Consider the following 226,673-nt stretch of genomic DNA (forward strand, 5'->3'; position numbering starts at 1 on the left):
AGCTCGTTTTCCTTTGGCGATAGTTTAATAGGCTCTTCTTCTTTGTATTTTAAGAAACGAAGTTTAGAATTTAAATGGAAATTACCTATTTCAAATTCAAACTGTTTGCTATCTGCAACTGAATTAGAAGCTTTACGTTGTAGAATAGCTTTTAATTTCATCAATAACACTTCAGAATCAAACGGTTTGTTCAGGTAATCATCCGCACCTGCTTTATATCCCTTTAAAACATCTTCTTTCATGGTCTTGGCAGTTAAGAAAACAATAGGAACATTCTCATTCTTTTCCCTAATTTCTTTGGCCAAGGTAAAACCGTCTTTGTACGGCATCATTACGTCCAAAATACAAATGTCAAAGTTGTCTTTTTTGAACTTTTCAAAACCTTCCATACCGTTTTTAGCAAGAACAACATCAAAATCGTTCATTTGCAAGTAATCTTTTAGAACAATCCCAAAATTTGGGTCGTCCTCTACTAAAAGTATTTTCTTATTTTCTGTTTCCATAACTTTTAAATTAAAGGTAACTTAATGTAGAAAGTACTTCCTTTACCTTTTTCACTTTCAACATAAACTTCACCTTGGTGATCATCTATTATATTTTTTACATAGGCCAAACCTAAACCATGACCTTTTACATTATGTATGTTACCGGTATGTTCCCGGTAGAATTTTTCAAAAATTTTCTTCTGAACGGTTTTGCTCATCCCCGCTCCTTGATCCTTGACCTTAATAACAATATGATTTTTGACCGTTTCTGTATATACGTCTATTTTGGGTGTTTCCGGAGAATACTTTACCGCATTGTCCAACATATTAACAATTACGTTTGTAAAGTGCATATCATTGGCCAACACCTCTGTGCGTTTGGCATCTAAATGTGTATTTACATAACCGCCTCTATCTTCTACGATTAATTCTATGTGCGTAATGGCATCTTCTATAATATCGTGCACATCTACCCTATCCTTACTAATATCTAATTGGTTCTTTTCTAGTTTGGATATTCTTAGAACATTCTCTACCTGTGCATGCATACGTTTGTTCTCATCGCGTATCATTCCTAAGTAACGTAAAACCTTTTCTTGGTCTGTAATAGATTTTGGGTTTCTAATAGCCTCTACCGCTAGATTTATAGTAGCAATTGGTGTTTTAAACTCATGCGTCATATTATTTATGAAATCTGACTTTATTTCTGAGATTTGCTTTTGCTGTATTAGCTGATAAATGGCACTACTATAGGCAACAACAATGATTAAGGTAAACAATAGTGAAAGTATGGCCATACTCATGATACTGTTTATCAAAAATTGTTTTTTCTCTGGAAAGGTTACCAATAATGAAAAGTTGGTTTGCCCTTCACTATCTCTGAATATAGGCGTCTCATAAATGGTTCCACGATCAAACTTGAACTTTTTGGAACGTACTTTTGTTGGAAAACCTTTACTATAAATTCCATATTCAAAATCGATATCTACACCCCTATTTTCCAATTCTCGCTCAAGGGACAGCTCTAATTCTTGATTAGAAACCCTTTCATGAATTGGCACAGAGCTAGCCATTTCTCTAAAAACATCTTCAAAAACCGCTTTGTCTACAGAAGATAAACCACCTAATTTTTCTACCTTTTGTAAAGGTGTTAAGGCATAACGTTTACCATCCAAACCAAATTCTTCTTTTACGATTGTGGTTGTACGCTTGCTAGTAAAATTTTTCACCGTAGTAGAATCGGTCAAATTATTGTCAAAGAACATTGATGAGATATCATAGCCTTCTTCTAAGATACCGTGGGAATAGAATTTCATTTCGTCTGAATTGATATCCCTGTCCACAAAAAAGATGCTTCTGTAGTGAGAGGTCTGTGGTTTTCCTACACTATCTACCAACTGTGCCAAACGGTCATTGTAATCTCTACGTTCTCTAGATTCTACCCGTTCTGCTACCTTATCCAAAACATCCTCCACAGTATTTGAAAACTGCTCTTGCTTATCAGAAACCGATTTCTTAATCCAAAAAACCTGAACTGAAATAATTCCTATCAGCGAGAGACTCATCAAAATGACCAGTAGAATAAACCTTCTCTTGTTCATTTGGTCAAAATTAGAAATTTAACATTTCGGGACTTATGCGTTTAACCTAACCTTAACAAAAATGTTAAAGTACTATTGCTTTACACTCTTGTTTAACAGAATTTCATGGATTTTGGCAACGGTTTCGGCAGTTTTTCCCAAATTCGTATTTATTATTGTAAAATTCGCTTTTTTTTCCTTTTCGGTATCTGGTAGTTGGTTATTGATACGGGCCTCTACCTTTCCCCTATCTACCTTATCCCTTTTCATAACCCTTTTTATCCTTTCTTCCAAAGGCGCGGTTACCAGAATTATTTGGTCATACTTTTCCTCACTTTGGTTTTCAAAAATCAACGCACTTTCTTGAATTATATATGCAGTACTTTGCTTTTGTACCCATTTGCTAAAATGCTTTGCTACAGCTGGATGCACAATTTGATTCAATTTTTGAAGTAATTTTTTGTCCTTAAAAACCAAATTGGAAATATAGGCTCTGTTTAACCCACTGGCCGTATAGGCTGCTTCTCCAAAATTAAGCATTATTGCCTGCCTGATCTCTGGTGCTGCATTCATTAATAATTTTGCTTCTCTATCTGAATCATAAACAGGGATACCCAAATCCCTAAACATTTGTGCAACGGTACTTTTACCACTACCAATACCACCTGTTAAACCAACAATCATTGCTTTTCCAATATAAACTCTACCTTATTATCTAAAAGCCTTACAGAATAAACACCCTCTGGGTCTTTACCCATTTCTACATATAGGGTTTGTCCTTCGGTATCTTCTTTAGTAGCATAATCTACAAACACATCAAAGTCATTGGCATCCAATTCCTTTAGTTGTTTTACATTGGCCTTACAAACCAATTTAACACGGTTAGGGAACATTTTTAATTCATAACCTTCAGGTACGTGAAGCGGTTTTATGTTTACCATAAATTCTTTCTCAGAAAACTTCTCTACCAAACCACTTACAGTAATTACTTGTTTGGTAATTTCTACATTATTAAACGATTCGTCAAAAGGTAAAATAGCAACCTCACGCTTAAAATTCTGATTTACACTTTGCAATCTCAAAGGCTCCGTCTTGGCCTTATCTATTTTTATAAGTTGCTGTTTTGGGCCCTTAATTACTAAACTATCAGGCGTAATTTTTAGACCATCTTGAATAAAATAATTTGGTGCTAAGTTTAAATCCAAATCCAATTCTACCGGAATTTTTTTAGAATCTACTTGATAAGCTGCTACTAAATGTTCATTTTCCAAGACGTCTATCAAGGTTATACCTCCAGATAATGCGTTGTTCAATTGCCTTCTCACCTCGGTATCATTTAAATAATAATCGCCTTGATTTACTTTCAAAGATTGCAAATTCAACGCAATTGGTTTTGCACTAATGGCATACCCCAAATATGTAAAACCGCTAGCCTTTACCTTTGCCGGTAATTGCGGACTCACCTCCGGATCAAGAAGTAAAGAATCTGGTAAATTGGTATAAACAACCTTAAACTTAACATTAGACTCATAGCTATCTGATAATTTGCTAATGGTCCATGAAAGAAAAGAACACAGAAGGAAAAAAAGAAACATCTTTAATTTTCTTTTATTAATTCCGGTAAGTGCGTCTTTATTTAATTTCACGTTTGCTAAAAAATAGTTTTGGAAATAGTATTTCTGGTTCCTTTTTGCTAAAGTTAATTAAGAATGTAGACTTTAAAAAACCCCAACCATACCCAAAAAATTGAATCAATACGGCGTATACAGATAATCCGGCAATTTCAAAATTTTTATTGCTTATTAAAGATGCAATAAAAAGAATCCATAAATACATAAACACGAGATAAATACCTATAAACTGACCAAACAACGCCATTATAAGTGACAATACTATGAACCCCACGAACAAGGTAGGAAACCAATAGGTTAATTTAGCGGTTCCCGGATGCCAACTGTTTAAAATTGGTCTTACCATGCCAAATTTATTTACCTGGGTTTTAAATTTACCCCAATCAATTCTACGTTTATGGTAAACAAATGCTTTAGGGAATAAACGGGTTTTAAAACCAGCTTTCCATATTCTAAAGGTTAAATCTGGATCTTCTCCCGGATGTATGTTTCCAAAACCTTGTGTAGCTTTAAAGGCTTCTCTAGAAATACCCATATTAAAACTTCTTGGCTGAAATTTGCCAACAGACTTTTTGTTACCTCTAATACCGCCAGTGGTTAAAAAAGAGGTCATAGCAAAATTAATGGCCTTTTGTACTTTAGAAAAAGATTCGTGGGCAGCATCCGGACCACCAAAACAGTGTACAAAATCCGCATTTAGTTCTTTCTCTACTTCTTCTAAGTAGTTTTTTGGCATTATGCAGTCCGAGTCCAATACAATAAAATAATCTGCCTTTGCCCTTCGCATTCCAAAATTACGAGAATCTCCAGGTCCAGAATTGTCTTTTTTATAGTAACTAATAAATAGTTTGTCTTTAAAATTGGCAACTACATGTTCTGAATCTAGTGTTGAACCATCTTCTATCAAAACAACCTCAAAAGGCTTATTGTAGGTTTGCCTAGCTAAACTAGCCAGTAACTCTTGTACCTCTTCTGGTCTATTAAAAACAGGTATTATAAAAGAATATTTAGGGTGTGCCATAGCCTATAAAAATAAAGCCATCCAAAATAGGATGGCTTTAACTATTGGAATACAAATTTTATTTGCTGAATTCTTCTATTACTTCTTGACTTACACCCGTGTTAGAAAATCCACCATCATGGAATAAATTCTGCATGGTTACTTTCTTGGTCAAATCTGAAAATAAACTAACCGTATAGTCCGCGCAATCATCTGCCGTTGCATTACCTAAGGGCGACATTTTCTCTGCATAGCTAATAAAACCATCAAAGCCTTTAACCCCTTGGCCAGCCGTAGTTGGTGTTGGTGATTGGGAAATAGTATTTACCCTTACCTTTTTTTCTTTACCAAAGAAATACCCAAAACTTCTAGCTACAGATTCCAAATAAGCCTTGTTATCTGCCATATCATTATAATCTGGAAAAGTCCTTTGGGCGGCCATATATGTTAAGGCTACAATACTACCCCACTCATTCATGGCATCACTCTTGTATAAAGATTGTAATACTTTATGAAAAGAAAGTGCAGAAACATCCCATCCTTTAGCAGTCCAATCATATTTCTCATCTGTATAATGCCTTCCTTTTCTAACATTTACAGACATTCCTATGGAATGTAAAACGAAATCTAATTTTCCTCCTAAAATAGCTACAGACTGTTCTACTAAATTCTTTAAGTCCTCCTCACTAGTAGCATCTGCTGGTATAATCTCTGAACCTGTTTTTTCTGCCAAGCTCTTAATTTGCCCCATTCTCATTGCTATTGGGGCATTGGTCAAAACAAAGGAACCACCTTCCTCATGAACTCTTTCTGCTGTTTTCCACGCAATAGAATTTTCATCTAACGCACCAAAAATAATTCCTCTTTTGCCTTTTAATAAATTATGACCCATGTTGTTTTTGTTGGTTTAAAGTGTAAATATAGTAATTTGGTATTGCTTTCTTTTGCTATTTGTAGCCTAAGAATTAACCAATAATTCTTTTGCATGTTCTAGCGCGGAAGCCGTAAAATTTTTACCTCCTAACATTTCTGCAAGCTCATGTAAACGCTCTTCATTTTCTAAGCGTTTCATTTGAGTTACCGTAGTCTGGCCTTCCTCTTGCTTAAAAACTTTGTATTGCTGTTTTCCTTTAGCCGCCACTTGCGGCAAATGCGTAATAGAAAAAACCTGCATATGTGCGCCCATTTCTTCCATAATTTCTCCCATCCGATTGGAAATTTCACCAGAGACCCCAGTGTCAATTTCATCAAACATTAAGGTTGGTAGCTTCTCATAACTAGCCAAAATAGATTTTATGGCCAACATTATTCTAGACAATTCTCCTCCAGAAGCTACTTTTTTCAACTCGCCATAATTAGACCCTTTATTGGCACTAAATTGAAACACCAAAGCATCTTTACCGTTAGATTTAAATTCTTCTATAGGATTAACCTCAATTTTAAAAGTAGCAGAAGGCATACCCAAAGAAGCCACCTGCTGGGTTAACACCTTAGCTAATTTTGGAATACTTTTTACGCGTTTATCATGAATATTCTTAGCCAGGTTGTTCAATTGACTTTCAACTTGGTTAACTTCTTTTTGTTTTTGGGCAATAGTGCCATCCATATCTAGAGAAATGGCCACTTTTTCTGATAGTTCCTCTCTAATGGCAATTAGCTCCAGAACAGATTGTACTTGATGTTTTTTATATAAGTCTTGTAATAATTGAAGTTGACCGTTAACCACCTCTAATTGTTCTGGGTCTGCATCTACGCTATCTGATAGTTTTTCTATTTCTGAAGCAATATCTTCCAATTCTATGGAAATGGATTGAACCCTATTGTTTAATTCTGAATAACTTTTTCCGTAACCCGCTAACTTTTGGAGCGCATTTTGTAAACTTGAAGATGCTGTAAGCAATCCTACCTGCTCTTCGTTCAACAATTGATGCGATTGGGACAAAAGCTCCCTTACAGTCTCAACATTATTCAACTGTTCAAAAGTTTCCTCTAATTCTTCCTGCAGCCCTTCTTTAAGATTGGCGGTTTCTAATTCTTCTAACAGAAAAGTATTGTAATCTAGTTCTTTTGTGGCGGCGGCACGGTTTGCCAAAAGCGTTTTTAGTTCAGATTCTAGCTTTTTAAATTGTTTTAGTTCCTTTCTATATTCTACCAATAGAACAGATGTATCTGCAAGTGCATCTATTACCTTAAATTGAAAGGCATTTTCTGTTAATTGCATGGTCTGATGCTGAGAATGTATATCTACCAAACGCTCCCCTAAACCAGCCAAAACACCAAGTGTTACCGGTGTATCGTTAATAAACGCCCTAGATTTACCACTAGGCAATATTTCTCTCCTTAAGATACTTTCTACCTCATAATCTAAGTCATTATCAACAAAAAAACTTGTTAAGTTATAATTCTCGATGGCAAATGTAGCCTCTATGGTACATTTGCTATCACTATTTTTTAAAGCCGATAAATCTGCCCTTTTACCCAATACCAAGGAAAGTGCCCCAAGTAAGATAGACTTACCGGCACCTGTTTCTCCGGTTATGGTTGTGAAGCCATTATGAAATTGCACATTTAGATCATCTATTAGTGCATAATTTTTTACAGATAGGTTTACTAACAATTCTAAACGGATTTTAGAATCGCAAAGATAAAAATCAATCCGTTACGGATTTAATAATTAATATCGTTCCAAGTACTGGAGTAAAACGGAGCTACTTTATTAAGATTTTCTTTTAGCTTGACAATGTCCACCTTTGGACCATCAGAAAAAATATTCTTTATTTCCTCTGATTTTGCATCAAAAAATGTTTGTATAAGAAAGGCATTAGGCCTACGCTTAATCAAAGTTTCAAACAAGCGTAAACTACCGGCAACTATTTGTTTGCCCGTACTATTGTTGTCCGCTAATATATCCATGCCTTTTCTATGGTAGTTGTACATGGCAATTCTATACTCCCTAAAAGCATTGGACAGTAAGTTATCTACTAGCTCAAAGCGGGTTCTTTGCCCACTATCTTGGGCCCATCCGGCGTAATTAGTGCCTTGTGCTTGGGTTACAATGTTTTGGGCACGCCTATAAAAGTCATCTCCTCCTTGTAAAGAATAGGTATCTGCGTCCAAACCTAAAATAATATAAACGTAATAAGAAATTACACCCACGAGATTAGAATCAAAATTATTAGGATTAAAAGCTAAAGGTTCAAATTCTTGGTATTGAAAATTGAACGCATTGTCTTTGTAATTAAATACGGGAGTTTCGTAACTAGTATTAAAAACCGGCCTGGAAGATTGTAGCTGTATATTGGCTTCAAAACGATCAGATTCATAACTGGTTACTGTTATAAACATCCTTGCATTTACCCTTTCATTCTCGCCGTACACTCTATTGGTCCACTTATTTTTATTGACAAAATCGTTAAGTGAACGCTCTAAGGTCTTAAATATTTGTTGATTGGTTTGGCCAACCTGATCAGAGTTAATGGTAATTTCACAATTTAGCTCTTGTGCCTTGGTAATGGTAAGGCAAAAAAACAACACAACTAATAAACCTAAGATTTTACGCATTTATTCTTTCTAGAATTTCTTTCCAAATATCCCTAGCAACTTCTGCTTTGGTTTTAATAGCAAACGTTTTTTGGTTCAAATTCTTGTCTAAAAAAGTAATTTTATTTGTACCCGTACCAAAGCCGGCACCGGTATCGTTCAAAGAATTGAGTACTATGGCGTCTAAATTTTTTCTTTTCAATTTAGATTTGGCATTGTCCAATTCGTTTTGGGTCTCTAGGGCAAAACCTACCAAAAATTGATTCTGCTTTTTATCTCCCATAGATTTTAGTATATCTTGGGTGCGCTCCAACTCTAATATCATTGGTTGCCCTTCTTTCTTTTTAATTTTTTGGTCGGCAACTTGCTTTGGCCTATAATCTGCCACCGCTGCCGCACTTATTACAATTGCAGCTTGCTTAAAATTCTGGTGTACTGCCTGGTACATTTCTTCTGCAGTAGAGACTCGTATTATGTTAATGTTAGATTGGTTTACTGTAAGTGTTGTGGGACCAGAAACCAAGGTTACCGTTGCACCCAAATTTGCAGCATGCCTTGCCAACTCAAAACCCATTGTGCCTGTAGAACGATTGCCTAAAAAACGTACTGGATCCAGCGGCTCATGTGTAGGGCCAGCTGTAATTAAAACTTGTTTTTGATACAGCGGCAAACAGCTTGCCAAGTGATTGTTTAAGAAATTGATGATATTCTCGGGTTCCGCCATTCTTCCCTCTCCACTAAGTCCACTGGCAAGCTCTCCAGATTCTGCCGGTATCATAACATTACCAAAAGTGGCCAACTTTTTAAACGCAGCTTTGGCCGTAGGGTGTTTGTACATGTCCAAATCCATGGCTGGTGCAAAATAAACAGGACACTTGGCAGAAAGATAAGTGGCCATAAGCAAATTATCACAGGTACCTTGGGCCATTTTTGCCAAGGTATTGGCCGTAGCAGGTGCTACCAACATAAAATCTGCCCAAAGCGCTAACGCTACATGGTTGTTCCAAGAAAGCGATCCATCTTCCTCATTTATAAAATCCGTCATAACCGGATTTTTTGATAAAGTAGATAAGGTTAAAGGGGTAACAAAAGAGCTGGCGCTGTGGGTCATAATAATTTTAACCTCAGCGCCAGCTTTTATTAATAAACGCGTTAAAAATGTTGTCTTGTAGGCAGCTATCCCTCCGGTAATGCCCAAAAGGATTTTCTTACCAGCTAACATCTAGGCGTCTTTCTCTGTGTTTCTATGGTAGATTTTGTCTTCTAACCACTCTTGAATAGCCAAGGCATGTGGTTTAGGAAGCTTTTCGTAAAACTTAGAAACTTCTATTTGTTCCTTGTTTTCAAATACTTCCTCCAAACTATCACTGTAAGTAGCAAACTCTTCTAACTTTTCTAATAATTCTTTTTTAATTTCAGAATTAATTTGAATGGCTCTTTTAGAAGCTATGGAAATTGCCTCATAGATGTTGTCCGTACTGGCGTCTACCTCGTTACGATTGTGTGTTATCGTAGAAACTGGAGCATTTGTGTTTTTTAAATCCTTCATGTTACAAAACTAAATATTATTTGGAAACTTCCTCTTCTTCAAGATTAAGTCCGTCTTTTATATATTGGTATAATTTTTCTGCTTCTTTCTTAAATTCCGTCTCTGGATACGCCTTCATCAAAGCATTGTAATACTCTAAAGCTTCGGTATAACGCTCTTCCAATTTATTTACCGTACTATTTCTTGCTAGGGTAACAGCAGATTTTAATCTATAAAAATAAGCCTCCTCCCTGTAAATAGAACCTGGATTCTCAGAGATGAAGTTATTAAATGCGGTTATAGAAGAAATGAGTATCGGGTAGTTGAACTCCCCTAATTTATCAAACTGTTTTGCAATCTCTAACTGCTTCTTTTGTTTTTTGGTAGTTAGTTCTTGAGCCATATCATTGGCCTCTTCAAAATATTCTGATTCTGGAAAGGTATTTATAAAATTCTGCAGTTTTGCAAGTGCTTTATCCGTATCGGTTTGGTCCAATGAATATTTAGGCGACATCATATAATAACTCTTACCCTCTAAAAAGGTAGCTTGTTGTATCTTATCGCTGTTGGGATAAGACTTTACAAAACGCTCAAATTGATAACCCGCTAAATAATATTGCTTGGTCTGGAAGTATGAATCGGCAAAAAAGAACATAACCCTTTCGCCTTGTGGCTTGCCTACATATTTTGGAGCAATCTGCTCTAACAAACGGTTGGCTCTTTTAAAGTCCCCTTCATTATAATAACGCTCTGCCAAATCATACTTGGCTTTTACATCTGTGTTCTTAAGTACCTTTTGGTATTCATTACAAGACGAAAGCAATAGAAAAGCGCCAAAAAGCGCTATAAAAAAAGTAGACCTCTTATTTAAAAACATTTTGCAAAATTAGTGATATTCAACGAATATTTAAAACACAAATTGAACTTAAAAAAAAGAGGTTACCTAGAAGAAAATCTATTTTTAGTCAAATTTTAACGAATTAAGCAGAAACCTTTTCTAAAGCTTCTAAAAAGTTAACCAGTTTTTTTTGTAGCTGAACCGTAGCTGCAACTAAGGGGAGTCTAACATTAGGGCTTCCTATTCCTTGTTCTGAACAAATAACCTTTATGCCTGCAGGGTTACCCTCTTCAAATATAAGTTGCATTCCAGGTAGCAACTTGTCTTGTAATTGCATGCCAGCTTCCTTTTCCCCTTCTAATCCAAGCTTAATTAACATAGAAAATTGGGCCGGTAAGCCTTGTCCAAGAACTGAAATTACACCTGCACCACCATCTAAAGTAGTTCTTAAGGCCGTAAAATCATCACCAGATATAATTAAAAAGCCTTCTGGTTTGTTCTGCAGTAAAGCATTTACCTGCTCTAAAGAATCATTTGCCTCCTTAATACCAATTATATTCTTAAAATCTGAAGCTAAGCGCAAAGTAGTTGCCGGTAGCATATTACTCCCGGTTCTAGATGGCACGTTATATAAAATTATGGGTAGTGGGGCCGCTTGGGCCAAAGCCTTAAAATGCTGATATATCCCCTCTTGAGTTGGCTTGTTATAAGCTGGTGAAACAGAAAGAATAGCACTGTAATCCATGATGTCTAATTCTTGTAGCTCTTGAACAAGAGCCATAGTATTGTTGCCTCCTACACCAACAACCAAGGGTAACCTACCTGCATTTACCCTAGAAACCGTTTGCATAACTAACTTTTTCTCTTCTTTTGTAAGCGTAGCAGATTCTGCAGTTGTACCCAGAACTACCAAATAATTTATACCATTGGTAATGTTAAATTCAACTAACTGCTCTAGAGCACTTACATCTACGGTCAAATCTTCATTAAAAGGTGTAATTAATGCAACCCCCGTTCCTACAAATTGCTTCATGGCTTTAATTCTTCTAAAATTTTCAAATACTTTTTCAATTCTTTTTTAAAGGTTTCAAAGTCGTTCAAATTGGTTTCAATCGTTAAATCGCTGAGGTTCTTGTTTCCGTCTTTAACACCTATACGTATTCTAGCATCTACTTGAACGGACATTAACTTTAACAGCAATCTATCATCTGTAAAATAGTTAATCAAAACGTCATAAGGCCTACCTATAAACTCAGAAAAATCCCCATTTTCAATAGACCCGTTCCACCCTAAATTTTTATCGGTACAATAAGGAATACCAAACATCCCGTTCTGATCTTTTCCTCTCTTATAACCAATAATCTGTACCGCATTTGGTCTTAAACCTAAATTATCTTTTAAAGACTTAAATGTTTCCGCTTGGCCGTAATTGTCCATATCTACAATACAAGCAACAGTTGCCACTCCCTTTTTATCGTGTGCAGACTTCTGCTTTAAAAGTGCGTCTTCTAAAAACTTTTTGGCTGATTTAACCTTGAACTTATCTTGAATCGCTTTAAACACCATTCTTATGCCATTTCTGCAAATGTAAATATTCTGCCCATAGCACTTAGCGAAGTTAAACGGTTCTTGCGATTAAATAATAACACAATTTGTTATATTTACAACAAACAATATGCGAGAAATACACAATACATTGTAAGCCACACAACTAAACCCTTTTAAAAGTTTATATTTAGTAGCTTATCTCAAAAATTTTTCATGTCTACCTTAAAATTTGCCCTTTGGAACGCCGAATGGATGAACGAGTTATTTGCCAATAACCCCATACGTTACCACGATTCTGACAAAAAAGGTTATATGACCAAACAAAATATAGCAGACCGAATACATGATATAGCTGGCGTTGTTAATGAAGTAAGTGCAGATATATGGGTATTTGTAGAAGGACCCAACCAAACTGAAGAACTTCAATATTTTTTTGATACCAGTGTTAACGGTGCTTGGTACTGTGCAGTACAGTCTTCTGGCGCACAATCTATAGGAATAGCCGTACGTGCAGACTCCAATTTATTGGCAGAAAATCCATTAACATGGCACAATTTAAAGACAGCGGAATATGCATCAAAATTAGATATTGCAACCAACGAATTTAGAATGGACACCGACAATGATGCTGTAATGGAAGTGCACAAATTTGAAAGAAAACCACTTTACGCATCTGTAAAAACGAAAAATGACAAAACGCTCAATATCATTGGCGTTCATTTAAAGAGCAAAGGCATTTTTAATGCTATGGAATGGTCTAAATGGTGGTCCAAAGCAGATGGTAATCGAAAAAAAATAGTTGCTCAATGTCATCAATTACGTATTGCTTTCTTAGATGATTACCTAACCAATGACGAAACCAAAAACATACCTTTAATTGTATGTGGCGATATTAATGATGGTCCAGGTTTTGATACCAGCGAAATGAAAATTAGCGCTAGCGGCGTAGAACGGTTAATGGGATCAATTTGGAAACCAAACTTGACTTTGGGCAATGTTATGTATGATGTCTTAAACGAGAAAAAAAAGGCGAAATTAGATTTTGAAGAACTTTACACCGCAAGTTTTGCAGATCCAATTTTTAACAACAAATACCAAAAAGCGTGGATAGATCATATTCTTTATAGTAGAGCCAAAGACGGGTGGATTGGTCAGGGTGAAATAATTGAAACAATGGCCAACGGTGAAAAAATCTACAAAAAATATCCAAAATCTTCTGATCACTTTCCTGTAACCTGCTTAATTGATATTGATAAATTATAATACCTTTAAAACACACCTGGCCAAATAACCCTAAAACGAATATAAAAAATGGATATATTTGAAAAACAAACGTTAAACAGCCAAAATACATACGCTCCCCCAATTTGTATTTAAGCATAATTGACTAGCATGCTTAATAAAGACTCCTTTCACTTGACCAGAACAGCAAACGCGCAACACACCCTGTTGTGGGAGACCTACACCAACCCAGATCATATTAAACATTGGAATTACCCAAGTTATGATTGGAAATGTATAGACATAGAAGTAAATTTAAAAGAAGGTGGTTTTTTCAAATGCAAGTTACAGAGTGTAAAAGATGATTTTCTTCTTGAATTTAACGCTGTTTTTAATAAGGTTATAACTAACCGTCTTTTAGACTTTACTGAATCTTATGGTAGAAATTTTATTATGGAGTTTACACCCAATGAAAACGGCTGTATTATAATGCATAAAGCGGATTATGAATCTCAAAATTCTGTCAAAGTTCAACAAGAATACATTTCCCTTATTATTGACAACTATATAACTTACTCTGAAAAACTACAACAAAGTTTGCTCTAGAACTATATTAATCAGTTGATTGCGCTCTTCTTGTAAACTAATTTTAGGAACCGGCCTTTGTGCCAACCTATACCAATAAGCCGCATTCCATTCGTCCCCTTCTTCTCTGTGTAGATGTGCATGAATCCAACTACTCATTTCCTCTTTTGCACCGTCTATTAAATCATGTGCACTTTGCCAATCTCCTTTAGCTGCAAACCATAACCCTTTTAAAGCTACCGGCCAACTTTCATCGGGCTCTTCCCTAATTAAAGTGCTATTAAATTCTTGGAGGTTTTTGGGTATAGCCATTTGCATTACTTTTTATAGGTTACTCACTGGACTTTAATTCTAGTATATCTTCTTCTTCAAAAATATATTGCGGCCATACGCGGTGACCAAGATAAGCCCCACAAATCATAATTAAAACCTGATGCCAAGCTTCCACCTTAAACCCATCTATTTGACCAATTGCAAAAAGTAGGATAATAATAGCCAAAAATCCGAAAAAACCAGAAATCTCTTTCTTTTTGGTTGTTACTTTCCTATTAAAGAAAATTTTTGCAATTAGACCTGAGAGTAGAAAATTTAGCCAAATAAGTTCACTGCGGTTGTGTTCTACCACCTCACTAAAGGTGGGGTATTCGTCTCCTAAAATTACCAATATAATATCTATTATAACCATGGTGCCAAGTAAAATAGCTAGTACCAAACGTATAGTATTTACTGTTTTTAAATGTTTTAAAAAGTAACTTCTTAATCCCATCAATCAAAATTTAAAGACCAAAGAAAATGACCATAAAACACTCCTAAAACCAAGAGCAGACTCATAAACCACAATGGCTTCTTAAAAGGCACTTTATAACCTATAAGCACAGAAACTGCAGCCATGCCAAATAATAGATATACGGGCCACCCGTCTCCTATATAAAATCTTTTATCCGTGGTTCCTATGAACAAATGTCCCAATATGGCGCCCAAAACAAAAGGAATAAAAAAGAACTGATTCTTGGAAGCCTCAAAGAGAAGGATGTTTGATGTATCATCTTCCAATTCATTAAGGTTTAAGGCAATTTCAAAAACCAAATAGAAAATGGCAAAACCAATCATAATATTTCTTACCCACCTGTAGGCTTCTGGGTCAAAAAGCTGTTCCATAAGCTAGAGCATACTTAAAAAATCTTGTTCCGTAATTATAGGTATTCCCAAACCTTCTGCCTTGGTTCGTTTGCTTGGGCCCATTTTATCGCCAGCAACCAGATAACTAGTTTTAGAGGAAATAGAAGAAGAGACTTTACCTCCGTTATCTTCTATCATCTTTTTTAAATCGTTTCTCCCAATAGATTCAAAAACCCCAGACACAACAAAAGTTTTTCCTTTTAAAGCATCGGACTGGTTTTCTAATTGTTCTTGTGAAAGACTAAATTGCAAACCATATTCTTTTAACCTATTTACCAATTCCCTATTTTCCTCATCTGAAAAGAAACCAATAACACTTTCCGCAATGCGTTCTCCTATTTCATCTATAGCAATAAGATTTTCAAAAGAAGCTTGCATTAAAGCATCTATATTTTTGTAAGCTTTTGCTAATTTTTTAGCTACCGTTTCACCAACATATCTAATACCCAAAGCAAACAATACACGTTCAAACGGTATTTCTTTTGAAGCCGCGACCCCTTGAACCAAATTTTCTGCAGATTTTTGCGCCATTCTTTCCAATGGCAACAATTGGACTGTAGTTAAGGTGTACAAATCCGCATAGTTTTGTATTAAACCTTCCTTAAAAAGTAATTCCACAGTTTCGCCACCCAAGCCCTCTATATCCATGGCCTTTCTAGAAATAAAATGTTGTATTCTACCGGTAATTTGGGGTGGACAACCCATGTAATTAGGACAGAAATGCTGTGCTTCTCCTTCTTTTCTAACTAATTCCGTTCCGCATTCAGGGCATTGTTGAAGGTATTTGGTTGGTTCTGAGTCTAAATTTCTTTTGGTAAAATCTACTGCGGTAATTTTAGGAATAATTTCCCCTCCCTTTTCTACAAAAACCGTGTCTCCTTCCCTAATATCTAACTTGGCAATTTGATCCGCATTATGCAATGAGGCACGCCTTACCGTTGTACCCGCCAAAAGCACAGGCTCTAGATTGGCCACAGGGGTTATAGCTCCCGTGCGCCCAACTTGATAGCTTATTTTTTTGAGAATGGTAGAAGCCTGCTCTGCTTTAAACTTATAAGCCATAGCCCATCTGGGAGCCTTAGCCGTATACCCCAACTCTTCTTGTTGTCTAAGGCTATTTATTTTTACCACCACCCCATCAGTCTCATAAGGTAAATCATGACGATGTACATCCCAGTAATTTACAAAAGACATAACTTCTTCTGTGCTCATACACAACTGCGCCACTGTAGGAACTTTAAAACCCCATTCCCTTGCTTTCTCCAACATTTCAAATTGAGAATCAATGTTTAAATCTGGCCCAACAATACTATACAACAAACACTCTAAAGGTCTTTTGGCAACTAGGCTACTATCTTGGAGTTTTAAACTACCAGAGGCGGTATTTCTAGGGTTCATATATGGTTCTTCCCCATTTTCCAATCGCTCTTGATTCATTTTTGCAAAACCGTCTAACGGTAATACAATTTCGCCTCGTATATCAAATTTAGACGGGTAATCGCCCTTTAATTGTAACGGTACCGATTTAATGGTTTTTATATTAGTGGTAACATCATCTCCTTGTACACCATCGCCACGGGTAACCGCCCTTATTAACTTACCCTCCTCGTAGGTTAGACTTATACTTGCTCCATCATATTTAAGTTCACAGGTAAATGCTACCTTTTCATCGCCCAGAATACGTAAAACTCTTTTTTCCCAATCTTCTAAATCTTCTTTGGAATATGAATTATCTAAAGAATACATGCGATATTGGTGTACCACCGTGTTAAAATTCTTTGTTATACCACCTCCAACACGCAAGGTAGGCGATGTAGCATCATAAAACTCTGGGTGTTTGTTTTCTAGGTCTTGAAGCGCTTTTAACTTCATATCAAAATCATAGTCAGATATGGTAGGGTTATCCAATACATAATAGTTGTAGTTATGTAACCTTAATTCTTCCCGTAGTGCTTCAATCTCTTGCTGTATACTCATATGGGCAACAAAATATGTTTATGCTTTTATACCTTTTAATATTCGGAAATTACCGAAAATATCTTGTTTTAATTCTACCTGTTCAAAAGAGTTTGCTATCAACAACGCCTTGGTTTCTTCTGGCAGGTATTGGTTAATCTCAAAATAGAGCTTTCCCTTAGGTTTTAAATAGGTTTTTGCCTTGAGAGCGATTTCCCTATAAAATATAAGTGGGTCGTTATCTGAAACAAAAAGTGCCGTAGCCGGCTCATAATCCTTTACATTTTTTCTTATTTCTTCCTTCTCCAATTCGCGCACGTAAGGCGGGTTAGACACTATTACATCCCACGGACCTTGCAGTTCTCTTGTAAAGTTGCCAGATAAAACATCAAACTCCTTAAAGGTAACCTCTACGTTATTATTAACGGCATTTTCCATGGCAACCCTTAAGGCTTTTTTACTAATATCAACCGCGGTTACCTTTGCCCTAGGCAACTCTTGCGCCAATGACAAAGCAATACATCCACTACCTGTACCAATATCCAATATGCGTTGTGGTTCTGCAATATTGGAATCTGCTATAATCCAAGACACCAATTCTTCCGTTTCTGGTCTTGGGATAAGTGTTTCTTTGGTAATCTTTAACTCTAAATTCCTAAAATAAGCCTTACCGGTTATATGTTGCAACGGCTCTTCTTGCTTTAAGCGTTCTAAAGCTGTAAATAATGGTAATTCTTCTGCTTTACCTACCACATAATTTGGTTGTAAAACCAAGATAAATTTTTGTAGGTTTAAGTAATGGTCTATTAGTTCATAAAAAAAACTATCAATTTCTTCTTTAGGATAAAGTTCACCTAATTCTTTATGATATATAGTTTTAATTTCTGACAGTTGCATGCTATAATTTTCTCAACATATATACCGGACATGCGGAATGCCCCGTGCACCCCATAGGGGCATCTATATAATCAAAACCGTTTTTCTTGTATAATTTTTGAGCAGCTTTCATGTAAGGCATAGTTTCTAGATACATAGCCTCAAAACCATATGCCTTCGCTTGTGCTATACATGCTGCAATCATTTTTGCGCCCAAACCCAAACCCCTTGCTTCTTCTAAAAAATACATTTTCTGTAGTTCGCAGACATTGCCCTTATAATTGTCTAAAGGAGCAACACCCGCGCAACCAATAACGCTTCCATTGGCGTCTACAACAAAATAGTCGCTACGTTCTTTTGCGTATGCACCATACATGTCTTTTAAAGCTTCATCTTCATAAGCCGTACCTACCTTTGGCACGCCAAGTTCTACTAAAACCTTTCTTATAATGGCCTCAACCTGCTCGTTATCTTTAGCTTGTATTTTACGAATAATTGGCGAATTCATTTCTATGAAATTAAATACTACTTTTAAGCCATGAATATAGACGAAAAATACTTGTTTCGCTGTATAGAACTAGGTAAAATTGGATTGGGAACTACCGCACCCAACCCTATGGTAGGGTCTGTAATAGTTTATAACGATAAAATAATTGGCGAAGGTTATACTAGCCCATTTGGAGGCCCCCACGCCGAAGTTAACGCTATCAATAGTGTTAAACATAAAGAGCTTTTGGCCAAAGCTACGCTATATGTTACCTTAGAACCCTGTTCGCACTACGGAAAAACACCACCATGTGCGGATTTAATTATTAAAAGCGGTATACCCAGTGTAGTCATAGGTATTTTAGACCCCCACGAAAAGGTTGCTGGCAAAGGCATACAAAAACTAAAAGATGCCGGGATTAACGTAATTAGCAATGTTTTGGCAGAAGAGTGTGCCGCACACCACAAACGCTTTTTAACTTTTATTGAAAAAAAACGTCCGTATGTAATTTTAAAATGGGCAGAAACGATAGATGGGTTTATAGCTCCTTCTGACCGTATACGAAGCACGAAACCTGAACCATATTGGATTACCAATACCTACTCTAGACAATTAGTACATAAATGGCGTAGTGAAGAACAAGCCATTCTAGTTGGTGCCAACACCGTGCTGGCAGACAATCCCTCTTTAACAGTTAGAGATTGGGAAGGCCAAAATCCAATTAGAGTAGTCTTAGATAAAGATTTAAGTTTGCCTAAAACAAGTGCCGTTTTTAACACGGATGCCAAGGTTATAGTTTTAACAAGCAAAACAGAGGCTAGCACTTTGGAGCACTTGGTCTATGAAAAGATAGATTTTAATAAAGACCTAACAGAAAACATTCTGAGCGTTTTGTACAAAAACAATATCAATAGTGTAATTGTAGAAGGTGGTTCCAAAACAATTAATGCATTTATCTTGAATGGTCTATGGGATGAAGCTAGAATTTTTACCGGAGAAACCACTTTTAAAACGGGCGTACCTGCCCCTAAAATTACTGGTAGACTAGCTTTCTCACAAAAAATAGGATCCGACACGCTAAATATGCTAACAAATGATTAAAAATATCATCTTTGATTTTGGAGATATATTCATCAACTTAGATAAAATGGCCACACCAAAAGCAATGGCTCAATTTGGTTTTAAGCAAATTACCCCTGCTTTAGACAAGATTTTTAAAAACTATGAAAAAGGCACTATTAGCACCCAAGATTTTTTAAAACAAATCAATACTATTTTTCCTAAGGCAACAGCCAAAAATCTTATAGAGGCATGGAACGCTATACTTAAAGATTTTCCCGAATACCGTTTACATTTCCTCAAAGAATTAAAAGAACAAGGCCGGTATAGGTTATTTCTTTTGAGCAATACTAATGATTTGCATATAGAACAGGTAAAAAAGCAAATGGGTAGTACTTATAAAGACTTTAAAGCATGCTTTGAAGTCTTTTACCTTTCTTATGAAATGGGTAAGCGTAAACCAGATGCTCCTATTTTTGAACAGGTTTTGGAAGAAAACAATCTAAAGGCAGAAGAAACCTTTTTTATAGACGATACAAAGGAAAATACAGACGCGGCCAACCAGTTAGGGATTAAAACGTGGAATTTACAAGTTGGCCAACAAGACATTATTGACCTTAATAACTATTTATAATGCTAAATCTTGCCTTAAGCGTATTATGCTCTAGTCTTATTTTTGTAATATTTAAATTGTTTGGCACCTACAAAATACAATCGCTTTATGCTATTGTGGTAAATTACTTTGTTGCTTGTATCTGTGGTATTCTCTTCTACGAGGGTAAAATAAATGTAAGTGAGCTTGTAGGGTCAGGATGGTTCTATGGTACCTTTGCCCTAGGCATACTCTTCATAACAATATTTAATATTATGGCTAAATCATCTCAATTAAATGGGGTGGCCGTAACTTCCGTAGCCACCAAAATGTCTTTGGCCATACCTGTATTATTTGCGTTATTGGTTTATAAAGAATCGCTCTCTATTTGGCAAGGCTTGGGTATTTTATTGGCCTTAGCAGCGGTTTACTTTGCATCTATCAAAAAGAAAGGTCTTGTTATAGCTCCAAAAACGCTCTTACTTCCATTTTTAGTCTTTATAGGTTCCGGAGTAATAGATACTACCATAAAATACATTCAGGATGAGTTCCTAGACGAGAGCATGTATCCTATTTTTTCTGCAACGGTATTTGGTGCCGCAGGTACAACAGGGGTTTTGTTTTTATTGTTCAACAGCAAAAAAACACCCATAAAACGAAACCTAAAAAACGTATTAGGGGGTATTTGTTTGGGCATACCTAACTATTTCTCTATCTATTTTCTATTACAAGCGTTAAACAACCCAAAATTCAACAGTGCTTCTATATTTACCATAAATAATGTAGCAATAGTAATGTTTACCACTTTTATCGGTATTTTATTATTCAAAGAAAAGCTACAACCAAAAAATTGGTTAGGCATAGGGTTGGCAGTTATTAGTATTCTTTTGGTAGCTTTGTTTTAATGATAGATGACAAGGATTCCTACAAAACCATTTTAGCCCCTGTAGAAGCTATTTTACTAAAGGAGAAAAAAAGTAAATTTATAGGATATGCCTATCCAATATCAAAAGAAGAAGAAGTAAAACCCATAATTGAACTTCTACGAAAAGAATACCCGACCGCCAACCACGTTTGCTACGCTTGGCAACTAGGTGTGGAACGCATTAGTTACCGTGCCAATGATGATGGTGAACCAAATAATTCTGCCGGCATGCCCATTTACGGCCAAATACAAGCATTTGACATTACCAATGTTCTAGTTGCTGTAGTTCGTATTTTTGGTGGTACCAAATTGGGTGTTGGTGGCTTAATATCTACCTATAAAGAAAGTGCCAAATTAACTTTGGAAGAAGCTAAAGTTACCTCCAAAATACTCACCACCCCATTAATTTTAAATTTTGATTATGATAAAATGAATGTGGTGATGCGTTTGATCAAAAAACATCAATTAGATATAGTTGAACAGAAAATGGAAATTAATTGCACCATAAAGTTAGCGGTTAAAAAAAGTGATTTAGAACAGGTCTCAAAAAAATTTACTCCCCTAAAAGGAATTGAAGTACTAACCCCTGAAATCTAACTTTTCCAAAATATAATCCGGACATTTAACGGGTCTCATTTTTTTCTTATCCATAAAAACCAAGGTAGTAGAAGCTTCGACTAAAAGTTCATTTTTCTCGTTATAAATTTCATAGTCAAATTCTATTCTTACACCGGGCTTTTTTTTCAAAATTGTTTTAATTGTAATAAGGTCATCATACTTGGCAGATTTTTTATATTTAAGTTGTAAGTCAATTACCGGTAACATTACACCATTTTCTTCCATTTGCTTGTAAGAAACCCCTAAACCCCTTAGCCACTCTACTCTACCCACTTCTAGGTAGGTAGCATAATTACCATGATAAACTACGCCCATTTGATCGGTTTCCCCATATCTAACTCTAAAAGAAAATGTGTTAAAATTCATTTCACTATCTATTTTTTGGTATATTTAAAGGCTATGCTGATTTGATGAAAACATGCGAAAAAAAAATCATAATTTCAATAAGAGATAGGTTTTTTTTTTAGCTTTTTTGTTCACATATTTGCCCCTGTTCAAATTAACAGGGACACGCCCCCGATTTCAGTTTTAGTTTATAAAACATTACACTAACCAAAATACAAAGGACACACTTAGAATGAGTAATACTGCATCTTCCATTTGGAACAATTGTTTGGCATTTATCGAGGATAATATCCAACCGCAGGCATTCAAAACGTGGTTCCTTCCCATTAAACCGGTAAGACTTGCAGACAATGCTTTGAGCATACAAGTACCGAGTAAATTTTTCTACGAGTGGCTAGAAGAACACTATGTAAAGTTGTTAAAAGTTGCTTTAAGAAAAGAGTTGGGTGCTAACGCCAAATTGGTCTACATTATCAAGATGGAGAACAAATATGGCAATAACGAATCTTTTACAGAAAAGATTCCTAGCTCTAACCGCTCTGCAATGGCTCCACAAGAATTAGATGTACCAATTACATCTAAAAATCCGGAGCTAAAAAATCCGTTTGTTATCCCGGGTATCAGGAACATTAAAATTGAATCGCAACTTAACCCAAATTACAATTTTGACAACTTCTTAGAAGGAGACTCCAACAGATTGGCAAGATCTGCCGGTATGGCGGTTGCCAATAAACCAGGAGGTACATCTTTTAATCCACTAATGATTTTTGGTGGTGTTGGTTTGGGTAAGACCCATTTGGCACATGCCATTGGGGTAGAAATAAAAGACAAATATCCTGAAAAAACAGTTCTATATATTTCTGCTGAAAAATTTACCCAGCAATATATAGAATCAGTCAAAAAGAATACAAGAAATGATTTTATACATTTTTATCAATTAATAGATGTATTAATCATAGATGATGTTCAATTCCTTAGCGGAAAATCTGGAACACAAGATGTATTCTTTCACATATTCAACCATTTACATCAAAATGGCAAGCAGGTAATCTTAACTTCAGATAAGGCTCCTGTAGATATGCAAGACATAGAGCAACGTTTACTTTCTAGATTTAAATGGGGACTTTCCGCAGAATTGCAAAGTCCAGATTATGAAACACGTGTCTCTATCTTAAAAAACAAATTATATAGGGATGGTGTAGAAATGCCAGATGAAATTATAGATCATGTGGCCAAAAACATCAAGACCAATATACGTGAGCTAGAAGGTGCCATTATTTCTTTGATTGCCCAATCATCTTTCAACAAAAGAGAAGTAACCTTAGATTTGGCACAACAGGTTGTAGAAAAGTTTGTAAAGAACACTAAAAGAGAAGTTTCTATAGACTACATTCAAAAAGTAGTTTCAGACTATTTTGAAATGGATGTGGCCACCCTACAATCCAAAACAAGGAAAAGACACATTGTACAGGCTAGACAATTGGCTATGTTTTTTGCAAAGAAATTTACCAAAGCTTCTTTGGCGAGTATAGGTTCCCAAATTGGTAAAAGAGACCATGCAACGGTATTACACGCGTGCAAAACGGTAGATAATCTAGCAGAAACTGATAAGCAGTTTAAAAAATACATAGACGACCTTACTAAAAAATTTACTTAAAACTATTTAGACAATGACCAAAATATTAATGGTATGTCTAGGTAACATTTGTAGATCGCCCTTAGCAGAGGGGATTATGCAAAGTAAAGTGAATTCGGAAAATGTATTCGTGGACTCCGCAGGTACTGCTGGGTATCATATTGGTAATGCTCCAGACCCTCGTTCCATTGCGGTAGCAAAAGCTCATGGCTTGGATATTTCAAAACAACGATGTCGTAAATTCCAAACGGAAGATTTTACACGTTTTGATCGTATCTATGTTATGGACAAAAGCAATTATACAAATGTACTTGCTAAGGCAACATCCGTGGAAGATAAACAAAAAGTAAGATTACTGCTTAGTGAGATTGATGGTAAAACCAACGAAGTTCCAGACCCGTATTATGGTGGAGACGATGGCTTTGAAAAAGTCTATCAACTAATTAATAAGGCTTGTGATACTATTGCCCAACAACTGAGCTAATCAAGATTAAAATGGAAACAACCCAATCCCCCAAGGGCCAATTATTCTTAATTCCTACTATGTTGGGAGATACCGCCCCACTGGAAGTTTTACCTATTTCTATAAAACAGACTATTGAAAACATAGACTTCTACATTGCCGAAAACGAAAAAACAGCAAGACGTTTTATTAAACGGATTAGTCCAGGAAAATCACAGCCAAGTCTACATTTCAATATTTTAAATAAATACACGGACCCGTCTGAACTACCCACCTTTTTAGACCCTTGTTTGGATGGTATTTCTGTTGGTTTATTATCAGAAGCTGGGTGCCCTGGAATTGCAGACCCCGGAGCAGATGTGGTTAAATTGGCACACCAAAAAGAAATTAGCGTTGTACCCTTGGTTGGACCCTCTTCCATAGTATTGGCAATGATGGCTAGCGGTATGAACGGCCAAAGTTTTGCTTTCAATGGGTACCTGCCTATAGATAGTACGGAGCGAAGCAAGGCAATTAAAAAGTTTGAGCGCCTCTCAAGAGAGTCACAACAATCCCAGGCTTTTATAGAAACACCATACAGAAACGAAAAGTTATTTGAAGAATTCCTAAAACGCTTGCATCCCAGCACAGAAATATGTGTTGCCGTAGATATAACTCTGGAAACCCAGGTTATTAAGACAAAAACGGTAACAGAATGGAAAAAGACCACATTGGACCTTCAAAAAAGGCCCGCGGTCTTTATAATACATGCACGCTAAGTAAAAGCGTCTAAATTCTAGGTTTTTGTTTTGCTTTGATAACAGAAACATCAAAACCCGCAAATTTTTTCATGTAATAGGCTACAGTACTACCGTATGCATCTGAAAAATCTGCCTGTCCGTAAGACCGTAAATATTTTTTTACGTTACCAGCACCTGCTAAATGGGCTGCCGCAACTATTCCAGATTCCGTAATAGTTATCCCATTAATACGTTTGCCAACAAATCTTTTAATATCCCTACGCAGTATCCATTTATTTCTTGCCACGTTTAGATTAAACACCTTTTCTTGCAAGGCAGGATCATTTAAAAATGCATCACCATCTTTAACGCCCATTAAACGTAATGTTGATCTACCAAATTGGTATTTTCCCAAATAACCTAACGTATTAACACTAGAATAATCTCCTTGGGATTCTTTAAAGGCTAGAGCATCCTTAAATCCTTGATAGCTCTTACCCAAAAAGACATTTAAAAATTCGTCTTTTTCTAATTCGATACGAGTTTGTTCTTCTGGAAAATCAAAAAACAAACCCTGGTTATGCACTTTTAATAAATCTGGCACATCAACCTTTGTGTTCTTTACCCTGTAGGTAGCAAAACTTGTCAAAATTGTAATTATGGCAAGATGACCTAAAAAACCGATCCATCTTTTCATAAGCGTTCTTTTTTAAGGATTGTATAAAATCCTAATTGGCCGGCAAATATACGGGGGATCTTGCGTTAAATGTTAAAAAATATCCTAACTTTTTGATAAATAGGTATTAAAAAGCGTTAAACGGATTTCAATTAGGGGAGATTATCTGCTAATCCGTTGTTGGTTCAACCATTGTACGTACTGCACTTTGTTTTGGTTATGCTGCGCCAATGTCTTTGCAAATTTGTGATACCCAAAGTTAGTAACATCTGCCACAAAATACAAATATTGATGCTTTTCTGGATTTAAAACGGCTTCTATGGAAGATATATCTGGCATAGTTATAGGTCCAGGAGGTAAACCAGCATATTTGTAAGTATTATAGGGCGAATCCATTTCTAAATCTCGATACAAAACACGTTTTATAATGGTATCGTAATTTCCTGTTTCTCTTTTTATGGCATAAATTACGGTTGGGTCTGCCTGTAACAGCATTCCCTTTTTTAATCGGTTTAAATACACCCCAGCCACCCTTGGTCTTTCATCTACCTTCACAGTCTCTTTTTGTACAATTGCTGCCAAAGCAATTGCCTGGTTAGGAGTTAAACCTTGTTGTTTTGCTTTTGCCTTTCTTTCATTAGTCCAAAAAGCCTTATATTCTTTTAGCATCCGCTCCCTAACGCCTTCTGCGGTTGTGTTCCAAAAAAACTCATAGGTGTTTGGCAGGTATAAAGAAAGCTCATTATACGAATCAAAGCCATGCTCTTTAAGAAAAGCTGAGTCTCCCAAGGCAGTTGCCAACGCTAAACTATCTGGCTCTACTTGTGCTGCAATTCTACCAGCCAATGTTCCTATGCTTTCCTGGTTGTTAAAGGTTACTTTTACAGGTAGGTTTTGACTTCTAAGGGTATTCACAATTTCATTATTATTCATACCCTTGGTAATTCTATACCTTCCTCCTTTAATATTGGCCAAATAACCTTTTCTATTTGCAACGGATAAAAATGCATCCAAATCTTTTAATAAAGGGGACAACCTTTCGGTTACATCTTGGGTAGTTGCATTACTGGGCATATAAACAAATGCCTCTTTGTTTTCAAAGGCTGTATTAGGGGTAAATATTGCCGTATAAATAGAATAAGCAAAAACAGCAACGATCACCAATCCTAAAAGGGCAGCGGCCAAAACAACTTTCTTTAGATTTTTCAAGCTCTTATTTTTTGATATAATATTTCGTTCTTAAATTCCTTATTGAAGTATATCCAATCTTTTTTAATTCCTACTTTTTGATAGCCTAATTTTGTAAATACATAATTGCTCTTTTGATTTTCTTCCAAAACATTGGCATATATCTGGTGTAAATCTAAAATTTGAAAGCAATAATCCTCAACCAACCTTAAAGCTTCACTACCAATTCCTTTATTTTGAAAATCCACACGATAAATTATGATTCCAACACCTACCCTTTTATGGCAAGGCTCAAAATCAAACAAGTCTACAAAACCTAGTGCAGTACCTGTACCATTTTCACAGATACACAACCTTAATTGTTTGGCCTCATAAATATCCATATGGGCGCTATCAATATATTGCCGCAACAATTCTTTGGAATAAGGAGCTAGCGTTCCGCTTAACTCCCATATAGCCATATCGTTTTCTACTTGATATAAAAAATCAATATCCGAAGACTCTAAAGCCCTTAAAAACACCTGGTCTCCCGCTAGTTTTAGCATGCAATTTCCCCTTTAAATACTTTTTGTGCAGGGCCTTTTAAAAATACCTTCTTGTAACCGCTTCCATTTTGCTCAAAAGAAATAGTTAGATCCCCTCCTCTAGCTTTAACTTTTACCGTATTTGAAATAGCCTTCTTTTGTTTATGCATTGCTAAGGCTACTGCGGTTACCCCTGTACCACAAGATAACGTTTCGTCTTCTACCCCACGTTCGTAGGTTCTAACTTCAAAAGTATCGTCTGCTAAAGGTGTTACAAAATTAATATTGCTTCCAGATTCCCCATATAGACCATATCTTAGTTTAGCTCCTTCTTTTTTAACGTCCAAACTGGCAACATTGGCAACTATTTGAACATGGTGTGGTGAACCTGTATCTAAAAAGCTGTATTTATCTTTCTGTTGAATCACAGCAACATCAATCATTTGCAAAGCAACAACATCTTTATTGATAGATGCATGGTGCAAACCATCAATTGCATTAAACGTAGTTTTGTCTTTAATTATATCTAAATCTCTAGCAAAAGCCACCAAACATCGGCCACCATTGCCACACATTGTGCTCGTATTACCATCAGAATTGTAGTATACCATTTTAAAATCTGACAAGTTGTCATTTTCCAAAAGAATCAATCCGTCTGCTCCAATACCAAATCGTCTATCACATAAAAATTTTACCAAATCTGTATTTTCTTTTGGAAAAGTATCTTTGCGATTATCTACCATTACAAAGTCGTTCCCGGTACCTTGATACTTGTAAAATTCTAATGTGAGTCCTGTCTTCATGCCGCAAATATACTACAATCTTTAAGGAATGTTTAGCAGTTAAAAAGCCGTTAATTTGTTAAAATTGGCACGATTTATGGCTACTTTTAAAATGCTTAATGTTTTAAAAAGAGTTATATAGATATGAGAAGAACAGCACAATTATTTTTTGTGGCCTTATTGGCCGGTGGTGTCACACTCGGCGCCTATAAATTGTTTTTTGAGAAAGAACAATTTACATTTGTTGCTCAAAATGAGACCACACCATTTTTAACTACCAGCATGCCTACTTCCCCTAAAGGTGCCGGTATTAATGAGGTTGACTTTACCGTTGCGGCAGAGAAAACCATTAACGCGGTGGTACACGTTAAAAACATGACGGTGAGCCCCGCCAATCCGCTTGCGGAATTCTTCTATGGTTTCAAAGGCGGCCAGACTCCACAAATTGGTACGGGATCTGGAGTAATTATTTCACCAGATGGTTACATTGTAACAAATAACCATGTTATAGATAAGGCAAATTCTTTAGAAATAACCTTGAACAACAACAAAAGTTACGAAGCAGAAATAGTGGGTACGGACCCAAGTTCTGATATTGCACTTTTAAAAATTGAAGTAGAGAATCCCCTACCTTACCTAGCGTTTGGAGACTCTGATAATGCTAAAATTGGAGAATGGGTTTTAGCGGTAGGTAATCCTTTTAACCTTACCTCTACAGTAACCGCAGGTATTGTAAGTGCAAAAGCTAGATCAATAAGTACAAATAGAGACCAATCTTTTATACAGACCGATGCAGCCGTTAATCCCGGTAATTCTGGTGGCGCATTGGTAAACACAAATGGCGATTTAATTGGTATTAATACTGCTATTACATCGCAAACCGGGTCCTACGTAGGGTACTCTTTTGCGGTACCTAGTAATATTGCCAAAAAAGTGGTAGATGATTTACTAGAGTTTGGTAAAGTGCAAAAAGGTATTTTGGGTATATCTGCTTTAAGTTTAGATAGCCCGCAAGCTAAAGAAATGAATATTGACCAAGTAAATGGTGTTTACGTTGCCGGTGTAGAAGACGAATCTGGAGCTGAAGAGGCAGGCCTTAAAGAGGGCGATATTATTAAACAGGTTGGGAATATTAAGGTGAGTAAATTCTCAGAATTAACTGGTTATTTATCTTCTAAAAGACCGGGTGATGTGGTTGAGGTGTTAGTAGACCGTGGCGGCGAGACCAAGACTTTTGAAGTTGAACTCAAGAAAAGGCAAACCGAAATACTACCGGTTATGGGGCTGCAGGTAAAAAATCTTTCAAAAGAAGACCAGAAAAAATATAAGACCAAGAAGGGTGTTAAGATTACCAATGTACCAGAACGTTATAGAGGTTATGAATTAGAAGATAAGGTTATGATCCTTATTGATGATAACGAGATACGCGATGTGGAAGACGCAAAAGAGCTATTCCAAAAAATAACCCGATACGGAAGGACTAGTATTACACTGTTGGGAGAAAATGGCGAAAGGGAACGATTAATTTTTCAATAAACCCTGAAAAAATTGCATGATGAAAGCACCTCTATGAGGTGCTTTTTTTATTGTCGATATATTTTTACGAAAACGTTTGAAATGCTACTTTTGCCGAAAATTAAACTGACAATCTAAGCTGTTATGAGCAACATTAAATCCTACGAAAAGGAACTTGCTTTTCAGGCCGACAGAAGAAAGGCCACAACGGAATTTATTAAACTGATAAGTGATCTATGGTACGATAAATCTATTGAAATTGTACTATTCAAAAATCAAGTAATAGACCGCAACGTAAGTGATATTATCAACCTACATGAATATGCTGGGGAATTTGTTCAAAAACCCATTTCTATTTTTGATTCCGTAGAATTACTTAGGGCAATTAATGACATACCCTTGCCACCTGCCAAAATAGATATTGGCAAACTAACTTATGAATACCACTCGCAAATAAGCGAGCATTTAAATGTAAAAGCATTTGTTCTAGATAAACTAAATGATGCCCACGAAACCAAAACCATTAAACCAAAAGATGTTGTGCTTTATGGTTTTGGTAGAATAGGAAGATTGTTAGCCAGGGAATTAATGGCTAAAACCGGTAAAGGCAATCAACTTAGGCTTAGGGCAATAGTAACGCGTGGTACAATTACACAAGAAGTTTTAGAAAAAAGAGCGGCCCTGCTACGAACAGATTCTGTTCACGGTGAGTTTAGTGGAACGGTCTCTGTAGATATGGAGCAGAAAGCACTAGTGGTTAATGGCACCACTATTTTCTTTATAACTGCCAACAAACCAGAAGATATCAACTACACGGAATATGGTATTAAAGATGCCTTGGTAATAGACAATACGGGAGCATTTAGAGACCGCAAAGAATTAAGTAGACATTTAAAATCTAAAGGGTGCGCCAAAGTTTTGCTTACGGCTCCCGGTAAAGAAATACCTAATATTGTTCATGGGGTAAATCATCTAGATCATAATCCAGATAAGGAAACAATATTTTCTGCCGCCTCATGTACCACCAATGCCATAAGTCCTATTTTAAAGGTAATAGATGATTCTTTAGAGATAGAAAAGGGTCATTTAGAAACTATTCATGCCTATACAAACGACCAGAATTTGGTAGATAACATGCATAGTAAATATAGGAGAGGTAGGGCTGCCGCTCTTAATATGGTCATAACGGAAACGGGAGCAGGTAAAGCGGTCTCAAAAGCATTGCCCAATCTTGAAGGCAAATTAACTTCAAATGCTATAAGGGTACCAGTTCCTAATGGCTCTTTGGCCATTTTAAATCTTGAGGTGAAAAACCAGACCACTAAAGAAGCCGTGAATACCATATTAAAAAAATACGCGCTAGAGGGCGATTTAGTTGAGCAAATTAAGTATTCTTTAAGTAATGAGTTGGTGTCTTCTGATATTGTGGGCACCTCTGCCCCATCTATCTATGATAGTAAAGCTACCATTGTAGATGACAGTGGAAAGAACATCATTTTATACATCTGGTATGATAATGAATACGGGTATAGCCATCAGGTAATCCGTTTGGCCAAATATGTAGCCAAGGTGAGACGATATACCTATTATTAAAAGTTTTTTTGGGGATTGGTATTATTGGCTTAATTTCGCCAGTCCCCATTAAAATCTATTAGAACACTAAAGCGAAACACTATGAAAAACCTCTCTATTGTCCTATTTACATTGGTATTATCCTTAACTTTTGGGTATGCACAGGAAAACACTGAGGAGAATGTGGTAGAAGACAATTCCATTAAAGGCCAATTTGAAACACTAATTAGAAAATCTGGAAATTATAGGGCTCAAGGTAAGCGGTATGAAGTTGTTAGGGTATTAGAATTGGAAGCCCTTCAAAATAACGTATTGGATTCAATAAAAAACGCCAATAGTACAATTTCCAGTTTAAGAGCTACCATAGAAAAAAATGAGACTGAAATAACCAGTTTAAATGCTAGACTTGGCGAAACTAGTAGCAATCTGGAAAATATAACGGAAGAAAAAGACAGCATTCAATTTTTGGGTGCTTTAATGCCTAAGGGTACCTATAAGCTAATTGTTTGGTCTATTATTTTCGCCTTAATCATTTTCCTTGCTTTTTTCATCTATAAATTTAAAAATAGTAATGCTTTAACCATACAAGCAAAAGATGCTTTGGCAGAACTAGAAACAGAATACGAGCAGCACAGGAGAAGAGCTTTGGAAAGAGAGCAAAAAATAAGCAGAAAATTACAAGACGAGATCAATAAGAATCGTAAGTAATATTTAAGCGAATCTAAATATATGTTAAGGTGCGTATAGATATCATAACGGTTTTACCAGAGTTATTGAAAAGTCCTTTTGAGGCCTCAATTCTAAAGCGCGCCATAGATAAAGGTCTAGTAGAAGTGCATCTGCATCAACTTAGAGACTACACCTCCAATAAATACAAGCAAGTAGATGATTACCAATTTGGTGGTGGTGCGGGTATGGTTCTTATGATAGAACCTATAGAGAAATGTATTAACGGTTTAAAAGCAGAACGCCAATATGACGAGGTAATTTATATGACTCCTGATGGTGAAACGTTTAACCAACGTATTGCCAATGAATTATCATTAAAAGGTAATATAATTATCCTATGTGGGCACTACAAAGGTGTAGACCAAAGAGTAAGAGACCTATTTATCACAAAAGAAATATCCATAGGAGATTACGTGTTGTCTGGTGGTGAATTGGCCGCGGCAGTAGTTTCCGATGCAATAATTAGATTGCTTCCTGGTGTACTTAATGACGAGACCTCAGCGTTAACAGATACGTTCCAAGATAATTTATTGGCACCACCTGTATATACAAGACCAGCAGACTACAACGGATATAAGGTTCCTGAAATTTTGACCACCGGTAACTTTCCAAAAATTGAAAAATGGCGGGAAGAACAAGCTTTAAAAAGAACAAAAGAGCGTAGACCAGATTTATTAGACCAATAAGCACGGATGGAACACTTTAATATTTACTCGATTCTCACCGGTATTTTAGGTCTAATGGTAGTCATGCTATTCGTAATTTTTGGCATTATATTGGTTTACAAAAGAAAAGGAGTACCTAGCTACCTAATACTAATTGGCGCCCTTTTAGAATTATTTGTATTTGCAGGCCGTTTTTTTGTGCCTCTTATTTATGCTAGAAAATCTGTAGAATCTCTTGTTTCCGCACAAATGATTTTTAATTTATTGGCGGTATTTCCAAGCCTCTTGTTGGCAATAGGTCTTATATTATTTGTTGTGAGACTTCCTAAAGCTAAAAACCAATAAAAAATCAAGAGAAACGCTTGTCCAATAAAAAATTAAAACTAATTTTGCACTCGCATATTTACAACCTCTGACGATAACCGTGTAAGTTGTTCTTATTAAACCAATTAAAAAGATTAAAATGGAATCTTTAATTAAGTTTGTAGAAGACGAATTCGTAGCAAAAAAAGAATTTCCTAAATTTTCTGCAGGAGACACCATCACTGTTTACTATGAAATTAAGGAAGGTGAAAAAACAAGAACCCAGTTCTTTAGAGGTGTAGTTATCCAAAGAAGAGGTAGTGGTGCAACCGAAACTTTTACAATTCGTAAAATGAGTGGTACTGTAGGTGTTGAGCGTATTTTTCCTATTAACATGCCTGCTTTACAAAAAATTGAAGTTAACAAAAGAGGTAAAGTACGTAGAGCAAGAATCTTCTACTTTAGACAACTTAGAGGTAAAAAAGCAAGACTTAAAGAAATTCGTTCTTAAGTTAGGTTTTAACCATATACAAAAAGCACCCACTAAGGGTGCTTTTTTTATGAACAAATGTGAACAACCTTAGTTCATAAACTGTTCATTTTTAATATGTTAAAAAATTAGGTGGTTTTAGTTTTTTGATTAAATTAGTAGTGTTGAAAGGATATAACCTTACAATTTAGAAAGTAGACGTTCTTTATTAAATTGATGTGTTTCCTATATGGATGCCTGGCTTTTGGCCACCTTCCAAAAAAGTATGTATCACAACATTTACTTTGTGTGCGAACAGTTGGGTAAAACTTGTTTTGACAAAGTTGGAAAACGCTACAACCAAAAATTATTAAAAGTAATTTTTAATAATGTAAACGTCAACTTGCCTATGCTCTTATGCTAAGGCAAATTTTAGAATTCTAGAAGAGATTACTAGAATTACTAAGAAAGCCATGTTAGTACAGCTGTATTAACATGGCTTTTAACATTAAATGCCCTTTTTGTATTCCAAATTAGTAATCTAGCACAATTTAGACACCGTTAAAATTGTATATTTGCCACGCTTAAAAACAAAACTTTTTAAATGGCAAAAATACTCTACACTAAAACAGACGAAGCCCCAGCGCTTGCTACGCAATCTTTTCTTCCAATAGTACAAGCCTTTACCAAAACCGCTGCTATAGATATCGAAACCAAAGACATTTCTTTAGCTGGTAGAATTATAGCCACATTTCCAGAATACCTAAAGGAAGACCAACAAATTTCTGATGATCTTGCCAGTCTAGGTGCAATTGCTAAAACCCCTGAGGCCAACATAATAAAATTGCCAAACATCAGTGCTTCTATACCACAGCTTACAGAAGCCATAGAAGAATTACAAGGAAAGGGATATAATCTTCCCAATTATCCTTCTGAGCCTAAAAATCAAGAAGAAAAAGAGATTAAGGCCAAGTATGACAAAATTAAAGGTAGTGCGGTAAACCCGGTATTGCGTGAAGGTAACTCTGATCGTAGAGCTCCAAAAGCCGTTAAAAATTACGCCAAGAATAATCCACATAAAATGGGCGCATGGAATAAAGACTCCCAAACCCATGTGGCTACCATGACCTCTGGTGATTTTAGATCTAATGAAAAATCATTGACGCTTGACCAAGCCACGGCAGTTAAAATTGTTTTAGAAAACAACAATGGCACTACCATCTTAAAAGAAGGTTTGTCCCTATTAGATAAGGAAATTGTTGATGCAACCGTGATGAGCAAAGCGGCACTAACCGCATTTTTACAAAAAGAGGTGGCAGAAGCAAAGGAAAAAGGTCTATTACTTTCCTTACACTTAAAGGCAACAATGATGAAAGTGAGTGACCCTATTATTTTTGGTCATGCGGTAAAAGCTTATTTTGGAGACGTTTTTAATACGTATGAGACCGAATTAAAAGAAGCTGGTGTTTCTCCAAATGATGGTTTAGAAAGTCTTTTTGATAAACTGGAAAATGTATCGGAAAGCAAAAGAAAAGAAATTGAGGAAGCTATTGCCAACACCATAGCAAACGGGCCAGATTTGGCAATGGTAAACTCAGATAAAGGTATTACCAATTTACATGTTCCAAGTGATATTATTATAGATGCATCTATGCCCGCTATGATACGTAACTCTGGAAAAATGTGGGACAAAAATGGAAATTTACAAGATACCAAAGCCATAATTCCAGATAGTAGTTACGCTGCCATTTACCAAGCAACAATAGATTTCTGTAAAGAAAATGGTGCTTTTGACCCAACTACTATGGGTACCGTGCCCAATGTAGGTCTTATGGCCCAAAAAGCAGAAGAATATGGTTCTCATGACAAAACCTTTGAGTTAGACCAAGCTGGTACGGTAAAAGTTATAGACGAAGCTACCGGTGCCGTTCTAATGCAACATGAAGTTGAAGCGGGAGACATCTGGAGAATGTGTCAAGTAAAAGATGAACCTATAAAAGACTGGGTAAAGTTGGCTATCTCAAGGGCCAAAGCAACAGGGTGGCCTGCTGTTTTCTGGCTAGATGAAGATAGAGCACATGACGCGGAATTAATAAAAAAGGTAAACGAATATCTTAAAGCGCACGATACGGAAGGCTTAGAGATACATATACTTTCTCCGCTAAAAGCAACGGAATTCACCTTAAAAAGAATGAAAGATGGTAAAGATACCATCTCTGTATCCGGTAATGTTTTAAGAGATTACCTAACAGATTTATTTCCAATTTTAGAGGTAGGTACCAGTGCTAAAATGCTTTCCATTGTACCGTTAATGAATGGTGGTGGCTTATTTGAAACAGGTGCTGGTGGTTCCGCCCCAAAGCACGTAGAACAATTTGTAGAAGAAGGGCATTTACGTTGGGATTCACTTGGAGAGTTCCTAGCCCTAGGTGTTTCTCTAGAGCATTATGGCGAAAAGAACAATAATTCAACCGCATTGGTTTTAGCAGAAACTTTGGACAAGGCTACAGAACGTTTCTTGTTAAACGATAAGTCTCCTTCTAGAAAAGTAAACGAAAGAGATACTAGAGGCAGTCATTTCTATTTGGCACTGTACTGGGCACAAGAATTGGCAGCGCAAGACAAAGACAATGCGTTAAAAAACACCTTTGGACCAATAGCCCAGGAAATGACAGAAAAAGAAACGGTTATTGCACAAGAATTAATAGACGCACAAGGGCAAGCGGTAGAAATTGGCGGGTATTATCTTCCAGATTCCGAATTGGCCTCTAAAGCAATGAGACCTTCTGCAACCTTTAATGCCATTTTAGCTAAAATAGCATAAGGATTAAACCTTTAAAAAAAAGTTAAGCATGGGTAACTATGGCTTCCATTACCTACTTTTGGAATCTATTAGTTACCCATGTTAGTTAAAAAAATTGCTAGAATTTTAATCCTGGGGGTTCTTTTTATTGCCTGTGAAGATCCCATAGATGTAGATTTAGAAACATCAGAACCTAGATTGGTAGTAGATGCAATAATTGGTTATAATTTTAATGATGGTGAACCTGTCACTGCAGGAGAGGTTAAACTTACTTTAACCGCTCCTTTTTTTGACCAAGAAGTGCCTGCAGCAGAAAATGCCACCGTTCTATTACGGGACGAAACCACAGAAGAAACCTATCCTCTACAAGAAAACGAACCCGGAATATTCCGTGAAGGAATCCCTGATTTGGAGTTCAACAGAGCTTATTCCCTAATTATTACCTATAACAACGAAACGTACACGGCCACAACCCAGCTTATGCGTAGCGGCACCATTGAAAGTGTTACCCAAGGCGATGGTTTTCTAATAGACGAAGAAGAAGAAACGGAGGTTATTATTTCATTCAAGGATGTGGTTGGTGAACGCAACTACTACCTTTTTGCTTTTGGGTTTAATAATTTTTTGGTTTCGGATGATGAATATTATATGGATAATGGACTAACCTTTTCGTATTACTATGAAGAGGTAGAACCCGGTGATTTATTAACCATTACCCTATTGGGGATTGATAAAGATTTTGCTGCTTACACTGAGCAAATATTAACCCAATCTGGTGAAAATGGTGGTGGTGGCGGTTTTGGCGTTGCACCTGCAAATGTTAGAGGTAACCTTTACAACACCACCAACCCAGAGAACTACGCCCTTGGTTATTTTGCCCTAAGCGAAACAGATATCGCCCTAATCCGTATAGAATAATGCAAAGAAATTACAGCTCCAATCCCCTAAAATACGCGCAAATACTGTTGCTATTCGTATTTAGCTACTATTCAATTACTGGTTATGCACAAGAAAAATATACCCTGAGCGGGGTAGTTAAAGAAGCGAGCAGTAACGAAACCTTAATTGGTGTTACCGTTGCCGTGGCCAACCTTAGCACTGGTACCGTAACCAATGAATATGGGTTTTACTCCTTAACACTACCACAAGGCAGTTACCAAATAGTTGTTTCCTATATGGGTTTTAAAGAGGAATACGTAACCGTAAATTTGGAACAAAACACCAAAATGGATTTTGCCCTAACGGAAGAGGCAGAACAATTGGCAGAAGTAGTGGTTTCTGAAGACGTAGAACGGCTAGATGTGCGCAAACCTCAAATGAGCGTAAACACCCTCTCTGCGGCTACCATTAAAAAAGTTCCAGTTGTTTTAGGAGAGGCAGATGTTATTAAATCTTTAGTTCTTTTACCTGGGGTTACCAATGCCGGCGAGGGTTCTTCTGGGTTCAACGTAAGAGGTGGAGCCGTAGATCAAAATCTTATATTGTTAGACGAAGCTACTGTTTTTAACTCTTCGCATCTGTTCGGCTTTTTCTCTGTTTTTAATCCAGATGCCATAAAGGATTTAAAATTGTATAAGGGAGGTATCCCGGCTAGGTACGGTGGTCGTGTTTCCTCTGTTTTGGATATTTACCAGAAAGAAGGCAATAGTAAAGAATTTAAAGTAAATGGTGGTGTAGGTGCCGTGGCCAGCCGTTTGTTAATAGAAGGGCCTATTCAAAAAGATCGTACCGCATTTTTAATTGGAGGAAGGTCTTCTTACGCCCATTTATTTTTACCGCTATTTGATATTGATAGCAAAGCCTATTTCTATGATGTAAATACCAAAATTAACCACAGAATAAACGAGAACAACAGTCTGTATTTATCCGGTTATTTTGGTCGTGATTTATTTAGTCTAAACGAGAGTTTTGTAAATGTATATGGTAACGCCGTTGGTAATCTACGCTGGAACCATTTGTTCAATGATAGGCTATTTTCCAATCTTTCGCTCATCTATTCGGATTATTACTACGGTTTGGAACTCGATTTTGTAGGATTTGAGTGGGATTCTGGCATTCAGAATTTTAATGTGAAGTATGATTTAAAACATTACCTGAACAACAAACTTCAAATTAATTATGGCCTAAATAACATTTATTATGTGTTTAATCCCGGAGAAATTACACCAAACCGGTCTAACTCGGGCATAATTGAAGACCAGCTTACCAAAAAGTATGCAAATGAGGCAGCTGCTTATATAGATGTAGAACATGAAATATCCAATAAACTATCCGTTAATTACGGGCTGCGGGTCAGTCATTTCAATCGGTTGGGACAAGATGAATTTTTTGCCTACCAAAACAACCAAGCCGTAGTTTTTGACGAACGCCAACAAGTGTATAAAGAAGCAACCCCCATAGATACACTTACACCGGGCAGAGGTGGCAGTTTGGCAAAGTTCACCAATTTAGAACCAAGGCTTGCAATTGCCTATTCCCTAAACGATAATTCAAGTATAAAAACAAGTTATACCAGACTAGCCCAGTACCTACATTTATTATCCAATACCAGTTCCCCTACTCCTTTGGATGTTTGGACGCCCAGCGGACCTTTTGTACAACCACAGCTGCTAGACCAATATGCCCTAGGCTATTTTAAAACGATAAATGGAGGCGATTACACGCTAGAAGTAGAAGGCTTTTATAAAGACATCCAAAACCGTATAGATTATATAGATGGGGCAGATTTAATAGCCAACAATGCTATAGAACAAGTAATTTTGAATGGGCAGGCAAGGGCATACGGGCTAGAATTCCTATTCAGGAAAAATGAAGGTGACCTAACCGGTTGGTTGTCCTATACCCTATCGCGTTCAGAACAACGCACCCCTGGTAGAACGGCAGTAGAAACCGGAATTAATAATGGTAATTGGTATGCCAGTGCGTATGATAAAACGCATGACCTATCTATAAACGCCAACTACGAACTCAACGATAAATGGTCTTTTGGTTCCAATTTTATCTTCCAAACGGGGCAACCTACCAACTATCCCGTGGGGCAGTTTCAACAACAGGGCTTGGTAGTGCCCATTTATGGCGAAAGAAACAAAACCCGTTTACCGGCTTACCACCGCTTAGACCTATCGGCCACTTTAACGCCTAGAAAAAATAAAAACAGAAAATTACAAGGCGAATGGGTGTTTAGTATCTATAATGTTTACAATAGACGTAATGCGGCCTCTATCAACTTTAGTAGAAATGAAGACAATGGTAGAAACGAAGCCACCCGAACCGCCATATTTGGTTTAATCCCATCCGTGACCTATAATTTTAAATTCTAACAGGGGCTTAACTATCTTTACATTATGAGAAGAACGGATAAAGACGTACTGGTAAAAGGCATTAAATCTTTTTTAAAAACGGTTTTTTTAATGTTTTTAGCTCCTTTTGTCCTTTATCAGGCTTTTAAAAACACCGAAAACGTATTGTATTACCCTGTACTTATAATTGGTATTGTTTTGGCAATAGCCGCCATTTATATGGGTTTTAGGTCTGTGCAACTGGTTATGGACGCAGTATTTGGTAAAAAGACCAAAACCTAATTGCTGCCAGATTCCGTTTTGGTGGTTTTCCATTTATTGCTCAACTCCGCATAATCATAATCTAAAACCGATTTTTGCCGTTTTAATTGATTGGCGGCAAAAGCACGCTGTAAGATGTCTTCTATTAAATAATCTTCGTGCACACTTTGGGGTTTAAACTCTTCTTTAAGACTTATTTTAAAGGCGCTTGCCGTAGTATTGTACCAAAAGGCGCGCCAACCGTTACGCAGCTCTTTTACCAAATCAAAAGCGGTTGTTCCCGTTTGTCTATGAATTAGCTTTATTAAAATCTGACCTTCTGTACGGGTAAGCTTTTTAAGTTCATCAGAAAATTCGCCCTCAATATATTTTTGAACCTTGCGGGTATACTTTTTCTGGTGGCGTTTTTTGTCAATTTTTGTTAAACTATCGTTCAGCTCTACTAAGCGTTCTGCGGCCATTTTTGCATACGGGTATACTTTCAACGTTTTTCTTCTAAGTATATAGTAACGCAACCGTTCCTTTTTATCTTTAAAAGAAAGTTTTCCAAAAATATATACATCGTCCAAAGCAATTGTTTGGGTCCAAGTAGTATCCCCTTCCATACGCACCAAATAGGCAGTAGAATCCATTTCTTTCTGTTGCCCAATTACTACAACCGCATAAAACAGTGCCAAAAGTGTAACTATTTTTTTCATGCCATCTTTTAGAACAAAAACCTTACCAAAGGTAACGATTAGAAACAGCTCATATTATTAAATCCTCTTTAAATTGCTAAGTTTGTATTGAAATATAAAACTATGGCAGAGAAAAGCATACTTACCGAAAAGTCGTTAGCATTTTTTGAGAAATATCTAAATAATGCTTCCCCTACCGGTTACGAATGGGAAGGGCAAAAAATATGGATGGATTACCTAAAGCCGTACGTAGATGAGTTTATCACAGATACCTACGGTACTGCTGTTGCGGTTATAAATCCAGACGCAAAATACAAAGTGGTAATTGAAGGCCATTCTGATGAAATATCTTGGTATGTTAATTACATTACCGATAATGGTCTTATTTATGTGATTAGAAATGGCGGTAGTGACCACCAAATTGCACCGTCTAAATGGGTAAACATACATACCAAGAACGGTATTGTAAAAGGCGTTTTTGGTTGGCCGGCCATCCACACTCGTAAAAACGAAAAAGAAGAAGCACCAAAAGTTGATAATATATTTATAGATATAGGTGCAAAAGACAAAGAAGAGGTAGAAAAAATGGGCGTACACGTGGGTTGTGTAATTACCTACCCAGACGAATTTCAAGTACTGAACAACGATAAATTTGTGTGCCGGGCCATTGATAACCGTGCGGGCGGATTTATGATTGCAGAGGTGGCTCGTTTGTTACATGAAAATGGAAAAAAACTACCTTTTGGATTGTACATAACCAATTCGGTTCAAGAAGAGATTGGTTTGCGTGGTGCAGAAATGATTACCCAACGCATTAAACCTAATGTGGCCATTGTTACAGACGTAACGCACGATACCACTACCCCAATGATTGACAAGAAAACCCAAGGCGAAACCCATATTGGCAAAGGCCCTGTAGTTTCCTATGCGCCTGCGGTACAACAGAAGTTGCGCGACTTAATTTTAGCCACTGCGGAAGAAAAGAACATCCCGTTCCAAAGACAGGCTTCTTCCAGATATACCGGCACGGATACCGATGCTTTTGCCTATAGCAATGGTGGTGTAGCTTCTGCATTAATCTCTCTACCTTTACGCTATATGCATACCACGGTAGAAATGGTACATAGAGATGATGTAGAAAACGTGATAAAACTGATTTACGAAACCCTATTGAACATTAAAGACGGGGAAACCTTTAGTTATTTTGAGTAGTCTTTTATGGACGAATTAATAGATATATTGCATGAAGACGGTTCCCCAACGGGAACCGTTTTGCTTAAGTCCGAAGCACACCAACGTGGACTTTTCCACCCTACGGTACATGTTTGGTTTTATACCAACCGAGGTGAAGTTTTGCTACAACAACGTGGAAAAAACAAGGCCACCCATCCCCTACTTTGGGATGTTTCCGTTGCGGGGCATATTGCCGCAGGCGAAGCGTATGAGATTGCCGCTGTGCGGGAAGTTTTAGAGGAGATTGGATTAACGATTAAACCTGAACAGTTAGAGAAAATTGCCGTTATAAAAGCGATGCATACCCATCCTAATGGCATACAGGATAACGAATTTCACCAGGTGTATTTATGTGCGCTTACCGTACCCCTATCCCAATTAACCAAACAAGAATCTGAGGTTAAAGCGTTACAATTAAAACCGCTCTTGAGGTTCGCAGAAGAAATATGGGGTCTTGCACAGACGAATGCCTACGTGCCGCATGGCTCCGATTATTATAAGCTGATTTGTAAAGAAATACAGGCTCGACTTAAACGATAGTTGTTCGTTGTTCGTTTTTCGTTTTTCGTTTTTCGTTGATAGTTAAGTGAATGAATTTACTTAGACATTAGAGGAAATACGGTCCTCCGTATTTTTTACTTTGCACTTCTTAACAGATTTCTCAGTCAAAGCTTCGCTTTTCTTATCGAAATGACACCGTGAATTCTTTAGAAATAAGATGCTGAATCAAGTTCAGCATGACGAATACAAAAGAGACTTACTCCTTAATACTTCGTTCTTGTTACTTCCAAGTCAAAGCTTCGCTTTTCTTATCAAAATGACGCCGTAAATTTCCCTAAAACGAGATGCTGAAACAAGTTCAGCATGCCGAATACAGACGACACTTAATACTTTGTACTTCGTTCTTATTACTTCCAAAAAGATTTCTCGGTCAAAGCTTGGCCTTTCTTATCGAAATGACACCATAAATTCTTTAGAAACGAGATGCGGAATCAAGTTCAACATGACGCATACAGATGATACTAAATACTTTGTACTTCGTTCTTGATACTTCCAAAAAGATTTCTCAGTCAAAGCTTCGCTTTTCTTATCGAAATGACACCATAAATTTCCCTAAAACGAGATGCTGAAACAAGTTCAGCATGACGAAAACAGACAATACTTTATAATCTTCAATTTCTACTCAGTAATTTACCCTTCTTACTAAGTACAGCAATAGTTGAAAACTAGCGCTAGTTGGGAGTATTGTCTTAGACCAAATTGATTAATTCTTCCAATTGATGGGTTGTAACTAGGTATTGTTTTTGAGAATTTTTTTCATCTCAAATAATTTGCTACCTCCGTTATTTAATAAATTTAGGAATATCCTTTCTACCATGTAATACTCTTGCAATCAAAATATGATTTTCATGTATTTCATAAAATACAATATGCTCATTTTCAATAATGCTATAAATACCTTTTTTTATTTCATTTCGCTCTCTTCCGAGATTGGGATTTTTAACCAGTTGTTCAAATAAATTTTCAAAATCAGATAAATATTTAACTGCTTTATTAAATCCGAATTCAGCTTCTGAATAATCAAAAATTTCATCTAAATCTGAATCTGCATCTTTGGTTAACAAGAATAATTTAAGTTTGTGGGAGGTCATCAAGCCGTTTTCTTGGATTTGCGTTTTGCATCGATAATATCTTTTACCGATCTTTTGCTAATGCCACTGCTTAAACCCTTTTCAATTTCAGCCCTTAAATCTGCAATAACCTTTTCACGATAAATCTCGTGCAACCGTAGCGCATCCCTGATTACTTCGCTATTGTTCTGGTACTCACCTGAAGCTACTTGTTTGGCAATGTACTCTTCCTGTTTTTTAGTGAAACTTATGTTCATTTTTTAAGGCTTTGATAGCTTAAAGATATTTATATTAATGATATTTAGCAAATATGGATATAAAAACATTATTTTAAGCTAACCCTGCTAGCGCTAGTTTGTAACTAATACCCACAAGGGTAAGCTAAATATTCTGACTTACTAAAAATAAATCAGTTTATACGGTCCACAAGCAATTTTAAACTTTTACAGCCTGAAGTCACAGGGTATTGCTTACTAGGTAGCGTAACCGTTACAGGTGGGTACTGCAATTACTCGAACGCTAGCAGGTGGGTGGGATGCTGAAACAAGTTCAGCATGACGAATACAGACGGCACTTAATACTTTGTACTTCGTACTTTTTACTTCCAAAAAAGATTTCTCAGTCAAAGCTTCGCTTTTCTTATCAAAATGACGCCGTAAATTTCCCTAAAACGAGATGCTGAAACAAGTTCAGCATGACGAATACAGACGACACTTAATACTTTGTACTTCGTTCTTGTTACTTCCAAAAAGATTTCTCGGTCAAAGCTTCGCTTTTCTTATCAAAATGACACCGTAAATTCTTTAGAAACAAGATGCTGAAACAAGTTCAGCATGACGAATACAGACGACACTTAATACTTTGTACTTCGTTCTTGTTACTTCCAAAAAGATTCCTCGGTCAAAGCTTCGCTTTTCTTATCGAAATGACACCATAAATTCTTTAGAAACAAGATGCTGAAACAAGTTCAGCATGACGAAAGTATTTAGCACTTTGTACTTTATACTTCGCACTTAGTACTTTCTAATTCAATTAAGGCTTCAATTACGCCCGACTTGATAACAAATTACTGCTGCTTCACCTTAGTAACAAAAGCTTCCAAATCGGTAAGGTTATAATTGGTTTGCTCGCCTTTGGCCATGTCTTTTACGGTAAATTCGCCTTGGGCAATTTCACTTTCACCTAAAAGAATAACATACGGTACATTGCGCTTATCCGCATATTTAAATTGTTTTTGCATTTTGGTTGAAGACGGATACAAATCTGCACGCAAACCATGACCACGTAATGCGGTAACCAAACGCAATGCGGCACGACCTTCTTTTTGTCCAAAATTTAGGCATAACACATCTAAAGACTGCTCCATAGCTTTTGGAAACAAATCCAGCTCTTCTAACACCAAATAAATACGGTCTAGACCAAAAGAAATACCAACGCCACTCACATCTTTAAGTCCAAAAATACCGGTAAGGTCGTCATAGCGGCCACCGCCACCAATAGACCCCATTTTTACGCCTTCTGGTGCAGCTACTTCAAAAATAGCACCCGTATAATAATTTAATCCACGGGCCAAAGTAACATCTAGTTCTAGCTTGGCAGACTTAAGCCCTAACTCGGTTACGGTTTCTAGAATCTCATCTAGCTCTGCCACACCTTTCATCCCCACTTCAGAAGTTACCAACAAATCTTTTAGTTGGTCTAATTGCTCCGCTACGGAACCTTGCATATTAAAAAGTGGTTGTGCTTTTGCAATTGCAGTTGCGGAAATGCCTTTGGCCAACATTTCTTCTTTTACTTTTTCTTCTCCAATCTTATCTAACTTATCCAAAGCCACGGTAAAATCTACCAGTAGGTGTTGTGCGCCAATTACCTCCGCTATACCAGACAACACTTTTCTGTTGTTTAGTTTAATGGTAGTACCGCTAAGTCCTAAATCTGTAAAAACAGCATCGTACAACTGTACAAACTCCACCTCTTGTAGCAGGCTGTTGGCACCCACCACATCGGCATCGCACTGGTAAAACTCCCTAAACCTACCTTTTTGCGGTCTATCTGCCCGCCAAACTGGCTGTACTTGGTAGCGTTTAAACGGAAAATCTATCTCGTTCTGGTGCATTACCACATACCGCGCAAACGGTACCGTAAGGTCATACCGCAGGGCTTTCTCCGTAATTTTAGGTGCTATGGTACTGCTATTTTTAGAACTGTACGTTACATCATCAACTTTAGAAATAAAGTCGCCCGAATTTAAAATCTTAAAGATTAGACGGTCGCCCTCTTCTCCGTACTTGCCCAAAAGAGTATCCGAATTCTCAAAACTTGGCGTTTCTATGGGCATAAACCCAAAGGTTTCAAAATGCTTTTTTATGGTTTTGATAATGTGGTTACGCTTAGCGACCTCTACTGGAGAAAAATCGCGAGTTCCTTTAGGTATACTTGGTTTTTGGGCCATAAGTTGTATTTAAAATGCAAATATAAGTTGCCATGGCTGCCCTGCCAAAGCTGGGCTAAGCCGACCGTTTATTTCAATATTTAGTTTTCTATAATAGCATCGAACCATTGGTACAATTCCCCTTTGGTTATGACAGCCCCTTGTTTAATAAGCTCAAACTTATCTACATTTTTATCGTGGCTGTATGCTTTGGATGCGGTGAGGTATTCTACAAAGTCTGATTGCCAGTTCTTTTTAAACCAACCAAAACCTTCTTTGGTGCGCAGGTCTATTTCTGGATTCATCACTTTTACGGAAATCAGTTTCATCTCTTTCTCTTCTAAATGAAACAGATGCATGTGGCGTTCCGAGATATTTTCTAAATAGTTTACCTTATTTAAAACCCCTTCCCAGATTAAATCGCTAAACACATCTAGCTCTTCTTCTGCTACTGAAGGCTTATCTTTTTTTAATTGCTCCCATTCCGTTGCGGTGATGCTCTGGGTTGCTAAAAAGTTGATAAACTCTTGGTGTAGCTCTTCTAACTGCTCTTTAGTGAGTCTTCTGTATTTCATGGTTGTATTGCTGCTATACTAAATTGGCTGCAAAAATACGGAAAGTTGTGTTTTGTTTGGGTGTTGGGTTGATGGTCAATCGTTGTTCGTTGTTCGTTTTTCGTTTTTCGTTTTTCGTTTTTCGTTTTTCGTTTTTCGTGGATAGAAGTAAAGTGCTAAAATGAATTTACCAAGGAATTGAATAACATATGGCAATTTTTACTTGCTAAGAGGTCTCGACTGCGCTCGATCTGACAGCAATAGCAATTTATGAAATAGAAATTCTCATTACTACAACACTAAGATGCTGAAACAAGTTCAGCATGACGAATACAGACAGTACTTCTACTTTGTACTTCGTACTTTTTACTTCTTAACAGATTTCTCAGTCATAGCTACACTATTCCTATCGAAATGACACCATATATTTGTTTAAAACAAGATGCTGAAACTTGTTCAGCATGATGAAAACAGACAATACTTTGTACTTTCTACTTAATACTTCACACTTCTTACTCGGTACTGCACTTGTTACAAACTAGCGCTAGCGGGGGGAAAGGATTTTTCACTTTATAGACCTCATTATTAGAGACCATAAAGCTGGACAGGCATACGCTAATAAGTAAAAAGCCCCACCAAAGTGAGGCTCTCAATATCTATTTATTCTTTAACTCGCCAAAAGTCTTCTTTGAGAAGTTTGTAAATTCGAGAGGAATTAATTCCCCAGTCTTCAATATCATCTTCTAACAAAACCTCTTTCGCTCGCATAAAAAAGTCAAAAATATTGTCTTCCAATTTTGAATGAACTTGGTTTAACAAACCTTGTCCGTACCTCCAAATTTCATCTTTATTTTCGTCTTCCACGCCTAACAGAAGTACATCTCCATGAAGCATTAACCCTATTTGGATAAATCCTTTCGTGTTCCAATTTTCTTCTTTGCTTTGATATTTCTTAACTTCTTCCAGAATTTTTTGATGTGGAAAGATATGGTCGATTGTGCTAAAATATTCCTCTCCATTCATTTCTACACCATCATACATACTGATTGATGTTAATGGATATAAGTCCATCCCTTGATCATCAAGAACAATCTTTTCTAACTTAAATGATTGATAACCTATCTTATATAAAGAGATAAAATTCAAAAACACTGAAGGTAGAATTGGGTTAGATACCAAATCCGAAAAACCCTCTACATTCTTATCGACTTGTTTTAATAATTCTAGTCCTATTCTATTCATAAAATTAAGGCTCGTTAAAAAGCCCTTTAATTCAGGATACTTTGTTACAATCTCTCTTCCTCCTGTATGCTTTCCAATTATAGCGTCATGAATTTCCTTTCTAACAGGATACATACTTGTTCCATCTTGATGATGATGCCAAGTATATGGTTCACCCCCCCGCTAGCGCTAGTTTGTAACTAGTGCCCATAAGAGTGAGTAAAGTACAATAATTCAAGAAAACAATCTTATCAATTTAAATATGATACCTATTTTGCGCTAAATAGTGAACAACAAAACAAAACCGCTGCTATTCCTTTCGAAATGACAGCATACATTTCTTTAAAACGAGATGCTCAAATAATTTCAGCATGACAAATACAAACGGTAATTTTTACTTTTTACTTTTCACTTAATACTTTACTGGTACGGCACTAGTTACAAACTAGCGCTAGTAGGGGAGGATTGACTTTTAAAATACTCTTCAATTTTCCTCACATCATTAAGGACATAGTCATTTCCTTCAAAAAGCAGCTTTATTCTTTTTAATAGCAAATTGGTATCTCCTCTTTTTAAAAGGTATGATACCACAACACCGCTCAAAACTTCCCTTTTGCCATAGCCTTTTTTAAGCTCTTTCTGCTTTTCATCTATCTTTAATAATGCATCGTCTACTTTTAACACCCTTTCATTGATGTACTCATGTATTCCTTCCAAAGAACTTAGTTTTTCAATAAAAGGTAAACCGATTGATTCCATAAATCTAATATGATCAGATACGATAGGTTCAACATTTGTATCAATTGCTACACGGTAGTAATAGGATTTCCCGTCTAATCCATGATTATCAACAAAAGGAGATTCAAAATCACCAACTCCAAACTCTTCAGCAAAGTCCAAATCTAGCACCCTAACTATAGTATTATTTTTTAAGGACTCTGGAAAAATAACAGACTGAATATTTGATATCTCTTTGTTTTCCAATGTAATACTTGGTCTAAAAACTACAGAGTCGACCCCTTTACTTGACTCTCCCCAAAAAACGGAAAAATCACCTTTTAAAAATTCCTTTGTTGATTTTTTGAGTTTAAATCCTTGATTTATATAGTAATCTGATAAAGCATCAGTTACCTTACTTTTTATCTCTTGATTTAGCTTTTTATTCAAATCTTTAGTTTTTTATTGCAATAACTGATTTAACGGTAGTCTGTCCAGCATCACTACCAAATATTCTTAAACTAGTGTTTGCAAAATCTATTGTACTATTATTTGCAAGACCTAAACGCTGCAATAACAATGTTGCCTTTTCTGAGTCACTGACTTTAACAACTATGCTATTTACACTTCCAGATTCAAACAAAGGATAAACTGTACTTTGATTGGGGGTAGCAGCATCTAACCAACTCGATGACCAACTCTTATCTTTCGTAGAAAATTTCGCATCACCTAAATGGAATTTGCCAGCATCATCGACTCCTAAATAATCAATTCTAATTTTTGTGCCGTTAACCTCTAAAGTGACCTGTTCTACTATCTTATCAGCATCCAAACCTAAGTCTGTTTGAAATCTTGAACGAGCTGCCCCAGTTTCAAAATTATTTGCAAAGTCTCTCAAATTCTTCCACCATTTCCCTTGACCCCATTTTGCCAACGGAGACCCAGAAACCAAATTACCTTCTGCTAAAATATCCCAGTATCTACCTGGCTCCTGCAATACATCGTCAAAAGTTTCAAACCAACTAGGGTTATCAATCAGGTCTTGTTTAATACCATATTGAGCATTTCCAAGTCTAGAAGTAATAGCGTCAAGATGCGACCCTGTCACATGATCAGCATCCAATCTATTCAATATTTTGGTTAGGTCATCGCCTGTCGCACTTCCTAAAACATCACCTAAATCACCTTTCAGAGCAGTTTCTAATTTTGGTAAATCTATCCCTCTTCCTCTGCTAGCAATGTCATTCAATTTCGAAAGAACACTGGGTTCGAGCTTAATAGCATCGGGTAAATGATTGACAGCCCCCCACCAGTCTACCAACTCCGGTTTCCCCGCTATGGTGGTCAGTTTATCGACATCTTCAGCAAAATCGTCAATGAACTTATGGGCGTCTCCGTTTAACGCCTTTACTTTTTCTAAAAGAGCTAAACGGGCGCCATCTGATAAAGCTTCTGCATTATTTAGTCCTGCTACAAATTGATTTAAAGTAGAATTTGCAACACCTTCTAAATTTCTAATATCTGCAAGAATATTATCAATTTGACCTACAAGAGTATTACCATAGACCAGATTTTCAAGGGCTTCTAGCCTCTTTAAACCACTGTCCTTTTCTAAAACGGATTTAAGCTGACTATTATCAAAGACTCCTTGGTCTAATTTAATTCTAAAATCGTTTAAAACATTTGTTGGTACGCTTTCGTCCAACAAATCAAAAAACGTAAGGATTTTACCATTCTTATAAGACAGTGTGCCTAATGACCTTACTGTTAACTCACCACTTTTAACAGCGTATTTTAAGCCTCTATAATAAAGTATACCATTTTTAGCAGCTGCTCTTAATAATTTAACTTCTCCACTGGATAGTATTGGTACTGCAAGTGCAAATGCGTAAACAGATGCATTAGCATAATCTCCTCTTACTGTAAAATATACAAAGCCAATACCTTCTGCAATGGCATCTGCACCAATAAATGAAAGACCAACAGATGCTACATCCAAACCCCCAGCTACTATAGGATCTATTACACTCCAACTATCTTTATTGTAGGTGTTGCTAAATTGATAATTATCATTAAATACATTATCTACATCTTCGAACCATTGATAAAAACTACTAGAAAAGGCATATTGCTCTCTGTAATAGTCAAATTCCTCACTTTCTACTATATACTTTTCTTTAAATAATATAGAATTTGGTACATACGTCCAATTATCATTTTGTGCAGCAGCATCTAAAAGCTCTGCTACTTTTAGGTCATAATCGAGTTTTTCTAGTTCGTAATTCGGGTTGGGAACGCTTCCCGGTGAACCTTGATTGATAAATTTAGTAGGAACAGGTATATTGTTGATAATATCAAATTCTGGCTCTTTTAAGAGAATAACTTCATTAATAAAATTATTCCCCGCGACATTATCTTTTATATCATCTTCAGATTTTTGCTCTCCTGTTGCAAAAAGCAACCTATAATATTTTCTTTGCGGTTTATAGGTTTGAGTATAGACACCATTTAAAAATTCATCTATATCCCCTTTACCTTTAACTAAACTCGAGATTTCACTATTTAAACCAGAAGGAATATCTGCCCATTCTACATTAGCTTTACCATAAACCCCTGGCCAAAAGAATACAGATTTTCCAGGCGTATCCACTACATAGGGCATGGTAATTACAACAGCATTTTTTGAGCTTAACTCACTTGCCTCATATACTTCTTTTGCATAGGCATTCCAATCCCCATTATTAGGTATTACATCAACTTTTTGAAAAACAACAAATATTTCTGTTTCCCTATTTGTAGTTTCTGATAAATATTGTAAACGATGTTCCAACCTATTGAACAACGCTTTCTCTAGAAAAATATAACCGTTGGTCAAGCTAAGAAAATCATTCTCAACTGTTACGTCTATATCTCCTAAAAGGAAATAATTATCACCATCATTATATGTGTATTGTACTTGATTATAACCTTCAGCTATAATGTCAACCGCTTGTTGCTTTGCTGCGGTAATTCTATCAGCTATCACATCGTCGGTACCTAAAGCATGTATGAATGTGGCTTTATTAGGCCTGTTTTGACTAAAATATGGACTATTGCCTTCAATATTTATACCGCAGTTTGTAAGTAATACTCTTTCTATACTACCGTTAGAATCAATATAAGGTATATTGCTATTGGTCTCTTTTGCGTATTTAAAAGTTGTCTTATAGGTAGCTGCACATTCATTGGGTCTGTGTTGATATAAATATACTTTTTGAGAATCAGATAAATTTTCTTTTAAATATGGGTTTAATTTAAACTTGTTATCTTCTATTGTTTCAGTACTATCCTTGTAATAGCCAATAAATATTCCATTATCATCAAATCTAGCTTCATAAGGGATTGTTTCAAATCTAAACCCTGCTATAGTTCCAGTTGGAGCATTGTTACCAACTTTATATCTAATACTATTTGCGAACTCACTTTTAATGGAAAAGGCTTTCCAGTCTGGTGTAAACCAAATCTTTCCTGCTATTTCCCCATCCTCCTCATCTTGGAAGGTGTAAAACCTAAGGTCCGGGTTGTGTATTTGTGCCCAATCCATGTGGGGCAAGCCGGTGCCTCCGTTATAATCCATTAACCAATCGGTAGCGTTTTCCATATCGCTGCCGTATACTACAAATGGGTGTTGTAAGGCAAAAATGCCGTGGCCCATTTCATGCGCCAATACTTTGCCTTTATCGCCACCTTTACCTTCTTCTTCTCCTGAACCAGAGAACACAAACCCAAATTGGCGTTGTAATGGCATAAAGCCGGCAATACCCGTAGCGGCAGGTATATCATTAAACACCAAAATATAATAGGTATCCCTACTGTATTCCGGAAGATTTTTAACCTTATTTGTTAGCATTTTTTGCTCCGCGTTATATGCCGCTGCAAATGGGCTGTCCCCTACATCTAAACTACCGCCCAATTCTTCAGCGGTTATGCTTATTTGTAAAGGCTCTGCAAAATTTACTTGGGCTACACCTTGATTAAATATCTGGTCTATAGTATCTTGGTAATTATCTAATGGGGCATTATTTACCGCTACTAGTGCTACGTCTACACTGCGCTCCGTTAAATGCCAAAGGGTAAAAGCCCCTGCGGTAAGCTGTTTGGTAGAATCTTGCTTGGAGGTAACTACGGCATAAATGGTCTCGCTCTCTAAGGTGTAATGTCCGTTTAATTTTAAATACGTTTCTCCATTTACAACGTCTTTGGTTACCGTTTCACCTTGTTTGGTCTTAAAAATTAGGTCTTCTGCGGTGTAGTCATTACCCGTTACCGCTATGCTTGCTAAAATTTGAGTGTCCGTACCTTTTTTTACCGCATGGTGGGTTAGTACATAGTCTTGGCCCTCATAATCTTCTATTATGGTATACTCTTCTTTTAAGGCAGCATTGGCACCACTCGGCATACGATCCATACCAAAAGTACCTTTGGTGTTAAAAGTTACTTTTATGCCAGGTGCTGTAAGGCGCTCTATTTCGCCTCTGTTATTAACCCCAACAACATTATCCGCATTTACTATACCACCTGGGTCTTTGGTACCGCCCTTGGTAACCTTACCTGCTGCATCTACGTGGTATACGTTGCCTTCAGAATCGGTAATTACCATATCGTCTCCAAGGGGTTCGGTAACAGTGGCGCCATTGGCGGGGTTGGTTATTACCACGTTACCATCTTTAACGGTAATTGCGGTACTATCCGGAATGGGAAAGTTCACCGTTATTTCGTCTAAATCGTTATCTCCTTCAAAAAACTCACCCACTTGCTCCGCTATAGTGTCTATGGTGTCTATAGCATCATCAATATCTAAAATGCTGCTATTTTCATAATCATACACCGTACGTACACTACCCTCTGCTAACTGGCTGTCTGTATTTACCAACACATTGGTAAACTCTACGGCTACTTTTAAGTTTCGCAAATAGGGAATCCGTACAAAGCCCGTACCGGTAAAACGGCCATTGCTACCACTTGCGGTTTCTACGGTAACTGGGAAATCCCCAGCTACAAAGCTATCTCCAGGACTTAAACTTGCCAGCGGATTGGTGTTTTCTACAGAAAAATTAGGGTCTATACCACACTCGTATAAACTATCTTCTTCATTTTCTAGTGCGGTGGTAAATTCATCTACAGGGGTAAAATCACTCACCACAATACCACAACTTTTGGCAATCTGGTACTCATAGGTGGTGCCCGCTGTTAGATCCCATAGGGTTGTTGTATTGCTCGTAGTTTTACTATAAAACCACTCGTTGTTCTCCCCTTCTTTTTTACGGTAACGTATGGTATATTCTGGTACATCGGTAGAAAGATCTGTCCAGTACAGGTTAACATTAGACTTACCTTTAACTTCATGGGTTACGCCTTCTGGTAAACCACACTCCCCTGCGTAGCTAAAACTATAGATTTCTGAGTGTCCTTGGTTCTTAAATAACCCTATTTCTTCCGTACCCTGCAAGGCTTTTGCCGTTACCCGCCAAGCATAACGCTTACCAGATAATAAGAGTGGGGCTGCGGGGCCATAAACGTAATTGGTACTATTGGTTGTAATACTAAAAACAGGTGGCGATGACAAAAATGCTTGCTGTGGGTCTACTTGGTTGTCCCACACTTCTACAATATCTAACTGGTATTCCACATTGGTCACGTTTAGGTGCCTTGGTGTCCATTGGAATACTATATTTTGTGGATTTTTTTCTTCTACATGAGCACGGTTGTAGGGCATTACCAACAAAGGAGGTTCATTCTGAAAAACGATAGCTGCGGCACAGGTAAGCGCAGAGAGGGTATTGCCACTAAGTACATCTATTACCTCATAACATACACTATAAGAACCTTCTGCCAAGACTTTGCCATAGGCATTGCCAGAAATACCACTAATATTTTCGAACTGAAAATAGGGAGCCAAGTCTGTTTGGGTCAAAACTAGAGGAACCCCACCTTCTAAAAATAAAGGTGCTGCGCCATTTACTATGGGGTTGCTTTGAAAAGAAAGTCCGTTCCCTTCAAAATACATACGTAGCCGTACTTCCCTATTGGCTATAGAAAAATCGTTTAATAACAATTGTACCCGTAACGGCCCGTTTGCTACCGTTGCATCTGCATATTCTGATAGGTAAATGGGTGGTGGAGGTGTTACCTGCGGTATCACTTGTACAGGAAAGCCCTGTGCTTTTGCCACCCAACCACTTAACAATAGCATGCCTAGCAACACCATTGTAGTTAAGTTAGTATTGCCCAAGAAGCTACCAATAGGTTTTAGCTTTCTACGGAGATAGTTATAGTACTGTGCCATAAGGTTAGTTCTTATAGGTATATTTTAGTATAAAAGCCTCTGGGTCTACCAGTTGTAACGACTTTTTATAATAGTAAATGTTCATTTCTCTTTCTATCCAAGCTGTTAGTATACTTTCATCCCCAGACTGTTCTAAGGTCTCCTTGGCTTTGATAAAAAACTTGTCTTTAAAACCCTTTAAATGCCCTTCCATACCTTTTACGGCATAGACGTTGGTATATTTTTCTAAATCTTGCTGCATCCAACGGTAACCAACCAACTTTTCTAAGCGGTCTTTATGGTGTAATTTAAGCTTACGGTATGCTGGCAATAACTTTAATTCTTCTATCTGCAGGCCAACACTATCCTTGCCATGCAATGGATGGCTAACCAAGTCAGATTTGGCCAATACCATGTCTTCTTCCAAGTTTAAATCGCGTTGGTTAAACTCAGCCTTGGTTTTACGAATTGCATTGAATAAACTGCGGTTAAACAATTCTTCAAAATCCTTAAAATCATATAGTTTAGCCAAAAAATCGAGTGCTTTTTCTTTGTACTTACCACTTTTGGTTTCTTTTTTAACAATGGTCAAATCTAAAATCAAAGCCTCTTTTTCTTTTTCGGGGATAAAACGAAACTGTTCACTTTTGAATACGTCTGATAATTGCGTATTTACTTCTGCTATACTGCCACTATACGTTACATTTCGATACCTAAAACTAACATAGTTCCGTTCTTCTTTATTCCGCTCGTTTTTATTCCACTTAAGGTCTAACCTAAAATTATCAAAGGTATAGGTATAGCCTAAAGAAAGGGTAACATCGTTCCCAGTGCTTGTGCTGCTATTTCTAGTGAGGTATAAGGCCGAAAAATTAAAATTGTGTTTTTTTAACCACGTATAACCACTGTTAAAGCGAATATTAAAAACGGCGTTATCTTGATTGCCGCTGGTAAAAGAGGTGTTGTAACTAGAAGATAAATTGGTTCTTAACCGTTTATCAAAAAACTGTTTGCCAATAGATATTGTTGGGCCCAGAATCATATTATCGTCTATGCCGCCTGTGGTATTGTAAGACACATTACCAGCTAACGCTATTTTAAGTTGATGGGGCATAAAACCCCAGGTATGGGCTATTGCTGCATTGTAAAATGATGATTTACCGCCTTCTATGGTCTCTCCCTCTTGTTGATTGTCAGATGTTTGGTAGACCAAATTAATGCTTGCATTGTGTTGTTTGGTTTCAGATTTTTTTGTGGTAACGTTTAAGCCAAAATTGGCGTTTTGCGAAATTTGACGGTAATTTAAAGTGTCTACATTATCTAATTGCCCTACCTGGTTAATGTAATCAAACTGGTCCCTTATGTTGGTATAAGACTGAAAATTACTGTAAGAAGCATTCATACTCACCTTTTCCGAAGCATTTAATCCAACGTTAAATGCACTTACAATACGTTGCAATTGGGTATTCTTGCTTTTGTCCAAATTATCTTGTTGCAAACCCACATTCGCGGCTACGTTTAATTTGCCATTGAACAAGGTTTGCGTAGCATTTATGGTGATGTTTTCCAAATCATTATTAAAGAAATAGGCTCCCAAGGTTTTGTACTCGGGGTCTATGCGCTCATAACCCAATCCAAGCGTACCTTTTCCTGCCGGATACGTTAGATTGGCATTTAATGCATTGTAATAATTTGTGGTGATGTTTTCATCTAACAGAAAGGATAACATGCCTGCCGTTGGTCTAGCCGTAGTTTGTCTGGTATCTTCTGTTATACCAGAGATAGCATATTCTATATGCAACCTAGCTTTGTCAAATAATTTAAAGTTAGACTCCAAGGATACTACCGTATTCTCTTTGGGTTGTACACCTGCTTCTATTGGAATAGGGTTATTTAAAGAATTCATATCATCTTTGGCCCTAAAGAGGATAGCTCCAAATTGGGCAAAATCAAATTCGTAGGCAGTTTTAACGCCATATCCTATTCGCTGATATGCTGTCTGCGCTTGCGGTTCTTCCGGATTATATTCTGTAGGCCTTAATAAACGGCCATACATGGCACTGATCTTAAATTTCCCTTCTGGATTTAGCTCTAATCCTGCTCCTGTAAATTGATGCCCTGCCAAGGTATACGGTGAAAACGTCATGGCTACGTCTCCAAAATGACCCGTAACCCATTTGTAAGAGGGATGAAAACTAAATCTGTTAAACTTAAATGGGTTGGGAAAATCAAATTCTTGATTAGAATAACTAAAAGATAAAGGAATATTGTATACCCCTCCTACATTAAAGTTTAGGTTTCCATTTAAATAATAGGTAAATGGTTGCCTATTGGCCGTACCATCATAATAAATACCATTTGCAGATATACCACCATTGTAACGCAGCCATTTTTCTTTACCTAGCTGGTCAAAATTGATGCTTTGCGCTAAAACAAATGATGAGCACATCATAAAAATTAGTACTAGTGTTTTACTCAAGTTGGTTGGTTTAATTGCTTTATGCTTCCGCTTTGTTACGGATAAATGGTTCTATTTTATGTCAATTAGTTTTTAATCACTTTTCTAAGGTATTTTCCATAGGGGGTCTCTATGAGTACGGCGTATATCCCTGCCGGCTCCTGGCTTATATCCATGGCCATCCGGTAATGGTCCTCGCCACCTTCCTTTTGTGCCGCTATGATACGGTTATTGGAAAGGTTGAATACCTTAACCGATACGTTGGCCACTTCCGTTAGCCCTACTTCTACCGTAAAATTACCGCTGGTAGGGTTGGGATAGGCCAAGAACTCGTCTACCCGCTTTTGGTACCCGTCCGTGCCCGCGCCACTAACCGTCTGGTCCTTTTCCAATACCAATATGGTCTTGTATTGGGATGCCGTACACGGTCCGCGGTAGGTAACCAGACCTATCTCGTACTCTCCTGGCTCTTGGAACAAAAAGGCTACCTGGTCCTGGTCTTGCTCCAATAACTCCGCTCCTTCCGGTAATATCCATTCCACACGGTCCGGGAGTGGGTAACTGATGTCTACCGCCATGATGCTCTCATCGGTAAAGGCTTGGGTAGATAGCGCCAGTTCCGCGCTTATGTCTTGCGCCACCGTGGTTATGGTAACCGTGCCGCTGGCCGTACAACCTAGTGGGGTGCTCACCGTGGCGGTATAGGTACCGGCCCGGTCCAAATCTACTATGGGCGAGCTACTGCTGAATCCCGTGTCGGACGTCCACTGGTAGGTGGCGCCTTCTGCTTCCGTGCCAATATCGTAACGCACGCCTTGGTCCCTGCACAGGACCACGTCTTGCCCCAAATCTACCGTGAGTAATGGGGGATTCACCAACTCATACGTGCGGGTTTCCGTTCCGCTGGCAAATCCACTTATCGTTACCGTGTAAAAACCTGCGGACAATCCTGTTAGTTCGGCCGTGGTGGCTCCCGTGTTCCATTGATAGGTAAAACTGCCGTTGCCCTTGTTCACTTCTAAGCCTATACTACCATCCGCATTACCAAAACAACGGGGGTGGTCAATGGTTGCTTCTATAATATCGGGCTGGGTCACTTCGTAAACTTCCGTTGCCTCACAGCCATTGCTATCGGTAATGGTTACCCTATAGTTCCCGGCCATTACATTGGCTATGCTGGCACTACTGCCCACTATGGCTCCCGTTTGGTCTTCCCAGCTAATGGTGTAGTCCGGTCTACCCCCCACTACCGTGATGCCAATGCTTCCATCCGCGCCTTGGTATGCACTGACATTGGTTACCGTGGACTCGCTAATTGCTAGCGGAGCAAATAGGTCTACCAAAGTAATATCCGTTAAGGTGGTAAAACAAGAATTGCCATCCACTACCTCCAAGCTATACGTTCCAGAGGGCGCATTGGCTAGGTTGGGCGTGGTGGCCACCACATTAAAACCTGCATCGTACCAAGCATATTCATAGTCGCCCGTGCCTCCGCTTACGGTTACCGTGGCCCCGCCGCTAGCGGCTCCGTTACACTCTATATCCGTGATGCCTTCCAAGGTGATAGTGAGCGCTTCTGGTTGGGTTATGGTCAACTCTGCTGTTGCACCCACTCCTGCACCGTCCCTGTCCGTTACCTCTAAACGGTAGTTCCCTGCACCAACATCAAAAAGGTCGGCTTCCGTAGCATCTGCTATAGCCCTGTAACTACCGCCCTCTTCTTGATACCATTGGTAAGCGTACCCGGGGGTACCGCCAACAATAGTACTGATCAGGGTGACCGTTCGTTCGCCATAACAGGATACTTCCCCGTCCGCCGTAAGGGTTACCGCAAGCTCTCCCGGTTCGGTGACCACATAGTCAAAGGTCGCAAAACAACCATTGCCGTCCGTGATGCGTACACTATAGTTGCCTTGTGCCAAATCTACTGCCGTCCACCCATTGTCCGTGGTGGTTACCGCTCCTATCCCTGACCAAGCCAATTGATAGGTGTCCGCACCGTTCAAGGTGCCTCCGGTGATTTCCGTGATACGGATAGTACCATCGTCTGCCCCAAAGGACGATAGCCCTACTACGGAAGCGGTAGCCATTATCGGTTCTGGTTCGTCCACTTCAAAGTCTATCGCATAACTACATCCGTTACTTGCCCTATCGGTAACAAATAAACTGTGTGTCCCTACCGTTAGGTTGGTAAAGGTCAAGGTGCCACCCGCACTGCTGGCATTGGCCGCGCCATCCAAACTATACCGGTAGTCTCCCCAACCTCCCGTAAGGGTTAGGGTAAGTACGCCATCCGATGCGCCAATACAGCTAACGGGACTGACCGTATGGTTCCCTGCCAATTCAAACAACGAAGGGGACCCCCCCACTGTTACCGTTGCGGTTTGGTCCGCCTCCCCACGGTCGTTGCCCAAGGTCAAGGTATATTCACCAGGGGCTAGATCTTGTAATACCAAGCTGTTTTGTCCCGTGCCGTCCAAACTACCCGACTCAGGACCCGTATAATCCAATGTTACCGTTCCCAGACCCGTATAATTTACTTGGATGCTACCGTCCCCTGCTCCAAAACAACGCTCGTCCAGAACTGCCGTGCCTACGATCCGTAAAATTGGGTCTCGTACCTCTATGTCCATGGCCATCTCGCATCCATTGGCATCCGTTACCCCTACCGTGTATAGCCCTGAGGAAAGCCCCGCGATCACAGGACTGTTACCAGCTATTACAGGATCAAAACCTGCAGGACCGGATACCCATGTTATGGTATAGGGTGCCGTGCCACCCGTTATTGGGCCTAGGTCTATCTGCCCCGCCGTACCACCTTCTTCCGTATTGTCTATCACCGTTGGCGTATAGGCCAGTGCCGTTGGCGATACGATTTGGATAACACCCCCATCATAGCGTTCTATACAGCTCGTATCCGTAGTGCTACGCACCCATAGGTAATACGTGCCTGCCGTTAATCCGGGTTGGCCTGCTACATCATAGCCCGTCCAGGTAACCGTTGTTAAATCGGGGTTCGCTTGGGTATCTAGGTAGTATTCCGCGGCGGTACCTAGGTTGGTATCAAAGGTCAGGGTACTGGTTCCTCCAAAACAGTTTATCACCGTGGTGGCTACGTTGCTTATTTCTATATTGGCTCCGGAGTCTATGGTAAATTCCGCTGAGGAGATTAGGTTGGGATTACCAAAATCATTGCCTTGGTTTACCGCTTGTATGGTGTAGGTGTCAAAAACCAAATCGTTTACCGTGATCACATTGGCGTCCGTAGCGGTACCATTGGCGATTACCGTTGTACCGTCACTGGCCAAAACACGGTAGGGACGGTCGCCTACACCACCACTTATATTGAAATCTACGCTACCCGCTCCCGCAGGGTCGCAATCATCTGCCGTAGTGCTGTTGACCGTAATCACGGGTAGGGTAACCACCGTGACCTCGATACTCTCCGTATATGTACAAGTACCTGCACTTAGGGTGACCGCATAGGTACCGGATGGCAAGTCTCTAAATAAAGGAGTACTATTAATAGGATTATCCACATCTATTTCTACTACTGGATTAGTATTGATGGACAAGGTCATCCCTGTACGAACCGTGATGTTGCTCACACTTACGGTTCCGTCATTGGCTCCTGGATAGGACTCCGGGCTGGAGCTCAAATCAAAGCCTAGGGGAACGGGGGCCGCAATGGTGAGGTCCGAAAGGGTCACATGACAACCATCCGTATTGGCCAAACTACTGTTCCCAGCAACTACTTTTATATTATAAGTGCCCGCATTTAGATTGGGGATGCTTATAGCTCCCGTGGTACTTTCGGTCCAATCCACAAAACCACCGCCACTAGCTACGCTGTAATAATATCGTGCAGCATCAGTATTAGCATAACCACCTCCTGAAACGTTAAAACCAATGGTGCCCGTGTCCCCGGCACATTCCGGTTGCGTAATAACGGGCGTGCTCACTGACAATGCCGATGGAGCCCTTATGTAAAACGTCTCCGTGATATTACCGCTCTTGACGTCTAAATAATCTTGACCGTTCACCTGCCTTACCTCTTGGTAAACGATGTAATAAGGCTGGCCGGCAATAGGGCTTCCCTCATTTGAACCCTCTAAAAGAGAATATTCGCCCTCGTATTCACCAGTGTCTGGGTTTAATTGTAGCGGACCCAGGTTATTGCCAGATCCTGCTGAGGTCCGAAAATTTACATCCTCATAAACGTCCATTGGACTAGCCGGTATAGAATCGGTTACATTGCCTACAAAATCATCCGCATTGCCCTGATAGATATAATAGCGCATAAAATAACCCTCTTCAACGTCATCTTCAAAACCCAATCGTATTTTACCATCTCCTGAACCAGCGCAGGTCTCATCTTCGGTAGTTAAACTACTGTGTTCGATGGAGCAGTCTATAATTGAAATATCATAACGTTCACTCTCAAATTGTCTTTGAAATACTGTGTACTTTAAAAATAAAACTGAATCCCCTATCGTATCTGTATAATTTGAACCAAATATATCTACGATACTCCTAGTCAACGGAAATTCATATGCATAATTGGGTAAAACCTGCCATTGACCAGACAAATCGCGATACTCCCATTGTATACCTAAAGCTTGTAAATTTTGTGTTGGTGTGTTTATTTCTTCAAATAAGGGACCACAAGTATTTACATCGCTAACAACTTCCATATCGGGCATGAAAATGGCATTATAATCTAAAGGAAACGTATCATCCACCGGACAAGTAACCGGGTTAGGCCCATTATAGTTTATAGAAATATTTTGCAAATAGTAAAGCCAAGTAGATCTATTAAGCGTAGGTCTCCAACCAAATTGACCACAGGGTCCGTTACAACCATACCCTGGGTCATCATTATACCCTTCTTGAAATGTAAGTTCAACAAACACACCACTATTTGGAATATTATGCACACCTACATCGTATCCTATATTATATCTCTCCATGTAATTATCAACTCTACATTGATTTCCTGGAACATCAAATTCTGGTTGTCGATTTTGGCCCACATATAATTTACCCTGACCGAAAGCTAAATTGCAAAAAAGAAAAAAGAACAGTATGGACTTTAAATAATTCATCCTAATATTTTACTTGAATTTTTTTAATGGGTGTAATTACTCCTGTTCTTGTAACACCTTGTATGCCATAACCATACTCCGTATTAACAGAAATATCTACATCGTTTATTCCTTTACTTTCTTTATCTAGCGTTCGGTACAACCGCAAAGGTCCACTGTTAACACTTTTGTACAAGCGGTACTCGCTTATGTCTTCATTTTTTATACGCCATTGGATGGCTATAAACCTGAGCTCTCTATTAGGCACTGCCGTTAAATTCATCGCTTTTTCTGTATTTGTTTGTCCCTTACGCTTTACAATTATTGGCTTGGCAGGGGTACTTTCTAATCCGGTGCTGTCTTTTGCAATAACCGTATAAGCAAACGTACCAGCTACCGTATTCTCATCCATAAAAGTGGTATCGCTTTCCAATACTTTGAGCTGTAACCATTCTTTGCTTTGGGTCTCCTTTTTAAATAGAATATGCGCTTTTACATCTTTACTACTACTTGGTACCCAAGTAATTGCTACACCTTCCGCATTATTTGCAAACGATTTTATTACAGGAGGAGAAGGAGGTAAAACATCGGGAATATTTAAAGCGAATACCTTAGAAAATTCTGAAGTATTATACCTTTGGTCTTCCGCCGTTACCTTATAATACATCTTGGTATTCAAGGTTTTGATGGTAATCGTATCAGTAAAACGATTATCTTTTATCAACGCTGGACTTACCATAGAAAATTCTGCCGTTTTGGAGGTATTTCTATAAACCCGATAACCAGCCAAATCTACTTCTGTATTTCTATTCCATTCTAAAGTTACTACGCCAGTAGTATCTATTTTGGCCGTTATGTTTACTGGTGGCGCTGGTGGTGTACTATCTATTGGTTGCACCATGGAAGAATAGGATTCACTCTCTATTCCATTTTTACCAACAGCCGTGATCCTAAAGTAATTTATCGCCTTTAGCCCTTTATAGGTGATTTTTCTTTGATTAACAGGGATGTTTTCTACTACTTTTGTATAAACGCCATTGTCTTTATTACTTCTACTTAAATAAAAACTTTTAATGGCTTCGTTCCCTTTCTCATCAAACTCCCATAACAATTCTACTGTATTGGGGTCAATCATTTTTTTTCTAGAAATTCTAGGGGTAAATGCTAATCTTTCTTTAGGCATACCCCCTACTTCTTCTGAATATGGCCCTACTTCACCAAAAGCCGTAAAACCTTTTACTCTATACTTATACGCTTTACCATTAGTTATAGTGTCTTGATAGAACAAAGCTGCACTTTGACCATCTGCCCCTTGCTGGGCATTAAATATGGGCGATGTATTAACTTTCTCAAAAGGATTACCGTTAACAGAGCGCTCCAAATTGTAGCTAGAATAAATATGCTTTAGCAAATTAAAGTCCCATGTTACGTTAGCCACACCATCTCCAAAAACGGCAGATAGTTCTATAGGTTTGGGTAAAGCCTCATAAAAAGGTGTACCAGCTACTACGGCAGATTTATCAATTTTTATTGCTTCTTCATCGGTGGGAGCCACCTTAACGCTGTAGATGTATTTTTCACCTTTTATTATAGAGGTGTCTTCAAATGCCCAACCTGCTAACTTAGCGGCATCCCAGCTTTGTTCTGCTGCTAATAGAGCAAACGTATGTCTTTGCTCCAACTCTTCATTAATGGTATAAACCATGGTCATGGTACTATTGCCCGGAGGTGTAGCATTAAAACTTTGACCGTATAATGCTTGGGCTAAAATAGCGGCATTCTGATTTTGCGTGGCCAAATTTTCCCAGGCTTCTAAGGGAGCAGGTTTTAATGGCTGGGTAGTTAATACTATCCTAGGACCGTTATCTAAAGCAAGTCCATTACTTTCTATTGTAATGCGTTCTATTAAGAAACCAGATTCATTAGCTTTCTTCCACGCATAAGGTTGATCTACGGCCCAACGCAAAAGCACTCTGTCTTCTAAAGACCGTGCAATAACTTTTACCGCAGGATTGGCGGTAACAATAAGTTCTTGACTAATGGTTAACTGGGAAAACCCAAGAATTATAGGTAAAATTAAATATGTAAGTAATTTACTGTACATAGCTTTTAATCGTTTTTATATCTGATGGTATATCCCTTTTGATAGCGATTGCCTGGAGTTCTATAGATTAATTCTGCTTTATATGTACCAAATGGCATAGCTGGAAAAACTTGCATTAAATAACTGTATTGATTATACCCAGCTGAACCTGGTTCATATCTATTTGCTATGGTATTTCTAAAATGTGCAAAATCTATTTTGTATTGCATTGGTAAATTATACACAAACGGTATTCTATTTTTTACCCAAGAAGAATTAGGGTTCTCCTCTAGATTAGCAATGTAATTAGTACTAATGTAAAATGACCTTACGGGAGGGACACCTAATACTTCTTCTGATTGTTCGCCTCTATCTACATAAATGTTGCCGTTTAGAGGATATTCATTGTATACTAAAGGTTCGATTACATTGTTAAAATAATTATCTGTTAGTTTTGCTTGCGCATAAACTAGAGGTTGCGAATTGGTATACCTACCCCCAAAAATCTCTAACGCATCTAAATATTCATAATTGGCAACCTTAATACTTAAACTGTGCACATCTGCTACGATGTAATTAGTGATGTTATTTGTTATTTCTAAGTCACTTATTTTATCACCAAAACTAGGATGTTGACTTGTTTGAAAATTATACGTTAGTATTGGTTTTGGAGCACCGTTAGATATGGTAACATTAGCAGCCTTTTTATTACTTACCACAACACTACTGCCCACATTTTTACTCTCTTGGGTATCTGAATCTGGATTGTACCACGCTGTATCTCCTGCATCCTCTTCTGAGTATACTTCAGTTTCTTCAACTACAATTTCTGTTTCTATATTGGCTCCTGGAGGAAAAGCGATGATACTTATTTCATAGTCACTTTCTAAATCCATATCAGGAATATCAAAGAACACCAATTTGTTGGCTCTATCATAAGATAAATCTGTTCTTATACCTTGCCCGTTGGCAATAAATTCTGCTCTCATCTCATATTCTCCTTGAAACAAATAATCTTGTGTGGTTATCATCTTTAGATAACCTGTTTTATATTCTTCTGGATAAAATTGCCCTTGGTCTACAACAGGATAGATGTATTCTATATTTTCTAATGGAATATGGTCCGGAGCTTCATCTGTTTGAAACGTGATTTCTTTACTTTCCTTAACGGGACTTCCATTTTCTAACAAAGGTCTAAATGCACCATTAACACGTTCTTCGAACGATACCTCTACCAAAACCTTGATATCATCTTGAGAGGGCAACGTTTCTTCTGGTTTAAACGTTATTGCATCTTTAGCATCGTTCCATTCTGTTGTGCCATCAATTTCTTGACCTTGATGCATTACTTTAAAAGTATCTAAATGAATACGAAAGGTTTTTTGTCCTTCTTCTAAATCCACGGTTACTTCTTCATTAATAGCATAATTAAAAACCGCTTGCGGAGCAGCAAAGACCGAAACATCATCTGCGCCGTTATTAGGTTGAACATCTGATATTATTGGGACGCCTACACCTTCGGCAACATTAGATAGTTGGCATTCCTCACCCATTTCTACTTTTAAACGCATTCTACCTTTAACCAGCCCTCCAAGAATATTGTAATACATTCCTACATACCCTTGAATATATACTGGATTTGGAAATTGTCCTCTTAACATGGCGGCAATACCTGCTTCACCAATTTTAAATTTTCCCTTTACAAATAATAGGTTTACATCAATACCAAATTCGCCATAGATGTATGCATACACCTGACCCATAGAATACCAGCCATTACTGCCAACTGGTCCTGGACGTCCTAAACATTGTGCATCTGGATAAAAGGCATGCATTACATCAAATCCTGCGCCAGCCTCTATTGATGCGTAAAATAGTCCGCCAGTAAATGATTTTCGATAAGCAAAATTCAAACCAAAAGCAAAACCTCTACCCGCTTGTAGTTGGTTTTCTTGTCTATTATTGTTTAACATATCTCTACCAAGAATTTGAACAACTCTAGGATGTGGATCTAATTGACTTGGCAACTGAGTTCCGGTCATAAAATAACCACCAACCTCTATCTCCGTCATTTTTACATCAAAAATTAAAGAAATACGTTTTTGCGGTGTCCCTATATAAACATACCAGTCTGTTGGGCTGGTATGTATTTTTGCATAACCGGCTAAATTATCCTCACCACCACCTCTTAATCCTGGTAAGTCTATATACAACTCAAATTCACCATCAAAGGTATCATTGACAAAATCTTTTTCTATCCCAACATATACACCAACTTTACCTGAGCCGGCCACAGAACTTAATGGTATGGTTTCTTTAGAAGCTTCCATGTAATTACCATCATCTTTTAGCTGATTTACATGAACAAGATTACTTTCAAATTTTTCATTTACAACTTTAAAAGTTTCGGCTAATGCAGCTGGGTCCGCAGTTTCCTGTACATAATTACTATCACCCATGAAAGCGCCCTCTCCAATGAATCCAATTCGGTTTAAGCCTCCGTGTACATTAAACTCCATATCTAAATATGCTTTCCCAGAAAAAGTGCCCGAGTTTTGAGAATTGATTTGAACACCTGCTCTTATACCAAGACCTGTATTTATATCTGGCTCGTAAACTGAATCTTCTGGATTAAAGCCGTTGTTTTGGGAAACCTTTCTCATTCTATTGGAAATTCCACCTACAAAAGAGTCTATCAATAATTTGTTGTTGGATTGAGTCTTTTCGTTAGATGTTGTCCAAATATCTACGCTCCAATACCGAAATTCATTACTACCAAAAATTGCTTTTCCATTTGCAGAAAAATCTAATTTATCAATATTGGCCATCAATAATCCTTTAAAACCGTTACCATATAAAGGATGATCTTTCATTATTTCTAATCCACCGACTAAAGAGATGCCACTTTTTTCATAATTTATTTCTATCGCCGATAGCTTAACCTCATTAAACTTCCAAGATTTACCATTTTCTTCGGTATTTCCAAGAATAGCTAGCTTAGTTGTTGCCCCAGTACCAGATCCATCTAAGTTTATAGTAAGGTCAAACTCTAGTCCGACTTGATTTGCAGGGGTTATCAAGTTAAGATTGCTTATTGAAGCTGGAAAATTCATAAGGTTGAGATTACCTTCAAAACCAAACTTCTTAGCCTGAATTTTTTTTGTGCCTGGTTGTGTTTGCAACTCCAATTCCTCAAAGACTATACCTCTGAAATTAATAGCTCCACTTTCATCTTCTTTTTTTGTCTCACTACTTGTTGTTTCGGATTTATTTTCTTCTGTACGTTGCTCAACTGTTTCTGGAGTATCATCAAGGTTACCCGTTATACCCATAGTACCTGTAAGATTAGCATAAGGATACACCTTACCGTCTATTACGTCTATAGCTACGCTACTGTTAGGAGCTAAATTTAACTCTCCCATAAATACGGGAGCACTGTAAGCCTCGGTTAAACTAACTTGTAATCCATAACCATTTTGATGAATGTAGCCATCGTAATCCATAGGCTGTTTTAAAATGGGTACAGAAATATTACCCCCCATTGATCCACCTTGAACATTATTTGCCAATAGGGTAAGGGAAACATCTTCGATAGTAAAAGCCCATTCTCCGGCAGCTCCATTACCCTCTGTTAAAACATTTTCACCGAAAAATGTACCCGAAATACCTTGACTGTCCAGAATTAAATTGGTAGCTCCAAAACGAACCCTACCATTAGATTCATTTTTATCTTCTATTCCTTGAGGTAGCATTACACTTATTTCCTCTGCATAAAAACCTCTCCATAGCTTCAAATCGGCTCCGCCATAGATGGCATTATATTCATTGGGTAAGCGCATTTGAGTAGAACCCCGCATATCACTTAAATCTAGCACAACATTCTGCGTATAAAAACCCCATCCATCTAATCCCACCACTTCAAAGGGGTCTAGGTCTACCTCTAAAAAAATATCGTTCCATCCTGAGGTTTGGATATTGAAAGTTGTACCTACATAACAGTCCATTTGAGACGAACTAGGTTCTGGTAACCCAACCTCGCCCATATTGGAACATTTTTGCGTACCATCTTGATTCAATGGTTTCAATAACTCCCTTGATACTCTTACTTCTCCTTTTAAGCCTATTTGTTTTAACCCATCGCAATTGAACTCTATGTAACTATCTTCTGAAAAGGCACCGTCTTTTTTAAGATCAATACTACCTTTTAAAGTTATTAACCATTGATCGCCATTTATAGGTATACCAACGTCTCCCAACAAAACCAGACGCATGTCACCTGCCAACCCACCATCGTGTGTTAAAATGATATTTTCCGCGCCAAATATCAACTCCTTTTTTTGATTATTGCTTCCTTTTTCAGGAATTTCCAACTTAGCAAATGCTTTTATAATAGCGTGTTGGGGTGTAAACTCAACTTCTGAAATTGCCAATGTTACAGTATTTCCAGTTGAGTCTCTTTTACGCATACCGATTGGTAATTTTAGAAGTTCTTTACCCGTTATTTTATCTACAAAACTACCCAGACCCTCAACTGTTTGAAATAAACGATATGCTTTTGCTATTAGCGTATCGGTTTTTGGATTTCTATTAAAATGCTCTTCTAGATATTCCTCATTAAATTCAGGTTCTTTAGTGGAATAGTCTAGGGAAAATTTGGTTAACTGGTCTTTTAAATGTTCATCTAATTCTGGAAAATTTCTAGTAACATTTTCTTCTAACAATTGGAGCGATTCACTCTTTTTATTCAATACTTTAATTGAGTCTTTTCCTGGGTCTACCGGATATACTCCTGCATTTGCATGGATGTAGAAAATAAATGCAAAGACGAACAATAATACTTGGCGTAGTTGGTTGGTCATATATAAAATTGTTTAGCCTAAAACAGAATATAAATACCGAAAAATTTGAAAAAATTCGGGAGCTTTTATAGTTAATGCTATAAATATAAACGTTTCTTTAACATTTATAGAAAGTTTTCGATGAATTGATATGGGCAATAACCTTTTTGTATAAGTATTAAAGATATAGTATACAGAAAGCCACTTAATTTCTGACTTATATTTTAATCACTTTTCTAAGGTATTTTCCATAGGGGGTCTCTATTAGTACGGCGTATATCCCTGCCGGCTCCTGGCGTATATCCATGGCCATCCGGTAATGGTCCTCGCCACCTTCCTTTTGTGCCGCTATGATACGGTTATTGGAAAGGTTGAATACCTTAACCGATACGTTGGCCACTTCCGTTAGCCCTACTTCTACCGTAAAATTACCGCTGGTAGGGTTGGGATAGGCCAAGAACTCGTCTACCCGCTTTTGGTACCCGTCCGTGCCCGCGCCACTAACCGTCTGGTCCTTTTCCAATACCAATATGGTCTTGTATTGGGATGCCGTACACGGTCCGCGGTAGGTAACCAGACCTATCTCGTACTCTCCTGGCTCTTGGAACAAAAAGGCTACCTGGTCCTGGTCTTGCTCCAATAACTCCGCTCCTTCCGGTAATATCCATTCCACACGGTCCGGGAGTGGGTAACTGATGTCTACCGCCATGATGCTCTCATCGGTAAAGGCTTGGGTAGATAGCGCCAGTTCCGCGCTTATGTCTTGCGCCACCGTGGTTATGGTAACCGTGCCGCTGGCCGTACAACCTAGTGGGGTGCTCACCGTGGCGGTATAGGTACCGGCCCGGTCCAAATCTACTATGGGCGAGCTACTGCTGAATCCCGTGTCGGACGTCCACTGGTAGGTGGCGCCTTCTGCTTCCGTGCCAATATCGTAACGCACGCCTTGGTCCCTGCACAGGACCACGTCTTGCCCCAAATCTACCGTGAGTAATGGGGGATTCACCAACTCATACGTGCGGGTTTCCGTTCCGCTGGCAAATCCACTTATCGTTACCGTGTAAAAACCTGCGGACAATCCTGTTAGTTCGGCCGTGGTGGCTCCCGTGTTCCATTGATAGGTAAAACTGCCGTTGCCCTTGTTCACTTCTAAGCCTATACTACCATCCGCATTACCAAAACAACGGGGGTGGTCAATGGTTGCTTCTATAATATCGGGCTGGGTCACTTCGTAAACTTCCGTTGCCTCACAGCCATTGCTATCGGTAATGGTTACCCTATAGTTCCCGGCCATTACATTGGCTATGCTGGCACTACTGCCCACTATGGCTCCCGTTTGGTCTTCCCAGCTAATGGTGTAGTCCGGTCTACCCCCCACTACCGTGATGCCAATGCTTCCATCCGCGCCTTGGTATGCACTGACATTGGTTACCGTGGACTCGCTAATTGCTAGCGGAGCAAATAGGTCTACCAAAGTAATATCCGTTAAGGTGGTAAAACAAGAATTGCCATCCACTACCTCCAAGCTATACGTTCCAGAGGGCGCATTGGCTAGGTTGGGCGTGGTGGCCACCACATTAAAACCTGCATCGTACCAAGCATATTCATAGTCGCCCGTGCCTCCGCTTACGGTTACCGTGGCCCCGCCGCTAGCGGCTCCGTTACACTCTATATCCGTGATGCCTTCCAAGGTGATAGTGAGCGCTTCTGGTTGGGTTATGGTCAACTCTGCTGTTGCACCCACTCCTGCACCGTCCCTGTCCGTTACCTCTAAACGGTAGTTCCCTGCACCAACATCAAAAAGGTCGGCTTCCGTAGCATCTGCTATAGCCCTGTAACTACCGCCCTCTTCTTGATACCATTGGTAAGCGTACCCGGGGGTACCGCCAACAATAGTACTGATCAGGGTGACCGTTCGTTCGCCATAACAGGATACTTCCCCGTCCGCCGTAAGGGTTACCGCAAGCTCTCCCGGTTCGGTGACCACATAGTCAAAGGTCGCAAAACAACCATTGCCGTCCGTGATGCGTACACTATAGTTGCCTTGTGCCAAATCTACTGCCGTCCACCCATTGTCCGTGGTGGTTACCGCTCCTATCCCTGACCAAGCCAATTGATAGGTGTCCGCACCGTTCAAGGTGCCTCCGGTGATTTCCGTGATACGGATAGTACCATCGTCTGCCCCAAAGGACGATAGCCCTACTACGGAAGCGGTAGCCATTATCGGTTCTGGTTCGTCCACTTCAAAGTCTATCGCATAACTACATCCGTTACTTGCCCTATCGGTAACAAATAAACTGTGTGTCCCTACCGTTAGGTTGGTAAAGGTCAAGGTGCCACCCGCACTGCTGGCATTGGCCGCGCCATCCAAACTATACCGGTAGTCTCCCCAACCTCCCGTAAGGGTTAGGGTAAGTACGCCATCCGATGCGCCAATACAGCTAACGGGACTGACCGTATGGTTCCCTGCCAATTCAAACAACGAAGGGGACCCCCCCACTGTTACCGTTGCGGTTTGGTCCGCCTCCCCACGGTCGTTGCCCAAGGTCAAGGTATATTCACCAGGGGCTAGATCTTGTAATACCAAGCTGTTTTGTCCCGTGCCGTCCAAACTACCCGACTCAGGACCCGTATAATCCAATGTTACCGTTCCCAGACCCGTATAATTTACTTGGATGCTACCGTCCCCTGCTCCAAAACAACGCTCGTCCAGAACTGCCGTGCCTACGATCCGTAAAATTGGGTCTCGTACCTCTATGTCCATGGCCATCTCGCATCCATTGGCATCCGTTACCCCTACCGTGTATAGCCCTGAGGAAAGCCCCGCGATCACAGGACTGTTACCAGCTATTACAGGATCAAAACCTGCAGGACCGGATACCCATGTTATGGTATAGGGTGCCGTGCCACCCGTTATTGGGCCTAGGTCTATCTGCCCCGCCGTACCACCTTCTTCCGTATTGTCTATCACCGTTGGCGTATAGGCCAGTGCCGTTGGCGATACGATTTGGATAACACCCCCATCATAGCGTTCTATACAGCTCGTATCCGTAGTGCTACGCACCCATAGGTAATACGTGCCTGCCGTTAATCCGGGTTGGCCTGCTACATCATAGCCCGTCCAGGTAACCGTTGTTAAATCGGGGTTCGCTTGGGTATCTAGGTAGTATTCCGCGGCGGTACCTAGGTTGGTATCAAAGGTCAGGGTACTGGTTCCTCCAAAACAGTTTATCACCGTGGTGGCTACGTTGCTTATTTCTATATTGGCTCCGGAGTCTATGGTAAATTCCGCTGAGGAGATTAGGTTGGGATTACCAAAATCATTGCCTTGGTTTACCGCTTGTATGGTGTAGGTGTCAAAAACCAAATCGTTTACCGTGATCACATTGGCGTCCGTAGCGGTACCATTGGCGATTACCGTTGTACCGTCACTGGCCAAAACACGGTAGGGACGGTCGCCTACACCACCACTTATATTGAAATCTACGCTACCCGCTCCCGCAGGGTCGCAATCATCTGCCGTAGTGCTGTTGACCGTAATCACGGGTAGGGTAACCACCGTGACCTCGATACTCTCCGTATATGTACAAGTACCTGCACTTAGGGTGACCGCATAGGTACCGGATGGCAAGTCTCTAAATAAAGGAGTACTATTAATAGGATTATCCACATCTATTTCTACTACTGGATTAGTATTGATGGACAAGGTCATCCCTGTACGAACCGTGATGTTGCTCACACTTACGGTTCCGTCATTGGCTCCTGGATAGGACTCCGGGCTGGAGCTCAAATCAAAGCCTAGGGGAACGGGGGCCGCAATGGTGAGGTCCGAAAGGGTCACATGACAACCATCCGTATTGGCCAAACTACTGTTCCCAGCAACTACTTTTATATTATAAGTGCCCGCATTTAGATTGGGGATGCTTATAGCTCCCGTGGTACTTTCGGTCCAATCCACAAAACCACCGCCACTAGCTACGCTGTAATAATATCGTGCAGCATCAGTATTAGCATAACCACCTCCTGAAACGTTAAAACCAATGGTGCCCGTGTCCCCGGCACATTCCGGTTGCGTAATAACGGGCGTGCTCACTGACAATGCCGATGGAGCCCTTATGTAAAACGTCTCCGTGATATTACCGCTCTTGACGTCTAAATAATCTTGACCGTTCACCTGCCTTACCTCTTGGTAAACGATGTAATAAGGCTGGCCGGCAATAGGGCTTCCCTCATTTGAACCCTCTAAAAGAGAATATTCGCCCTCGTATTCACCAGTGTCTGGGTTTAATTGTAGCGGACCCAGGTTATTGCCAAATCCTGCTGAGGTCCGAAAATTTACATCCTCATAAACGTCCATTGGACTAGCCGGTATAGAATCGGTTACATTGCCTACAAAATCATCCGCATTGCCCTGATAGATATAATAGCGCATAAAATAACCCTCTTCAACGTCATCTTCAAAACCCAATCGTATTTTACCATCTCCTGAACCAGCACAGGTCTCATCTTCGGTAGTTAAACTACTGTGTTCGATGCTTTCGTCTCTTACACCGATAACTATATGATTTGTAAAAACATCCAGATTTCCACAGGCGACTCCTCTAATCCATATTAAACCATTATTAATGTCATTAATAGTTAAACCTAATTCTGATAAGCTTGTTTCTCTATTATTAAATGGCTCCCAGTTACCTCCTTCATCTAAAGAATATTCCCATCCTGAAGCGTTATTTCCACTTACAAATTCCAACAAAAACATATCATCCATGGCTAAAGTACTACCCGAAATAGTATTGTTGATTTCTTCATTAAGAGGAATAAAAGTATAATTAATAGAGGTCATTGAAGACGCTGTAAATCCATTAGATGTATTAGTATCCCAAGATGTATACGAATTACATGGTCTAAACCCAGAAGGAGGAGCTGATAAGTTATGAGTAACGGAAAAATCATTGTAATTGTTTCCATCAATAGTAATGCTTGTATTTCCTTCAAACCAAGTATTTATAAAACTTGGTATATCACCTAACCAATCAAAATAACAGGTTTTACTCAATTCTTTGTCTCCAACAATTACATAAGAACTGGTTTGTAACGGATTTGTACATTCTCCATATCTAATTAGGTTTCCAGGAGCAAGACTTAATCCTCGAATTCCAATATAATAATTCCCGCTTGTATCTATTGTAAATCTACTGCTATTAGTTGGATTGAATCTTATCGTGGTTTTAACCCTATAATCTTGACTCCAGATATTAACCGAGTATAATATAAATAATAAAACTTTAAAAGTCTTTTTCATATTAAGTTATCAAACCTCCTTCAAACATAACACCATACCGTAAGAATAGCAATTATTTTCGTTCTACTACGTAATAACCTGAAGTTCTTGACTTTACTACAAACAAAAACCCCTAACCTTTCGGTTAGGGGTTCTTTTATAATTTAAAGCTAGTTGGTTTAGTTAAATATATATCTAACTCCAAACTGTGCTTGCCATCTAGAAATTAAGCTACTATCAAAATTAAACGTTTCCGTAAGGTTTTGATCAAAAGTATAGGTTGGGTTGTTGTTCTCGTCTACAGACACACCTAATACTTGTTGGTTATTTGGTATCTGAACTACACCCCAATCTGAACTAATTAAGTTTCCTATGTTCAATACATCTAAACTCAATTGAATGGTATTTTTTTCCGCTATTTTAATGTCCTGTAGAATTTTTAAGTCCCACTTTCCCCTCCATGGAGCCAATGCCCCGTAACGCTCTGCGTATGTGCCACGGTTGTCGCTCAAATAGTCATCTTGTTGAATAAATGCCTCAAAAGCTTCTGCTTGCCCCGGACCACTAAAATTCATCTGGCTTACTTCTGAAGCTGTTGGTATATACAATAAGTCGTTTATTCCAGATCCATCTCCATTAATGTCGCCACCGTAGATGTAATTATATCTACCACCTTTAGCATATTCAAAGAAGGTTGAGATAGTTGTTCCTGTCTTAAATGCTTTAGAGATAACACCAATAAATCTGTGGGTATCCCCATACCTAGAGTAAGACAATACATCATCATTAACATTACCAGAAATTGCATTGGCAACAAAAGCATCGCTGGTGATTTCTGCTTCAATAGAATTTACATCTTTACTATTTAAATAACTATAAGAAACCATAGTATATAAACCGTTGGTAAAGTTTTTCTGGGCTTTTAGAGAAGCATTCCAAATACGACCTTTATCAGAATTAGAGAACACAAACGGGCCTGCACCCAAACCTTGATTATTAAGTTGGTTTTCTGAGGTATAAATAGGTCTATTATCTACCCCATTTAAAGTGGCAGTAGGGTTAGTTAGGCCCCAGTGCTGTACATGCGGACCATTAATATCTTTAGTATAAGATACGTCTGCAGTTAAGGTTAAACCGTTATCCAACGCTTTATCTATACCAATATTTGTTCTCCAAACTTGTGGAAATTGGTAATCTGGGTCTACCGCTTGCAAGAAGAACAAATCTGGGTTGGCGATTTGGTTACCTAACCATACAAAAGGAAAACGACCTGTAAAAATACCAGAACCTCCTCTTAATTGTAAAGACTGATCACCCTTAACATCATAATTAAATCCTAATCTAGGAGAAAGCAACCATTTATTGGTTGGCATTAAGGTATTGTCTATTGTTACCGTTTCTTGGGTATTTGGATTAAACCATGGATAATCTGGTACTACAAAACCTCTGTCTATAACATCTTGCGCTTTTTCTGCAGAATCAAAGAACAATGGCTTATCAAAACGGATACCATATGTTAACTTAAAGTTTTCTGTAGCATTCCATTCATCTTGCAAATAAAATGCCATTTGGCCTACGTTGGTCTCCGCCAATCCCCAACCCCCTGGCACGCCTTCTCCCAGGGCATTGCTAGAGTTGTTTCTTGCAATTGCAGCGTCAAAAGCTTCTTGGAAAAACGAAACCAGACTAGCTTCATTGGCAGGGTCTCTAAAATCTGCGATAGATCCTGTTGGAAAAAAGGTACCTTGAGCTCCATAAGCACCAAGATTAAAAGAGTTATCAAACTGAAATTTCTCAAAAGAAAAACCAACGGTAAAAGTATGGTCACCTTTAAAAAAGTTTAGATTGTTAGTTAGTTGAAATACCTTTTGATCTAACCTATTGTTTATAGAAAAAGGCTCATGACCAGCAATTATATAATTAGAACTACCACTTTCGTCTAACAAGGTTATAGCTGGTGCAGGAGTAGAAAGTGGATTTCTATAATCGTCAAAATGTGTATAACCTACCTGTAGCTTGTTAATAGCCTCATTAGATAAGGTAGAGTTTAATTCTACTTGTACAGAACGAATTTCATTGTTTATTTCATAACCAGCATTTTCAAACTGAAGGGTAGCTAAACTTGGACCTCTAAAGCCTAATGCCGTTGGATGTGCTGGTTTTTCTTTAGATGCATTTAAAAAGTTGTAGATTACCGCTAAACGGTTATTCTCATTTATATTCCAATCTAACTTAAATATACCTTTGGTAGACTCTTGGCCGTAATTAAACCCTTGGTACCTACCTGGATTGTAAAACTGCCCGTCTCCAATAGCAACTTGGCGCAAAATGTTATCTACCAAAGCAAAATCAGAAGCTAACACCCGTGATTCATTTATGGCTCCCGTGCCGGTGTTAGGTACAAATCCTGAGCCTAAATCCGTTCTATCGTCTTTCTCAATATTTACAAAGAAGAACAACTTATTCTTTACTATAGGCCCTCCAATACTTACACCATATTGGGTTTGGCTCAAATCTGCCTTAAATACATCGTCTCCTTTTATCTTACCACCAGTCATATCTTCATTCCTGTAGAATCCATAAACTGAGGCATATAATTCATTGGTACCACTTTTGGTTACTGCGTTTACAGAAGCACCTGTAAAACCAGATTGGGTAACATCGTATGGAGCAGTAGTAACCTGTATTTGATCTATAGCATCTATAGAAATAGGGTTTGACCCTGTTTGGCCGCCTGGCTGGGCTGCATCTAAACCAAAAGGATTATTAAAAATTGCACCATCCAAAGAAAAGTTATTGAACTGATCGTTACGGCCACCAAATGAACCATTGCTGGCTGTTGGCTCTAATCTGGTAAAATCGTTAGTTGACCTAGAAATAGTTGGTAAACGCTGTAATTCTCTTCTACCAACATTGGTTTCTGAACCAGTACGGTCACTACCAAATGTACCAGATTGATCGGACACTACGACCACCTCTTCTAATTGTTGGCTATCTTCTGCCAGTTGTACGTCTAGATTAAACGTTTTACCTAAAGAAAGGAATACATCGTTTCTAGATTGAGATTTAAAACCAATGTAAGAAATTGTTACTTCGTAAGGCCCTCCTACACGTAAATTCAATAAATTGAATCTACCCTCCTCATTGGTAATGGCACCATAAGTGGTACCTGTTGGCGTATGTACTGCAATTACATTGGCACCCAATAATGGTGCGTCTAAATCATCAGTAACAGTACCCCTGATGTTAGATGTGGTTACTTGGGCAAATGCAGACACTATGGTAAGCATACAAACTAGGCCCGCTAGTAAAACTTTTTTCATCTTGTTTTTGTTAAATAAAGTTTAATTTTTTGCGAATATAGTGCAAAAAAAAAGAGCTATGCACGCATAGCTCTTCTAACTTATTAACTTTAAGATGTTGATTTATTTTGCTTCTGCAACTACCTCAAAAGGAAAATCAACCACCACTTCTCTGTGTAATCTTATTACCGCGTTATAAGGACCGGTTCTTTTAACAGCACCACCTTGGATATTGATGAATTTTTTATCAATACTATGTCCTTGTTTAGACAACGCTTCTGCTAAGTCTATATTAGTAACAGATCCAAACAATTTGTCTCCTGCACCAACTTTAGCAGCTATCTTCACTTCTAGCTCTTTAAGGCTATCTGCTACTTTTTGTGCTTCGTCTATAACCTTTTTCTCTTTATGCGCTCTTTGTCTTAGATTTTCTTCTAAAACTTTGATAGCAGAAGGGGTAGCTAGAGTTGCCATTCCCTGTGGGATCAAAAAGTTTCTACCGTAACCTGGCTTAACAGTTACCACATCATCCTTGAAGCCTAAATCTTGTACGTCTTGTTTTAATATCAATTCCATGCTTCAAATTTTTATTTTAACATATCGCCTACATATGGCATCAATGCCAAATGACGTGCTCTCTTTACTGCCTGAGCCACTTTTCTTTGGTATTTTAAAGAAGTACCGGTAAGTCTTCTAGGTAATAATTTACCTTGTTCGTTTACCAACTTCATTAAAAAATCAGCATCTTTATAATCTATATACTTGATACCTGATTTTTTGAAACGACAGTATTTTTTTTGCTTACTGGTCTCAATATTCAACGGAGTCAAATACCTGATTTCTCCGTCTTTCTTTGATTTTGCTTGTTGTTCTATTGATGACATGATCTTAAGCGCTTGTTTTTAGTTTTGTTCTTCTTTTCTCTGCCCAAGCAATTGCATGCTTGTCTAACCTTACGGTTAAGAAACGCATAACGCGCTCGTCTCTTCTAAACTCCAACTCAAAAGGCTCAATAGCTTCTCCTGGTGCAGTAAACTCGAACAAATGGTAAAAACCACTTTTCTTGTGTTGAATTGGGTAAGCCAATTTCTTAAGGCCCCAATTTTCTTTAGCGACCATTTTGGCCCCATTTTTGATTAAGAAATCTTCAAATTTCTTAACTGTTTCCTCTATCTGTGTTTCAGACAGAACGGGATTCAAAATGAAAACAGTTTCGTAATGATTCATAAATATATTTTTAAGGAGCGCAAAAGTAATCATTCTTAATCCTTTACACAAGAAAAAAAGAAAAACATCGTTTTACCATTAAATAAGTTATCAACAATAAAAAACCAATATTAAACCTACATCGTGCTTAATACGAATTACACAACAGAATATGCCATGTTTACATCTTTTGTTGCACTTTATCGAGTGGATATTGTAATTTGCCGATGATTTAAACCCCACAAATCACTCCATTTATGAAACTTAGATGTATAATCGTAGATGACTCCTCCATGCAGCGGATGGCCGTAGCCAAGTTGGTCAACAACCATCCCCACCTAGCATTGGTAGCAGAGTACAGCAACGCAATCGAAGCCAAGAACGGCTTAAAAAATCATGAGGTAGACCTTATTTTCCTTGATGTAGAAATGCCTATTATCAGCGGATTTGACCTATTAGAAGCTTTGGAAAACCCACCTCAGGTAATTTTAATAACCGGCAAGCCAGATTATGCGCTTAAAGCGTTTGATTATGATGTTACCGATTATTTGCACAAACCTATTACACTTGCACGTTTTGAAGCTTCTGTTAAAAGAGCTGTTACCAAATACGAGCAACTAAACCGTACGGAAGAAGATGAAGAGCACATCTTTGTGAAAAGTAATCTTAAAAAACGTAAGGTTATTTTAAATGACATAAAATGGATTGAAGCATTGGGCGACTATATTAAATTGGTTACCGATGAAGCCAATATTGTAATTTTATCTACGATGAAATCTTTTGAAAAGCAATTACCGGCTGATAAATTCTTAAGAATTCATAAATCCTACATCGTGAATTTGGAGAAGATTGAAAAGTTCAACAGTAAAAATGTTGAAGTGGGGGGAAGACAAATTCCATTAAGTAGAAACAAAAAAACTGAACTAGCGGAAGCATTAGCTAACGTGTAAGCCTTAAATGTGGTCTACATTGTAAACCACTTTAACGCTTCTATACCTACTAATAGCATCAAAAGATTGTTGTATTCTTTTGATGCTTTTTTTTGTGGCATGCACAGAACCTTTCTTCGGGAATTTTACAATAATATTTTTTAAATATTCATTACGTATCCTGGCTACCGCAGGATACTCTGGCCCCAAAACCTGACCTCTAATACTATTTCTTAAAGAAGCGGCAAACCATTCTGCCGCTTCGTTTAATTTATTATAATCCCTATCTTTTAAAGTAATCTTTACTATGCGTATTGCTGGCGGGTAATTAAACTGTTCTCTTTCATACACCTGTTCCGCAAACATTTTTTCGTAATCATATGTAGATACTTGCTGCAATATTTGATGGTACGGATTATAGGTCTGTATAAGCACGTTACCTCTTTTATGTGTACGCCCTGCCCTACCGGCAACTTGTACCATTAATTGAAAACTTTTTTCATGAGCCCTATAATCAGGAAAATTTAAAAGGGTATCTGCATTCATAATACCTACCAAACCAACATTCCTAAAATCCAAACCTTTGGTTATCATTTGCGTACCCACCAGAATATCAATTTCCTTATTCTCAAAAGCAGCAATTAATTTAGCATATCCGTGCTTACCCCTAGTGGTATCCAAATCCATCCGGGCGGTATTATGGCTTGGAAAAATAGCTTTTAATTCTTGTTCTATTTGTTCGGTTCCAAAACCCTTGGTATCTAATGTTGTATTTCCGCATGCCTCACATGTTTTGGGTTGCAACACATGGTAACCACAATAATGACAACGCATTTGCCCCCTGCGTTGATGATAGGTAAGGCTTACATCGCAATTTGGGCATTGCATAGCATGCCCACAGGTAGTACATTCTACAATTGGAGCAAACCCCCTCCTGTTTTGAAAAAGAATAATTTGTTCTTTTTCTTCCAATGCCTCCGTCATTGCCTTAATTAAGCGCTCAGAAAAATGACCATTCATCCTTTTTTTACGGGTAGCCTCTTTTATATCTACCAATTCTATAGTTGGCATAAAAACATTGCCAAACCTACGCTCTATTTTTGCTAGACCGTACTTACCTTTAATTGCATTGAAATAACTTTCTAAGCTAGGTGTTGCGCTACCCAATAAGCAATCTGCTTTATGCAATTGGGCCAAAACAATACCCGCATCTCTTGCGTGGTAACGTGGTGCGGGATCAAATTGCTTAAAAGAAGTTTCGTGTTCCTCATCTATAACTAATAGACCAAGATTAGAAAAAGGCAAGTATAATGCGGAACGTGCTCCTATAACTACTTGGGCTGAATCTTTTTGGTTAAGTACGTTATTCCAAACCTCTACCCTTTCATTACTATTGTATTTTGAATGGTAAACTGCAACTTTATTACCAAAGTATTTTTTTAACCGATTTATTAATTGTGTAGTAAGTGCTATTTCTGGCAATAGATACAATACTTGTTGCCCTTTTGCTATAGCAGTTGCTATTAGTTTTAAGTAAACCTCTGTTTTTCCCGAAGCGGTAACCCCGTACAGCAAACTAATCTTATGCTCATTAAAAGTATCGATTATGGTATTGAGGGCATTTTGCTGTAAATCGTTTAAGGTAACCGCGGCTATATCTTTCTCCTTATCACCAAAAGACACACGGTCTTCTTCTACATGATAAAAATCGAAAATACCTTTATCTACAAGCGCACGTATAACCGCCTTGGAAACATTACCCTCTTTTTCTAGTTGACTTTCTTTTATAGGTTTCTTTGTTTCACTAAATAGCTGAAAATAACTAAGAATTGCTTTACTCTGCTTTGGCGCACGGGATAATTGAGTTAATACGGCTTCTAATTTCTCTTCTGCCTCGTAAGCCGCATTGAGTTTTACATATTTACTGGTTTTGGGTGAGTATTTTTCTCTGATTTCTTCCTTTAAGGAAACTATATCTTTGGCAACCAACCGTTGTATTACCGGTAAAACGGTCTTCTTGCCCAAAATAGCTATCAAATCCTTGATCTGTAAAGAAGATTGATTGGATAATGCCTCTACCACCAAAAACTCATCATCATCTAATAGGGTATCTTCCAAGTTTTCTATTTGTTTAGGAAGAATAAGGGTTTCACTTTCTAACAATAGCCCACTTGGCAAACCACTGCGTACCACCTCACCTAATGTACACATGTAATAAGACGAAATCCACTGCCAATGTTCAAGTTGTTGTTGGGTTACAACAGGAGCTTCATCTAGAATAGCTTCAATCTCTTTTGCCTCATAAGCGGTTGGTTTGTTATTGTGTACTGAATAAGCCAACGCAGTATAGATTTTAGCTTTACCAAAGGGTACGGCAACGCGCATTCCTTTTTTCAGAAATTTAGCTTCTTCTTCCGTAATACTATAGGTAAACAAGCGCTCTACCGGTATTGGCAGAATCACATCCAAGAAAAATTGCATCGTACTTTTTTAATCTTCTACACGCTCCCAGGTCTGTGTTCTATGCAAAAACGCTAGATAACCCCTAACTTTTAACTTAGACTCATCGTCTGGGTCTAACCAAATCTTACCTCTAAAAGTCATACCCTGTTCTGGGTCAAACAATCGCTTACCCTTATAAACCCCATCGTCATCTGCCTCAAAATGGGTTATAATTTCCATTCCCAAGATAGGTTTGTCCTTTAAATCGCCATCACATTTTTCGCACAGCGCACCTTGCTTATCTTTCTGCAACACTTTTACAATCTTGCCGTATAGGGCATCACCCTTTTTATATAATTGTATAATAGCTTTAGAATCACCATTGCGGTCATCTATTGTTTTCCATTTACCAACAATCTGCCCCTGTGTTAAAAACGGCAATACAATTAAAATGATTATTAGTCCTATATTTTTAAACATTTTCTTTGGCTCTATTAACATTTTTTCTAAGTGAGTTAAGTGTTGCATTTAGCTCAAACCCCAACAATAATATATTGGCATTTAGCCATATAAAAACCATGAGGATTAATAAGCCTCCTAAAGCACCATACAACTCATTATAGCGTGCAAACTTTTCTACATAAAACCCAAATAGGTAGGAGGTTAAGATAAACAAAATAGTAGTGACCAAGGCCCCAACAGAAAAAAAACGGGCATGTCTGCCTTCTACCGTTCCAAAATAGTACAATATAGCTGTAAACAAATACGTAAGAATCAAGAAGAAAAATATCTTACCAATTTGTACACCCAACGCGTCACCAGCTTCTACATTGTACCCAAATCTTCTGCCAAAATATTCCGTAGTATATTCTATGATGTAAAATTCAAAATAGACAAAAGCTACAGCCCCTATAATCAATAATATGGACAAAATTATGCCAACCATTAGGGCATATGCATATTGCCTAAAAAAGTTTCGGGTTAATTCTACATGATACGAATTTTCAAATCCACTGAAAATACTGTTAACGCCGTTAGCCACCAAGAAAATACTTAATAGAAAGGCAGAAGAAAGTAATCCGCCTCTTTTTTGGTCTTTTATCTGTTGGTATATCTCACTAAAATAATCGCCCGTAGCGGTTGGCAAAAAAGATTCTAGAAACAATAAAAATTGCGTATCAAAATTCTCATTTCCTACACTTACGTAAGGTATTAAGAATGGCACCAGGGTAACCAAAAAAATAAGTAGCGGAAATAGCGCCATAAACAAACTAAAGGCAATGGAACCCGCCCTGCTACTTAATGCACCTTTTACTACCCCTACAATGTAAATTTCTGCTAAGTCATAGATAGAAAGTCCTTCAAAACCAGGCAACCTAATTTGCTTTAAGGCTTTAACACCCCAATTTACTATGGGGATTTTTTCTAACTGTTCTTCTATTTCTTTAGACATTTAAACAGCCTTTAAGCTCAAATCCATATTGTAAACAGAATGGGTTAGTGCGCCAGAAGAAATGTAATTAACACCACATTCTGCATAATTTCTTATAGTGTCCTCATTAATACCTCCAGAAGATTCCGTTAGACATGTATCTCCAATTAGCGCAACCGCTTTTCTGGTATCTGCATAATTAAAATTATCCAAGAGAATTCTATAAACACCAGGTGTTTTTAAAATAGTTTGCACTTCTTCTAAATCCCTAGCTTCTACTATAATTTTAAGGTTTCTATTTGTTTGCTCCAAGTAAGCCTTGGTTTTTTCAATGGCTTGGGTAATGCCACCGGCAAAATCTATATGATTGTCTTTTAGCATAACCATGTCATATAAAGCAAATCTATGATTTTCGCCTCCACCAATTTTAACCGCCCATTTCTCTAATGCCCTTATACCTGGAGTAGTTTTTCTGGTATCTAATATTTTTGTCTTGGTACCTTTTAAAAGATCTACAAAAAAGGCTGTTTTTGTAGCAATGGCACTCATACGCTGCATGGCATTTAAAACCAAGCGCTCTGCTTTTAAAATATTTTGCGAACTACCGCTTACGTAAAAAGCAATATCGCCATACTTTACCTGCGCACCATCTTCTAATAAGGTTTCAACTTCTAAGTTTGGGTCTACATAATTAAACACCATCTTTGCAAATGCCACACCGGCCAAGACACCTTTGTCTTTTACCAATAACTTGGCTTTTCCGGTTGCCGTATCTGGTATACAGGCCAACGAGCTGTGGTCTCCATCTCCTACATCCTCTCTAATAGCATTACTTATTATATAATCTAACTCTTTTTTAAATTGTTCTTCAGAAATCATGCAAAGGCTTTTGGCTAATTTAATAAAAATGGCAACCAAAAAAAGCGCTCAACTACAAATGGTACTTTTGTAATTAATTATCTTGTGAAGATGAAAATACAAGTAGTTGCCATAGGTAAAACAGATAAGAAAGAATTAAACACCCTTATTGAACACTACACCAATAGGTTAACACATTATGTTCCTTTTGATTTAATCATTATTCCCGACATTAAAAATGTTAAGAACCTTTCTGAAATGGAACAAAAAAAGAAAGAGGGCGAATTAATCTTGGCCAAACTACAACCTGCGGACCATCTTTGTCTTTTAGATGAAAATGGTAAACAATTTTCTTCGGTAGGTTTTTCAGAAATACTTCAAAAACGAATGAATAGCGGTATTAAAAATCTAATTTTTGTTATTGGAGGACCCTACGGCTTTAGTGATGCACTCTATGCACGTGCCAATAGTAAGATTAGTTTATCCAAAATGACCTTCTCTCACCAAATGGTGCGCCTTTTTACTATTGAACAAATTTATCGAGCATTTACGATTCTACGGAACGAGCCTTATCACCATCGCTAATTTTGTTAGCACTTTTTAATAAGGTCTTTATTTTAGAGGCAATAGAAGTGTCTGTATTTTTTGGTTTTTCCGTGGCAAAAGCTGCGGTCATATTCTCAGAAACCTTATTTAATTCTTCTAGCTCCTCACCAATAAAATGCATGATTTCTTGGCGACGTTCTACGTTCTTTTCTACTTTTAACACAAACTTTAAATCGTTGATATTGCGCATATGCGAACTAAAAGCATGGGTATGATGCCAGGCTAGTTTGGTTAGTTTCTGTTTGTGGTCCGCAAGCTTTGAAATAATTGGATTTACCACAAAAAATATTTCAAAAAGCAAGATTAAAATAGAAAAGATAGCCAATTCTAACTCCAATATTTTTAAGGATTGAAATTCCTGTTCTGACTGAATTTGAAATTGCATGGTAATTTCGTCCATGATTTGAACAAAACGATTAACCCGAAACGTAACGTCTGCTTCTGTTAATCTTGAAATACCTTCCCTATTAAAAAATTTAGATTTTAGCCATATAAAGTTTGGATGCAACCGCTCAAAGTTCGCCTCTATTTCTGAATTATCAAGTTGAGAAATATTCAAATTAGGACTTCCATCTTGCAGTAACTTAATGGAAGATTCTATCTTATTGAGCAAATACGTAATTTCACCATAATTGCACTTATTTAAACGACAAGTATAGTATTCTGCCAATAATTTTTGCCCTAACATTCTTTGTTTACCAGAAAGGTTTACCACCTTGGCTCTACCTTGTTCTTTTTTAAAAGCGTACTGCGTTATGGATTGATTTACCACGGTAATCACTAGTATTGTTATTACTAATAGATAGTACGCTCTAAAACTTTGGTTCCAAGGTTTTTTCATAAAAAAAAGCTTAATCATAAGATATTTCTTACAAATTAAGCTTTGAAAATTAGTTGTAAAGAATATTTGTTGCGAACCGTTAAAAAGTAGCCACCAATATTAAATTACTAGTGGTGGAACAATTTTTAATACAACACCCTAAATTTTAGGGTATGGTTAATTGCCTTAAGTTCTTGGATTACTTCCTTGTTATAGTCTTTATCTAAATCCGTAATAACATAACCAACATCTGGATCAGTTGATAAGTATTGCCCAGAAATATTCATTTCATATTTGGCCAAAATTTCATTGATTTTTGCCATTACACCAGGAACATTTTTATGGGTATGTAAAAAACGATGTGAATTTTGCTGTTTTGGCAATCTTATGTTTGGAAAATTAACCGCATCTACAGTAGTACCAGAATTAATATACTCCATTATTTTATTGGGTACAAACTCTGCGATGTCTTTTTGGGCCTCTTCTGTACTTCCACCAATATGTGGGGTTAAAATCACATTTTCTAAACCGGCCAATTCTGTAAAGAACTCACCATTACTTCTTGGCTCCTCTGGATAAACATCTACTGCCGCACCACCTATTTTACCACTTTTTAGTGCCGCCGCCAAAGCAGAAATATCTACTACAAATCCCCTAGAAAGGTTAATAAGCATGGCACCATCCCTCATTTGGCTAATTTCTTTTTCGCCAATAAAGTTTTCGTTGTCCTTATTGTCATCTATATGCAAAGTAACCACATCTGATAGTCCCAAAAGTTCTTCAAGTGAGTTGCATTTTACCGCATTACCCAAAGCCAATTGGTCAGAAACATCATAGTAATACACATGCATTCCTATTGCCTCTGCAAGTACGGAGAGTTGCTTACCAATATTACCATAACCAACAATACCTAAGTTTTTACCCCTAACCTCTTGAGAGTTCAAGGCTGTTTTAAACCATTTACCTTGGTGTATTTCTGTACTTCTAGCAAAAATACTTCGTTTAAGCATTATTATTTGCCCTATAGCCAATTCTACCACAGAACGTGTGTTGCTATACGGTGCATTAAATACTACAACACCTTTCTTCTTAGCCGCATCCAAGTCTATTTGCGTGGTACCAATACAAAAAGCGCCCACTACCATTAAACGATCTGCTGCATCCAACACTTTCTGGGTAACCTGGGTTTTAGAACGTATACCCAAAACATGCACGCCCTTAATGCGCTCTATCAACTCTTCTTCTGGTAAAGCGTTTTTGATTAACTCTACAGAGAATCCTTCTTCTGATAAACGTTCTAACGCATCTGAATGTACGTTCTCTAATAATAATATTTTAATCCTGTTCTTTGGGTAAGAAACTTTTCTTGGTAAATCGTTCACAAATAAAAATTCGTTTAGGTTAGGTGTTACGTAATCGGCATTACTCGCCGCTTTTTCTCTATGTACATTTTCCGTATAGGCGAAAAATTTATCCGCTATGCCAGCTTCTCGCATTACATAGTCACTATATCCATCTCCTATTACCTGTACTTCGCCCTCTAAATTTAAATCTTTAAGGCATTGTATTTTTCCATTGTGGGAAGACAAAACATTGTCTTCATCAAAGCCAATAATATTACCATCCGCATCAAACTTAAAGGTATTTGCATACACACGTTCAGATGGAATATTTAGATCAGCCACTATAGGGTCTATAAATTCTTTAAATCCACAAGAAATAACATAAATATCCTCTGAATGATCATGAAAAAATGAGATGTTCTCCTCAATAGATTTAGACAACTTTTTTCTTAGCGCTGCAATTAAAGGTGCTAAATCTGCCTTATTGGCCTTTAACAATTTTATACGGCGCTCTAACGACTCTGTAAACGAAATATCACCATCTATTCCTAAATTGGTAATATTTTGAATTTCTTCCAAAACCGCTTCCTTATCAGAACGGTCTTTAAGGGTCATTTCTGCCAAGACATCCAATGCCTCTACCCTAGTTAGGGTGCTATCAAAATCAAATACGTATTTTCTTCCTGTTGCTATCATGATAGGTTGTCAAAATAGAACTGTAAAATTATAGATTTTAAATGGCCAACCTACCTAAAAACGGATAAATCGAAGATTCTTATCTACTTATTAACAATTTGATTGTAAAATGTGCTTTGCATTACGTATAAATTAGCACGAAAGCGTTTTCTCTCAATTAAATCTGTAATTAAAACCACCTTCTTACCGCTTTTAGGTACAACTTGTATTCTTGTCCAAATTTTTCTCCTAAAACGGCTTCTTCTGGAACTATTTGTGTTTTGTTCATTACCATTACAAAAGCTGCCGCCAACAAAGTATTAAAAGCATTACCTAAAAATAGACCTAGTGCCAACAACAAAAGTAACATGGCTAAATACATAGGATTTCTAGAAAAACCATAAATACCATTGGTAACTAAATGTGTAGTTTTATTTGGATTTAAGGGGTCTACAGTGGTATTGTTTATCTTGAATAAGATTAAGGACCAAAATGTTATTACAACGGCCAACCCAGATAGAAAATACATGAGGATTGTCCTACCAGTAAATTCAAACTGGCCAAAAGGCAAATACCTTGCCAACATGTACATGGCCAAAGCAAAAAAACTGAATACTAAAATAGGTACAACTTTGAACTTCATTAGGTGGTATTGGTTATTTTTATGCTCCTAAATTACAACTATGCAATTGGTTTTTGCCACACACAATAAAAATAAATTTAAGGAAGTAGCGGCCCTAATGCCCAATTCTATTGATTTGTTGTCTTTAGATATGATAGGGTGTTTTGAGGATATAAAAGAAACCGGGACCACACTTGAAGAAAACGCCAAGCTAAAATCAGATTATATTTTTAGAAAGTATAAATTTCCTTGTTTTGCAGATGACACCGGACTTTTGGTACCCGCATTAGATAGTGAGCCCGGTGTGTTTTCTGCCCGCTATGCCGGCCCACAAAAAAATGCAGAAGACAATATGGCCAAATTGCTAAAAAATCTTGATGGCGTGGAAAATCGTTCTGCATATTTTAAAACCATAATTTCCTTACAATTACCCATTAAGCATCATTTTTTTGAAGGGAGAGTAAACGGTGTTATCAACAAGGAAAAAAGTGGAAATCAAGGTTTTGGTTATGACCCAATTTTTAGGCCAGATGGCCATTCCAAAACTTTTGCAGAGTTGCCCCTTAGCGTAAAAAATGAAATAGGACACCGAGGCAAAGCCATACAACAACTTATATCTTTTTTGCAACAATTATAGCTTTTTGCATTAAATGCTTGCATGTTAAAATTTAAGCGTACCTTTGCCGCTTAATTTACGCCGATGGCCCTTAAAAATATAGGGCAAGGGTGTTGCAAAGGGCTTATTTGGTTATAGGTAAAACGCTCAAGCAACACACGTATTTGCGATTACTTATAACATATTTATGTCTAAATTTGAAAATTTAGGACTTAATGAGTCCTTATTGTCTGCTATTACAGACATGGGTTTTGAAACCCCTTCTGAAGTACAAGAAAAAGCCATCCCAATTTTATTGGAAGACGAGACCGACTTGGTTGCCCTTGCGCAAACAGGAACTGGTAAGACTGCTGCATTTGGCTTTCCGCTTATTCAAAAAATTGATGTTGCCAGCAGAACCACACAGGCACTTATCCTATCACCAACAAGGGAACTTTGTTTACAAATAGCAAAAGAAATGGAAGCCTATTCCAAATATGAAAAAGGGCTAAACATAGTTGCTATTTATGGTGGTGCAAGCATTACCGATCAAGCAAGACAAATAAAGAGAGGTGCACAGATTGTTGTGGCTACCCCTGGAAGAATGAAAGATATGATCGGCCGTGGTATGGTAGACATTACCAAAATAGATTATTGTGTTTTGGATGAAGCCGATGAGATGTTGAACATGGGCTTCTATGAAGATATCAAAGACATCCTATCTAACACACCTAAAGAGAAATCTACTTGGTTGTTTTCTGCAACCATGCCAAAAGAAGTAGCCACCATTGCCAAAAAATTTATGCACCAACCCAAAGAAATTACGGTTGGTTCTAAAAACAGTGGGGCAAATACCGTACAGCACGAGTATTATGTGGTTGGCGGTAGAGACCGTTATGCCGCATTAAAACGATTGGCAGATGCTAATCCAGGAATCTTTTCTGTAATCTTTTGTAGAACCAAAAGAGATACGCAGAAAATTGCTGAAAAACTTATTGAAGATGGTTATAATGCCGGTGCGCTTCATGGCGATTTAAGTCAGAACCAACGAGATTTGGCCATGAACGCGTTTCGTAAGAAACAAATTCAAATGTTGGTTGCAACAGATGTTGCTGCTCGTGGTATAGACGTAGATGATGTAACCCACGTAATTAACTACCAATTACCAGACGAAATTGAAACCTACACACATAGAAGTGGACGTACAGGTAGAGCTGGTAAAAGTGGTATTTCAATGGTTATAATAACACGTAGTGAGATTAGAAAAATACGTGCCATTGAAAAGAAAATCCAAACAAAATTCTTGGAAAAGAATATCCCTTCCGGAATGGAAATTTGCGAAATTCAATTATACCACTTGGCAAACAGTATTAAAGAAACTAAAATCAATTCTGAAATAGAATCTTATTTACCAGCTATTAATGATGTTTTAGAAGGCATAGACCGTGAGGAGCTTATTAAAAAGATTGTTTCTGTAGAATTTACACGTTTCTTCAACTATTACAATAAAACCAAAGACATTAATGCTGGTGGTGGATCAGAAAGATCGTCAAACACAGAGCAAGGAGAAATCCCAAGTGATGGGTCTGTACGTTTCTTCATCAATATAGGAGAGCGTGATGGTTACGATTGGATGTCCTTAAAAGATTTCTTAAGAGATAACCTAAGTTTAGATAGGGAAGATTTATTTAAGGTAGACACCAAAGACACCTTCTCTTTCTTTAATACAGATGCAAAAGTTGCACCTTTAGTATTAGAAACGTTTAAAGACTTTAAACTAGAAGGCAGGTTCGTTAATGTAGAAATCTCTAAAAATCCTGGCCGTGGCGGTGGTGGTAAAAGAAAAAGAGACCGTAACCGCGGCGGTGGTGGCGGTGGTGGCCGTCGCAAGGGTGGAAATTCCAAAGATGGTTTTAGAGGCTCTAGAGGCGGCTCTAAAAACAAAAAAGGCAAAAAAAACAAAGGCTTCTTTTAGTTAAGTACTTCCTAAAGTTAGGAATTACCTCATTTATTTTTGTTGTTTTGTACTTTTAGTATAGAATTTATTATTGATGAAAAATTTTCTTTGGGTTACGCTTTTCTTATTAGGTGGTAGTATTTTGGCACAAGATGCAGAAGAGAATTTACCCGTAGAGAACCTAAAGGCAAATGTGGTAAATGCGCAATCAGACATGCCACTAGAAAGCGTACACGTCATCAATCTAAATAAAGTTATTGGTACCATTACGGATGCAGAAGGTGAATTTAACATCAATGCATCCGTTAATGATACGTTATACTTTACCTTTCTTGGTTTTAAACCCCAAAAAATTAGGGTCACCAATGACATGTTCAAATTTGGAGGCACCAAAATTGCACTTACAGAATTGGCCTATGCATTAGAAGAAGTTGTGGTTAGGCCTTATGAACTGACTGGCTATCTAGAAATTGACGTTAAGAACCTACCTGTAAATTCTGCCTACCAATATAGTATCTCTGGTTTAAACAAAAGCTATGAAGCTGGTAATAAGAACCCCGGTGCCGTTACCAAGGTGTTAGGCGCTATAATGAACCCAGCAGACTTACTCCGTAATTTGTTTGGCAAAAAACCACAACAGATGCGCAAATTGCGTCAAATGAAAGAAGATGATAATATCCGCGATTTATTGGCTTCTAAATTTGATCGCGAAACCCTTACACAATTATTGCAATTGACTAAAATGGATATTGAAGACATCCTTAGTAACTGTAACTACTCTACTTCTTTTATTCAAACCGCGAACGATTTGCAAATACTTGACGCAATTAGTGGTTGCTATGAAGAATACAAAGTTTTAAATAGGCGTTAGGTTTTCAACTTATAACTTGACACCCCTAGTCCATTAATTTTTTTTTTAATCTGAAAGGCATTTTATAGCTTAGCCAAAATCCTCAACTATGAGAAAACTGCTTTTGGCTATTACAACTGGGGCACTTTGCTTTGTCAACTGTAAAAAAGTCGATTCTAAACTAGCTAACCAACCCCAAACCGATACTATTGTGGAAGAAGAGATAAAACATCCGCCATTTGCTTGGGAAGGGGCCAATATCTATTTTTTGCTTACCGATCGTTTTAAAAACGGTAACCCAGAAAACGACATTACATTTAATCGTAAAGATAGCACCGCTGTTTTAAGAGGGTTTAAGGGAGGTGATCTTAATGGAATTGTGCAGAAAATTGAGGAGGGTTATTTTAATGATTTGGGAGTTAACGCCATATGGTTTACCCCAATTGTAGAACAAATTCACGGCAGTACGGATGAAGGTACGGGGCCAACATATGCTTTTCACGGGTATTGGACCAAGGATTGGACTGCTATTGACCCAAACTTTGGCACCAAACAAGACTTACATAGGCTGGTAAAAAGTGCTCATAAAAAGGGAATCCGTGTTATTCTAGATGTAGTAATGAACCATACGGGCCCGGTGACGGAATTGGACCCAGTTTGGCCAGAAGAATGGGTTAGAACAAGTCCTAAATGTGATTTTAGTACCTATGAAGGCACAACTGCCTGCACCTTAGTGGCTAATTTACCAGACATTTTAACTGAATCTGATGAAGCGGTAGAACTACCGGATGCCCTTTTATCTAAATGGAAGCAAGAAGGTAGGTTAAGCCAAGAATTAGATGAATTGAATCGTTTTTTTGAACGCACTGGTTACCCAAGGGCGCCACGATTTTATATTATAAAATGGTTAACGGATTATATACACGAATTTGGGGTAGATGGCTTTAGGGTAGATACGGTAAAACATGTAAACGAAAATGCCTGGGCAGAATTAGAAAAAGAAGCACAACACGCCTTTGAGCTATGGAAAAAGAAACACCCAGAAGAAGTAATGGACCAACTGCCCTTTTATATGGTTGGAGAAGTGTACAACTATGGCATATCTGCTGGTAGAAAATATGATTTTGGCGATAAACAAGTAGATTATTTTAATCACGGTTTTAAAGCATTGATAAACTTTGAATTAAAGTATGATGCCGAAAGAGACTATGAATCGGTTTTTAGAAAATATAGCTACTTGTTAAACACCAAATTTGCCGGTAAGAGCATCTTAAATTATTTAAGTAGCCATGATGATGGGCAACCATTTGATCCTGACCGAAAAAAACCTTACAAAACGGCAAACATGCTATTGCTAACGCCCGGTGCATCTCAAATTTATTATGGAGATGAAACCATGAGACCGCTAAAAGTAGAAGGAGCTATTGGTGATGCCAATCTACGTTCCACCATGAATTGGTCAGATTTAGATAGTGTAGATACCATAAAGAAGATACACCAACATTGGCAAAAATTGGGGCAATTTAGGAGAAACCATATGGCGGTAGGTGCTGGTAAACACAGTAGGTTATCCAAATACCCATATGTATTCTCTAGAAGTTATGTTCAAGATGATATACGGGACAAGGTGGTCATTGGATTGGATTTACCAGAAGGCAAGAAAGATTTAAATGTAAAAGGCTTCTTTGGTGATGGTACAACCCTTTGGGATGCCTATTCTGAAACTGAAGTTTTAGTGAAGAAAGGCAAAGTAACTTTAGACAACCCTTATTCAACTGCCTTGTTAGAAGTAAAAGAATAAAACATTATGAAAACAAAATTTATCTATTTTGCAATAATTACTTTGTTGGTATTAAGTTGCAAACAAAAACAAGCAGAAAATACTACGGAAGCTTTACAGGAGACCGTAGAAAAAAATATTTCTATTGTAAAAGATTCTGTAGAAAATAAAAGCACGGCATATGCCTGCCCCATGGATTGTGAGGAAGGTAAAAACTATACAGATAAAGGTAAATGCCCAGTTTGTAAGATGGATTTAGTAGTACAAGCCAATCACCACCAAGACAAAGACCATAAACTATGCCAGTGCAAAGAAGGAGAATGTACCTGTAAAAAAGGAGAATGCAAATGCGGAACGCCCGGGTATGACAACTTCGGCAATAAAATTTAGTTCTTTTAATTTATAGAACGCAAGCCAATTCTATTCCCTTCCGAGTCTAGAAATAATCCCATAAAACCAAGTTCCTCGTTAATTTGGGCTTTTGGTCTCAATATGGTACCTCCGCTCTTCTCAATTAAATTCATTTCTTTTTGCAAGTTAGAGGATTGGAAAAAAATTAGAATTCCTTCAGAACTATTAGGAAAGTAATGTTCTTTGTTTAAAACTAAAGCCCCTATATCTTTTAGTTTTTCATCTTTTTTTGAAATCAGTGCCATTTCTGTAGTTCCAAAATTGTGGTGTTTTATGTGAAATGCAAAGACCGATTCATAAAAAGCAATAGCCCTTTTCATATCAATTACTGGAATTTCAAACCAACATATCATAATTTATTAAGATTTGTTTTCAAGATTTGCTTTTAATGTGCTCAAACCTTCTTCAAAATCCTTACCCACCATTTTGTCCATACTCATAAACAACATCATAATATTCATCGGAAATTTATTTTCACCTGTAAAACCCCATACAACTTTGGTTTTCCCTGCTTCCTCTGTAATTAAAAAATAGCAATTAGAAGTTGATTTAAATGGTTTTAAAAAGCGTAGTTCGCCCTCAATTCTTTCCATTGGTACTATTTTGGTAATTTCCTGTTCCCCCTCTCCTACGTCTTTATTGCCCAACCAATAACTAACCGAACCTACTTCACCATCTACACCACGAAATTCTTTCTTCATATTTGGGTCTTTTTTGGCCCATGGAGACCATGTATCTTGGTATTTTAAAGATTTTAAGACCTCAAAAACCTCGCTTTTAGGCCTATTTATTAAAACAGACCTAGATACATCATAGTTCTTTGGAGCAATCAAAGAAAGTAACAATAGCATACCTATTAACGCCAGAAAAATGTATAGAATTATAATCATGATTTAATTATTGGTTGTAATTAAAGTTAAGCTTTTTATTTATCCTTTAAGTACCTATCTATTATTAAATCAACACTTTTGATAGACTTCTTAGACCAATCCAAACGTTTATCCAATAATTCTTGTGCACTTAATTGCCATGGCATATCGCTTCTGCGCAATTTATCTGCTAAAACCTGAACTAGTATTGCCGCACATACAGAAACATTTAAACTCTCTGAAAAGCCAACCATAGGTACTTTAAGAAAACCATCTGCTTGATCTAGAACCTCTTGGCTTAGTCCTGTTCTTTCCGTACCAAAAAAAAGTGCTGTTTTCTGAGTAAAATTAAAATCTGGTAAATCCACACAGTTACCATGGGGCGTAGTAGCCCAGATTTGATAGCCTTTTTGCTTTAATTGTGTAATACAATCTTTTGTATTGGCATAACGCTCTACATCTACCCATTGCTGCGCCCCCATTGCTATGTTTTTATCCAATCTTTTACCAAAACGGTCTTCTACCACATGTACCGTTTGCACACCAAATGCATCGCAACTTCTTATAACGGCACTGGTGTTGTGTAACTGGTAAACATCTTCAATAGCAACGGTTAAATAATTGGTTCGATTACTCAATATCTCAAGAAAACGAACCTTTCTTTCCTCCGTTAAGTAACTCTCTAGATAAGCTAATAAATCAAAATTGAACATACTGGGAAAGATAAGGAAAATGCTATTTTTATGCTATGAAAAAGGAGAAAGTAGTAGTGCTTACCGGAGCAGGCATGAGCGCTGAAAGTGGGCTAAAAACGTTTAGGGATGCCAATGGCCTCTGGGAAGGTCATGATGTAATGCAAGTAGCTTCACCGGAAGGGTTTGCCAGAAACCCCGAACTAGTATTGGAATTTTACAACCAACGTAGAAGGCAGTTAAAAGAGGTAAGTCCAAACGCAGGCCATTTAGCCTTAGTTAAATTGGAGCAGCAATACGAGGTGGAAATAATAACACAAAACGTAGATAACTTGCACGAGGCTGCTGGTAGTAGTAGCGTTCTACACTTACATGGTGAACTGTTTAAAGTAAGAAGCACGGTAAACGAGGACTATATTTTAGACTGGACCGATGATTTGCTATTGGGAAACCTTGACCAAGAAGGCAATCAATTAAGGCCTCATATAGTATGGTTTGGAGAGATGGTACCATTAATGGATAGAGCCGTTAACGTAATAAGAAAAGCCAACAAGGTAATTATTGTAGGCACTTCTATGCAAGTATACCCCGCGGCCGGTTTGCTAAACTATGCGCCAGCTGGAATTCCAAAATATTTTATTGACCCTAAACCGAGTATTACTAGTAATGATTACAGTAATCTAAAAATTTTAAACGGCACAGCAGCCAGAGGATTACCGGTATTAGTTAACCAGCTTTTGAGCCAAACAAATGAACGCTAAAGAACTTAAAACCGAATTAAACGATAAAAGAATTCGTAAACCAGAGATAGAGCGGTTGGTAACAGAAATAACCTCTAAACCTGATTTAGTGAATACTTTATTGGAAGAAATGTTCTTAGCAGATGCCAAAGGAAACAATTTTAATGCCAGTTGGGTTTTAGATCATGTACTTAGAAAAGAGCTAGCATTAATTTACCCTTACCTTCATTTATTTTGTAAAAGCATATCAAGCTTAAAAAACGAATCTAACTTAAGACCTGTTGCACACATCATAGAAATGTTGGTGCTCCAATACTATGTTAAAAGAGACAAAAAACTTATTACCATCCTAAAAAAAATACAGCTAGAACAATTGACCACAACTTCTTTTGATTGGTTAATTGGGGACCATAAAATTGCCACCCAGGTTTTTTGTACAACAGCATTATACCATTTAGGTACTACGTTTAATTGGGTACACCCAGAATTAATTGGAATTCTAGAAAATAAAATGGATAAAGGTTCTACTGGTTTTAAAAATAGGGCAGAAAAAACATTGAATCTACTATACAAATAAAGACTTTAGGCCATTAAGTTTGGCTATATTTGGCTTTTTAAAATCAAATTACAATGTCTTTGAGTCCGTTAAATGCCATTTCTCCTATAGATGGTAGATATAGAAGTAAAACTGAAAGTTTAGGTAACTACTTTTCTGAAGAAGCATTAATTAAATATCGTGTTCAAGTAGAAATTGAATACTTTATAGCGTTGTGTGAAGTGCCTTTACCACAACTTGCCGATTTTGACACAACAAAATTTGAGGCTTTACGAGCTATTTATACCAACTTTACTACTGAGGATGCCCTGGCCATTAAGGAAATTGAAAAGACCACCAACCACGATGTAAAAGCCGTAGAATATTTTATTAAATCTAAATTCGATGCTTTAGGGTTAGAAAAAGCAAAAGAATTTATTCATTTTGGATTAACCTCCCAAGATATTAACAATACGGCCGTTCCGCTTTCTATTAAAGAAGCCATGAACGATGTTTACGTGCCGCAATATTTTGAAGTATTTAAAAAACTGAACTTGCTGGCAGAAGAATGGGAAAACGTTCCTATGTTGGCAAGAACACATGGGCAACCGGCTTCACCAACAAGATTGGGCAAAGAAATAGCTGTTTTTACCGAGCGTTTAAAACAACAATTCGATTTACTCAACGATATTCCTTCTGCGGCAAAATTTGGTGGCGCAACTGGTAATTATAATGCACATAAAGTAGCTTACCCCACTATTGATTGGAAAGCGTTTGGACAAAAGTTTGTTCAGGAAAAATTAGGTCTACACCACTCTTTTCCTACTACGCAAATAGAACATTATGATCATATGGCTGCTTTGTTTGATGGTTTAAAGCGTATAAATACCATATTAATAGATTTGGACCGCGACATCTGGACCTATATTTCCATGGATTACTTTAAACAGAAAATTAAAGCGGGCGAAGTTGGCTCTTCTGCCATGCCACATAAAGTAAACCCAATAGATTTTGAGAATTCTGAAGGTAATTTAGGCATTGCTAACGCACTTTTTGAACACCTATCCGGTAAATTACCAGTGTCTAGATTGCAACGAGACCTTACGGACAGTACTGTTCTGCGCAACGTAGGTGTTCCGTTTGGACATACTATAATCGCATTCAAAGCCACCTTAAAAGGGTTAAACAAATTGGTTTTGAACCAAGCAAAATTCGATGCTGATTTAGAAGCTAACTGGGCTGTTGTTGCAGAAGCTATACAAACTATCTTACGTAGAGAAAGCTACCCAAATCCTTATGAGGCTTTAAAGGCATTGACAAGAACAAACGAAAAAATAACCCAACAATCTATTGCAAATTTTATAGATACCCTTGATGTGTCTGAAACAATAAAAACAGAATTAAAACAAGTTACCCCGGCCAATTACACCGGTATCTAATTCAAAAAATAAAATTCGTAAAAAAAGCCGCTCTATATGAAGCGGCTTTTTTAGTACAACTGAGGATCGTGTTAATTATCCTTCTTTATGAATTTCCACACTATGTGGGTAAGGAATTTCAATACCAGCTTTATCAAGGGCTATTTTACAATTTTCATATGTAGCAAAATACACATCCCAATAATCTTCTGGTTTACAAAACGGTCTAACAGCAAAATTTACAGAGCTATCTGCCAATTCCATAACATTTACAGAAGGTGCTGGATCTTGTAATACTTTTGGGTTAGACGTAAGCACCTCTAACAACACTTCTTTGGTCTTTTTAATATCCTCATCATAACCAACACCAATAACCGTATCTACACGTATTTTACCCTCTGCGGTATAATTAACAATATTGCCATTAGCCATGGCTCCGTTGGGTACAATAATGAGTTTGTTTTCTGGAGATACCATTTTAGTAGTAAAAATTTCAATCTCTTTTACAACGCCTAAAACACCCTGCGCTTCTATTAAATCGCCAATTTTATACGGTTTAAAAATCATGATTAAAACACCTCCAGCAAAATTACTTAAAGACCCCTGCAATGCTAAACCAACCGCTAAACCAGCTGCAGCAATTACCGCTGCTAAACTTGTAGTTTCTACCCCTAAGGTGGAAATAACGGTAATAATCAAGAATATTTTAAGTCCCCATGTAACCAGGTTTAATAAAAACTTTTGAAGCGATATATCATAGCTACCTTTTGCCATGACTTTTTTAATCATTCCAGTTAATTTTTTAATTACCCAAGAACCGATGATGTAAATTAAAATAGCCTTAAGTACCGGAACACCATAGGTTTCTACATAACCTATTAATGTTTCCATTGAAAGATTTTCCATAATGTTAGGTTTTTAAGTGTTTAGAAAATTAGAAACCAAAACAGTAAGAAAGTCACATGGAACTTTATTTTTTTATGATTTTTGTGCAAAAAAAATCTCGAAGTGTTGATACTTCGAGATTTATTCTTGAAAAGGTATTGGATTTATCCTTTTAGAAATTTGCCAATTTCCCCTAGCTCGTTTCCTTTGTAATCCGATTTTTGAATGGCTTGTATTAGTTGTATCAAATGCGCAGGATTCATATTATTGCCCAGTACACGTACCAAAGCAAATCCTTTATCCTTGCTATGGCCAAAGACGATAACCTCATCAATGGCATTTTCATCACCTAGATATTTTACCACGCCTTTACCGTATTGCGTATTTATTTTCATTAATTCGGTAAAATCATCATTATCCAGAATCCGTGAAACTTGAGCCTGTTCTTGACTAAATTCTTCTATATTATCCTCATTCACTTTAAATGCCAGTAAATTAAATTTCCGTAAAGAAGAAACTGCTTCCTTTTGTGTAGGCGTTAAATCTACCTGATCCATTTTTAGAATACTAGCAGGAATATCTACCACTATAAAATTGGGGTCCTCTTGATTTGTCACAAAGTACTCTTGTAAACTCGGCTCGCTAGAACATGCCGTTAAGAGCAAAACTATGAGTAGTAGCAAGCTAAAATTATTTTTCATATTTTTTTTCATGATTAGTGATTCTTTGAGTCTAAAATTTATCTCCTACCCTTTTGGGCATGCTTAACCTCTTCTGGTAAGTTAAACTTATTTACCAGTGCTCCTACCTTACTTAATTCTATTTTACCGGTGATACTAACTACTACGGTTTCCCTTTTAACATCCTTACTGTCTACCAATAAAAATAACTCTTTAACCACCTCGTCATTATTAGTACTCTTAACGTAAATATTAACGGTAGCATCTTTATCTTTTACCTTCATTAATTCTTGTAAACGTCGCTTTTTTAAATGTACCTCAGCGGTTCTTTTTAAATCGGTGGCTGCGTCAGGCTTGTGGGTCATATACACCTCAATACCTTCAATATTCTTTGCTATATCTAAAAAATCGTTCAAATCTTCATCGTCTGTTTCTATATCTATATGGGCCGCAAGGTTTAGTAAGCCTTTGCTAACCGTTACGGAACCTACGTCTTTAGAGTTTTCAAATTTGTTAAATACAGATTGTGCGTTAGTAAGAATTGGCAAAGCCATTAAACTAAGTAATAAAACTAATTTTTTCATGATTGCTTTTGATTTTTGATTGATTTTAGATTGATGAAAGTACCGGGCCAGTTGGCCCGGGTTTTTTAATTATTTGTTTCCTGCCTTATTCAATTCTTCTGGCAAGTTCATTTTCTTGGTTAAAGAACTAATCTTGTTTAGGTCTATGTCTCCTGTCAAGGAAAGCAAAACAGTTTCGAACTTTCGGCCATTGGCCTCTACGTCTTTTATACCTGTAATAAACATAAGCAACTCGCTAACATGATCACTATCCTTACCCTCTTTAATATAAAATTTTACGTTTGCGTCTTTATCCTTTATACGCATCAATTCTGTTAAAGAAGCCGTTTTAAGGTATTTATCTACATTGTTTTTCATATCGGCTCCTATGGCCTTATCTTCAGTGGTAAATACTTTTAAACTTTTAAGACTGGTAGCAATATCTACAAAGTCTTTGGCTTCTGGGTCATTAACTTCAACATCCAGTTTTGCCAATAGGTTAAACATGCTTTGGTTTACCACTACAGAAGTAACCGCATCTTCTTCTTCGTATTTATCAAATAAAGATTGTGAAATACCAAATAAGGGTAACAATGCTATTAAAGCAATTACAATATTCTTTCTCATTTTAAATTAAATTTAATTTTCGTTATAAATTTTGTCTTTTGAAACTTCAAAGGTCTTTAGATAAGCCATCTTCTGGGTACCCTTACCAAAATTCTCTGCCAACAGATTTAATGCTTTTTTGGTTTGTTGGTAGGCATACCTAGCCTGTTCTTGTTCTAATTGTTTCTGTTCTTGGTAATTACGATAACCAAGTTGACCAAAATATAGGCCTATGACTACTATTACCGATGCTGCAACGGATAACCATCTAAAGTTTACGTTTCTTCTAGGTTTTAATGGTACCTGCTTGGTATACACATCTACTTTAGCCTTATTAAAATACCCGAACATGCTTCTATAGGCTTCTAAATGTTCGGCTATCGTATCTTGTGCAAAATAGTCTCGTAATAGTTTTTCTTCTGCCAATGTAGTATTGGCTTCAAAATATTTTTCTAGTAATACTTCTATTTTCTTATCCAATTCCATAGCTATGTTTTTGTATTAATTTTTCACGTACCGCCTTTCTTGCCCTAGAGAGGGTTACACGTACGGCGGTAGCCTTCATTCCTAACATTTCTTCTATTTCCTCAAAGTCATAGTCTTCTACATCTCTTAATTGTAATACCATTTTTTGTTGCTCGGGCAATTCTTCCATAATTTTCTCTACCCAACTTACGCTATCGGCTTGCTCTACACTACGTTGCAAATTATGTTGGCCATCTTCATAATTGCTATGTACCAATTTTAAATTGCCTGCCTGCTTAGATTTTAAACGGTCTAGGCAAAAGTTTTTTGTCATGGTCATAGCAAAAGCTTCAACACTTTTATAACTTCCCATCTTGTCACTTTTGTTCCATAATTTCAAAAGTACTTCTTGGGTGGCGTCTTCGGCTTCTTCTTTAGATACCAACAACCTTTTAGCCATTCTGTAAAGCTTATCCTTAAAAGGCATTACGGTTGCTAAAAATTCGTTTTGTTTCATTTGGTTGTCTAGTTGGTGTACCCCACATTAAAGTGCGTTACAAAAGGGAGACGAGTTAAAATAATATTTGTTACAAAAGATTTAAAATTTATTAAAAATCCTTGGCACGCTTTTAGCTACTTTCTCTATAATAGTGATGCTTTTTTTAAGATTTATCATTAATTTTCATTTTTAAAATTAAACTATGAAAGAGATTAAAATGTTCCCCATTTTCCTATTGGGACTGCTATTTATTGGCTGTAATAACAATGACGATGGACCCACGCTTACAGAAGAACCCCAGACAGAAGAACCGGTAGCTGAAGAATCAGTACAATTGAATAGTGAGGTTAACGACTTTATTTGGAAAGGGCTCAACTACTGGTATTTTTGGCAAAACGACGTAACGGATCTAGCCGATTCCAAGGACGATGATACAAATGCATATCATACGTATTTAAATAATTACAACTCTTCTAAAGATTTATTTGACGACTTAATTTATACCCAAGCAGATGATTTTTCTTGGTATATAGAAGATGTAGATGAACAGTTAAATAGTTTTAGGGGCATTACCAAATCATACGGCTTAAACTTAGGTTATTTGTTACGGGTATCTGACACTTCTGACGACGTTATTATCTACGTTACCTATGTTACACCAGATTCTCCTGCGGACCAAGCTGGTATAAAAAGAGGCGATTTTATATATAAAGTAGATGGTGTAGCTATGACTATTAACAACTATGATGTGGTAAACAATATTTTTAGAAACGAAAATGTTTCTATTGGTTTAGCAACTGTAGAAAATGGTTCTGTGGTACCACAAGGAAATGACATTGCCCTTTCTGCGGTAGAATTGACTACCAACCCTATTCATCATGCCGAAGTTTTAGAAGTTAGTGGCACAAAAATTGGCTACTTAATGTATACTGGATTTAAAGCCACCTTCCATAGCGAATTAAATGCTGTTTTTGGAGATTTTAAAAGCCAAGGAATAACAGAATTAGTTTTGGATTTACGTTACAATGGCGGTGGTTCAATTTTAAGCTCGGCATTACTTGCAAGCATGATTTATGGTGAAGCTGGTGCCGAACAAGACATATTTGCTACCCTACGGTATAACAATAAAAGAAACGCGGAAAATGGGGTTAGCTACCCTTTCTTTGAAGACGTATTTTTATATGACAAAACCTCTAGTGCCTATCTAGGTTCAGAACCAATGAATAGATTAAACGGTATAACTACCTTATATGTTTTGGCCAGTGAAAGAACGGCTTCGGCAAGTGAAATGATTATTAATGGTTTGCTACCTTATATTAACGTTGTGATTATTGGTGAAAAAACGGTTGGTAAAAACGAAGGGTCAATTACCGTTGTAGATTCACCGGGTACTGGTGATTCTCCGTATTCTGATTTGGACAATAGAAATCCTAATCATACCATAGGTATGCAACCTATTGTACTGCAAGTGTACAATAGTAATAACTCAAGTGATTATGCTGATGGCTTTGAACCAGATGTCACGGTAGTTGAGAGTCAATTTGCTTCAAATTTACTACCTTTTGGAGACCCTAATGAGGTTATGTTAAGTGCCGCATTAGATTTAATCGTTGGTTCTTCTGCAAAAGGTGAGGTTTTTGAAAAATTACCAGAAAACTTTAAATTGAAAGCTGAGTTGCAAAGACCAAAATTCGCTAATGAAATGTATATAGGTCCAAATGAAGAAATTCACTTACAATAACAAGATGCATAAAAGAAAATATAAAACAAGCTACAGCATTATTGGTGTAGCTTTTCTTTTTTTATACGGTTGCAACAATGATGATGATTTTACCGTAAAAGAAGATATAGTTGTTCAAAACTTTATGTGGCGTGCCATGAACCTATGGTATTTTTGGCAACAAGATGTAGAAGATTTAGCAGACAATCGCTTTAATAGTGAGAAAGAATACCAAGACTATCTAGCAGAAACAAGCGACCCTGACTTGTTTTATAAAAGCTTGCAAGTAGAAGAAGACCGTTTTAGCTTTTCTAATGAAGATTATACCACTTTGGTTAACAATTTAAGCGGTGTTTCTAAAAGCAATGGCTTAGAATTTGGTTTGGTACGTTACCCATCGGGCCAAAATATTTTTGGCTATGTACGCTACATAATCCCTAATTCTGATGCTGCTGGCAAAGACATAGAAAGGGGCGATGTTTTTAACCGTGTAAATGGTGTACAACTTACTTTAGATAATTATGTGTCTTTGCTTTTTGGTGACAATGATACCTATACCTTGGGTCTAGGTACTTTTTCTAATGGTAGCGTAATGGATACCAATGAAGAAGTAACCCTTACCAAATTTGAAGGATTGGCAGAAAACCCCATATTTATTGCAAAAACACTTGATGTACAAGGAACCAAAGTAGCCTACTTAATGTACAATGGCTTTACTAATGAATATGACGAACAATTGAATAATGCTTTCGGCGAATTTAAAGCAAACGGTGCCACGGAATTGGTTTTAGATTTTAGATATAACCCGGGTGGCAGCGTAAATTCTTCCAGACTTTTAGCAAGCATGGTATACGGCACTAATACAAATGACCTTTATATAAAGCAACGCTGGAATAATAAAATACAAGAACAATTTGATCCGTCTGATTTAGAAGATTATTTTGCCAACACAGTAGACGATAAACCCTTGAACACCTTAAACCTTTCAAAAGCATACGTAATAACTTCTGCCAGAACTGCTTCTGCAAGCGAACTATTAATAAATGGGCTAGACCCTTATGTTAATATGATAAAGGTTGGTGATACTACCACCGGCAAAAACGAATTTTCTATTACTATGGTAGATGATCCGGATAATAGCTATGTGTATAGGTCTTCAAGAGAAGAAAACATTAATCCGGATAATAGTTGGGCCATACAACCCCTAGTTGGCCGTAATGAAAACTCTGTAGGTTTTTCGGACTATACCGATGGTATAGCACCAAATATTTACCAGAGAGAAGATTATGGTAACCTCGGTGTATTGGGCGAAGAAACAGAGCCTCTGTTGGCACGCTGTTTAGAAGAAATTACGGGCGCTACGGCTAAAGGTTTTACTCCGGTGATTTACAACAAAAAAGAACTTACAGGCTCAGAAATGTTTACGGCAGTCAAAAACAATATGTGGTTAGACAATCCTCCTAGATTAAAATAAAAAAAGCAGCCATTAGGCTGCTTTTTACTTTAAGCACTTCTTTATTTAGTTAGAAGAGACATTCTCATAAACGGCAGCTGGAATAACGCCAACATCTAGGGTTGAAATCAAGGAAATATCTATTAAATCATAAACTTCCACTGCTCCATTACTTACATAATCTTTAGCATCAGAACCGTAAAGGGTTGTACCAATTATATCTATACCATACCAGAACTTGCCGGTAAGAATGGGATTTGTTGGCAAATCGGTAGCGTCTACATTCAAGGTAAACAAATTACCAGCTACCATATAATATAACTCACCGTCTGCATCAACTTCTAGACTACCTGGATGCTCCGTTTCTGCAAATTCTAGTGTCCTAGCAACTGTATTATCCGCTGTTTCAATAACAATTAAAGACCCGCCAGATTCAGTACCTGCCCAAGATGGTACACCTCCGCACAACACAAATAATTCTCCCTCTGCTGTAAGCTGCATGGAATTTGGAGAATCGTCTACAGTTATTTCAACAACAGCACTATTTGTAGTATTGATTGCGGAAACAATATTATTTTGTCCAAAACCACCTTTATGCGCAACATATACCGTTTCTCCATTGGCTAAAATAGCTTCTGGACCTTCAGCAACAGCAATATTACTTTCTATACTATTGGTGGTTAAATTTACAACAGCAACATAATCATCGTCAGGATTGGTACCGTCTCCCCAATTAGTAACATATCCTTTTTCCCCTACAATTGCCATGAATCTAGGGTTTAGCAATCCACTATCAATAGTAGTAATTGACTCAAATGTAAAACGATTTACTACTTCTATTTTCTGTGAATTATTTAAAACGATATAAGCCACATCTCCACTAAATGCAATGCTTTGTCCCGTATCCCCTAATGGTCTCCCATTTACCTCAGAAAAAATTGAAGTTTGATTTGTTTGTAAATCATTAGATAAGAAATCTATTCTGGCGTTTCCTTGGCCAAAATTACCTTCATGCAACAACAATAATCCATTTTCGTAAGGATAACTATCATTATCAACTAGGGTTATGGTCAATTCTTCATCAACAAATTCCGCCATGTCATCACCAGTAATACCGGTAATTGCTATGGTGATTGTTTCCTCTAATTCTACCGTTTCATCATCAATTATTGATAGGGTAATATTAACGGTAGTTGCATCTGCTGTTAAGGTTACGGGGCTAGTAGCAATAGTGTAATCCTCATTAATGGTAGCGGTACCCGATAATTCGTATGCAATTTCTACATCAGTCAAAAATGGATTATTAGTATTTAATGTAATTTCCACATCTCCGTCTTCTTCATTAACGGTAGTAGTAGTAGATAAAGAAATACTTACAGTACCTTCTGGTAAGGTTACATCGTCATCATCAGAACAAGAGACCAATAGTACACCTGCTGTGATAATACTTAAAAAGATTTTTTTCATATTCATATTTAAAAGTTAAGTGTTAGTAAAAAATTATAGTTTCTATTTGGCATCGGCCTAAAAGCAACATTTTCGTAATAGGTGTTATACAAATTTTGCACTCTTATTCCCAGCGTAGTTTGGAGCGCCTTTTTATTGACTAACGGGATTGAAAGACTTGCATTGGCTACAGTATAATCTTCTAACTCATTCCCAATTACCCTAACAGCTCCGTTATACAATTGCTGGTAAGAAAAACGAACGCCTCCATAGTAAAAATCAATATTTACATTACCTCTATGTTTGGGCACGTAAAATAATTGCAAGTCTGTTGTATCATCTATAGAACGTGTAAAACTATAATTAAGGCTAGAAGAGAATTGTAGTTTTTGAAAAAACGCTGCAGCATAATTAAGTTTATATTCTAAGCCATAAATGGTAACACTATCTTCATTAACAGGGGACCAAATGCCATTAGAGTTTGGCAACCACCGTATCATATCTTTTGTTTTTATCAAAAAACCATGCAAAGCTGTTTCGAGATTATTAAAATCCAAAGCATTACCAATATCTATTTGATACGAATTTTCTGGAATCAACTCTAAATTACCACCGGGCTGCCAATACAAATCATTAAACGTAGGCAGATTATAATTACGAGATGCATTCCACCTTAGTGCATAGTTGTTAGATATTTGCCATTCTCCGTTTGTTCCAAAAATTAAAGGAGAACTAAATTCTGAATTGAAATCTTTTCTTGCTTGTAAAGTAACATTTAGGCGGTCTAAATTTTTATATTTTACTAAAAATGTACCTCCACCATTACTCCTGTTTGGTTTTTCTATGGAAGAACCTTCACCTACCAAATGAGTTGCTTCTAAAAATGAATTTAACGTCCATTTCTGGCTTATATTTTTTTCCCATTCATATCTTGCTAGCAACGTATTCACTTGTCCAAAAGAAAAAAAATCGCTTTGCTTGTTTTCAAAATACTTGTACTTTTCAAACAAGTGGACCAAACGTATTTGAGAAGTCGCTTTCTGATGCTTCCAATGCAAGTGCAGCTGAGTTTTTAAGTTTAAATCTTTATACTTACTTCTGGATGGTGCTGTAAGCGTGCCGCTAAATTCACGTTCTCCTAGTTGCGTTTGATGGTATATTTTTAAAATTTGATTCTCACGCAAACGGTGAGCTGCATTCATATTTATTCCCGTACGGGAGAACGCTCCATTTTCATTTATTTGATTTGTATTTAAATATTTATAGTCATTGTCTGACTGTAATTGATTAACCGCTAAGGAAAAAGCCCATTTATCTGAACTAAGATGGTGTTTAGCACTGGTATTAAGGGTGTTAAAACTACCGTAACCAGCAAACAATTTAGTATGTGTTTTTGCATTAAATCTGAGTTCATTACCTAAATGTACACTGCCTCCAATAGCACCTGTTCCATATTGAGCGCTAGCACCACCGCTTTTAACAGTAATAGCATCGTAGTTTATTGCATTAATGGTATTAAAATCTATTTGTCCATTTAAAGGGCTGTTCACGTTTATACCATTCCATACAACTGCAGTATGAGATGCATTGGTCCCCCTAAATGAAGGTGACGCCACCATACCATAACCATTTTGTTTAAAGTAAATTGGAGTATTGAAACCCAAAACATTGGCCAACAATGGGTCATTTTTCTTTAAAATAGAATCTTTAAGTTCCGTTTTTTGATGTCCATCACTAAATTTTTGCAAGCGACTATCTGCAACTACAACTTCCTTCAATTGGGTTATAGGCACATCCTGTGCTTGAAGGCAACTAGTACCTAATAAAAAAAGAATGAAAGAGTAAATAGTTTTCATAACTCTAAAACCTTTATCCCGAAGGCTTTTCTAGTTTAATTAATGAATTTTGGCAGGTCTCCTGACTTGTTTTATGCTATTTTACCTTCCCATCCTAAAAACCGGACAGTGGTTTTGTAGAAAACAGCATCCCTTTTTGGGAACCAAACTCTAGTTTGGTATAAACTTACAGTTGCGGGAACAGTTCTGGAGTTGCACCAGATTCCCTTTTAATCAATTGCACTAGACAACTGAACCAAAAAATCCGGGCAAAACTACATATTTTGTTTAAGGTTATTTCATAAAAATTAAATTCATTTACTTTTGATGCATGAAACAGACCTTTACCATACCACTTTTTGCGCTTGCAATTGTGTTATTTTTTAATGCTTGTAAGAGCGATGTAAAAAAAGAGCAACTACCCACCAACTCAAAATCACAACAATCATTTTTAAAAGTTGCGTATGCTGATGGATTTTCTATAGATATAAATGGCAATTATCCTATCATAAAAGTTAACAAACCTTGGCCGGGTGCCGAACAAGCATTTACCTATGCGGTAATTCCAGATTCTATTTTACCAACTATTACATACCCTGCAGACGCATATGATGCGGTAATTACCACACCTATTAAAAAACTAGTTGTAACCTCTACCACCCATATTCCTGCTTTAGAAAGTTTGGGCGAATTGGACAAGTTGGTTGGTTTTCCAGATACGAAATACATTTCTTCTATGCCGGCTAGAGAGCGAATTAAAAAAGGGCTAATAAAAGAACTTGGGCAGAATGAAAAGTTAAACACAGAAATGACCATTGCCTTACAGCCCGATGTTATCATAGGTTTCAGTATAGATAACCAAAATAGTACCTACTCCACTTTAGAACAAGCCAATATTCCAGTTGTATACAATGGTGATTGGGCGGAAACACATCCGTTAGGAAAAGCGGAATGGATAAAATTCTTTGGTGTACTATTAGGGAAAGAAAAACAAGCAGACAGTATCTTTACCCACATCGCCAAAGACTATAACGCTACTAAAAAACTAGCGCAGAATAAAACCAATAATCCTACGGTAATATCTGGTGCATTGTACAAAGACGTTTGGTATATGCCTACCGGAGAAAGTTGGGCCGCCAAGTTTATAGCGGACGCTGGCGGTAATTATTTATATAAAGATACTAAAGGCAATGGTAGCTTGGCCTTAAGTATAGAAGCCGTTTTACAAAAAGGAACCCAAGCAGATTATTGGATTGGACCTGCGCAATTTACCGCTTACCAAGAAATGAATGCTGCTAACCCACATTACCAACAATTTAAAGCATTTACAGATAAAAAAGTATATACCTTTTCTAACACCAAAGGGCTTACCGGCGGTTTGTTATATTACGAATTAGCCCCACAGAGACCAGATTTGGTCTTAAAAGATTTGGTACATTGGCTTCATCCAGACCTTTTACCTAATTATAGCCCGTATTTTTTTACACCTTTGCGGTAATGACAAAACCATCGTCTTACAAATTAGGCTTTATTGGGCTAACCCTACTTTTACTGTTGTGTATGCTTATTAGCATAAGCTTAGGTTCTGTTTCCATTCCATTAGGCGATACCTTTAGTATTTTATTGGGGCAACCAAGAACCGAAATGGGCTGGGAGTATATTATCTGGAATTATCGCTTACCCAAAACTATTGCAGCAGTTCTAATAGGTGGTGGGCTAGCAGTGAGCGGACTCTTGATGCAAACCTTATTCAGAAATCCTTTAGCAGGTCCTTTTGTATTGGGTATTAGCTCTGGAGCAAGTTTAGGGGCAGCCTTACTACTACTGGGTGGTACTAGTTTGGGCCTAACCCAATTATTTTGGTTAAATGATGTAGCTATTGCCATCGCTGCAAGTTTAGGTAGTTTTTTGATACTTTTAATTGTTATAGTGGTTGCCAATAGCGTAAAAGATACTATGGCCTTACTTATTATCGGTTTAATGTTCGGTAGTATAACTTCTGCTGTAGTTAGTATTCTGTCCTACTTTTCCAAAGCTGAACAATTACAACGGTTTATTTTTTGGTCTTATGGTTCTGTGGGCAATCTATCTTGGCAAAAAGTAGGTGTTTTGGCACTGCTATTACTCGTAGGGCTTACCATTTGCCTATTTTGTATAAAATCGTTAAACGCCTTTCTTTTAGGCGAACAATACGCGCAAAGCATGGGTATTCCAGTAAAAAAGACAAAATTCTTTATAATTATTGCCACAGGAATAGTTGCTGGTGCCATTACAGCTTTTGCCGGACCAATTGCTTTTATAGGGCTAGCCGTTCCACACTTAACCAGGCAATGGTTCAAAACTATGGACCACAAAATATTATTGCCTGCGGTATTTTTATACGGTGCCTTGTTGTTACTTATTTGCGATACTATTGCACAATTGCCTACTGCTGCCACTGTATTACCTATTAATGCAATTACTTCTATTGTTGGTGCGCCTGTTGTAATTTGGCTATTGGTAAGAAAACGAAAAATGCTGTTTTAATGGAAAAATACATCCAAGTAGAGGATTTAAATATAGGCTACGGTAAAACCAGCATTGCCAACAAAATAAACTTTAGTATACCAAAGGGATCCTTAACCGCAATTGTTGGCATTAATGGAATAGGAAAATCTACACTTTTACGTACGCTGTCTGGTATGCAACCTCCATTGTCCGGCACTATAAACTTAGACGGTAAACAGATAGCAGACTATACATCTTCAAGCTTGGCACAAAAACAGGCAATGGTTTTAACTACCCCCATAGCAACCAAAAATTTAAAAGTTGCAGAGCTAATAGCAATGGGTCGGCATCCGTATACCAACTGGCTAGGCACATTGGGTAGCTATGATAAAGAAATTATCAAACAACAGCTACATATCTTTTCTTTAGAAGACCTGAAAGACAAATATTGTTTTGAGTTGAGTGATGGGCAAATGCAACGCGTACTCATTGCACGTGCTATGGCGCAAGAAACCCCTTTGGTATATTTAGATGAACCTACTACGCATCTAGACTTATCGCACAAAGTGCATATTTTAAAACTCTTACATCGTTTTGCAACAAAACACCAACGCACCATTGTTTTTACAACCCATGAGGTAGAGCTAGCCATTCAATTATGCGATTATATGTTGCTTTTAGATGGGAAAGAAAATGCCTTTGCAGCTCCATGCGAACTTATAGAAAAAGGAAGTTTTGAAACGCTGTTCCCAAAAGATTTAATACAATTTGATGCCCGGACGGGTAGCTTTAAAATCACAAAATAGATAACCTTGTTGCCCCCTACTTGGCGCAGATTATTTTATCTTTATCCGAAGTTTTTTATTTCCATGGACACTACTATTATTTACATTATCCTGGCTTTGGTTTGCTTGGGATTAGGCATTTTTTTAGGGCTTTATATTCAAAAGCTAAAAACAAAGTCGAGCACCGATGTATGGCAGGAGCGAGAAAATCAATTGAACGCCACATTAACTAGTTTAAATCAAAAACTGGTAGCCTCAGATGACGAAAAGCGTCAAATTCTGCAAGAAAAAGAACTTTTAGGTAATAAAATTGTTCGGTACCAAGCAGATTTAGAACACTTGCAACAGGTAAATCAAGAACAAAAAGATGAAGTAGAAAAGCTTCAAGAAAAATTCACCAAGGATTTTGAAAATTTGGCCAATAAGATTTTAGACGAAAAGAGTTCGAAATTCACAGAACAAAATCAGAAGAACATTAAATTAATCTTGAGTCCGTTACAAGAAAAAATTCAGCTGTTTGAGCGTAAGGTAGAACAAACACAAAAAGAGAACATCAGCATACATTCAGCTTTAAAAGAGCAACTGATTCATTTACAAAGCCAAAACTTAAAAATTACGCAAGAAGCAGAAAACTTGACCAAAGCATTAAAAGGCGATAGTAAAATGCAAGGTAATTGGGGGGAACTTGTGCTAGAGCGCGTGTTGGAGAAATCTGGATTGGAAAAAGACCGTGAATATAGCGTACAACAAAGTTTTAAAAGGGAAGATGGTAGTAGGGTAATGCCAGATGTAATCATCCATTTACCAGATGGCAAAAAAATGGTAGTAGATTCTAAGGTCTCTTTAACAGATTACGAACGTTTTACCAATGCGGAAGAAATAGACAAACCCAGGTTTTTAAAAGACCACATAAATTCTTTAAGACGCCATGTAGAACAACTTTCTGCTAAAAAATATGAAGATTTATATGAAATGGAGAGTCCGGATTTTGTACTTATGTTCGTACCTATAGAGCCTGCATTCGCCATTGCTATTAACGAGGATAGTACGCTGTATAATAAAGCTTTTGAGCAAAATATTGTCATAGTTACCCCTTCTACCCTTTTGGCCACCTTACGTACCATAGACACCATGTGGAACAATGAAAAGCAACAAAAAAATGCTATTGAAATTGCAAGACAAGCGGGTGCTTTATATGATAAGTTTGAAGGTTTTATGAATGATTTGACCAAGGTGGGCAAAAAAATGGACGAGGCTAAAAGCGAATATAAAGGTGCCATGAACAAGCTGTTTGAAGGTCGAGGCAACATCATTACCAGCATAGAGAAACTTAAAAAAATGGGGGCTAAAGCGAAAAAATCGTTACCAGAACCTATTTTAAAACGCGCTAAGGAAGATTTAGAAGACGAAACCCCTGAACAATTAGAAGAACAATCTAAATTAAAGTTATAATGAGAAAAGTTTTATTCATAGTCATTGCCGCTATTGTAGTAGGATTGGCCAGTTATTTTGCATTCATCTATTATGTTCCGTTTAGCGAGGGGTACCGCTCTGGAGAGTTGATCAAATTTAGTAGAAAAGGCGTAATGGTAAAAACTTGGGAAGGCGAAATAAGTCAGGGTATCTCTGGTGCGCAAATCTTTTCGTTTTCCGTGCAAGATTCTGAAAAAGAGGTAATTCAAAAATTAAAAGATTACCAAGGAGAATACGTGAAAGTTTCCTACATAGAGCGTTATTCAACATTCTTTTGGTTGGGAGATACCAAATACTTTATAACCGACGTAAAACAGGAAAAATCACCTCATTTTAATAATTAGGATGAAAAAGTATAAATCGGCCAAAGAATCTCAAGTTTCCATAACGGAACTAATGTTGCCTTCTCATTCTAACTTTGGAGGTAAGGTACATGGTGGTCACATTCTTAACTTAATGGACCAAATAGCCTTTGCGTGTGCCAGTAAACACTCTCAAGCCTATTGTGTAACCGCAAGTGTTAACAGAGTAGATTTTTTACAACCCGTAGAAGTAGGTGAATTACTTACCCTAAAAGCCTCTATTAACTATACAGGAAATACCAGTATGGTGGTTGGGGTACGTGTAGAAGCAGAAAATGTAACTACGGGAGTAGTAAAACATTGTAACTCGTCCTATTTTACCATGGTTGCAAAGGGTGATAATGGAAAAAATTTAAAAGTTCCGGGACTCATAATCAAAGATAAACAAGCATTACGCCGTTTTGCACGTAGTATTGAACGTAAAATGGCCATGTTTCAACGCGATACAAAATTTGATGATAAAAACTTTAAGGTAGAAGACTACTTGGGTCAACTTAAAAAAGAGAATATAAAGCTAGCGCTGGACTAAAGTCCAGCTGCTGCTTCTTTATCTAAAAACCAAAGTAAATTACCCGATTTGGGTTTTACCAACGCAGCAGGATACTGTTTAAAGCCCTCCTTTTCTTGATGTATAATGGCTACTTTTTCTTCTTTAGCTGCTCCCGTAACCAAAAAGGCAACTTCTTTAGCAGTATTTATTACAGCCCCGTTTAAGGATACTCTTTTTTGACCAGAATCTGGATGTGTAGCTACCACGCAATGGTCCTCTGCATCCCAAAGTTCTATCTCGTGCGGAAATATAGACGCAGTGTGGCCATCGTCTCCCATACCTAAGATAATTAAATCGAATTGCGGTACGCCTTCTACTCTATCTAGATTTATCTCTAACAAGTTGGCGTAGCGCATGGCTTCACCTTTAGGGTCATTTTCGCCCAAAATGCGATGTATATTTTCTTCAGGAACATCAATTCTATCGAATAAATGTTCCTTTGTCATCTTATAATTGCTTTGTTCATCTGTTGGCGGCACACAACGTTCATCTCCCCAATAAAAGTGAACATTTTTCCAATTTATATTGTCGCCATAAGCATCTGCAAGCGTGTCAAAAACAATTCTAGGCGTACTACCACCAGATAATGCTACATTAAAAGGTTTATCTTGCCTTGTTTGTTCTGCAAAATAGGCCGAAAATTCGGTCGCTACCGTTTGTTTATCCTCGTATACTTTAACTTCCATTTTCTTTTAATCCTTAACAAATTACACAATAACCGGGATCGTCCGTTAAATGCGGACCGGGATTACGCCATTCTCCAATACCATCTATTAAGTCATGAGAATTCTCTGGGCCCCAAACACCAGCAGCATAACCATACATGCGTACATCCTTACCTTTTTCCCAATAGTCCAAAATTGGATCTACAAACTCCCAGGCCGCTTCTACTTCATCGGCGCGGGCATATAAAGTAGCATCGCCTTGCATCGCGTCTAAAATTAAACGTTCGTACGCTTCCATAACGTAGGTCTCTGCCAAACTGGAATAGTAAAAATCAAGATTGGCACGTTCTACTTTAAAACCTTGCCCTGGAACTTTAACCCCAAATTTTATTAATATCCCTTCGTCTGGCTGTATACGAATAATCAGCTTATTATCCCTATTTTCCATTCCAGAATCCTTGAAGATTTGATGGTGCGGCGTTTTAAAATGAATTACCACTTCCGTTACCTTGGTAGGCATACGCTTAGCCGTACGCACATAAAATGGTACATCTTTCCAGCGCCAGTTATCTACAAAAAACTTAACTGCGGCAAAGGTTTCAGTAGTAGAATTTGCATCTACACCCTCCTCTTCTCGGTAGCCTTTTACTTTATCTCCGTCTATAGTAGACGCTACATATTGTGCTCTTATGGTGTTTTCATATAATTCTTCCTCGGATTTCATTACCCGAATAGATTTTATAGCTTTCACCTTTTCATTTCTAATATCTTCTGGGGCGTCGCTAATTGGCGGTTCCATAACCACTAAGGATACAATTTGTAACAAATGGTTTTGAAACATATCACGTAACGCACCAGATTTATCATAATATCCACCTCGTTTTTCTACCCCAACACTTTCGGCATTAGTTATTTCTACATGGTGAATATAATTTCGGTTCCAAAGTGGTTCAAAAATACTATTGGCAAAACGCGTTACCAATAAATTTTGTACCGTTTCTTTACCCAAATAATGATCTATACGGTAAATTTGATGCTCTTTAAAAAATTGCTGTAATCCCTTATTTAATTGCTTGGCGGTTTCTAAGCTGTAGCCAAATGGTTTTTCTACTATTAAGCGTTTCCAACCGTTATTTTGAGTGTTCATACCCGCATCCGCTAAGCGTTGGGCTATGGTTTCGTATAAAGTTGGGGGCGTGGACAAATAATAGATAATATTGCCAGAGGTATTGTATTTGTTCTTTAAGTCTTCTACTCTTTTACGTAATCGTGTATAGTCCGTGTCATAAGAACCTCCCAAATCCTCATAAAAAAACTTATTGGAAAAAGCCTCAATTTTTTCCTTATCTAATTTTTCCAATTTCTTTTCTAGATAAGTGCTTTCGGTCACCACTTTTTTCCTAAAAGCAGTGTCTGTCATATCACTTCTACTGGCACCTAAAACCACAAAGTTTTCTGGTAAATGCCCGGATATAAATAAATTAAAAAGGGAAGGGACTAATTTTCTGGCCGTTAGGTCGCCAGACGCCCCAAATATTACAAGAATTTGATTTTCTGTTTTTTTCGCCATTACATTTACCCTTTATTTGAGGGAGACGAATATAACGTTTATTTTAGGTAAAGATTTATAGAATTCACTTACTTAGCAATGTCTTAACAGACACAATAAGATATGTAATATGACAAACAAGTATGATTTTGGGCTGGTGGGCTTAGGTGTAATGGGACGAAATTTTATCCTTAATGTTGCCGATAATGGTTTTACCGCTTACGGAAACGATTTGGATAAAGAAAAAGTAGAAGCGTTAAAGCAAGAAGGTGGAGATACGGCAAAAGTTGATGCCAGTACTGACGCCAAAACTTTTGTTGCCGCTTTAAAGACTCCTAGAAAAATAATGCTGTTGGTGCCTGCAGGTAAAATTGTGGACAATGTAATTGAAAGCCTTTTACCTTTATTGGACAAGGGAGATATTATAATTGATGGTGGAAATTCTTTTTTCACGGATACGGACCGTAGGGAGGCCTATTTAAAAGAAAAAGGCATTAACTTTTTTGGTGCTGGGGTTTCTGGTGGTGCCAAAGGAGCACGTAAAGGACCAAGCATTATGCCAGGTGGTAGCCAAGATGCCTACCAGCATGTAAAACCTATTTTTGAAGCCGTATCTGCCAAATACAATAACGAACCATGTGTTGCCTATTTAGGACCTAAATCTGCAGGGAACTACGTAAAAATGGTTCATAATGGTATTGAATATGGCCTAATGCAACTGACTTCTGAGATTTATGACCTACTAAAAAAAGCAGGTAATCTAACCAATGAAGAGTTGCACCATACTTATGCCAAATGGAATAGCGGTAGACTACAATCTTTCTTGGTAGAAATTACCTCAGAAATATTTGCAAAAAAAGACACCGAGACCGATGGGGATTTGGTAGACAAGATTTTAGATAAAGCAAAGCAAAAAGGAACTGGCAAATGGACCTCTCAAAATGCAATGGATTTGGGTATTCCCGTACCTACGATTGATATTGCCGTGAGTATGAGGGAGATTTCCGCATTAAAGGCAGAACGTACCAAAGCAGACGAACTTTACGATAGACCAAACCCTGAGGAGGTTATGAAAAAAGCTTTGATCGAGAAGGCAGAAAACGCATTATATTTTGCCTTTATCATGGCTTATGCCCAAGGCATGCACCAATTAGCAGATGCTAGTAAAGAATATGGTTATAACCTTAACCTTGGCGAAATTGCTAAAATTTGGAGAGCAGGGTGTATTATACGCGCTGGTTTATTAGCAGATATTACGGAGGCGTTCCAAGCCAATCCAGAACTACAAAACCTATTGTTGGCACCAAGTTTTGTAGAGAAAGTAAAAGGATCCGTGAAAGCTACAAGAGAATTGGTAGCCTATGGTGCAACTAATGGTATTCCTTTACCTGGTTTATCCAATTCACTTACCTATTTTGATGCCTACACCTCTGAACGTTTGCCATTGAATTTAATACAAGCCCAGCGCGATTTTTTTGGTTCTCATACGTATGAAAGAGTAGATAAAGATGGTATTTTTCACACTGAGTGGGAAGCATAAGCCCTCTATCATAAAACTAAAAATGCCCCGTAAATCTACGGGGCATTTTTTTTATATCAACATTGTTCTTGTTACTTGCTCAAGTACATTTTTCTTCTAGAATATAAGTTGTAGAATTCATCATCCTTTAAACTATCTATAAACAAGATGCTTTCTCCCGTACTTTTCATTTCTGGGCCAAGGTTCTTGTTTACATTAGGGAATTTATTAAAAGAGAATACCGGTTGCTTAATGGCATACCCTTCTAGCTTTGGATTAAAGTTAAAGTCTTTCACTTTTTTATCGCCAAGCATCACTTTAGTAGCATAATTTACATAAGGTTCTCCGTAGGCTTTTGCAATAAACGGTACCGTTCTAGAGGCTCTAGGATTTGCTTCGATAATGTATACCGTATCGTCTTTAATTGCAAATTGAATATTGATTAAACCAACCGTATTCAAAGCCAAGGCTATTTTCTTGGTATGATCTTTAATTTGTTGAATTACAAACTCACCCAAATTAAAAGGTGGTAAGGTGGCATTAGAATCCCCAGAGTGGATACCACAAGGTTCTATGTGCTCCATTATACCAATAATGTATACGTCTTCACCATCACAAATGGCATCTGCTTCTGCTTCAATGGCCCCGTCTAAATAATGGTCTAACAATAACTTATTATTTGGAATTTTACGAAGTAAGTCTACCACGTGTTGCTCCAAATCTTCCTTGTTAATTACAATCTTCATGCCCTGGCCACCCAACACATAAGAAGGCCTTACCAATAATGGAAAGCCTAATTCATCTGCCAAGTCCAAAGCTTCATCTGCTGTTTCTGCCGTACCAAATCTTGGGTAAGGAATATCATTGTCTTTTAGTAGGGTAGAAAAGCTACCTCTATCTTCTGCCAAATCTAAAGACTGGTAACTTGTACCAATGATATTAACACCGTACCGGTCTAATTTTTCTGCCAATTTTAATGCGGTTTGTCCGCCTAATTGTACAATTACACCTTCTGGTTTTTCGTGTAAGATAATATCGTAGATATGCTCCCAAAAAACAGGTTCAAAATACAGCTTGTCCGCAGTATCAAAATCTGTAGAAACCGTCTCTGGATTACAGTTGATCATTATAGTCTCATAATCACACTCTGCCGCGGCAAGTACCCCGTGTACACAACAATAATCAAACTCTATACCCTGCCCAATACGGTTTGGTCCAGAACCAAGAACCACAATTTTTTTACGGTTGGTAACCTCACTATCATTGGCTACATAACGCAGCCCATCTTTAGATTGGATTTCTTCTTCAAAAGTAGAGTAATAATAAGGTGTCATAGCCGTAAATTCTGCTGCACAGGTATCTACCAACTTATAAACCCTATTAATATTTAGTTCCATTCGCTTTTTATGCACTTCACTTTCGTAACAATCTAGCATGTGGGCTATTTGCCTATCTGCAAAACCTTTTTGCTTTGCCTCTAATAAAAGTGATTTTGGTAAACTTGCAATAGTATACTGAGCTATTTCTTGCTCTAATTGATGTAGCTCTTCATATTGCTTTAAGAACCACATGTCTATTTTGGTAATTTCATGTATGCGCTTAAGTGGAATGCCCAACTGTATGGCATCATAAATAACAAACACACGGTCCCAACTAGGAACCGTAAGTTTTTGGATTATAGTTTCATAATCTTTGTAACCTTTACCATCTGCTCCAAGACCATTTCTCTTGATTTCTAATGATTGTGTGGCCTTATGCAATGCCTCTTGGAAAGAACGACCAATGCCCATTACCTCTCCCACAGATTTCATCTGTAGCCCCAATGTTCTATCAGAACCTTCGAATTTATCAAAATTCCATCTAGGTATTTTTACGATTACATAATCTAAAGTTGGCTCAAACAAGGCAGAAGTAGACTTTGTAATTTGGTTGTCCAACTCGTCTAAAGTATAACCAATTGCCAATTTAGCGGCTATTTTAGCAATAGGATAACCGGTTGCCTTAGAAGCCAATGCTGAAGATCGGGAAACCCTTGGATTGATCTCAATAGCAATAATCTCTTCTTCTTCATCCGGGCTTACGGCAAACTGAACATTACAACCACCTGCAAAATCGCCAATGCTTCGCATCATTTTAATGGCCATATCTCGCATTTTCTGGAACGTACGGTCAGATAACGTCATGGCAGGCGCAACAGTTATGGAATCTCCTGTATGGATACCCATTGGGTCCATATTTTCTATGGTACAGATAATAACAACATTATCGTTTTTATCCCTTAAAAGCTCTAGTTCGTATTCTTTCCACCCCATCATGGCCTTATCTATCATAACCTCATGAATTGGAGATACTTCTAGACCATGACTTAAAAGACCATCAAATTTTTCTGGTTCGTACACAATGGACGCACCTGCACCACCAAGGGTAAAAGAAGCCCTAATCACCAAAGGAAAACCAAATTCTTGGGCAATTTCTTTACCTTTTAAAAAGGAGGTTGCCGTTGCCTGTGGAGCCATGCCTACGCCTATTTTAAGCATTAACTCACGGAATTTTTCACGGTCTTCCGTAATGTTTATCGCATCAATATCTACACCTATGATTTCTACATTAAAATCCTCCCAAATGCCTTTTTCATCTGCCTCAATACAAAGGTTAAGCGCGGTTTGGCCTCCCATTGTTGGCAAAACAGCATCAATATTTGGGTGTTTTTTTAATATTTCAACTATTGATTTGGTATTCAACGGTTTTAAATAGACATGATCTGCCATTGAGGGATCTGTCATAATAGTAGCAGGATTACTATTGATCAAAATCGTTTCTATACCATCCTCTCTTAAAGAACGTAAAGCTTGCGAACCAGAATAATCGAACTCACATGCTTGTCCAATAATGATGGGACCTGAACCAATAATTAAAATGGATTTTAAATCTTTTCTTTTAGGCATTCTTCTAAGGGTATTTTTTAATCGTTAAATATAGGTCAAAAAAAAGGTGCTAAACTGAAACAGTAGCACCTAATAATTTATAAGTTATCGACAAACATATTATTTCTTGTGTCGAGGTTCTGAAGAAACAGTTAATTTTTTTCTTCCTTTGGCTCTTCTTCTAGCAAGTACTTTCCTACCGTTAGCTGTAGCCATACGCTCTCTAAAACCGTGTTTATTTCTTCTTTTTCGCTTTGAAGGCTGAAATGTTCTTTTCATTTTATCTTTATTTTAAACCAAAGGCGTCTTAAAAATTCTGGGCGCAAATATACAAAGACTTTTTGCTCTTGCAAACCCTTTCTAAAAAATGTTTGTATTAGTTTTGCCGTACTAACCGCATAACCAAATACGATGCTAAAACGCCAATTATTCTTTTGCTTATTAGGAGTACTAACTTGTATAACAGCAACTTACAGTCAAACACTTTTAGAATACTCGTTAAAACCAGGCCAAATTTATAAAATCAAACAAGTGGCCAAACAGCAAATGGAGCAAAAAATTGAAGGTACAACACATGAAATTTCGAATGAGTTGGGCGGTATTTTCCAATTTAAAATTGAAGAAAAACTAGCGTCTTCCTATAAAATTGAAATGCAATTTTTAGAATTTAAGATGAAGTCTACCTCTAACCTACAAGGGGTTTTGATGGAAGTTGATACTAAAAACCCTTCTGTAAGTGATGAAATGACGACCAAAATTTTTGGCGCCCTTATTGGCACACCATTACAAATGGAGATGACAACAGCCGGAAAAATTACAAGTGTAACCGGAGGTGATGCCCTAATAGATAAAATGGCCGCGGCTACTGGCTTGGACGAAGCTACACAAGAAATCATGAAAGGTTCTTTAAGAAAAGAATTTAGTTCTGAGGGCTTAGCACAAAGCTTTGAACAAATGACCTTTATATATCCTGGACAGAAAAAAGCACAGGGAGAACAATGGAACACCCAGTTTAACGGTAAAATTAATGCAGATAATTTATGGACCTTGGAGAAGGTATCCGGTAAAATAGCATCCATAACAGGAACGGCAGAAATTACCATGCAAAACCAAGATGCCAATTTAATTTTAGAATTAACAGGTAACCAAGAAATTGCCTTAGAATCCGATTTAAATAGTGGATTTTTAACCAAGATGATGGTACAGGGTACTGGTGAAGGTAAATCAATTATGGCCAGTATGGGTATGGAAATACCCACTACATTAACGCAAACAATTACTTACGAATTAATTACAGATTAAATCTATGTTCAACAAAAACATCAAACTTGTTTTAGCCGCATTGGTTATTGCCTATGCAGTGTATCAATTTATAGAAGGAAATATTGGAAACGGAATTGCTTTGCTACTCCTTTCTTCCATGTTTATATTCCTATATTTTAGAAATGAAATTATATTGATGTCTTTTCTAAAGATGCGAAAGCAAGACTTGGAAGGAACAGAAAAATGGTTGTCTAAAATAAAAAATCCAGAAGCTGCCTTGGTTACCAAGCAACAAGGTTATTATAATTATTTACATGGAATAATCTATTCCCAGAGAAATCTTACCCAAGCAGAAAAATATTTTAAAAAGGCCCTTAAGCTTGGTTTAAACATGGATTATGATGTTGCCATGGCCAAATTAAGCCTTGCCGGTATTGCTATGCAAAAAAGAAGAAAAAGAGAGGCTACTACCTTACTACAGGAGGCAAAGCGATTGGATAAAAACAATATGCTTACAGAACAGATAAAAATGATGCAACAACAAATGAAGAAGATTTAATCTTCTTCATTTGTGATAGCCATCTAATCTTAGTTTAGTTCTCGATAATACCCTTTATTGGGAATTTCTATAATATATTTCTTTCTAGAAGAATTGTTTAAATGCGATTCTCTTAACCATGGATTATGGCGCTTTAAAATCTTATAATTTATTTCATAAAGACCTGCAAAATCTGCCCAATTGGTTACCGCCGTATCCACCTCTACTTTAAAAGTAGGAACTTGCGTGTAATAATCCTCCTTTTCTAATTGAAAACCGTATTTTTCTGGACTAGACAAGATTTCTTTGATAGCCATAATTCTAAACACATACCTACCGGTTTCTTGTCCTAACAACAAATCATAATAATTATCTACTTGTTGCATTTTCAAATATTTTTGAATTGCCCCTGGCCCCGCGTTGTAGGCAGCAGCCGTTAAGGTCCAAGACCCAAAACGATCTTTCCACTTTTTAAGGTAATCACAAGCAACCTGAGTACTCTTCTCTACGTGATAACGCTCATCTACATTATCATTAACTTCAAGACCGTACTCCCTACCCGTTGCTCTCATAATTTGCCAAAAACCAGTTGCACCAGCTGGGCTTACCACATTTTGCAGGCCGCTTTCTGCAACCGCTAAGTATTTAAAATCATCCGGAACACCGTTTTTAGCCAATATAGGTTCTATTATAGGAAAATACTTTTTGGCTCTTTTCATTAACAACACGGCATTGCTCTGCCAATAGGTATTTACCAAGAATTCCCTATCCACACGTTCCATAACTTCTGGATCCAAAAGGGGAGCGGCTTCACCCGCAAAGTTTAAATCATCTGGAATATCAATGGCCGTAATTTGATAGGTTTCCGCGACATTTTTGTCATTCTCTTTTACAACAGATTTTTCTGGTGACAATGGATCCTCTTGCTGTTGTTGTACCGCATAGACCAAGGTACCCAAAACGAATACAAAACCAATAATCGCCAATACATTTTTCAAATACTTCATAAGCTGTTTTAAATTTTGAGGAAAGATACTATGAAATCAATTATTTATTCCAAAATTAACTTAGGCAAATGCTCGTTAAACCATTTAGCCCTATAGATAATCATGGTGTGTTTACCTTTATTAACTGTAATACAACCTTTTATATTGTTTATTGGAAATACATTATCTAATTCACCATGAATATGTATTACGTTCTTGGGTGGCTGGGTCTGCTTCCAATTAACAATTTGATGTATGGCCCAATCAATATAAACCTTATCCCTAACATCTAGGTAAATTTCATACAAGGCCAAACGTTTATTTACCTTTTCACCAAAAGCATATTTTGCCAATAATTCTACATTATTTACCAAGCCGGTTGGCAAAAGTTTATGTATTCTAGTGTATCTGGCAAAATGCATTCTTTTAGGCATTTCAAATTTACTTTTGATACTAGATATTATAATAACTTTTTTAAACCGCCTGTGCCTAGCCATTTCTTGCACCAACATACCACCAAAAGAAACACCAATTAAAACAGGATTATCATGAATTATTGATTCATTTACCATTTTGGCATAGTCTGCTAGCGTATCATTAGGTCTTGGTACGTGCCATTTTAAGTAATGAAGAATAAATACTGTTGGGTCTAGTTTTAAATTTTCGAAAATTGCAGGGCTTGCAGCCATGCCAGGCATCAAATAAACGTGAATTTTAGTAGGGCTCAAATGGTCTAAGTACTGTATTTACTAGGAATTTAATGATAATTTAACTAACTTTACACTTTGTTCCTTAAGACTTTAAATAACTATTAAAGTAGGAATTTTATAAACATAAGACAATTCTTACGATGTTTTTTTTCGATTAATTGTCTTTAACAAACGTAAACCAATAACTACATGATGGAAATGGAGATTAATGACAACAGTTTCTTACGTCAGTTTGAAACTACGGTTGATGGACACCTTGCCAAAATTGAGTATTCTTCTCAAGAAAGAAAAGTTTTCTTGACAAAATTAGTGATACCAGAAGGGGTAACTCAAGAAGGCTTTAAGGAAAACTTCATCAAAGCCGTTTTGCACCATTTACAAGAACAAAATCTCCGTGTGGTGCCAACTAGCCCACATATTGCCGGGTTTCTAAGAAAAAATAGGCAATACAAAGAAATGCTTCCAGTAGGCATTAGAATATAAAAAGATTTAACCCGGCTCTTCTGCCGGGTTTTTTATGCTGTTTCTTTTTGCTCTACAAATTCAAATCGCACCAAACCATCATCGTCTATATTTTCTAAAACCACTTGATGTAACTGATTTACCAAGGCTGGGTTCCATGGCGCCTTTACCTTTATATAGTTCTCTGTAAAGCCATGTATATAACCCGCTTTATTTTCACTTTCGAACAAAACGGTTCTTTCTGTTCCTAACTGACTTTCATAAAAAGCCCTGCGTTTTTTAGCGGATAAACCCCTGAGCATCTTACTACGCTTACTTCTTACTTTTTTGGGCACAACACCGGTCATTTCCGCAGCCACCGTATTATCCCTTTCAGAATAGGTAAATACGTGTAGATAAGAGATATCCAAATCATTTAAAAAATGATAGGTTTCTAAAAAGTCTTCATCCGTTTCCCCAGGAAAACCAACGATAACATCTACACCAATACAAGCATGTGGCATAACCGATTTAATCTTATGAATCCGTTCTTGATATAAATTGGTTAAATATCGCCTACGCATCAATTTTAAAACCTTATCGCTCCCACTCTGCAGCGGTATGTGAAAGTGAGGTACAAATGCATCGCTTTCCGCAACAAAATCAATTGTTTCGTTTTTTAATAAATTGGGTTCTATAGAAGATATACGCAGCCTATGTATACCATCTACTTGATCCAAGGCTTGTACCAATTCAAAAAAAGTATGCTCGTGTTTTTTATTACCAAACTCGCCCTTACCGTAATCGCCAATATTTACACCTGTTAATACGATTTCTTTAATGTCTTTTGAAGCTATTTCTGCAGCGTTGTTCAATACGTTCTCCAGCCTATCGCTTCTAGAGATACCTCTTGCCAGTGGTATGGTACAATACGTGCATTTATAATCACAACCGTCTTGTACTTTTAAAAATGCACGGGTTCTATCGCCAATAGCATAACTACCCACATAAAAGTCGGCCTCATTAATTTCACATGAATGCACCTCACCTTTATCATTCTTGGACAAGTCATTTAGGTAGTCCGTAATCTTGAATTTCTCCGTAGCACCAAGTACCAAATCAACCCCGTCTACTGCAGCCAATTCCTCTGGTTTTAACTGTGCATAACAACCAACAGCAACCACAAAAGCTTCTTGGTTAACTTTCTGCGCTTGTTTTACAATTGTCTTGAATCGTTTATCGGCATTTTCGGTAACAGAACAGGTATTTACCACATAGATATCTGCCTTTTCCGTAAAATCTACCCTGTCAAAACCTTCTTCCTGAAAATTTCTAGCAATTGTAGAAGTTTCTGAAAAATTCAATTTGCATCCAAGTGTATAAAAAGCTACTTTCTTCTTCATTAACGGTCTAAAAATTGGGCTGCAAAGTTACAATTTTAGCTTTAAAACGTAGTGTAGAATAAAATAGCCCGGTGATTATTCCTTTCTCCATTTTTTTGTCTGTTCAAAAATGTACTCATACATATCTTGCTCAACCTTATCAAAAGGAATATTTCTTCTCCCCATCATAGCCTTGGCCGTTTCAAAAGCCTTGTTGGTTCTATAGGTAGTAAAACCAGCCGCACCGCCCCAACTATAACTGGGTACAAAATTTCTTGGAAAACCCGTGCCAAATATATTGGCATGCACACCTACTACTGTTCCTGTATTAAACATGGTGTTTATACCAGACTTACTATGGTCTCCCATCATTAAACCACAAAATTGGAGCCCTGTATGTGCAAAGCCTTCAGTTTTGTAATCCCATAATCTTACAGGAGCATAGTTATTTTTTAAGTTACTGGTATTGGTATCTGCACCCAAATTGCACCATTCCCCCAAGACAGAATTTCCTAGATAACCCTCGTGCCCTTTATTAGAATAAGCAAAAAGCACCGCATTGTTTACCTCTCCTCCTACTTTGCAGTAAGGCCCAAATGTGCTGGGGCCATAAATTTTAGCTCCCATCTTAAGAACGGCACCTTCTCCTAGGGCTAAACCTCCACGTATGAGACAACCTTCTAATATAGTTGCATTTTTTCCGATATAAATGGGCCCTGTAGAAGCATTTAACACACTACATTCTACCGAAGCACCATCTTCTAAAAATATCTGCTCCGGATTAATTACCGTATTTGTACTTGAAATAGGCTGGCTAACCCTGTTTTTGGTAAGCAAATCAAAATCTTGTTGTATAGCTTCTGCGTTCTTGGAGAAAATATCCCAAGTATTTTTTACGGTTATCGCTACTCCTTTAGCGGCAATAGAAGTATAATTGGATAAACTAAACGGTTGCTCCAAACTTTTAGTAGCATAAGCTACAACTGCACCTTCTAAAAATAATGCCTGCCCTATCTCCAGATTTTTAACCGCATTTACCAACGCTGGTGTTGGTAAGTAGCTTGCTGTAATTACTACGTTATAATCTGTTTTGGTTAAGGGAAATTTTTCTGAAAGGTAATTATCTGTTAGATAACTTACCTCCTGCCCCAAGTGTTTCTCCCATTTTTCTGCTATGGTAAGAATACCTATGCGTATACCAGCAACTGGGCGTGTATAGGTAAATGGCAACAAGGCATCCTTGTATTCGCCATCGGTTAAAATAAAGTTCATGTTATGTTAGTAGTTTAATTCTGCGTAAAAATAAAAAACGCTTCCGTTAAGTTAACGAAAGCGTCTTTACTATATTTTCAACAAAATTGGTTTACTTCTTGAACTTCTTGTATTTGTTCTTGAACTTATCAATTCTACCAGCAGTATCCAATAACTTGGTTTTACCAGTGTAGAAAGGATGAGAAGTTCTTGAGATTTCCAACTTGATCAAAGGATATTCAACACCATCAACTGTAATGGTTTCCTTTGCCTGTGCGGTTGATTTTGTGATAAAAACATCCTCGTTAGACATGTCTTTAAAAGCAACCAATCTATAGTCTTCTGGGTGTATTCCTGTTTTCATTGCTATCTACTTTTACAATCTCAATTTTTCAGGCTGCAAATTTAGATAAATTTTACAGACTTACAATGGTTAATCATTTTTTTTCAAAAATATATTTTTTTCTTGTAACAATAATGTCAAGACAGCTACCTATATTGCCGTAATCAACTAAATCAATTTAAAATGGAAGAAAACAAACCGAAAACCGGTAGTTTCGCTTTAAAATTTGGCGGAATTTTAGGCCTAGTGGGCATTGTATTTGCTGTAATGCTATATCTAGCCGGCATGCAATACGAACAAGGTTGGCAAATATCTGTAATTAACGTAATTATAACGATAGGCGTTATTACCTGGGGGATGTTCGAGTTTAGAAAAGCCAATAATGGCTACTTAAAATTAGGCGAAGCAATGAAAATTGGTATTGGTATCGCTTTAATTGGATTTATTATCTCTATGGCTTATCAAATGATTTTCATCTATGTGATTGAGCCAGATTTTATGACGAACGTTCTTGAAGTGAGAAAAAATGAAATGATCGCAAAAAATCCGAACATGACACAGGAGCAGGTAGACCAATCTGTTGAGATGATGAAAAAATTCTCTGGCCCAGGAATGATGCTTGCATTTGGTGCAATTGGTAGCATTTTTATAAGCGCCATTATTTCTTTAATTACGGGCTTAATCTTAAAAAAAGATGAGCCTGCTTATTAAAAGCAAAAACACTACTTTTGGGGAATTACAGTAAAAATCAATGCAATTATCTATTGTAATCCCACTTCTTAATGAAGAAGAATCCATAAAAGAATTATACGATTGGATTGCATCCGTTATGCAATCCAATCGTTTTTTGTATGAAATCATTTTTGTAGATGATGGTAGTACAGATCAATCTTGGAATATTATTGAAAATCTTTCTAAACGCAACCCCAATGTAAAAGGGATACGGTTTTTTAAAAATTATGGTAAATCGCAAGCGTTACATGCCGGATTTAAAATGGCACAGGGTGATGTGGTGATTACCATGGATGCCGATTTACAAGACAATCCAGAAGAAATACCAGAATTATACGGTTTAATAAAGAATGATGGCTACGATTTAATCAGCGGTTGGAAAAAGAAACGTTATGACTCGGTACTTGCCAAAAACCTTCCCTCTAAATTATTTAATTGGGCAGCAAGAAAAACTTCTAAAGTAAAGTTGCACGATTTTAATTGCGGACTTAAAGCTTACAACCATAACGTTATCAAAGCTATTGAAGTTTCTGGAGAGATGCACCGTTACATTCCCGTACTGGCAAAAAATGCAGGATTTGACAAGATTGGTGAAAAAGTTGTGCAACATCAAGCAAGAAAATATGGTACTACTAAATTTGGTATGGAACGCTTTGTAAATGGTTTTTTGGATTTACTTACCATATGGTTTGTATCCAAATTTGGCAAACAACCCATGCATCTCTTTGGTGCCCTAGGAGCACTGGTGTTTTTAATTGGGTTTAGTTTTTCTATTTATTTGGGCATAGATAAGCTTTTTCTTAACCCTACTGGCAGATTAATTACTAGCAGACCTCAATTTTACATTGCTCTAAGCTGTATGGTAATTGGTACCCAATTGTTTCTTGCAGGTTTTTTAGGCGAATTGTTTATACGAACTAAAAAAACGAGCGAAAATTATAAAATAGCCGAAATTCTAGCACAAAAGAATACAGAAGTAAGTGATTAACCTAAACTTTAAGTCAACTACTGATAGCTACACTAAATAATTTAATACTTTAGTCATTACATCTAATAATAAGAAAATTCTTAACAAAATATACGTATCAATATGGATTCTATCCTTGAAACCGCCAAATCTTGGTTAACCGATTTTTTTGACCCTGAAATAAAAACAGAAATTCAACGCCTTATAGACAAGGATCAAGACGAACTTCAAGATTCATTTTATAGAAATCTTGAATTTGGAACGGGTGGTATGCGCGGTATTATGGGGGTTGGCACCAATAGAATCAACAAATATACATTGGGTAAGAATACCCAAGGCCTAAGCAACTACCTTAAACAGGTTTACGGTGATACAGAAATTAAAGTAGTAATAGCTTATGACTGTAGACATAACAGTGATACACTTTCCCAAACCGTAGCAGAAGTACTATCTGCCAATGGTATAAAAGTATACCGCTTTTCTGAATTACGTACTACTCCTGAGTTATCTTTTGCCGTAAAACATCTAAACTGTCACGCAGGTATTGTGTTAACAGCGTCTCATAATCCGCCAGAATATAATGGTTACAAAGTTTATTGGACAGACGGTGGCCAAATAGTACCACCACAGGATAAAGAGATTATAGCAGAAATTAATAAGTTAAGTTTTGAAGATATCAATTTCAGTGCAAATCCGGATTTAATTGAAGCTATAGATACTGAGGTAGACCAAGCGTTTTTTAAGGCCTCTGTGGAAAATGGAAACTTTAATGCCCAAGGCAAAGACGATTTTAAAATTGTTTTTACCTCTATACATGGCACATCTATAACAGCAATTCCAGACGTTTTAAAGATGGCCGGCTATAACAATGTAACCGTCATAGAAGAACAAGCAAAGCCAGACGGTAATTTCCCCACCGTAAAATCACCCAATCCTGAAGAGCCAGAAGCTTTGGCTATGGCTATTGCAAAAGCAGAAGAGATTGGAGCAGACATGGTTGTTGGTACAGACCCAGACAGTGACCGCCTAGGCATTGCCGTACGCAATCTAGAAGGAAAATTGGAGCTACTCAATGGAAACCAAACTATGGTTTTGATGACTAAATTCTTACTAGACCAATACAAAGCCAAAGGTTTTAAAGGGAACGAATTTGTAGCCACTACAATTGTTTCTACTCCAATGATGGAAAGAATGGCCAAGGAATATGGTGTAGAATGCAAAATTTCATTGACAGGCTTTAAATGGATAGGCAAAATGATAAAAGACTTTCCAGAACAACACTTTATAGGTGGAGGTGAAGAAAGTTTTGGCTACATGGTGGGTGAATTTGTGCGCGATAAAGATGCCGTAACCTCTACCCTATTAGCCTGCGAAATTGCCGCGCAAGCAAAAGCAAATGGCAGCTCTTTTTATCAAGATTTAATTGATGCCTACGTGCAATTTGGTTTCTATAAGGAAAAGTTAATTTCCATAACTAAAAAAGGAATGAGCGGTGCTGAGGAAATTAAGCAAATGCTTAAAGACTTTAAAGACAACCCAGTAGAAACAGTACAAGGTTCTAAATTGCTTTGGATAGAAGATTACAACACTTCTATTGCCAAGAACGTTCAAACTGGTGAAGAAAAAGCCATAGACATTCCAAAGTCCAACGTTTTGATTTACGAAACGGAAGATGGTACACGTATAGCAGCGAGACCTAGTGGTACTGAGCCAAAGGTTAAATTTTACATTAGCACAAACGCAACTTTAGCAAGCGCTTCGGAATTTAAATCCGTAAATTCGCAGTTAGATTCTAAAATTGATGGAATCCTAGCTGAATTGAATTTATAGTGAATGAGCGTACTTGGTAAGATTTTAAGGTTTGCCAAACCTTATAAAACATATGGAGTATTGAATGTTATTTGCAACATTCTTTACTCCATTTTCAATGTATTATCTATCATCATCTTTATTCCTACCTTAGGAATTTTGTTTGATAAACAAGAGGAAGTATTTGAAAAGCCAGTTTATACTGGATTTAGTGATTTAAAATCCTACGGAGAAGATTCCTTAAACTACTTTTTAACCCAAAAAGTTGCTGATGATGGCCCCATGGCCGCACTAGCCTTTATCTGTATTGCAAGTATTCTCATCTTTTTTCTTAAAAACTTTTTTAGATACGCAGCCATGTATTTCTTGGCATTTCTACGAACCGGAATGGTAAAAGACATACAAGATTTACTCTACAAAAAAACGGTAAGTCTACCCATATCCTTCTTTAGTGAAAAACGCAAAGGTGACCTCTTGGCCCGCATGACTACAGACGTAAAAGAAGTGGAATCATCTGTTATTAATTCTCTAGAAGGCCTGGTAAGAGAACCCATTACCATTGTCATAGTTTTAATTTCTATGTTAATGTTAAGTGCAAAATTGACTTTATTCGTGTTTTTATTTTTACCTGTTGCTGGATTTTTGATTTCTGCCGTTGGTAAAAAATTAAAAGCAAAATCACAGGCTGCACAAAAGGAAAATGGCATTTTCCTTTCGTTTTTAGAAGAAACCCTTTCTGGATTAAAAGTGATAAAAGGTTTTAATGCGGAAAAAATATTAGGCGATAAATTTACGGCCTCTACCGCCAGATATAAAGAAATTATGAAATCTGTACTGCATAGACAGGGAATGGCGTCGCCATTTAGCGAATTTTTAGGCGTAGCGGTGGTAATTACCGTTTTGTGGTACGGTGGTAGTTTGGTGTTTGCAGCGAATAGCAACCTTAAACCACAAGACTTTATGGGGTATATTGGACTGTTCTATACTATAATTAACCCTGTTAAAGCAATAACCACTATTAATTACAACATTAAAAAAGGGAATGCGGCAACCGAACGTATTTACGAAATATTGGATTTAGAAAATCCAATAGCAGATGCTCCAAACGCCTTGCCTATTACCGATTTAAAACAACAAATTCAGTTTAAGAACATAGGTTTTAAATACCAGGAAGATTACGTTTTACAAGACTTTAATTTAACTGTAAAAAAAGGACAAACCGTGGCATTGGTTGGCCAATCTGGTAGTGGTAAAAGTACCGTGGCCAACCTAATTACTCGTTTTTATGATGTTAATGACGGAGAAATTTTAATAGACGGCACCAACATTAAAGCATTTACCAAAAAATCTGTTCGTGGGCTTATGGGCTTAGTAACACAAGATTCTATTTTATTTAATGATAGTGTAAAGAATAACATTGCCCTAGGTAAAGAAAATGCTACCGAAGAAGAAATTGTCGCTGCCGCAAAAATTGCCAATGCACATGATTTTATAATGGATTTACCAAACGGGTACAACACCAATATTGGAGATAGTGGCAACAAACTAAGTGGCGGTCAAAAACAACGTTTATCCATTGCTCGTGCCGTACTTAAAAATCCACCCATCATGGTGTTAGATGAGGCTACCTCTGCCCTAGATACCGAAAGTGAACGTTTGGTACAAGATGCCCTAGAGAAAATGATGCAAAATAGAACTTCCTTGGTTATTGCACATAGGCTTTCTACCATCCAAAATGCAGACCTCATCGTGGTTATGCAGAAAGGTAAAATTTTGGAACAAGGCACACATGAAGAACTTCTAAATTCCAATAAAGGCTATAAAAGGTTGGTAGAAATGCAAAATCTGGCCTAGTACAAACGTTCAACAAGAAATTTTAGACTTCGTTTTAAACCTTTTCCTAAATTTAAGGTCAAAGGGTAAAACATCATTTTTTTGGTTGTAGAAGAAACATTAGTTGCAGAGCTAAAAAACAAAGAAACCCAAGGTAAAGCCTTTGAGGTGTTGGTAGACCAATACAAAGAACGATTGTATTGGCACATTCGTAGAATTGTGTTAAATCATGATGATGCAGATGATGTGCTACAGAATACATTTATCAAAGTATACCGTAACATTGAGGGTTTTAAAGCCAACAGCAAATTGTATTCTTGGATGTATCGCATAGCAACAAATGAATCGCTTACTTTTCTAGATAAAAAATCTAAAAAACTAGGAAAAAGCACAACAGAAATGCAAGAGTATTTGGTTGAGAATCTAGAGGCAGATGTCTATTTTGAGGGCGATGCTATTCAGCTTAAATTACAGGAAGCCTTGGCTACCCTGCCCGATAAGCAAAAGTTGGTTTTTAATATGAAGTATTTTCAAGAAATGAAATACGAAGAAATCTCGGAAATTTTAGAAACATCGGTAGGTGCCTTAAAAACATCGTACCATTTGGCATCCAAAAAGATTGAAGCGTACCTTAAAGCGGATTAAACCAAAAGAATGGATAAGCGTCTATAAAGTATAATGAAAAAAGATAGTAATAAATCGCATAAATTACCAAAGGGCTACTTTGAAAACTTTAACCAGCGGTTAATGGATAGAATAGCAGCAGAAGATGCTACTACGGCTAGCACTCTAATTCCAAAAACTGATGGTTTTACCGTTCCAGAAGGATATTTTGAAGCTGTACAACCAAAGGTTTCCAAGGCTGTTGCCACAAACAAAAAAACAAAGGTAATTCCGCTTTTAGGTTTAAAAAACTGGATGGCCATTGCCGCTTCTATTGCTATTGCCATAGTAACGTACTTGGGTATAAATAGAACTAATACCAATAGTATAGCGTTAGATAGCTTAAGTAATGCAGAAATTTTAGCTTATTTAAACAACCAAACAGATGTTACTACTTATGATTTGGCAGAGTTGGTAAATCCAGATAATATAAACACCAATTTATTCTCAGAAACCCAATTGGAAGAAGAACTGATATTAGACTATTTTGATGAAAATTTAGACGACCTAGATACTATAGATTTTGAATATGAAGACTATGAATAAGATATTATTGTTGATAACCGTGGTGCTTTTCTCTTTAACCTATACCAAAGCACAAGGACCAGGTAGAGAAAAGATTAAGGCGCTCAAGGTGGCCATGATTACAGAAAAATTGAACCTTACACCGGATGAAGCAGAAAAATTTTGGCCGGTTTACAACAAGCATGACGAAGCCATGGATGATTTAAGGCACAAGGAACGAAAATACTTTGGCAAACGAAGCGAAGACGTTACCAATATTTCCGAGGCAGATGCTACCAAACTCTTGGCAGAGTTTGATATGGTAAACGAACAGCGTTATAAATTAGGTTCTAATTTTGTTAAAGAACTAAAGAAAATATTACCTAATAAAAAGATAGTGCTTCTATTTAAAGCTGAGGAAGAATTTAAGCGTAAGTTATTACAACGCATGCGTCAGCGCTAATTGCTATTTACTTGATATTATAGAAAAGGGGCCAAAAGCCCCTTTTTTTGATTAAACCTTTTTACAGACTAGCGGTCTTACTAATACAAATCTTTAAAAAAACCGTTATGAAACATTTTAAGAGTTTAATTTTTGTAGTCGTTTTTAGTCTTGGTCTAGCTGTAACACAGGCTCAAACCACGGTAGTCAAAAAAACCTACCCTAGAAAAGGTACCGTAGTAACCACAATACATAGACCTAATGTAGTGGTACATAAAAAAACCAATTATTACTTTTCTGATGGGGTTTGGTATACCGCCAGAGGTAAACAATACGTAGTAGCCAATGCACCAATTGGGGTTAGGGTTAGAAGACTACCCAGAACTAGGACCATTGTTAAAAGAAACGGAGTTAAGTATTATAAATATAGAGGTGTTTGGTATACCAAAACCGGAAGATATTACACCGTGGTTAACGTGTAAGATTATATATTTTTTGTTTGATTGATGATGAAAAAAGAGCCAACAAATTGGCTCTTTTTTATTTAATCTTATGAAATTTTGGCCATTGATTGTATCCCAATTCTGGATTATTGGATTGATATTTCAAAATAAATTCAACTTCTTTTTTATTTACTTCGGTATTATCTGCATCATTTGAATACCATAAAATTTCTTTTTTAATGACAAATTCAAGCTGTTCTTTAAAAGAAAAATCAAGTGCAATCAAATCGCTATTTGCGCTACCAAAATAATTTATGCTTCCGGTTAAATCCTTTCCTATATAAATTTTACCATTTGGATAGGTTATTTTATAAATCACCTTCATCTTAAAACTTATTCTTTGAACACAAGCTTGGCTATTCGGTTTTTACCGGCCGCAAAGGCAATAGAATCATTTAAAAATCGAATCGTATAAAAACCCTCTTCTGATAATTTTTTCCAACTCTGCCCCTGATCAGCACTGTAATGTATACCCATAAAACCAACACTCACCAACTTATCCCCTTTTCCGTTGGGTAAAAATTGTACACAGCTCTGGTAGCCTGGTATTTCACCATCCGCTACCAAATTCCAAGTTTTTCCCCCGTCTTTTGTTAAAGCCTTATTTGCATAATTTTCATTGGGTTCAGAAAAATCCCCACCTATGGCAAAACCTACATTTTCATCGTAAAAATCCATACTATACATACCATGATAGGGTGTACTGCCACTTATGGGCGTTTCTTGCGCAACCCAAGTCTTACCCTTATCCATAGATTTTAAAAATCGTTTTGTTGTTGCTATCCATGTAGTGTCCCCTATTATTTTAATATTGCTATTGCTAGCTGCGTAGGCCCCTTCACCTTCAATAAAGGGTGGTAAGGCTTCACAAGGCAAACGTTTCCAACTATTTCCCGCGTCTCTAGTTATCAAAATAGAAAAACAACCTTGGTTACTATCGCCAATGGCCAAACCTTCATTGGTATTCCAAAAAGCCATAGCATCATAAAAAACGGCCTCACCCTGTTCGGTATAGACCAACTCCATTTTACCAACATCTCCTGTTTTGTATAATAGAGCGGGATTAGCAACAGAAATCATAAAAAAATCCTGGTTGTTATGAGCAATAGCCCTAAACTCAGGATTAATACTATCGTTTGTAAGTATATTGGTCCTTATTTTATCCTGGGGAATAGTGTAGGTTCCGTAAACACCATTACTGCCTGCAAATGCAAGGGTTTGTTGGTCCAAAAAATCTATTGCCCTTATACTAACGGAATCTTCATAGATAGTAGACACAGCAACGCGCTGGGGGTCAAATACAGTTTTCTCCTTTTGTTTACAAGCCCCTAGTACCAGTACCAACATAAAAATTAAATAAGGGTATCTCATTAGAATGGTTTTGTTCAAAAGTAAAGGGAAAGAATGAATTAGCTACGGTTGTTATAACAAAAGAAACTTTAATGATACCTTTGCACTCTTATAACTTAGTATGCGTTTACACAGAAATTTGGTTTTTGCGGTTATAGATGCCTTAAACATGATTTTTAATGATGGGGAATATGCCGATAAGGTTATTGAAAAAGTTCTAAAATTCGATAAAAGATGGGGCGCAAGAGACCGTGGATTTATTGCGGAAACCACTTACGAAATTGTACGTTATAAAAGATTGTACACCCAAATTGCCGAAGTTCATGAGCCATACGCAAGAGAGGATTTATTTCGTGTATTCGCGGTTTGGGCCGTTCTTAGGGGAATAACCCTACCAGACTGGAAACAGATACAAAACACACCGGAAAGACGTATTAAAGGTAAATTTGATGAGCTTTCTAAAATTAGAAAAATAAGGGAATCCTATCCAGATTGGATAGATAGTTTAGGAGAATCCGCATTGGGAAAAGAACTTTGGGACAAAGAATCCAAAGCTCTAAATGAGCAGGCCAATGTTATCTTAAGAACCAATACCCTAAAAATTTCAAGAGCCAATTTACAAAAACAACTAGCAGAAGAAGGCATTGCTACAAAAGCCCTTAAAGAATATCCTTTTGCCTTAGAACTACCCGAGCGTAAAAATGTATTTACAACGGTTGCTTTTAAAGAAGGGCTGTTTGAAGTGCAAGATGCAAGCTCCCAACTGGTGGCGCCTTTCCTTGAAGTTTCACCTGGCCAAAAAGTAGTAGATGCTTGTGCAGGGGCTGGTGGTAAAACGTTGCATTTAGCTACCCTAATGGAAAATAAAGGGCAACTTATTGCCATGGATATTTATGAAAGTAAATTAAAAAAACTTAAGGTGCGCACTAGAAGAAACGGCGTACATAACGTAGATACAAGGGTAATAGAAAATTCTAAAGCAATTAAAAAACTACATGGCAAGGCAGACCGGTTGCTCTTAGATGCCCCATGTTCTGGACTAGGGGTTATAAAACGTAACCCAGACAGCAAGTGGAAATTAGAGCCAGAGTTTTTAGAGCGTATAAAAGGTGTGCAACAAGATGTATTGCAACGTTATTCTAAAATGGTAAAACCTGGTGGTAAAATGGTATATGCCACTTGCTCTATATTACCAGAAGAAAATTATGACCAGGTAGCGGAATTTCTCGCGTCTGAAGCTGGGCAAGAATTTGAATTGGAGAAACAAAAAAATGTCTACGCATCGGCATCTGGTTACGATGGTTTTTATATGGCCTTAATGCACAAAAAAGGATAATTTGCATTTATAACACAAAAAACTAAAATCTTAACAAAACCTCAAATTACTGGGATTGACCATATTGTTTGTTACCTTTGTACTCTATGGAGCCAAAATTACACGAACAACGTAATTCCAGAATATTAAGTTTCGGGTACACCGTATTCCGAAATCAATCCGAAAAGTTTATTCCACCAACTTTTTAGTACGTCCCTACTAATTTAAGCGGACAAAACCCTAGCGTCCTTTTTCAATCTTGATTTAGGACCACACCCTATTGTACCTCATTTTAGGGTTCAAATGTATCTCTATTAATCCTTATTTCTTGTGAATGAGAATAAACACCTTTGATGCCTACTCAAGGCTCTCACCTTTACAAATAAACAGATTAGTAAATTTTCTGTTCAGCAACCAAGATTGTAACAAGCTATCTAAGAATAGTTTGCGCAAAGCCATACTATATGCGGCTAAGGAAAGACCTGGTTTTGGGGGATATATTTTTTGTTTGGAAGAGAAAGATACAACGATAGGCGCTTTGGTGATAAATAGAACTGGGATGGAAGACTACATTCCTGAAAACATGCTGGTTACTATGGTGGTTGCCAAAGATTTTAAAAATCAAGGTTGGGAAGACAAGCTATTGGACTATGCCATTAGTTACTGTAAGGGAGATATAGGGGTGTACATAAAAGAGCCAAAGACCACGCAAACATTTAGGGAGCATGGCTTTGAACACAATAATTTAGAAATGCGATTAAAACAATAAAAAATGCTAAAAGTAGAAGTAAAAGACGGAGAAAAGATAGAACGCGCATTAAAGCGTTACAAAAGAAAAGTTAGAAATGTAAAATTACATGACCAACTTAGAAACAACAGATACTTTACAAAACCATCTGTAGAAAGAAGAAAACAGTTAGAAAAAGCTGCCTATAAGGAGCAGTATTTAAACGAATTAGAGAACGATTAATTCTATATAATTTTTAAAAACACGGGTGCAAAAGGCATTCACAAAAACATGAGAGTATTACTTATTGGTGCAGGAAACATGGGACTCACCTATGCAGAAGGAATGGTAAAATCCAAGCTGCTAAAAAAGAAAAACATAATGGTTTTGGACAAGTCTAAAGAGGCTTTGAACCGCGTAGACAAAATGCCAAATTTTGATACGTTTGACCGTTTGGAAGATTGTGTTCCCATTGCAGAAATCATCATGGTGGCCGTAAAGCCATACCATGCTGAAGAACTGTTCCAACGTATAAAACCTTTATTGAATAACGAGCAAATGGTAATTTCCATCATGGCTGGTGTTACCATAGACTACATGAAAGAAGCATTGGGCATACAGAAAATTGTACGTGCCATGCCCAATTTACCTGCCAAGGTAGGTAAAGGACTTACCAGTTACGTGTCTTCTAAACAAGTTTCTAGGTTAGAACTTTTTATGGTAGAAGATTTGCTAAACACAACTGGTAAATCCATAAGGGTAGAAAACGAGAAATACATAGATGCTTCTACCGGAATTTCGGGTAGTGGGCCAGCCTACGTGTTCTATTTTATGCAAAGTATGATGGATGCCGCCCTACAGATGGGCTTTTCAGAAAACGTATCCAAAGTATTGGTAAGCCAAACATTTACTGGTGCGGTAGAGTTGTTTAATCAATCTAACCTTACACCAGATACATGGATGCAGCGTGTAGCATCTAAAGGGGGTACAACCCAAGCTGCCTTAGACTCCATGCAAGATAATAATGTAAACGAATTAATAAAAGACGCCGCTTTTGCCGCTTTTAACAGAGCTGTAGAATTGGGCGAAGAATACTAAATCATGTATAAAAAATTAGTGGTCATCAAAGTTGGTACAAACGTAATGACCAATAAAGACAACAGAATAGTAAGACCTGTTTTAAACAATTTAGTTAGGCAAATTGCTGAATTGTATGAGCGAGATATCATGACCATTTTGGTTTCCTCAGGTTCCGTTATTGCAGGTAAAGAAGTTTTAGGAAAGGCAAAAATTGAAGATACTACCCAGCGCAGGCAGGTATATTCTGCTATTGGCCAACCTAGAATGATGCGCCTATACTATAACATTTTTAGGGATTATGGTATGAAATGTGCGCAGGTTTTACCAACAAAGCGAGATTTTAATCCTGGCATTCATAGGGACAATATGATTAATTGTATAGAGGGTTTATTGTCTGAAGGCGTAATACCAATTGCCAATGAAGATGATGCGGTATCCGTTACCATGAGCATGTTTTCAGACAATGACGAATTAGCCACCCTAATTGCTGAGCTTATGAACGCAGACCGGTTAATCTTATTAACAGATATAGATGGCCTGTATGATGGACATCCTGAAAATGAAGGCTCCAAGGTTATTAGCAATGTAGAACCAGAGGAAGATTTGGATAAATACATAGAAAATCCAGATAAACAAGAAGGTGAAGGCCGTGGTGGTATGGGCTCAAAATTAGGTTATGCGCAATTAGCAGCAAGCAAAGACATTCCTTGCTATATTGTAAACGGAAAAAAAGAGAACATAATAATTGATATTGTAAACGGCAAGACCGTGGGAACCAAGGTTTCACAATAAAAACAGAAGAATGAAATTATTAAAAACAGCAGTAAAAAATGCTGTATTAGAAAGTATGGAGCGTATACTCCATGAACATAAAGACGAATTATTATTGGCCAATCAAAAAGATTTGGCCGCCTTTAACAAAGATGATCAGGCCCTTTATGACCGTTTGGTAGTGGATGATAAAAAAGTAGGGCAAATGATACAAGCCGTTAAGGAGGTGCGTTTACAAGAAGATCCCGTAAACAAAGAAATTTCTAAGAAACATTTAGAAAATGGTTTGGAAATCACTAACAAAACAGCTCCTTTTGGTACCATTATGATTATCTATGAATCTAGACCAGATGTTACCGTAGAGGCCGCTGTTTTGGCCTTTAAAGCCAATAACAAAATTCTTTTAAAGGGTGGTAAGGAGGCTTATTACAGTAATAAGGCCTTAGTAAAATTTTGGCATATGGCCTTGGATGAACATAATCTTGGAAAGGATTATATTCAATTTTTAGAAATGGATAGAACCCAGACTCAAGCGTTTTTAAAAAATCCAGATCAGCCTTTAGATTTAATTGTACCAAGAGGTGGGGAGCGCTTAATTGCTTTTGTAAAGGAACATGCCAAATGTGCAGTTTTGGTAAGTGGTAGGGGTAACAATTTTTTATATGTACATCCCGAAGCAGATTGGCAAATGACCAAAAAAGTGATCATAAATGCCAAAACACATAAAATATCTGCTTGTAATGCCTTGGACAAGATACTTCTAGATATTAACCTTCCAGATTATGAAGGTAAGATTCAGGAGTTGGCAAGATTACTAAAAGAACATCAGGTAAGTTTGGTAGTAGATGAAAAAGTTTCCAAATCACTTCCTAATGAGGAAAGAATAAAGGAAAATAGCATATGGCAAGAAGAATTCCTTTCCATGAAATGTGTAATTGGTTCAGTTGCAAATCTAGAAGAGGCCGTGGTTCTAATAAATGAGAATAGTGGTGGACATTCTGCTGCAATTATGACCAGTAATAATCAAGTTGCCCAAGAATTTATGGATGCTGTAGATTGTGCTGCCGTTTATCAGAATGCATCTACTAGATTTACAGATGGTGGCCAAATGGGAGTTGGTGCAGAGCTTGCAATTAGTACGGACAAACTACACCATAGAGGGCCACTGGGCTTAAAACAGTTGGTTACCAACAAATATTATATTTTAGGTAACGGACAAATTAGAAATTAATCTACATCGTAATATTTAAATTTAGAAACCTGGTTTATCCAGGTTTTTTTATGCCTACACACTAAAATGTAGGATTTTTCGTATTTATATATAAATTTTTTCTTTAACAAACATTTTTATATGTATCTTTGGATATCCCAGTATAGACTTCTCTTAAACCATAGAAAAAATTCCATTGGTGCCATATGTTATTTAATTGGCATTTAGGCCAACAACCAAAAAGAATGAAATATGGATTTTAATCAGCTTGGCATTTTTTTTCTACAAACTACCCTAGTTTCTGGATTAATACTTACGCTATTTAGGGTTAGAAAAACCATGGGTTTGGGTATGGTTTACATTTGTCTAGGCCTCTTTCAATTTATTCAAGTATTTCTGCCTACAAACTTCTATATGAAAATTACTGGGGTATTGGCGGTATCTTTTGCTTCTGTAGTATTCACTACCGTATTATTTACCATGCTATTGGTCTACATTAAAGAAGATGCCAATGAGACCAAAAAGGTTATCTATGCCTTGCTATTATCTAATTTGGTAATTGCCCTTACCCTTTTAATATTAAATTTCAATTTGGGCTCTCAAAACTACACCAACCCTTATGGCATTAGTATGATTGAGTCTCCCTTGAAGTTTAAAATTCTGCTGTTGGGCACCTTGGTATTACTGGCAGATATGATATTTGCCATTTTTTTATATGAGTTTATTTCTAAATATATCAACAAGCTTTTCTTTAGAATATTCTTGACCATGGTCCTTGTGCTAGCCTTTGATTCTTTTGTATTCAACTTAATAACGTTTTGGGATCGAGATAACTTATCAGAATTAATTTCGTCATCCATAATCGCAAAAGTATTTACGGCCACATTTCTGTCATTTTTGTATACCATATATCTTGCATATTTTGAAAAAGATAACAAGGCTGAAGAATTGTTAAAGATTCAAGACATTTTTCAAAAATTGTCTTACAAGCAAAAATTTGAACTTGCCTCTAAGGATATAATTAAAACTTCCACGGAATTACAGATAAAAGAAGACCGTTACAAAACACTAACAGATACGGCTCCTGTAGGTGTTTTTCATACAACACCAACTGGTGAAACCACTTATGTAAACCCAAAGTGGTGTGAAATAACCGGTATTTCTGCCGAAGATGCCATTAAGGACGGTTGGAAAAATTATATTCATCCAGATGATGTGGATAGAATTTCCCATTGTTGGAACGAAGCTGTAAATAAAAAGATGAGTTCTTCCGCAGCCTATAGATTTATTCGTAAAGATGGTACCCTACGTTGGGTTTTAGGCAACGCTGTGCCAGAATTAAATAAGAAGAATGAAATTATAGGTTTTATTGGTACAACTACAGACATTACCGAAATTAAAAAATACCAAGAGCAATTAATACAATTAAAGAACAAGGCCGAAGAGGCCAACAGATTAAAATCGGCTTTTTTGGCTAATGTTAGTCATGAAATACGTACGCCAATGAACGGTATATTGGGTTTTACCAATCTATTAAAAAACCAACAATTAACTAGTGACGATAGATTGGAGTATTTAGATATAATAGAAGATAGCGGTAGAAGGATGTTGCATATTATGAACGATATTATCAACATTTCTAGAATAGAGGCAGGTAGTGTAGAATTGCACAAAGAAACATTTGACCTTTTAAACCTACTCACCTATAAATTAGATTTTTTCACCCCAATAGCGCAAAAGAAAAATCTCGAATTGATTTACGAGAAAAATGAACCGGACCATCCTATCATAATGCATACGGACAAAGATAAAGTATGTTCTATTGTAAGTAATTTTATTACAAACGCTATTAAGTATACAGATAAAGGTTCGGTTACATTTGGATATCAACTGCAAAAAGATAACGTACAGTTATACGTAAAAGATACCGGTATTGGTATAGTCCCAGAAAAACATCAGGTGATATTTGAACGCTTTATACAAGCAGATATAGAAGATAGAATGGCACGAGAAGGTGCTGGCCTAGGATTGGCTATTTCTAAGTCCTATGCCGAATTAGTAAATGGTAAGATATCCATGGAAAGTAAACCAGGTGTTGGATCCATTTTTTACCTTACTTTACCATATGACCCAAAACTAACATTACATAACCAGATTGTAAACAATGAGTCAAAACCTTGAAAATAAAAAAGAGTTAACCGTGCTTATTGCAGAAGACGATAAGATTTCTAGCTACTTAATAGAGAAGATTTTGAAGCCTTATGGTTGCAAAATTCTGCATGCCAAAGATGGTGAAGAGGTAATAAATTTATGCAAAGAAAATAATACTATAGACCTCATTTTCATGGATGTTAAAATGCCCGTTTTTGATGGTTTTGAAGCTACTAGACAAATAAGAGCCTTTAATACAGAAGTTGTAATCATTGCACAAACCGCATTTACCCTATTAGGTGATAAAGAAAAAGCGGCGGCAGTAGGTTGTAATGAGCATATTTCCAAACCTATTGAACAAGAAAAGGTTACACGTATACTGGAGAAATACTTTCCTTAGAAACCGTTTTGCTCTTACCGCCCTTAAATGAATTAGGTTTCTTACCTATTGGATTAATTTCTATCTAGTTAAGGATTTATTTTTGCCCTAAAAAATAATGTTCAAGAAAGGTGGTTTGGAAGTAGTGGTGTTTCGTGATTTAGAAAGAAAAATTTCTTCTAAAGCATCTACGACCTTAAAAAAAACACTAGAAAATTACGGTAATAACATCTCATTGAAGTATAAATATGTTATTCATGATTTTTCTTCCCATAACCAAGTTCTAGCAGTAAAAGCCATCCATGCTGCCAGAAATCAGAATAAAGAAGAAGATTATTATAGACTTGTTGTAGAGAGCAATGGTTACACCAAAGAGCAGCTCTTGGTTTTTGCCCAAAGCCTAAGACTGAACATGTCCAAGTTTAAGGAAGACTTGGAATCCAAAGAACTAATCAACAAAATAAAGGCGGATAAAAAAGACGCGGAATCTTCTGGACTATCTTTTTACCCTGGTATTACCATTAACGGCATACCGTATAAAGGCGCTTGGGATAAAGAATCAATTATAGCAGCTTTAAAAAAAAATGGTGCTACCCAAATTAGGGTGGCCATGCAAGGGTTGTTCCAATGGGGAGCATCTGCTGCAATTGCCTTGATTTTGGCCACTATTGCTGCCCTACTTTTGGTAAATTTTGGAAATCTCGAAGTATACGAGCATTTGAAAAAATTTCCATTAGGTTTTACATACGGAAATATAAATTTTTCCCTTCCTGTAGAAGTTTGGATAAACGATTTTTTAATGGCAATTTTCTTTCTTCTTATCGGTTTAGAGATAAAAGAAGAAATATTAGAAGGAGAATTATCCAACAGAAAAAAAGCAGCAATGCCAGTAATTGCAGCTATTGGCGGTATGTTGGTTCCTGCTTTGCTTTATATCATCTTTAATTTTGAAACGGACACCGCTCATGGTTGGGGCGTTCCCATGGCAACAGATATTGCATTTACCTTAGGATTAATGGCAATTTTGGATTCTAGGGTACCTGTTGCGCTCAAGGTATTTATTTCTGCCCTTGCTATTGCAGATGATTTAGGAGCTATTTTAATTATTGCCTTATTTTATGGTCATGGTTTCCATTTGAACTTTTTTCTCCTTGCAATGGCAACCCTGCTAATCATGTACTTTTTTAACCGTAAAAAAGTCTTCAATGTAAATGTATACCTATTTTTAGGTCTTTTATTATGGTTTTTCATCTATAAAAGTGGCTTACATGCAACACTTGCCGGGGTACTAACCGCGTTTTTAATACCCGTTCAAGGTAAAGCCAACTTATCTTTAATCGCCAAACAAATAGCCGTAATCTTTCAAAAAGAAATTGGAGAAATTAAAAATCCAGAAACAGATAAAAGCAAGATTAGTCCAAATTCACTTTTAACCTTAAAACGTGCTATTGAGCGCTTACGAGAACCCAGTGAATACCTTATGCACAATCTAGAAAGATTTGTAAATTTTATTGTTCTACCCCTATTTGCTTTTTTCAATACAGGAATTCTTTTGACCGGGTCTAATTATAATTTTAACCAACCTTTGAGCTTAGGTGTAATTGCCGGACTTTTAATTGGTAAACCCTTGGGAATTTTAGGTTTTACTTGGCTAGCTTCTAAATTAAAGATTGCCAAATTAAGCAATGATATCCGATTTAGAGAATTATTTGGGGGCGCTTGTTTGGCAGGTATTGGTTTTACCATGTCTATTGTTGTTGGGTCTAGCGCATTTACAGAACCAGCTCTAACCACGGCCAAAATAAGTATATTGTTGGCCTCTACCCTATCTGCAGTTTTAGGATTGGTAATTTTATACCTGACTACAAAAACTAAAGACTCCGTTTAAAACTATTAACACCAATGGTTAAAAAGTAGAAAACGAAGTATGGGTATAGAACCGCCAAAGTTGTAAATTTGCATTTTCCTATTCCTAATTACTCTGGTTAAATACTTAAGTTTTTGGGTAACGGAAGCCAAAAACCGTAGGCATTATTATTTTGAAAAAGCAAGATATGATTCATTTCTTTGGCAAGGTAGACCAAAAGGTCTTTGCTGTACAGACCAATCAAGAAATTACAGAAGAAAATCAACAAAAATTGGAGTGGTTATTTGGTAACCAACCTAAGATAAACGCGGCGTCTTTAGACGCCTTTTTTGTTGGCCCTAGGGCAGCTATGATTACCCCTTGGAGTACTAATGCAACCGAAATTACCGTAAATATGGGTATTGAGGGGGTATTAAGAATAGAAGAATTTTTACCTATAGAAGAATCCAATACGGATTATGATCCCATGCTTTTTCAAAAATATCAAAGTTTAAATCAAGATATTTTTAAGATTGATGTTACTCCTGAACCCATTCTTGAAATTGAGGATATCAAATCGTACAACGAAAAAGAAGGATTGGCATTGAGCACCGAAGAGGTTGCCTATTTAGAAGAACTTAGTACTAAATTGGGTAGAAAGCTAACAGATTCTGAGGTATTTGGTTTTAGCCAAGTAAACTCAGAACACTGTAGACACAAAATATTTAACGGTACATTTGTTATAGATGGTAAAGAGATGCCCTCCTCTCTTTTTAAGCTAATCAAAAAAACATCAGAGACCCATCCAAACGATATTGTATCGGCATATAAAGACAACGTTGCCTTTATAAAAGGCCCTAAAGCGGTTCAATTTGCACCTAAAACTGCCGATAAGCCGGATTTTTATCAAGAAAAAACATTTGATTCCGTACTTTCTTTAAAAGCGGAAACACACAATTTTCCAACAACCGTAGAACCTTTTAACGGGGCGGCTACTGGTTCAGGTGGAGAGATTAGAGACCGTTTAGCCGGTGGTAAAGGCTCTTTGCCCCTAGCAGGAACAGCGGTTTATATGACCTCTTATTCCCGTTTAGAAGAAAATAGACCTTGGGAAAAAGGCTTTCCTGAACGCAAATGGCTATACCAAACACCAATGGATATCCTAATAAAGGCATCTAATGGAGCATCTGATTTTGGCAATAAATTTGGACAGCCTTTAATAGCAGGTTCGGTGCTAACTTTTGAGCATCAAGAAGAGGCCAAAAACCTTGGTTTTGACAAGGTTATTATGTTAGCTGGAGGTATTGGCTATGGTAAGGTAGAACAAGCCTTAAAAGACACGCCCAATAAAGGAGACAAAGTGGTTATTCTTGGTGGTGATAACTACAGAATTGGTATGGGTGGGGCTGCCGTATCCAGTGCTGATACCGGTGCGTTTGAGTCCGCAATTGAACTGAATGCCGTTCAACGTTCCAATCCAGAAATGCAAAAACGAGCTGCAAATGCTATTCGTGGCATGGTAGAAAGTGATGAAAACCCTATTGTTTCCATTCATGACCATGGTGCAGGTGGGCATTTAAATTGCTTGTCAGAGTTGGTAGAAGAAACCGGCGGACATATAGATACGGATAAGCTTCCCGTTGGGGACCCAACTTTATCTGCCAAAGAATTAATTGGTAACGAAAGTCAAGAACGAATGGGCTTGGTTATTGGTGAAAAAGATATAGACCACCTAAAACGTATTGCGGACCGTGAACGTTCTCCAATGTACGAGGTAGGTTCCGTTACAGGAGAACACCAATTTACTTTTGCCTCTGGTACTACCGGAGAAAAACCTATGGATTTGGCGTTGTCCGACATGTTTGGTAGTTCGCCCAAAACCATAATGGAAGATAAAACCGTTAACTTCAATTATGCGGACAAACCCTATAGTTTAGAGCATTTTCATGACTATTTGGAAAATGTTTTGCAATTAGAAGCCGTTGCCTGTAAAGATTGGTTAACAAATAAAGTAGACCGCTGTGTAGGTGGTAGGGTGGCCAAGCAACAATGTGCCGGCCCTTTGCAATTGCCTTTGAACAATTGTGGGGTTATGGCCCTTGATTTTAAAAGTAAGGAAGGTATTGCCACCAGTGTGGGCCACTCTCCTATTTCTGGTTTAATAGATCCTGTAGCTGGTAGTAGAAACAGTATTGCAGAGGCTTTGACCAATATAATTTGGGCACCTTTAAAAGATAATCTTACCTCTGTTTCCTTATCCGCCAACTGGATGTGGCCTTGTAGAAATGAGGGGGAAGATGCCAGATTGTATGAGGCGGTACAAGCTGTAAGCGATTTTGCAATAGCGCTCGGTATCAACATTCCAACCGGAAAAGATAGCCTTTCTATGAAACAGAAATATTCCGATATGGAGGTTATATCTCCAGGTACCGTAATTATTTCTGCGGCAGGTAATTGTTCAGACATCAATAAGGTTGTAGAACCTGTACTACAACGTAACGGAGGAAACATTTACTACGTAAACCTATCTAAAGACAACTTTAAATTAGGTGGTAGTTCTTTTAACCAAACGTTAAACGCAGTTGGTAACCAAGCTCCTAGTGTTATAGATGCGGCATATTTTAAAAATGCCTTTAACACAATTCAAGAACTTATTAAAGATGGCAAAATTAATGCTGGGCACGATGTAGGTTCAGGAGGACTAATAACCACATTGTTAGAACTTTGCTTCGCAGATAACAATTTGGGGGCCAATTTAGACTTAAATGGTTTGGGTGAGGCAGATACTATTAAGTTACTGTTTGCAGAGAATATTGCAATCGTTATTCAGGCACATGAAGAAATTGAAGCGGAACTAAGCCAAGCTAACTTGGTGTTTCACAAACTAGGTAATGTAATAGAAGAAGATGTTTTAAAATTGAAAAACAACGGAGTTGAAATTGGATTACCAATTGGTTCGTTAAGAGATACTTGGTTTAAAACATCCTATCTTTTAGATAATAAACAAACGGCAAACAATCTGGCCAAAGCTCGTTTTGAAAATTACAAGCAACAACCATTGCTTTACAGGTTTACGGATCAGGCAGAAAAAGCCACAAAAGCAATAGACCAAGAGTTGATTTTTAAAATGGCACAAAATACGGAAGGAAGACCTAAAGCTGCTATTTTGAGGGAAAAAGGCAGTAATTCTGAACGTGAAATGGCCAATGCTATGTATTTAGCTGGTTTTGATGTTAAGGATGTTCATATGACCGATTTAATTAGCGGTAGAGAAACCTTAGAAGACATTAAATTTTTAGGTGCCGTTGGTGGTTTCTCTAATTCTGATGTACTAGGAAGCGCTAAAGGTTGGGCAGGAGCAATTAAGTACAATGAAAAAGCCAATAAGGCCGTAAAAAACTTCTTTAGTAGACCAGACACCCTATCGGTTGGTATTTGTAATGGATGCCAATTATTTATGGAGTTAGATTTGATAAATCCCGACCATGCCGAAAGACATGGAAAAATGGTTTACAATGAGAGTCATAAACACGAAAGTAATTTTACATCCGTTCAAATCCAGAAGAACAATTCGGTTATGCTTTCTAATTTGGAAGGCGCAACGCTAGGTGTTTGGATATCTCATGGCGAAGGTAAATTTAACTTGCCGTTATCTGAGGACGAATATCAAATTGTTGCAAAATATGGTTATGCGGAATATCCTGCCAATCCAAATGGCAGTGATTACAACACCGCTATGTTATGTGATCCTTCTGGTAGGCATTTGGTAACGATGCCGCACATAGAACGAAGTATATTTCCTTGGAACTGGGCATACTACCCTGCAGAGCGTAAAGATTTGGTTTCTCCATGGATACAAGCTTTTATAAATGCAAAAAATTGGATTGAAGAATACAATTCTTAAGCTAATTAACCCACAGCATTAAAAAAGCCGCTCAATATTTGAGCGGCTTTTTTTTCCTTCAACATTAATCTACTTCACTAATATTCTTCCACTCCAGATTCGTTTACTACTACTTTCCAATCTATAGAAATACAATCCAGAATCCAATCCTTTTCTACTTATCTTAATCGTATTCTGTCCCTGTTTTACAACACCATGGTTGGTATGGGAACCAATTACCCTACCACTTATATCAAACAATTCCAAAGTATACTCACCCGCTACTTCGTCATAAAAATATAATGTTGTCTCCGTAGTAACTGGATTTGGACTTACTATAGAACGGGTTAAATCTTCGTCTATAAAAGCAGCTGGTTTATCTTCATTGGTAAATTCTACAGCACTTAATTGTAGCTGTTTTTCTTCCATATCACCACTGGTAGACTTCATATTAAACTGAATTACTTTTAAGTTAGCAAAGTCTGTGCTATTACCACTGATATTTGTAAACAAACTACTTTCTAAATAAAAGGCCTCTTTTGTGGCAGACAAGGCCACTTCGTGCGAATAGGTTTCGCCATTACCTTTAATCAATTGAATTTCTAAAGTTCCAGTACCTGCAGCGCTAAAAACCAAGTTGTCATAAGTAGATAGATCCACGGGAGCAAACCTTGGACTTAATGCCCTGTAAACCCCAACATAAGTGTCTGTTGTTGCAACTAGGTTTACATTACGTTCAACAGGATATCCCTGACCAAAATAAGCCTCTTCGCTTGCAATTATTTCATAACCGTTAACCTGTGTTCCAGCTTGGCTGTCATCTAGACCCCATGGCGCATCGGCTACGAATAAATCATCTGGGGTATCGCCATTATCATTGGAAATCCTAAAACCAAAATCGAAAATATTTCCAGTTTCCACAGCAACGGTATCAATATACCCATCTAACGGGGACTGCAAACCAACCATTTCTGCTTGGCTTGTTTCACTTCTTTTAATGCCACCCTCTAAGCGGATATATTCTGTACGATTGTTATTGACTACGTTCATATGAACGGCACCACGCTCATATCTAGCAGACTTAACAAATACTGGTGGAGGTGCAGATGTTGTATAGTCTACAATTGGTGCATTACTTTCTAGTAAATTCAATATTTCATCTGCCAATTTTAATAGATCATCTACAGAATTAGACCAAATCTGAAAGTTGTAGAAGGCCGTATTTGGCGCATAAGCATCTATATTCCAGTGAGATTCTACAACAAACTGGTTTTGTTCGTTTAAACGTGCAGAAAAACTCAGTGCAAACTCCGTAGCGCCATCTGCTTGTTTAATAATGGATTTTATAAAATTATGCTCTCTTAACTGTAGGGTAGAAACAGAAAGTAATTGTGCCCCCAAGAAACGATCACATATAAATTTACTATGCTCATAAACCTGCTCTTCTGTTTTAATTACCATTAAAGCACTCATAGTTTCGGAACCATTTAGGTAATCTACCGCATAAATATCACTGGCATTGGTTAAATCCAATAAATCTTCCGGGGCAGATTCTATCGTACTACTCTCCCCTATTATTCCTAATGGAACTAGGGCATTAAGTTCTATGGCATTAGGTGCAAACATACCTTTACGTAGATAGTTTTTGTTCTTTTTTACCTTTTTTGCAGCTAATGCATCAAACCTGTAATTGGTTTTGGCCCTCTGATAATTTCGCTTGCTAATAAGGTTAGCTAATCGATCATTACTCTCCAGACCTCCATCGTTTCCACTAGAAGCCAACTGAATTACAGGACAAGCCGCCACACCAGAACAAGATGGGTCGTCACAGTCTGTTAATCCATCACCATCATCATCTAATCCATTTAAGCAATCTTCTTGGGGTACCGGAGCAGACGGGCATCTTGCACCATCATTACTAGCAGATGCAGGACCAAATGCAAACACATTGGAATCCATTATTCCACTAACAATATTTTGCACTTGTCGTATAATATAGACCGTACCTGTTTGGTTGGCAGATACATAAAAATTACCGTCTACATCAAAATAAACAGCTCCATAAGTATAGTTATTACCAGCCAAGATGGGAACTACCCCTAGATTTTCTACGTTACCGGTCTCTACATCTATACGATATAAATTATTGGTTTTCTTTTCTACGGAATACAACATATTATCGGCAGCATTAAATGCCCAGTCATGTATATTTATACTTTGGCTTAAAGAAGAGCTGCCCACATATTGCAGGTAATTTGGAGAGTCTGGATTTAAATCTACATGATGATAGGTAGACCCGCCTGCCCTAAAATAATACTGACCAAACAAATCAATATCACCTACATAATTATTATTGGTAACCGGTATTTCAGGAATTGTATACAAATCGGTCTCAAAGTTCTCACCTATTCTTACAATTGTTTTTGGGTTTCCAGAAACATAGCCCCAAATAAAACCATCGGCAGAATTATATGCGGCCCCATTAATAGAATTTTCAATAATGTTTTCTTTGACCAAGTAGCTACTTCCAGAAGCTAAATCTATTGCATAGATATCGTTATACTGAAATAAATAGGCATTGTAGGAACAGTTAAATGGTTCTGATTGCGCATATAATTTTACCAATCCAATTTGTAGAAAGGTTAGAAAAAATAGGCTTAAAAAAGTAGTTAATGTGTAAAAGTGTTTCATAATCATCTTTTTGGGACGGTACGAATTTACTTTTATTTTGAAAGTATTTTCTTACTTTGTTGTAAAACGAAAGATTTTGTAGGTGAAAATAAACTATCTATAGTTAAATGGTTTGCATCAACTAATTCGTTTTATTTTAAGATTTTAATATGATATTTTCATTTTAATTGCATCTTTGTTGCGGATGCCATTTTAAAATACCATCCGCTTTCCCTATTTTGCAATCCTGATTTAGAAACTGAATATGCAGAACGTAACTAGACTATTTGATTTCCCCTATCACCAATTGGAAAAATACCCTTTAGACAAGGCGTTGGTGACCAAATATGATGGTAAGTGGGTAGCCACTTCTACTCAAGAATATATAGACAAGGCCAATGCCATAAGCAGGGGGCTTTTAAGAATGGGAGTAAAACCCAATGACAAAATTGCTGTTATCTCTATGACCAATAGGTCAGAATGGAGCATTTTAGATGTAGGTATACTTCAAATTGGCGCCCAGAATGTGCCTATTTATCCTACTATTTCAGAAGAAGATTATGAATATGTTTTAAATCATTCTGAAGCTAAATTCTGCTTTGTTTCCTGTGATGAAGTTTTACAAAAGGTTCTAGCCATTAGCGGAAACGTTAAAAACCTAGAAGATGTCTTTTCTTTTGACCAATTAAAAAATTGCAACAATTGGGAACAAGTATTGGAAAAAGGAAAAGACACCGGTAACCAAGAAGAAGTAGAAAAACTTAAGAATGCGGTTAAACCAGAAGATTTAGCTACGCTAATCTATACCTCTGGCACCACTGGTAGGCCAAAAGGTGTTATGCTTACCCATAACAACATTGTCTCCAATGTTGTTAAAAGTGAGGAACGTGTACCCTTTGTTGCCGGCGCAACGGCCCTAAGTTTTCTACCCGTATGCCACATATTTGAACGTATGCTTCTTTATTTATACCAATACTGTAGCATTGAAATCTATTTTGCAGAAGGGCTAGATAAAATAAGTGACAATGTAAAAGAGGTTAAACCAGATGTAATGACGGTTGTTCCAAGGTTACTAGAAAAAGTGTACGATGCCATCATTGCCAAAGGTGCCTTATTAACCGGAATCAAAAAGAAACTTTTCTTTTGGGCGGTAGATATAGGTTTAGCGTTTGAACCCTATGGAGCCAACGGTTGGTTCTATGAACAAAAATTAAAACTGGCCAGAAAGTTAATATTTAGCAAATGGAAAGAAGGTTTAGGTGGTAATTTAAGCACTATGGTTTCTGGTAGTGCCGCTTTACAACCTAGATTAGCAAAAGTATTTGCTGCCGCAGAAATGCCAGTTATGGAAGGCTACGGTTTAACGGAAACCTCTCCCGTTATCTCTGTAAACGAAGTAAAAAACAAAGGCTGGAAAATTGGTTCTGTGGGCAAAATCCTTGCAGATGTAGAAGTAAAGATTGCGGAAGATGGAGAAATACTTTGTAAAGGACCTAATGTAATGGCTGGTTACTACAAAGACCCAGAAAAAACCGCAGAAGTAATGACGGACGGGTATTTCCATACCGGAGACATTGGTGAGATTGACGCTGATGGTTTCCTAAGGATTACAGACCGTAAAAAAGAAATGTTCAAAACCTCTGGTGGTAAGTATGTAGCCCCACAATTATTGGAAAATCGTTTTAAACAATCTAGGTTTATAGAACAAATTATGGTGATAGGTGAAGGCGAAAAAATGCCCGCTGCTTTTATTCAGCCAAATTTTGAATTTTTAGAAGAATGGGCAAAACGACATAATGTAACTTTTACAGACCACAAAAACCTGGTAACCAATCCACAAGTTCTAGAACGCTATCAAGAAGAAGTAGATTTGGCCAACGAAGATTTTGCCAAATGGGAAAAGGTTAAAAAGTTTAGATTAACGCCAGATGCATGGAGTGTAGATGATGGTCACCTAACCCCTACCATGAAACTTAGAAGAAAGATTATAAAAGCAAAATATCAAGATTTATACAAAGACATCTATGGCCATTAAATACACCATTAGCTGTCAAAACACACAATAAATAAGATAAATTTTAAAGGTTCTCTACGGAGAGCCTTTTTTATTTGTCATATTATCAAATTTATTATGCATGCATAATAAATTTTTTTTATATTTGGGACAGATTAATTTGCATGAAAGACATTACCATTGACTGGGCCTTGCGCGCAACTTGGCAGGCCGTAACCAGAGTTTATAATGAACAAGCCAAAGAATATGATTCTTCTATGGCAGTAGGCTTTACACTCTTGAGCATTGACCCAAAAACAGGTACACCATCTACAGCCTTGGGTCCTAAAATGGGTATGGAAGCAACTAGTTTATCTCGCATTATTAAAAATATGGAAACTAGGGGATTAATTGAAAAAAAACCAAACCCAAATGACGGCAGAGGCGTATTAATTCACCTAACACCATTTGGCACAGAGATGCGTACGCGCTCTAAAGACGTAGTATTGCGTTTTAATGAAGTAGTATCCCAAGTTGTAGAGAAAGAAGATTTACAAGGTTTTTTTAAAACTATAGACGCTATTAATCAACTGATTAACGATAAAAAAATTTACACAAAGACAACTAATTAATTATCTATTCTAAACAATGAAGAGACATATTAACAAAATTGCAGTAGTAGGTTCCGGTATTATGGGTAGCGGTATTGCCTGCCACTTTGCAAATATTGGAGTAGAAGTTCTTTTGCTAGATATTGTACCAAGAGAATTAACGGACAAAGAAAAGGCTAAAGGACTAACACTAGAAGACAAAGTAGTTAGAAACCGTTTGGTGAACGATTCGCTAACCAAAGCGTTAAAATCTAAGCCTTCTCCCATTTACCATCAAAAATTTGCCAATCGTATTACAACGGGTAATCTAGAAGACGATATTGCAAAAGTTAAAGATGTAGATTGGATAATTGAAGTTGTTGTAGAACGCCTTGATATAAAGAAGAAGGTGTTTGAAAGCTTAGAAAAACATAGAACACCGGGCACTTTAATTACCTCCAATACGTCTGGTATTCCAATAAAATTTATGAGCGAAGGAAGAAGTGAAGATTTCCAGAAACACTTCTGTGGAACCCACTTCTTTAACCCAGCCCGTTACCTAAAATTATTCGAAATTATTCCAGGACCAAAAACAGATGCTTCGGTTCTAGAATTCCTTAATGGTTATGGTGAACAGTTTTTAGGTAAAACTTCCGTTGTTGCCAAAGACACACCCGCCTTTATAGGTAACCGTATTGGTATTTTTAGTATTCAAAGCCTATTCCATGCGGTAAAAGATTTGGGCATGACGGTAGAGGAAGTAGACAAGCTTACCGGCCCGGTAATCGGCAGACCCAAATCCGCAACCTTCCGTACGGTAGATGTTGTTGGTCTAGATACCTTGGTGCATGTTGCCAATGGTATTTACGAAAACTGCCCTAACGATGAACGCCACGATTTGTTTAAACTACCAGATTTCATCAATACCATGATGGAAAATAAATGGTTGGGTAGCAAAACTGGTCAAGGTTTTTATAAAAAAGTAAAAGGTGAGGGTGGCAAGAGCGAAATCTTGACATTAGATTTGGATACAATGGACTACAGGTCTAAGAAAAGTGCCAAATTCGCAACCCTAGAGTTAACCAAAACCATAGACAAGGTAGTAGACCGTTTTGCCGTGCTTTGTGGCGGCAAAGACAAAGCAGGCGAATTTTACCGTAAAAGCTTTGGCCAATTATTTGCCTATGTTTCACACAGAATTCCAGAAATTTCAGACGATTTATATAAAATAGATGATGCTATGAAAGCTGGATTTGGATGGGAACATGGCCCATTCCAAATTTGGGATGCAGTAGGTCTAGAAAAAGGACTTGAATTTATTGCAGCTGAAGGACAAACCGCTGCGCAATGGGTTCATGATATGAAGGCTACTGGCGTTTCTTCTTTCTATTCTGTTAAAGAAGGTGCTACTTATTATTATGATATTCCAAACAAAGAAATGATGAAAATTCCAGGTCAGGATGCTTTCATCATACTAGATAACATTAGAAAATCTAAAGAGGTTTTCAAAAACTCTGGGGTAATAATAGAAGATTTGGGCGATGGTATATTAAACTGTGAGTTCCAGTCTAAGATGAATACTATTGGCGGTGATGTTCTTGCAGGGCTTAATAAGGCGGTAGACCTTGCCGAAAAAGACTTCCAAGGATTGGTAATTGGTAACCAAGCTGCTAATTTCTCTGTTGGTGCCAATATTGGTATGATATTCATGATGGCGGTAGAACAAGAGTACGATGAATTGAACATGGCCATTAAATACTTCCAAGATACTATGATGCGTATGCGTTATAGCAGCATACCAACTGTGGCCGCACCACATGGAATGGCTCTTGGTGGTGGTTGTGAATTATCCATGCACGCAGACAAAGTAGTTGCCGCGGCAGAAACCTACATTGGTTTGGTAGAATTTGGTGTTGGGGTAATCCCTGGCGGTGGTGGTTCTAAAGAAATGGCCATGCGTGCATCAGATTCTTTTAGAAAAGGAGATGTAGAGCTTAACGTTTTACAAGAATACTTCTTAACCATTGGTATGGCCAAAGTTTCTACCTCTGCCTACGAAGCTTTTGATTTGGGCATCTTACAAAAAGGAAAAGATACCATTGTAGTTAATAAGGATAGGCAAATTGCTACGGCTAAGGCACACGCTAAGTTAATGGCAGAGCAAGGCTATACTAGACCACCACAACGAAAAGATATTAAGGTACTTGGTAAACAGGCCCTAGGTATGTTCTTGGTGGGTACAGATTCTATGGAAGCAAGCCGCTACATTAGTGAGCATGATAAGAAAATAGCCAACAAATTGGCTTATGTAATGGCTGGGGGTGATCTATCTGAACCTTCTTATGTTAGTGAGCAGTACCTGCTAGATATTGAAAGAGAAGCATTCCTTTCTCTTGCTACGGAACGCAAAACATTGGAGCGTATTCAACACATGTTAAAAACAGGTAAACCATTAAGAAATTAAATTTCGCTTTTAGCAAAATGCTTAAAGCCTAAAGCTAGAATAATGAAAACAGCATATATAGTTAAAGGATATAGAACTGCGGTAGGTAAAGCTCCAAAAGGCTTATTCCGATTTAAACGCGCAGATGAGTTAGCAGCAGAAACCATAGAGTATATGATGAAAGAGCTGCCAGACTTTGACAAGAAACGAATAGACGATGTAATTGTAGGTAATGCTATGCCAGAAGGCTCTCAAGGGTTAAATATGGGTCGCCTAATTTCTCTAATGGGGCTAGATATCGTAGATGTTCCTGGTGTTACCGTTAACCGGTTTTGTTCGTCGGGTCTAGAAACTATCGGTATTGCAACAGCTAAAATACAAGCAGGTATGGCAGACTGCATCATTGCCGGCGGTGTAGAGAGTATGAGCTCCGTTCCTATGACCGGGTTTAAAACTGAATTGAATTACGATTTGGTAAAATCTGGCCATGAAGATTATTATTGGGGAATGGGTAATACGGCAGAAGCTGTTGCAGAACAATTTAAGGTGTCTAGGGAAGACCAAGATTTATTTGCATTCAATTCGCACCAAAAAGCCCTAAAGGCTCAGGCAGAAGACCGTTTTCAGTCGCAAATTGTTCCTATAGAGGTAGAACAGACTTACGTAGATGCCAACGGTAAAAAAGCAACTAAAAAGTATACCGTAACTAAGGACGAAGGACCAAGAAAAGACACTTCTTTAGAAGTATTGGGCAAGCTAAGACCTGTATTTGCCGCCAACGGAAGCGTTACAGCAGGTAATTCTTCCCAAACCAGTGATGGTGCCGCATTTGTAATGATCATGAGTGAGGAAATGGTAAAGGAACTTAATTTAGAGCCTATAGCCCGTATGGTAAACTATGCCGCTGCAGGCGTAGAACCTAGAATTATGGGTATAGGACCTGTTAAAGCGGTACCAAAAGCACTAAAACAAGCAGGTCTTAAACAAGATGATATTGCGCTTATAGAATTGAACGAAGCCTTTGCTTCACAATCTATAGCAGTAATGCGCGAATTAGGATTAAACGAAGATATTGTCAATGTAAACGGAGGAGCAATAGCCTTGGGTCACCCATTAGGTTGTACAGGGGCTAAATTATCCGTTCAGTTATTTGACGAGATGCGTAAAAGAGAAATGCAAGGCAAATACGGTTTGGTAACCATGTGTGTGGGTACTGGACAAGGTGCGGCAGGTATATTTGAATTTTTAAAATAAGCTGAAACTATTAACCATGAGTGATACTGTAAATAAAGACATTTTAAGAGGAGGTCAATTTTTGGTAAAAGAAACCAATTGCGAGGACGTATTTACCCTTGAGGACCTAAACGAAGAACAAAAAATGATGCGCGAAAGCACCAAGGAATTCGTGGACCGCGAGCTTTGGGCGCATTGGGAACGTTTTGAAAAGAAAGACTACGCCTTTACGGAAGAAACCATGCGTAAAGCTGGTGAACTTGGCTTGCTAAGTGTTGCCGTACCAGAAAAATTTGGTGGTATGGGAATGGGGTTTGTTTCTACCATGTTGGTTTGTGACTATATCTCTGGTGCAAGTGGGTCTTTTAGTACTGCTTTTGGTGCCCATACCGGTATTGGTACTATGCCAATAACTCTATACGGTACAGAAGAACAACGTAATAAATACGTTCCTAAGTTGGCATCTGGAGAGTGGTTTGGTGCGTATTGTTTAACCGAACCTGGTGCCGGATCGGACGCCAACTCGGGTAAAACAAAAGCAGTTCTTTCAGAAGACGGTAAACATTACAGCATTACAGGACAAAAAATGTGGATTTCCAATGCTGGTTTCTGTAACCTATTCATTGTTTTTGCAAGAATAGAAGATGATAAGAACATCACTGGATTTATAGTAGAAAACGACCCTAGTAATGGCATTACGTTAGGTGACGAAGAAAAGAAGCTGGGTATACACTCTTCTTCTACAAGACAAGTATTCTTTAATGAAACCAAAGTTCCTGTAGAAAACATGCTATCTGAAAGGGGAAATGGTTTTAAAATTGCCATGAACGCTTTAAATGTAGGGCGTATTAAATTAGCGGCAGCTTGTTTAGAAGCGCAACGTAGGGTTCTTAACGAAGCTGCTGTGTACGCAAATGAGCGTGTGCAGTTTAAAACACCTATCGTAAACTTTGGTGCCATAAAATCTAAATTGGCAGATATGGCAACCAATACCTACGTAGATGAGTCTGCCTGCTACCGTGCCGCAAAAAATATAGAAGATAGAATTGCTATAAGAGAAGCAGAAGGTAACACGCACCAAGAAGCAGAGCTTAAGGGTGTAGAAGAGTATGCTATTGAATGTTCTATTCTAAAAGTGGCTGTTTCTGAACACGTACAGCAAACTTCAGATGAAGGTATCCAAATATTTGGTGGTATGGGCTTTAGTGCAGATACTCCTATGGAATCTGCTTGGAGAGATGCCCGTATCTCTAGAATATACGAGGGTACCAATGAAATCAACAGAATGCTTTCTGTGGGTATGTTGGTGAAAAAAGCTATGAAAGGTCACGTAGATTTATTAGGGCCCGCTACTGCTGTAGGTGAAGAATTAATGGGTATTCCTTCTTTTGATGTGCCAGACTTCTCTGAGCTGTTTGCAGAAGAAAAAGACCTTATCAAAAGATTGAAAAAAGTCTTTTTAATGGTTGCCGGTAGTGCAGTTCAAAAGTATGGAACGGAATTAGAGGAGCATCAACAATTATTAATGGCCGCTTCAGACATTCTAATCCAAGTTTACATGGCAGAATCTGCTATTTTAAGAACTGAAAAGAATGCAAAACGCTTTGGTGAGGATAAGCAAGCCACACAAATAGCTATGTCTAAGTACTATTTATACAGAGCTGTGGATATTATTACACAAAAAGGTAAAGAAGCTATTGTTTCTTTTGCAGAAGGCGATGAACAAAAAATGATGCTTATGGGTCTTAAACGATTCACTAAGTACACAAATCAACCAAACGTAGTGGCACTAAGAACGCAAATTGCGGACAAGATAGCTGCTGACAATGGTTATAAATTCGACTAATTAGATTGAATCTTCTTCTTGAAGACAAGAAACCACTCCAAAAGGAGTGGTTTTTTTGTTTTTAATCTTGTAGAATGATGTAGATGCATTTAGTTTTGAGGCATGAAATACCCTACCCTATCACAAGCGTTTGAAACTACAGACTTTCTGCTAAATCTGGAGAAAGTAAAAGCCTTGGCACTAACAAGAATTAAAGACACCGAAGGTCCAGCAGACACCCTGGTTTATGACTATAAATCACCAGAAGAAGAATTGGCATTTTGGCAGGATCAGCTAGAGTCTACTACTAATTCTTTTTTTGAGTCGGTTTTTAAACGAACTACAAACGTTCAACATCCAAACTATGTAGGACACCAGGTAGCCACTCCCGCTCCACTTACTGCCGTAACAGGTTTAGTAAACAGTTTACTTAATAATGGTATGGCTGTTTATGAAATGGGTATGTCTCCTTCTGCCATAGAGCGCGTGGTAACCGATAAAATTTGTGAGGCTATTGGGTTTGATTCCCAATCAGGTGGTTTTTTAACCTCTGGCGGTACGTTGGCCAACTTAACCGCATTATTGGCTGCAAGAAAGGAAAAGGTATCTACAGATATTTGGAACAACGGTTTGAAACAACAGCTTGGTATCATGGTTTGCGAAGAAGCTCATTATTGTATAGATAGGGCAGCCAGAATAATGGGTTTGGGTAGTAAGGGTATTATTAAAATACCTGCACAAGACAACTATGCAATGGACACAACTTGCTTAGAATACGAACTAGAAAAAGCCCGTAACGCGGGTATAGCTGTTTTTGCAATTGTAGGCTCCGCACCTTCTACGGCAACTGGTGCTTATGACAATCTTGAGGCTATTGGTAAATTTGCTGCTAAAAACAATCTTTGGTTTCATGTTGATGGGGCACATGGTGGGGCCGCGATATATTCAGATAAATACAGCTATTTATTAAATGGTATTGCAAACGCCGATTCCGTTGTAATCGATGGCCATAAAATGCTGTTAATGCCTATCATTACTACAGCCTTGTTGTTTAAAAATAAATGGCATACCCAGCGTATTTTTAGTCAGCAAGCCGATTATTTGTTGGATGATACCCAAGAAGACCAATGGTACCAAAGCGGTAAAAAAACCTTTGAATGTACTAAAAGTATGATGAGTTTACATTGGTTTATATTGATGAAAACTTATGGTAATAAGCTTTTTAATGAATATGTAACCCGGCAATATGATTTAGCCAAAGAATTTGAAGCCCTTCTCAGAAACGACAAAGATTTTGAGGTAGCTGTAAGTCCACAATCAAATATTCTATGCTTTAGAATTGTAAAACAAAATTGGTCTACAGAAAAATTAAACCAGTTGAACGCGGATATTAGAAAAGCCATATTGGCAAACGGCAGGTTTTATTTGGTACAGACCAAATTAAAAGGGATTCACTACTTACGTACTTCTTTAATGAATCCCTTTACTGAGTTATCGCATTTATCCGAACTAGTAAAACAAATAAAAGCCGCGGCCCTTATTATAAATCCGTAATATGGTCTATTATTTCTTGCTCACTATGCTTTTTAGAAAATAGAATGGCACATTCTATTAAAGCTAAATGCGAATAGGCCTGCGGGAAATTGCCCAACAATCGCTTGCTTTTAAAATCAATGTCTTCACTAAAAAGTCCAAGGTGATTGCTGTAGCTCAACACTTGTTTAAATAGTGCTTCCGCTTTTTCCTCCTCTCCCATTTTAAATAAACTCTTTATGAACCAAAAAGTGCAAATAGTAAAGGAAGATGAAGGTAATCCAAAATCGTCTTGATTCTTATAACGGTAGAGTAACCCGTCATTGTTCAAATCCTTATCAATAGCGTGCACGGTGCTTACAAACTTAGGGTCTTTGGCATCTATAAAACCATAAGATTCCATTAACAGTACGGATGCATCTAAATAATTAGAACCGTAAGACTGTACAAAAGCTTTTACCTCATCATTCCAGGCATTTTTGTGAATATCTTCACGTATGGCCTTCTCCAAGTCTTTCCACATTTCCAATTTGTGGTGTTTTCCAAAGATTTCAGCAACTTTTATAGCCCTATCTATAGCTACCCAACATAACACTTTACTGAAGGTAAAATGCCTATCCTCTTCTCTAAATTCCCAAATACCCTTATCTGGCTCTTGCCAGTGTTTATCTACTATCCATACAATCCCCTTGGTTATTCCCCAAAGCTCTTCGCAGTTTTCCAAATCTGTCCCAAACTTACATACCTGCTCGTGTATTACATCCATAAGAATGCCGTAAATATCATTCTGGGTCTGCTGGTATGCCGCATTACCAATACGTACCGGTTTAGAGCCTTTATAACCATCTAAGTGGTCTAAGGTTATTTCGGTAAGTGTTTTTTCTTTGTTAATACCATACATAATCTGGAATTTTTCGTCCTTGTCTGGCATCAAATCAATAATAAACTGTAAGTAACGTAATGCAGAGTTTTTATGCCCTAGCTCAGACATCACTTTAATTACCATAGAGGCATCCCTTATCCAACAAAAACGATAATCCCAATTTCTTACTTCACCTATGGTTTCTGGTAAAGAGGTGGTAGCAGCTGCTAAAACCGCCCCAGTTTTATCATAGGTAAGCATCTTAAGGGTAAGTGCACTTCTTAAAATTTTATCGTTATACTTTTTATAGGTAGGTGTTCTATCGCACCAATCTAGCCAATAGATTTTGGTCCGCTCCATTTCCAAGTATACCTTTTCTAGGTTTGGTACCAATAATTTTTCATTATAGGTAATAAGAAAAAAGCCGTCGTCTTTTAGCGTAAGCGTATCACCGTTGAGTACCTTTTCCTTTTCAAAGGATGTGTATAGAAATACGGTATCGTACTGTTGTTCATCGGTTAAGCTTACAATAAAATCTTTCTTGATAAAAGAATTGGTAGCTTCTTTGGCGTACTCTAGCCTAGGGTTGTAATGTATGGATAGTTTTGGGCTTCCAGACACTAGCTTAACGTATCGTATAATTTCTGGTTGGGCGTGGTAACCTCCTTCCATTTTATGATATCTGGGCATAAAATCTCGTAACTCAAAAGCATCCTTACCGTTGCTAAAAGTGGTTACAAGTATGTTGGTCCTATTTTCGTACGCCTGTTTTATTTCATAACTATCGTCTACTAAAATCTCAAAACTCCCACCCTTTTTCTCATCTAGAATTTTGGCAAAAATTGAAGAAGAGTCAAACTCCGGTAAACAGCTCCAATCCATAGAACCTTTAACTGATATGAGTGCCGCACTTCTACAGTTACCTATTATTCCATAATTTAGATTATCCATAAATTAATTTTTCGCAAAAGATTTTGTACTTCTAGTTTATGCGCATGAATTTCCCGAAATTTCAAGAAACATAAAAGTAAAAAAGGATAAAAACCCAAAATAATGAGTAGAACTATCATAATCTCAAATCGCTTACCCGTTCAATTAAAAATCAACAATGGAAATCTAAGTGCGGAGCCAAGTGTTGGTGGATTGGCAACAGGATTAAAATCGGTTCATAGAGAAGGTAATGGATTATGGATTGGATGGACAGGACTTACCGAAGAAGACACACCAAAAGCCATGGAAGGAGAAATAGACCAAGCCTTGGCAGAGCTAAATTGTGCAAAGGTAGTTTTGAATGCCGAAGAAATTGATGGTTTTTATTTTGGATTTAGCAACCGTACCGTTTGGCCACTATTTCATTACTTTTTAGAATATTCTGAATTTGAACTGGATTTTTGGGAAGCCTACAAAAGGGTTAACCAGAAATTTGCAGATGCCATCTTAGAAGTTGCAACAGATGATGATATTATTTGGGTACATGATTATCAATTAATGTTGGTTCCCCAAATGGTTAAAGAAAAAAGGCCCAATGCTACTATTGGCTTCTTTTTACACATTCCTTTTCCTTCTTTTGAGATTTTTAGAACCATGCCTTGGAGAGAAGAGGTGTTAGACGGGCTATTGGGTGCAGATTTACTGGGTTTCCATACGTATGATTATGAAAGACATTTTTTAAGCTCGGTACGGCGTTTAAAGGGGCTAGAAGTTAGTTTTAATGAAATATACCTGGAGAATAGGGTAATAAAGGTAGACTCCTTTCCTATGGGGATTGATTATAAAAAATTCCATAATGCCGCAAAAGACAGTGCAACCTTAAGCGGCAAGGATCGTACCGATTTACAAATAAAACTAGATGAACATAAAAAGGCTGCTCCCAACACAAAACTCATAATTTCTATAGACCGTTTAGATTATAGTAAGGGTATAGCAGCTAGAATAAAGGCTTTTGAGTATTTCTTGATAAAAAATCCTGAATACAAAGAAAAAGTAAGACTTATAATCTTAGCGGTACCTTCTAGAAGCAATGTGCCACAATACCAATTATTAAAAAAGGAAATTGATGAGTTAATTGGTAGGATTAATGGCGAACTATCTACCGTAAATTGGACCCCTATATGGTATTTTTACCGTTCCCTACCTTTTGAAAATTTAATAGACCTATATACCAAATGTGACATTGCATGGTTAACTCCCTTACGTGATGGCATGAATTTGGTTGCGAAAGAATTTGTAGCTTGTAGAACAGACCAATCTGGGGTTCTAATTTTAAGTGAGATGGCTGGTTCTGCCTATGAAATGAACGAGGCATTATTAATTAACCCTAATAATTTTGAAGAACAGGCCGCGGCACTTAAAGAGGCCATAAACATGCCTTTAGAAGAGCAGAAAAACAGAAATAAACTATTACAACAACGTTTAGAGCGATATAATGTTGAATTTTGGGCAAATGAGTTTATGACAGCCTTAAAGGATCAGCAAAATGATGAAAACGTTTACGTCTCCCAAAAGGTGAACGATACCATTTTGAATGAATTTTCAAACGCCTATAAAGCAGCTAATAAACGATTGTTGTTTTTGGATTATGACGGAACTTTAGCAGGCTTTCATAAAGACCCACAAAAAGCTTCTCCAGACGAGGAGCTCTATGAACTACTAGACCAACTTCATAATCAAGAGAACACAGAGTTATTTTTAATAAGTGGAAGAGATAAAGAAACCTTTACGAAATGGTTTTTACCTAAAAAGTATAACATGATTGTTGAACATGGTGTTTGGATTTCTAGAAACGGTGAGCCTTTTAAATTATTAGAACAGGTAAAAGGTGAATGGATGGAAAAAATTAGACCGGTTTTAGAATCTTTTGTGGATAGGACACCAGGTTCTTTTATTGAAGAGAAAAATTACTCCTTGGCTTGGCATTATAGAAATACAGACCCAGATTTTGGGGAAAAAAGAGCTACACAATTAAATACCGTTTTAACCAGCCTTATTGGTAATGATGATATTAGCGTACTTAATGGCAACAAGGTAATGGAAGTTAAAAGTAGTAACGTAAATAAAGGCAGAGCGTCTGTACGCATGTATGGCGAAGCAGATTATGATTTTGTTTTTGCCATAGGAGATGATTGGACAGATGAATTTATGTTTCAAGAATTACCAGATTCTGCAATTACCGTTAAAGTTGGCCCAAAAAAAACACATGCCAAATATCATGTTGAAGGTACCAAAAAAGTACGCGAAGTTTTAAAACGCTTCATCTAAGATTCTATTCAAGGTACGTGTAAAGCCAACTTGAACATACTAGAGTGATTCTTGGTTTTATTCGTACCTTTTTCCTTTCTTAAACTACCAATTAAAATGAAAAAGCTAACTACCCTTCTACTAGTAATTCCCTTTTTAATCAATGCACAAGTAGATACGCGTATCTATGATATTATAGATGCGGTTTCTGCGGACCACATAGAAAAAGATATTACCACATTGGTGAATTTTGGAACAAGACACACCCTGAGTGATACTACAAGTACAACCACGGGTATAGGAGCAGCTAGAAGATGGATAAAAAAAGAATTTGAGCAAATTTCTAAAGAATGTAACAATTGCCTAGACGTTTTTTACCAAAAGAATTTTGTCAAAAAAGGTGATGGAGCGCGTATTGTAAAAGACGTTTGGGTGGTGAACGTAGTGGCTATAAAAAAAGGCACAAAGTACCCAAATCGTTATATCATTATGAGCGGAGATATAGATTCAAGGGTAAGTGACCCAAACGATTTTACCTCAACCTCTCCTGGTGCCAATGACAATGCCAGTGGTATGGCAGGCACCCTAGAAGCGGCCCGTGTTTTATCTAAATACGATTTTGAAAGCAGTATCATCTTTGTAGGATTATCCGGAGAAGAACAAGGTCTTTACGGAGGTAAAGGCTTGGCCGCTTACGCAAAAGAAAAAAAATGGGATGTTATTGGTATATTGAATAATGATATGATTGGCAACATAAAAGGAGTAGATGGTATTATTAGCAATACAGATTTTAGAATATTCTCAGAACCGGTACCCCCTACGGAAACAGATAACCAAAGAAATGCTAGAAGGTTTTATGGTGGCGAAGTAGATGGAATTTCAAGGCAACTGGCTAGATATGTACATAAAACTACCAAAACCTACATGCCAGAAATGAACCCTATGTTAATTTACCGTTTAGACCGTTTTGGTAGAGGTGGGCACCACAGACCTTTTAACGATGCGGGTTTTGCTGGAATCCGTATAATGGAGGCACATGAAAATTACACCCAACAGCATCAAGATATTAGAACGGAAAACGGCATTGCTTATGGTGACAAATTAGAACATGTAAATTTTGATTATGCCAAAAAATTAACTGCGGTGAATGCAATTAACCTTGCTTCCATAGCTTGGGCACCAGCCGCACCTGAAAAAGTTCAAATTGGCGGTATTGTACAGCCCTATGCGAAATTAGTATGGACAGAGGTTCCTGGAGCTAAAGGCTACAAAGTTTATTGGAGAGACACAACTTCTCCTACTTGGGATAATTTTAAGTACGTAGAAAACGTTAAGGGTACAACTTTGGAGGGAATTGTATTGGACAATTACTTTTTTGGCGTTTCTGCCGTAGGCGCAAATGGGCATGAAAGTATTGTAGTTTTTCCTTCCGGAATCATAAGAAATTAAACATGAAAAAACTTTTTACGATTGTTTTTGTTTTTGCCTTCTTGGGGATTTATGCACAGGATATTGCCATAACAGAAGACGATTTTTTAAGAGGTAGCGTTACCCCGGAACGTTCTTGGTGGGACCTAACTTTTTATCATTTAGATGTAACGGTAGACCCAGAAAACAAAGCAATATCTGGTAGTAATCTTATTCAATTTACAGCGCTTAAAAATGGTTCCATTCTTCAAATAGACCTACAGCCTCCTTTAAAGATAGAAAAGATTATTGCCCAAAACGAAGAGCTTGCCTACAAAAAAATAGGAACTAACGCCTATCATGTATTGTTTAATGAAGAAATACAAAAAGGGCAGACCCAGCAAATCAAAGTATACTATTCTGGCAAACCAAAAGAAGCTGTTAGAGCACCATGGGACGGCGGATTTTCATGGAAAAAAGACCAAAATGGAAAACCATTTATCGCTACTTCCTGCCAAGGTTTGGGTGCCAGTGTCTGGTGGCCCTGTAAAGATCATATGTATGATGAGGTAGACAGTATGGCTATTAGTGTAACTGTTCCTAAAAACTTAATGGATGTCTCTAACGGCAAACTTAGAAAAGTAGAGGAAAACGATACCTCCAAGACCTATCATTGGTTTGTAGATAATCCTATTAACAATTATGGGGTAAACGTTAACATTGGCGATTATGCACAATGGTCAGAAACTTACAACGGAGAAGGTGGTGATTTAGCACTGGATTACTTTGTGTTAAAAGACAACTTAAACAAGGCAAAAGAACAGTTTAAGCAAACTCCTAAAATGTTAGAGGCATTTGAATATTGGTTTGGTCCCTACCCTTTTTACAAAGATGGTTTTAAACTGGTAGAGGTTCCCTATTTAGGTATGGAACACCAAAGCTCCGTTACTTATGGTAATAAATTTCAAAATGGCTATTTGGGTCGAGATTTATCTGGTACGGGATGGGGATTAAAATTTGATTTCATTATTATTCATGAAGCGGGTCATGAATGGTTCGCCAATAATATTACCTATAAAGACGCTGCAGATATGTGGATACATGAAGGGTTCACAGCCTATTCTGAAAATTTGTATCTGGATTACCATTTTGGAACCAAAGCTGCAGAAGACTACGTAATTGGCACTAGGGCAAATATTAGAAATGACAAACCCATTATTGGAAGGTATAATTTAAACATGGAGGGCTCTGGAGATATGTACTATAAGGGTGCCAACATTATCCACACCATAAGACAAATGGTAAATGATGATGATAAGTGGCGAGAAATACTTAGAGGACTTAATAAAGATTTCTACCACCAAACCGTAACCACACAACAAATAGAAAATTATATTATCAAAAAAAGCGGATTGGATTTAAAAGCGTTTTTTGACCAATATTTAAGGACCATTAAAATACCCGTTCTAGAGTACCAATATGATGGCAAAAAACTTAAGTATAGATTTACAAACACAGACACGGATTTTAGCATACCCGTTAAAGTGTATGTAGATACTAATCCCATCTGGATTAAACCTACAAGTAACTGGAATGTGCTAAAGCAAAAAGGAAAAGCATTTAGTATAGATAGAAACTTCTATATAGAAAGTAAATCAATTACAGATTAACATTTTTTATACGAACAAGAGTAAGACCCAAGATTAGCAATAACTTGGGTCTTGTTTTAGTTAAGAGTCCTAATGGAAAGGCTCTTCAATAAATACCTATCTTACAATATGCATTGCATATAAGAAGTTATTATCAACTTAAATGAAAATAGTACTAAAAATCCTCCAAAAAATGCTTTCAGTAATTGGAATCCTTTTTCTTTTAATAGTAATTATCTCCATACTATTTATTAACCTTAGCCCTCAATTTGGAGGAAAAGCCAATAAGGAAGAGCTTAAAAGATATTCCCAATCAAAACAATTTAAAGGAGAAGAATTTTTTAATCTAGGCGACGTAAAAAACGATATGTCCGCAGGAGATATGGTAAAAGCTTTAGGCGGCCTATTTAAAAAAATTCCAAACGCTGTACCAGATAGCCAATTACCGATAACTGAATTGGATTCGGCCCATGTGGCCAATTACAATGGGGGAACACAATTTATCTGGTTTGGCCATTCTACATTTCTTTTACAAATAAATAAGTTAAACATTCTCATTGACCCAATGTTTGGAGCGGTACCAGCACCACACCCTTTATTAGGAACCAAACGTTTTAATACCAAACTACCATTATCCATAGCGCAATTACCCCATATTGATGCCGTAATATTATCTCATGACCATTATGATCATTTAGACTACCAATCTATTGTTCAACTCAAAGAAAAAGTAAATCACTTTTATACCCCATTGGGTTTAGGCGTTCACCTTAAAAAATGGGGTGTTGCCGCCACTAATATCACGGAATTAGATTGGTGGCAAAACACCAGTATAGCGGACTTAACGTTAACCTGCACACCAGCGCAGCATTTTTCTGGTAGGGGTTTAAACGATAAGAATAAAACGCTTTGGAGTTCATGGGTAATTGAATCTACAACCGAAAGGCTATTTTTTAGTGGAGATAGTGGCTACGGGCCCCATTTTAAAACTATTGGAAGAAAATTTGGCGAATTTGATTTTGCTATGGTAGAATGTGGCCAATACAATAAAATGTGGCCAGAAATACATATGTTCCCCGAAGAAACCGTTCAAGCGGGGCTAGACATTAATGCAAAACTTATAATGCCTATTCATTGGGGTGCTTTTAAGTTGGCTCAGCATACCTGGACAGACCCCGTAGAAAGAGCTGTACGTAAGGCAAAAGAATTGAACGTTCCTATAATTACACCACAAATAGGAGTTCCTACAGGTATTTATAAAAACAAACCTACTGTAGAAACTTGGTGGCAGAACTACTAAGCTATTTTACATTAATTCTAGTAATTTATAGTAAGGATGAATTGGATTTTATTAATAATAGCCGGACTATTTGAGGTGGCATTTGCTTTTTGCCTAGGCAAAGCAAAAGAAGCGAATGGTATGGAAGCTACCTATTGGTACATAGGTTTTCTTATTGCCCTGACTGTTAGCATGGTACTTTTGGTTAGGGTAACACAACATTTACCTATTGGTACCTCATATGCTGTTTGGACTGGTATTGGTGCCGTGGGTTCCGTAATTGTTGGTATTCTTGTTTTTAAAGAACCTGCCACTTTTTGGAGGCTATTTTTTATGACCACCTTAATAGCATCTATTGTTGGCTTAAAAGTAGTATCCCATTAGTACCGTAACTTTTATAACTACACTTCTTTAATATCATCAAATTATTCTGTAATCTGAATGAGGTAAGCCCAGAAGGTAACTTCTTAGAATTTCTAAATTCCTTAAATTTAGTCCATGCAAAAGCTAAGGGAATTTTTTAAGCAATCTGGCGAACTATCAGAAGAGAATTTGGACCTATTACTTAGCAGCTGTGCGCCAAAAACATTACCTAAAGGGCAGGTTTTACTACAAACCAATGATTGGGTAAACAGTATCTATTTTATAGAATCTGGTTTTCTTCATTATTATACCAATATGCAGGATGGTACACGAGTAACCTTAAAAGTGGTAAGCCCTAATTACTTTTGGACCATGTTAGATGAGTTTTTTAATCAAAAACAAACCTTAGACACTTGCGTTGCTTTAACAGATGTGCATTATTGTGAAATAAAAAGACAAGATTACAATCAATTAAAAAGCATAAATACTACCATTGCCAACTTTATGCATTCTATAACCGAGCAAATACTTTCTAATAAGGTTAAGGAGGAAAATGATAAGTCTAAAATGTCTGTAGAAGAAAAGTACTTGGATTTATTGGAACATAATCCACAAATGGTTCAAGTGGTTCCCGTTGGCATTCTAGCTTCCTATATAGGAACGTCTAGAGAAACCTTGCATAGAATACGTAGAAAATTATCATCCGTTTAGCTAACCACCGCCACATATTTGTGTCAATTGACACAAAAAAAAATTATAGTTTGTTCGACTTTTAACGGGAGAAAATTTATAAAATAAACTGTATGAAAACCTTAGCTAAAATTGCGCTTTTTTTTCTTCCGCTTATAGGTTTGGCGCAAAATCCAGACAAAACTTTTGAGGTATCCATTTTATTGGAGACTAGCCCAGAAAACGCATGGAATGCCATAACAGATTTTTCTAATTTTAATACGTGGGACACTAACGTAGTTGCCGTAAAATGTCCAGAAGATGTTAGAAATAATCAAATATGCCAAATGATTTCCAATACTGGAGATATTATTGAGGTAGAATTGGTAGAACGCATAGAAAACCAATCTTACACCATTAGATATAAACTATCTTCCGGTAATTTTTACGTTAAACGTAGTTTAGACAATAAAGACCAACTAAGGTTCACAGAAACTGCATGGTTCACTGGAATATCCAAGAAAACCTTTGAAAAGTATAAAGGGGATAATTATGCTTCTTTAATGAAAAACAGAATACAGTCTTTTAAATCATATCTAGAAAAAGACTTTGGAAAATAAGAAAAGGGCCTAGCGCCCTTTTCTTATTTTGTGATTTGGCCTTAATCATATTGTCTTCTTCACCTCAATGGGCTTCTCTTTACCATTTAATAAAACCATCACCTTACTTAAAAATTTGCTGTATAGCCAATATTAAACCAAATTGCATTACCAATATTTAAGTAAATAAAGGCTTTAACTTTTACAAATACGGCTATGCAGGGACGCATCTTTACTTGCCAAAGGAATTGGTATTTCAAAGTTCACGTATTTTCATATTTCTGAACCATACATCAAAGTACCAATTTTGTAGGGCAATTTTACCTTCTGTATGTTTTCCAAATTCTGGTTTGTCTGCAAATCCCGAACCGTTAACCTGACTTAACCATTTAGAGGATTTAAAATCTTCTTTGGCCGTTAAAACACCGTTTAAATAAAATTCAATTTTGCCGTTTTTTTGTTTTATGGTAGATGTGTTCCACTGGTTGGTAGGTTTAACGTTCACAGGATTTAATTGCTCCTGGAAACCATACAAACAACCTGGACTCTTAAAAGGTTCATTATAATCCATATGGTCTGTATCTAGCATTTGATATTCGGGACCAGAATGGTACGTTTGTAAAATTTCTGGAGATTCCTGTACATTAATAAAAACACCACTATTACCCCTAGCCGAAATTTTCCACTCAAAATTAAGTTCATAATCTTTAAAGGGCCTATTTGTAACCAAATCGCCTCTTACCTTTGATTCATCTGTGGCATTACAATACAACATACCGTCCTTAACTTGCCAAGCGCTATAATTGGTCGAGTCTGGGTTGTTGTACAAATGCCAGCCATCCAACGTCTTTCCATTAAATAGCAAAAGCCAGCCTTGCTTTTTTTCAATTTCCAACAATTGATTGTGTTTTTTATTCGCTTCCGCTACAGCTTTAGTGTTCCATTTTATAGGTGCTTTTTCTGTTTTTCCTTTACAAGAAACAAGAATCGTAAGTAGGGTTATGAATAAGAATTGTACAATTGATTTCATAGGTACAGTTTAGTTTATTGAATAGAAAATTAATATTTAGAGCATTTTTTCAATGGTTTTAGCTAGATTCCTTTTTAAGCGTACATATAGGACACAAAACAATTTAATAATCCAGTCCTGTTTTCATATTCGGTATATAAATTAAATAGCAGTACCAATGTCTAACAAAAAGGTTGGGCTATAACCAACCTTTTTGTGTAACCTATTGTTTTAGTTAAATTGAACGTTAAGCAAAGCCATTGTTCCTAATTCGCTACCTTCCGCTTTATAGGTAATATATAAATCTTCCACTCCTTTTTCTTGGTCATAATTTATGGGGATTACAATAGCAGTCCCCTGCCCCTTGCCCATGCTTGGCTCATATTTACCCGTGCCCACTACGGTACCATTTGTACTACCCAAATGCATTTTAAAAGTAAACGGAATAACAGGTGCTTCTTGCCATCCAGCCATAATCATTGCAGTAGAAAGTCCGTTTAAATCTACCTGAGGTAATTTTAGGTATCCACTGGTATTATTCATTAACAGCAATTCCATTCCATTAAACTGCATGTACTGCAAATTTTCGGTTTCTGTATTCTCAGAAAACCCAACGGTATTACTATTTAATATAATGGTTTTAGACCCAGTTAAAGGTAATGCTTGCGCTGTTCCCCTATCTGTATAACTAGCCGTAAGTACCAAGGCTTCACCCCCGGTCCTGTTTTCAGGATTAATATTTCCTTTTAAGGGTAGCGACTTTTTCTTGTTTTCACCTCCTGTCAAGGATTGAATGTACATTACAATTTGGCTAGCTTCTGCCTCACTTAAATTAGGATGCGCAGGCATGGTTACTTCACCCCAGACACCAGATCCACCACCAATTATTCTAGACATTAAATAATTAGCTGCTCTTCTTTGCCCATCATACTTTTGGGCAACTTCCAAATAGGAGGGGCCTATTGATTTTTCTTTCTCTTTATGACAAGATTTACAATCCAAAGAGGTAGTTAAGGCTTTACCCATAACTGCTCCAGAAACCTGCTGATGTCCTAAATTATCATTGGCCTGGTCCATACCAACCCTATAATCTAAACTAACATAGATATTTTCTTGGTCTACTGCTCCATCTGGATCATCTACCTTAACTTCATATGTAAAAGGTTTTCCCGGTATATAAAAAGAGGAATTTGCACCTTCTATAGTAATAGCAACTTTTGGTCTTTCGTTACCTGCTATAACATCTAAGGCATCACTGGTTACCGCTTCACCATTGGCATCAATTGCGGTAACCATAAGCTTATAGGCACCAGAATCTTTGTAAGCATACGTTACCGTTGGTGCATTAGTCTCCTTAGTGTTTCCATCTCCAAAATCCCATTTATAGCTAATGGCATCTGCTTCCCTGTCATGAGCGGTTACCGTGGCCGTAACCGTTAAAGGCGTGCTACCTGAGTTTTTATCCACAATCATATTGTCTATTACAGGTGGTCTATTGCCTCCATTAAAGTCAATATAGCTTAGGCCACTATCTGGATTTGCAGAAAACCATCCACTTCCATATTCCAATAAATAAACCCTGCCGTCTGGGCTCATTTCCATGTCTATGAGGTTGCTTAATTTTATCTCTGAGCCAAAAGGTTCTACCTTATTTGGTGTTCCATCTTCAAATAGGGTTAAAGCCATCATCCAGTTGCGCATCCAATCATAAATTAAAACCTTACCATCATAATAACCTGGTAAACCACCACCATTGGGGTACAAATCTGAATAATAGGTAGGCCCGGCCATTGCATTTCTTCCGCCAGAAGCAACCTGTGGAAAATCTGGTGTATCTGCATAAGGATAATACATATAGGCAGCTTGTGCAGGTGGCAACTTTGTTAAACCGGTATTGTTTTTAGATTGGTTGATTGGTTCCTCTGGATTAAAAAATTCACCGGATGTACCTGTTGTATAATCATATTCTCTATAAGCAAAATTGTTGCCTATAAACAATGGCCAACCAAAGTTGCCTGGCTTTCTGGCTTGGTTCATTTCGTCATAGCCTTTTGGCCCTCTAGTTGACAAGCTGTCTGCCCTTGCATCTGGCCCTACATCTCCCCAATAGAGATAACCGTTCTTTGGGTCTACCGAAATTCTATACGGATTTCTATGCCCCATGGTATAAATTTCTGGTCTTGTTTTAGCGGTTCCTTCTGGAAACAAATTTCCCTTGGGAATGCTATAACTACCATCTTCATTTACCTTGATCCTTAAAATTTTACCGCGTAAATCGTTGGTATTGGCAGAGGTTCTCCTAGCATCGTACTGCTCCTTACCAGGTATATCATTTAAAGGTGCATATCCACTATTTACGTACTTTGCCCCATCTTCGTTAAACGGTGTGCTGTTATCTCCAGTAGATAAATACAATAAATTGTCAGGACCAAAAGCTATAGAACCACCAGTATGGCAGCAAATTTCCCGCTGGCTGTCTACCTCTAAAATAATTTGTTCACTTTCAAGATCAAAAACATTAGCTACAAATTTAAAGCGAGACAATCTGTTAACCCACTTATCACCAGTTGGTGCGTAATAAACATACACCCAATTGTTCTGTTCAAAATTTGGGTCTTTTTGTAATCCCATTAAGCCCTCTTCTGCATTTACCCCAGGGGTTTCTAAAGTCTTATGGTATACATCAAACTTGGCTACCTCGGTTAAACTTTTGTCCGCATCTTTATATAAAAGTACCTCTCCCCTACGTTGCCCAATCAATACATCATTATTTGGCAAAACGGTCATTTCTGTTGGTTCATAAAACTGACCTCTTGACAAAACAACTTTAGAAAAACGGTCTTGTTCTGGTGGATATTGAGTTTTCGCAAGTGTGTAATCTAGATTTAAATTTTCGCCAATGGCGTATTGGATACCCCCTAATAGATGCTTTAAAAACAATTCTTCTGAAAAGCTTTCATCTGTATGTCCTGCAGCTGTGTAGAAAGCCCTTCCACCGTCATAGTTATGATACCAGCTCATAGGATGGTTTTCCCCATTGGCCCCACCTTCATAAGTACGCTCATCTACCGTCATTAATACAGTAACATCTGGGTTTAAGTTTTTAAAATTGTACAATTCGTCTGTTCTAGACCAAATACTATCCGTAAAAAATTCCGTTGCTGGATGATTGGTATTCTTTATATGAAAATCAGCCTGGGGTGTGCCGCTAGGGTGACTAAGAAACTGCCCTCCTACTAGTTTCTTATACCAACCCCAGTCATACTCCGTATCCGTGGCGGCATGCACTCCTACAAAACCTCCGCCGGCTTGTATATAGCGCTCAAAAGCAGCCTCTTGTGTGGCATCTAAAATATTTCCGGTTGTACTTAAAAAAACAATAGCTGAAAATTGCTCTAGATATTCGTCTGTGAACAATTCTGCATTTTTTGTGGTGTCTACGGCAAAGCCGTTTTCTTTGCCCAATTTTTGTATTGCGGTTATACCTGCTGGTATAGAGCTATGGACAAATCCTTCAGTTTTGGAGAATACTAAAACTTTAGGTTCTCCTTTTCGTTTGTTGGTGCAGCTTACTACTAAAAAAACAATAGTAGTTATAGTTAGAATCAGTTTTTTCATACTTCAATAATAACATAGAATTCAGCCTTATACAAGTAAATTAACAAGACTAAACCACATATATTGTGAAATTGAAAAACACGGCGTCAGTAAATTATTGATTTGATTAGTATAGCAGGAAAATCCTATTTATATAATTCACGAATAATTTTCGTAAAATTTTTTAACGCAAGAATAGACTTAGCGCAACTTAGCATACTTACTATCGTATAAATAAGCAGCCAAACCACCAGTTAGTGAGAAAAGTGACAGCATCATAAAAACAATTTGATGCCCTTTTATACCAGGATAGGTGTCTAGGAAGTATCCATAAAGCGGGCCTGCAAAAATATCGGGTGTATAGCCAACCAAAGAAATTAATCCTACTGCTGTTCCTGTTAATGCCAATGGAATATTGCCTAATCTTAAAATTGAAAAATAAAGTGCCCTACAGGCATAAACCCCTATACCTACCGTAAAAACGGCCATAAAGAACAAAATAGTTTTATTGGCAACAACTAATCCAGAAGCGAACAGTAAACCACCTATTACACAAACAGCAAAACCTAAAATTAAAATTTTGGTTAGTTTAAAACGGTCTGCAAATACACCTAAAGCTATTCCTGTTATAGGTCTTAAAAACTGAAGAAACGTTCCTGTTTTTGCCGACTCTACTTGATTTTGGCCCATTACTTCTTCTGCATACAAAGAGATAACATCTGTAATTTTATAGCCTACATAGCCACAACAGATAATTACCATTAATAACCAAACAGACCTTAGCCGCAACAATTGCTTTATTTCTATCCATTTAATTTTTTCTTGAGTCTTTTCCTCTTCTATGGTAATATGCTTCATATAACGCCATACAAGAACCCCGATAATGCTTATTAAAAAAGAAGTTGTGTAGATTACTTGTGCAAAAGCTTTTTTCTTAACCATTGGGCCAATATCTTCTGGTGAACCGGGTAACATAACCGAAAATATAAGTACGCCCAACAACCCAAATAGAGCTCCGGTAAGTCCTCTACCGCCATCTAAGAAACTAAAAGCCCTACCTTGTAATGTAGCACCACCCCAAACACGTGTAGCTTTTATCATAGGCGCCCAAAACAGAAATATCGTTGTAAAACCCCACCAACCATACACTATTTGTAAAACCCAAAGTTGCGGAAATTGAGCATAAACCAAACCTCCCAAAGCGGTTAACCATAAGGCCATAGCTATTAATTTTCTGGGCGCATATTTGTCTGCCAAAGGTCCTCCCAACAAATAAGAAATCATGGCCACAATGCCATAAATAGAAAAGCAAAGACCCAACTCTACATTAGAAAGCTCAAAGGCATCCATAACGGTAGGTCTAAAAATACGTGTAAGTACAAAGGGTAAAATAAATATAGCTTCGCCAGATAATACCAATAGTAAAAGGTAGAGCCAGTTTTGGTTAGGTTTTCCCAAAGTTGTTTGATTTGCATTAAAAATGATGAAATCCTAGACCAAAAACAAAAAAAGCGCAGGAAAATCCTGCGCTTTAATCTCTGAACTAAAACAACACTTAATTCAACCTTCTCAACAACATCTCTGCTACAAGTTCAGAGGAGGCGGGGTTTTGTCCTGTTATCAACAATCCATCTTCAATGGCATATTCGCTCCAATCATCTTTCTTGGAATACACCCCACCTTTTTCTTTTAACATATCTTCTACCAGAAATGGTACCACATCTGTTAATTGTACTGCTTCTTCTTCTGTATTGGTAAAACCAGTTACTTGTTTACCTTTTACCAACGGTTCTCCATTTTGGTCCTTTACGTTTTTAAATACCCCTGGTGCATGGCACACGGCAGCAACAGGCTTGTTAGAGGAGTAAAAACTTTCTATTAAAGTTGCGCTAGTTTCACTTTCCGCCAAGTCCCACAGCGGTCCGTGACCTCCAGGATAAAATACTGCATCAAAATCATCAGCATTTACTTCTGTGAGTTTTTTGGTGTTCGCCATCAACTCCATTGTTTCTTTATCTTCAAAATAGCGCTTAGTGGCAGGAGTTTGAAAATCTGGTTCATTACTTTTTGGGTCTATAGGTGGCTGTCCGCCTTTTGGTGAAGCTAGCGTTACGTTTACCCCTTTATCTTTTAACAAATAATAGGGAGCTGCAAACTCTTCTACCCAAAATCCCGTCTTTTCTCCTGTATTTCCTAATTCGTCATGACTGGTCAATACAAACAACACATTTTTCATATCTCTTTTTCTTTTGTTATCAATAAATTATAGTACAAAATTAGTGGCCATGGCCCTGCTTTTTATTGATGTAGGTCAATATTTAAATATTTATAAATTATTTAAGATGATGGTTCTAGATTACCATAAATACTAACGCTATTGCAAGAATTGCGTTAACAAGCTTTTAAGATATACGATGCCTGTTTTTGGTATCTTTAGGCGACTAATTAATCCAATCCAGAATGATAAAAGACAAATTGTCTTGCCAAGGTATGCCGCCTAGTTATAATATTACTACTGCTAATATCCCAGGCCTAAAAAGGAGCCGATTAAATTAGCATCCGTTTAACTCAAAATAGCTAATTCGACAAACCTTTAAAAATGAAAAAACCGATTCTTCTTTTACTGTGTCTTGCAGTAAGCTGCCTAAGTTTTGGGCAGGAATTTTCCATGGAGCTACTCCAGGACATTAAACCTAGAAATATTGGCCCAGCTGGCATGAGTGGGCGTGTTACCACTATTGACGTAGTTACGGACCAACCAGATGTTATGTATGTTGGTACCGCATCTGGAGGTTTATGGAAATCTACTTCTGGTGGCATTAAATGGGAGCCTATTTTTGATCATGAGCTTACCGCCTCTATTGGTGCGGTTGCCATACAACAAAGCAACCCATCCGTAATTTGGGTAGGTACCGGAGAAGGTAACCCTAGAAACAGTTTAAATGGTGGTTATGGGGTCTATAAATCCTTGGACGGTGGTAAAAGCTGGATGAGCATGGGGCTTGAGAAAACTAGGCACATACATCGTATTTTAATAGACCCTACAGACCCAAATACCGTGTATGTTGGCGCTATTGGTTCTCCTTGGGGTATTCATGAAGAAAGAGGCGTATACAAAACCACGGATGGTGGTAAAACTTGGAAGAAAATTTTATACACCAATCCTAAATCTGGTGTTGCAGATATGGTAATGGACCCAAGTAATCCAAACAAAATTTTGGTGGCTATGTGGGAGCATAAGCGCGACCCTTGGTTTTTTAAATCTGGTGGTGAAGGCAGTGGCCTGTATATGACCCATGATGGTGGAGAAAATTGGAAAAAACTTAGCAATGAAGATGGTTTGCCAAAGGGCGAATTGGGCCGTATTGGTTTGGCTATAGCAAAGAACAAACCCAACATTGTTTATGCGTTGGTAGAAGCTAAGAAAAATGCATTGTACAAGTCTATCGATGGCGGTTTTAAATGGAAAAAAGTCAATGATAAAGAAGAAATTGGCAACCGTCCTTTTTATTACTCGGACATTCGTGTAGACCCAGAAAACGAAAACCGTTTAATCTCTGTATTTACTTACGTAAATGTTTCTGAAGACGGTGGTAAAAGCTTTACTGCTTTAATGCCCGCCTACGGTGTTGCCAATGGGGTACACCCAGACCATCATGCATTTTACATTCACCCAGAGAATGGCCAATTTATGATAGATGGTAATGACGGTGGTTTAAACATTTCTAAAGATGGAGGTAAAACCTGGCGTTTTATTGGCAACCTACCTGTAGCACAGTTTTATCATATTAGCGTAGATAATGAGTATCCGTATAACGTGTACGGCGGTATGCAAGATAATGGTTCTTGGAGAGGACCTGCTTACGTTTGGAAAGCCCAAGGTATACGTAACAGTTATTGGCAAGAAATTGCGTTTGGTGATGGGTTTGATGTGGTACCAGACAAAGACAACAGCCAATATGGTTATGCAATGAGCCAACAAGGATTTGTAAGCCGTTACGATTGGAAAACGGGTAACAATTACATTGTACGCCCAACACCACCAGACGCGGACACCAAACTTCGTTTTAACTGGAATGCCGGTATTGGGCAAGACCCGTTCGATAATAGCACGGTTTATTTTGGAAGTCAGTTTGTGCACAAGTCTACCGACAAAGGGTTGACCTGGCAGGTAATCTCTCCAGATTTAACCACAAACGACCCAGAAAAGCAAAAACAAAGTGAAAGTGGTGGTTTAACTATGGATGCTACTGGCGCGGAAAATCACTGTACGGTATTGGTAATAGAACCTTCACCGGTAGAAAAAGACATGCTTTGGGTGGGTACCGATGATGGTCGTGTGCATATTACGCAAAACGGCGGACAAACTTGGACAGAAGTAACAGCTAATCTTAAGGGTCTACCTAAAGGAAGTTGGATTCCACAAATTAAGGCCTCACAAAAAAACAAGGGCGAAGCTTTATTAATCGCTAACGATTATAGACGTTTTAATTACACACCATACGCTTACAGAACTAAGGATTATGGTAAAACATGGACCCGTATTGTAGATGGAAACGATGTAGAAAGCTATACGCTTTCTATAATAGAAGACCCAGAAAATCCAAATCTAGTCTTCTTAGGTACGGATGATGGTTTGTATGTGTCTTTCAATGCAGGTGAAAAATGGCAAAAATGGGGTAAATCTTTCCCTACAGTTTCTACAAAAGATTTAGCTATACACCCAAGAGAGCAAGATTTGGTCATAGGAACATTTGGTAGGGCCGCTTGGGTTTTAGACGATATTAGACCTTTACGTGCTATTGCCAAGGACATGAGCATTCTTAATAAAGAAGTAGCCCTTTTTGAGAGTCCAACCGCCTATTTAGCATCATACCAACAACCCACAGGTAGCAGATTTGGTGCAGATGCATTGTACAATGCAGAGAACAGAGAATATGGGGCTATGCTAACCTATTTCTTAAAAGAAGGCAGCAAAAAGGCAGATAAAGCAGCAAAAAAAGAAGAAAAGGAAGATGCTGAGGAGGCGGAAACTAACCAAAAAGAAATGACGGGTGTTCAGAAAAAAGATTCTGTCCAGTTCGATATTATTGATGGAGACCGTCTAATACGTACCCTTAAAATTAAAACACCAGAAAAGGCGGGCTTTCATAGGTTATATTGGAACATGGACGAGAAAGGCCCAGACCGCCCTTCAAGAAGAATCAGCAAAGGTAAAAGAGAACGTGGAGGGGTTACGGTTAAACCAGGAACTTATCGCGTACAGGTAAGTCATGGAACAACCATGGACGAAACCACAATTAAAGTAGAAACCGACCCAAGATTGGATGTAGATATGGCTTCTGTGAATGAAGTTTACAATACCGCCAAGCAGTTACAGGATTTTACACAAACCGCTGCAGATGCCGTAAAGCAATTGGTAGAAAGTAAAGAATTGGCCAACAGCTTTAAAAAAGATATGCAGGACTTAGATAAAGAAAAGTTCAAAGAACAAATAAAAGCATCTAAAGAAATTGTAAAAGAAATTGATAGTGTTATAGCTTTATATATTGGTAAAGAAGATAAGCGCCAAGGTATTACCCGTAATCCAGAAATTACCGTAATGAATAGAATTGGTACAGCTTCTGGCTATATCCAGAGTAGGCAAACAGGCATTACCAATACAGAACGTCAGTTACTAAAATTTGCGGAAGATGAATTAACCACCGCTTTAGAAAAAACCAATACCTTTTTTAATCAGAAGTGGAAACCCTATCAAAGCAGCATTAAAGCTTTGGATTTATCGCCCTTTAAGGAGGTAAAAACATTTAGTTTAAAATAGTAACCCAATAGGTCCATTCCCACAAAGGGAATGGACCTATTATTTAACATCTTATAGAATTACATAGAGGCTTATGAAAAAGTTAATAGCTCTTGGACTATTATTAACCTCACTTTTTACCCATTCCCAAATTAACGGAGAAGGTGAGTTAGGTGCATGGTACATGTATTTTGGTACCAACAAGCTCGCAGAAAAATGGAGCTTACATACCGAGGCACAATTTAGATATTTTGAAACTACAGATAACTTTAACCAGTTATTGCTGCGTACCGGAGCCAATTACCATATTAACCAAGATGCTATTGCAACCCTAGGTTATGGATTTATTGAAACAGACGGTAGCTTTTTAAATTTGCCAGGAGAGACCAATAGTAAAGAACACCGAATTTTTGAACAGTTTATTTTAAAAAATAAAGTTTGGGAATTGCTATTTGAACACCGGTATCGTCTAGAACAACGTTTTTTGGAGTTTGCCAATAACACTACGGATACGCAACACCGTGCACGTTATCGCCTGCAAGTTACACTCCCCTTGACCAATACCTTTTTCTTAAATTTTTACGATGAATTATTCATTAACCTGCAAGACGATTTGTTTGGTCAAAACCGCCTTTACGGTGCTTTAGGTGTACATGTAACGGAAAACAGCAGCGTGCAAATTGGTTACTTAAGAAACCAATTTACCAATGCGGTTTATGATAGACTCCAGATAGGAATCTTCTATAATCCCGACTTATCTGGTCTCTTTAAAAAGAAATCTAAAAGTTAACATTTCAGGGCATTAAACACCACTTACTTTGGCCTTGTTAAAAATAAATAGTTATGAAAACGGACAAAGTTAAGTTTACCAATAATAAAGGCCAGCAATTAGTTGGTCTTTTAGAATTTCCTGTTAATAGGCATCCGCACAATTTTGTGCTTTTTGCACATTGCTTTACCTGCACTAAAAACCTTTTGGCCATAAAAAACATTTCTAGAGGCTTAACCGCCAACGGGTTTGGAGTGTTACGATTTGATTTTACTGGATTGGGAGAAAGTGAAGGCGACTTTGCGGATACCAATTTTTCTGGTAACGTGGAAGATTTAATAGCAGCTGCAAATTTTCTAGGTAAAACATACCAAGCACCACGTCTATTAGTAGGCCATTCCTTAGGGGGCGCAGCCGTTTTACAAGCTGCCGCTAAATTAGATTCTGTAATAGCAGTAGCTACCATAGGGGCACCTAGCCATCCAAAGCATGTAAAACATCTTTTTAAATCAGATTTAGAAAAAATAAACACAACCGGAAATGCGGTTGTAAATTTAGGCGGAAGGGATTTCACAATTAAAAGACAATTTATATCGGACTTAGAGGAACATGGGGCAAAAGAGGCCATAAAAAACTTAAGAAAACCCCTGCTAGTAATGCATTCGCCACAAGATACCGTTGTAGGTATTAAAAATGCAGAAGAAATTTATACCGCAGCGCATCACCCCAAAAGTTATGTTTCCCTGGATGGTGCAGACCACTTATTATCCCGCCAAGAAGATTCTCTATATTCAGGAAACCTAATTGGTACCTGGGCCGCACGTTATGTGGATATTACCAAGGAGGCCTCGGTAAAAACCACACACGAAGTTGTAGCCAGTTTGGATAGTGAAGATAATTTTACAACGCAAATGAAAGTGGGCGACCATTTTATGGTAGCAGATGAGCCTATTTCTTTTGGAGGCAATAACTTTGGCCCTTCACCTTATGAAATGGTATCTGCCGGCCTATCTGCTTGTACCGCTATGACCGTACAAATGTATGCCAAACGCAAAAGTTGGCCTTTAACAAATATAGAGGTGCATACAACGTACAGCAAAGAGCATGCTTTAGACTGCGAAAGTTGCGAAGAAGCCGGTTCAAAAATTGATACGTTTAATAGGTTTATAAGGTTTACAGGTAATTTAACTACGGCACAGCAAGACAAATTATTGGAAATTGCTGATAAATGCCCTGTTCACAGAACTTTGCAAACCAAAACCCAGATTATTACAAAGAAAATTAATTAGACTTACCAATAGAGCACATAGTTTTTACAATTGTGCTAAGAATGATTTACTCCATTTTTGATTTGAGCCGCTTATTTTTTTACTTTTAACAAAATCTAAAAGTCTATTACAAATGAAAAAACTAGCAATATTACCCTTAGCCACTTTACTTATAGCCCTAGGCAGTTGTAAAGAAGCTAAAAAAGAAACCAAAGAAGGCATGCAAGAGGTAGAGGAAAGCATGGATAAAGTAGTTGAAGAGGTTACCAATGAAATTGAAGTGGAAAAAATTACTTTTACCCTTGAGCCAAAAAGCGATAGCAATGTAAATGGGGAAGCTACTTTTGAATCTAATGGAGAAAAAGTTATGATGATTGCCAAACTATCTGGGTTAACACCTGGAGAGCACGCCATACATTTACACGAAAAGGCAGATTGTTCTTCTGCGGATGGAAAATCTACTGGCGGCCACTGGAACCCTACATTTAAGCCACATGGTAAGTGGGGCGCAGAGGAAGGCTACCACAAAGGGGATATTGGTAACTTTACAGCAGACGAGGAAGGAAACGCAACCGTTGAATTTGCTACAGACGAATGGTGTATTGGCTGTGAAGATGAAACCAAGAATATATTAGGTAAAGCGGTTATCGTGCACCAAGGCGTGGACGACTATACTTCACAACCAAGTGGAGCTGCCGGAGCAAGAGTAGCTTGTACGGGGATAATCCAATAAAAAGAACATCAAATTAGAAAACCGCTCTTAAGAGCGGTTTTTTTGTGCATAATACCAAACCTTTAATCCTCTTGAAACGAAGCAAAACAAATTCAAGGTTCTTACAAATAATAAACCCCGCCAAAAGCCCAATTTTTTATGGTTATATTATCTTGCTAGTAGGCACCATTGGTGTCTATTTTAGTATTCCTGGGCAAACAATAGGCGTTTCCGTATTTACAGACCCCGTTAAAGATGCATTGGGGCTTACCCGCAACCAATTTAGCAATGCGTACATGATCGGTACCATCCTTAGCTCCTTGACTATTGGCCGGGCGGGTGTTTGGTTTGATAAATATGGTGCTATAATCGTAGCATTTGGAGCTGCGGTTTTATTGGGAATAACAGTACTTTTATGCTCCGTTTCTACCATTTTAAGCGAAAGCTTGGCTACACTTTTAAATAGCCCTAGTTGGTGGATTCCCTTTGGTGTAATGATTGTCTTATTTTATTTACTTCGATTTTCTGGGCAAGGTGTTTTAACCATGGCGTCAAGAAATGTGATCATGATTTGGTTTGATGCGCATAGAGGAAAAGTTAATATGTTTACCAGTATTGCGCTTTCCTTTGGTTTCTCCTCATCACCATTATGGATTAACTACTTAATAGAAGGTCATGGTTGGCAACAAGCGTGGCAATTTATGGGTATAGCCCTATTGTGTTTCTCAATTTTAATTCTACTTTTTTACAAAAACAAACCAGAAGACCATGGGCTTCACCCAGACGGTAAACAGTCTAGCAAACCAAGGCAACAAACAGCCTCTGTAAACACGTACAAACAATTTACACTAAAAGAAGCCAAACAAACAAGGGCCTTTTGGGTGTATGGGCTAATGCTCGCCTTTAATAGTTTTTTCATTACAGGATTAACCTTTCACGTAATTTCTATATTTACTACACAAGGCTATGAAAAAGAAGATGCCATAGCCATATTCTTGCCCGCTTCCGTAATTTCGGTTTGCACCTCTACCCTATTTAATTGGCTAAGTGATAAGCTTCAGCTTAAAACTTTATTACACCTAATGCAGTTTGGTGGCATTATTTGCTCTATAGGTTTTTTAATTTTAGACTCTAAAGTTGGTGTTCTTCTTCTAATTATAGGTTTTGGCTTAATGGGCGGATTATTTGCCGTACTTAATACGGTAACCTGGCCCAGATTTTATGGACGTGATTTTTTGGGGGCAATTACCAGCCGGGTCATGAGTTTTTTAATTTTGGGTAGTGCCTTGGCCCCATCTTTATTTAGCCTATGTTACTCCTATTTAGGGAGCTACAACCCAATTGGATACCTAGGATTGGCATTCGTAAGCTTTTTAGTAGTGGCTAGTATCCATGCCAAAAATCCACAATAGCTATTTTGTGTAAATTGAGTGTGATGGTTATTGCACAAGCCATTTTTCTTTTGCTATATTTAACCCGATGGTAATAGACCTTGATAATTTAATTGTTCGGTTCAAAGAAAAAGACCCAACAGCATTTGACCAACTCCATGGTATGTACGCAGAGAATATCTGTGGCGTTATCAATACCATAGTTCGTGATCCTGAGCGAGCCCAAGAGCTATGCCAAGACGTGTTCGTTAAAATCTGGCATAATGCCGAAAGTTACGACAGTTCTAAAGGACGATTTTTTACTTGGATTTTAAATATAGCCCGTAATACGGCCATAGACGAGGTTCGTTCTAAATCACATAAAAACCAAAAGAAAAACCTACATGTAGATTTTTTCGTAGGTATTCTTGAAGGCCAAGACAATATGGATTCTAAAACGGATACCATTGGCCTAAAAAAACTATTGCAAAACCTAAAAGCTAAGTGCACTCAAATAATAGAACTTTTATATTTTAAGGGGTATACACAGAAAGAAGTTTCTGAAGAGTTGGCCATACCTATTGGAACGGTAAAAACTAGAAATAGGAGTTGTATTGGGCAAATTAGGGAAAACTTGAAATTGTAGATGGATATTGAAAAATACATAGCGTCCGGTGTGCTGGAACTTTACGTTGCAGGATTGCTTTCAGAAAAGGAAAATCTGGAGGTAGATGCGCTTGCACAACAATATCCGGAGATTAAAACTGAAATTATTGCCATAGAAACCGCAATTCTGGCTTTGAGTAAGTCGGTTTCGCCAGGTGTGCCTAGTTCCAATTTAAGTGGTATCCACAACAGAATCCATAAGGTTAGAACATTAGATACACCAACCAAAAAACAAACCAATTGGCTTAGTTACACAGGTTGGGCAGCCGCTATTTTGTTTGCGGCAGGTTTATTGTGGATGTACAATCAAAACAACACATTAAAATCTAACATAGAAGTAGTTAACCAAGAAAAACTAAAATTAAAAGACACTTTAAACCAAACCAAGTCTAGTAAAATAAAGACGGAAACACTTCTCGAAGAGCTACGAGACCAAAATGTAGCCGTGGTTGCATTAGGTGGGCAAGCCGTTTCTCCGGAATCTTTTGCTAAGGCCTACTGGAATAAGGAAGAAAACAAAGTGTTTATAGATGCCAGCGGATTACCGGAACCCCCAGAAGGGTATACTTACCAAGTTTGGTCTTTAAAACTTGAACCACTAACCCCTTCTAGTTTAGGTTTATTAGACGATTTTGCCGCTAATGACACTAAGGTTTTTGAATTGGAAAACACTAACGAATCTGAAGCATTTGGTATAACACTTGAGCCAGCCGGTGGTAGTGAGTCGCCTACGCTAGAACAATTATATACATTAGGAGCGGTAGGTGCTTAATAGTTATTTTTTCAACTTACGCTTTTCGTGGATGGCCAAAGCTTTTACAAGCCAATTTGGCACGGGTTTATTGCCGTTATCACCTCTTAAATTATAATATAAATTTAAAGGCTTACATATGGGTACTTTGTGGGTTTCTACCAATTCTATCAAGGTACCGTCTGGGTCTTCTAAATAGGCAAAACGCCCTGCGGCCGCACCCATATTAAAAGAATCCGCACTATCTACGGTAAAATGGTATCCTACATTAGCTGCGGTAGATTTAAGATTCTCTAGGTTAAAAACGTCAAAACAAAGATGTATGTATCCCAAATCTCCCCAATATCTATCTTCGTAAATTTTTGTTCGCTTTGCCGTTAAACATTCCAATAGTACCAACTTGTACTTACCGTATAAAGTTCCAAAACCGCCTGGATTTTCATTGGTACTACATAACTCTACTTTTCTAAATTGTTCATTACCCCCGGATATTGTATAAAACTCGTTGCCCATTATAGTTTTATCCGAAGTAATTTTCAACTTAAATAATTGCCGATAAAATGTTAATGCCTTTTCCATATTGGAAACTCCTATTACAACACCAGCAACCCCACTATTCGTATTTTTTTTATCCGTAGTTGGTTCTAAGACCAACCAATTACCATTTAAATCTTGTTCATAAGATTGGGCAGTTTTGGTATTAGCTTTAAGTATGAGCGCGTTAATGCCTAAACTACCCCAGAGAAATGGAGATTTTTGAGACAGTGGCTTTCTTTTGGTGAATTGCCATATTTCAAGTCCGCCCCCACCATTTAAATTTAGGCTTAACAAGGCCCTACGCTGTTCCACGGAATTACCAGTATATTTTGTCATTAACTGGGCATTAGCCACGTCATCAAACACCAAAATATTAAACCCTTTGTATTTATTGTACCAATTAAAAGTCTCAACTAAATTGTTAACACCAATACCTACTTGCTGTATGCCATTAATTTGATACTTATTGTTTTGCGGTTGCTGCATAAGGGGTGCTAAGAAGTTTTGAATGGAGTTGTTTTAATTTTTTTGCGGGATATCCCATTCTAAAAAGAATAACCAATAATAGATTAGATAAATTCACCTTTAGGTATGAATTTGTTTCGTACTTGCGTGAAGAAACAACAAGATTATTGGGGATTATGGTATAGGAATAATTGTTTTGTTTTATCCTACGGAAAATTTCAAAATCTTCCATGATTACCTGGTTTGGATCAAAGCCGTTCAAGGCTTTGAAAACACTAGCTTTTATAAATAAACATTGGTCTCCACCTCCGGTGAAGATACCATCTTTTTTGGTGAAACTTGAATTTATGTTTAGTAAAAAACTGTCTTTATCAAATTTATAGGAAAAGAATCCTGCGTCCATACCGGCGCTTAATGTAACTTTAATATCCCTAAAAAAACCTTGTGGCGGTCTAACATCTGCATGTAAAAAAGCATAGTAATCACCTTTGGCCATAGCAACACCATAGTTCATTTGTTTAGCCCTACCCATTTCTGTGCAGCGAAAACACCTTACCTTATTTTCCAGGCAAATTTCTTCTGAATTATCTGCATTACAAGCAGATACTACCACTATTACTTCCATTAAATAAGGCGCTCCATCCTTTGTTAAGGTGGGCAAAAGCTCAATTAGGTTTTTAGCCTCGTTATGAGCTGGAATTATTACGCTAACCAATTTATATTTTTTGCTGTACCTACGTAAATTTGTTTTAGTCGGTTTGTTTTTGAAAGGAGTTCTTTACATTTCCGTCCAAACCAATGGCTTACTTATTACGTATATTTTAAAGTTTATAAGATACTCCAAATGAAATTAAAACACTTACTGGTTCCATTATTAATCTTAGTACTAAGTTGTGGAACCAAAAAAACAGCTTTAACGGACATTACGGAATCAACAGAGTTAAACGCCCTGTCCGAAGAATTGTTGGAACGAATTAAAAATTCTGAAGAAACCCAATCTATAGAAAAGCGTATCGCCGTATTAGACTTCAATGTCTTGGACACCACTTTAAAATCAGATGCCCAAAAGTATGCGTTTTGGCTTAATGTTTACAATGCTTACATACAGTTAATTTTAAAGGAGCATCCAGAATTTTATGAAGATAGGGGTACATTTTTCTCCAAAGAGCAAATAAAAATTGCTGGTGAAACAGTCTCTTTTGAAACGATAGAACACGGTATTTTACGTAAATCACAGTGGGATTTAGGTCTTGGATATATTAGAAAATGGTTTCCAGGTAAATTTGAAAGAAAATTACGAGTTGCCAAGAGAGACTACCGGGTTCATTTTGCGTTAAATTGTGGCGCAAAAGATTGCCCACCGGTAGCTATATATACCCCTAGCAAGGTTAACCAGCAACTTAAAAAGGGAACCCAGAAATACCTAGAAGCAACTACAGATTACGACAAGAATACCAATACGGCAAATGTAACTTCTTTATTTAGTTGGTTTAGAGGAGATTTTGGTGGTAAAAAAGGAACCAAGAAGATACTAAAAGAACACAAACTTATACCTCAAAAGAAAGTAGACCTGAAGTACAAAAATTACGATTGGACTTTAGCCTTGGACAATTTTATTGATTTATAAAAAATGCCCCCAATTTCTTGAGGGCATCACCAAATAAAAACCAAACAATTAAACAACCAACCTAATTTTTATAAGTTTTTAATAGGTTCTATAGCATCGGGTCCAAGCTCGTAAAAAGCGGTTTCTAATTCCCTTTTTAGCGCCTGCACTTTATCAAATTCGTTATTGACCTTATACACTTCTGCTGTTGTCCACAAAATAGTAGGTTCATAACTTTTGGCGACTAATTTATCTTCTACTACGGCAAGCGCCTTTTTATATTCTCCCATTTTTAGATATGTTTTTGCCAATAAATTATATGTTTCCGGTGTTGGCCTACTTTCAATTTCTTTGAATGCCAATTGCATGGCTTTTTGATAATCTTTTGTGTGTTCCAATAAAAACTCAACATTATAGGCCGCATACATTTGCCCGTAATATGGGTTTTTGGCCAAATTAAAATAGGCATCCAGATTTTGTGCTTTTTTATCTTCATCACCCAAAAAATCATAAATTTCTGCCTTTAACAAATAGTAATCTGGAGCAACATAATTTTGTGTAACGGCGTCCAATATGCGCAGCGCTTCAACTCCATTTTTTTCATGTGAAAAAACTATCCAGGCCAAACCTTTTTTTGCATAGGCATTTTTTGGGTCTAACTTTAACGCTTTAAGATAATATCTGTAAGAATCCTCAATACGTCCGGCATGGCCATAATAATCGGCAATATTGGTGTAAGACCATAAACGCAAACTAATATTGTTAGAAGATTCTGCTCTGGCCATGGCCAGTTCCATCAATTTAATGGTAGTATCCAAATCGCCTTTGTAATCGTTCCATTTTGCGGCCCTTATCAAATAGCCAAAACTGCTCATATTTTTTAAGCTATCTAAATAACTGGCAGCTGTCTGGTAGTTGCCCAATTCCAAATGAACATCAAAAAGTAATGCTTGTGTTTCTTCCTTACCACCACCAATACTATCCGCTATCTCCGCCATTTTAAGGGCTTCTCTAAAACGGTGCTGTGAAATGTAATTTCTTGCCAACCCCCGTGCGTAATTTTCCTTTCCAATATTGGCAATCTCAAAAGCTTTGGTAAGTGCTTTTTCTGCCTTTTTTAAATAGGTGATGTTTCCCGTTTTGCCAAAATTCCGTTCGTATTCCCCAGCAACAATTCCAAAACTCATTAGTTCTGTACTATCCTTGGTTATTTTATTGTTCCAAGTATCAAAATATTTTGAAGTTGTATTGGGTGCGATGGTTTCTAGATAAACATTGTAATCTTCTACGTTACTTTTAAACGTTTTCTCTTTTGTACAGGAGCATAGAAAGATTGCGGTTAATGAGAAAATAAGGATATGTTGTTTGTTCATTGTTCTATATTTTTATTTGGTAATTAAAAGAGAGTACCATTTAAATGGCACCCTCTTTCCTCTTTTCCATAGTCTATTCTGGAGCACCCAAGTATGGAAACTCGGTTGAAATATTCGCAGAAAAACCTACACCATCACTTACTAACAACGGTAAACCATCTTGGCCAGCAAAACGAGCTCCGTTACCGCCACCAAATAACAATATCAAGGATACATCTATAACATCATCTGATAACGTTCTACCTGTTAAACCAACTGCACCTTCATAAGCAGGCGCACCAGCTCCAGGATTAAAATATGTTGTGGGTAAGTTAGGGGCAACTTCTAAAACATCTGCCGCTAAAACACTTGTTAAAACCGTAGCAGATACCGGATTATCCGTATAACCATCCGCATCTGGACCGTTTAAAATATCCCCTAAAATATTCGGCTCGTAATCCACATCTTCCGGAGTTAAACCCAAGGCAACCGCATAACCATCATGATAAGCCTCTAATTGACTTTCAAATCCTGGTTGAAACGTAGCAGCCATTTCTGATGGTATGGCCGTATTGTGCATGTTTTTAATTTCACCGGTGCCGCTTAGTACAGTATTAATACCTGGCCTACCCATGTAATCTACCTGCATAAAAGTTCCAGAAAAATCTACTTCTTCCATCATGCCATCATCTTCCATACCTGTCATATCATCTTCCATCATCATGGAATCATTATCGTCAGAATCACAGGCTACTCCTAAACTCAATAGTGCCCCTAAGGCAATTGTATATGTATATCTTTTAAGTTTCATAGTACTTATTTTTGCTAATTATTGTTTTCTATTTGTAGTTACCCAAGTTTTGTAAACTTCCAAGCCTAAAACGTTGGTAGCCGTTGGTGTTCCCAACATCGCATTTGGTAGTTCAATTACAATAGACATGGTATTGGCACCATCAAACGTGTCTACTCCTGGGCTGTTAAAGCCAGAATTATCTTCAGCACTTGGCATAACAACTTGGTTGTACCTATTAAAATCAAAGAAAAACGGATCTTGTCTAGGACCTGCAAATAAAGAAACCCCGTCTGCAGTGGTTTCTGTAATTGCGGTAGCATCAGAAATTTCTACCATACCCAAAGGGCTGTCTACTGCAACTTCACTTGAAGTTCCGGTTTGTGAAGGGTCAAAAGGCCCAAAAAAGTACATCATCCCGTCTCTTGGAATGGCTTGTATAACTTTATCCTCTACTAAATCGCCATCCAAATCAATATTAATTTCGGTAAGCACGTCTTCATCAAAAGTGCCGTACGGTAGGCCGTCCACCACATTGGTTTGTAAGTCTACCACAAAGGTGGTATTGTCCGATCCTTCGGTTGGTTCAAAGGCATAATAATCTGCAATGTCTGCCGTAGTTCCCATACTATCTGGTGCATCTATATGGTCTGCTGCCACCATAATACCAAGGGCAACCACCAAAGAGCTCAAAATAATGGCTGTTTTAGCTGTGTTTTTCATATTAAATGTTTTAATGATTTATCGGTCTTACCTACGGGGCTTTAAATAGGAGGGTTTGGTTTTAAACGTTAAAATTCTCTTAACACACTTAAGGTGCTGTAAATAAGCAATGATAAATTCTTGTAGTAGACTGGCATAAATTTCCTTACTTTGAGCCCATCAATCAATTACCTAAATGAACCCATCTGCCGCTGGTTGGATTAAAAAGTTTGGCCATGTTATCAAGGACAAACAAAACCATTACATAGACAAAAACCATTTATACCATAGCTTATTGGAACATGGTTTTATCTATGGGGTTCATTTAAGCTCTCCCAGTTTTGCCAAGGCAGAACATATTTATACGGAAGATGAAGTGGCCAAAATAAACCTCTTAACGGCACTTTATTTTACCTATAGTTTTGAGACCCAACAAAACGACTTTTCCAAATTTGTAGAAACGGTATTTACCTATTATAAAAAATTGGACGTAGGCAATTTTACCTTTTTACAAAAAATATTAAGTGGTTCCAAGACGGAAGATCAGTTGGAAAAACTATTGGATTCTAGAATTTATTTAGGTGGAAATACCTTTAGTAGAGCATTTGGAAATAGCTTAACAAATTCTCTATTATATGTAGATGTTTTAATCTTTAGGGAATACCTAAAAAGCGATAAAAATTTACTGGAGCATGCCGAACTATTAGAGTATGTAACCATCAATATTGCATACCAGGCATTGAACTCTAAACAGACCCGAAAGAGTGATGAAAAGTTGCTGCAACTTTTAGCTTCTTCTTTAAGTTTTGTAGACTTGAACGCTACCCAATATCGCAAAAGTTTTCAGGAACTCTTGGACCTAAATTTCAGTGATATGGAAAAGCAATATTTATTGGATATTGCCTGCTTAACGGTATGGGAAGATGGTACCTTGGAGCAAGAAGAATCTAACTATATTCACGAGATTGGCAGGGCCTTAAAACAGGATAAAAAAAACATAGAAAACGCCATCAAAAATGTGCTTGTTTTTTTTGATAAAAACAGGGATAAAATACCTTATTTAAAAGACGATAATTTGGCCTCCAAATTCTATGAAGGAATGACCAAAAACGTTAGTAAATTAATCTTAAGAAATAGTAAAAGACTTGGAAAAGAACTCCGGGAAAGTAAAGAATTAATGTCCTTATTAGTAAAAGCAACCACCACAGATTTAACTAAGGAAGAGCGCAAAAAAGTACAAAAACAATTATTGGATATTTTTAAAAGTATTCCTTCACTAGCCATTTTTATGTTGCCCGGTGGCGCAGTTTTGTTACCAATTTTTATTAAATTAATTCCGCAATTACTGCCTTCTGCTTTTGATGACAATAGAATTGAGGAATAAGTCCTTTTCTAAAGTCTTACTTTAACCATAAGAAATATTTATATAAACATATAAAATACTTTATACCAGTTAATTAAAATAGACTACTCTAACCAAAGCTTAAAGTCTTTTACACGTTCTCTACTCACTATAATTTCCTGCTCCTTGAAGCTATTCATCTTTATTTGAAGTCTAGAATTGGTATAGGAAATGATGTCTTTTATATGATCTATGTTTACGTAAAACTTTCTGCTAACACGAAAGAATTGTTTTGGAGAAATTTCATTTTCTAAATTTTCTAAAGTGGTATCTAAAAGATAATTTCTTCCGTCTGTGGTTGCGGCATAGGTACCCTTATTCTCACTAAAAAAACATTCTACCTCGTCTGCATTTATAATTTTTAGGTGCTGCCCTACCTTAGCGGTAAAACGTTTTTTAAACTCCCTTTCCAATGGGTTTACCAACAGCTTTTTTATGTCGTTAAAATCTATGGAAATTTGGTCCTTTTTGGGTGCAAAATCTTGGTACTTTTTCACTGCCTTTTCCAAGTCTTCATCATCTATTGGTTTTAACAGATAATCTATGCTATTTAACTTAAAAGCTTGTAGTGCATATTCATCATACGCCGTTGTAAAAATGATAGCACTTTTAACTTCTAGTTTATCAAAAATCTCAAAGGATAAACCGTCTGATAATTGAATGTCTAAAAAGATTAAATCTGGATGCTCGTTGGTAGAAAACCAGGCTATGGATTCTTCTACACTGTGCAACATTTTGGTTACGTTTACATCTAGCTCAGAAAGCATTCTAGAGAGTCTTCTTGCCGCCGGTTTTTCGTCTTCAATTATAATTACGTTCATGGTTGGTTTGGTACTTTTTTAATTACAGATATTTTTCTTTTTCCGCTTTATCACGGGCCATAAATTCTTTAATTTTTCGGTCTTCCCATTTAGATGAATACACTGGGATAATTCCAAATGTACGAACCGTATGAAACAATAATCCAATACCCCAAAAAAATGTTGTGGTAAAATTTTTCCAATCCCAAAACGATTCATTATCATAACCACTTTTGATGTAAAGATTGGCCAGGATAAATGCGTTAATTACAACGTAGACTCCCAAATGAACGTAATAACTTTTTAACTGGGCAACCCTTTTTCTTGCTCTCTCGTATTTTAAATCTTCTGCATTTTTCATGATTATTTCCATTTATCGGTTTCCCTATCCTTTTCCATAAACTCCCTAATTTTTCTTTCTTCCCAATCTTTGTTAAAAAATGGATTTACCCTAAAAGTTTTTAAAGCGTGAAAGAAAACACCTATTCCCCAACCAAATGCGGCCCATAAAAACCACATATAACCAAAACCGGTAGTGTAGTAGTTTATTCCTGCCAAAAAGACCACGAATATGAGGTAAATGGTTAGGTTGTTATAGAACTTTTTAAGTTCGTCTACCCTATCTCTTGCTCTCTGGTATTTATTTGCGTTGAAATTCTTTTCCATGATTGTTGTTATTGAAATGCTATTTTTTGATGATGAATTTGCTATGCTTAAAGATACTAACAATTAAAAATTGCCATCTTTCATTAGTTCTGCAATCTTACGTTCTTCCCAATCCTTACCAAAGAACGGATTTATTGTAAAAGCATGTAGTGCATGCCCTACTAGACCCAATCCCCAGCCCAATGCAGGAAAAATTACCCATAAAAAACTTGTGGTGCTGTAGTTAATGTACGCCAGAATAGGAATTACTATTAAATAGGAAGTAAGATTACCGTAAAACCCCTTTATGTTTTCTACTTTCTCCTTAGCTCTTTTGTATTTTAAATCGTCTCTAAATTCCATTTTTATTGTTTTAATTGTTCTTATTAATTACATGGTAAATATCTTAAGAACATAGCCTTGAAGAAAAAATGGATTACCCAATTGTAAGTTTTACAAACTGAATTGTAATTTTGTAATAGAAAACCAATTTTGAACAATCGACACTTGTATATCTGATAGAAATATGAGAATAGCCTATACATACATAGAAGGCAAAAATCTTTTGGTACAGCAGTATTCTGGACAGCCTAATATTAAACAGTATGCAGCCTACCTAGAGCATTTGAAACAACAACCTTTCTATGAAGATGTTTTCTTGTTGTTGACAGACCTAACCCATATGGATTTTGAAGCCGTTAAAGCATCCGTAGAAAGTGTTACCAATACCCGTAATCAAAAAGTAAATAAAAAGTTTAAAGAGGTTTTAGTGGTTTCTAGCCCTAGCAATACTGCATTTGCAACACTTTTAAAAATTGCTGGTAGTAAAAATGCCCAATTTGCCCTCTGCAGTACTTTTGAAAAGGCAATTACCACTTTGGGGATAGACTTGACTAAAACAGAAGTTGAAGAAATTCTAGAATCAAAATTGAAACTTGTTTAGGTATTAAAAATTCTCATCTTCCATGTATTGTTTTATTTTTCGCTCTTCCCAATCCTTGCCCAAAAGAGGATGATAGCCAAATGCTTGCAATGCATGAGCCGCTAGCCCAAACCCCCAGCCCAATGTGGGGAAAATTGCCCAGATAAAACTCGTAGTACGGTAATTTATCCACCATAAAAACGGAATTACCAATGCATAAGCCGTTAGGTTACCATAAAAGCCCTTGATAGCTTCTACCCGTTCTTTTGCTTTCTCGTAACGCTTTTCCTCTAAAAATTCGTCTTGGGTTTCCACACGAGATATTTGTTGGTTAAGCATGGGTAAGGTTACTCTAAAATCGGTTTCCGTTTTTTCTATAGATACTTCCCTATTGGTTAAAATCTGATAGCGTTGTTTAATGTTCTGTAGTCCAACCCCACTACTCTTTTTTACCACTTCCTTAGCCTGTAGGTTGTTACTCACCACCAAATTGTTCCCAGCTTCAAACACTTTTAAGTGCAATGGCCTAGATGCCGTAACAACATTATGCTTTACTGCATTTTCTAATAATAATTGTAAACTCAAAGGCACAATTTTAGCTTCTGGATCTGTTGCCTGATCTGGAATATCAAACACAATACTATCTTCAAAACGCATTTTTAACAAACGAACGTAAGTCCTTGCAAAGTTGAGCTCCTCATCTACCGTTACCAAATCTTTATTCTTCTGCTCCAAAACATAGCGGTATACTTTGGAAAGGGACGTGGTGAATTTCTGCGCTTGATAAGGGTCTTCTTCTATTAAACTAGTCAATACATTTAAGCTATTGAACAAGAAGTGTGGGTCTAACTGATTTTTTAACGCATCAAAACGGGCAGATGCGGTACCCGCAATAATTTTCTGCTCTTTTACCTTATTGTCTTGTCTATATTTGTAATAATAGGCCCCATAAAATATGAGGTTTATTACAAAAGAGATAATTAGGGATTGGGTATAGTTATGTACGCGCTCCCCAAGAAGAAACTCCATAAAAACCTCATCTCCAAAAATTACAAGCCTTATGAGTCTTGCAAAGAAAATAGCGATAAGAGAAACTACTAAATTACCTCCAAAAGCAATAGAAAAGCGTTTAACTCTCCATATTTTCTTATCAAATCGCTTTAGAATATAATCAAACCAATAAATGTTGAGCATGTAGATAATGATAGAAAAAATGATATTCTCATAATATTCTGCCCATGCTCCGCGCCATAATTGGGTTTTATCCACATCTGTAAAAAAGTAGAAATAAACCATAAAGACCACATAAATTGCGGTCCCTATGAGTGTTCCTTTAAAAAATTCCTTTATAAATTTTTGCATGCTCTAGTTGTTGCATTGGGCCAAAACTTCTTTGGCTCTGTCTTGCCCCCAGTTTGGATAAAATTCGGTTTCTGGTTTAAAATTAGCGAAAAGTTCCAAAGACCGTTCCACATCTTTGCAATAAGGGGTGGTATCCTTTCCAAAATATTTGGCAGACCCCATGTCCCACTCCGCTTTAGAAAACACTACTCTAGGGTTGTTGGGCGCTAACTGTGCCGCCTTTTCATACAATTGCACTACTTTTCCAGAAAGGGTCATCCCATAGGTTGCCCCATCAAAAGCAATGTACGCCGTATTTGTCAAGGCCTCTAAAACCAATAGCTCTGCATTATCTGGCGAAATATTCTTGGCCACGTCTATAAATTCTTGTGCTTTTTCTAATTTTTGTTTCAATTTGGTTTCATCTGTTTCGCCAAAAGAGGCTGTTGTATTTACCAATGCGTTATAGTAGTAGGGCAGCCAATTGTCTTGTTCTACCATAGAAATACGTTCAAATAAATTAGAGGCTTCGGTTATTTTACCTTCTCCCCAAAGTTGCAAAGCTTTTTGCATACCCTTAGTGTATTTATCTTGTGCACTTAACATACTGGTTACAACTAAAAGACAAATTAAAATAGTTTTTTTCATGACTGTTTGTTTTTATGTTTGATTACGATGTAAAACTCGGGTTAACCAGCAAGCCATACCAATAGGAGTTACCCAACTGTATAAATTGCTTACCGAATTGTACTTTTTATAAATTATCTAATTGATTGCTCTTTTTATCGCTGCTGATGGTCCAAAAGAATCCTACAAAAAAGAAACTATCCGCAGCGGGTGATATGGCCCTACGGTTGTAAACACCTTCTGCATTTGGGGTATTGGCATATTGGTAGTTTCCAATATTATTAGTCCCCAACACATTGTTAACCGAGAAAAATAAAATTTTTTGTTGGTCTATTAAATAGGCCCAATTAAGGCTTAGATTGTGGTAGTCTTTAGTTTTTTCGGCATAAAATTCTGGTGTGTTAGGGTTATCATAGGGTCTGCCAGAACCATAACTATAAGACATTCCTATTTGCGAACGCCAATCGTTTACCCAATATTTACCTACGGCAGAAAAATTATGGGCATTCGCAAAATTTGGTGTGGCCTGCTCCGTAAAATCCAGAAAATTACGTTCTGTGTTTAAGTAGCTATAAGATAGCCAATAATCTAAGTTTTTAATACTCTTGTTATCCCTGTAAAATACATCTAGACCGGCAGCATAGCCATTTCCTAAATTGGTAAAATTGGAGTTGAATTGTGGCTCACGGGTATCATACTTCACCAAATTGTCATAATCCTTGTAGTACCCTTCTACCCTAAAGGTTTTGCCGTTTTTAGCGTATTGATAATTAAGAATATAATGTGCCGTTCTTTCATAATCTAGGGTAGCATCATAATTGATAAACTGGGTTAATGGATTTTGATAATAATTACCATAAGCTAAGGATAACTGACTGTCCTGACCCGTTTTGTAAGCCAAGGATGCTCGTGGAGCTACATTCCAAGCTTCAATTAAATTAGAATACTCTGTACGTGCCCCTAGTTTTAGGGCAAAATTGTTGCTAAAAAACACATCGGCCTCCGCAAAGCCACTCCAAAGCAATTCATCAAAGCCAGCGATAAAATCGAATCCATTATTGGCTATAAATTCTTCTTCATAATTGGTGTGGAACACTTCAGAACCAACATTTAATTTAAACCGGCTACTGAATTCTTTAGAAGCTTTCAACTTCAAATGAAGCGAAGTATCTGCTGTTTCTATGTCATTTTCAACAACCGTAATGGCATTGGTATCCCATGCCGTACTAGCTCCGGCATAAACCGTCCAATTGTTTTCAAAAAAGTATTTATAATTCGCGTTTAAATACAGGTTATTGTTTTTCAATCTAAAATTTACATACTCCTCAAAATTGATGTCCTCCTGGTCTATATCAAAATTGGCATGGTTAAAACCCGTGTAGAATTTAAACATACTGCGTTCCCCCTTTTGCCTAAAAACAGCTTCGCCCGCCATAGACTCATACGGGTTGTTCCAACGCACTCCATTGGTAGAAGGTATCAAGGCTTCGTAAGGCGATAAATTGATGTAACTGGTATTAAAACTTAAGCTTGTATTTCCCCAAATCTCTGTATGTCCCAGACCTGCTCCTACGCTCATCACAGAAATATCCGTCTTTTCCTGGTCCGGTAAATCAGTAGTATTCATAAGCAACACACCAGAAAGCGCCTGCCCATACTCCGCAGAATAACCGCCGGTACTAAAGCTAACTCCTTTAAACAGAAAAGGAGAAAACCTGCCTCTTGTGGGTACATTGTTGGTACTTGCCATAAACGGCTGAAAAACTCGCTGCCCGTCTATAAACACTTGGGTCTCTTCTGCCCTACCGCCGCGCACAAACAAACGCCCGTCTTCACTAACTGTAGTGGTGCCCGGCAAGGTTTGCAAAGCAGAGCCTATATCTCCCGCCACACCTGCCGTGGTTACAATATCTAGCGGTTTTAATGCCGCCGCTTTAGATTCCGTACCCGCCTCAAAAGAACCTGCTGTTAGCGTTACTCCACTTAAGCTATTAATGGCTTCTTGCAAGACAATGTTTAATTCTTGAAAATAGGTAACCTCTCCCATTTCATAATGGGTATCGTAACCTATACTTGAGACCACCAACGTTTGCGTTCCCGTTTCTGTAGTTGTAAAGGAGAAACGACCTGCAGCATCAGTAGAAGCACCATCATACGTACCTTCTAAATACACATTGGCCCCTGCTACCGGTAATTTACCTGCGGTTACAGTACCTGTAATTGTTGTTTGCGCTAAAAGTGCAAAGCTGATAAAGAAAAATAGTAGTGCTAAATAGTTTTTCATGACTGTTGTTTTAGATTGATGCTCCAAAAATCTATAAACCCTGTCTACTATTTAAAGCTTACTAACCCAACTGTAGAAATTACCTACTGGATTGTAAAAATTCGTTTTAACTTACCGCAAAAATAATTTTATATGAAAAGACAACTATTGATTTACGGTAGCGGTAGACATACAGTTCCTTTCTTAAATTACATGGCAAAGGCCACAGGTAAAACCAAACCAAACCTGTGTTTTATTCCAACCGCCAGCGGGGACGATGCGGAATATATACAACGGTTTTACGAGGTTTGCGAACAAATAGCTGTTACTCCCCATGTGCTGCGGGTTTGGATTAATTCTTACGACCAAAAAGAGAGTTTTGATGAAATACTATCAAAAATGGACGCCGTAGTTGTTGGCGGTGGCAATACTTTAAACATGATGGCCATTTGGAAAGCCCAAGGTATAGATATTGCCCTGCGCAAGGCTTATAATAAGGGTGTTATTATGGGCGGTGGCAGCGCAGGCTCTTTATGTTGGACACTGGGCGGCACCACAGATTCTAGACCCAAAGAATTGAGCATTGTTTCTTGCTTAGGTTTTCTAGAAAAGAGTCATTGTCCGCATTACAACTCTGAGAAATCTAGAAGACCCCTTTATCATTCTAATATTTTAGCAGGTACCTTGGCAGATGGTTACGCTTGTGACGACCGTTCTGCTATCCATTTTATAAATGAAAAAGTACACACCTCTGTTGCCTTAGATGCAGATAACCATTCGTATTATGTTTATAAGAAAGAAGGCCAAATTGTAGAAGAGTTAATACCGGGAACTGTTTTAGCACAAGATTAAAAAGCAGCTTTTTAAATACACTTATTTCAATTTTTTAAATGAATTAATTAATATTCGGATTGAGGTAGCGGACGGAGTTAAAATGTAAAATCTTCGCATACGTAAAGAACACAAAACAACCTAAATCGATTGAATGAGAAAGTGTATATTTTATGGATTAGCATTAGTAGCTACATTATGCTATTCTAGTTATGACCAGCATGAAAAGGTTAGCTCTACTCAAAATATAAAAGTGGAAAAAGTCCGTTACAAACCAGTTGCTAACACTACTTCTAAAACATCCAGGGCATAAGTTGCCTTTCTATATAAATACTTGAAAAAAAGCGGGTCTCAACCCGCTTTTTTATTGTAGTAGGTTTTTAAAAACGTAACCTGCCGTTCCACTTTGGTCCCTAACATGAACCCAGTTTTTGGTATATCCCAAAATTTGAACCGTATCTTGTTGTTTTAAGGTTTTTAGTTTAGTTGATTTTACTGAATTTCCTTGCCGTACATTGGCCTTGGCGCCTTTAACAATTCCGTCAGTTGTTGGATTATTTAATTCAAAACTTGGCAATGGTTCTATCTTTTTTATAAAAGGATAAGGGTCCACCGCTTTGGATTTATAGATGCCGAAGTGTAGATGGGGTGCCGTGGTTTTTGCATTACCCGTATTCCCTACCAAGCCCAAAGTATCGCCAACAGTTACTTTTTGTCCTGCACTTGCAATAATGCTATCTAAATGCGCATAATACAAACGATTGCCAAACAGCCCATCTGCCAACCAAACTTGTTTACCACCCAATCCTTGATTACGTGTGCTCACTACGCGACCATCTGTTGCAGCAACTACGGGCGTACCTCTAGCAGCAAAAATATCTATACCCTCATGTTGGCGGGTACCACCAGCTCGTGGTGCACCCCAGAAACTTTGCACGGCGCTGTTGTCCTTTCCACTAACGGGAAAATAATACGTAGGCCTTCTCCTTATCAATAGGGTATATTCTGTATTTGCAAAAAGTTGGGGCTGCAGTAGTAATTTGTACTTACCCGATTCCTTTATGATATAGGACAAAGAAGATGCATTGGGTTTGTTTTCTAGTAGTAAGTCCATTTTTTTCGATTCATCATATTTGTATAGACTTAAAAAACTAGAGGTGATACTATCTGTTTGTAAGGACACTACCAAACGCTCTCCTTCTTTCAACGCTAAAGAAAAACTCAAAACCGTAGGCTCAACACTAGAAAACTTGCCTACTTGTTTATAGGGCAGGTTGATCATTACACTATCGTTAAAAGCGTTAGCAAATGCTTTCTGCCAAGCTGCATACGCCTTATCCTCTAAACTATAATTGCGTTCGTATACCTCTCTAGCAGAAGGTTGGGTAATAGCATCGGACAAACTGGTCATTTGTTTACAGCTGCATAAAGCCAAATACAGGGCTAATATTAGACAGTACCTTACATAGCGTCTATGGTAAGGTCCTTTACCAGTAAAATTTTTTAGGTGCAGTTTATCATTCATACTAAAGCAAGGTAAACGCTCTGTATGAGTATTCTTAATTGAAAAAAGAGTATGTTTAATCTGTTAAATTAAATGAGCTCCGTTACAGCATGTACATACCACACTATTATCAAAATGAAAATATAGAAGAAGTAAAAGCTTTTATACAAGCCAATAGCTTTGGTATCTTAATAGACCAAGTGGAAGGTAAACCATGGGGTACCCACATTCCGTTAGAATTGGAAACAGATAACAATGGGGAAGCCATTTTGGTGAGTCATTTGGCCAAGGCGAACCCACAAGCAAAGGCTTTGGTTGACGGGAAAGAAGTATTATGTATTTTCAATGGTCCACACCATTATATTTCTTCTTCTTGGTATAAAGAAGAGGAAGTACCCACATGGAATTATATTGCCGTGCATGTTTATGGAAATCTAAAAGTGCTTTCTGAGGAGGAAACTATGGCATCGATGCATCGATTAGTAGAGAAATATGAGCAAATGGCCAAAAAACCTATCGACTTATCTAAATTTTCTTCTAAAACCTTGCGCCAAGTTAAAGTCACGGTAGGGTTTGAAGTTAAAATAACAGATATACAGGCCGCTTACAAAATGAGTCAGACCCGTAGTGAAGACCATGCTGTTATTATTTCAGAATTAGAAGAATTAGATACTGTAGCCAGTAAAGCTGTTGCCGATAAAATGAAAAAGTGATGAATCGTAAAACCCTTTCTCGTTTTTTAGGAATATTTCCTTTAGTTATTAATACTTACTTCTGGATTAAAACACTGTCTCCTCTAGTTGCTATATTTTTGATTAAAAAAACTGAATCCATTAGTTTTATAGGAAGCAAGTATACTTATCTATTAATAATACATCTTTTATTTATAAATGCTTGGAGCATAATTTTCTATACCAAACTTATATTTAAAAATAAAGAACAGAAAAAATTAATAAAATTTTTAAGCTTTCTATTTTTAAGTGGCCTTGGGCAATTTATTTATTGGATACGAAAAATTAAATAGATGATGAATGACAGCTTTAAAATAGTCCCGTTTACCTCTGCGTATGCCGCCGCTTTTAAGGCGATTAATCAGCAATGGATAGAACAGTATTTTAAAATGGAGCCATCAGATTTTAAAGCGTTGGACTATCCACAAGAAAATATAATAGACCAAGGCGGTTATATTGCTGTTGCCTTATTGGACAAAGAAGTGGTAGGAGTTTGTGCCTTGATTAAAATGGATGGCAACCGTTTTGATTACGAATTGGCCAAGATGGGGGTTACTCCAAAAGCCCAAGGCAAACGAGTAGGGTATTTATTAGGGCAACACATTATAGCTAAAGCCAAAAGTTTAGGTGCAAAAAACATTTTTATAGAAAGTAACCGTGTACTTGTACCAGCCATTAAATTATATGAGAAGCTCGGTTTTGTAGAAATAGAGGGACCACCATCTCCGTATGAACGTGCCGATATTCAAATGGAATTTAGGTTTTAGAATGTTATAGCTCAGTTGGGTAAGCAAAATCTACAATTGGGTAACTCACAATTGAACAGTGAGTGGAATTTAATGAGTTTTACCCTGTTCATTAACTACTAAAACAAAAAATATGAAAACCTTGTTATCCCTATTCGCAATTGTATGTACGTTAACCTTTAGCCAAGCGCAAACCGATGGTGTTACCGTAAGTGTTACCATTGAAAATGTGCTAAATAATGAAGGAACCCTTTTGGCCGGCTTACATACAGCAGAGACCTTTATGAAAGCGCAAGGAATAAAAACGGCTTCTACAGCAGCAAAAAAGGGCGCTGTAACCTTAACTTTTGAAAACGTAGCCCCAGGCTCCTATTCCATTCTAGTATTGCATGACGCTAATGGTAATAATCAAATGGATTTTGAAGCCAATGGCATGCCTAAAGAAAGTTATGGTACTACTGGTGAAATGACCCTCTATGGCCCACCTACTTTTGAGGCAACAGCCTTCACCGTTGCCCAAAAGGACGTAAGCCATAACATTAGGTTTTAAACTAAAAAAGTCCCGCTAGAGAGCGGGACTTTTCTTTTCTAAAACGATACGGCACTATTCTGACAACCAGGCGGTAAACATCCATACGGTTTTTTCCTGCTCGGTAATCAAATCACTCATCATTGCGTTGGTACCCTCATCATTGGCATCGTCAGAAGCATCTAAAATCTCTCTTTCAATAGTTAACAATTCGCTTAAGGAGTCCACTATTAATTGTACAGCTTCTACATCCTTGGTTATGTTTTTACCCACCGGCACTTTTGCTGCATTGGTATAATCTTCAAACGTATGCAAAGGTGTACCCCCCAATGTTAAAATACGTTCGGCTATCTCATCAACTTTTAAATTGGCGTCCACATACAATTCTTCAAACTTTTCATGCAAATCAAAAAAGCGTTTTCCCTTTATATTCCAGTGTACCCCTCTTAGGTTTAAATAGTATTGTTGAAAATTAGCGAGCAAGGTGTTCAGGTCTTTGCTAAGTGCTACAGATTTATCTTGGTCTAATCCTATCTTATTCAATTTCATGGTATTTGTTTTATTTATTGATAGTATAAAATTACCTAATAACCAGCGTGGTTTTGTATAGTTTTCATCAATGTAATTTATATCTTTATCGCATTAATTTATTAGGATGACGATTACGCAATTACAATATGTTTTAGCGGTGGCAGAGCACCGTAATTTTACTTTGGCGGCAGAAAAGAGTTTTGTTACCCAGCCAACTTTAAGCATGCAAGTGCAAAAGCTAGAAGATGAGTTAGATATATTGATTTTTGACCGTAGTAAAAAGCCAATTGCCCTGACCGAGGTTGGTAAAAAAATAGTAGACCAGGCCAAAAATATTGTTGCGGAAGCAGGGCGTATTAAAGATATAGTAGACCAAGACAAAGGGTTTATTGGTGGTGACTTTACATTAGGAATTATACCCACCGTAATGCCTACATTACTACCAATGTTTTTGTCTACATTTATTAAGAAATACCCAAAAGTAAACCTAATCATAAAAGAACAGGCTACAGATACGCTAATCGCCAATTTACAGGACGGGCATTTAGATGCCGCCATAGCCGCTACCCCGTTAGAAGTAAACACTATTAAGGAAAGACCGTTGTACTACGAACCATTTGTAGGTTACATACCTCCCAATCATAGGTTAAACAAAAAGAAAGAAATAACAACAGCAGATTTAGATATTGCAGATGTGTTGTTATTACAAGATGGTCATTGCTTTAGAGACGGAGTAATTAATTTATGTAAATCGCCAAAAAACAAAGTAACGGAGCACTTTCAAATAGAAAGTGGAAGTTTTGAAACTCTTATAAACCTATCTAACGAAGGTATGGGGATGACCTTGTTGCCTTATCTAAACACATTAGAGCTAGATGGTCTTAAAAAACAAAATCTAAGACATTTTGAAAGTCCTTCTCCAGCTCGTGAAATAAGTTTAATCTACCATAAAAGCGAGTTAAAAATACAGATTACCGAGGCTTTAAAAGATACTATTTCTGGAATTGTTAGAGGTGCTATTGCTTTTCAAGATGTACAAATTATAAGCCCAGTAACTAAAAAAGAATAATTTAATCTTGTTTAGGCAATAAAGACTTTATTGTACTCCAGAGTAGCGCTCTTTCTAGAGGTTTGGTTAAAAACCCGTTAGAACCAGCCTGTTCTGCCGCTTCCCGGTCTGCTTCTGTTGCAAATGCGGATTGCACTATTATTGGCAGTTTAGCGCCTTTGGCACGGATTGCCTCTATTGCTTCTAGACCATCCATAATAGGCATTTTTATATCCATCAAAATAAAGTCCAAATCTGGATGACCATCAAACAAATTAACTGCCTCTTCCCCATTTGTAGCCCGTAAAACATTAAAGTTAGCCTCAGGTATACGTTGTAAAAAGGTATTTAAAATATAAAAATTTACTTGTTCATCTTCGGCGACCAGCACTTTGTATGTTGGCAAGTTTTCTTTATGTATTTCCCCAGATTGTACGTCCGTCATAATAAATTCACCTTTTTTAATAGGTATAGTGAGCGTAAATACTGCTCCCTCTCCTTCTTCTGATTCTAAATTTAATTGGCCGCTAAGTAATTTGGCGTTTTCAGAAGCAATTGCTAGCCCCAATCCTAAACCTCCATAAATCTTGGCTATGGAGTCATCAGCTTGGGAAAAACGTTGAAAAATCTTTTCTTTTCTATCCTTTGAAATACCAATGCCAGAATCTTCTACAAATATGTGAAGAATTTTCTCCTTAATATAATAACCAAAACGTACATAACCCGTTGCCGTGAATTTTATTGCGTTTTCTAGTAAATTTTCTACTATTTTTCTCAATTTAGACACATCAACTGTGAAATTACTTTCCTTGTCCTGTAAAGGCGTCTCTAGCAGTAAGTCAATATTTTGTTTTTTAGCTTTTAAACTAAATATTGAAAATGTTTCTACCATAAAGGCATTAAGGTTCAACTCTTTTTCTAATAATTTTACCTGATTTGTTTCTAATACAGAAATCTCTAGAATATCATTGATAACCCTTAATAATTGTTCACTACTATTTTTGATAATAGACATATACATTTTACTGTTGTCCGAAATAAGTTCGTCTTCCAATAATTGTGTAAAACCAATAATTCCATTCATTGGGGTACGGATTTCATGTGACATGTTATTCAAGAATTCCGTTTTTAATTGATTGGCTTTTTCCGCTCTGTTTTTTGCTTCTTTTAACTCTCTATTGGCATTGATTAACCGGCTATTAAGTCGTAAGAAAGCACTGTTTTGTTTTTTTAAATCGTTACTAACCGTTTTTAGTTCGGTAATATCACTAATTAAGCTAATAACCCCATCTACTTTTCCATTTAAGTAAATAGGCACTTTATGGAAAAGCCCCCATTTTTCTTCATTTTTAGGATTGATATATTTGTACTCATAATTCATTAAGGGCTCTCCAGATTTTAAAACTTTCTGGTCTAACTTTTCAAAGTTTTCCATTAGTTCTATTGGTAACCCTAAATCATCAGCGGTTAATCCATTAATGCTATTAGAGTCTGGTAATCCTAAATACTGTGCAAAAGCCTTGTTGCAACCTTTAAAAGTACCATCTATACCTTTCCAAATTACCAAACTAGGTAAGTTATCTATAAGTAATTGCAAAAAGTTCTTTTGTTCCTCTAATTGCTGGTTAATTCGTTTCTGATCGGTTACATCTACACAAAACCCAATAATACCCTTTACTTTACCATCTTGTTTGTAAGGTATTTTACTATTTAAGCCCCAAATTGGTTCGTTATTATTGTTTAATAATGACAATTCTTTATTGAAAACCGGCTCGCCAGATGCTATAACTTGTTTGTCCAATGTGCCAAAAAGTTCCCTTGCTTCTTTTGAAGAGGCAAGATCATCATCTGTTTTACCAATAACTTCTTGGGTATCTTTTAAACCAAAAGCGTTGGCAAAACTTTTATTACAACCTTGAAAAACACCATTGGTATCTTTCCAAAAAACATCGTTTGGTAAATGATCAATTAATAGGCGTAAGAAGTCCTTTTGCTCTTGAATTTCCTTATTGTTGTTTTTTTGTTCCGTTATGTCCACGCAAATGCCCACAATACCGGTTACCATATTATCATCTAGAATAGGAATCTTACTAGTAAGTACCCATCCCTCTTCTCCATTGGCTTTATGAAATTTTTCTTCCAGATTAAGAACCGGTTTTCTAGAAGCCATAACCTTTTTATCCCAATACTGATAACTCTCCGCATGTTTGGAGTCCCGGTTAAAATCAAAATCTGTTCTACCTACAATTTGCTCTGGAGATTCTATCCCAATTATTTTAGCAAATTCTTTGTTACACCCCATGTAAACGCAATCCCTGTCTTTCCAAAATACTTGGTTGGGCATATGATCAATAATCAATTGAAGAAAATTGCGCTGAGCTAGAATATCTTCTTTGGCATCTAAATTTAATTGCGTTTCCGTAATAATTGCCACTACCTTATCTACGTTACCTTTATAATCTTTAGTGGTAGTAACCTTTATTTTATGCCATAAATAATCTCCGTTCTTATGCTGTATTCGCTGAGAGAAACGGTAGTAATCCCTATTACCATCAATAACCTGATAAAACAGGGGCCTTGCAATCTTTAATTCTTCAGGATGGGTCATTTTACCAATGTTTAACCGCTCCATTTCTAAGGTTGTATAGCCCAGTTTTTTAGCTACCCATTTATTTGCCAATAAGATGTCTCCCTTTTTATCTGCTATAACCAATCCTACATTAGCATCTTCATATAACGGCTTATACCAAGAAATATATTCTTTTAGATTAGACCGATTATTACCTTGATCAACTCTAGCTTCTTTAATTGTTAGCAAATAATAATGATGATCAACAGATTCTATTGATAAATTGGCCATCACCAATTGGTTATCGGCAGATTTTAAAGCAATTTCTTGGAATACGTTTGGTTCCCAAGAAATTCCAAGACTATTGTGGGTTTCCTTTGGGCCATGGTATAATAAATCTTTAAAAAGAGGTAAGTCTTGTTGTGAAATGGGATAACCTAAGTATTGTTCAAATTTAGGGTTGCCATAAATAACTTGTCCCTTATTGGTAAGTAGTGCCATAGCTATAGGAGATGCATCCACAAGCTTAAGCAATAACCTATTATCCATTTTTTCCGTAACCATGGCGGCACTATTTTTAGCATCTTTTACCATACCCATATTTGCATGTAATTTTACAACTTATTCTTTTTAGACACCTAAATACCTGCTATTAAAAAGTATACGCGCAATTTAACATAATTTTTGGAAGAATTATCTTAAATAAAAAAATAAGCAACCACCTACTGAAAAGTTTAACCAAGTCTATAAAAAAAGCCACCCATAGGTGGCTTTTACTTATACTTTTAATAAAATTAAACTTTGCTGTAATTCAGGTTTATCATAAATATATTTATGCAACCAAATTTTTAACTCTTCGAGTTCGTTTGGCAGCAATCGCTTGGCTGCCTTTTCTAACTCCCTAGCAAAAAGCTTTGCATCAAAACTAACCTTTTGCAAGATTGTTTTGGTGTAGTCTAACATTGCTCTTGGCATATTTCTACAATATTTAGGTTAATATGGTTGTCTCTAATTTACAAATAAATACTATAACTTGGATTTTTAATAAAGTTAAAATATAACTATTATGTTGTTAAAGGGAGTAAAACGTTCAATTTTAAACATTGATAATGAAGTGTTTAAGATGAATATTTTTCTTTTAATTATTCTAAATAGTTTATTTGTTGGTTGTACAACTTACAGGTATAATCGCCAAGAAAAGCAATTTATTACCAGCTTGAACGCTACTACCAATAAATCTAACTTCAACGGATTACTTGTGGTAGATTATCACACAAAAGATACCATAATCGATTACAACGCTCATAAATATTTTATACCTGCAAGCACGGTAAAACTATTTACCCTGTATACTAGTTTAGAATACCTAGATGATTATTTACCAGCACTAAAATATAGTATTGTAAAAGATACCATTTCCGTTTTACCTACCGGATATGCCACCACGCTACACCCCAATTTTAAAGATAGTATTGTCTTGGAGTTTTTGGAAGATTTTGAAACCATTAAACTATTGAAAACTCCAAAAAATATTGAACCATTTGGACCTGGTTGGGCATGGGAAGACTACTCCTATGCTTTTTCTGCAGAGCGAAATGATTTTGCCTTATACGGTAATACCCTAAACTATTATAACAATGATGAACAGCTGCTAATAACCCCTAAGCTATTTAAAAAAAGTATTAAAAAGCCTATAAACCAAGGATTTAAAAGAAATAAAGATTCCAATATATTTTATGTAGATAGCACACAAATAGACACCCTACATATTCCGTTTAAAACCAGTGACTCCTTAAACTTGAGATTACTAAAAGACATTTTTCCCACCAAAAAAATTACGCTTGGTAATTATCCGTCTAAGACAAGCCACTTTAAAACCCTAAATGGAATACCCAGAGATTCCGTTTTAAAATATATGTTAGAAAAAAGTGATAATCTGTTGGCGGAACAACTTATGTTAATGAGTGCCGCTACCCTTTCTGACACTCTAGACTTTAACCGAATAAAAAAACATGTTTTAGACTATAAATTGAATCAGTTAAAACAGCCCCCAAGATGGGTAGATGGATCTGGATTGTCTAGGTATAATTTATTTACACCGGAAAGTATGGTCACCGTATTGGATAAACTTTATAAGGACCTAGGTGAAAGTAAATTGTTTCAGCTTTTACCCCCATGGAAGGTTTCTGATATACAGCCAGCGTTTATGGATAAGAATACCTTTATTTATGCCAAAACCGGTTCTATGGGCAACACTTATAATCTTTGTGGTTATATAAAGACAAAAAAAGGTAAAGTATTGCTGTTCAGTTATATGAACAATCACTTTATGCAGCCCAATGCCCGCATAAAATTAGCCATGTATAATACCCTACTGGCTCTACACCTTAACAATTAAACAGACATAGTTTTTACTGCTGTTCCCGAAGCGGTAACCATAATCATACCTCCATTAGAACCTAGGGTCTCATAGTCTAAATCAACTCCAATAACCGCGGTTGCTCCATTTTGCTGGGCATGATGTTTCATTTCATTTAATGCACTTTCCCTAGCCTCTCGTAACACTCTCTCGTATGAACCAGAGCGCCCACCAACTACATCTCTAATACTTGCAAATACATCCTTTATAATGTTAGCCCCAATTATGGTTTCTCCGGTAACTATTCCTAAATATTCTATTACGTTGTGGCCTTCCAATGTATTGGTTGTTGTTACAATCATATTTTTTGATTTAAAAGATTATTTATTTGTGCCCATTGTAGCAGCATAATAGTTTTACCATCTTTGATTTTGCCCGTGGCCATCCAATCCAAGGCTTCTCTAAAAGTAAGCTCTATAACTTCTATATTCTCTGTTTCGTCTTCCGCGCCTCCTCCAGTACCTATCTTCATATTGGGTTGGTATTCCCCTATAAAAAAATGCAATATTTCAGTAACCGAACCAGGAGACATATATGACTCAAACACCTTAACCACATTATCAATTTGATAACCTGTTTCCTCTTCTACCTCCATTTTAATGGTCTCTTCTGCATTGCCCTTTTCTAATATACCTGCGCAAACCTCTACCATAAAACCATCTTCATTACCATTTACATAGGTGGGCATTCTAAATTGTCTGGTTAAGATAACCGTCTTTTTGTCTAAATTGTATAGTAAAATAGCAGCTCCGTTACCCCTATCATAACATTCTCTAGATTGTTCTTCCCAACTACCATCTTCTCTTTGATAATCAAAAGTTACTTTATTTAAAGTATACCAATTGTCTGATAGCAGCTCTGTTTTTATGTTCTTAACTTTACCGTATTTCATCTTACAACTATAAAGAAGCAGCTCTATTTAAATATCTTCTAAACGGTAACATCTCTTTATAAACCGCAATACAATGTGCTTTAAAAGCTTTGGAAACCACAAGTTCCCTGGAAATTGGATGTACCACTGCAAACGTTTTATGCTGTAGTAAATCTATATGCGGATGCTCAATAGTATAGCCCTTAGGGGCTTTTTTAAGTTTCTCATCTACGTATAAATTGCCAAATGTTTGTTTAAAAGAAGGTTTACTAATAATTTCTTGCAACACTTCACCATCGTAATCTATCCCATCCCTAATACTTTTCAAAATTTTTGGTGCCGGTCGCCAAAAGCCACCTGCCAGCATACAATTCTTTAACCCTACTTCTATATAAAAATCGGCAGACTCTGGAGCTTTGTCCAATCCTGCGCCAAAATGGTCTTTATAAATAGGTTTAGTAGGATGAAACATGAGGTTGTTGTTAATCCGATTTATACCTCTTTTTCCTGGCGTATCATAATAATCATCGTCTAGCTGAGCTAGGTTTTGATTTAATTCATCTAACCAAGCAATAAAATCAGAACGTAGGGATTGATACCATTTACGATTGGCATCCATCCACTCCTTATTATTATTTTGTTGTAATTCTTCTAAAAAGTTGAAAAGCTGATTGAAATCCATGAATCAAAGGTACTAAAACCCGTTATCGCCATCTAACAAATCGCCAAGACCACCCAATATACTACCTTCGCCTTTAGATTTACCCCCAGCTTTAGGAGCGGCTGCCCAAACCCTACCTGCCAATCTACTAAAAGGTAAAGACTGTATATATACCGTACCGGGCCCACGTAAGGTTGCAAAGAACAACCCTTCACCACCAAAAACGGTGTTTTTAATACCACCTACAAATTCAATATCGTAATCTACAGTTTGCGAAAAACCAACAATACAACCCGTATCTACCTTTAATACTTCACCAGTAGCCAGCTCCTTTTTAGCCATAGTACCACCAGCGTGTACAAAGGCCATACCGTCTCCTTCTAATTTTTGCATTATAAATCCTTCTCCACCAAATAAACCTCTGCCTAAGCGTTTAGAGAATTCTATACCTACGGTAACCCCTTTGGCGGCACATAAAAAGGCATCTTTTTGGCAAATGAACTTGCCCCCTTTTTCTGATAAGTCTATAGGTAATATTTTACCGGGATACGGAGAAGCAAAACTAACTTGCTTTTTACCATGTTCTACATTTAAAAAAGCCGTCATAAATAGACTTTCGCCCGTTAAAATTCGCTTCCCTGCAGAAAAGATTTTACCCAATACGCCCGATTCTTGGTTAGAACCATCTCCAAAAATGGTATCCATTTTTATCCCAGAATCCATCATCATAAAACTGCCGGCCTCTGCCACAACAGCCTCTTGGGGGTCTAGTTCTATTTCTACATATTGCATTTCTTCCCCGTAAATCTTGTAGTCTATTTCGTGTGCATTCATAAATTGATTGATGATTTTAGTGATTATATTATATCTGTAGTTAATTATATTCAAATGTTACATTAGAACTAAAAAATGCAGCATAAAGTAGGGTTTTTAGCGTTGTAGTTGTCATGTAATAAAGAATTAAAAACCCCATTCCATGATTTACACCTTTTTAAATTTTTTTAGCGGCAAAAACATAATCAATATTTTAATACTATGTTTTTCTTTATCCATAGTGAGCAGTTGTAGCAAGGAAAATGAAGAAGATACTTTTGTTAGATTAACCGTAAATGGTGAGCAAATTACAACTAGTGAAGCAAATTTTACCGTAGGGGACCGTTCTGATTTTAATGGAGATATTGATGCAAGTTTTATTGGTAACGGAGGTACTGCTACACGTGTTTTTAGTTGGAATAATAATTTGAGTACTGCCGATTATAACGCAGACATTACAGCAACTACTGATGGCTCTTTTCAAATAATAGTAAAAGATGCGGAAGGCCTAACTGTTTTGGACAGAACAATTATTGGCGGGGCCGAGCCAGATAGTATTGATGGGGTTACGGCAAACGGCGCCCCTGGAATTTGGACCGTTACTATTGTGGCTACTAACTTTAATGGAGACGGAAGCTTTTCTTTAAGCGCTGGAGATTAACAACCTAAACTATTGATACAACCTAAATAGGCTAACCGTTGTAGGTTAGCCTATTTTTTATTTGGGTTGTAAAAAGTTAACTTTTTAAACGAACCGTCCATTCAAAATTGAACGTACTGACTACTATTCCATCTTGATTTACCCCAACAGATTTCATCCAAAATTTTTGACCCTCACCTGTGGCTATTGTTTTTTCTATAGCCTCTGCTATTAAATGACCATCTTCACAAGTAAAGGTAATTTTGCCTGTTGCTTTCTTTGAGAAATTGGCGTTGTTGTTTTGCACCAGCATAGAAATACGCTTTCCACTTTGCCTAATTTGGTCTATAACCATTGCTCCGGTACTTAACTCTGCCGCCATACCTTGTACGGCCCAAAACATACTTTTAAACGGGTTTTGATTTACCCATCTGTGCGTTACGGTAGTTATGGCTTTCTTATCGTCCATATATTTTAAACGCACTCCACACCACCAAGCAGATGGCAACTTAAAAAATGTAAACGTATTGAATTTACTGGTTTTATCACCCATTTTAATTGAATTAGTTGGCTAAAAATAGCCAAAATTATAGAAAATACATTTGTTAATTTTATCTTAAATTTAAGTACTTTGTTTTGCATAGTACTATTTTTAGGATATATATTTGCATGGTAAGCTAATAGGTAAAACTGTTTACAATCATCAAAAAACGAACAATCATGGATACCACATTAACCAAACACGAACGTAATTTATCGGCCATAATACATGCCAGTACCTTTTCTAGGTACTTTATTCCCTTTGGTAATTTTATTTTGCCATTAGTGCTTTGGACCGCCAACAAGAAAGACCACAAGTTTGTAGACTATAATGGCAAGCAGGCCCTCAATTTTCAAATTAGTATGTTCTTGTATGCTTTTCTGTTAGGGGTATTGACCATACCTTTCTTTTTTGGCGCGTTTTCAGATATATTCCATACAGGGTATTGGAGTTGGCGAGACTTTGGTGGAATAAATTGGCATTTTGATAGTGACGATTTTAGATTTGGGCATTTAGCATGGCCTTTAGGTATTGGCGGTTTTTTACAAGGTGCCTTAAGCCTGGTTAATATAATTTATACCATATTGGCCACTATTAGAACTAATGAAGGACAGTATTTTCAGTATCCGTTTACTATTAAATTCATTAAGTAATGAACAGGGCTTTATTAATACTCGTTTTACTGGTTTATTCCGCTAATGGTTGGTCTCAAATTGCCCAGACAGATACGCTATTTACGCAACTTGCCCAAAAAGATAGCTTGTTGTTTGATGCTGCTTTTAATACTTGTAAGGTAGCTGTATTGGAAGATTTGTTTACCAAAGACTTTGAGTTTTATCATGATAAAGGTGGACTTACAGAAAACAGGGAAGCGTTTTTAAAGCCCATGCGAGAAAACTGTGCGAATCGTGATTTTGCAAAACCACAAAATAGTTACAGGCATTTAGTACCAAACAGCCTAAAAGTATATCCATTATACAAAGACGGTAAATTATACGGTGCCATACAACACGGAGAACACACCTTTACCTATTTGGACCAAGACAATACCTATCAAAGAGGCGATATTGCAAAGTTTACTCATATTTGGCTTTTAATGGACAAGAAATGGAAATTGAGACGCGAGTTAAGTTATGACCACAAACCACAAAATTAAAATCATGTAATTACAAAGAGTTTATTCATCAATCAAAATCAAAAAATCAATCAATCAAAAAGCGGTTTCCGGCCCCTCCCCTAATCAAGGAGGGGTACTGGAAACAAAAAACGAACAGTTAATCAAATACCGAACCTTGTTCGGGCAAAATTAGAACCATGCAGTTATGAATATAGAAAACACTAAGGCACAGATGCGTAAGGGGGTTCTGGAATATTGTATCCTTTCTATTTTAAAAGATGAGGATAAATATGCTTCGGAAATATTAGGAGCTCTTAAAGATGCAAAAATGCTAGTGGTAGAAGGCACCATATATCCCTTATTAACCCGCCTTAAAAATGCCGGATTATTAAATTACAGATGGGAAGAATCTACCTCTGGGCCACCCAGAAAATATTATGCGCTTACAGAAACCGGACAGCTATTTCTAAAGGAGCTTAACGGTACCTGGGACGAACTTAGAAATGCAGTAAACTTGGTAACCAACAACAATTAAGATATCAACAAAAATGAACAAGACAGTAAACATAAATTTAGCCAATACCTTCTTCCATATAGACGAAGAAGCGTATAGCAAATTAAGACGCTACTTAGAGTCTATAAAGCGTTCTTTTAGCGGCACAACCGGTAGTGAAGAAATTATTGCGGATATAGAAGCACGCATTGCAGAGTTGTTCGCAGAAAAAATGGAACATGATCGCCAAGTTATTACCCAAAAAGAGGTAGACGCGGTAATCGCGGTTATGGGGCAGCCAGAAGATTATATGGTAGATGAGGATATTTTTGAAGATGCTCCAAAAAACCAAACCCAAACCACCACTAAAAGAGTTAAAAAACTGTACCGGGATATTGAGCATAAATATATTGGGGGTGTATGCGCAGGGCTAGAGCATTACCTAGGTTTTGATGCCCTTTGGATACGTTTAATCTTTGTATTCCTTACCATTTTCACCACTGGTTTTTGGATATTAATCTATGCTTTATTATGGATTTTGGTACCAGAAGCAGCCACAACCGCGCAAAAATTAGATATGCGGGGAGAGCCCATCAACATCAGCAATATAGAACGCAAAGTTAAAGAGGGGTTTGATGATGTTGCAGAAAAAGTAAAAAACGTAGATTACCAAAAGGTAGGCAATCAAGTTAAAAGCGGCTCCAAGACAATTTTTGACACCATTGGTGATATTTTTCTATTCCTTTTTAAAATAGTTGGTAAGTTCATTGGTATTTTAATGATTCTCACCGGCGGTGCCACTTTAATTGCCCTGTTTATAGGCATGTTCACGGTTGGTATAATAGACATTATCCATTTTCCGGGTGTAGATTTATATGATATCATCAACACCACCGGGGCACCAGCTTGGGTAGTATCTATCTTGGTTTTCTTGGTAGTGGGTATTCCATTTTTCTTTTTACTCTATCTGGGTTTAAAGATTTTAGTAAACAACTTAAAATCTATTGGTAGTGTTGCAAAGTATACACTCTTTGGACTTTGGTTGTGCGCCATTGCGGTCTCTACCTATTTAATTATTAGACAAGCTGCCGCCCATGCTTTTACTGGCACCACAACAGAAACCAAGGAGTATGTATTAAATAGTTCTATTGATACCCTTACCATTACCATGGCTACCGCAGACCATTTGGATTTTGAGAACAGTGTTTCTTTAGATGACCTACGCATGGTATATACTGATGATGGAGAACCTATTTTGTATTCAGATGAGGTACATTTTGATATTAAGAAGGCAACAGACTCCCTTTTGCAAATTAAAATTAAAAAAGATGCAGACGGTAGTTCTTTTGATGAAGCCCGAAATAGGTCTGAGTTGATTGATTACAACCACAGTTATGCAGATGGCGTATTAACCCTAGACAATTTTTTAACCACTCAAAAAGAGAGTAAAGTACGTAGCCAAGAAGTTAGGAACACCATATATGTACCCGTAGGAACCATTATTAAATTTAGTAACAACACCAAAAACCATATTGGTAGAAGCACCAAAAACGATAAAGACTTTTATAGAAGTAAAATTGTTGATTACCAGTGGGTCATGGACAGTGAGGGTCTTTTAAAATGCCTAAACTGTCCAGAAGACCCCAAAATAGAGGTAAACGGTAGTTTTAATATAGATGAGTCTGGTATAGATATCAATGTTGGCGATGAAAACGGGCATGTGAAAATTGGGGAAAACGGTATTGATATCGATGTTAAGGACGAAGGTGAATCCGTAATTCTTAAAATAGATGAAAACGGTATTAAACTTAAAGCTAAGGATAATAACAATTGAGCCTTTAAAAACAACAATTGGGTATCTTAAATTGCAATAGCCGATTAAAAATCAACAATTTCAATCAATCATTAAAAACAACAATCATGACAACTTTAGTAAAAATTGCAGTAGCAGCCTTATTAGCGTTATTTGTTAGTTCCTGTGCCTTTGATATTAATTTTGGAGAGGGCACAAAAGGGAATGGGCAAATTGTAGAAGAATCTAGATCTATTACAGAAGAGTTTACGGCTGTATATGCCGCTGAGGGTATAGACGTTTTTGTACAACAAGCAGATGAATTCTCAATCAATGTAGAAGCAGATGAAAACATTATCGATTTAATTGCCACGGACATTGAAGGTGGTAAATTAAAAATACATGCAGCAGAAAATATTGGTAGGGCCACAAAAAAAGTATTTGTAAGCCTACCGGTTATAGACCATTTATCTAGCTCTAGTGGTGCAGATTTAATTGTAGAAAACGAAATAAATGTTGAAAAACTAGAACTTGACGCTAGTAGCGGTTCAGATTTAGAAGTAGAAGTCAATGCTACAGAGATAGACGCAGACGCTAGTAGTGGTGCAGACATACGCGTTTCTGGAAAAACAGATATATTAATTGCCAATGCTAGCAGTGGTGCAGATATAAAGGCAAGAGAATTGTCTGCTAAAAAATGTACCGCAGACGCAAGTAGTGGTGCAGACATTGCTGTTAACGTAGCAGAATCTTTGACCGCTGATGCTAGTAGTGGTGCAGATATTAGTTATTCCGGTGACCCTACCGTTCAAAAAAACAAATCTGTTTCTGGCAGTGTCCGCAGAAACTAACCCCTAAATTTAGTTGGTTAAAAGTCTTCCGTATTAGTGGGAGGCTTTTTTTTATTTTAACAAATAAAACATGCATATATTGATATATTCCTAAATTTTAATTAACTTAATTAAATTATTCACAATTTAATTACAGGGATATGAAAAATTTACTTGCATTACTCGTTTTGCTGGTTTTTGTATCAGCAACAACTAAGACCCCTGACCGTTCCAACAACGAGCATACCATAGAAGGTACTTGGGAACTGGAAAGTTTTTACAACTATGACGATGGCACAAATATTTCTGACACCATGCAAAAAGCGGCAGGTTACAGACAGGTGAAAATGTACTTTAATGGACGAATTATGTGGACCCGTTACGTACCAGAAGAGCCAAACGGGCGTTTTGGTTACGGTACTTACAAAATAACGGATAACAAATTAGTAGAGACCATAGAATATGGAGATGCAGAAATGATGAAAGCCTTAGATACCATGCGGGTATTTACTTTTGAATTGGATTTAAAGGAAAATACCTATAGTCAAATCAATACAGACGAAGAAGGCCTGCGCACCTTTTCTGAAAATTATACGCGTATTGATTAAGCTACCAACTACAAGAAAATAAAAAAGCCATACTGTTGTATGGCTTTTTTTTCGTTTTTTACCGCGTTTATTCCGCCGCTACGGTTTCTTCTGCTTCTACAGTAGCTAAATAACGCTCTGCATCTAAAGCAGCCATACATCCTGTTCCTGCAGCAGTTACCGCCTGTCTATAAATTTTATCTTGGGCATCTCCACTTGCAAAAACCCCAGGTTTATTGGTTCTAGTAGAGCCTGGCTGGGTAACAATGTAACCCGTTTCATCCATGGTCAATTGCCCCTTGAATATATCTGTATTTGGTTTGTGACCAATTGCAATGAACAAACCGGTAATAGAGATAGTTTCTTTTTCTCCTGTTTTGTTATTGACCATTCGTAGCCCCTCTACCACTTGGTCTCCAATAACCTCGTCTACCTCAGTATTGTATTTTACTACAATATTATCCATACTATTAACACGGTGCTGCATGGCCTTTGAAGCACGCATATAATCTTTACGTACCAACATAGTAACCTTACTACAAATATTGGCTAAATAGGTTGCTTCTTCAGCTGCTGTGTCTCCTGCACCTACAATAGCCACTTCTTGGCCCTTGTAGAAAAAACCATCACAAACGGCACAAGCAGAAACACCACCACCTCTTAATTTTTGCTCACTTGGTATTCCTAGATATTTGGCAGAAGCACCTGTACTTATAATCACGGTTTCTGCCTCTATTTGTTTATCGTTATCTATGGTAACCTTATGTATTCCACCTTTTTCATCACTAAATTCAACCGCCGTAGCCATACCAATACGTACTTCTGTACCAAACCGCTCTGCTTGTTGTTGCAATTGCATCATCATGGTAGGCCCGTCAATACCTTCTGGATATCCTGGAAAATTGTCTACTTCGGTTGTAGTGGTTAACTGCCCTCCAGGCTCCATACCAGTGTACACCACGGGTTTCATATCTGCCCTTGCAGCATAAATTGCGGCGGTATATCCAGCAGGACCTGAGCCTATAATCAACGTCTTTATTCTTTCTATTGCTTCAGCCATAACTTTATCTATCTCTGATTAGTTGTTGTAACAAAAGTAGGAGTTTTGAGGCAAACCTTACATTGGTTTTATCAACCGTTCATCAACAAAACTTATATGCTATTAACTATAATTTTTCGTAAAAAGTAATGGCGTTACATGTTAATTGTGACAAGGGTATTGAATTTGAAGCGTAATTTATAACAACTAACAAAAACTGAAACGCTAAATTTAACTGAAAGAATACAACTGCTATTTGCACTTCAAAAAACAAGCGCTCCTAAAAAATTTATTATTAGGAGTGTTAAAACAAACAACTCTTGTACCTAATAAAAGATAAACTCTTAACAGACTAAGTCATTACCAAAATGTATAGGTATACGTGTATAGATTTAAAATTCTGAGAATCTTTTATGGAAATGTAAATTAAGGTAGTTTTAGAATATATAGTTAATGCGGCAACTTCAATAAGTAATCATGAATGTTGTGCTAAACCACCAAATAAAATTAAGGAATGCTATAAAGCTAACCTTTATCTTTTTTCTTTTTTGTATTCTAACAAACGCTCAGGCAAGCAAGGTTAATTACACCTTTAATAATATAGACGATAACGCTCCGCAGACAGCCATTAGCGCATTGCAACAAGACGACAAAGGCTTTGTCTGGCTTTCTACGCATGGTAGTGGCCTTTACCGGTACGATGGGCTTGAATTTAAAAATTACAAACATATTCCCAATGATAGTACTACTTTAAATAGTTCTATAATTAATACCCTATATATTGATAGCAATAAAAATTTATGGGTTGGTACACGTTTTGGTTTAAATAAATACAATAAAAAGTATGATAATTTTAGCCACATTCCACTCGAGAAGGAATATGATAACATAGAGCCTTTTCATATTTACACTATTAAGGAAATAAAGCCTGGTGTTTTAGCTATTGGCTCTGCGGGCAATGGCCTTTATCTTTTGGATACTAAAACCGAAAATATCATAAAAATTAACCTTGATAATCCTAAAATTGAAAGTACTTTGGTTATAAATGATCAAACCATAACCAAAGACTCTGTAGTCTTATTCGCTACCAATAGAGGGCTTTACTCACTTTTACAAGACAAACGGCAATTGGTCAAAACTCCATTAAACTATAATACTGGAATAACAAATTTTGATATTGCTTTAGAATCTATTCTAACAGATAAGGCAGGTAATGTTTGGCTTGGTAGTTATGCAGAAGGTATTTTTAAATTACAATTAAACCCTGAAAAACAGAACGTCGTAAATCAATTTAAACACACTACCAAAAGGGTAATGTCTATTAAAGAAAATACCAATGGTGATATTCTTTTTGGAACGGAGAATGATGGTTTATTGGTTCTAAATAACAATGGGAATTTAATAAAAAAACTCATACCCAATAAAAACGGAATAAGTCTTATACCCTCTAATTCAATTTGGTCTATTTTAATTGACAAACAAAATAGGATTTGGTTGGGTTTTTATAATAAAGGACTGGCTGTACACGATACTTATTATGACAAATTCCATGATTTATATCCAATAAACAACAGTAATAACTCTTTACAATCAGGTTCTGTTACTGGCCTACAATGGTATAAGAACAAAGAGAAACTACTTATCGCAATGGATGGTGGCGGCTTGGATATTTATGATCTTAAAGAAAAAAGATTTCAAAATTTAAGTCAAAAAAACAGCTATCAAATTCATGGATTAGAAGGTGCCCAAGATGCACAAACCGTATTTGTAGACAGCAAAGAAAATATATGGCTGGGCACATGGGGCTCTGGACTATACCTACTTACTAATGGAGCTAAAAAGTTTAAAAATTTCCACAAGGGAAATACCAAAAATGGACTCACTTCTAACAGCATAACTTCTATTACAGAAGATAAGAATGGCATAATCTGGATTGGAACATTCTTCAATGGTCTTCATTTTTTCGATTCCAAGAATCAAAAATTTGAGAAGTTTTCCCAAAAGGGAGATAATGGCAAGGAAATGAATATTAGAAAAGTGTTAGTGGATAGCGATAATGACCTCTGGATTGCCACAAATACTGGATTGTATGTTATACGAGAAAAATCTAGAGATAAAATAGAATCGTATAACGATGCATTGCAAAGAATAACCAAGCATTCCCGTTCGTTAATTGTACAAGCTTTATTTCAAAGTAAAGATGGTAGCCTTTGGATTGGCACCAACGGTTCCGGACTTTTTAGTTTAAATAAAAAAACTAATATTATAGAAAGATGGTATACCCCAAATGGTTTAAAAAGTGAAGCAGTTGTAGCCATTACAGAAGACCAAGAAAGCAATATTTGGGTTAGTGGAGAAAATGGTCTAGCCCAGTTACAAAGAGATAAAAAGAGTTTTACCAATTACTCTAAAAATGATGGCTTACTTTCTAATGAATTCAATTACAATGCCGTAATAAGAGGGCAAGATGGTAGTTTATATTTTGGTAGTCATGAGGGGGTAAATTATTTTAATCCAAATCATATTAATCTCAACCCCAGTAAACCAAATGTGGTCTTAAAAGATTTAAAGATTTATAACCAATCTGCAATTATTGGAGCAAAAGACGGTCCGCTTACCAGCGTCATTTCAGAAACTAGCAGCATTTCCCTAAATCATAAGCAAAATGTATTCTCATTAGATTATGTAGGATTAAATTTTACTAGACCTACCAATAATAATTATGCATATTATCTAAAAGGTTTGGAAGACAAATACAACTATGTAGGTAGTGTTACCAATGCTACTTATACTAACTTATCTCCTGGTAATTACACGTTCATGGTAAAAGCTGCCAACAATGATGGAGTGTGGAGTTCCAAACCAACAAAATTACAAATAGAGGTACTTTCTCCTTGGTGGGCCAGCCCTTTGGCATGGTTTATTTATGCGCTACTTTTTATTTCTGGTATTCTTGCAATCGTTATTTACTACAATAAATCTTTGGAGAAAAAGCGTTTACGCCTTAACCTTCTTGCAAGCAGGGAACAAGAGAAACTACTAAACGAGAGAAAAATTCAGTTTTTCACCAATATTTCCCATGAACTAAGAACTCCTTTAACTTTAATTCTTAATCCATTACAAGACTTATTGCAAGAAACTAAACACGCTTTATCCAAAAAAGAATTTTCCAAACTTAACATCGTTTCCAAAAATGCGGATAGACTTAAATTATTAGTAGATGAACTTATGGATTTTAGAAAGTTAGAATCGAACAAAATTGAGTTCAATCCGCAGCTTCTAGATTTTGAATACCTTTTAAAAGACATTTGTGATCATTTTAAAAACGAAGCCAAACAACGTAATATTCAGTATTTCGTTTCCATAGAAGAACAGCTACCCTACCTATCGGCAGATAAAAAAATGGTAGAAAAAATTATTTTCAACCTTCTTTCCAATGCATTTAAGGCCACACCTTCCAATGGAATTATTACCATAACCGCAAATAGGTCTAATAAGAAAATATTCTTTCCACTTATGGACTACAGCACACAGCATGCGGTAGTTTTAAAAATCAAAGATACAGGCAGTGGTATCTCTACTGAAGATTTACCTAATATCTTCAACAGGTTTTACCAAGGTAAACACAAGAATGAATCTTATTTGGGAGCCTCTGGTTCTGGTATTGGACTGGAGCTAACCAAAAATTTTGTAGCGCTGCATAAAGGAAAGATTGAGGTGGAAAGCGCAATAGACAAAGGAACCACGTTCAGTATATATTTACCACTCTTAACCAACCTCACTATTGAAAATAAGATTGAAACGCCTAAGGTTAGCCAAACCAACAATGACACAGTCAATTTTACAGATGCCTCATTAAAATCGCTTTTAGAAGAAATGTCTTTGGGTACTGCTCAAAGAAGCAAAGTGCTTTTAATTGAAGACAATTATGAACTAAGAACCTATCTAAAAGATGAATTTGAACCCAATTATGAGGTTAAAGAAGCTAAAAACGGTCTTGAAGCTTTACAAATAGTAGAACTTTTTAATCCAGATATCATTGTAACCGATGTGGTAATGCCACATATGGATGGTTTTGAGTTTTCCCAAAAAATTAAAAAAGATTCCAAAACAAGTCATATACCCATAATAATGCTAACCGCTAAAGCTATGCCAGAAGACCAAATAAATGGTCTAGAATTGGGTGCTGACGTTTATTTATGCAAACCATTCCATACCAAGGTTTTAAAATCTTACATAGAAAAATTAATTTTTGGAAGGCAAGATTTTGTCCAGAAAAATGTAGGTAACCCAAAACAATTGAACCTTTTGGAGCATACCACGGAGCAAGACAAAACTTTTATGCAAAAGGTGATAACCTATGTAAATAAAAACTTAGACAACACCGATTTAAACGTTGAATTACTTGCCGATAAAATGTGTTTAAGCAGAAGTCAACTTTACAGAAAGGTTAAAGCAATGAGTGGCTTAACACCTAATGATTTAATTCGTAAGATAAGAATGGAAAAAGCAAAAAGCCTCATTGAAAATGGTGCCGAGAACATTGGCGAGGTTTGTTATAAAGTTGGTTTTTCTTCTCCTTCCTATTTTAGTAGGTGTTTTAAGACAGAATTTGGCGTACTGCCCACAGATATTAAATCTTGAATGTATTTTTTACCTTAGGTGCAACATTTGTACTAATAAATGTTACGGATTTACAATTCTATTTTTATTCATAATTCTAGTTTAGATAACCGTTAAACTCTTTTTTAAATCCATTATTTCATTGGGTTACACATACTAAATAAATAATGTGCCAAGGTCTCAATGGTTTTATTTAAACATCTATTAAAGCCTACCATTTATATGAAACCTGATTCTAATAGGATATCCGTTAAGGAGAAAGTTGGGTACGCCCTT

At 37.2% G+C, this 226,673-nt stretch carries 195 protein-coding genes, 1 pseudogene and 1 riboswitch (1 of these 197 running past the window's edge); of the genes and pseudogenes, 98 read left to right on the forward strand and 98 right to left on the reverse strand.

Annotated features, from left to right (window positions below; all coding sequences use genetic code 11):
• The 13 genes from BUL40_RS05955 to BUL40_RS06015 all read right to left on the reverse strand — a co-directional run.
• Positions 1-503, reverse strand: partial view of a response regulator transcription factor gene (locus BUL40_RS05955; protein WP_010518031.1) — the 5' portion only. 217 nt of this gene lie to the left of the window's left edge; the window shows 503 of its 720 coding nt (coding positions 1-503); its start codon is at positions 501-503; its stop codon lies beyond the left edge, outside the window.
• A gap of 5 nt (positions 504-508) precedes the next feature.
• Positions 509-2,086 carry a sensor histidine kinase gene (locus BUL40_RS05960; protein ID WP_029511444.1) on the reverse strand — a complete coding sequence of 526 codons (1,578 nt, stop codon included), beginning with the start codon at positions 2,084-2,086 and terminating at the stop codon, positions 509-511.
• 72 nt (positions 2,087-2,158) lie between these two features.
• Positions 2,159-2,749 (reverse strand): dephospho-CoA kinase, encoded by a 591-nt coding sequence (gene coaE, locus BUL40_RS05965; RefSeq protein ID WP_080318472.1) that lies wholly within the window; start codon positions 2,747-2,749, stop codon positions 2,159-2,161.
• Complete coding sequence (locus BUL40_RS05970; RefSeq protein WP_080318473.1) at positions 2,746-3,711, reverse strand: CdaR family protein; 966 nt, start codon at positions 3,709-3,711, stop codon at positions 2,746-2,748. The genes coaE and BUL40_RS05970 overlap by 4 nt, the downstream gene beginning before the upstream one ends.
• Complete coding sequence (locus BUL40_RS05975) at positions 3,698-4,717, reverse strand: glycosyltransferase (RefSeq protein WP_080318474.1); 1,020 nt, start codon at positions 4,715-4,717, stop codon at positions 3,698-3,700. Before BUL40_RS05975 ends, BUL40_RS05970 begins: the two co-directional genes overlap by 14 nt.
• Before the next feature lie 58 nt (positions 4,718-4,775).
• Positions 4,776-5,588 carry an enoyl-ACP reductase FabI gene (locus BUL40_RS05980; protein WP_010518024.1) on the reverse strand — a complete coding sequence of 271 codons (813 nt, stop codon included), beginning with the start codon at positions 5,586-5,588 and terminating at the stop codon, positions 4,776-4,778.
• A 66-nt stretch (positions 5,589-5,654) separates the two neighbouring features.
• Positions 5,655-7,313: a DNA repair protein RecN gene (gene recN / locus BUL40_RS05985; RefSeq protein WP_080318475.1), complete on the reverse strand. Its 1,659-nt coding sequence runs from the start codon at positions 7,311-7,313 to the stop codon at positions 5,655-5,657.
• A gap of 50 nt (positions 7,314-7,363) precedes the next feature.
• A complete protein-coding gene (gene porD / locus BUL40_RS05990) occupies positions 7,364-8,257 on the reverse strand; it encodes a type IX secretion system protein PorD (RefSeq protein WP_010518022.1) in 894 nt (297 codons plus the stop codon).
• The gene (gene coaBC / locus BUL40_RS05995) at positions 8,250-9,458 is read right to left on the reverse strand and encodes a bifunctional phosphopantothenoylcysteine decarboxylase/phosphopantothenate--cysteine ligase CoaBC (protein ID WP_080318476.1); all 1,209 of its coding nucleotides are present in this window, start codon (positions 9,456-9,458) and stop codon (positions 8,250-8,252) included. The genes porD and coaBC overlap by 8 nt, the downstream gene beginning before the upstream one ends.
• A complete protein-coding gene (locus tag BUL40_RS06000) occupies positions 9,459-9,785 on the reverse strand; it encodes a DNA-directed RNA polymerase subunit omega (protein WP_010518020.1) in 327 nt (108 codons plus the stop codon). It abuts the gene before it with no gap.
• 16 nt (positions 9,786-9,801) lie between these two features.
• Positions 9,802-10,641, reverse strand: a complete 840-nt coding sequence (locus BUL40_RS06005) for an outer membrane protein assembly factor BamD (RefSeq protein WP_010518018.1) — start codon at positions 10,639-10,641, stop codon at positions 9,802-9,804.
• 103 nt (positions 10,642-10,744) lie between these two features.
• Complete coding sequence (gene dapA, locus BUL40_RS06010; protein ID WP_080318477.1) at positions 10,745-11,635, reverse strand: 4-hydroxy-tetrahydrodipicolinate synthase; 891 nt, start codon at positions 11,633-11,635, stop codon at positions 10,745-10,747.
• Positions 11,632-12,168 carry a DUF6913 domain-containing protein gene (locus tag BUL40_RS06015; RefSeq protein ID WP_080318478.1) on the reverse strand — a complete coding sequence of 179 codons (537 nt, stop codon included), beginning with the start codon at positions 12,166-12,168 and terminating at the stop codon, positions 11,632-11,634. Before BUL40_RS06015 ends, dapA begins: the two co-directional genes overlap by 4 nt.
• 195 nt (positions 12,169-12,363) lie before the next feature.
• Between BUL40_RS06015 and BUL40_RS06020 the strand changes: the two genes are divergently transcribed.
• Complete coding sequence (locus BUL40_RS06020; RefSeq protein ID WP_080318479.1) at positions 12,364-13,413, forward strand: endonuclease/exonuclease/phosphatase family protein; 1,050 nt, start codon at positions 12,364-12,366, stop codon at positions 13,411-13,413.
• Between the two features lie 129 nt (positions 13,414-13,542).
• Positions 13,543-13,977 carry an SRPBCC domain-containing protein gene (locus BUL40_RS06025; RefSeq protein WP_080318480.1) on the forward strand — a complete coding sequence of 145 codons (435 nt, stop codon included), beginning with the start codon at positions 13,543-13,545 and terminating at the stop codon, positions 13,975-13,977.
• Here the strand turns inward: BUL40_RS06025 and BUL40_RS06030 are convergent.
• Genes BUL40_RS06030 through BUL40_RS06055 form a run of 6 tightly spaced genes read right to left on the reverse strand, consistent with a single transcriptional unit; the run spans position 13,957 to position 18,475 of the window.
• Positions 13,957-14,268, reverse strand: a complete 312-nt coding sequence (locus tag BUL40_RS06030) for a hypothetical protein (RefSeq protein WP_080318631.1) — start codon at positions 14,266-14,268, stop codon at positions 13,957-13,959. The two genes, BUL40_RS06025 and BUL40_RS06030, sit on opposite strands and share 21 nt — an antisense overlap.
• A 19-nt stretch (positions 14,269-14,287) precedes the next feature.
• Positions 14,288-14,722 (reverse strand): hypothetical protein, encoded by a 435-nt coding sequence (locus tag BUL40_RS06035; protein WP_080318481.1) that lies wholly within the window; start codon positions 14,720-14,722, stop codon positions 14,288-14,290.
• Positions 14,722-15,114 carry a hypothetical protein gene (locus BUL40_RS06040; RefSeq protein ID WP_010518008.1) on the reverse strand — a complete coding sequence of 131 codons (393 nt, stop codon included), beginning with the start codon at positions 15,112-15,114 and terminating at the stop codon, positions 14,722-14,724. The genes BUL40_RS06035 and BUL40_RS06040 overlap by 1 nt, the downstream gene beginning before the upstream one ends.
• 3 nt (positions 15,115-15,117) lie before the next feature.
• Positions 15,118-17,112, reverse strand: a complete 1,995-nt coding sequence (gene ligA, locus BUL40_RS06045) for an NAD-dependent DNA ligase LigA (RefSeq protein WP_080318482.1) — start codon at positions 17,110-17,112, stop codon at positions 15,118-15,120.
• Between the two features lie 18 nt (positions 17,113-17,130).
• Complete coding sequence (prmC, locus tag BUL40_RS06050; RefSeq protein WP_080318483.1) at positions 17,131-17,988, reverse strand: peptide chain release factor N(5)-glutamine methyltransferase; 858 nt, start codon at positions 17,986-17,988, stop codon at positions 17,131-17,133.
• 1 nt (position 17,989) lies between these two features.
• Positions 17,990-18,475: a GNAT family N-acetyltransferase gene (locus tag BUL40_RS06055; RefSeq protein WP_080318484.1), complete on the reverse strand. Its 486-nt coding sequence runs from the start codon at positions 18,473-18,475 to the stop codon at positions 17,990-17,992.
• A gap of 30 nt (positions 18,476-18,505) precedes the next feature.
• Here BUL40_RS06055 and ribD point away from each other — a divergent pair, with 30 nt between their 5' ends.
• The 4 genes from ribD to BUL40_RS06075 are packed head-to-tail and all read left to right on the forward strand — an operon-like array spanning position 18,506 to position 21,627.
• Complete coding sequence (gene ribD / locus BUL40_RS06060) at positions 18,506-19,555, forward strand: bifunctional diaminohydroxyphosphoribosylaminopyrimidine deaminase/5-amino-6-(5-phosphoribosylamino)uracil reductase RibD (RefSeq protein WP_080318485.1); 1,050 nt, start codon at positions 18,506-18,508, stop codon at positions 19,553-19,555.
• Positions 19,548-20,147, forward strand: a complete 600-nt coding sequence (locus BUL40_RS06065) for an HAD family hydrolase (RefSeq protein ID WP_080318486.1) — start codon at positions 19,548-19,550, stop codon at positions 20,145-20,147. The genes ribD and BUL40_RS06065 overlap by 8 nt, the downstream gene beginning before the upstream one ends.
• Positions 20,147-21,010 carry a DMT family transporter gene (locus tag BUL40_RS06070; protein ID WP_080318487.1) on the forward strand — a complete coding sequence of 288 codons (864 nt, stop codon included), beginning with the start codon at positions 20,147-20,149 and terminating at the stop codon, positions 21,008-21,010. The genes BUL40_RS06065 and BUL40_RS06070 overlap by 1 nt, the downstream gene beginning before the upstream one ends.
• On the forward strand, positions 21,010-21,627 hold the full coding sequence (locus tag BUL40_RS06075) for an IMPACT family protein (RefSeq protein ID WP_080318488.1): 618 nt from the start codon (positions 21,010-21,012) through the stop codon (positions 21,625-21,627). The genes BUL40_RS06070 and BUL40_RS06075 overlap by 1 nt, the downstream gene beginning before the upstream one ends.
• Here the strand turns inward: BUL40_RS06075 and BUL40_RS06080 are convergent.
• Complete coding sequence (locus tag BUL40_RS06080) at positions 21,610-22,014, reverse strand: acyl-CoA thioesterase (protein ID WP_080318489.1); 405 nt, start codon at positions 22,012-22,014, stop codon at positions 21,610-21,612. The two genes, BUL40_RS06075 and BUL40_RS06080, sit on opposite strands and share 18 nt — an antisense overlap.
• 211 nt (positions 22,015-22,225) lie before the next feature.
• On the opposite strand from BUL40_RS06080, the gene dnaA reads away from it, so the two are divergent.
• Genes dnaA through BUL40_RS06095 form a run of 3 tightly spaced genes read left to right on the forward strand, consistent with a single transcriptional unit; the run spans position 22,226 to position 24,850 of the window.
• A complete protein-coding gene (gene dnaA, locus BUL40_RS06085) occupies positions 22,226-23,650 on the forward strand; it encodes a chromosomal replication initiator protein DnaA (RefSeq protein WP_010517997.1) in 1,425 nt (474 codons plus the stop codon).
• Between the two features lie 13 nt (positions 23,651-23,663).
• The gene (locus tag BUL40_RS06090) at positions 23,664-24,113 is read left to right on the forward strand and encodes a low molecular weight protein-tyrosine-phosphatase (protein ID WP_080318490.1); all 450 of its coding nucleotides are present in this window, start codon (positions 23,664-23,666) and stop codon (positions 24,111-24,113) included.
• A gap of 11 nt (positions 24,114-24,124) precedes the next feature.
• Positions 24,125-24,850 carry an SAM-dependent methyltransferase gene (locus BUL40_RS06095; protein ID WP_080318491.1) on the forward strand — a complete coding sequence of 242 codons (726 nt, stop codon included), beginning with the start codon at positions 24,125-24,127 and terminating at the stop codon, positions 24,848-24,850.
• Positions 24,851-24,860: 10 nt separating this feature from the next.
• Here the strand turns inward: BUL40_RS06095 and BUL40_RS06100 are convergent, their stop codons facing one another.
• The 4 genes from BUL40_RS06100 to dapF form a co-directional block, all read right to left on the reverse strand.
• A complete protein-coding gene (locus BUL40_RS06100; protein ID WP_080318492.1) occupies positions 24,861-25,508 on the reverse strand; it encodes a lysozyme family protein in 648 nt (215 codons plus the stop codon).
• A gap of 141 nt (positions 25,509-25,649) precedes the next feature.
• On the reverse strand, positions 25,650-26,696 hold the full coding sequence (gene mltG / locus BUL40_RS06105; protein WP_080318493.1) for an endolytic transglycosylase MltG: 1,047 nt from the start codon (positions 26,694-26,696) through the stop codon (positions 25,650-25,652).
• Entirely contained in the window at positions 26,693-27,220 is a 528-nt protein-coding gene (locus BUL40_RS06110; RefSeq protein ID WP_080318494.1) for a GNAT family N-acetyltransferase, read from the reverse strand. The genes mltG and BUL40_RS06110 overlap by 4 nt, the downstream gene beginning before the upstream one ends.
• Positions 27,214-28,002 (reverse strand): diaminopimelate epimerase, encoded by a 789-nt coding sequence (dapF, locus tag BUL40_RS06115; protein ID WP_080318495.1) that lies wholly within the window; start codon positions 28,000-28,002, stop codon positions 27,214-27,216. The genes BUL40_RS06110 and dapF overlap by 7 nt, the downstream gene beginning before the upstream one ends.
• A gap of 123 nt (positions 28,003-28,125) precedes the next feature.
• Between dapF and BUL40_RS06120 the strand changes: the two genes are divergently transcribed.
• The 10 genes from BUL40_RS06120 (at position 28,126) to BUL40_RS06165 (ending at position 39,618) form a co-directional block, all read left to right on the forward strand.
• Positions 28,126-29,517 carry a S1C family serine protease gene (locus tag BUL40_RS06120; protein ID WP_010517986.1) on the forward strand — a complete coding sequence of 464 codons (1,392 nt, stop codon included), beginning with the start codon at positions 28,126-28,128 and terminating at the stop codon, positions 29,515-29,517.
• Positions 29,518-29,640: 123 nt separating this feature from the next.
• Entirely contained in the window at positions 29,641-31,089 is a 1,449-nt protein-coding gene (locus tag BUL40_RS06125) for a glyceraldehyde-3-phosphate dehydrogenase (RefSeq protein ID WP_080318496.1), read from the forward strand.
• Positions 31,090-31,170: 81 nt separating this feature from the next.
• On the forward strand, positions 31,171-31,776 hold the full coding sequence (locus BUL40_RS06130) for a tRNA (guanine-N1)-methyltransferase (protein WP_080318497.1): 606 nt from the start codon (positions 31,171-31,173) through the stop codon (positions 31,774-31,776).
• Positions 31,777-31,805: 29 nt separating this feature from the next.
• A complete protein-coding gene (trmD, locus tag BUL40_RS06135) occupies positions 31,806-32,483 on the forward strand; it encodes a tRNA (guanosine(37)-N1)-methyltransferase TrmD (RefSeq protein WP_080318498.1) in 678 nt (225 codons plus the stop codon).
• Positions 32,484-32,489: 6 nt separating this feature from the next.
• Positions 32,490-32,807 carry a hypothetical protein gene (locus tag BUL40_RS06140; protein WP_141239642.1) on the forward strand — a complete coding sequence of 106 codons (318 nt, stop codon included), beginning with the start codon at positions 32,490-32,492 and terminating at the stop codon, positions 32,805-32,807.
• Positions 32,808-32,925: 118 nt separating this feature from the next.
• Positions 32,926-33,276 (forward strand): 50S ribosomal protein L19, encoded by a 351-nt coding sequence (gene rplS, locus BUL40_RS06145; protein WP_010517981.1) that lies wholly within the window; start codon positions 32,926-32,928, stop codon positions 33,274-33,276.
• Between the two features lie 562 nt (positions 33,277-33,838).
• A complete protein-coding gene (locus tag BUL40_RS06150; RefSeq protein WP_080318499.1) occupies positions 33,839-36,058 on the forward strand; it encodes an NADP-dependent isocitrate dehydrogenase in 2,220 nt (739 codons plus the stop codon).
• Positions 36,059-36,136: 78 nt separating this feature from the next.
• A complete protein-coding gene (locus tag BUL40_RS06155) occupies positions 36,137-36,955 on the forward strand; it encodes a DUF4249 family protein (RefSeq protein ID WP_080318500.1) in 819 nt (272 codons plus the stop codon).
• Positions 36,955-39,357: a TonB-dependent receptor gene (locus BUL40_RS06160; RefSeq protein ID WP_080318501.1), complete on the forward strand. Its 2,403-nt coding sequence runs from the start codon at positions 36,955-36,957 to the stop codon at positions 39,355-39,357. Before BUL40_RS06155 ends, BUL40_RS06160 begins: the two co-directional genes overlap by 1 nt.
• Positions 39,358-39,381: 24 nt before the next feature.
• Positions 39,382-39,618 carry a DUF6095 family protein gene (locus tag BUL40_RS06165; protein ID WP_080318502.1) on the forward strand — a complete coding sequence of 79 codons (237 nt, stop codon included), beginning with the start codon at positions 39,382-39,384 and terminating at the stop codon, positions 39,616-39,618.
• On the opposite strand, the gene BUL40_RS06170 is transcribed toward BUL40_RS06165, so the two are convergent.
• Complete coding sequence (locus BUL40_RS06170; protein WP_080318503.1) at positions 39,615-40,295, reverse strand: DUF4294 domain-containing protein; 681 nt, start codon at positions 40,293-40,295, stop codon at positions 39,615-39,617. The genes BUL40_RS06165 and BUL40_RS06170 overlap by 4 nt on opposite strands.
• Positions 40,296-40,397: 102 nt before the next feature.
• Here BUL40_RS06170 and BUL40_RS06175 point away from each other — a divergent pair, with 102 nt between their 5' ends.
• Positions 40,398-41,486, forward strand: a complete 1,089-nt coding sequence (locus BUL40_RS06175) for a M42 family metallopeptidase (protein ID WP_080318504.1) — start codon at positions 40,398-40,400, stop codon at positions 41,484-41,486.
• Between the two features lie 6 nt (positions 41,487-41,492).
• Positions 41,493-42,047: an NUDIX hydrolase gene (locus BUL40_RS06180; protein ID WP_080318505.1), complete on the forward strand. Its 555-nt coding sequence runs from the start codon at positions 41,493-41,495 to the stop codon at positions 42,045-42,047.
• 803 nt (positions 42,048-42,850) lie between these two features.
• Here BUL40_RS06180 and BUL40_RS06185 read toward each other — a convergent pair.
• The 16 genes and pseudogenes from BUL40_RS06185 to rpsF all read right to left on the reverse strand — a co-directional run bounded on the left by BUL40_RS06185 (position 42,851) and on the right by rpsF (position 78,638).
• Positions 42,851-43,132, reverse strand: a complete 282-nt coding sequence (locus BUL40_RS06185) for a type II toxin-antitoxin system RelE/ParE family toxin (RefSeq protein ID WP_244901830.1) — start codon at positions 43,130-43,132, stop codon at positions 42,851-42,853.
• A 26-nt stretch (positions 43,133-43,158) separates the two neighbouring features.
• The gene (locus BUL40_RS06190) at positions 43,159-43,395 is read right to left on the reverse strand and encodes a type II toxin-antitoxin system ParD family antitoxin (protein ID WP_080318507.1); all 237 of its coding nucleotides are present in this window, start codon (positions 43,393-43,395) and stop codon (positions 43,159-43,161) included.
• An 809-nt stretch (positions 43,396-44,204) separates the two neighbouring features.
• Positions 44,205-45,590 carry a histidine--tRNA ligase gene (gene hisS, locus BUL40_RS06195; RefSeq protein WP_080318508.1) on the reverse strand — a complete coding sequence of 462 codons (1,386 nt, stop codon included), beginning with the start codon at positions 45,588-45,590 and terminating at the stop codon, positions 44,205-44,207.
• An 80-nt stretch (positions 45,591-45,670) separates the two neighbouring features.
• Positions 45,671-46,144: a DUF6495 family protein gene (locus BUL40_RS06200; RefSeq protein WP_010517972.1), complete on the reverse strand. Its 474-nt coding sequence runs from the start codon at positions 46,142-46,144 to the stop codon at positions 45,671-45,673.
• A gap of 639 nt (positions 46,145-46,783) precedes the next feature.
• Positions 46,784-47,506: pseudogene (locus BUL40_RS06205) on the reverse strand (HNH endonuclease); the annotation flags it as partial.
• Positions 47,507-47,782: 276 nt separating this feature from the next.
• Positions 47,783-48,511: a hypothetical protein gene (locus tag BUL40_RS06210; RefSeq protein WP_080318510.1), complete on the reverse strand. Its 729-nt coding sequence runs from the start codon at positions 48,509-48,511 to the stop codon at positions 47,783-47,785.
• 4 nt (positions 48,512-48,515) lie between these two features.
• Entirely contained in the window at positions 48,516-54,386 is a 5,871-nt protein-coding gene (locus BUL40_RS06215; RefSeq protein WP_080318511.1) for a fibronectin type III domain-containing protein, read from the reverse strand.
• 4 nt (positions 54,387-54,390) lie between these two features.
• Entirely contained in the window at positions 54,391-56,844 is a 2,454-nt protein-coding gene (locus BUL40_RS06220) for a porin family protein (protein WP_141239643.1), read from the reverse strand.
• A gap of 65 nt (positions 56,845-56,909) precedes the next feature.
• The gene (locus tag BUL40_RS06225; RefSeq protein WP_080318513.1) at positions 56,910-61,928 is read right to left on the reverse strand and encodes a T9SS type A sorting domain-containing protein; all 5,019 of its coding nucleotides are present in this window, start codon (positions 61,926-61,928) and stop codon (positions 56,910-56,912) included.
• Between the two features lies 1 nt (position 61,929).
• Positions 61,930-64,011, reverse strand: a complete 2,082-nt coding sequence (locus BUL40_RS06230) for a fibronectin type III domain-containing protein (protein WP_080318514.1) — start codon at positions 64,009-64,011, stop codon at positions 61,930-61,932.
• Between the two features lie 5 nt (positions 64,012-64,016).
• Positions 64,017-68,849 carry a hypothetical protein gene (locus tag BUL40_RS06235; protein WP_080318515.1) on the reverse strand — a complete coding sequence of 1,611 codons (4,833 nt, stop codon included), beginning with the start codon at positions 68,847-68,849 and terminating at the stop codon, positions 64,017-64,019.
• Positions 68,850-69,045: 196 nt separating this feature from the next.
• Positions 69,046-74,130, reverse strand: coding sequence for a T9SS type A sorting domain-containing protein (locus BUL40_RS06240; protein WP_080318516.1), 5,085 nt, complete (start codon positions 74,128-74,130; stop codon positions 69,046-69,048).
• Between the two features lie 158 nt (positions 74,131-74,288).
• The gene (locus tag BUL40_RS06245) at positions 74,289-77,432 is read right to left on the reverse strand and encodes a TonB-dependent receptor (RefSeq protein ID WP_080318517.1); all 3,144 of its coding nucleotides are present in this window, start codon (positions 77,430-77,432) and stop codon (positions 74,289-74,291) included.
• Positions 77,433-77,534: 102 nt separating this feature from the next.
• The gene (gene rplI, locus BUL40_RS06250; RefSeq protein ID WP_010517959.1) at positions 77,535-77,987 is read right to left on the reverse strand and encodes a 50S ribosomal protein L9; all 453 of its coding nucleotides are present in this window, start codon (positions 77,985-77,987) and stop codon (positions 77,535-77,537) included.
• An 11-nt stretch (positions 77,988-77,998) separates the two neighbouring features.
• Positions 77,999-78,298, reverse strand: coding sequence for a 30S ribosomal protein S18 (rpsR, locus tag BUL40_RS06255; protein WP_176465457.1), 300 nt, complete (start codon positions 78,296-78,298; stop codon positions 77,999-78,001).
• 1 nt (position 78,299) lies between these two features.
• The gene (rpsF, locus tag BUL40_RS06260) at positions 78,300-78,638 is read right to left on the reverse strand and encodes a 30S ribosomal protein S6 (RefSeq protein ID WP_010517957.1); all 339 of its coding nucleotides are present in this window, start codon (positions 78,636-78,638) and stop codon (positions 78,300-78,302) included.
• Positions 78,639-78,874: 236 nt separating this feature from the next.
• On the opposite strand from rpsF, the gene BUL40_RS06265 reads away from it, so the two are divergent.
• Complete coding sequence (locus tag BUL40_RS06265; protein ID WP_010517956.1) at positions 78,875-79,567, forward strand: LytR/AlgR family response regulator transcription factor; 693 nt, start codon at positions 78,875-78,877, stop codon at positions 79,565-79,567.
• A gap of 3 nt (positions 79,568-79,570) precedes the next feature.
• Here the strand turns inward: BUL40_RS06265 and priA are convergent, their stop codons facing one another.
• The 4 genes from priA to nadC are packed head-to-tail and all read right to left on the reverse strand — an operon-like array spanning position 79,571 to position 84,299.
• Positions 79,571-82,027 carry a replication restart helicase PriA gene (gene priA, locus BUL40_RS06270; protein WP_080318518.1) on the reverse strand — a complete coding sequence of 819 codons (2,457 nt, stop codon included), beginning with the start codon at positions 82,025-82,027 and terminating at the stop codon, positions 79,571-79,573.
• A 9-nt stretch (positions 82,028-82,036) separates the two neighbouring features.
• Positions 82,037-82,468 carry a DUF2147 domain-containing protein gene (locus BUL40_RS06275; RefSeq protein ID WP_244901831.1) on the reverse strand — a complete coding sequence of 144 codons (432 nt, stop codon included), beginning with the start codon at positions 82,466-82,468 and terminating at the stop codon, positions 82,037-82,039.
• Complete coding sequence (locus BUL40_RS06280; RefSeq protein WP_080318520.1) at positions 82,461-83,441, reverse strand: YihY/virulence factor BrkB family protein; 981 nt, start codon at positions 83,439-83,441, stop codon at positions 82,461-82,463. The genes BUL40_RS06275 and BUL40_RS06280 overlap by 8 nt, the downstream gene beginning before the upstream one ends.
• A complete protein-coding gene (gene nadC, locus BUL40_RS06285) occupies positions 83,442-84,299 on the reverse strand; it encodes a carboxylating nicotinate-nucleotide diphosphorylase (RefSeq protein WP_080318632.1) in 858 nt (285 codons plus the stop codon).
• Positions 84,300-84,389: 90 nt separating this feature from the next.
• On the opposite strand from nadC, the gene rlmH reads away from it, so the two are divergent.
• On the forward strand, positions 84,390-84,863 hold the full coding sequence (gene rlmH / locus BUL40_RS06290) for a 23S rRNA (pseudouridine(1915)-N(3))-methyltransferase RlmH (protein WP_080318521.1): 474 nt from the start codon (positions 84,390-84,392) through the stop codon (positions 84,861-84,863).
• On the opposite strand, the gene BUL40_RS06295 is transcribed toward rlmH, so the two are convergent.
• The 3 genes from BUL40_RS06295 to BUL40_RS06305 form a co-directional block, all read right to left on the reverse strand.
• Positions 84,826-85,725 (reverse strand): type IV pili methyl-accepting chemotaxis transducer N-terminal domain-containing protein, encoded by a 900-nt coding sequence (locus BUL40_RS06295; protein ID WP_176465453.1) that lies wholly within the window; start codon positions 85,723-85,725, stop codon positions 84,826-84,828. The genes rlmH and BUL40_RS06295 overlap by 38 nt on opposite strands.
• A 125-nt stretch (positions 85,726-85,850) precedes the next feature.
• On the reverse strand, positions 85,851-87,743 hold the full coding sequence (gene serA, locus BUL40_RS06300; RefSeq protein ID WP_010517912.1) for a phosphoglycerate dehydrogenase: 1,893 nt from the start codon (positions 87,741-87,743) through the stop codon (positions 85,851-85,853).
• A gap of 169 nt (positions 87,744-87,912) precedes the next feature.
• A complete protein-coding gene (locus BUL40_RS06305) occupies positions 87,913-88,365 on the reverse strand; it encodes a methyltransferase family protein (protein ID WP_080318523.1) in 453 nt (150 codons plus the stop codon).
• 40 nt (positions 88,366-88,405) lie between these two features.
• Between BUL40_RS06305 and BUL40_RS06310 the strand changes: the two genes are divergently transcribed.
• The 5 genes from BUL40_RS06310 to BUL40_RS06330 all read left to right on the forward strand — a co-directional run bounded on the left by BUL40_RS06310 (position 88,406) and on the right by BUL40_RS06330 (position 93,916).
• Entirely contained in the window at positions 88,406-88,981 is a 576-nt protein-coding gene (locus BUL40_RS06310; RefSeq protein WP_080318524.1) for a non-canonical purine NTP diphosphatase, read from the forward strand.
• Between the two features lie 166 nt (positions 88,982-89,147).
• Positions 89,148-90,914, forward strand: a complete 1,767-nt coding sequence (locus BUL40_RS06315; protein WP_080318525.1) for a DEAD/DEAH box helicase — start codon at positions 89,148-89,150, stop codon at positions 90,912-90,914.
• A 76-nt stretch (positions 90,915-90,990) separates the two neighbouring features.
• Positions 90,991-91,767: a carboxypeptidase-like regulatory domain-containing protein gene (locus BUL40_RS06320; protein ID WP_010517916.1), complete on the forward strand. Its 777-nt coding sequence runs from the start codon at positions 90,991-90,993 to the stop codon at positions 91,765-91,767.
• Positions 91,768-91,855: 88 nt separating this feature from the next.
• Complete coding sequence (locus BUL40_RS06325; RefSeq protein WP_080318526.1) at positions 91,856-93,547, forward strand: alpha-amylase family glycosyl hydrolase; 1,692 nt, start codon at positions 91,856-91,858, stop codon at positions 93,545-93,547.
• Positions 93,548-93,553: 6 nt separating this feature from the next.
• Entirely contained in the window at positions 93,554-93,916 is a 363-nt protein-coding gene (locus BUL40_RS06330) for a heavy metal-binding domain-containing protein (protein ID WP_095529364.1), read from the forward strand.
• 5 nt (positions 93,917-93,921) lie between these two features.
• On the opposite strand, the gene BUL40_RS06335 is transcribed toward BUL40_RS06330, so the two are convergent.
• From BUL40_RS06335 to BUL40_RS06345, 3 genes are read right to left on the reverse strand one after another with little or no spacing between them, the layout of a single operon-like run.
• Entirely contained in the window at positions 93,922-94,290 is a 369-nt protein-coding gene (locus tag BUL40_RS06335) for a VOC family protein (protein WP_141239644.1), read from the reverse strand.
• A 6-nt stretch (positions 94,291-94,296) separates the two neighbouring features.
• Positions 94,297-94,827, reverse strand: a complete 531-nt coding sequence (locus BUL40_RS06340; RefSeq protein WP_080318528.1) for an SRPBCC family protein — start codon at positions 94,825-94,827, stop codon at positions 94,297-94,299.
• A gap of 35 nt (positions 94,828-94,862) precedes the next feature.
• Positions 94,863-95,519: a TrmH family RNA methyltransferase gene (locus BUL40_RS06345; RefSeq protein WP_010517922.1), complete on the reverse strand. Its 657-nt coding sequence runs from the start codon at positions 95,517-95,519 to the stop codon at positions 94,863-94,865.
• A gap of 35 nt (positions 95,520-95,554) precedes the next feature.
• On the opposite strand from BUL40_RS06345, the gene BUL40_RS06350 reads away from it, so the two are divergent.
• Genes BUL40_RS06350 through purB form a run of 3 tightly spaced genes read left to right on the forward strand, consistent with a single transcriptional unit; the run spans position 95,555 to position 98,212 of the window.
• On the forward strand, positions 95,555-96,259 hold the full coding sequence (locus BUL40_RS06350; RefSeq protein WP_080318529.1) for an SIR2 family NAD-dependent protein deacylase: 705 nt from the start codon (positions 95,555-95,557) through the stop codon (positions 96,257-96,259).
• Positions 96,249-96,815 carry a hypothetical protein gene (locus tag BUL40_RS06355; protein ID WP_080318530.1) on the forward strand — a complete coding sequence of 189 codons (567 nt, stop codon included), beginning with the start codon at positions 96,249-96,251 and terminating at the stop codon, positions 96,813-96,815. Before BUL40_RS06350 ends, BUL40_RS06355 begins: the two co-directional genes overlap by 11 nt.
• Positions 96,816-96,868: 53 nt before the next feature.
• Positions 96,869-98,212: an adenylosuccinate lyase gene (gene purB, locus BUL40_RS06360; protein WP_080318531.1), complete on the forward strand. Its 1,344-nt coding sequence runs from the start codon at positions 96,869-96,871 to the stop codon at positions 98,210-98,212.
• 75 nt (positions 98,213-98,287) lie between these two features.
• On the opposite strand, the gene BUL40_RS06365 is transcribed toward purB, so the two are convergent.
• From BUL40_RS06365 to BUL40_RS06390, 6 genes are all read right to left on the reverse strand, one after another.
• Entirely contained in the window at positions 98,288-99,097 is an 810-nt protein-coding gene (locus BUL40_RS06365) for a mechanosensitive ion channel family protein (RefSeq protein WP_010517928.1), read from the reverse strand.
• 143 nt (positions 99,098-99,240) lie between these two features.
• Positions 99,241-99,777 carry a DUF4252 domain-containing protein gene (locus BUL40_RS06370; RefSeq protein WP_244901832.1) on the reverse strand — a complete coding sequence of 179 codons (537 nt, stop codon included), beginning with the start codon at positions 99,775-99,777 and terminating at the stop codon, positions 99,241-99,243.
• A gap of 38 nt (positions 99,778-99,815) precedes the next feature.
• Complete coding sequence (locus BUL40_RS06375) at positions 99,816-100,340, reverse strand: DUF4252 domain-containing protein (RefSeq protein ID WP_080318533.1); 525 nt, start codon at positions 100,338-100,340, stop codon at positions 99,816-99,818.
• Between the two features lie 69 nt (positions 100,341-100,409).
• Positions 100,410-100,946, reverse strand: a complete 537-nt coding sequence (locus BUL40_RS06380; RefSeq protein WP_010517931.1) for a DUF4252 domain-containing protein — start codon at positions 100,944-100,946, stop codon at positions 100,410-100,412.
• Positions 100,947-100,958: 12 nt separating this feature from the next.
• Complete coding sequence (locus BUL40_RS06385) at positions 100,959-101,411, reverse strand: hypothetical protein (RefSeq protein ID WP_010517932.1); 453 nt, start codon at positions 101,409-101,411, stop codon at positions 100,959-100,961.
• Complete coding sequence (locus BUL40_RS06390; RefSeq protein ID WP_080318534.1) at positions 101,398-101,907, reverse strand: RNA polymerase sigma factor; 510 nt, start codon at positions 101,905-101,907, stop codon at positions 101,398-101,400. Before BUL40_RS06390 ends, BUL40_RS06385 begins: the two co-directional genes overlap by 14 nt.
• Before the next feature lie 184 nt (positions 101,908-102,091).
• On the opposite strand from BUL40_RS06390, the gene BUL40_RS06395 reads away from it, so the two are divergent.
• Positions 102,092-103,630 carry a S41 family peptidase gene (locus BUL40_RS06395; RefSeq protein ID WP_080318535.1) on the forward strand — a complete coding sequence of 513 codons (1,539 nt, stop codon included), beginning with the start codon at positions 102,092-102,094 and terminating at the stop codon, positions 103,628-103,630.
• Positions 103,631-103,634: 4 nt separating this feature from the next.
• On the forward strand, positions 103,635-105,083 hold the full coding sequence (locus tag BUL40_RS06400; RefSeq protein WP_244901833.1) for a S41 family peptidase: 1,449 nt from the start codon (positions 103,635-103,637) through the stop codon (positions 105,081-105,083).
• Positions 105,084-105,128: 45 nt separating this feature from the next.
• On the opposite strand, the gene BUL40_RS06405 is transcribed toward BUL40_RS06400, so the two are convergent.
• The gene (locus BUL40_RS06405) at positions 105,129-106,529 is read right to left on the reverse strand and encodes a DUF5074 domain-containing protein (RefSeq protein ID WP_176465454.1); all 1,401 of its coding nucleotides are present in this window, start codon (positions 106,527-106,529) and stop codon (positions 105,129-105,131) included.
• Between the two features lie 8 nt (positions 106,530-106,537).
• On the reverse strand, positions 106,538-108,364 hold the full coding sequence (locus BUL40_RS06410) for a TonB-dependent receptor plug domain-containing protein (RefSeq protein ID WP_080318538.1): 1,827 nt from the start codon (positions 108,362-108,364) through the stop codon (positions 106,538-106,540).
• Between the two features lie 34 nt (positions 108,365-108,398).
• Positions 108,399-108,619, reverse strand: a riboswitch (cobalamin riboswitch).
• A gap of 55 nt (positions 108,620-108,674) precedes the next feature.
• Between BUL40_RS06410 and BUL40_RS06415 the strand changes: the two genes are divergently transcribed.
• From BUL40_RS06415 to BUL40_RS06440, 6 genes are all read left to right on the forward strand, one after another.
• On the forward strand, positions 108,675-109,841 hold the full coding sequence (locus tag BUL40_RS06415; RefSeq protein ID WP_080318539.1) for an ABC transporter substrate-binding protein: 1,167 nt from the start codon (positions 108,675-108,677) through the stop codon (positions 109,839-109,841).
• Positions 109,841-110,869, forward strand: a complete 1,029-nt coding sequence (locus BUL40_RS06420) for an iron ABC transporter permease (RefSeq protein WP_080318540.1) — start codon at positions 109,841-109,843, stop codon at positions 110,867-110,869. The genes BUL40_RS06415 and BUL40_RS06420 overlap by 1 nt, the downstream gene beginning before the upstream one ends.
• Positions 110,869-111,636, forward strand: a complete 768-nt coding sequence (locus tag BUL40_RS06425) for an ABC transporter ATP-binding protein (RefSeq protein WP_080318541.1) — start codon at positions 110,869-110,871, stop codon at positions 111,634-111,636. The genes BUL40_RS06420 and BUL40_RS06425 overlap by 1 nt, the downstream gene beginning before the upstream one ends.
• 63 nt (positions 111,637-111,699) lie before the next feature.
• On the forward strand, positions 111,700-113,067 hold the full coding sequence (gene rmuC, locus BUL40_RS06430; RefSeq protein ID WP_080318542.1) for a DNA recombination protein RmuC: 1,368 nt from the start codon (positions 111,700-111,702) through the stop codon (positions 113,065-113,067).
• Entirely contained in the window at positions 113,067-113,432 is a 366-nt protein-coding gene (locus BUL40_RS06435; RefSeq protein WP_080318543.1) for a 6-phosphogluconate dehydrogenase, read from the forward strand. Before rmuC ends, BUL40_RS06435 begins: the two co-directional genes overlap by 1 nt.
• A 1-nt stretch (position 113,433) precedes the next feature.
• Positions 113,434-113,979, forward strand: coding sequence for an acyl-CoA thioesterase (locus tag BUL40_RS06440; RefSeq protein WP_080318544.1), 546 nt, complete (start codon positions 113,434-113,436; stop codon positions 113,977-113,979).
• Here the strand turns inward: BUL40_RS06440 and pgl are convergent.
• Positions 113,976-114,686, reverse strand: coding sequence for a 6-phosphogluconolactonase (gene pgl / locus BUL40_RS06445; protein WP_080318545.1), 711 nt, complete (start codon positions 114,684-114,686; stop codon positions 113,976-113,978). The genes BUL40_RS06440 and pgl overlap by 4 nt on opposite strands.
• A 13-nt stretch (positions 114,687-114,699) precedes the next feature.
• Positions 114,700-116,235 (reverse strand): glucose-6-phosphate dehydrogenase, encoded by a 1,536-nt coding sequence (gene zwf, locus BUL40_RS06450; protein WP_080318546.1) that lies wholly within the window; start codon positions 116,233-116,235, stop codon positions 114,700-114,702.
• 109 nt (positions 116,236-116,344) lie between these two features.
• Here zwf and gndA point away from each other — a divergent pair, with 109 nt between their 5' ends.
• Positions 116,345-117,754: an NADP-dependent phosphogluconate dehydrogenase gene (gndA, locus tag BUL40_RS06455; RefSeq protein ID WP_080318547.1), complete on the forward strand. Its 1,410-nt coding sequence runs from the start codon at positions 116,345-116,347 to the stop codon at positions 117,752-117,754.
• A gap of 71 nt (positions 117,755-117,825) precedes the next feature.
• Here the strand turns inward: gndA and carB are convergent, their stop codons facing one another.
• Positions 117,826-120,678, reverse strand: a complete 2,853-nt coding sequence (carB, locus tag BUL40_RS06460) for a carbamoyl-phosphate synthase large subunit (RefSeq protein ID WP_010518952.1) — start codon at positions 120,676-120,678, stop codon at positions 117,826-117,828.
• A 99-nt stretch (positions 120,679-120,777) separates the two neighbouring features.
• Entirely contained in the window at positions 120,778-120,936 is a 159-nt protein-coding gene (gene rpmH, locus BUL40_RS06465) for a 50S ribosomal protein L34 (RefSeq protein WP_002669412.1), read from the reverse strand.
• Positions 120,937-121,188: 252 nt separating this feature from the next.
• Here rpmH and BUL40_RS06470 point away from each other — a divergent pair, with 252 nt between their 5' ends.
• Positions 121,189-121,959, forward strand: a complete 771-nt coding sequence (locus BUL40_RS06470) for a DUF6263 family protein (protein ID WP_141239645.1) — start codon at positions 121,189-121,191, stop codon at positions 121,957-121,959.
• Positions 121,960-121,963: 4 nt separating this feature from the next.
• Positions 121,964-122,479, forward strand: coding sequence for a hypothetical protein (locus BUL40_RS06475; protein WP_080318549.1), 516 nt, complete (start codon positions 121,964-121,966; stop codon positions 122,477-122,479).
• A 29-nt stretch (positions 122,480-122,508) separates the two neighbouring features.
• Here the strand turns inward: BUL40_RS06475 and BUL40_RS06480 are convergent, their stop codons facing one another.
• Complete coding sequence (locus BUL40_RS06480) at positions 122,509-123,465, reverse strand: lytic transglycosylase domain-containing protein (RefSeq protein ID WP_080318550.1); 957 nt, start codon at positions 123,463-123,465, stop codon at positions 122,509-122,511.
• A 44-nt stretch (positions 123,466-123,509) separates the two neighbouring features.
• Complete coding sequence (locus tag BUL40_RS06485; RefSeq protein WP_080318551.1) at positions 123,510-124,142, reverse strand: alpha/beta hydrolase; 633 nt, start codon at positions 124,140-124,142, stop codon at positions 123,510-123,512.
• A 201-nt stretch (positions 124,143-124,343) separates the two neighbouring features.
• Between BUL40_RS06485 and BUL40_RS06490 the strand changes: the two genes are divergently transcribed.
• The gene (locus BUL40_RS06490) at positions 124,344-124,637 is read left to right on the forward strand and encodes a GNAT family N-acetyltransferase (RefSeq protein WP_010518947.1); all 294 of its coding nucleotides are present in this window, start codon (positions 124,344-124,346) and stop codon (positions 124,635-124,637) included.
• A gap of 32 nt (positions 124,638-124,669) precedes the next feature.
• Here BUL40_RS06490 and mtaB read toward each other — a convergent pair whose 3' ends face one another.
• From mtaB to BUL40_RS06505, 3 genes are all read right to left on the reverse strand, one after another.
• A complete protein-coding gene (gene mtaB / locus BUL40_RS06495; RefSeq protein ID WP_080318552.1) occupies positions 124,670-125,998 on the reverse strand; it encodes a tRNA (N(6)-L-threonylcarbamoyladenosine(37)-C(2))-methylthiotransferase MtaB in 1,329 nt (442 codons plus the stop codon).
• 75 nt (positions 125,999-126,073) lie between these two features.
• The gene (locus tag BUL40_RS06500; protein WP_080318553.1) at positions 126,074-127,249 is read right to left on the reverse strand and encodes a GlmU family protein; all 1,176 of its coding nucleotides are present in this window, start codon (positions 127,247-127,249) and stop codon (positions 126,074-126,076) included.
• Between the two features lie 91 nt (positions 127,250-127,340).
• Positions 127,341-127,592: a type B 50S ribosomal protein L31 gene (locus BUL40_RS06505; RefSeq protein ID WP_010518944.1), complete on the reverse strand. Its 252-nt coding sequence runs from the start codon at positions 127,590-127,592 to the stop codon at positions 127,341-127,343.
• Between the two features lie 162 nt (positions 127,593-127,754).
• Here BUL40_RS06505 and BUL40_RS06510 point away from each other — a divergent pair, with 162 nt between their 5' ends.
• The 8 genes from BUL40_RS06510 to BUL40_RS06545 all read left to right on the forward strand — a co-directional run bounded on the left by BUL40_RS06510 (position 127,755) and on the right by BUL40_RS06545 (position 135,003).
• Positions 127,755-128,282, forward strand: coding sequence for a DUF4199 domain-containing protein (locus BUL40_RS06510; protein ID WP_080318554.1), 528 nt, complete (start codon positions 127,755-127,757; stop codon positions 128,280-128,282).
• A 40-nt stretch (positions 128,283-128,322) separates the two neighbouring features.
• Positions 128,323-129,291, forward strand: coding sequence for a glycosyltransferase family 2 protein (locus BUL40_RS06515; RefSeq protein WP_080318555.1), 969 nt, complete (start codon positions 128,323-128,325; stop codon positions 129,289-129,291).
• A gap of 102 nt (positions 129,292-129,393) precedes the next feature.
• Positions 129,394-131,100 carry a phospho-sugar mutase gene (locus BUL40_RS06520; protein WP_080318556.1) on the forward strand — a complete coding sequence of 569 codons (1,707 nt, stop codon included), beginning with the start codon at positions 129,394-129,396 and terminating at the stop codon, positions 131,098-131,100.
• 3 nt (positions 131,101-131,103) lie between these two features.
• Positions 131,104-132,933, forward strand: a complete 1,830-nt coding sequence (locus BUL40_RS06525; RefSeq protein WP_080318557.1) for an ABC transporter ATP-binding protein — start codon at positions 131,104-131,106, stop codon at positions 132,931-132,933.
• Between the two features lie 81 nt (positions 132,934-133,014).
• Positions 133,015-133,557 carry an RNA polymerase sigma factor gene (locus BUL40_RS06530; protein WP_080318558.1) on the forward strand — a complete coding sequence of 181 codons (543 nt, stop codon included), beginning with the start codon at positions 133,015-133,017 and terminating at the stop codon, positions 133,555-133,557.
• Between the two features lie 33 nt (positions 133,558-133,590).
• Positions 133,591-134,121: a hypothetical protein gene (locus tag BUL40_RS06535; protein ID WP_080318559.1), complete on the forward strand. Its 531-nt coding sequence runs from the start codon at positions 133,591-133,593 to the stop codon at positions 134,119-134,121.
• Positions 134,114-134,542 carry a hypothetical protein gene (locus tag BUL40_RS06540; protein WP_080318560.1) on the forward strand — a complete coding sequence of 143 codons (429 nt, stop codon included), beginning with the start codon at positions 134,114-134,116 and terminating at the stop codon, positions 134,540-134,542. The genes BUL40_RS06535 and BUL40_RS06540 overlap by 8 nt, the downstream gene beginning before the upstream one ends.
• Positions 134,543-134,649: 107 nt before the next feature.
• Positions 134,650-135,003 (forward strand): DUF6515 family protein, encoded by a 354-nt coding sequence (locus tag BUL40_RS06545; RefSeq protein WP_080318561.1) that lies wholly within the window; start codon positions 134,650-134,652, stop codon positions 135,001-135,003.
• A 58-nt stretch (positions 135,004-135,061) separates the two neighbouring features.
• Here the strand turns inward: BUL40_RS06545 and BUL40_RS06550 are convergent, their stop codons facing one another.
• Together BUL40_RS06550 and BUL40_RS06555 are read right to left on the reverse strand one after the other, a co-directional pair.
• Positions 135,062-135,349 carry a GIY-YIG nuclease family protein gene (locus BUL40_RS06550; protein WP_080318562.1) on the reverse strand — a complete coding sequence of 96 codons (288 nt, stop codon included), beginning with the start codon at positions 135,347-135,349 and terminating at the stop codon, positions 135,062-135,064.
• Positions 135,350-135,357: 8 nt separating this feature from the next.
• A complete protein-coding gene (locus tag BUL40_RS06555) occupies positions 135,358-136,395 on the reverse strand; it encodes a WD40/YVTN/BNR-like repeat-containing protein (RefSeq protein ID WP_080318563.1) in 1,038 nt (345 codons plus the stop codon).
• 100 nt (positions 136,396-136,495) lie between these two features.
• Between BUL40_RS06555 and BUL40_RS06560 the strand changes: the two genes are divergently transcribed.
• The 10 genes from BUL40_RS06560 to purL all read left to right on the forward strand — a co-directional run bounded on the left by BUL40_RS06560 (position 136,496) and on the right by purL (position 149,757).
• Positions 136,496-137,710 (forward strand): RsmB/NOP family class I SAM-dependent RNA methyltransferase, encoded by a 1,215-nt coding sequence (locus BUL40_RS06560; RefSeq protein WP_080318564.1) that lies wholly within the window; start codon positions 136,496-136,498, stop codon positions 137,708-137,710.
• A 313-nt stretch (positions 137,711-138,023) separates the two neighbouring features.
• A complete protein-coding gene (locus BUL40_RS06565) occupies positions 138,024-138,458 on the forward strand; it encodes a GNAT family N-acetyltransferase (RefSeq protein ID WP_010518933.1) in 435 nt (144 codons plus the stop codon).
• Between the two features lie 3 nt (positions 138,459-138,461).
• Positions 138,462-138,659: a 30S ribosomal protein S21 gene (gene rpsU, locus BUL40_RS06570; protein WP_080318565.1), complete on the forward strand. Its 198-nt coding sequence runs from the start codon at positions 138,462-138,464 to the stop codon at positions 138,657-138,659.
• A gap of 48 nt (positions 138,660-138,707) precedes the next feature.
• Positions 138,708-139,514 carry a pyrroline-5-carboxylate reductase gene (gene proC, locus BUL40_RS06575; RefSeq protein WP_080318566.1) on the forward strand — a complete coding sequence of 269 codons (807 nt, stop codon included), beginning with the start codon at positions 138,708-138,710 and terminating at the stop codon, positions 139,512-139,514.
• A gap of 3 nt (positions 139,515-139,517) precedes the next feature.
• Positions 139,518-140,288: a glutamate 5-kinase gene (proB, locus tag BUL40_RS06580; protein ID WP_080318567.1), complete on the forward strand. Its 771-nt coding sequence runs from the start codon at positions 139,518-139,520 to the stop codon at positions 140,286-140,288.
• A gap of 10 nt (positions 140,289-140,298) precedes the next feature.
• On the forward strand, positions 140,299-141,498 hold the full coding sequence (locus BUL40_RS06585; RefSeq protein WP_080318568.1) for a glutamate-5-semialdehyde dehydrogenase: 1,200 nt from the start codon (positions 140,299-140,301) through the stop codon (positions 141,496-141,498).
• A 231-nt stretch (positions 141,499-141,729) separates the two neighbouring features.
• Complete coding sequence (locus tag BUL40_RS06590) at positions 141,730-143,658, forward strand: PAS domain-containing protein (RefSeq protein WP_080318569.1); 1,929 nt, start codon at positions 141,730-141,732, stop codon at positions 143,656-143,658.
• Positions 143,642-144,028 (forward strand): response regulator, encoded by a 387-nt coding sequence (locus BUL40_RS06595; protein ID WP_010518927.1) that lies wholly within the window; start codon positions 143,642-143,644, stop codon positions 144,026-144,028. The genes BUL40_RS06590 and BUL40_RS06595 overlap by 17 nt, the downstream gene beginning before the upstream one ends.
• A 97-nt stretch (positions 144,029-144,125) precedes the next feature.
• Positions 144,126-145,895, forward strand: coding sequence for a Na+/H+ antiporter NhaA (gene nhaA / locus BUL40_RS06600; RefSeq protein ID WP_080318570.1), 1,770 nt, complete (start codon positions 144,126-144,128; stop codon positions 145,893-145,895).
• A 166-nt stretch (positions 145,896-146,061) separates the two neighbouring features.
• Positions 146,062-149,757, forward strand: coding sequence for a phosphoribosylformylglycinamidine synthase (purL, locus tag BUL40_RS06605; protein ID WP_080318633.1), 3,696 nt, complete (start codon positions 146,062-146,064; stop codon positions 149,755-149,757).
• Positions 149,758-149,826: 69 nt separating this feature from the next.
• Here the strand turns inward: purL and BUL40_RS06610 are convergent, their stop codons facing one another.
• Entirely contained in the window at positions 149,827-152,427 is a 2,601-nt protein-coding gene (locus BUL40_RS06610) for a DUF6923 family protein (RefSeq protein ID WP_080318634.1), read from the reverse strand.
• Positions 152,428-152,671: 244 nt separating this feature from the next.
• Between BUL40_RS06610 and BUL40_RS06615 the strand changes: the two genes are divergently transcribed.
• The 6 genes from BUL40_RS06615 (at position 152,672) to BUL40_RS06640 (ending at position 162,044) form a co-directional block, all read left to right on the forward strand.
• A complete protein-coding gene (locus BUL40_RS06615; RefSeq protein ID WP_080318571.1) occupies positions 152,672-154,441 on the forward strand; it encodes an AMP-dependent synthetase/ligase in 1,770 nt (589 codons plus the stop codon).
• 143 nt (positions 154,442-154,584) lie between these two features.
• Positions 154,585-155,031, forward strand: a complete 447-nt coding sequence (locus tag BUL40_RS06620) for a MarR family winged helix-turn-helix transcriptional regulator (RefSeq protein WP_010518922.1) — start codon at positions 154,585-154,587, stop codon at positions 155,029-155,031.
• Positions 155,032-155,047: 16 nt separating this feature from the next.
• Positions 155,048-157,453 carry a 3-hydroxyacyl-CoA dehydrogenase/enoyl-CoA hydratase family protein gene (locus tag BUL40_RS06625; RefSeq protein WP_080318572.1) on the forward strand — a complete coding sequence of 802 codons (2,406 nt, stop codon included), beginning with the start codon at positions 155,048-155,050 and terminating at the stop codon, positions 157,451-157,453.
• Between the two features lie 42 nt (positions 157,454-157,495).
• Positions 157,496-158,686: an acetyl-CoA C-acyltransferase gene (locus BUL40_RS06630; RefSeq protein WP_010518920.1), complete on the forward strand. Its 1,191-nt coding sequence runs from the start codon at positions 157,496-157,498 to the stop codon at positions 158,684-158,686.
• A gap of 16 nt (positions 158,687-158,702) precedes the next feature.
• Positions 158,703-160,511 carry an acyl-CoA dehydrogenase family protein gene (locus BUL40_RS06635; RefSeq protein ID WP_080318573.1) on the forward strand — a complete coding sequence of 603 codons (1,809 nt, stop codon included), beginning with the start codon at positions 158,703-158,705 and terminating at the stop codon, positions 160,509-160,511.
• A gap of 102 nt (positions 160,512-160,613) precedes the next feature.
• On the forward strand, positions 160,614-162,044 hold the full coding sequence (locus tag BUL40_RS06640; protein WP_080318574.1) for a pyridoxal phosphate-dependent decarboxylase family protein: 1,431 nt from the start codon (positions 160,614-160,616) through the stop codon (positions 162,042-162,044).
• On the opposite strand, the gene BUL40_RS06645 is transcribed toward BUL40_RS06640, so the two are convergent.
• The gene (locus tag BUL40_RS06645) at positions 162,031-163,836 is read right to left on the reverse strand and encodes a glycoside hydrolase family 15 protein (RefSeq protein ID WP_080318575.1); all 1,806 of its coding nucleotides are present in this window, start codon (positions 163,834-163,836) and stop codon (positions 162,031-162,033) included. The two genes, BUL40_RS06640 and BUL40_RS06645, sit on opposite strands and share 14 nt — an antisense overlap.
• Before the next feature lie 102 nt (positions 163,837-163,938).
• On the opposite strand from BUL40_RS06645, the gene BUL40_RS06650 reads away from it, so the two are divergent.
• The 7 genes from BUL40_RS06650 to BUL40_RS06680 all read left to right on the forward strand — a co-directional run bounded on the left by BUL40_RS06650 (position 163,939) and on the right by BUL40_RS06680 (position 172,109).
• Entirely contained in the window at positions 163,939-166,143 is a 2,205-nt protein-coding gene (locus tag BUL40_RS06650) for a bifunctional alpha,alpha-trehalose-phosphate synthase (UDP-forming)/trehalose-phosphatase (protein ID WP_080318576.1), read from the forward strand.
• A gap of 96 nt (positions 166,144-166,239) precedes the next feature.
• The gene (locus tag BUL40_RS06655; RefSeq protein ID WP_080318577.1) at positions 166,240-167,571 is read left to right on the forward strand and encodes a M28 family peptidase; all 1,332 of its coding nucleotides are present in this window, start codon (positions 166,240-166,242) and stop codon (positions 167,569-167,571) included.
• A gap of 2 nt (positions 167,572-167,573) precedes the next feature.
• A complete protein-coding gene (locus tag BUL40_RS06660; RefSeq protein ID WP_080318578.1) occupies positions 167,574-169,199 on the forward strand; it encodes a M1 family metallopeptidase in 1,626 nt (541 codons plus the stop codon).
• Positions 169,200-169,371: 172 nt separating this feature from the next.
• Positions 169,372-170,478: an MBL fold metallo-hydrolase gene (locus BUL40_RS06665; protein ID WP_080318635.1), complete on the forward strand. Its 1,107-nt coding sequence runs from the start codon at positions 169,372-169,374 to the stop codon at positions 170,476-170,478.
• Positions 170,479-170,514: 36 nt separating this feature from the next.
• Positions 170,515-170,841, forward strand: coding sequence for a DMT family transporter (locus BUL40_RS06670; RefSeq protein WP_080318579.1), 327 nt, complete (start codon positions 170,515-170,517; stop codon positions 170,839-170,841).
• A 114-nt stretch (positions 170,842-170,955) separates the two neighbouring features.
• Positions 170,956-171,531, forward strand: coding sequence for a Crp/Fnr family transcriptional regulator (locus BUL40_RS06675; RefSeq protein WP_080318580.1), 576 nt, complete (start codon positions 170,956-170,958; stop codon positions 171,529-171,531).
• Positions 171,532-171,623: 92 nt separating this feature from the next.
• Positions 171,624-172,109 (forward strand): SRPBCC family protein, encoded by a 486-nt coding sequence (locus BUL40_RS06680; RefSeq protein WP_080318581.1) that lies wholly within the window; start codon positions 171,624-171,626, stop codon positions 172,107-172,109.
• A 235-nt stretch (positions 172,110-172,344) separates the two neighbouring features.
• On the opposite strand, the gene BUL40_RS06685 is transcribed toward BUL40_RS06680, so the two are convergent.
• The 4 genes from BUL40_RS06685 to BUL40_RS06700 form a co-directional block, all read right to left on the reverse strand.
• Positions 172,345-173,118: a 3-keto-disaccharide hydrolase gene (locus BUL40_RS06685; RefSeq protein WP_080318582.1), complete on the reverse strand. Its 774-nt coding sequence runs from the start codon at positions 173,116-173,118 to the stop codon at positions 172,345-172,347.
• Positions 173,119-173,328: 210 nt separating this feature from the next.
• Positions 173,329-176,715: a ThuA domain-containing protein gene (locus BUL40_RS06690; RefSeq protein ID WP_080318583.1), complete on the reverse strand. Its 3,387-nt coding sequence runs from the start codon at positions 176,713-176,715 to the stop codon at positions 173,329-173,331.
• A 180-nt stretch (positions 176,716-176,895) separates the two neighbouring features.
• Positions 176,896-178,152, reverse strand: coding sequence for an MFS transporter (locus tag BUL40_RS06695; protein ID WP_080318584.1), 1,257 nt, complete (start codon positions 178,150-178,152; stop codon positions 176,896-176,898).
• A gap of 97 nt (positions 178,153-178,249) precedes the next feature.
• Entirely contained in the window at positions 178,250-178,930 is a 681-nt protein-coding gene (locus BUL40_RS06700; RefSeq protein WP_080318585.1) for a type 1 glutamine amidotransferase domain-containing protein, read from the reverse strand.
• A gap of 363 nt (positions 178,931-179,293) precedes the next feature.
• Between BUL40_RS06700 and BUL40_RS06705 the strand changes: the two genes are divergently transcribed.
• The 7 genes from BUL40_RS06705 (at position 179,294) to BUL40_RS06735 (ending at position 188,051) form a co-directional block, all read left to right on the forward strand.
• Positions 179,294-182,515, forward strand: a complete 3,222-nt coding sequence (locus tag BUL40_RS06705) for a VPS10 domain-containing protein (RefSeq protein ID WP_080318586.1) — start codon at positions 179,294-179,296, stop codon at positions 182,513-182,515.
• A 73-nt stretch (positions 182,516-182,588) separates the two neighbouring features.
• On the forward strand, positions 182,589-183,284 hold the full coding sequence (locus BUL40_RS06710) for a DUF2490 domain-containing protein (RefSeq protein ID WP_080318587.1): 696 nt from the start codon (positions 182,589-182,591) through the stop codon (positions 183,282-183,284).
• Positions 183,285-183,337: 53 nt separating this feature from the next.
• A complete protein-coding gene (locus tag BUL40_RS06715) occupies positions 183,338-184,552 on the forward strand; it encodes a bifunctional alpha/beta hydrolase/OsmC family protein (protein ID WP_080318588.1) in 1,215 nt (404 codons plus the stop codon).
• A 112-nt stretch (positions 184,553-184,664) separates the two neighbouring features.
• A complete protein-coding gene (locus tag BUL40_RS06720) occupies positions 184,665-185,264 on the forward strand; it encodes a superoxide dismutase family protein (protein ID WP_010518902.1) in 600 nt (199 codons plus the stop codon).
• Positions 185,265-185,335: 71 nt separating this feature from the next.
• Complete coding sequence (locus BUL40_RS06725; protein ID WP_080318589.1) at positions 185,336-186,655, forward strand: MFS transporter; 1,320 nt, start codon at positions 185,336-185,338, stop codon at positions 186,653-186,655.
• A 67-nt stretch (positions 186,656-186,722) separates the two neighbouring features.
• On the forward strand, positions 186,723-187,259 hold the full coding sequence (locus tag BUL40_RS06730) for an RNA polymerase sigma factor (RefSeq protein ID WP_244901834.1): 537 nt from the start codon (positions 186,723-186,725) through the stop codon (positions 187,257-187,259).
• Positions 187,260-188,051, forward strand: coding sequence for an anti-sigma factor (locus tag BUL40_RS06735; protein ID WP_080318590.1), 792 nt, complete (start codon positions 187,260-187,262; stop codon positions 188,049-188,051).
• A 3-nt stretch (positions 188,052-188,054) separates the two neighbouring features.
• Here the strand turns inward: BUL40_RS06735 and BUL40_RS06740 are convergent, their stop codons facing one another.
• Together BUL40_RS06740 and BUL40_RS06745 are read right to left on the reverse strand one after the other, a co-directional pair.
• On the reverse strand, positions 188,055-189,053 hold the full coding sequence (locus BUL40_RS06740) for a VOC family protein (protein WP_080318591.1): 999 nt from the start codon (positions 189,051-189,053) through the stop codon (positions 188,055-188,057).
• Positions 189,031-189,747 carry a TIGR04283 family arsenosugar biosynthesis glycosyltransferase gene (locus BUL40_RS06745; protein WP_080318592.1) on the reverse strand — a complete coding sequence of 239 codons (717 nt, stop codon included), beginning with the start codon at positions 189,745-189,747 and terminating at the stop codon, positions 189,031-189,033. Before BUL40_RS06745 ends, BUL40_RS06740 begins: the two co-directional genes overlap by 23 nt.
• A gap of 129 nt (positions 189,748-189,876) precedes the next feature.
• Here BUL40_RS06745 and BUL40_RS06750 point away from each other — a divergent pair, with 129 nt between their 5' ends.
• Positions 189,877-190,659, forward strand: a complete 783-nt coding sequence (locus tag BUL40_RS06750) for a DUF547 domain-containing protein (RefSeq protein ID WP_080318593.1) — start codon at positions 189,877-189,879, stop codon at positions 190,657-190,659.
• 68 nt (positions 190,660-190,727) lie between these two features.
• Here BUL40_RS06750 and BUL40_RS06755 read toward each other — a convergent pair whose 3' ends face one another.
• The 3 genes from BUL40_RS06755 to BUL40_RS06765 all read right to left on the reverse strand — a co-directional run bounded on the left by BUL40_RS06755 (position 190,728) and on the right by BUL40_RS06765 (position 193,503).
• Complete coding sequence (locus tag BUL40_RS06755) at positions 190,728-192,011, reverse strand: tetratricopeptide repeat protein (protein ID WP_080318594.1); 1,284 nt, start codon at positions 192,009-192,011, stop codon at positions 190,728-190,730.
• Between the two features lie 73 nt (positions 192,012-192,084).
• Complete coding sequence (locus tag BUL40_RS06760) at positions 192,085-192,801, reverse strand: DUF4331 family protein (RefSeq protein ID WP_080318595.1); 717 nt, start codon at positions 192,799-192,801, stop codon at positions 192,085-192,087.
• Positions 192,802-192,819: 18 nt separating this feature from the next.
• The gene (locus BUL40_RS06765; protein WP_080318596.1) at positions 192,820-193,503 is read right to left on the reverse strand and encodes a DUF4331 family protein; all 684 of its coding nucleotides are present in this window, start codon (positions 193,501-193,503) and stop codon (positions 192,820-192,822) included.
• Positions 193,504-193,678: 175 nt separating this feature from the next.
• Between BUL40_RS06765 and BUL40_RS06770 the strand changes: the two genes are divergently transcribed.
• Positions 193,679-194,866 carry an LETM1-related biofilm-associated protein gene (locus tag BUL40_RS06770; RefSeq protein ID WP_080318597.1) on the forward strand — a complete coding sequence of 396 codons (1,188 nt, stop codon included), beginning with the start codon at positions 193,679-193,681 and terminating at the stop codon, positions 194,864-194,866.
• 83 nt (positions 194,867-194,949) lie between these two features.
• Here BUL40_RS06770 and BUL40_RS06775 read toward each other — a convergent pair whose 3' ends face one another.
• From BUL40_RS06775 to BUL40_RS06790, 4 genes are all read right to left on the reverse strand, one after another.
• On the reverse strand, positions 194,950-195,705 hold the full coding sequence (locus BUL40_RS06775; RefSeq protein WP_080318598.1) for a LytR/AlgR family response regulator transcription factor: 756 nt from the start codon (positions 195,703-195,705) through the stop codon (positions 194,950-194,952).
• Positions 195,706-195,727: 22 nt separating this feature from the next.
• Entirely contained in the window at positions 195,728-196,045 is a 318-nt protein-coding gene (locus tag BUL40_RS06780) for a 2TM domain-containing protein (RefSeq protein ID WP_244901835.1), read from the reverse strand.
• A gap of 2 nt (positions 196,046-196,047) precedes the next feature.
• Positions 196,048-196,350 carry a 2TM domain-containing protein gene (locus BUL40_RS06785; protein ID WP_010518889.1) on the reverse strand — a complete coding sequence of 101 codons (303 nt, stop codon included), beginning with the start codon at positions 196,348-196,350 and terminating at the stop codon, positions 196,048-196,050.
• Positions 196,351-196,413: 63 nt separating this feature from the next.
• Positions 196,414-196,692, reverse strand: a complete 279-nt coding sequence (locus BUL40_RS06790) for a 2TM domain-containing protein (RefSeq protein WP_080318600.1) — start codon at positions 196,690-196,692, stop codon at positions 196,414-196,416.
• Between the two features lie 163 nt (positions 196,693-196,855).
• On the opposite strand from BUL40_RS06790, the gene BUL40_RS06795 reads away from it, so the two are divergent.
• Positions 196,856-197,272 carry a hypothetical protein gene (locus tag BUL40_RS06795; RefSeq protein WP_080318601.1) on the forward strand — a complete coding sequence of 139 codons (417 nt, stop codon included), beginning with the start codon at positions 196,856-196,858 and terminating at the stop codon, positions 197,270-197,272.
• Between the two features lie 3 nt (positions 197,273-197,275).
• Here the strand turns inward: BUL40_RS06795 and BUL40_RS06800 are convergent, their stop codons facing one another.
• The 3 genes from BUL40_RS06800 to BUL40_RS06810 all read right to left on the reverse strand — a co-directional run bounded on the left by BUL40_RS06800 (position 197,276) and on the right by BUL40_RS06810 (position 201,503).
• On the reverse strand, positions 197,276-198,613 hold the full coding sequence (locus BUL40_RS06800; protein WP_080318602.1) for a 2TM domain-containing protein: 1,338 nt from the start codon (positions 198,611-198,613) through the stop codon (positions 197,276-197,278).
• 3 nt (positions 198,614-198,616) lie between these two features.
• Positions 198,617-199,240, reverse strand: coding sequence for a hypothetical protein (locus tag BUL40_RS06805; protein WP_080318603.1), 624 nt, complete (start codon positions 199,238-199,240; stop codon positions 198,617-198,619).
• 106 nt (positions 199,241-199,346) lie between these two features.
• The gene (locus BUL40_RS06810) at positions 199,347-201,503 is read right to left on the reverse strand and encodes a TonB-dependent receptor (protein WP_080318604.1); all 2,157 of its coding nucleotides are present in this window, start codon (positions 201,501-201,503) and stop codon (positions 199,347-199,349) included.
• 132 nt (positions 201,504-201,635) lie between these two features.
• Here BUL40_RS06810 and BUL40_RS06815 point away from each other — a divergent pair, with 132 nt between their 5' ends.
• Positions 201,636-202,334, forward strand: a complete 699-nt coding sequence (locus tag BUL40_RS06815; RefSeq protein WP_080318605.1) for a Type 1 glutamine amidotransferase-like domain-containing protein — start codon at positions 201,636-201,638, stop codon at positions 202,332-202,334.
• Between the two features lie 343 nt (positions 202,335-202,677).
• Here BUL40_RS06815 and BUL40_RS06820 read toward each other — a convergent pair whose 3' ends face one another.
• On the reverse strand, positions 202,678-203,724 hold the full coding sequence (locus BUL40_RS06820; RefSeq protein WP_176465455.1) for a M23 family metallopeptidase: 1,047 nt from the start codon (positions 203,722-203,724) through the stop codon (positions 202,678-202,680).
• Positions 203,725-203,927: 203 nt separating this feature from the next.
• Between BUL40_RS06820 and BUL40_RS06825 the strand changes: the two genes are divergently transcribed.
• The 3 genes from BUL40_RS06825 to BUL40_RS06840 all read left to right on the forward strand — a co-directional run bounded on the left by BUL40_RS06825 (position 203,928) and on the right by BUL40_RS06840 (position 205,844).
• Entirely contained in the window at positions 203,928-204,530 is a 603-nt protein-coding gene (locus tag BUL40_RS06825; RefSeq protein ID WP_080318607.1) for an FMN-binding negative transcriptional regulator, read from the forward strand.
• 311 nt (positions 204,531-204,841) lie between these two features.
• Entirely contained in the window at positions 204,842-205,315 is a 474-nt protein-coding gene (locus BUL40_RS06835) for a GNAT family N-acetyltransferase (RefSeq protein ID WP_244901836.1), read from the forward strand.
• A 112-nt stretch (positions 205,316-205,427) separates the two neighbouring features.
• The gene (locus tag BUL40_RS06840; RefSeq protein WP_080318609.1) at positions 205,428-205,844 is read left to right on the forward strand and encodes a DUF2141 domain-containing protein; all 417 of its coding nucleotides are present in this window, start codon (positions 205,428-205,430) and stop codon (positions 205,842-205,844) included.
• Positions 205,845-205,898: 54 nt separating this feature from the next.
• Here BUL40_RS06840 and BUL40_RS06845 read toward each other — a convergent pair whose 3' ends face one another.
• Positions 205,899-206,372 (reverse strand): Dps family protein, encoded by a 474-nt coding sequence (locus BUL40_RS06845; RefSeq protein ID WP_080318610.1) that lies wholly within the window; start codon positions 206,370-206,372, stop codon positions 205,899-205,901.
• 106 nt (positions 206,373-206,478) lie between these two features.
• Between BUL40_RS06845 and BUL40_RS06850 the strand changes: the two genes are divergently transcribed.
• Complete coding sequence (locus BUL40_RS06850; RefSeq protein ID WP_080318611.1) at positions 206,479-207,423, forward strand: LysR substrate-binding domain-containing protein; 945 nt, start codon at positions 206,479-206,481, stop codon at positions 207,421-207,423.
• 1 nt (position 207,424) lies between these two features.
• Here BUL40_RS06850 and BUL40_RS06855 read toward each other — a convergent pair whose 3' ends face one another.
• Together BUL40_RS06855 and BUL40_RS06860 are read right to left on the reverse strand one after the other, a co-directional pair.
• On the reverse strand, positions 207,425-210,571 hold the full coding sequence (locus BUL40_RS06855; protein WP_080318612.1) for a PAS domain-containing sensor histidine kinase: 3,147 nt from the start codon (positions 210,569-210,571) through the stop codon (positions 207,425-207,427).
• A 177-nt stretch (positions 210,572-210,748) separates the two neighbouring features.
• The gene (locus BUL40_RS06860) at positions 210,749-210,946 is read right to left on the reverse strand and encodes a hypothetical protein (protein WP_010519031.1); all 198 of its coding nucleotides are present in this window, start codon (positions 210,944-210,946) and stop codon (positions 210,749-210,751) included.
• 91 nt (positions 210,947-211,037) lie between these two features.
• Here BUL40_RS06860 and BUL40_RS06865 point away from each other — a divergent pair, with 91 nt between their 5' ends.
• Positions 211,038-212,369 carry a D-alanyl-D-alanine carboxypeptidase gene (locus BUL40_RS06865; protein ID WP_080318613.1) on the forward strand — a complete coding sequence of 444 codons (1,332 nt, stop codon included), beginning with the start codon at positions 211,038-211,040 and terminating at the stop codon, positions 212,367-212,369.
• Here BUL40_RS06865 and BUL40_RS06870 read toward each other — a convergent pair.
• From BUL40_RS06870 to BUL40_RS06885, 4 genes are read right to left on the reverse strand one after another with little or no spacing between them, the layout of a single operon-like run.
• Positions 212,366-212,692: a heavy metal-binding domain-containing protein gene (locus BUL40_RS06870; protein ID WP_080318614.1), complete on the reverse strand. Its 327-nt coding sequence runs from the start codon at positions 212,690-212,692 to the stop codon at positions 212,366-212,368. The genes BUL40_RS06865 and BUL40_RS06870 overlap by 4 nt on opposite strands.
• Positions 212,689-213,282 (reverse strand): NUDIX domain-containing protein, encoded by a 594-nt coding sequence (locus BUL40_RS06875; protein ID WP_080318615.1) that lies wholly within the window; start codon positions 213,280-213,282, stop codon positions 212,689-212,691. The genes BUL40_RS06870 and BUL40_RS06875 overlap by 4 nt, the downstream gene beginning before the upstream one ends.
• A gap of 7 nt (positions 213,283-213,289) precedes the next feature.
• Entirely contained in the window at positions 213,290-213,943 is a 654-nt protein-coding gene (locus tag BUL40_RS06880; protein WP_080318616.1) for a DUF2461 domain-containing protein, read from the reverse strand.
• 12 nt (positions 213,944-213,955) lie between these two features.
• Positions 213,956-214,756 (reverse strand): TIGR00266 family protein, encoded by an 801-nt coding sequence (locus BUL40_RS06885; RefSeq protein WP_080318617.1) that lies wholly within the window; start codon positions 214,754-214,756, stop codon positions 213,956-213,958.
• A gap of 142 nt (positions 214,757-214,898) precedes the next feature.
• Here BUL40_RS06885 and BUL40_RS06890 point away from each other — a divergent pair, with 142 nt between their 5' ends.
• A complete protein-coding gene (locus tag BUL40_RS06890) occupies positions 214,899-215,396 on the forward strand; it encodes a hypothetical protein (RefSeq protein WP_080318618.1) in 498 nt (165 codons plus the stop codon).
• Between the two features lie 76 nt (positions 215,397-215,472).
• Here the strand turns inward: BUL40_RS06890 and BUL40_RS06895 are convergent, their stop codons facing one another.
• On the reverse strand, positions 215,473-215,928 hold the full coding sequence (locus BUL40_RS06895) for a DUF4442 domain-containing protein (protein WP_010519794.1): 456 nt from the start codon (positions 215,926-215,928) through the stop codon (positions 215,473-215,475).
• A gap of 167 nt (positions 215,929-216,095) precedes the next feature.
• Here BUL40_RS06895 and BUL40_RS06900 point away from each other — a divergent pair, with 167 nt between their 5' ends.
• The 6 genes from BUL40_RS06900 (at position 216,096) to BUL40_RS06925 (ending at position 220,756) form a co-directional block, all read left to right on the forward strand.
• A complete protein-coding gene (locus BUL40_RS06900; protein WP_010519795.1) occupies positions 216,096-216,569 on the forward strand; it encodes a DUF4870 domain-containing protein in 474 nt (157 codons plus the stop codon).
• Complete coding sequence (locus BUL40_RS06905) at positions 216,569-217,072, forward strand: nuclear transport factor 2 family protein (RefSeq protein WP_080318619.1); 504 nt, start codon at positions 216,569-216,571, stop codon at positions 217,070-217,072. Before BUL40_RS06900 ends, BUL40_RS06905 begins: the two co-directional genes overlap by 1 nt.
• 166 nt (positions 217,073-217,238) lie before the next feature.
• Positions 217,239-217,568 carry a PadR family transcriptional regulator gene (locus BUL40_RS06910; protein ID WP_010519797.1) on the forward strand — a complete coding sequence of 110 codons (330 nt, stop codon included), beginning with the start codon at positions 217,239-217,241 and terminating at the stop codon, positions 217,566-217,568.
• A gap of 13 nt (positions 217,569-217,581) precedes the next feature.
• Positions 217,582-219,360 carry a PspC domain-containing protein gene (locus BUL40_RS06915; protein WP_010519798.1) on the forward strand — a complete coding sequence of 593 codons (1,779 nt, stop codon included), beginning with the start codon at positions 217,582-217,584 and terminating at the stop codon, positions 219,358-219,360.
• A gap of 86 nt (positions 219,361-219,446) precedes the next feature.
• Positions 219,447-220,169: a head GIN domain-containing protein gene (locus tag BUL40_RS06920; RefSeq protein ID WP_080318620.1), complete on the forward strand. Its 723-nt coding sequence runs from the start codon at positions 219,447-219,449 to the stop codon at positions 220,167-220,169.
• A gap of 140 nt (positions 220,170-220,309) precedes the next feature.
• Entirely contained in the window at positions 220,310-220,756 is a 447-nt protein-coding gene (locus BUL40_RS06925) for a hypothetical protein (RefSeq protein ID WP_010519800.1), read from the forward strand.
• A gap of 67 nt (positions 220,757-220,823) precedes the next feature.
• On the opposite strand, the gene trxB is transcribed toward BUL40_RS06925, so the two are convergent.
• Complete coding sequence (gene trxB, locus BUL40_RS06930; RefSeq protein ID WP_010519801.1) at positions 220,824-221,795, reverse strand: thioredoxin-disulfide reductase; 972 nt, start codon at positions 221,793-221,795, stop codon at positions 220,824-220,826.
• A 456-nt stretch (positions 221,796-222,251) separates the two neighbouring features.
• On the opposite strand from trxB, the gene BUL40_RS06935 reads away from it, so the two are divergent.
• Entirely contained in the window at positions 222,252-226,418 is a 4,167-nt protein-coding gene (locus BUL40_RS06935; protein ID WP_080318621.1) for a hybrid sensor histidine kinase/response regulator transcription factor, read from the forward strand.
• Positions 226,419-226,673: the final 255 nt, after the last annotated feature.

This window comes from Croceivirga radicis (assembly GCF_002072105.2).
In the GTDB taxonomy this organism is placed as follows: domain Bacteria; phylum Bacteroidota; class Bacteroidia; order Flavobacteriales; family Flavobacteriaceae; genus Croceivirga; species Croceivirga radicis.

Excerpts from the sequence above, each read along its gene's own strand:
- BUL40_RS05960 (WP_029511444.1), bottom strand. The coding sequence starts at position 2,086 with ATGAACAAGAGAAGGTTTATTCTACTGGTCATTTTGATGAGTCTCTCG.
- coaE (WP_080318472.1), bottom strand. The coding sequence starts at position 2,749 with ATGATTGTTGGTTTAACAGGTGGTATTGGTAGTGGTAAAAGTACCGTT.
- BUL40_RS05975 (WP_080318474.1), bottom strand. The coding sequence starts at position 4,717 with ATGGCACACCCTAAATATTCTTTTATAATACCTGTTTTTAATAGACCA.
- BUL40_RS05980 (WP_010518024.1), bottom strand. The coding sequence starts at position 5,588 with ATGGGTCATAATTTATTAAAAGGCAAAAGAGGAATTATTTTTGGTGCG.
- porD (WP_010518022.1), bottom strand. The coding sequence starts at position 8,257 with ATGCGTAAAATCTTAGGTTTATTAGTTGTGTTGTTTTTTTGCCTTACC.
- coaBC (WP_080318476.1), bottom strand. The coding sequence starts at position 9,458 with ATGTTAGCTGGTAAGAAAATCCTTTTGGGCATTACCGGAGGGATAGCT.
- BUL40_RS06000 (WP_010518020.1), bottom strand. The coding sequence starts at position 9,785 with ATGAAGGATTTAAAAAACACAAATGCTCCAGTTTCTACGATAACACAC.
- BUL40_RS06005 (WP_010518018.1), bottom strand. The coding sequence starts at position 10,641 with ATGTTTTTAAATAAGAGGTCTACTTTTTTTATAGCGCTTTTTGGCGCT.
- dapA (WP_080318477.1), bottom strand. The coding sequence starts at position 11,635 with ATGAAGCAATTTGTAGGAACGGGGGTTGCATTAATTACACCTTTTAAT.
- BUL40_RS06015 (WP_080318478.1), bottom strand. The coding sequence starts at position 12,168 with ATGGTGTTTAAAGCGATTCAAGATAAGTTCAAGGTTAAATCAGCCAAA.
- BUL40_RS06020 (WP_080318479.1), top strand. The coding sequence starts at position 12,364 with ATGTCTACCTTAAAATTTGCCCTTTGGAACGCCGAATGGATGAACGAG.
- BUL40_RS06025 (WP_080318480.1), top strand. The coding sequence starts at position 13,543 with ATGCTTAATAAAGACTCCTTTCACTTGACCAGAACAGCAAACGCGCAA.
- BUL40_RS06030 (WP_080318631.1), bottom strand. The coding sequence starts at position 14,268 with ATGGCTATACCCAAAAACCTCCAAGAATTTAATAGCACTTTAATTAGG.
- BUL40_RS06035 (WP_080318481.1), bottom strand. The coding sequence starts at position 14,722 with ATGGGATTAAGAAGTTACTTTTTAAAACATTTAAAAACAGTAAATACT.
- BUL40_RS06040 (WP_010518008.1), bottom strand. The coding sequence starts at position 15,114 with ATGGAACAGCTTTTTGACCCAGAAGCCTACAGGTGGGTAAGAAATATT.
- ligA (WP_080318482.1), bottom strand. The coding sequence starts at position 17,112 with ATGAGTATACAGCAAGAGATTGAAGCACTACGGGAAGAATTAAGGTTA.
- prmC (WP_080318483.1), bottom strand. The coding sequence starts at position 17,988 with ATGCAACTGTCAGAAATTAAAACTATATATCATAAAGAATTAGGTGAA.
- BUL40_RS06055 (WP_080318484.1), bottom strand. The coding sequence starts at position 18,475 with ATGAATTCGCCAATTATTCGTAAAATACAAGCTAAAGATAACGAGCAG.
- ribD (WP_080318485.1), top strand. The coding sequence starts at position 18,506 with ATGAATATAGACGAAAAATACTTGTTTCGCTGTATAGAACTAGGTAAA.
- BUL40_RS06065 (WP_080318486.1), top strand. The coding sequence starts at position 19,548 with ATGATTAAAAATATCATCTTTGATTTTGGAGATATATTCATCAACTTA.
- BUL40_RS06070 (WP_080318487.1), top strand. The coding sequence starts at position 20,147 with ATGCTAAATCTTGCCTTAAGCGTATTATGCTCTAGTCTTATTTTTGTA.
- BUL40_RS06075 (WP_080318488.1), top strand. The coding sequence starts at position 21,010 with ATGATAGATGACAAGGATTCCTACAAAACCATTTTAGCCCCTGTAGAA.
- BUL40_RS06080 (WP_080318489.1), bottom strand. The coding sequence starts at position 22,014 with ATGAATTTTAACACATTTTCTTTTAGAGTTAGATATGGGGAAACCGAT.
- dnaA (WP_010517997.1), top strand. The coding sequence starts at position 22,226 with ATGAGTAATACTGCATCTTCCATTTGGAACAATTGTTTGGCATTTATC.
- BUL40_RS06090 (WP_080318490.1), top strand. The coding sequence starts at position 23,664 with ATGACCAAAATATTAATGGTATGTCTAGGTAACATTTGTAGATCGCCC.
- BUL40_RS06095 (WP_080318491.1), top strand. The coding sequence starts at position 24,125 with ATGGAAACAACCCAATCCCCCAAGGGCCAATTATTCTTAATTCCTACT.
- BUL40_RS06100 (WP_080318492.1), bottom strand. The coding sequence starts at position 25,508 with ATGAAAAGATGGATCGGTTTTTTAGGTCATCTTGCCATAATTACAATT.
- BUL40_RS06110 (WP_080318494.1), bottom strand. The coding sequence starts at position 27,220 with ATGCTAAAACTAGCGGGAGACCAGGTGTTTTTAAGGGCTTTAGAGTCT.
- dapF (WP_080318495.1), bottom strand. The coding sequence starts at position 28,002 with ATGAAGACAGGACTCACATTAGAATTTTACAAGTATCAAGGTACCGGG.
- BUL40_RS06120 (WP_010517986.1), top strand. The coding sequence starts at position 28,126 with ATGAGAAGAACAGCACAATTATTTTTTGTGGCCTTATTGGCCGGTGGT.
- BUL40_RS06125 (WP_080318496.1), top strand. The coding sequence starts at position 29,641 with ATGAGCAACATTAAATCCTACGAAAAGGAACTTGCTTTTCAGGCCGAC.
- BUL40_RS06130 (WP_080318497.1), top strand. The coding sequence starts at position 31,171 with ATGAAAAACCTCTCTATTGTCCTATTTACATTGGTATTATCCTTAACT.
- BUL40_RS06140 (WP_141239642.1), top strand. The coding sequence starts at position 32,490 with ATGGAACACTTTAATATTTACTCGATTCTCACCGGTATTTTAGGTCTA.
- rplS (WP_010517981.1), top strand. The coding sequence starts at position 32,926 with ATGGAATCTTTAATTAAGTTTGTAGAAGACGAATTCGTAGCAAAAAAA.
- BUL40_RS06150 (WP_080318499.1), top strand. The coding sequence starts at position 33,839 with ATGGCAAAAATACTCTACACTAAAACAGACGAAGCCCCAGCGCTTGCT.
- BUL40_RS06155 (WP_080318500.1), top strand. The coding sequence starts at position 36,137 with ATGTTAGTTAAAAAAATTGCTAGAATTTTAATCCTGGGGGTTCTTTTT.
- BUL40_RS06160 (WP_080318501.1), top strand. The coding sequence starts at position 36,955 with ATGCAAAGAAATTACAGCTCCAATCCCCTAAAATACGCGCAAATACTG.
- BUL40_RS06165 (WP_080318502.1), top strand. The coding sequence starts at position 39,382 with ATGAGAAGAACGGATAAAGACGTACTGGTAAAAGGCATTAAATCTTTT.
- BUL40_RS06170 (WP_080318503.1), bottom strand. The coding sequence starts at position 40,295 with ATGAAAAAAATAGTTACACTTTTGGCACTGTTTTATGCGGTTGTAGTA.
- BUL40_RS06175 (WP_080318504.1), top strand. The coding sequence starts at position 40,398 with ATGGCAGAGAAAAGCATACTTACCGAAAAGTCGTTAGCATTTTTTGAG.
- BUL40_RS06180 (WP_080318505.1), top strand. The coding sequence starts at position 41,493 with ATGGACGAATTAATAGATATATTGCATGAAGACGGTTCCCCAACGGGA.
- BUL40_RS06190 (WP_080318507.1), bottom strand. The coding sequence starts at position 43,395 with ATGAACATAAGTTTCACTAAAAAACAGGAAGAGTACATTGCCAAACAA.
- hisS (WP_080318508.1), bottom strand. The coding sequence starts at position 45,590 with ATGGCCCAAAAACCAAGTATACCTAAAGGAACTCGCGATTTTTCTCCA.
- BUL40_RS06200 (WP_010517972.1), bottom strand. The coding sequence starts at position 46,144 with ATGAAATACAGAAGACTCACTAAAGAGCAGTTAGAAGAGCTACACCAA.
- BUL40_RS06215 (WP_080318511.1), bottom strand. The coding sequence starts at position 54,386 with ATGGCACAGTACTATAACTATCTCCGTAGAAAGCTAAAACCTATTGGT.
- BUL40_RS06225 (WP_080318513.1), bottom strand. The coding sequence starts at position 61,928 with ATGAATTATTTAAAGTCCATACTGTTCTTTTTTCTTTTTTGCAATTTA.
- BUL40_RS06230 (WP_080318514.1), bottom strand. The coding sequence starts at position 64,011 with ATGTACAGTAAATTACTTACATATTTAATTTTACCTATAATTCTTGGG.
- BUL40_RS06235 (WP_080318515.1), bottom strand. The coding sequence starts at position 68,849 with ATGACCAACCAACTACGCCAAGTATTATTGTTCGTCTTTGCATTTATT.
- BUL40_RS06240 (WP_080318516.1), bottom strand. The coding sequence starts at position 74,130 with ATGAAAAAGACTTTTAAAGTTTTATTATTTATATTATACTCGGTTAAT.
- BUL40_RS06245 (WP_080318517.1), bottom strand. The coding sequence starts at position 77,432 with ATGAAAAAAGTTTTACTAGCGGGCCTAGTTTGTATGCTTACCATAGTG.
- rplI (WP_010517959.1), bottom strand. The coding sequence starts at position 77,987 with ATGGAATTGATATTAAAACAAGACGTACAAGATTTAGGCTTCAAGGAT.
- rpsF (WP_010517957.1), bottom strand. The coding sequence starts at position 78,638 with ATGAATCATTACGAAACTGTTTTCATTTTGAATCCCGTTCTGTCTGAA.
- BUL40_RS06265 (WP_010517956.1), top strand. The coding sequence starts at position 78,875 with ATGAAACTTAGATGTATAATCGTAGATGACTCCTCCATGCAGCGGATG.
- priA (WP_080318518.1), bottom strand. The coding sequence starts at position 82,027 with ATGCAATTTTTCTTGGATGTGATTCTGCCAATACCGGTAGAGCGCTTG.
- BUL40_RS06275 (WP_244901831.1), bottom strand. The coding sequence starts at position 82,468 with ATGTTTAAAAATATAGGACTAATAATCATTTTAATTGTATTGCCGTTT.
- BUL40_RS06280 (WP_080318520.1), bottom strand. The coding sequence starts at position 83,441 with ATGTCTAAAGAAATAGAAGAACAGTTAGAAAAAATCCCCATAGTAAAT.
- nadC (WP_080318632.1), bottom strand. The coding sequence starts at position 84,299 with ATGATTTCTGAAGAACAATTTAAAAAAGAGTTAGATTATATAATAAGT.
- rlmH (WP_080318521.1), top strand. The coding sequence starts at position 84,390 with ATGAAAATACAAGTAGTTGCCATAGGTAAAACAGATAAGAAAGAATTA.
- BUL40_RS06295 (WP_176465453.1), bottom strand. The coding sequence starts at position 85,725 with ATGAAAAAACCTTGGAACCAAAGTTTTAGAGCGTACTATCTATTAGTA.
- serA (WP_010517912.1), bottom strand. The coding sequence starts at position 87,743 with ATGATAGCAACAGGAAGAAAATACGTATTTGATTTTGATAGCACCCTA.
- BUL40_RS06305 (WP_080318523.1), bottom strand. The coding sequence starts at position 88,365 with ATGAAGTTCAAAGTTGTACCTATTTTAGTATTCAGTTTTTTTGCTTTG.
- BUL40_RS06310 (WP_080318524.1), top strand. The coding sequence starts at position 88,406 with ATGCAATTGGTTTTTGCCACACACAATAAAAATAAATTTAAGGAAGTA.
- BUL40_RS06315 (WP_080318525.1), top strand. The coding sequence starts at position 89,148 with ATGTCTAAATTTGAAAATTTAGGACTTAATGAGTCCTTATTGTCTGCT.
- BUL40_RS06320 (WP_010517916.1), top strand. The coding sequence starts at position 90,991 with ATGAAAAATTTTCTTTGGGTTACGCTTTTCTTATTAGGTGGTAGTATT.
- BUL40_RS06325 (WP_080318526.1), top strand. The coding sequence starts at position 91,856 with ATGAGAAAACTGCTTTTGGCTATTACAACTGGGGCACTTTGCTTTGTC.
- BUL40_RS06330 (WP_095529364.1), top strand. The coding sequence starts at position 93,554 with ATGAAAACAAAATTTATCTATTTTGCAATAATTACTTTGTTGGTATTA.
- BUL40_RS06335 (WP_141239644.1), bottom strand. The coding sequence starts at position 94,290 with ATGATATGTTGGTTTGAAATTCCAGTAATTGATATGAAAAGGGCTATT.
- BUL40_RS06340 (WP_080318528.1), bottom strand. The coding sequence starts at position 94,827 with ATGATTATAATTCTATACATTTTTCTGGCGTTAATAGGTATGCTATTG.
- BUL40_RS06345 (WP_010517922.1), bottom strand. The coding sequence starts at position 95,519 with ATGTTCAATTTTGATTTATTAGCTTATCTAGAGAGTTACTTAACGGAG.
- BUL40_RS06350 (WP_080318529.1), top strand. The coding sequence starts at position 95,555 with ATGAAAAAGGAGAAAGTAGTAGTGCTTACCGGAGCAGGCATGAGCGCT.
- BUL40_RS06355 (WP_080318530.1), top strand. The coding sequence starts at position 96,249 with ATGAACGCTAAAGAACTTAAAACCGAATTAAACGATAAAAGAATTCGT.
- purB (WP_080318531.1), top strand. The coding sequence starts at position 96,869 with ATGTCTTTGAGTCCGTTAAATGCCATTTCTCCTATAGATGGTAGATAT.
- BUL40_RS06365 (WP_010517928.1), bottom strand. The coding sequence starts at position 99,097 with ATGGAAAATCTTTCAATGGAAACATTAATAGGTTATGTAGAAACCTAT.
- BUL40_RS06370 (WP_244901832.1), bottom strand. The coding sequence starts at position 99,777 with ATGAAAAATAATTTTAGCTTGCTACTACTCATAGTTTTGCTCTTAACG.
- BUL40_RS06375 (WP_080318533.1), bottom strand. The coding sequence starts at position 100,340 with ATGAAAAAATTAGTTTTATTACTTAGTTTAATGGCTTTGCCAATTCTT.
- BUL40_RS06380 (WP_010517931.1), bottom strand. The coding sequence starts at position 100,946 with ATGAGAAAGAATATTGTAATTGCTTTAATAGCATTGTTACCCTTATTT.
- BUL40_RS06385 (WP_010517932.1), bottom strand. The coding sequence starts at position 101,411 with ATGGAATTGGATAAGAAAATAGAAGTATTACTAGAAAAATATTTTGAA.
- BUL40_RS06390 (WP_080318534.1), bottom strand. The coding sequence starts at position 101,907 with ATGAAACAAAACGAATTTTTAGCAACCGTAATGCCTTTTAAGGATAAG.
- BUL40_RS06395 (WP_080318535.1), top strand. The coding sequence starts at position 102,092 with ATGAAAGAGATTAAAATGTTCCCCATTTTCCTATTGGGACTGCTATTT.
- BUL40_RS06400 (WP_244901833.1), top strand. The coding sequence starts at position 103,635 with ATGCATAAAAGAAAATATAAAACAAGCTACAGCATTATTGGTGTAGCT.
- BUL40_RS06405 (WP_176465454.1), bottom strand. The coding sequence starts at position 106,529 with ATGAAAAAAATCTTTTTAAGTATTATCACAGCAGGTGTACTATTGGTC.
- BUL40_RS06410 (WP_080318538.1), bottom strand. The coding sequence starts at position 108,364 with ATGAAAACTATTTACTCTTTCATTCTTTTTTTATTAGGTACTAGTTGC.
- BUL40_RS06415 (WP_080318539.1), top strand. The coding sequence starts at position 108,675 with ATGAAACAGACCTTTACCATACCACTTTTTGCGCTTGCAATTGTGTTA.
- BUL40_RS06420 (WP_080318540.1), top strand. The coding sequence starts at position 109,841 with ATGACAAAACCATCGTCTTACAAATTAGGCTTTATTGGGCTAACCCTA.
- BUL40_RS06425 (WP_080318541.1), top strand. The coding sequence starts at position 110,869 with ATGGAAAAATACATCCAAGTAGAGGATTTAAATATAGGCTACGGTAAA.
- rmuC (WP_080318542.1), top strand. The coding sequence starts at position 111,700 with ATGGACACTACTATTATTTACATTATCCTGGCTTTGGTTTGCTTGGGA.
- BUL40_RS06435 (WP_080318543.1), top strand. The coding sequence starts at position 113,067 with ATGAGAAAAGTTTTATTCATAGTCATTGCCGCTATTGTAGTAGGATTG.
- BUL40_RS06440 (WP_080318544.1), top strand. The coding sequence starts at position 113,434 with ATGAAAAAGTATAAATCGGCCAAAGAATCTCAAGTTTCCATAACGGAA.
- pgl (WP_080318545.1), bottom strand. The coding sequence starts at position 114,686 with ATGGAAGTTAAAGTATACGAGGATAAACAAACGGTAGCGACCGAATTT.
- zwf (WP_080318546.1), bottom strand. The coding sequence starts at position 116,235 with ATGGCGAAAAAAACAGAAAATCAAATTCTTGTAATATTTGGGGCGTCT.
- gndA (WP_080318547.1), top strand. The coding sequence starts at position 116,345 with ATGACAAACAAGTATGATTTTGGGCTGGTGGGCTTAGGTGTAATGGGA.
- carB (WP_010518952.1), bottom strand. The coding sequence starts at position 120,678 with ATGCCTAAAAGAAAAGATTTAAAATCCATTTTAATTATTGGTTCAGGT.
- rpmH (WP_002669412.1), bottom strand. The coding sequence starts at position 120,936 with ATGAAAAGAACATTTCAGCCTTCAAAGCGAAAAAGAAGAAATAAACAC.
- BUL40_RS06475 (WP_080318549.1), top strand. The coding sequence starts at position 121,964 with ATGTTCAACAAAAACATCAAACTTGTTTTAGCCGCATTGGTTATTGCC.
- BUL40_RS06480 (WP_080318550.1), bottom strand. The coding sequence starts at position 123,465 with ATGAAGTATTTGAAAAATGTATTGGCGATTATTGGTTTTGTATTCGTT.
- BUL40_RS06485 (WP_080318551.1), bottom strand. The coding sequence starts at position 124,142 with ATGCCTGGCATGGCTGCAAGCCCTGCAATTTTCGAAAATTTAAAACTA.
- BUL40_RS06490 (WP_010518947.1), top strand. The coding sequence starts at position 124,344 with ATGATGGAAATGGAGATTAATGACAACAGTTTCTTACGTCAGTTTGAA.
- mtaB (WP_080318552.1), bottom strand. The coding sequence starts at position 125,998 with ATGAAGAAGAAAGTAGCTTTTTATACACTTGGATGCAAATTGAATTTT.
- BUL40_RS06500 (WP_080318553.1), bottom strand. The coding sequence starts at position 127,249 with ATGAACTTTATTTTAACCGATGGCGAATACAAGGATGCCTTGTTGCCA.
- BUL40_RS06505 (WP_010518944.1), bottom strand. The coding sequence starts at position 127,592 with ATGAAAACAGGAATACACCCAGAAGACTATAGATTGGTTGCTTTTAAA.
- BUL40_RS06510 (WP_080318554.1), top strand. The coding sequence starts at position 127,755 with ATGGAAGAAAACAAACCGAAAACCGGTAGTTTCGCTTTAAAATTTGGC.
- BUL40_RS06515 (WP_080318555.1), top strand. The coding sequence starts at position 128,323 with ATGCAATTATCTATTGTAATCCCACTTCTTAATGAAGAAGAATCCATA.
- BUL40_RS06520 (WP_080318556.1), top strand. The coding sequence starts at position 129,394 with ATGGATTCTATCCTTGAAACCGCCAAATCTTGGTTAACCGATTTTTTT.
- BUL40_RS06525 (WP_080318557.1), top strand. The coding sequence starts at position 131,104 with ATGAGCGTACTTGGTAAGATTTTAAGGTTTGCCAAACCTTATAAAACA.
- BUL40_RS06535 (WP_080318559.1), top strand. The coding sequence starts at position 133,591 with ATGAAAAAAGATAGTAATAAATCGCATAAATTACCAAAGGGCTACTTT.
- BUL40_RS06540 (WP_080318560.1), top strand. The coding sequence starts at position 134,114 with ATGAATAAGATATTATTGTTGATAACCGTGGTGCTTTTCTCTTTAACC.
- BUL40_RS06545 (WP_080318561.1), top strand. The coding sequence starts at position 134,650 with ATGAAACATTTTAAGAGTTTAATTTTTGTAGTCGTTTTTAGTCTTGGT.
- BUL40_RS06550 (WP_080318562.1), bottom strand. The coding sequence starts at position 135,349 with ATGAAGGTGATTTATAAAATAACCTATCCAAATGGTAAAATTTATATA.
- BUL40_RS06555 (WP_080318563.1), bottom strand. The coding sequence starts at position 136,395 with ATGAGATACCCTTATTTAATTTTTATGTTGGTACTGGTACTAGGGGCT.
- BUL40_RS06560 (WP_080318564.1), top strand. The coding sequence starts at position 136,496 with ATGCGTTTACACAGAAATTTGGTTTTTGCGGTTATAGATGCCTTAAAC.
- BUL40_RS06565 (WP_010518933.1), top strand. The coding sequence starts at position 138,024 with ATGAGAATAAACACCTTTGATGCCTACTCAAGGCTCTCACCTTTACAA.
- rpsU (WP_080318565.1), top strand. The coding sequence starts at position 138,462 with ATGCTAAAAGTAGAAGTAAAAGACGGAGAAAAGATAGAACGCGCATTA.
- proC (WP_080318566.1), top strand. The coding sequence starts at position 138,708 with ATGAGAGTATTACTTATTGGTGCAGGAAACATGGGACTCACCTATGCA.
- proB (WP_080318567.1), top strand. The coding sequence starts at position 139,518 with ATGTATAAAAAATTAGTGGTCATCAAAGTTGGTACAAACGTAATGACC.
- BUL40_RS06585 (WP_080318568.1), top strand. The coding sequence starts at position 140,299 with ATGAAATTATTAAAAACAGCAGTAAAAAATGCTGTATTAGAAAGTATG.
- BUL40_RS06590 (WP_080318569.1), top strand. The coding sequence starts at position 141,730 with ATGGATTTTAATCAGCTTGGCATTTTTTTTCTACAAACTACCCTAGTT.
- BUL40_RS06595 (WP_010518927.1), top strand. The coding sequence starts at position 143,642 with ATGAGTCAAAACCTTGAAAATAAAAAAGAGTTAACCGTGCTTATTGCA.
- nhaA (WP_080318570.1), top strand. The coding sequence starts at position 144,126 with ATGTTCAAGAAAGGTGGTTTGGAAGTAGTGGTGTTTCGTGATTTAGAA.
- purL (WP_080318633.1), top strand. The coding sequence starts at position 146,062 with ATGATTCATTTCTTTGGCAAGGTAGACCAAAAGGTCTTTGCTGTACAG.
- BUL40_RS06610 (WP_080318634.1), bottom strand. The coding sequence starts at position 152,427 with ATGAAACACTTTTACACATTAACTACTTTTTTAAGCCTATTTTTTCTA.
- BUL40_RS06615 (WP_080318571.1), top strand. The coding sequence starts at position 152,672 with ATGCAGAACGTAACTAGACTATTTGATTTCCCCTATCACCAATTGGAA.
- BUL40_RS06620 (WP_010518922.1), top strand. The coding sequence starts at position 154,585 with ATGAAAGACATTACCATTGACTGGGCCTTGCGCGCAACTTGGCAGGCC.
- BUL40_RS06625 (WP_080318572.1), top strand. The coding sequence starts at position 155,048 with ATGAAGAGACATATTAACAAAATTGCAGTAGTAGGTTCCGGTATTATG.
- BUL40_RS06630 (WP_010518920.1), top strand. The coding sequence starts at position 157,496 with ATGAAAACAGCATATATAGTTAAAGGATATAGAACTGCGGTAGGTAAA.
- BUL40_RS06635 (WP_080318573.1), top strand. The coding sequence starts at position 158,703 with ATGAGTGATACTGTAAATAAAGACATTTTAAGAGGAGGTCAATTTTTG.
- BUL40_RS06640 (WP_080318574.1), top strand. The coding sequence starts at position 160,614 with ATGAAATACCCTACCCTATCACAAGCGTTTGAAACTACAGACTTTCTG.
- BUL40_RS06645 (WP_080318575.1), bottom strand. The coding sequence starts at position 163,836 with ATGGATAATCTAAATTATGGAATAATAGGTAACTGTAGAAGTGCGGCA.
- BUL40_RS06650 (WP_080318576.1), top strand. The coding sequence starts at position 163,939 with ATGAGTAGAACTATCATAATCTCAAATCGCTTACCCGTTCAATTAAAA.
- BUL40_RS06655 (WP_080318577.1), top strand. The coding sequence starts at position 166,240 with ATGAAAAAGCTAACTACCCTTCTACTAGTAATTCCCTTTTTAATCAAT.
- BUL40_RS06660 (WP_080318578.1), top strand. The coding sequence starts at position 167,574 with ATGAAAAAACTTTTTACGATTGTTTTTGTTTTTGCCTTCTTGGGGATT.
- BUL40_RS06665 (WP_080318635.1), top strand. The coding sequence starts at position 169,372 with ATGCTTTCAGTAATTGGAATCCTTTTTCTTTTAATAGTAATTATCTCC.
- BUL40_RS06670 (WP_080318579.1), top strand. The coding sequence starts at position 170,515 with ATGAATTGGATTTTATTAATAATAGCCGGACTATTTGAGGTGGCATTT.
- BUL40_RS06675 (WP_080318580.1), top strand. The coding sequence starts at position 170,956 with ATGCAAAAGCTAAGGGAATTTTTTAAGCAATCTGGCGAACTATCAGAA.
- BUL40_RS06680 (WP_080318581.1), top strand. The coding sequence starts at position 171,624 with ATGAAAACCTTAGCTAAAATTGCGCTTTTTTTTCTTCCGCTTATAGGT.
- BUL40_RS06685 (WP_080318582.1), bottom strand. The coding sequence starts at position 173,118 with ATGAAATCAATTGTACAATTCTTATTCATAACCCTACTTACGATTCTT.
- BUL40_RS06690 (WP_080318583.1), bottom strand. The coding sequence starts at position 176,715 with ATGAAAAAACTGATTCTAACTATAACTACTATTGTTTTTTTAGTAGTA.
- BUL40_RS06700 (WP_080318585.1), bottom strand. The coding sequence starts at position 178,930 with ATGAAAAATGTGTTGTTTGTATTGACCAGTCATGACGAATTAGGAAAT.
- BUL40_RS06705 (WP_080318586.1), top strand. The coding sequence starts at position 179,294 with ATGAAAAAACCGATTCTTCTTTTACTGTGTCTTGCAGTAAGCTGCCTA.
- BUL40_RS06710 (WP_080318587.1), top strand. The coding sequence starts at position 182,589 with ATGAAAAAGTTAATAGCTCTTGGACTATTATTAACCTCACTTTTTACC.
- BUL40_RS06715 (WP_080318588.1), top strand. The coding sequence starts at position 183,338 with ATGAAAACGGACAAAGTTAAGTTTACCAATAATAAAGGCCAGCAATTA.
- BUL40_RS06720 (WP_010518902.1), top strand. The coding sequence starts at position 184,665 with ATGAAAAAACTAGCAATATTACCCTTAGCCACTTTACTTATAGCCCTA.
- BUL40_RS06730 (WP_244901834.1), top strand. The coding sequence starts at position 186,723 with ATGGTAATAGACCTTGATAATTTAATTGTTCGGTTCAAAGAAAAAGAC.
- BUL40_RS06735 (WP_080318590.1), top strand. The coding sequence starts at position 187,260 with ATGGATATTGAAAAATACATAGCGTCCGGTGTGCTGGAACTTTACGTT.
- BUL40_RS06740 (WP_080318591.1), bottom strand. The coding sequence starts at position 189,053 with ATGCAGCAACCGCAAAACAATAAGTATCAAATTAATGGCATACAGCAA.
- BUL40_RS06750 (WP_080318593.1), top strand. The coding sequence starts at position 189,877 with ATGAAATTAAAACACTTACTGGTTCCATTATTAATCTTAGTACTAAGT.
- BUL40_RS06755 (WP_080318594.1), bottom strand. The coding sequence starts at position 192,011 with ATGAACAAACAACATATCCTTATTTTCTCATTAACCGCAATCTTTCTA.
- BUL40_RS06760 (WP_080318595.1), bottom strand. The coding sequence starts at position 192,801 with ATGAAACTTAAAAGATATACATATACAATTGCCTTAGGGGCACTATTG.
- BUL40_RS06765 (WP_080318596.1), bottom strand. The coding sequence starts at position 193,503 with ATGAAAAACACAGCTAAAACAGCCATTATTTTGAGCTCTTTGGTGGTT.
- BUL40_RS06770 (WP_080318597.1), top strand. The coding sequence starts at position 193,679 with ATGAACCCATCTGCCGCTGGTTGGATTAAAAAGTTTGGCCATGTTATC.
- BUL40_RS06775 (WP_080318598.1), bottom strand. The coding sequence starts at position 195,705 with ATGAACGTAATTATAATTGAAGACGAAAAACCGGCGGCAAGAAGACTC.
- BUL40_RS06780 (WP_244901835.1), bottom strand. The coding sequence starts at position 196,045 with ATGAAAAATGCAGAAGATTTAAAATACGAGAGAGCAAGAAAAAGGGTT.
- BUL40_RS06785 (WP_010518889.1), bottom strand. The coding sequence starts at position 196,350 with ATGGAAAAGAATTTCAACGCAAATAAATACCAGAGAGCAAGAGATAGG.
- BUL40_RS06790 (WP_080318600.1), bottom strand. The coding sequence starts at position 196,692 with ATGGAATTTAGAGACGATTTAAAATACAAAAGAGCTAAGGAGAAAGTA.
- BUL40_RS06795 (WP_080318601.1), top strand. The coding sequence starts at position 196,856 with ATGAGAATAGCCTATACATACATAGAAGGCAAAAATCTTTTGGTACAG.
- BUL40_RS06800 (WP_080318602.1), bottom strand. The coding sequence starts at position 198,613 with ATGCAAAAATTTATAAAGGAATTTTTTAAAGGAACACTCATAGGGACC.
- BUL40_RS06805 (WP_080318603.1), bottom strand. The coding sequence starts at position 199,240 with ATGAAAAAAACTATTTTAATTTGTCTTTTAGTTGTAACCAGTATGTTA.
- BUL40_RS06810 (WP_080318604.1), bottom strand. The coding sequence starts at position 201,503 with ATGAAAAACTATTTAGCACTACTATTTTTCTTTATCAGCTTTGCACTT.
- BUL40_RS06815 (WP_080318605.1), top strand. The coding sequence starts at position 201,636 with ATGAAAAGACAACTATTGATTTACGGTAGCGGTAGACATACAGTTCCT.
- BUL40_RS06820 (WP_176465455.1), bottom strand. The coding sequence starts at position 203,724 with ATGACCAGTTTGTCCGATGCTATTACCCAACCTTCTGCTAGAGAGGTA.
- BUL40_RS06825 (WP_080318607.1), top strand. The coding sequence starts at position 203,928 with ATGTACATACCACACTATTATCAAAATGAAAATATAGAAGAAGTAAAA.
- BUL40_RS06835 (WP_244901836.1), top strand. The coding sequence starts at position 204,842 with ATGATGAATGACAGCTTTAAAATAGTCCCGTTTACCTCTGCGTATGCC.
- BUL40_RS06840 (WP_080318609.1), top strand. The coding sequence starts at position 205,428 with ATGAAAACCTTGTTATCCCTATTCGCAATTGTATGTACGTTAACCTTT.
- BUL40_RS06845 (WP_080318610.1), bottom strand. The coding sequence starts at position 206,372 with ATGAAATTGAATAAGATAGGATTAGACCAAGATAAATCTGTAGCACTT.
- BUL40_RS06850 (WP_080318611.1), top strand. The coding sequence starts at position 206,479 with ATGACGATTACGCAATTACAATATGTTTTAGCGGTGGCAGAGCACCGT.
- BUL40_RS06855 (WP_080318612.1), bottom strand. The coding sequence starts at position 210,571 with ATGGGTATGGTAAAAGATGCTAAAAATAGTGCCGCCATGGTTACGGAA.
- BUL40_RS06860 (WP_010519031.1), bottom strand. The coding sequence starts at position 210,946 with ATGCCAAGAGCAATGTTAGACTACACCAAAACAATCTTGCAAAAGGTT.
- BUL40_RS06865 (WP_080318613.1), top strand. The coding sequence starts at position 211,038 with ATGTTGTTAAAGGGAGTAAAACGTTCAATTTTAAACATTGATAATGAA.
- BUL40_RS06870 (WP_080318614.1), bottom strand. The coding sequence starts at position 212,692 with ATGATTGTAACAACAACCAATACATTGGAAGGCCACAACGTAATAGAA.
- BUL40_RS06875 (WP_080318615.1), bottom strand. The coding sequence starts at position 213,282 with ATGAAATACGGTAAAGTTAAGAACATAAAAACAGAGCTGCTATCAGAC.
- BUL40_RS06880 (WP_080318616.1), bottom strand. The coding sequence starts at position 213,943 with ATGGATTTCAATCAGCTTTTCAACTTTTTAGAAGAATTACAACAAAAT.
- BUL40_RS06885 (WP_080318617.1), bottom strand. The coding sequence starts at position 214,756 with ATGAATGCACACGAAATAGACTACAAGATTTACGGGGAAGAAATGCAA.
- BUL40_RS06890 (WP_080318618.1), top strand. The coding sequence starts at position 214,899 with ATGATTTACACCTTTTTAAATTTTTTTAGCGGCAAAAACATAATCAAT.
- BUL40_RS06895 (WP_010519794.1), bottom strand. The coding sequence starts at position 215,928 with ATGGGTGATAAAACCAGTAAATTCAATACGTTTACATTTTTTAAGTTG.
- BUL40_RS06900 (WP_010519795.1), top strand. The coding sequence starts at position 216,096 with ATGGATACCACATTAACCAAACACGAACGTAATTTATCGGCCATAATA.
- BUL40_RS06905 (WP_080318619.1), top strand. The coding sequence starts at position 216,569 with ATGAACAGGGCTTTATTAATACTCGTTTTACTGGTTTATTCCGCTAAT.
- BUL40_RS06910 (WP_010519797.1), top strand. The coding sequence starts at position 217,239 with ATGAATATAGAAAACACTAAGGCACAGATGCGTAAGGGGGTTCTGGAA.
- BUL40_RS06915 (WP_010519798.1), top strand. The coding sequence starts at position 217,582 with ATGAACAAGACAGTAAACATAAATTTAGCCAATACCTTCTTCCATATA.
- BUL40_RS06920 (WP_080318620.1), top strand. The coding sequence starts at position 219,447 with ATGACAACTTTAGTAAAAATTGCAGTAGCAGCCTTATTAGCGTTATTT.
- BUL40_RS06925 (WP_010519800.1), top strand. The coding sequence starts at position 220,310 with ATGAAAAATTTACTTGCATTACTCGTTTTGCTGGTTTTTGTATCAGCA.
- trxB (WP_010519801.1), bottom strand. The coding sequence starts at position 221,795 with ATGGCTGAAGCAATAGAAAGAATAAAGACGTTGATTATAGGCTCAGGT.
- BUL40_RS06935 (WP_080318621.1), top strand. The coding sequence starts at position 222,252 with ATGAATGTTGTGCTAAACCACCAAATAAAATTAAGGAATGCTATAAAG.